The organism is Bdellovibrio sp. (genome assembly GCF_047637665.1).
Classification (GTDB): Bacteria; Bdellovibrionota; Bdellovibrionia; order Bdellovibrionales; family Bdellovibrionaceae; genus Bdellovibrio.
The window spans coordinates 1-210,418 of the sequence record NZ_JBLJBT010000040.1; the positions used below are offsets into that span (position 1 = coordinate 1).

General features: G+C 46.1%; 203 protein-coding genes, 4 tRNA genes and 1 riboswitch. Of the genes, 84 read left to right on the forward strand and 123 right to left on the reverse strand.

What is annotated here, in order from left to right; genetic code table 11:
• Nucleotides 1-110 precede the first annotated feature (110 nt).
• A tRNA-Val gene (locus ACM64D_RS13115) sits at nt 111-186 on the reverse strand.
• Between the two features lie 138 nt (nt 187-324).
• Nucleotides 325-1,611 carry an acetyl-CoA C-acetyltransferase gene (locus ACM64D_RS13120; RefSeq protein ID WP_415063677.1) on the reverse strand — a complete coding sequence of 429 codons (1,287 nt, stop codon included), beginning with the start codon at nt 1,609-1,611 and terminating at the stop codon, nt 325-327.
• Between the two features lie 93 nt (nt 1,612-1,704).
• Here ACM64D_RS13120 and ACM64D_RS13125 point away from each other — a divergent pair, with 93 nt between their 5' ends.
• Nucleotides 1,705-2,256 carry a TetR/AcrR family transcriptional regulator gene (locus ACM64D_RS13125; RefSeq protein WP_415063678.1) on the forward strand — a complete coding sequence of 184 codons (552 nt, stop codon included), beginning with the start codon at nt 1,705-1,707 and terminating at the stop codon, nt 2,254-2,256.
• 4 nt (nt 2,257-2,260) lie between these two features.
• On the opposite strand, the gene ACM64D_RS13130 is transcribed toward ACM64D_RS13125, so the two are convergent.
• From ACM64D_RS13130 to ACM64D_RS13175, 10 genes are all read right to left on the reverse strand, one after another.
• Complete coding sequence (locus ACM64D_RS13130) at nt 2,261-4,018, reverse strand: substrate-binding domain-containing protein (protein WP_415063679.1); 1,758 nt, start codon at nt 4,016-4,018, stop codon at nt 2,261-2,263.
• 87 nt (nt 4,019-4,105) lie between these two features.
• On the reverse strand, nt 4,106-5,032 hold the full coding sequence (locus ACM64D_RS13135) for a hypothetical protein (protein WP_415063680.1): 927 nt from the start codon (nt 5,030-5,032) through the stop codon (nt 4,106-4,108).
• Between the two features lie 11 nt (nt 5,033-5,043).
• Nucleotides 5,044-6,219: a hypothetical protein gene (locus ACM64D_RS13140; RefSeq protein ID WP_415063681.1), complete on the reverse strand. Its 1,176-nt coding sequence runs from the start codon at nt 6,217-6,219 to the stop codon at nt 5,044-5,046.
• Nucleotides 6,220-6,221: 2 nt separating this feature from the next.
• Nucleotides 6,222-9,761 carry a DNA polymerase III subunit alpha gene (gene dnaE, locus ACM64D_RS13145; RefSeq protein WP_415063682.1) on the reverse strand — a complete coding sequence of 1,180 codons (3,540 nt, stop codon included), beginning with the start codon at nt 9,759-9,761 and terminating at the stop codon, nt 6,222-6,224.
• Between the two features lie 71 nt (nt 9,762-9,832).
• Nucleotides 9,833-10,801 (reverse strand): hypothetical protein, encoded by a 969-nt coding sequence (locus ACM64D_RS13150; RefSeq protein ID WP_415063683.1) that lies wholly within the window; start codon nt 10,799-10,801, stop codon nt 9,833-9,835.
• Between the two features lie 113 nt (nt 10,802-10,914).
• Nucleotides 10,915-15,159, reverse strand: a complete 4,245-nt coding sequence (locus ACM64D_RS13155) for an Ig-like domain-containing protein (RefSeq protein ID WP_415063684.1) — start codon at nt 15,157-15,159, stop codon at nt 10,915-10,917.
• Nucleotides 15,160-15,376: 217 nt separating this feature from the next.
• On the reverse strand, nt 15,377-17,038 hold the full coding sequence (locus tag ACM64D_RS13160; RefSeq protein WP_415063685.1) for a hypothetical protein: 1,662 nt from the start codon (nt 17,036-17,038) through the stop codon (nt 15,377-15,379).
• Between the two features lie 76 nt (nt 17,039-17,114).
• On the reverse strand, nt 17,115-17,924 hold the full coding sequence (locus ACM64D_RS13165) for a hypothetical protein (protein ID WP_415063686.1): 810 nt from the start codon (nt 17,922-17,924) through the stop codon (nt 17,115-17,117).
• On the reverse strand, nt 17,905-20,280 hold the full coding sequence (locus ACM64D_RS13170) for a hypothetical protein (RefSeq protein ID WP_415063687.1): 2,376 nt from the start codon (nt 20,278-20,280) through the stop codon (nt 17,905-17,907). The genes ACM64D_RS13165 and ACM64D_RS13170 overlap by 20 nt, the downstream gene beginning before the upstream one ends.
• Nucleotides 20,273-20,512 (reverse strand): hypothetical protein, encoded by a 240-nt coding sequence (locus ACM64D_RS13175; RefSeq protein WP_415063688.1) that lies wholly within the window; start codon nt 20,510-20,512, stop codon nt 20,273-20,275. Before ACM64D_RS13175 ends, ACM64D_RS13170 begins: the two co-directional genes overlap by 8 nt.
• A 392-nt stretch (nt 20,513-20,904) precedes the next feature.
• Here ACM64D_RS13175 and ACM64D_RS13180 point away from each other — a divergent pair, with 392 nt between their 5' ends.
• The 3 genes from ACM64D_RS13180 (at nt 20,905) to ACM64D_RS13190 (ending at nt 24,808) form a co-directional block, all read left to right on the forward strand.
• The gene (locus ACM64D_RS13180; protein ID WP_415063689.1) at nt 20,905-22,800 is read left to right on the forward strand and encodes a hypothetical protein; all 1,896 of its coding nucleotides are present in this window, start codon (nt 20,905-20,907) and stop codon (nt 22,798-22,800) included.
• 205 nt (nt 22,801-23,005) lie between these two features.
• A complete protein-coding gene (locus ACM64D_RS13185) occupies nt 23,006-23,779 on the forward strand; it encodes a TIGR02147 family protein (RefSeq protein ID WP_415063690.1) in 774 nt (257 codons plus the stop codon).
• Nucleotides 23,780-24,808, forward strand: a complete 1,029-nt coding sequence (locus tag ACM64D_RS13190) for a hypothetical protein (protein ID WP_415063691.1) — start codon at nt 23,780-23,782, stop codon at nt 24,806-24,808.
• Between the two features lie 10 nt (nt 24,809-24,818).
• Here ACM64D_RS13190 and ACM64D_RS13195 read toward each other — a convergent pair whose 3' ends face one another.
• A complete protein-coding gene (locus ACM64D_RS13195; protein ID WP_415063692.1) occupies nt 24,819-25,283 on the reverse strand; it encodes a helix-turn-helix domain-containing protein in 465 nt (154 codons plus the stop codon).
• Between the two features lie 253 nt (nt 25,284-25,536).
• On the opposite strand from ACM64D_RS13195, the gene ACM64D_RS13200 reads away from it, so the two are divergent.
• Together ACM64D_RS13200 and ACM64D_RS13205 are read left to right on the forward strand one after the other, a co-directional pair.
• Nucleotides 25,537-27,039, forward strand: coding sequence for a prolyl oligopeptidase family serine peptidase (locus ACM64D_RS13200; RefSeq protein ID WP_415063693.1), 1,503 nt, complete (start codon nt 25,537-25,539; stop codon nt 27,037-27,039).
• A 166-nt stretch (nt 27,040-27,205) separates the two neighbouring features.
• Nucleotides 27,206-27,550 (forward strand): KH domain-containing protein, encoded by a 345-nt coding sequence (locus ACM64D_RS13205; protein WP_415063694.1) that lies wholly within the window; start codon nt 27,206-27,208, stop codon nt 27,548-27,550.
• A gap of 21 nt (nt 27,551-27,571) precedes the next feature.
• Here the strand turns inward: ACM64D_RS13205 and guaA are convergent, their stop codons facing one another.
• The 7 genes from guaA to miaB all read right to left on the reverse strand — a co-directional run bounded on the left by guaA (nt 27,572) and on the right by miaB (nt 36,609).
• Nucleotides 27,572-29,092 carry a glutamine-hydrolyzing GMP synthase gene (guaA, locus tag ACM64D_RS13210; RefSeq protein ID WP_415063695.1) on the reverse strand — a complete coding sequence of 507 codons (1,521 nt, stop codon included), beginning with the start codon at nt 29,090-29,092 and terminating at the stop codon, nt 27,572-27,574.
• 3 nt (nt 29,093-29,095) lie between these two features.
• A complete protein-coding gene (gene guaB, locus ACM64D_RS13215; protein WP_415063696.1) occupies nt 29,096-30,559 on the reverse strand; it encodes an IMP dehydrogenase in 1,464 nt (487 codons plus the stop codon).
• Between the two features lie 69 nt (nt 30,560-30,628).
• The gene (locus tag ACM64D_RS13220; RefSeq protein WP_415063697.1) at nt 30,629-31,138 is read right to left on the reverse strand and encodes a gamma carbonic anhydrase family protein; all 510 of its coding nucleotides are present in this window, start codon (nt 31,136-31,138) and stop codon (nt 30,629-30,631) included.
• 57 nt (nt 31,139-31,195) lie between these two features.
• Nucleotides 31,196-32,377 carry a patatin-like phospholipase family protein gene (locus ACM64D_RS13225; protein ID WP_415063698.1) on the reverse strand — a complete coding sequence of 394 codons (1,182 nt, stop codon included), beginning with the start codon at nt 32,375-32,377 and terminating at the stop codon, nt 31,196-31,198.
• Nucleotides 32,378-32,436: 59 nt separating this feature from the next.
• The gene (locus tag ACM64D_RS13230; RefSeq protein ID WP_415063699.1) at nt 32,437-34,668 is read right to left on the reverse strand and encodes a cation:proton antiporter; all 2,232 of its coding nucleotides are present in this window, start codon (nt 34,666-34,668) and stop codon (nt 32,437-32,439) included.
• An 18-nt stretch (nt 34,669-34,686) separates the two neighbouring features.
• Nucleotides 34,687-35,244 (reverse strand): bifunctional nuclease family protein, encoded by a 558-nt coding sequence (locus tag ACM64D_RS13235; protein WP_415063700.1) that lies wholly within the window; start codon nt 35,242-35,244, stop codon nt 34,687-34,689.
• A 3-nt stretch (nt 35,245-35,247) separates the two neighbouring features.
• Nucleotides 35,248-36,609 carry a tRNA (N6-isopentenyl adenosine(37)-C2)-methylthiotransferase MiaB gene (gene miaB, locus ACM64D_RS13240; protein WP_415063701.1) on the reverse strand — a complete coding sequence of 454 codons (1,362 nt, stop codon included), beginning with the start codon at nt 36,607-36,609 and terminating at the stop codon, nt 35,248-35,250.
• A 96-nt stretch (nt 36,610-36,705) separates the two neighbouring features.
• Here miaB and ACM64D_RS13245 point away from each other — a divergent pair, with 96 nt between their 5' ends.
• Entirely contained in the window at nt 36,706-37,335 is a 630-nt protein-coding gene (locus tag ACM64D_RS13245) for a hypothetical protein (protein WP_415063702.1), read from the forward strand.
• Between the two features lie 74 nt (nt 37,336-37,409).
• Here the strand turns inward: ACM64D_RS13245 and ACM64D_RS13250 are convergent, their stop codons facing one another.
• The 3 genes from ACM64D_RS13250 to ACM64D_RS13260 form a co-directional block, all read right to left on the reverse strand.
• Complete coding sequence (locus tag ACM64D_RS13250) at nt 37,410-37,889, reverse strand: hypothetical protein (RefSeq protein WP_415063703.1); 480 nt, start codon at nt 37,887-37,889, stop codon at nt 37,410-37,412.
• Nucleotides 37,882-37,979, reverse strand: a riboswitch (purine riboswitch). Its footprint overlaps the gene before it by 8 nt.
• A gap of 92 nt (nt 37,980-38,071) precedes the next feature.
• Nucleotides 38,072-38,977, reverse strand: a complete 906-nt coding sequence (locus ACM64D_RS13255) for a hypothetical protein (RefSeq protein WP_415063704.1) — start codon at nt 38,975-38,977, stop codon at nt 38,072-38,074.
• A 62-nt stretch (nt 38,978-39,039) separates the two neighbouring features.
• Nucleotides 39,040-40,020 carry a DUF4097 family beta strand repeat-containing protein gene (locus ACM64D_RS13260; protein WP_415063705.1) on the reverse strand — a complete coding sequence of 327 codons (981 nt, stop codon included), beginning with the start codon at nt 40,018-40,020 and terminating at the stop codon, nt 39,040-39,042.
• 165 nt (nt 40,021-40,185) lie between these two features.
• Here ACM64D_RS13260 and ACM64D_RS13265 point away from each other — a divergent pair, with 165 nt between their 5' ends.
• The 4 genes from ACM64D_RS13265 to ACM64D_RS13280 all read left to right on the forward strand — a co-directional run bounded on the left by ACM64D_RS13265 (nt 40,186) and on the right by ACM64D_RS13280 (nt 43,916).
• Nucleotides 40,186-41,361, forward strand: coding sequence for a thiolase family protein (locus ACM64D_RS13265; protein WP_415063706.1), 1,176 nt, complete (start codon nt 40,186-40,188; stop codon nt 41,359-41,361).
• A gap of 89 nt (nt 41,362-41,450) precedes the next feature.
• Nucleotides 41,451-42,149, forward strand: a complete 699-nt coding sequence (locus tag ACM64D_RS13270; RefSeq protein ID WP_415063707.1) for a CoA transferase subunit A — start codon at nt 41,451-41,453, stop codon at nt 42,147-42,149.
• 3 nt (nt 42,150-42,152) lie between these two features.
• On the forward strand, nt 42,153-42,809 hold the full coding sequence (locus tag ACM64D_RS13275) for a CoA transferase subunit B (protein WP_415063708.1): 657 nt from the start codon (nt 42,153-42,155) through the stop codon (nt 42,807-42,809).
• A 123-nt stretch (nt 42,810-42,932) separates the two neighbouring features.
• A complete protein-coding gene (locus tag ACM64D_RS13280) occupies nt 42,933-43,916 on the forward strand; it encodes a Crp/Fnr family transcriptional regulator (protein WP_415063709.1) in 984 nt (327 codons plus the stop codon).
• A gap of 27 nt (nt 43,917-43,943) precedes the next feature.
• Here ACM64D_RS13280 and pyk read toward each other — a convergent pair whose 3' ends face one another.
• From pyk to ACM64D_RS13300, 4 genes are all read right to left on the reverse strand, one after another.
• Nucleotides 43,944-45,431 carry a pyruvate kinase gene (pyk, locus tag ACM64D_RS13285; protein ID WP_415063710.1) on the reverse strand — a complete coding sequence of 496 codons (1,488 nt, stop codon included), beginning with the start codon at nt 45,429-45,431 and terminating at the stop codon, nt 43,944-43,946.
• A 4-nt stretch (nt 45,432-45,435) separates the two neighbouring features.
• Nucleotides 45,436-47,112 carry a hypothetical protein gene (locus ACM64D_RS13290; RefSeq protein WP_415063711.1) on the reverse strand — a complete coding sequence of 559 codons (1,677 nt, stop codon included), beginning with the start codon at nt 47,110-47,112 and terminating at the stop codon, nt 45,436-45,438.
• 86 nt (nt 47,113-47,198) lie between these two features.
• Complete coding sequence (locus tag ACM64D_RS13295) at nt 47,199-47,936, reverse strand: hypothetical protein (protein ID WP_415063712.1); 738 nt, start codon at nt 47,934-47,936, stop codon at nt 47,199-47,201.
• Complete coding sequence (locus tag ACM64D_RS13300) at nt 47,936-48,535, reverse strand: tetratricopeptide repeat protein (RefSeq protein ID WP_415063713.1); 600 nt, start codon at nt 48,533-48,535, stop codon at nt 47,936-47,938. The genes ACM64D_RS13295 and ACM64D_RS13300 overlap by 1 nt, the downstream gene beginning before the upstream one ends.
• Before the next feature lie 246 nt (nt 48,536-48,781).
• Between ACM64D_RS13300 and ACM64D_RS13305 the strand changes: the two genes are divergently transcribed.
• A complete protein-coding gene (locus ACM64D_RS13305; RefSeq protein WP_415063714.1) occupies nt 48,782-49,054 on the forward strand; it encodes an HU family DNA-binding protein in 273 nt (90 codons plus the stop codon).
• Here the strand turns inward: ACM64D_RS13305 and ACM64D_RS13310 are convergent.
• Both ACM64D_RS13310 and ACM64D_RS13315 read right to left on the reverse strand, forming a co-directional pair.
• Nucleotides 49,051-49,464 carry a DUF4339 domain-containing protein gene (locus tag ACM64D_RS13310; protein WP_415063715.1) on the reverse strand — a complete coding sequence of 138 codons (414 nt, stop codon included), beginning with the start codon at nt 49,462-49,464 and terminating at the stop codon, nt 49,051-49,053. The genes ACM64D_RS13305 and ACM64D_RS13310 overlap by 4 nt on opposite strands.
• Nucleotides 49,461-51,092 (reverse strand): ChaN family lipoprotein, encoded by a 1,632-nt coding sequence (locus tag ACM64D_RS13315; protein WP_415063716.1) that lies wholly within the window; start codon nt 51,090-51,092, stop codon nt 49,461-49,463. Before ACM64D_RS13315 ends, ACM64D_RS13310 begins: the two co-directional genes overlap by 4 nt.
• 78 nt (nt 51,093-51,170) lie before the next feature.
• Between ACM64D_RS13315 and ACM64D_RS13320 the strand changes: the two genes are divergently transcribed.
• The gene (locus tag ACM64D_RS13320) at nt 51,171-52,373 is read left to right on the forward strand and encodes a DsbA family protein (protein ID WP_415063717.1); all 1,203 of its coding nucleotides are present in this window, start codon (nt 51,171-51,173) and stop codon (nt 52,371-52,373) included.
• Here ACM64D_RS13320 and ACM64D_RS13325 read toward each other — a convergent pair whose 3' ends face one another.
• Nucleotides 52,374-52,964, reverse strand: a complete 591-nt coding sequence (locus tag ACM64D_RS13325) for a hypothetical protein (protein ID WP_415063718.1) — start codon at nt 52,962-52,964, stop codon at nt 52,374-52,376. It lies immediately after the preceding gene.
• 144 nt (nt 52,965-53,108) lie between these two features.
• On the opposite strand from ACM64D_RS13325, the gene ACM64D_RS13330 reads away from it, so the two are divergent.
• Nucleotides 53,109-54,230, forward strand: coding sequence for a hypothetical protein (locus ACM64D_RS13330; RefSeq protein ID WP_415063719.1), 1,122 nt, complete (start codon nt 53,109-53,111; stop codon nt 54,228-54,230).
• Here ACM64D_RS13330 and ACM64D_RS13335 read toward each other — a convergent pair.
• Nucleotides 54,227-54,553, reverse strand: a complete 327-nt coding sequence (locus ACM64D_RS13335) for an STAS domain-containing protein (protein ID WP_415063720.1) — start codon at nt 54,551-54,553, stop codon at nt 54,227-54,229. The genes ACM64D_RS13330 and ACM64D_RS13335 overlap by 4 nt on opposite strands.
• A 133-nt stretch (nt 54,554-54,686) precedes the next feature.
• On the opposite strand from ACM64D_RS13335, the gene ACM64D_RS13340 reads away from it, so the two are divergent.
• Nucleotides 54,687-57,095, forward strand: a complete 2,409-nt coding sequence (locus tag ACM64D_RS13340) for an LPS-assembly protein LptD (protein WP_415063721.1) — start codon at nt 54,687-54,689, stop codon at nt 57,093-57,095.
• A 26-nt stretch (nt 57,096-57,121) separates the two neighbouring features.
• On the opposite strand, the gene ACM64D_RS13345 is transcribed toward ACM64D_RS13340, so the two are convergent.
• The 10 genes from ACM64D_RS13345 to ffh form a co-directional block, all read right to left on the reverse strand.
• A complete protein-coding gene (locus ACM64D_RS13345) occupies nt 57,122-57,460 on the reverse strand; it encodes a hypothetical protein (RefSeq protein ID WP_415063722.1) in 339 nt (112 codons plus the stop codon).
• A gap of 32 nt (nt 57,461-57,492) precedes the next feature.
• Nucleotides 57,493-57,885 carry a YraN family protein gene (locus ACM64D_RS13350; protein ID WP_415063723.1) on the reverse strand — a complete coding sequence of 131 codons (393 nt, stop codon included), beginning with the start codon at nt 57,883-57,885 and terminating at the stop codon, nt 57,493-57,495.
• Complete coding sequence (locus ACM64D_RS13355) at nt 57,833-58,462, reverse strand: ribonuclease HII (RefSeq protein WP_415063724.1); 630 nt, start codon at nt 58,460-58,462, stop codon at nt 57,833-57,835. The genes ACM64D_RS13350 and ACM64D_RS13355 overlap by 53 nt, the downstream gene beginning before the upstream one ends.
• A gap of 120 nt (nt 58,463-58,582) precedes the next feature.
• Complete coding sequence (gene rplS, locus ACM64D_RS13360; protein WP_415063725.1) at nt 58,583-58,957, reverse strand: 50S ribosomal protein L19; 375 nt, start codon at nt 58,955-58,957, stop codon at nt 58,583-58,585.
• A 48-nt stretch (nt 58,958-59,005) separates the two neighbouring features.
• Nucleotides 59,006-59,587 carry an RNA methyltransferase gene (locus ACM64D_RS13365; RefSeq protein WP_415063726.1) on the reverse strand — a complete coding sequence of 194 codons (582 nt, stop codon included), beginning with the start codon at nt 59,585-59,587 and terminating at the stop codon, nt 59,006-59,008.
• Nucleotides 59,580-60,407, reverse strand: a complete 828-nt coding sequence (gene trmD, locus ACM64D_RS13370; protein WP_415063727.1) for a tRNA (guanosine(37)-N1)-methyltransferase TrmD — start codon at nt 60,405-60,407, stop codon at nt 59,580-59,582. The genes ACM64D_RS13365 and trmD overlap by 8 nt, the downstream gene beginning before the upstream one ends.
• Nucleotides 60,407-60,922: a ribosome maturation factor RimM gene (rimM, locus tag ACM64D_RS13375; RefSeq protein WP_415063728.1), complete on the reverse strand. Its 516-nt coding sequence runs from the start codon at nt 60,920-60,922 to the stop codon at nt 60,407-60,409. Before rimM ends, trmD begins: the two co-directional genes overlap by 1 nt.
• 107 nt (nt 60,923-61,029) lie before the next feature.
• A complete protein-coding gene (locus ACM64D_RS13380) occupies nt 61,030-61,269 on the reverse strand; it encodes a KH domain-containing protein (RefSeq protein WP_038446499.1) in 240 nt (79 codons plus the stop codon).
• Nucleotides 61,270-61,329: 60 nt separating this feature from the next.
• Nucleotides 61,330-61,578, reverse strand: a complete 249-nt coding sequence (gene rpsP / locus ACM64D_RS13385; RefSeq protein WP_284605064.1) for a 30S ribosomal protein S16 — start codon at nt 61,576-61,578, stop codon at nt 61,330-61,332.
• 70 nt (nt 61,579-61,648) lie between these two features.
• Entirely contained in the window at nt 61,649-62,980 is a 1,332-nt protein-coding gene (ffh, locus tag ACM64D_RS13390; RefSeq protein ID WP_415063729.1) for a signal recognition particle protein, read from the reverse strand.
• Between the two features lie 173 nt (nt 62,981-63,153).
• Here ffh and ACM64D_RS13395 point away from each other — a divergent pair, with 173 nt between their 5' ends.
• Nucleotides 63,154-63,420 carry a hypothetical protein gene (locus tag ACM64D_RS13395; RefSeq protein ID WP_415063730.1) on the forward strand — a complete coding sequence of 89 codons (267 nt, stop codon included), beginning with the start codon at nt 63,154-63,156 and terminating at the stop codon, nt 63,418-63,420.
• Nucleotides 63,421-63,475: 55 nt separating this feature from the next.
• On the opposite strand, the gene ACM64D_RS13400 is transcribed toward ACM64D_RS13395, so the two are convergent.
• Genes ACM64D_RS13400 through ACM64D_RS13410 form a run of 3 tightly spaced genes read right to left on the reverse strand, consistent with a single transcriptional unit; the run spans nt 63,476 to nt 66,783 of the window.
• On the reverse strand, nt 63,476-64,249 hold the full coding sequence (locus ACM64D_RS13400) for an ABC transporter permease (RefSeq protein WP_415063731.1): 774 nt from the start codon (nt 64,247-64,249) through the stop codon (nt 63,476-63,478).
• A complete protein-coding gene (locus tag ACM64D_RS13405; protein WP_415063732.1) occupies nt 64,246-65,163 on the reverse strand; it encodes an ABC transporter ATP-binding protein in 918 nt (305 codons plus the stop codon). Before ACM64D_RS13405 ends, ACM64D_RS13400 begins: the two co-directional genes overlap by 4 nt.
• Nucleotides 65,164-65,175: 12 nt before the next feature.
• Entirely contained in the window at nt 65,176-66,783 is a 1,608-nt protein-coding gene (locus ACM64D_RS13410) for a peptide chain release factor 3 (protein WP_415063733.1), read from the reverse strand.
• 171 nt (nt 66,784-66,954) lie between these two features.
• Between ACM64D_RS13410 and ACM64D_RS13415 the strand changes: the two genes are divergently transcribed.
• Complete coding sequence (locus ACM64D_RS13415; RefSeq protein WP_415063734.1) at nt 66,955-67,992, forward strand: rhodanese-related sulfurtransferase; 1,038 nt, start codon at nt 66,955-66,957, stop codon at nt 67,990-67,992.
• Here ACM64D_RS13415 and ACM64D_RS13420 read toward each other — a convergent pair.
• The gene (locus ACM64D_RS13420) at nt 67,989-68,945 is read right to left on the reverse strand and encodes a hypothetical protein (protein ID WP_415063735.1); all 957 of its coding nucleotides are present in this window, start codon (nt 68,943-68,945) and stop codon (nt 67,989-67,991) included. The genes ACM64D_RS13415 and ACM64D_RS13420 overlap by 4 nt on opposite strands.
• A gap of 149 nt (nt 68,946-69,094) precedes the next feature.
• Here ACM64D_RS13420 and ACM64D_RS13425 point away from each other — a divergent pair.
• Nucleotides 69,095-69,171 (forward strand) — tRNA-Met (locus tag ACM64D_RS13425).
• A 121-nt stretch (nt 69,172-69,292) separates the two neighbouring features.
• Here ACM64D_RS13425 and ACM64D_RS13430 read toward each other — a convergent pair.
• Together ACM64D_RS13430 and ACM64D_RS13435 are read right to left on the reverse strand one after the other, a co-directional pair.
• Nucleotides 69,293-70,777 carry a MerR family transcriptional regulator gene (locus ACM64D_RS13430; RefSeq protein ID WP_415063736.1) on the reverse strand — a complete coding sequence of 495 codons (1,485 nt, stop codon included), beginning with the start codon at nt 70,775-70,777 and terminating at the stop codon, nt 69,293-69,295.
• Nucleotides 70,778-71,559: 782 nt separating this feature from the next.
• Nucleotides 71,560-72,534 (reverse strand): hypothetical protein, encoded by a 975-nt coding sequence (locus ACM64D_RS13435; RefSeq protein WP_415063737.1) that lies wholly within the window; start codon nt 72,532-72,534, stop codon nt 71,560-71,562.
• Nucleotides 72,535-73,025: 491 nt separating this feature from the next.
• Here ACM64D_RS13435 and ACM64D_RS13440 point away from each other — a divergent pair, with 491 nt between their 5' ends.
• Nucleotides 73,026-73,784: a hypothetical protein gene (locus ACM64D_RS13440; RefSeq protein ID WP_415063738.1), complete on the forward strand. Its 759-nt coding sequence runs from the start codon at nt 73,026-73,028 to the stop codon at nt 73,782-73,784.
• A 41-nt stretch (nt 73,785-73,825) separates the two neighbouring features.
• Here the strand turns inward: ACM64D_RS13440 and ACM64D_RS13445 are convergent, their stop codons facing one another.
• From ACM64D_RS13445 to ACM64D_RS13460, 4 genes are all read right to left on the reverse strand, one after another.
• Nucleotides 73,826-74,275, reverse strand: coding sequence for a helix-turn-helix domain-containing protein (locus tag ACM64D_RS13445; protein ID WP_415063739.1), 450 nt, complete (start codon nt 74,273-74,275; stop codon nt 73,826-73,828).
• Between the two features lie 13 nt (nt 74,276-74,288).
• Nucleotides 74,289-74,570, reverse strand: a complete 282-nt coding sequence (locus ACM64D_RS13450) for a DUF4258 domain-containing protein (RefSeq protein ID WP_415063740.1) — start codon at nt 74,568-74,570, stop codon at nt 74,289-74,291.
• Between the two features lie 207 nt (nt 74,571-74,777).
• Nucleotides 74,778-75,236, reverse strand: coding sequence for a hypothetical protein (locus ACM64D_RS13455; RefSeq protein WP_415063741.1), 459 nt, complete (start codon nt 75,234-75,236; stop codon nt 74,778-74,780).
• A gap of 305 nt (nt 75,237-75,541) precedes the next feature.
• Nucleotides 75,542-76,576, reverse strand: coding sequence for a hypothetical protein (locus ACM64D_RS13460; RefSeq protein WP_415063742.1), 1,035 nt, complete (start codon nt 76,574-76,576; stop codon nt 75,542-75,544).
• 141 nt (nt 76,577-76,717) lie between these two features.
• On the opposite strand from ACM64D_RS13460, the gene ACM64D_RS13465 reads away from it, so the two are divergent.
• The 3 genes from ACM64D_RS13465 to ACM64D_RS13475 all read left to right on the forward strand — a co-directional run bounded on the left by ACM64D_RS13465 (nt 76,718) and on the right by ACM64D_RS13475 (nt 80,413).
• Nucleotides 76,718-77,524 carry a TIGR02147 family protein gene (locus ACM64D_RS13465; protein ID WP_415063743.1) on the forward strand — a complete coding sequence of 269 codons (807 nt, stop codon included), beginning with the start codon at nt 76,718-76,720 and terminating at the stop codon, nt 77,522-77,524.
• Nucleotides 77,525-77,704: 180 nt separating this feature from the next.
• Entirely contained in the window at nt 77,705-78,262 is a 558-nt protein-coding gene (locus tag ACM64D_RS13470; protein WP_415063744.1) for a hypothetical protein, read from the forward strand.
• A 189-nt stretch (nt 78,263-78,451) separates the two neighbouring features.
• Nucleotides 78,452-80,413, forward strand: a complete 1,962-nt coding sequence (locus tag ACM64D_RS13475) for a hypothetical protein (RefSeq protein WP_415063745.1) — start codon at nt 78,452-78,454, stop codon at nt 80,411-80,413.
• Between the two features lie 112 nt (nt 80,414-80,525).
• On the opposite strand, the gene ACM64D_RS13480 is transcribed toward ACM64D_RS13475, so the two are convergent.
• On the reverse strand, nt 80,526-81,167 hold the full coding sequence (locus tag ACM64D_RS13480) for an endonuclease I family protein (protein ID WP_415063746.1): 642 nt from the start codon (nt 81,165-81,167) through the stop codon (nt 80,526-80,528).
• Nucleotides 81,168-81,431: 264 nt separating this feature from the next.
• On the opposite strand from ACM64D_RS13480, the gene ACM64D_RS13485 reads away from it, so the two are divergent.
• Together ACM64D_RS13485 and ACM64D_RS13490 are read left to right on the forward strand one after the other, a co-directional pair.
• Nucleotides 81,432-81,827: a hypothetical protein gene (locus tag ACM64D_RS13485; protein WP_415063747.1), complete on the forward strand. Its 396-nt coding sequence runs from the start codon at nt 81,432-81,434 to the stop codon at nt 81,825-81,827.
• Entirely contained in the window at nt 81,824-82,759 is a 936-nt protein-coding gene (locus tag ACM64D_RS13490; RefSeq protein WP_415063748.1) for a CapA family protein, read from the forward strand. Before ACM64D_RS13485 ends, ACM64D_RS13490 begins: the two co-directional genes overlap by 4 nt.
• A 45-nt stretch (nt 82,760-82,804) precedes the next feature.
• Here the strand turns inward: ACM64D_RS13490 and ACM64D_RS13495 are convergent, their stop codons facing one another.
• A complete protein-coding gene (locus tag ACM64D_RS13495) occupies nt 82,805-84,043 on the reverse strand; it encodes a hypothetical protein (protein ID WP_415063749.1) in 1,239 nt (412 codons plus the stop codon).
• A gap of 154 nt (nt 84,044-84,197) precedes the next feature.
• A complete protein-coding gene (locus ACM64D_RS13500) occupies nt 84,198-85,739 on the reverse strand; it encodes a sigma 54-interacting transcriptional regulator (RefSeq protein ID WP_415063750.1) in 1,542 nt (513 codons plus the stop codon).
• 175 nt (nt 85,740-85,914) lie between these two features.
• Here ACM64D_RS13500 and ACM64D_RS13505 point away from each other — a divergent pair, with 175 nt between their 5' ends.
• A complete protein-coding gene (locus tag ACM64D_RS13505) occupies nt 85,915-86,097 on the forward strand; it encodes a hypothetical protein (RefSeq protein ID WP_415063751.1) in 183 nt (60 codons plus the stop codon).
• Nucleotides 86,098-86,109: 12 nt separating this feature from the next.
• Here ACM64D_RS13505 and ACM64D_RS13510 read toward each other — a convergent pair whose 3' ends face one another.
• Nucleotides 86,110-86,751 (reverse strand): hypothetical protein, encoded by a 642-nt coding sequence (locus ACM64D_RS13510; protein ID WP_415063752.1) that lies wholly within the window; start codon nt 86,749-86,751, stop codon nt 86,110-86,112.
• Between the two features lie 346 nt (nt 86,752-87,097).
• Between ACM64D_RS13510 and ACM64D_RS13515 the strand changes: the two genes are divergently transcribed.
• Nucleotides 87,098-87,868: a cytochrome b562 gene (locus ACM64D_RS13515; RefSeq protein ID WP_415063753.1), complete on the forward strand. Its 771-nt coding sequence runs from the start codon at nt 87,098-87,100 to the stop codon at nt 87,866-87,868.
• A 94-nt stretch (nt 87,869-87,962) separates the two neighbouring features.
• On the opposite strand, the gene ACM64D_RS13520 is transcribed toward ACM64D_RS13515, so the two are convergent.
• Entirely contained in the window at nt 87,963-88,454 is a 492-nt protein-coding gene (locus ACM64D_RS13520) for a hypothetical protein (RefSeq protein WP_415063754.1), read from the reverse strand.
• A gap of 35 nt (nt 88,455-88,489) precedes the next feature.
• A complete protein-coding gene (locus ACM64D_RS13525; protein WP_415063755.1) occupies nt 88,490-88,837 on the reverse strand; it encodes a hypothetical protein in 348 nt (115 codons plus the stop codon).
• 464 nt (nt 88,838-89,301) lie between these two features.
• Here ACM64D_RS13525 and ACM64D_RS13530 point away from each other — a divergent pair, with 464 nt between their 5' ends.
• On the forward strand, nt 89,302-89,670 hold the full coding sequence (locus ACM64D_RS13530; RefSeq protein WP_415063756.1) for a KH domain-containing protein: 369 nt from the start codon (nt 89,302-89,304) through the stop codon (nt 89,668-89,670).
• Here ACM64D_RS13530 and ACM64D_RS13535 read toward each other — a convergent pair.
• Nucleotides 89,609-90,214: a flavodoxin domain-containing protein gene (locus tag ACM64D_RS13535; RefSeq protein ID WP_415063757.1), complete on the reverse strand. Its 606-nt coding sequence runs from the start codon at nt 90,212-90,214 to the stop codon at nt 89,609-89,611. The two genes, ACM64D_RS13530 and ACM64D_RS13535, sit on opposite strands and share 62 nt — an antisense overlap.
• A gap of 161 nt (nt 90,215-90,375) precedes the next feature.
• Here ACM64D_RS13535 and ACM64D_RS13540 point away from each other — a divergent pair, with 161 nt between their 5' ends.
• The 5 genes from ACM64D_RS13540 to ACM64D_RS13560 all read left to right on the forward strand — a co-directional run bounded on the left by ACM64D_RS13540 (nt 90,376) and on the right by ACM64D_RS13560 (nt 96,130).
• Nucleotides 90,376-91,263, forward strand: a complete 888-nt coding sequence (locus ACM64D_RS13540; protein ID WP_415063758.1) for a 3'-5' exonuclease — start codon at nt 90,376-90,378, stop codon at nt 91,261-91,263.
• Nucleotides 91,264-91,440: 177 nt separating this feature from the next.
• A complete protein-coding gene (gene lon, locus ACM64D_RS13545) occupies nt 91,441-93,816 on the forward strand; it encodes an endopeptidase La (RefSeq protein ID WP_415063759.1) in 2,376 nt (791 codons plus the stop codon).
• A gap of 188 nt (nt 93,817-94,004) precedes the next feature.
• Entirely contained in the window at nt 94,005-94,667 is a 663-nt protein-coding gene (locus ACM64D_RS13550) for a PilZ domain-containing protein (RefSeq protein ID WP_415063760.1), read from the forward strand.
• Between the two features lie 79 nt (nt 94,668-94,746).
• Complete coding sequence (locus ACM64D_RS13555) at nt 94,747-95,079, forward strand: hypothetical protein (RefSeq protein WP_415063761.1); 333 nt, start codon at nt 94,747-94,749, stop codon at nt 95,077-95,079.
• Between the two features lie 13 nt (nt 95,080-95,092).
• On the forward strand, nt 95,093-96,130 hold the full coding sequence (locus tag ACM64D_RS13560; RefSeq protein ID WP_415063762.1) for an AI-2E family transporter: 1,038 nt from the start codon (nt 95,093-95,095) through the stop codon (nt 96,128-96,130).
• A gap of 3 nt (nt 96,131-96,133) precedes the next feature.
• On the opposite strand, the gene ACM64D_RS13565 is transcribed toward ACM64D_RS13560, so the two are convergent.
• Nucleotides 96,134-97,750: a fumarate hydratase gene (locus ACM64D_RS13565; RefSeq protein WP_415063763.1), complete on the reverse strand. Its 1,617-nt coding sequence runs from the start codon at nt 97,748-97,750 to the stop codon at nt 96,134-96,136.
• 469 nt (nt 97,751-98,219) lie between these two features.
• On the opposite strand from ACM64D_RS13565, the gene ACM64D_RS13570 reads away from it, so the two are divergent.
• The 3 genes from ACM64D_RS13570 (at nt 98,220) to ACM64D_RS13580 (ending at nt 102,779) form a co-directional block, all read left to right on the forward strand.
• On the forward strand, nt 98,220-99,770 hold the full coding sequence (locus ACM64D_RS13570; protein WP_415063764.1) for an MFS transporter: 1,551 nt from the start codon (nt 98,220-98,222) through the stop codon (nt 99,768-99,770).
• 77 nt (nt 99,771-99,847) lie between these two features.
• The gene (locus ACM64D_RS13575) at nt 99,848-101,707 is read left to right on the forward strand and encodes an LTA synthase family protein (protein WP_415063765.1); all 1,860 of its coding nucleotides are present in this window, start codon (nt 99,848-99,850) and stop codon (nt 101,705-101,707) included.
• Between the two features lie 97 nt (nt 101,708-101,804).
• Complete coding sequence (locus tag ACM64D_RS13580) at nt 101,805-102,779, forward strand: universal stress protein (RefSeq protein ID WP_415063766.1); 975 nt, start codon at nt 101,805-101,807, stop codon at nt 102,777-102,779.
• Here the strand turns inward: ACM64D_RS13580 and ACM64D_RS13585 are convergent.
• Entirely contained in the window at nt 102,776-103,291 is a 516-nt protein-coding gene (locus ACM64D_RS13585; RefSeq protein ID WP_415063767.1) for a LuxR C-terminal-related transcriptional regulator, read from the reverse strand. The genes ACM64D_RS13580 and ACM64D_RS13585 overlap by 4 nt on opposite strands.
• Nucleotides 103,292-103,831: 540 nt before the next feature.
• Here ACM64D_RS13585 and ACM64D_RS13590 point away from each other — a divergent pair.
• From ACM64D_RS13590 to ACM64D_RS13600, 3 genes are all read left to right on the forward strand, one after another.
• Nucleotides 103,832-104,458, forward strand: a complete 627-nt coding sequence (locus ACM64D_RS13590) for a TetR/AcrR family transcriptional regulator (RefSeq protein ID WP_415063768.1) — start codon at nt 103,832-103,834, stop codon at nt 104,456-104,458.
• Nucleotides 104,459-104,527: 69 nt separating this feature from the next.
• Nucleotides 104,528-105,769, forward strand: coding sequence for a voltage-gated chloride channel family protein (locus tag ACM64D_RS13595; protein ID WP_415063769.1), 1,242 nt, complete (start codon nt 104,528-104,530; stop codon nt 105,767-105,769).
• Nucleotides 105,753-106,751 (forward strand): NAD(P)H-dependent flavin oxidoreductase, encoded by a 999-nt coding sequence (locus ACM64D_RS13600; protein ID WP_415063770.1) that lies wholly within the window; start codon nt 105,753-105,755, stop codon nt 106,749-106,751. The genes ACM64D_RS13595 and ACM64D_RS13600 overlap by 17 nt, the downstream gene beginning before the upstream one ends.
• 22 nt (nt 106,752-106,773) lie before the next feature.
• Here the strand turns inward: ACM64D_RS13600 and ACM64D_RS13605 are convergent, their stop codons facing one another.
• Nucleotides 106,774-107,256 (reverse strand): DUF4442 domain-containing protein, encoded by a 483-nt coding sequence (locus ACM64D_RS13605; protein ID WP_415063771.1) that lies wholly within the window; start codon nt 107,254-107,256, stop codon nt 106,774-106,776.
• Between the two features lie 240 nt (nt 107,257-107,496).
• Between ACM64D_RS13605 and ACM64D_RS13610 the strand changes: the two genes are divergently transcribed.
• Nucleotides 107,497-107,709 carry a hypothetical protein gene (locus ACM64D_RS13610; RefSeq protein ID WP_415063772.1) on the forward strand — a complete coding sequence of 71 codons (213 nt, stop codon included), beginning with the start codon at nt 107,497-107,499 and terminating at the stop codon, nt 107,707-107,709.
• On the opposite strand, the gene ACM64D_RS13615 is transcribed toward ACM64D_RS13610, so the two are convergent.
• Genes ACM64D_RS13615 through ACM64D_RS13625 form a run of 3 tightly spaced genes read right to left on the reverse strand, consistent with a single transcriptional unit; the run spans nt 107,706 to nt 109,282 of the window.
• Complete coding sequence (locus ACM64D_RS13615) at nt 107,706-108,068, reverse strand: DUF1634 domain-containing protein (RefSeq protein ID WP_415063773.1); 363 nt, start codon at nt 108,066-108,068, stop codon at nt 107,706-107,708. The genes ACM64D_RS13610 and ACM64D_RS13615 overlap by 4 nt on opposite strands.
• On the reverse strand, nt 108,065-108,880 hold the full coding sequence (locus ACM64D_RS13620) for a sulfite exporter TauE/SafE family protein (RefSeq protein WP_415063774.1): 816 nt from the start codon (nt 108,878-108,880) through the stop codon (nt 108,065-108,067). Before ACM64D_RS13620 ends, ACM64D_RS13615 begins: the two co-directional genes overlap by 4 nt.
• Nucleotides 108,881-108,892: 12 nt before the next feature.
• Complete coding sequence (locus ACM64D_RS13625; protein ID WP_415063775.1) at nt 108,893-109,282, reverse strand: hypothetical protein; 390 nt, start codon at nt 109,280-109,282, stop codon at nt 108,893-108,895.
• Nucleotides 109,283-109,334: 52 nt separating this feature from the next.
• Here ACM64D_RS13625 and ACM64D_RS13630 point away from each other — a divergent pair, with 52 nt between their 5' ends.
• The gene (locus tag ACM64D_RS13630; RefSeq protein WP_415063776.1) at nt 109,335-110,576 is read left to right on the forward strand and encodes an MFS transporter; all 1,242 of its coding nucleotides are present in this window, start codon (nt 109,335-109,337) and stop codon (nt 110,574-110,576) included.
• On the opposite strand, the gene arfB is transcribed toward ACM64D_RS13630, so the two are convergent.
• Both arfB and ACM64D_RS13640 read right to left on the reverse strand, forming a co-directional pair.
• Complete coding sequence (gene arfB / locus ACM64D_RS13635; protein ID WP_415063777.1) at nt 110,573-110,977, reverse strand: alternative ribosome rescue aminoacyl-tRNA hydrolase ArfB; 405 nt, start codon at nt 110,975-110,977, stop codon at nt 110,573-110,575. The genes ACM64D_RS13630 and arfB overlap by 4 nt on opposite strands.
• Nucleotides 110,974-111,438: an OsmC family protein gene (locus ACM64D_RS13640; protein WP_415063778.1), complete on the reverse strand. Its 465-nt coding sequence runs from the start codon at nt 111,436-111,438 to the stop codon at nt 110,974-110,976. Before ACM64D_RS13640 ends, arfB begins: the two co-directional genes overlap by 4 nt.
• A 126-nt stretch (nt 111,439-111,564) precedes the next feature.
• On the opposite strand from ACM64D_RS13640, the gene ACM64D_RS13645 reads away from it, so the two are divergent.
• Both ACM64D_RS13645 and ACM64D_RS13650 read left to right on the forward strand, forming a co-directional pair.
• Entirely contained in the window at nt 111,565-113,148 is a 1,584-nt protein-coding gene (locus tag ACM64D_RS13645; protein ID WP_415063779.1) for an Rnase Y domain-containing protein, read from the forward strand.
• A gap of 126 nt (nt 113,149-113,274) precedes the next feature.
• On the forward strand, nt 113,275-113,700 hold the full coding sequence (locus tag ACM64D_RS13650) for a response regulator (RefSeq protein WP_415063780.1): 426 nt from the start codon (nt 113,275-113,277) through the stop codon (nt 113,698-113,700).
• 62 nt (nt 113,701-113,762) lie between these two features.
• Here ACM64D_RS13650 and ACM64D_RS13655 read toward each other — a convergent pair whose 3' ends face one another.
• Nucleotides 113,763-114,335 (reverse strand): hypothetical protein, encoded by a 573-nt coding sequence (locus tag ACM64D_RS13655; RefSeq protein WP_415063781.1) that lies wholly within the window; start codon nt 114,333-114,335, stop codon nt 113,763-113,765.
• A 200-nt stretch (nt 114,336-114,535) separates the two neighbouring features.
• Between ACM64D_RS13655 and ACM64D_RS13660 the strand changes: the two genes are divergently transcribed.
• Nucleotides 114,536-115,576 (forward strand): hemolysin family protein, encoded by a 1,041-nt coding sequence (locus ACM64D_RS13660; RefSeq protein WP_415063782.1) that lies wholly within the window; start codon nt 114,536-114,538, stop codon nt 115,574-115,576.
• Here the strand turns inward: ACM64D_RS13660 and ACM64D_RS13665 are convergent.
• The 4 genes from ACM64D_RS13665 to mutM form a co-directional block, all read right to left on the reverse strand.
• Nucleotides 115,573-116,817: a cyclic nucleotide-binding domain-containing protein gene (locus ACM64D_RS13665; RefSeq protein ID WP_415063783.1), complete on the reverse strand. Its 1,245-nt coding sequence runs from the start codon at nt 116,815-116,817 to the stop codon at nt 115,573-115,575. The genes ACM64D_RS13660 and ACM64D_RS13665 overlap by 4 nt on opposite strands.
• A gap of 135 nt (nt 116,818-116,952) precedes the next feature.
• A complete protein-coding gene (locus ACM64D_RS13670; protein WP_415063784.1) occupies nt 116,953-119,406 on the reverse strand; it encodes an acyl-CoA dehydrogenase in 2,454 nt (817 codons plus the stop codon).
• Between the two features lie 202 nt (nt 119,407-119,608).
• Nucleotides 119,609-119,815, reverse strand: a complete 207-nt coding sequence (locus ACM64D_RS13675; protein WP_415063785.1) for an acylneuraminate cytidylyltransferase — start codon at nt 119,813-119,815, stop codon at nt 119,609-119,611.
• A 172-nt stretch (nt 119,816-119,987) separates the two neighbouring features.
• Nucleotides 119,988-120,800 (reverse strand): bifunctional DNA-formamidopyrimidine glycosylase/DNA-(apurinic or apyrimidinic site) lyase, encoded by an 813-nt coding sequence (gene mutM / locus ACM64D_RS13680; protein ID WP_415063786.1) that lies wholly within the window; start codon nt 120,798-120,800, stop codon nt 119,988-119,990.
• 200 nt (nt 120,801-121,000) lie between these two features.
• On the opposite strand from mutM, the gene ACM64D_RS13685 reads away from it, so the two are divergent.
• Both ACM64D_RS13685 and ACM64D_RS13690 read left to right on the forward strand, forming a co-directional pair.
• The gene (locus ACM64D_RS13685; protein WP_415063787.1) at nt 121,001-121,795 is read left to right on the forward strand and encodes an outer membrane protein OmpK; all 795 of its coding nucleotides are present in this window, start codon (nt 121,001-121,003) and stop codon (nt 121,793-121,795) included.
• Between the two features lie 114 nt (nt 121,796-121,909).
• Nucleotides 121,910-122,623, forward strand: coding sequence for a VC0807 family protein (locus ACM64D_RS13690; protein ID WP_415063788.1), 714 nt, complete (start codon nt 121,910-121,912; stop codon nt 122,621-122,623).
• On the opposite strand, the gene ACM64D_RS13695 is transcribed toward ACM64D_RS13690, so the two are convergent.
• Entirely contained in the window at nt 122,620-123,354 is a 735-nt protein-coding gene (locus ACM64D_RS13695; RefSeq protein WP_415063789.1) for a hypothetical protein, read from the reverse strand. The genes ACM64D_RS13690 and ACM64D_RS13695 overlap by 4 nt on opposite strands.
• A gap of 122 nt (nt 123,355-123,476) precedes the next feature.
• Between ACM64D_RS13695 and sohB the strand changes: the two genes are divergently transcribed.
• The 8 genes from sohB (at nt 123,477) to tatA (ending at nt 131,349) form a co-directional block, all read left to right on the forward strand.
• Complete coding sequence (gene sohB / locus ACM64D_RS13700; protein ID WP_415063790.1) at nt 123,477-124,499, forward strand: protease SohB; 1,023 nt, start codon at nt 123,477-123,479, stop codon at nt 124,497-124,499.
• A gap of 15 nt (nt 124,500-124,514) precedes the next feature.
• Nucleotides 124,515-125,480 carry an ABC transporter ATP-binding protein gene (locus ACM64D_RS13705; protein WP_415063791.1) on the forward strand — a complete coding sequence of 322 codons (966 nt, stop codon included), beginning with the start codon at nt 124,515-124,517 and terminating at the stop codon, nt 125,478-125,480.
• Between the two features lie 17 nt (nt 125,481-125,497).
• Nucleotides 125,498-126,484 (forward strand): ABC transporter ATP-binding protein, encoded by a 987-nt coding sequence (locus ACM64D_RS13710; RefSeq protein WP_415063792.1) that lies wholly within the window; start codon nt 125,498-125,500, stop codon nt 126,482-126,484.
• Nucleotides 126,485-126,511: 27 nt separating this feature from the next.
• The gene (locus ACM64D_RS13715) at nt 126,512-128,203 is read left to right on the forward strand and encodes a peptide ABC transporter substrate-binding protein (RefSeq protein WP_415063793.1); all 1,692 of its coding nucleotides are present in this window, start codon (nt 126,512-126,514) and stop codon (nt 128,201-128,203) included.
• 27 nt (nt 128,204-128,230) lie between these two features.
• The gene (locus tag ACM64D_RS13720; protein WP_415063794.1) at nt 128,231-129,202 is read left to right on the forward strand and encodes an ABC transporter permease; all 972 of its coding nucleotides are present in this window, start codon (nt 128,231-128,233) and stop codon (nt 129,200-129,202) included.
• 11 nt (nt 129,203-129,213) lie between these two features.
• Nucleotides 129,214-130,434: an ABC transporter permease gene (locus ACM64D_RS13725; RefSeq protein WP_415063795.1), complete on the forward strand. Its 1,221-nt coding sequence runs from the start codon at nt 129,214-129,216 to the stop codon at nt 130,432-130,434.
• A gap of 125 nt (nt 130,435-130,559) precedes the next feature.
• Entirely contained in the window at nt 130,560-131,036 is a 477-nt protein-coding gene (locus ACM64D_RS13730; protein ID WP_415063796.1) for a hypothetical protein, read from the forward strand.
• A 73-nt stretch (nt 131,037-131,109) separates the two neighbouring features.
• Nucleotides 131,110-131,349: a twin-arginine translocase TatA/TatE family subunit gene (gene tatA / locus ACM64D_RS13735; protein ID WP_415063797.1), complete on the forward strand. Its 240-nt coding sequence runs from the start codon at nt 131,110-131,112 to the stop codon at nt 131,347-131,349.
• Between the two features lie 368 nt (nt 131,350-131,717).
• Here tatA and ACM64D_RS13740 read toward each other — a convergent pair whose 3' ends face one another.
• The 6 genes from ACM64D_RS13740 to greA all read right to left on the reverse strand — a co-directional run bounded on the left by ACM64D_RS13740 (nt 131,718) and on the right by greA (nt 137,608).
• Nucleotides 131,718-132,317, reverse strand: a complete 600-nt coding sequence (locus tag ACM64D_RS13740) for a hypothetical protein (RefSeq protein ID WP_415063798.1) — start codon at nt 132,315-132,317, stop codon at nt 131,718-131,720.
• Between the two features lie 290 nt (nt 132,318-132,607).
• Nucleotides 132,608-133,054: a carboxypeptidase-like regulatory domain-containing protein gene (locus ACM64D_RS13745; RefSeq protein ID WP_415063799.1), complete on the reverse strand. Its 447-nt coding sequence runs from the start codon at nt 133,052-133,054 to the stop codon at nt 132,608-132,610.
• 469 nt (nt 133,055-133,523) lie between these two features.
• Nucleotides 133,524-133,868: a hypothetical protein gene (locus ACM64D_RS13750; RefSeq protein ID WP_415063800.1), complete on the reverse strand. Its 345-nt coding sequence runs from the start codon at nt 133,866-133,868 to the stop codon at nt 133,524-133,526.
• A gap of 449 nt (nt 133,869-134,317) precedes the next feature.
• Complete coding sequence (locus ACM64D_RS13755) at nt 134,318-135,100, reverse strand: glycerophosphodiester phosphodiesterase (protein ID WP_415063801.1); 783 nt, start codon at nt 135,098-135,100, stop codon at nt 134,318-134,320.
• Complete coding sequence (locus ACM64D_RS13760; protein ID WP_415063802.1) at nt 135,100-137,082, reverse strand: hypothetical protein; 1,983 nt, start codon at nt 137,080-137,082, stop codon at nt 135,100-135,102. Before ACM64D_RS13760 ends, ACM64D_RS13755 begins: the two co-directional genes overlap by 1 nt.
• Before the next feature lie 52 nt (nt 137,083-137,134).
• On the reverse strand, nt 137,135-137,608 hold the full coding sequence (gene greA, locus ACM64D_RS13765; RefSeq protein ID WP_415063877.1) for a transcription elongation factor GreA: 474 nt from the start codon (nt 137,606-137,608) through the stop codon (nt 137,135-137,137).
• Nucleotides 137,609-137,744: 136 nt separating this feature from the next.
• On the opposite strand from greA, the gene ACM64D_RS13770 reads away from it, so the two are divergent.
• A complete protein-coding gene (locus tag ACM64D_RS13770; RefSeq protein WP_415063803.1) occupies nt 137,745-137,999 on the forward strand; it encodes a (2Fe-2S)-binding protein in 255 nt (84 codons plus the stop codon).
• 7 nt (nt 138,000-138,006) lie between these two features.
• Here the strand turns inward: ACM64D_RS13770 and ACM64D_RS13775 are convergent, their stop codons facing one another.
• Nucleotides 138,007-138,441 (reverse strand): bacterioferritin-associated ferredoxin, encoded by a 435-nt coding sequence (locus tag ACM64D_RS13775; protein ID WP_415063804.1) that lies wholly within the window; start codon nt 138,439-138,441, stop codon nt 138,007-138,009.
• A gap of 137 nt (nt 138,442-138,578) precedes the next feature.
• Here ACM64D_RS13775 and gloB point away from each other — a divergent pair, with 137 nt between their 5' ends.
• Nucleotides 138,579-139,337, forward strand: coding sequence for a hydroxyacylglutathione hydrolase (gloB, locus tag ACM64D_RS13780; protein WP_415063805.1), 759 nt, complete (start codon nt 138,579-138,581; stop codon nt 139,335-139,337).
• A 27-nt stretch (nt 139,338-139,364) separates the two neighbouring features.
• Here the strand turns inward: gloB and ACM64D_RS13785 are convergent, their stop codons facing one another.
• Together ACM64D_RS13785 and ACM64D_RS13790 are read right to left on the reverse strand one after the other, a co-directional pair.
• On the reverse strand, nt 139,365-140,720 hold the full coding sequence (locus tag ACM64D_RS13785; protein WP_415063806.1) for a TIGR01777 family oxidoreductase: 1,356 nt from the start codon (nt 140,718-140,720) through the stop codon (nt 139,365-139,367).
• 9 nt (nt 140,721-140,729) lie between these two features.
• Nucleotides 140,730-142,037 carry a cryptochrome/photolyase family protein gene (locus tag ACM64D_RS13790; protein WP_415063807.1) on the reverse strand — a complete coding sequence of 436 codons (1,308 nt, stop codon included), beginning with the start codon at nt 142,035-142,037 and terminating at the stop codon, nt 140,730-140,732.
• A 45-nt stretch (nt 142,038-142,082) separates the two neighbouring features.
• Between ACM64D_RS13790 and ACM64D_RS13795 the strand changes: the two genes are divergently transcribed.
• Entirely contained in the window at nt 142,083-143,483 is a 1,401-nt protein-coding gene (locus ACM64D_RS13795) for an ABC1 kinase family protein (RefSeq protein ID WP_415063808.1), read from the forward strand.
• Nucleotides 143,484-143,990, forward strand: a complete 507-nt coding sequence (locus ACM64D_RS13800) for a TlpA disulfide reductase family protein (protein WP_415063809.1) — start codon at nt 143,484-143,486, stop codon at nt 143,988-143,990.
• On the opposite strand, the gene ACM64D_RS13805 is transcribed toward ACM64D_RS13800, so the two are convergent.
• The 3 genes from ACM64D_RS13805 to ACM64D_RS13815 are packed head-to-tail and all read right to left on the reverse strand — an operon-like array spanning nt 143,987 to nt 146,258.
• On the reverse strand, nt 143,987-144,895 hold the full coding sequence (locus ACM64D_RS13805) for an alpha/beta fold hydrolase (RefSeq protein WP_415063810.1): 909 nt from the start codon (nt 144,893-144,895) through the stop codon (nt 143,987-143,989). The genes ACM64D_RS13800 and ACM64D_RS13805 overlap by 4 nt on opposite strands.
• The gene (locus tag ACM64D_RS13810) at nt 144,885-145,919 is read right to left on the reverse strand and encodes an alpha/beta fold hydrolase (RefSeq protein WP_415063811.1); all 1,035 of its coding nucleotides are present in this window, start codon (nt 145,917-145,919) and stop codon (nt 144,885-144,887) included. Before ACM64D_RS13810 ends, ACM64D_RS13805 begins: the two co-directional genes overlap by 11 nt.
• Nucleotides 145,920-146,258: a hypothetical protein gene (locus ACM64D_RS13815; RefSeq protein WP_415063812.1), complete on the reverse strand. Its 339-nt coding sequence runs from the start codon at nt 146,256-146,258 to the stop codon at nt 145,920-145,922.
• Between the two features lie 85 nt (nt 146,259-146,343).
• Between ACM64D_RS13815 and ACM64D_RS13820 the strand changes: the two genes are divergently transcribed.
• Both ACM64D_RS13820 and ACM64D_RS13825 read left to right on the forward strand, forming a co-directional pair.
• The gene (locus tag ACM64D_RS13820) at nt 146,344-146,745 is read left to right on the forward strand and encodes a polyhydroxyalkanoate synthesis regulator DNA-binding domain-containing protein (RefSeq protein WP_415063813.1); all 402 of its coding nucleotides are present in this window, start codon (nt 146,344-146,346) and stop codon (nt 146,743-146,745) included.
• 101 nt (nt 146,746-146,846) lie between these two features.
• Nucleotides 146,847-147,131, forward strand: a complete 285-nt coding sequence (locus tag ACM64D_RS13825) for a hypothetical protein (protein WP_415063814.1) — start codon at nt 146,847-146,849, stop codon at nt 147,129-147,131.
• Between the two features lie 38 nt (nt 147,132-147,169).
• On the opposite strand, the gene ACM64D_RS13830 is transcribed toward ACM64D_RS13825, so the two are convergent.
• The 5 genes from ACM64D_RS13830 to ACM64D_RS13850 form a co-directional block, all read right to left on the reverse strand.
• Nucleotides 147,170-148,414: an EF-hand domain-containing protein gene (locus ACM64D_RS13830; RefSeq protein WP_415063815.1), complete on the reverse strand. Its 1,245-nt coding sequence runs from the start codon at nt 148,412-148,414 to the stop codon at nt 147,170-147,172.
• Nucleotides 148,415-148,432: 18 nt separating this feature from the next.
• Complete coding sequence (locus ACM64D_RS13835) at nt 148,433-149,431, reverse strand: type II secretion system protein (protein ID WP_415063816.1); 999 nt, start codon at nt 149,429-149,431, stop codon at nt 148,433-148,435.
• Nucleotides 149,428-149,892: a hypothetical protein gene (locus ACM64D_RS13840; protein ID WP_415063817.1), complete on the reverse strand. Its 465-nt coding sequence runs from the start codon at nt 149,890-149,892 to the stop codon at nt 149,428-149,430. The genes ACM64D_RS13835 and ACM64D_RS13840 overlap by 4 nt, the downstream gene beginning before the upstream one ends.
• Nucleotides 149,889-152,729, reverse strand: coding sequence for a hypothetical protein (locus ACM64D_RS13845; protein WP_415063818.1), 2,841 nt, complete (start codon nt 152,727-152,729; stop codon nt 149,889-149,891). Before ACM64D_RS13845 ends, ACM64D_RS13840 begins: the two co-directional genes overlap by 4 nt.
• Nucleotides 152,730-152,873: 144 nt before the next feature.
• On the reverse strand, nt 152,874-153,812 hold the full coding sequence (locus tag ACM64D_RS13850; protein WP_415063819.1) for a cation diffusion facilitator family transporter: 939 nt from the start codon (nt 153,810-153,812) through the stop codon (nt 152,874-152,876).
• Between the two features lie 90 nt (nt 153,813-153,902).
• Between ACM64D_RS13850 and ACM64D_RS13855 the strand changes: the two genes are divergently transcribed.
• On the forward strand, nt 153,903-154,814 hold the full coding sequence (locus tag ACM64D_RS13855; protein WP_415063820.1) for a COX15/CtaA family protein: 912 nt from the start codon (nt 153,903-153,905) through the stop codon (nt 154,812-154,814).
• On the opposite strand, the gene ACM64D_RS13860 is transcribed toward ACM64D_RS13855, so the two are convergent.
• Entirely contained in the window at nt 154,811-155,428 is a 618-nt protein-coding gene (locus ACM64D_RS13860) for an LON peptidase substrate-binding domain-containing protein (protein WP_415063821.1), read from the reverse strand. The two genes, ACM64D_RS13855 and ACM64D_RS13860, sit on opposite strands and share 4 nt — an antisense overlap.
• Nucleotides 155,429-155,462: 34 nt before the next feature.
• On the opposite strand from ACM64D_RS13860, the gene ACM64D_RS13865 reads away from it, so the two are divergent.
• A complete protein-coding gene (locus ACM64D_RS13865; protein WP_415063822.1) occupies nt 155,463-155,873 on the forward strand; it encodes a thiol-disulfide oxidoreductase DCC family protein in 411 nt (136 codons plus the stop codon).
• Here the strand turns inward: ACM64D_RS13865 and ACM64D_RS13870 are convergent.
• Nucleotides 155,858-156,274: a (deoxy)nucleoside triphosphate pyrophosphohydrolase gene (locus tag ACM64D_RS13870; protein ID WP_415063823.1), complete on the reverse strand. Its 417-nt coding sequence runs from the start codon at nt 156,272-156,274 to the stop codon at nt 155,858-155,860. The genes ACM64D_RS13865 and ACM64D_RS13870 overlap by 16 nt on opposite strands.
• Nucleotides 156,275-156,356: 82 nt before the next feature.
• Between ACM64D_RS13870 and ACM64D_RS13875 the strand changes: the two genes are divergently transcribed.
• Genes ACM64D_RS13875 through ACM64D_RS13890 form a run of 4 tightly spaced genes read left to right on the forward strand, consistent with a single transcriptional unit; the run spans nt 156,357 to nt 160,680 of the window.
• Nucleotides 156,357-157,091, forward strand: a complete 735-nt coding sequence (locus ACM64D_RS13875; RefSeq protein WP_415063824.1) for a YoaK family protein — start codon at nt 156,357-156,359, stop codon at nt 157,089-157,091.
• Between the two features lie 6 nt (nt 157,092-157,097).
• Entirely contained in the window at nt 157,098-158,702 is a 1,605-nt protein-coding gene (locus tag ACM64D_RS13880) for a Na/Pi cotransporter family protein (RefSeq protein ID WP_415063825.1), read from the forward strand.
• Complete coding sequence (locus tag ACM64D_RS13885; protein WP_415063826.1) at nt 158,699-159,043, forward strand: DMT family protein; 345 nt, start codon at nt 158,699-158,701, stop codon at nt 159,041-159,043. Before ACM64D_RS13880 ends, ACM64D_RS13885 begins: the two co-directional genes overlap by 4 nt.
• Nucleotides 159,044-159,090: 47 nt before the next feature.
• Nucleotides 159,091-160,680, forward strand: a complete 1,590-nt coding sequence (locus ACM64D_RS13890) for a hypothetical protein (RefSeq protein ID WP_415063827.1) — start codon at nt 159,091-159,093, stop codon at nt 160,678-160,680.
• Here the strand turns inward: ACM64D_RS13890 and ACM64D_RS13895 are convergent, their stop codons facing one another.
• On the reverse strand, nt 160,681-162,870 hold the full coding sequence (locus ACM64D_RS13895) for a heavy metal translocating P-type ATPase (protein WP_415063828.1): 2,190 nt from the start codon (nt 162,868-162,870) through the stop codon (nt 160,681-160,683). It abuts the gene before it with no gap.
• Nucleotides 162,871-162,877: 7 nt separating this feature from the next.
• On the reverse strand, nt 162,878-163,156 hold the full coding sequence (locus ACM64D_RS13900) for a metal-sensitive transcriptional regulator (protein ID WP_415063829.1): 279 nt from the start codon (nt 163,154-163,156) through the stop codon (nt 162,878-162,880).
• Between the two features lie 148 nt (nt 163,157-163,304).
• Between ACM64D_RS13900 and ACM64D_RS13905 the strand changes: the two genes are divergently transcribed.
• Both ACM64D_RS13905 and ACM64D_RS13910 read left to right on the forward strand, forming a co-directional pair.
• Nucleotides 163,305-163,736: a hypothetical protein gene (locus tag ACM64D_RS13905; protein ID WP_415063830.1), complete on the forward strand. Its 432-nt coding sequence runs from the start codon at nt 163,305-163,307 to the stop codon at nt 163,734-163,736.
• A gap of 11 nt (nt 163,737-163,747) precedes the next feature.
• On the forward strand, nt 163,748-164,092 hold the full coding sequence (locus ACM64D_RS13910) for a TRASH domain-containing protein (protein ID WP_415063831.1): 345 nt from the start codon (nt 163,748-163,750) through the stop codon (nt 164,090-164,092).
• A gap of 2 nt (nt 164,093-164,094) precedes the next feature.
• On the opposite strand, the gene ACM64D_RS13915 is transcribed toward ACM64D_RS13910, so the two are convergent.
• The 11 genes from ACM64D_RS13915 to ACM64D_RS13965 form a co-directional block, all read right to left on the reverse strand.
• Complete coding sequence (locus ACM64D_RS13915) at nt 164,095-164,664, reverse strand: DUF366 family protein (protein ID WP_415063832.1); 570 nt, start codon at nt 164,662-164,664, stop codon at nt 164,095-164,097.
• A 2-nt stretch (nt 164,665-164,666) separates the two neighbouring features.
• Nucleotides 164,667-165,362, reverse strand: coding sequence for a 7-cyano-7-deazaguanine synthase QueC (gene queC, locus ACM64D_RS13920; protein ID WP_415063833.1), 696 nt, complete (start codon nt 165,360-165,362; stop codon nt 164,667-164,669).
• Complete coding sequence (gene recJ, locus ACM64D_RS13925) at nt 165,359-167,086, reverse strand: single-stranded-DNA-specific exonuclease RecJ (protein WP_415063834.1); 1,728 nt, start codon at nt 167,084-167,086, stop codon at nt 165,359-165,361. The genes queC and recJ overlap by 4 nt, the downstream gene beginning before the upstream one ends.
• 7 nt (nt 167,087-167,093) lie before the next feature.
• Nucleotides 167,094-168,029 carry a protein translocase subunit SecF gene (secF, locus tag ACM64D_RS13930; protein ID WP_415063835.1) on the reverse strand — a complete coding sequence of 312 codons (936 nt, stop codon included), beginning with the start codon at nt 168,027-168,029 and terminating at the stop codon, nt 167,094-167,096.
• Between the two features lie 11 nt (nt 168,030-168,040).
• The gene (gene secD, locus ACM64D_RS13935; RefSeq protein ID WP_415063836.1) at nt 168,041-169,735 is read right to left on the reverse strand and encodes a protein translocase subunit SecD; all 1,695 of its coding nucleotides are present in this window, start codon (nt 169,733-169,735) and stop codon (nt 168,041-168,043) included.
• Nucleotides 169,735-170,073: a preprotein translocase subunit YajC gene (gene yajC / locus ACM64D_RS13940; protein WP_415063837.1), complete on the reverse strand. Its 339-nt coding sequence runs from the start codon at nt 170,071-170,073 to the stop codon at nt 169,735-169,737. Before yajC ends, secD begins: the two co-directional genes overlap by 1 nt.
• A 60-nt stretch (nt 170,074-170,133) precedes the next feature.
• The gene (tgt, locus tag ACM64D_RS13945; RefSeq protein ID WP_415063838.1) at nt 170,134-171,255 is read right to left on the reverse strand and encodes a tRNA guanosine(34) transglycosylase Tgt; all 1,122 of its coding nucleotides are present in this window, start codon (nt 171,253-171,255) and stop codon (nt 170,134-170,136) included.
• Nucleotides 171,252-172,274 (reverse strand): tRNA preQ1(34) S-adenosylmethionine ribosyltransferase-isomerase QueA, encoded by a 1,023-nt coding sequence (queA, locus tag ACM64D_RS13950; protein WP_415063839.1) that lies wholly within the window; start codon nt 172,272-172,274, stop codon nt 171,252-171,254. The genes tgt and queA overlap by 4 nt, the downstream gene beginning before the upstream one ends.
• An 86-nt stretch (nt 172,275-172,360) precedes the next feature.
• A complete protein-coding gene (locus ACM64D_RS13955; RefSeq protein WP_415063840.1) occupies nt 172,361-172,657 on the reverse strand; it encodes a CsbD family protein in 297 nt (98 codons plus the stop codon).
• Nucleotides 172,658-172,847: 190 nt separating this feature from the next.
• Nucleotides 172,848-173,213 (reverse strand): hypothetical protein, encoded by a 366-nt coding sequence (locus ACM64D_RS13960; RefSeq protein ID WP_415063841.1) that lies wholly within the window; start codon nt 173,211-173,213, stop codon nt 172,848-172,850.
• A 219-nt stretch (nt 173,214-173,432) separates the two neighbouring features.
• Nucleotides 173,433-173,515 (reverse strand) — tRNA-Leu (locus ACM64D_RS13965).
• A gap of 544 nt (nt 173,516-174,059) precedes the next feature.
• Here ACM64D_RS13965 and ACM64D_RS13970 point away from each other — a divergent pair.
• The 3 genes from ACM64D_RS13970 to ACM64D_RS13980 all read left to right on the forward strand — a co-directional run bounded on the left by ACM64D_RS13970 (nt 174,060) and on the right by ACM64D_RS13980 (nt 177,783).
• Nucleotides 174,060-175,190, forward strand: a complete 1,131-nt coding sequence (locus ACM64D_RS13970) for a carboxylate-amine ligase (RefSeq protein ID WP_415063842.1) — start codon at nt 174,060-174,062, stop codon at nt 175,188-175,190.
• 117 nt (nt 175,191-175,307) lie between these two features.
• On the forward strand, nt 175,308-176,327 hold the full coding sequence (locus ACM64D_RS13975; protein WP_415063843.1) for a gamma-glutamyl-gamma-aminobutyrate hydrolase family protein: 1,020 nt from the start codon (nt 175,308-175,310) through the stop codon (nt 176,325-176,327).
• Nucleotides 176,328-176,379: 52 nt separating this feature from the next.
• A complete protein-coding gene (locus ACM64D_RS13980; protein ID WP_415063844.1) occupies nt 176,380-177,783 on the forward strand; it encodes an aldehyde dehydrogenase family protein in 1,404 nt (467 codons plus the stop codon).
• Between the two features lie 6 nt (nt 177,784-177,789).
• On the opposite strand, the gene ACM64D_RS13985 is transcribed toward ACM64D_RS13980, so the two are convergent.
• The 4 genes from ACM64D_RS13985 to ACM64D_RS14000 all read right to left on the reverse strand — a co-directional run bounded on the left by ACM64D_RS13985 (nt 177,790) and on the right by ACM64D_RS14000 (nt 184,921).
• Complete coding sequence (locus ACM64D_RS13985) at nt 177,790-180,018, reverse strand: cation:proton antiporter (protein ID WP_415063845.1); 2,229 nt, start codon at nt 180,016-180,018, stop codon at nt 177,790-177,792.
• Nucleotides 180,019-180,137: 119 nt separating this feature from the next.
• Nucleotides 180,138-181,772 (reverse strand): S8 family serine peptidase, encoded by a 1,635-nt coding sequence (locus ACM64D_RS13990; RefSeq protein ID WP_415063846.1) that lies wholly within the window; start codon nt 181,770-181,772, stop codon nt 180,138-180,140.
• Between the two features lie 309 nt (nt 181,773-182,081).
• Nucleotides 182,082-182,831 (reverse strand): dolichyl-phosphate beta-glucosyltransferase, encoded by a 750-nt coding sequence (locus tag ACM64D_RS13995; RefSeq protein WP_415063847.1) that lies wholly within the window; start codon nt 182,829-182,831, stop codon nt 182,082-182,084.
• Nucleotides 182,831-184,921 carry a site-specific recombinase gene (locus ACM64D_RS14000; protein WP_415063848.1) on the reverse strand — a complete coding sequence of 697 codons (2,091 nt, stop codon included), beginning with the start codon at nt 184,919-184,921 and terminating at the stop codon, nt 182,831-182,833. Before ACM64D_RS14000 ends, ACM64D_RS13995 begins: the two co-directional genes overlap by 1 nt.
• A gap of 158 nt (nt 184,922-185,079) precedes the next feature.
• Between ACM64D_RS14000 and ACM64D_RS14005 the strand changes: the two genes are divergently transcribed.
• The 4 genes from ACM64D_RS14005 to ACM64D_RS14020 are packed head-to-tail and all read left to right on the forward strand — an operon-like array spanning nt 185,080 to nt 187,463.
• Nucleotides 185,080-185,637: a redoxin family protein gene (locus ACM64D_RS14005; RefSeq protein ID WP_415063849.1), complete on the forward strand. Its 558-nt coding sequence runs from the start codon at nt 185,080-185,082 to the stop codon at nt 185,635-185,637.
• Nucleotide 185,638: 1 nt separating this feature from the next.
• A complete protein-coding gene (locus tag ACM64D_RS14010) occupies nt 185,639-186,067 on the forward strand; it encodes a hypothetical protein (protein WP_415063850.1) in 429 nt (142 codons plus the stop codon).
• The gene (locus ACM64D_RS14015) at nt 186,064-186,963 is read left to right on the forward strand and encodes a serine protease spb1 (RefSeq protein WP_415063851.1); all 900 of its coding nucleotides are present in this window, start codon (nt 186,064-186,066) and stop codon (nt 186,961-186,963) included. Before ACM64D_RS14010 ends, ACM64D_RS14015 begins: the two co-directional genes overlap by 4 nt.
• Before the next feature lie 8 nt (nt 186,964-186,971).
• Nucleotides 186,972-187,463, forward strand: coding sequence for a hypothetical protein (locus ACM64D_RS14020; RefSeq protein ID WP_415063852.1), 492 nt, complete (start codon nt 186,972-186,974; stop codon nt 187,461-187,463).
• Here ACM64D_RS14020 and ACM64D_RS14025 read toward each other — a convergent pair.
• Nucleotides 187,460-187,789 (reverse strand): KH domain-containing protein, encoded by a 330-nt coding sequence (locus ACM64D_RS14025; RefSeq protein ID WP_415063853.1) that lies wholly within the window; start codon nt 187,787-187,789, stop codon nt 187,460-187,462. The genes ACM64D_RS14020 and ACM64D_RS14025 overlap by 4 nt on opposite strands.
• 507 nt (nt 187,790-188,296) lie before the next feature.
• Between ACM64D_RS14025 and ACM64D_RS14030 the strand changes: the two genes are divergently transcribed.
• A complete protein-coding gene (locus ACM64D_RS14030) occupies nt 188,297-189,232 on the forward strand; it encodes a hypothetical protein (protein WP_415063854.1) in 936 nt (311 codons plus the stop codon).
• 177 nt (nt 189,233-189,409) lie between these two features.
• On the forward strand, nt 189,410-190,990 hold the full coding sequence (locus ACM64D_RS14035) for a methyl-accepting chemotaxis protein (RefSeq protein ID WP_415063855.1): 1,581 nt from the start codon (nt 189,410-189,412) through the stop codon (nt 190,988-190,990).
• A gap of 11 nt (nt 190,991-191,001) precedes the next feature.
• On the opposite strand, the gene ACM64D_RS14040 is transcribed toward ACM64D_RS14035, so the two are convergent.
• Nucleotides 191,002-191,310, reverse strand: coding sequence for a hypothetical protein (locus ACM64D_RS14040; protein ID WP_415063856.1), 309 nt, complete (start codon nt 191,308-191,310; stop codon nt 191,002-191,004).
• Nucleotides 191,311-191,411: 101 nt separating this feature from the next.
• Here ACM64D_RS14040 and ACM64D_RS14045 point away from each other — a divergent pair, with 101 nt between their 5' ends.
• Nucleotides 191,412-192,020, forward strand: a complete 609-nt coding sequence (locus tag ACM64D_RS14045; RefSeq protein WP_415063857.1) for a cytochrome c oxidase subunit 3 — start codon at nt 191,412-191,414, stop codon at nt 192,018-192,020.
• Nucleotides 192,017-192,223, forward strand: a complete 207-nt coding sequence (locus ACM64D_RS14050; RefSeq protein ID WP_415063858.1) for a hypothetical protein — start codon at nt 192,017-192,019, stop codon at nt 192,221-192,223. Before ACM64D_RS14045 ends, ACM64D_RS14050 begins: the two co-directional genes overlap by 4 nt.
• On the opposite strand, the gene ACM64D_RS14055 is transcribed toward ACM64D_RS14050, so the two are convergent.
• On the reverse strand, nt 192,220-192,633 hold the full coding sequence (locus tag ACM64D_RS14055; RefSeq protein ID WP_415063859.1) for a hypothetical protein: 414 nt from the start codon (nt 192,631-192,633) through the stop codon (nt 192,220-192,222). The two genes, ACM64D_RS14050 and ACM64D_RS14055, sit on opposite strands and share 4 nt — an antisense overlap.
• A 168-nt stretch (nt 192,634-192,801) precedes the next feature.
• Between ACM64D_RS14055 and ACM64D_RS14060 the strand changes: the two genes are divergently transcribed.
• Both ACM64D_RS14060 and ACM64D_RS14065 read left to right on the forward strand, forming a co-directional pair.
• Entirely contained in the window at nt 192,802-193,431 is a 630-nt protein-coding gene (locus ACM64D_RS14060; RefSeq protein WP_415063860.1) for a tRNA-uridine aminocarboxypropyltransferase, read from the forward strand.
• Nucleotides 193,428-193,973 (forward strand): NADAR family protein, encoded by a 546-nt coding sequence (locus tag ACM64D_RS14065; RefSeq protein WP_415063861.1) that lies wholly within the window; start codon nt 193,428-193,430, stop codon nt 193,971-193,973. The genes ACM64D_RS14060 and ACM64D_RS14065 overlap by 4 nt, the downstream gene beginning before the upstream one ends.
• Before the next feature lie 6 nt (nt 193,974-193,979).
• Here the strand turns inward: ACM64D_RS14065 and ACM64D_RS14070 are convergent, their stop codons facing one another.
• Complete coding sequence (locus tag ACM64D_RS14070; protein WP_415063862.1) at nt 193,980-196,571, reverse strand: Ig-like domain-containing protein; 2,592 nt, start codon at nt 196,569-196,571, stop codon at nt 193,980-193,982.
• Nucleotides 196,572-196,905: 334 nt separating this feature from the next.
• Between ACM64D_RS14070 and ACM64D_RS14075 the strand changes: the two genes are divergently transcribed.
• Both ACM64D_RS14075 and ACM64D_RS14080 read left to right on the forward strand, forming a co-directional pair.
• Nucleotides 196,906-197,280 (forward strand): hypothetical protein, encoded by a 375-nt coding sequence (locus ACM64D_RS14075; protein ID WP_415063863.1) that lies wholly within the window; start codon nt 196,906-196,908, stop codon nt 197,278-197,280.
• Between the two features lie 135 nt (nt 197,281-197,415).
• Nucleotides 197,416-197,489 (forward strand) — tRNA-Cys (locus ACM64D_RS14080).
• Between the two features lie 23 nt (nt 197,490-197,512).
• On the opposite strand, the gene ACM64D_RS14085 is transcribed toward ACM64D_RS14080, so the two are convergent.
• The 8 genes from ACM64D_RS14085 to ACM64D_RS14120 all read right to left on the reverse strand — a co-directional run bounded on the left by ACM64D_RS14085 (nt 197,513) and on the right by ACM64D_RS14120 (nt 205,846).
• The gene (locus tag ACM64D_RS14085; RefSeq protein WP_415063864.1) at nt 197,513-198,961 is read right to left on the reverse strand and encodes an ATP-binding protein; all 1,449 of its coding nucleotides are present in this window, start codon (nt 198,959-198,961) and stop codon (nt 197,513-197,515) included.
• A gap of 86 nt (nt 198,962-199,047) precedes the next feature.
• Complete coding sequence (locus tag ACM64D_RS14090) at nt 199,048-199,926, reverse strand: site-specific tyrosine recombinase (RefSeq protein ID WP_415063865.1); 879 nt, start codon at nt 199,924-199,926, stop codon at nt 199,048-199,050.
• A 139-nt stretch (nt 199,927-200,065) separates the two neighbouring features.
• A complete protein-coding gene (locus ACM64D_RS14095; protein ID WP_415063866.1) occupies nt 200,066-200,677 on the reverse strand; it encodes a hypothetical protein in 612 nt (203 codons plus the stop codon).
• Nucleotides 200,678-200,818: 141 nt separating this feature from the next.
• Entirely contained in the window at nt 200,819-201,571 is a 753-nt protein-coding gene (locus ACM64D_RS14100) for a hypothetical protein (RefSeq protein WP_415063867.1), read from the reverse strand.
• A gap of 444 nt (nt 201,572-202,015) precedes the next feature.
• Nucleotides 202,016-203,218: a SpoIID/LytB domain-containing protein gene (locus ACM64D_RS14105; protein WP_415063868.1), complete on the reverse strand. Its 1,203-nt coding sequence runs from the start codon at nt 203,216-203,218 to the stop codon at nt 202,016-202,018.
• Nucleotides 203,219-203,323: 105 nt separating this feature from the next.
• Nucleotides 203,324-204,073 (reverse strand): slipin family protein, encoded by a 750-nt coding sequence (locus tag ACM64D_RS14110; protein WP_415063869.1) that lies wholly within the window; start codon nt 204,071-204,073, stop codon nt 203,324-203,326.
• Between the two features lie 10 nt (nt 204,074-204,083).
• Complete coding sequence (locus tag ACM64D_RS14115) at nt 204,084-205,358, reverse strand: NfeD family protein (RefSeq protein WP_415063870.1); 1,275 nt, start codon at nt 205,356-205,358, stop codon at nt 204,084-204,086.
• On the reverse strand, nt 205,355-205,846 hold the full coding sequence (locus ACM64D_RS14120; protein ID WP_415063871.1) for a hypothetical protein: 492 nt from the start codon (nt 205,844-205,846) through the stop codon (nt 205,355-205,357). The genes ACM64D_RS14115 and ACM64D_RS14120 overlap by 4 nt, the downstream gene beginning before the upstream one ends.
• 148 nt (nt 205,847-205,994) lie before the next feature.
• On the opposite strand from ACM64D_RS14120, the gene ACM64D_RS14125 reads away from it, so the two are divergent.
• A complete protein-coding gene (locus tag ACM64D_RS14125; protein ID WP_415063872.1) occupies nt 205,995-206,201 on the forward strand; it encodes a hypothetical protein in 207 nt (68 codons plus the stop codon).
• Here the strand turns inward: ACM64D_RS14125 and ACM64D_RS14130 are convergent.
• Nucleotides 206,198-207,385 carry an MFS transporter gene (locus tag ACM64D_RS14130; protein WP_415063873.1) on the reverse strand — a complete coding sequence of 396 codons (1,188 nt, stop codon included), beginning with the start codon at nt 207,383-207,385 and terminating at the stop codon, nt 206,198-206,200. The two genes, ACM64D_RS14125 and ACM64D_RS14130, sit on opposite strands and share 4 nt — an antisense overlap.
• 77 nt (nt 207,386-207,462) lie before the next feature.
• On the opposite strand from ACM64D_RS14130, the gene ACM64D_RS14135 reads away from it, so the two are divergent.
• A complete protein-coding gene (locus tag ACM64D_RS14135) occupies nt 207,463-207,867 on the forward strand; it encodes a hypothetical protein (RefSeq protein WP_415063874.1) in 405 nt (134 codons plus the stop codon).
• Here ACM64D_RS14135 and murJ read toward each other — a convergent pair whose 3' ends face one another.
• On the reverse strand, nt 207,868-209,430 hold the full coding sequence (gene murJ / locus ACM64D_RS14140) for a murein biosynthesis integral membrane protein MurJ (RefSeq protein ID WP_415063875.1): 1,563 nt from the start codon (nt 209,428-209,430) through the stop codon (nt 207,868-207,870).
• On the reverse strand, nt 209,427-210,418 hold a 992-nt coding region (locus ACM64D_RS14145), incomplete at its 5' end, for a helix-hairpin-helix domain-containing protein (protein ID WP_415063876.1). The genes murJ and ACM64D_RS14145, both read right to left, overlap by 4 nt.

The window sequence follows — 210,418 nt, forward strand, 5'->3', positions numbered from 1 at the left end:
ACTACTTGTCTTTTTAGGAATTTTTGAACTTATCAACAGTTGCGTGAAGAGAACCACTTATCAACAGTTGCGTGAAGAGAACCAGAAATCTCCCTCTTTTATTTTAGAATTGGTGGTCTGTACTAGACTCGAACTAGTGACCTCTCCCATGTCAAGGGAACGCGCTACCAACTACGCCAACAGACCAATAAGAAGGAAGTATTATTAATAACTTACTGCCTTCAGAGTGGCAACTAGGAAAAGTAAGTTTGTGGGCCTTGCAAGACGTGTAAAAATCGAAAAGGGACTGTGACGCAGTCGTCCAACCCCTTCGGAGCAATTTTTTTAAGGTCTTTCTACGATCGCCGCGACTCCCATACCACCCGCCGTACAAATCGAGATCAATCCTCGGCCCGAACCTTTTTGAACGAGCATCTTAGAAAGACTGGCCAGGATACGTCCTCCGGTCGCCGCAAAGGGATGTCCCACGGCCAGACTGCCTCCCTTTACATTCATCTTACTTCTGTCAATGGAACCCAAAGCCTTACTTTCACCCAACTGCGTTCGGCAGTACTCCTCCGACTCCCAAGCTTTGAGAGTGCAAAGAACTTGTCCCGCGAAGGCTTCGTGAATTTCATAAAAATCAAAATCCTGAAGCTTCAAATTATTTCGTCTTAAAAGTTGCGCCACCGCTCGCGTGGGAGCCATCAACAATCCTTCGCCCTTCACAAAATCAACAGCGGCATAATCCGCATCAACCAGATATGCCAAAATAGGAAGATCCTTTTTCTTGGCGAAGTCTTCGCTGCCCAACAAAACCGCCGAAGCACCATCACTTAAAGGAGTGCTATTTCCGGCCGTCAATGTGCCCGTTCCGCTGAAGTCAAAAGCGGGCTTTAGCTTTGCCAGTTTTTCAATACTTGTGTCCCCTCGCACGAAGGAATCCCTGCTAAGCCCTTTAAAATCAAAAACCAAATCTTTATAGAAGCCTTCTTCATAAGCTCGTGCTGCATTGATATGACTGTGATACGCCAATTCATCCTGGGCTTCGCGGGTGATTCTCCAATCTTTCACCATCATTTCACAATGTTCCCCCATGGAGTGACCCGTGCGGGGCTCCTGAACATTGGGGAAGCGGGGTTTTAGATATTGAGGTTTCAATTCGCCGAATTTTTTAAGACGCGCCAGCAGGGAAGGCTCTTTTTGCGCCTCCATCATGATCCATGAAAATTCGTGAGGCAAAACACCGGCAATATCGCTGTTTGTATCAGTTCCCCCGGCAATACCACTCTCAATTTGCCCAGCAGCAATCTTCAATGCGATCTGAGCCGCCGTTTCAAGTCCTGTCCCGCAAGCTCGTTGAACGTCATATCCCGGAGTGTGAGGATCCAATCCAGAACTTAAGACAGATTCCCGTGCCAAGTTCCAGTCCGAGGCGTTTTTCATGACAGCCCCCAAAGAGACATCTCCTAAAAGCTCCCCTTGCAGATTGGTTTTTGCCACAAGATCTTTCAACGTCGCCGTCATAAGTTCACGATTGGAGGTGCGGGAATAGTGCGTGAAGGACTTGGTAAAGGGAGTTCTAGCCCCACCTAGAATTGCCACGGGTCTGAATGTTTTATTGTGAGCCATATGTTCTCCTTTTAAAAATATCTAATAGACCTTGATTCTACCTACCGATAGGTAGATAATACAGTTGTATTTTGTTTAAGGCAAGGACGGATCATGGACACTCGAACTAGAGCTCTCAATCTAAGTCGACATTATTTACAAACACTTGGATTTAATGGCTTTAGCTTTCAGACCATCGCTGACGCTTTAGGTATAAAGAAAGCAAGTCTGCACTATCATTTCGCCTCTAAAGAGGACCTGGGATTGGCTTTGTTAGAGGAATATGAAAGATCCTATAAAGACTGGAGTGAAAAAGTTGAATCCTTGCCTGCACAAAAAAAGCTAGAGCAAATGTTGCTGATCTTCTACAAAATGGCTTTAGATGAAAATAAGATTTGTCCCTCGGGAGTTCTGTGTTCTGACTTCAACACTCTGCCTAAGAACATGAAAAAACAACTTTTAAAGTTTCACGAATTTCAAAGAGCCTGGCTTAAAGACACCCTTCGCCAGGGAGTTCGAGAGAAGGTCTTTCGCAAGGATCTAAACATCGATGCCACGGCCGATCTTCTTTTAGCTAGCGTCCAAGGAGGCTTACAGATGGCCCGCCTTCGCGGAGAATCGGAAACCTTTAAGGCCTTTACCAAGAACCTACTAAAGACCTTATAAGATCCTATCCCCTGGTAAAAATATCCCAATCCTGCAGATTGTATTTTTCAAGAATCTTTTTAAGAGTTCCATCGATTCGAGCCTCACGGAACCAGTCATCTAAATTCTTGGGCAGATACCCGAATTCAGGCTGTTTGGGCGTCCCCACCAAAACCAAAGAGTTAAATCCCGTCAGCGACGTGGCCGTAAGACGTAAAGATGGATTTGCATCTTTCATCAAGGAATAACGAAGAACATTATAGTCCCCCAAAGCCAGTGAAGCTCGTCCGTCACCGATCATTTTGATCATACGCTCTGAGACATCGGCCCCCGTTAACTTTGTTCCTCTCACGGCATAACCAAGATCCACCTTGAGTTCCGGATCCGCCGCCATATCCCCAAAGATGACTTTCTTATTTCTAAACGATTCTTCGTCAATAATAGACTCTTTGTCGGCACTGAAAAGAAGCGCCCCGGTATAGCTGACACCCAACTTAGGACCCATGACCCGAATGTCAGACAAATAGCGCACAATATAGGAGGGAACTATAATGTAATTCACTTTCCCCGTTTGCAGAGCTGAAACCAAACGCGTATTGGGAATACTTTCCAGTTGAAATGAAAAGTCTCGATCTTTCGCCACCTTAGTAAGAATGTCATAGATGTATCCACTCCATTTTCCAGGCCCCGTTTCGCAAAGGTAGGGACAAAGAGGCGCAACACCAATGCGAATATTCAATATATTTTTATTTTTTTGACTGGATGGTCGACGATCCAGATCACTTGATAATTTTTGATTATCCCGCTGAGCGAAATTCCCCGTCGGACGCCCCATCCATCCGGGATACTCTTTTACATTTTGTTTCGTAACCGGGAAGGTGGGGATCATCTTTTTTTGCGGGAAAGACTTGTTCATAAGAGCCAATATCAGCGTACGTGCGGTTTCCCGTCCCAGCTCTGCGCAGTACTGAGCGGAATTAACCACAGTCAAACGTTCTTCTTTTATGTTTTGAATTGATTCGGGTGCACCGTCAAACGTGGCATGACGAATTTCCGTTCTCTTCTTTTCCCAGAGGGCTTTGACGATTGAAATCCCTCCGCCATCGTTCACAGTGAGAATCAAATCCACACTGCCTTTTGTTGGAAAATCCTGAAGGAATTTTTTTGCGGCTTTTTCTCCAGATTCCGGATCGACAGCATCATAGCGTTTTAAGACACGAAACTTCTGTCCTCGACTGCGAAGAGCATCAAAGAAACCATCCACACGATCAATCGTGGAAGACACTCGTGGGTATTCGAAAACAACGATCTGAATCTCGTAGGAACGATCAAAGAGGGACTCTACATGAAGTCCGTCATCCCAGCCCCCCTGATAGTTGTCGCTAGTCAGAAATGAGGCCAATGTGCCATTTACAATGTATTGATCATAAGCAATGACAGGAATATTCGCTTTATTGGCAAGTAAGAGCCCCGAGGCCAGTGCTGAATTGTCAGTGGGTTGAATAACAATCGCATGGGGCTTTTTTTGGACAACCTCACCCATTTGCGACACCTGCTGTACGATACCTTTTCGCCCCTCGCCCGCAACATAGGGAGTGATCTTGATTTTGTCGGAACTTTTTTTATTGAAATTACCGATTTCTTCTTCGAAGCCCTTTCGCATCGCAACCTGGCCTTCGATCTTCATGCTCCAATAAAGAACTGAAACATCCCAAGTTTTCGCTTGAGAATATACACAGCAGATATTAAGAGTGGTAAATAGCAAAATGGAAAGAGCTTTCACTCAAACCATTATATTTACGGGACGCCAAATATCAAATTTACTCGCAATTATTACGAGCAATTAACAAATCCACTATGGTTAGATTTATTAATATAATTCAATCCTGTCGTTCTCTTTAAATCCAGACCCAGAATGAATCACTGCGATGGCTCCATCGTTCCCAAAGTAGCTGATAACTTCCAGCGTTCCCTTCAGGCGTCCCGGAACACGACCGATATGACCGCCGCTTTCAGGATCATAAACATCGTCTCCATCTTCGGTGACTTTCAAAAGATCACCCACCTGAAGGCCGGAAACTCTTCCCACGTTCAAATAGATGCGGTCTCCGTTGATCGCAGCAATACGTCCTTCCCAAGTCACTTTATCTAAAGAGGCCAGAACTTGAGGCGTAAAATCCAAAAAAGCGTCTTTTACGATGACTTCAATCATTTCAGGATTGTTCGCTAAAAATTTGTCTGTCTCGACTCTTTCAGCAACGCGAACCCCTTGCTCTTCGACCGTCACCGTCTTAACGGTATTAAAAACTTCACGTCCCGCTCGGCCCGTGACCACACGCACCTGCGCGACAACTTCAAAAGCCGTCGAAAGATGTCGAACCACGCCGACATTGTCAGACTTTCTTTTAATGCGAATATCAAGGATCTTTCCCTCTAAAACAGCATTCACACCCAAAGCCTGAGCCAGCTTTGCCACTTCCGGCAGTTTGTACTGACCCCCTTGAGTCATCTTAGAAAGATCCACATTCAATTCTTTGCTATCTAAAGCAATCACTTCCCCTATGCGGTTTAAATCAGCGATGAAGGCATTGCGAGCCTTTTCCTTTAGCTGGACGGGACGAGCTTCCGAAGCATCCAAAAAGGGAAGAACCATCAAACGCTTCCGAGGAGAAGCGTCTTCTTTGCGCGCTTCGTAGTTCACGTCTTTGATTTCACGTCGCACCGAGGGAGTGCTGCGATCCAAGGTTGTACATGCAGACAAAACCAAAAGAAGAAGGGACGAGATAATTCTTTTCATGATCACAACTCCTACTGAACCCATTTCAAAACAATTTCATCGCGCTCTTCAGACACCTTGGAAAGCTTCTTTCCATTGACATCCAAAGCCTCTAGTTTTCCCAAGAGCTCTGCGGCAGACACCGAGGTGTCGACCTCAAAACTTACAGATTCAGAGCTCACCAAACGTTCCCGAATATTTTTCACCTGCGTGATTTGAGACCGAATCTTTTCTTTTACCCCCTCCATCAACGGAAGAGCGTTGCGCCCTTGAATCGTCACACGAATTGTCGAGGTTCCCAAAGAGCCTCTTTGCCAAGCTTCCAAAACCTGCGAAGACAAATCATTCGCCGTGGTATCTGCGACTTCACGAAGTTTCTTATCGACTGCATTTTCCAAAGATCCTGACTCAGTATCAAAGCGACGGGATACGTCGGCGATCGCTCGCCCATTGCTGACTTGAACTGCCGTCATTCGAATTTCAATACGATAGTTGTTTCCACGCTCTCCTTTAGTCAAAAGAACCTGCCCGTCAATCAACAGGGGGGCGTTAAAGTACTGTGCAAAAAACTGAGCATCTTCCCCGGCGATTTTTTCATTGTGAAAATCTGCGGGGACATTTGTTCCAAGACCGGACTCAATGGGCTTAATGACGTAGAAGTTATTTTTTTGAAATGATGTTCTTAAGGCGTTCTCTAGCAGGCGGCCTTCGTTCAATAAAAAGGCTTGTTGATTCTTTTCTCCGGGAATCCACCAACGATAGCTGCGCCCCTGCACGCGGTCCGACCAACTAATGACCGGCAACACAACTGGAATGGCGTCATTTTCATTTAAAAGAGTATTATTCTGAAGCATCTGCTTAAGATCTCGCAAAGAAACCTTCAAGGCCACGGACATTTTAAACTCTTCCCCTTCTTGAGTCATGGGGGACGGTTTTGCAAACGGGATGTACTGGGCCGAATTTTTGATGATCTTGGTTTGAATCAATGACTTGTTTTTAAGAAAACGTTCTTCGCCAATCAGTTCTTTAATTATTTCTTCAGAGATTTTTTGAGCCGCCTGATCTTGAATCTCTTTCTTGGCTCCTTGAGGAGTTTTTTCTTTGGAAACTCCCGAAAACGTTCTATCGATCAATTCCGTTTGTTGCGCCTTGACCGGACCTCCAAGAAGAAAAATCAAAGCTGTTGTCAGGATCAAAGATAAACGCATTTTTAACCTCTCAACTCAATAAAATCAGTTCGACCAAACAACAGATGAATTCCCTCAAAGAATTCGCTGTTAATAGTGATCCCCTGAACATCCTGTGTTTCCATCAAAACACGTCGATTCAAATCTGGCACATCAATTTCAAAGCTCACCGATGTTGATCCTGGATAATCCTTCATAAAGGACTGCAAACGACCATAATCCATCGGATCAATCTTATCCAAGTGGAAGACCATTCGTTTGGTTTTTTTAAGAATATCCTCCAAGGGCGACACGGTATCCACCATGATTTTAGCAAGGCCCTCTTCAACTTCAAGACCGCCCCCAATAAGAACAGGTCTTTCATCGCGCAGCTGCATTTCAAATCGCGCAAAAGAGTCGGGGAAGATCACAAGCTCACAGCTTCCCGTAAGATCTTCAATCTTACCAAAAGCCATGCGCGTTCCTTTTTTCGTGATGAGTTCACGGAGCTCCGTAATAAGCCCCGAGACCACCACCCGTTTTTTCCCGGCGTCGCGATTTTTCCAATCCTTTTTCGCCGCTTTTAAGGCCTCCGCCTCAGGACTTCCCGCCGCAGGCATCTGTGCCGGTAAGTCCACCACCTTACAAGTCGTCCACAGCTCTGACAAAGTATCAAATCCCTTTAAGGGATGATCACTGAGATAGAATCCCAGAACTTCTTTTTCATAGGCCAATGAAGCCGTTCGCGTCCATGGTTTGGTTTCTTCAAGACTTACTTTAGTCTCTGCAGAGGGACCTAAATCAAATAAGGACGCTTGGCCTAGCTCCTTGTCTTTTTGAAGTCCTTGGGCGCGATCCAAATACTTTTGATATCCCGCAATCAACTGCGCCCGATGTCCTCCGAACCCATCAAAGGCTCCGGCTTTGATCAAACACTCGATCACTTTTTTATTCACCCGACGAAGATCGATAGAGTTAAAAAACTCATCCAAAGAGCCAAACTTCTTTTCAGGCAACGAGTTGCGCGCTTCAATAATGGCTTCCACCGCACTTTGCCCTACGCCCTTGATCGCCCCAAGACCAAAGTAGATTTCATCGCCATGCACATCAAAAAGATAATCAGAAAAATTCACGTGAGGAGACTTCACCGTCAAACCACGTTTTGCCGCATCCTTGGAGTATTTTACGATTTTATCTGTATCTGAAAGTTCGGTACTTAGAAGAGCCGCAAAAAACTCAGCCGCGTAATGGCACTTTAAGTAAGCGGTCTGTAACGTAACAACTGAATAAGCAGCCGCATGGGATTTATTAAATCCGTAGTCAGCAAACTTATACATCAAATCAAACAGATCCGAAGATCTTTGTTTATCATGTCCTCGCTCTGTCGCCCCTTGCATGAAGCGTTCACGATGGCGATCCATTTCTTCTTTGATCTTCTTACCCATCGCACGACGAAGCATATCCGCTTCACCCAAGGAATACCCGGCAATACGTGAGGCGATCCCCATAACCTGCTCTTGGTAGACCATGATTCCGTAGGTCTCCGAAAGCACATCGCGCGTGTCTTCCAAAAGATATTCAACCGGGGCTTTGCCATGTTTACGATCAGTAAAGTCAGGGATGTTCGCCATCGGACCCGGACGATATAAAGACGTGATGGCAGTGATATCAGCAAAACTTGAGGGACGAATCTTACGAGTGGCATCAGTGATGCCCTCACCTTCGAACTGGAACACCCCTGCGGTATCCCCGCGTGACATCATCTCGAATGTGGCCATGTCGTTCATGGGAATTTGTTTTGTCGTTAAAGTCTTGCCACGGTTCTTTTTAATCAACTTCAACGCATGATTGATATGAGTCAAAGTTTTTAGCCCCAAGAAGTCGAACTTAATCAATCCGATCTTCTCAGCATGTTTCATGTCGTATTGAACAACCTGTTCCCCATCTGCGCCTTTATAAAGAGGCGCATGACGAACCAACTGCCCATCGGCAATAATCACCCCGGCCGCATGGATTCCGGCGTGACGAACCATCCCCTCAATCCGTTGTGCCAGATCCATCAAGGTGGCGACGGTGGGGTTCATCTCCATCATCTCGTTAATTCGTGGCTCCATCTCTAAAGCTTCTTTAAGAGAAATTCCTAACTTTTCGGGGATCAGTTTAGTCACCGCATCGACTTCAGGGAAGGTCATTCCTAAAACACGGCCGACGTCTTTGATCGCCGCGCGCGCCTGAAGTTTTCCGTAGGTGATGATTTGCGATACAGACTCTTGCCCGTATTTCTGGGTTACGTACTGAATCACTTCCTGACGACGGTCCTGACAGAAGTCGATATCAAAGTCCGGCATCGAGATACGTTCTGGATTCAAGAAACGTTCAAACAGAAGAAAGTTGGGAAGCGGATCCAAGTCCGTGATCTTTAAACAGTACGCGACAAGAGAACCCGCTCCGGAACCACGACCTGGCCCTACGGGAATATCATTGTTCTTCGCCCAGTTGATGAAGTCTTGAACGATCAGGAAGTAACCGTTAAAGCCCATGCGATCGATAATGCCGAGCTCATATTTCAAACGAGCATCGTATTCAGGCTTTTTTTCTTCAGGAACCGCTTCACCACGCGTAGCGGCCTCTTCATATCTTTCCATCAGTCCTTCACGGGACTTTGCTGCGATGTACTCGTTCAGAGTTTGACCACCTTCCGTCGGAAACGTCGGCAAGTGGTAAATAGGTTTTCCACTGTCATCTTTGATCTTGAACTTTACATCGCAACGCTCGGCAATCTGCAAAGTGTTGCTGATTGCTTCGGGAACATCCGCGAAGAGCTCAATCATTTGCTCGGGCTTCTTTAAGTAAAACTCATCCGTCCCCAAACGAAAGCGGGATTCATCACTGAGAGTTTTATTCGAACCAATACAGATCAAAACTTCCTGAGCCAACTGATCGTCTTGAGTCATGTAATGAACATCGTTGCTGGCTACAACTGGAACGCCGGTGATTTTAGAGGCCTCTAGCAAGAAGGGATTGATTTGATCCCACTCAGAGACCCCGGTTCGGCACATCTCCAGATACAGGCGATCATCAAAGATTTCTTTGAGCTGACGAATTTTCGCTAACGCGGCATCAGGACCTTCGCGCAAAAAAGCATCCGCGACTTCGCCCCGCAAGCCCCCGGTCAGGCAAATCAGATTTTCGTTGTACTTTTGAATGACCTCATAATCGATACGAGGTTTCCAATAGAAGCCTTCTTGATACCCGATGGTCGATAACTTACAAAGATTTTTATACCCATCCGTATTTTGCGCTAAGAACACCAAACGACGAGGTCCAACATTGACCTGATCGCGATCCTGTTTTTTTTCTAAACGAGATCCCGGCGCCACATACGCATCCAGACCCACCAAAGGCTTTACGCCGTTGTCCTTACAGGCAAAATAAAATTCGACAGCACCGAACATATTGCCGTTGTCAGTCAATGCCACGGCCGGCATCTGCAAAGCGGCCGCTTTTTTTGCAATAGCTTTTACCCGGCAAGCTGCTTCTAAAAGGGAATACTCAGAGTGAACGTGAAGATGTACAAAAGACATGATAATTTCATATCTTAGCCCCCTTTTTTATTCAATAAAAGGGGGAGCAAAGAGCCACTTCTCTCGCTGCGTTAAAGGGTTCTAAACTGAACGATGGGATGAATGGTGACTCCTGAGGGAATTATCGCTTGATTCAGATCTAATTGATCATTTTTTACTGGAATTTTGAGAATTTTTTCGCCTTTTCCCGCATCCAGAACGACTTTAAGAAGGACTCCGCTAATTTGACTGGGGTTCGTCGCCCCGTCGATATTCCAAAGGCGAACCTGATTGTCTTGGATTTCCACTTTGTCACTGTTGGGGGCTGTGGGGTCTTTTTCCAACTTAAACTCTAAAACACTCACTCCATATCCCGTTTCCACTTCCATATCGACCTGAATTTTTTGTTTTAAAGATTCATTCGCATATTTAAGCAACAAGGCCGCTTGTTTTCCGGGTGTAGGATCAACGAAGTCACGGTCTCGGGTGCTGTCTTGAGAGATGGCCCCGATATAACGAAACGCCAAGGTGGAGTTTGGGACCTCTAAAGAAAACGGCTGAGTCACCTTTTCGCGCCATGAAAAATCATTGAACGACATCAACAAACGTCCTGAAGGAATATCAAAAAGACGATAGCCCGTCATTTCCGCGCAACATCCTCCCAAGCCCGACACTAAAACAGGCTGAACTCCATGCACATTCAACTCTGTGGCTTGTTCAGACTTTCCCCAAAGAACATTTTCCAACCGTGGTCCCTTGCGCACACTCCAAGACACGCCTCCCGTGATGCCTTCGGCATCTAAATATTGCGTCACTGTTTTTGCGCTGCTGACTAAATAAAGTTCCTCGCCACCTGGTTCTGTGTAGTTGCGAAAGACCTCATAGTCTTGAGAGGTTTTGGTTATCGTGCGCGAGCCCTCGGTACTTTGAACAAGTTTGAAATTCGAGATCCCAGAACTTTCGTAAAGAAGCTGACTGGCCGAAGCCAATGCTGCCAGACAAGAAAGGACAATAATAAAAGTAATTGTTTTAGAGGTACGAGCGAGTATTTTTGTTTTCATTCGAAGAAAGCTACAAAAATGACTCACCCATGACGAGTTACAAAGGGATCATGACGGGGATCTAATCTACAGCTAGCAGTCCCCTAATGCACGATCTCATCTTTTAAAAAAACTCATGGTATGACGATGGATGGTATCCTAGGCGAAATAGACCCATCACCAAGCTGTGTGCCAGCCCCCCAGCACTGCAACTTCCCGTCGCTCTTCACAGCACAGGTGTGGTTTGCTCCAGCGCTGACGTTGGCATATCCACTGCCGATCAATACGGGGACGGAGCTATTGTTACCCGAGTTACTTCCCAACTCACCAGAACCATTATTTCCCCAGCAATACAGCTCTCCATCTGTTTTCACCGCACAGGTGTGGTTTGCTCCAGCACTGACATTGGCATATCCACTGCCGATCAATAAGGGGACAAAACTATTTGCCCCTGACTTTCCCAACTGACCATAGCCATTACTTCCCCAGCAATACAAGTCACCATCGGTTTTCACAGCACAGGTGTGGCTTCCTCCAGCGCTGACGTTGGCATATCCACTGCCAATCAATACGGGGACAGAGCTGCTTACCGTCGAGTTATTACCCAACCGACCAGAACCATTATTTCCCCAGCACCACAACTCACCATCGCTTTTCACCGAACAGGTGTGAGCCTCACCCGCATCGACACTTGCATACCCATTGCCGATCAAGATCGGGACAGAGCTGGTCGTCGTCGAATTATTGCCCAACTGACCAGAACCATTATTTCCCCAGCACCACAACTCACCATCGCTTTTCACCGCACAGGTGTGACTCCCACCAGCATTGACGTTTATATATCCATTGCCGACCAAGATAGGGGCAAGACTGTTGGTCCCCGAGTTACTATTACCCAACCTAGAGCCAGCTCCCCAACACAACAACTCACCATCGCTTTTCACCGCACAAGTATGACTTACACTAGCACTCACGGCGGCATAACCGCTGCCGATCGATACAGGAACAGAGCTGTTTGACATCGAATTATTTCCCAGTCGACCATAGTCATTACTTCCCCAGCAAAATAATACACCATCACTCTTTACAGCACAGGAGTGAGACTCTCCTGAACTGACACCTGCATATCCACTACCAATCGATACGGGTACACGGCTGTTTTTCGTCGAGTTATTGTTCAACTGGCCATAGACATCACGTCCCCAGCAATATAAATCTCCACCAGTCTTCATCGCACAGGAATGATCATTTCCCACACTCACGCTGGTATATCCACTACCAATCGATAGGGGGACAGAGCTACTAATCGTCGAATTATTTCCCAGTCGACCAGAGTCATTACTTCCCCAGCAATATAAGCCCCCCCCACTCTTCACGGCACAGGTATGAGAATCTCCTGCACTGATCCTGATATAACCACTACCGACTAACACAGGAACAGAGCTATTTACCACCGAGTTATTACCCAAGCGACCAGAACCATTGTTTCCCCAGCACCACAATTCGCCATCGCTCTTCACGGCACAGGTATGACTTGCGCCCGTGCTGACGCTGGCATATCCGCTCCCGATCGATACAGGGGTAGAACTATTTGTCGTCGAGCTATTACCTAACTGCCCAGAAGCATTATTTCCCCAGCACCACAATTCGCCATCGCTCTTCACGGCACAGGTATGACTTGCGCCTGTGCTGACGCTGGCATATCCGCTCCCGATTGATACAGGGGTAGAACTATTTGTCGCCGAGTTATTACCCAACTGACCATAACTATTAGATCCCCAGCACAACAACTCACCATCGGTTTGCAGCGCACAGGTGTGAGAATTTCCTGCGCTGACACTTTCATATCCACTGCCGATCAACGTGGGAACATATTTACTCATCGTCGAATTATTACCTAATTGACCAGAACCATTAGCCCCCCAACAATACAATTCACCATCGCTTTTCAACGCACAGGTGTGATTTGTTCCCGCACGAACGTTTGCAAATCCACTTCCTGCCAATACAGGCACAAAGCTGTCTGTGCTCGAGTTATTGCCCAACTGACCCCAGGCATTATTTCCCCAACACCACAACCCACCACCGTTCTTCACCGCACAGGTGTGATAACCTCCTGCGCTCATGGATATATATTCCGCATCCAAAGCATCGAGATCTCTGACCAAACGACGGGATAAAGATTGATTTATTCCCACCACTTTTTCCGAAGTTCCAATCAGTGCGACTTGAACAAACTTAGACCCCACTGTCGTCCCATCATTATACTGATATTCGATGCTTGCTGTTGTTTGTCCTGCAGGGATAAGCACTGAACCCTTCTGAATATTGTGATGAAGGGGATTCGTCGCCGTGCTTTGTGCTTCCACCAGATCATAGCTGATCTCAACATCCTTCGAGAAGACTTTGTTCAAGGATAACAAAAAAGATTGAGAACTTGTTCCTGAAGCATTTTTATCTACAACACTGACTAAGTCGGTGAAAGAGACCAATACCTGATTTGTCAGAATAGCTGGCGTGGAAACCGTCGAAGCCGCAGCCGTTCCACCCGTACCAATCGCCGTGCCAGCGGCAATTGATATCGCCAAACTTCCCACATTCGTACAGCCTGAAACCTTCACCTGCTTTGTCATGCCGGCACCCGTTACCGTCACCCCACCACAGTTTTCGGTATCTCCGTGCAGCACAACATTCGCAGCAGACAGCGTCACCGTCGTTGCTGCCGTGTAGGTCACAGACCAAGTAAAATTAGTCGCTGAGCCTCCTGAAAGTGGGGATGGGGCACCGATTGTAATCGTCGGCGGCGGATTACTTACAGTAGCAGTACTGGAAGAACTAGAGGCAAAAAGATTTCCCGCTGTATCCTTTGCTGTTCCCGCATCAACATCAAGAGCGACTGTTCCACTTCCCGTACAACCACTCACCGTGACAGCTCTTGTGCTCGCCGTCGGGCTTGTCACTGTTTTATTAGAGCAAACTACATTTCCCGTTGCTACGAGATCAATATCTGCATTTGTCAAAGTGATTACATCATAGTCCGAATAGGTCAGCGTCCATACAAAGTTGGTTGCGGCATTACCACTGGCGGGACTGGGATTCGAGATACTAAGAGATCCCGGAGTTCTATCAATCACGATACTCAAAGTATTCGATGCAGCGTTGGTGTTACCGACTGGACTTTGAGTTACTGCCGCCGGCAAACTGACTTCCACTGTGCCCTCTGAAGTCGGAGTCAAATTGAACGTATAAGAACTGCCACTCCCTGTCAGATCTGATATCGTACCGTTCGTAACAATGAAGTCACTTGCATTGATCCCATTCACCGCTTTGTCAAAATGAACCGCAACTGGTATCACCGTCACATTACTGGGGCTAGTCACCAGACTGCTTAAGGTCGGAATCGGATTGTGATTGTCATAAGTAATTTCAAGAATATTAGAAGCTGAATTTCCATTGCCAGCGACATCCGAGGCTCTATCAATAGGTAACTGCAACTGGACCAATCCGGAAATCAAAGACGTCAACGTCAATTGATAAATAGAACCACTTCCATTCACCGTTAAAAGAACCGCTCCCGTAACGACAAAGTCAGCAGGCACCAAGCCGACCACATCTTCACTGAATGTTACTGTCACTGAGATCGAACTATTATTGGTCGGATTGGACTCTAATGAACTCAAAACAACAGAGGGTCGGGTTCCATCGTAAACGAACGTCAACGGGCCGGAGACGGTACTACTCATATTCCCAGCTAGGTCGCGTGCGATATTATTCGCAATATCCACCGTCACAGGCCCTTGCGCTTGAGGCTGAATATAAAGTCTGTAAGAAGTTCCACTTCCGGATAAGGAAGTGACTACGCCGTTGTCAACACTGACGTCCGATTCAGAAAAACCCGTGACCGGCTCGCTAAAATCAACGTCAACCGGAATCGATGATAGATTTGTTTCTCCGGACACATCACTTCTCAATTTAAGGTCAGGAGGCTGAGTGTCTTTGAGAACTTCAAATTCAAAATTAGCTCCCGTCGTGGGATTGATATAATCAGTCACTATTTTTATTTGTCCATCCGGCTTAGAGCTAAAGTCAAACTCGACACTCCAGTTTCGATCGGCCCCGCAAGAAACTGTCTTTACTGGAGCAGGTTCCGTAATCTCAAAAGAAGTCATTCCCCCAGCACACTTGCCCGTGAAAACCACAGAGGTCTTATTTCCAAGATTTATCGTGGGTGCACCGGTGATTTCAAAGACATCGCTGCCAATCAGGCTTTCAATTCTGGAGGACATTCCACAACCGCTTAGACTCAAGCCAATCACCGCTGCGAACAACAACTTCAAAAACGCTTGCATTGAATTCCGTGTGTTACGCCCGAGACTCATAAACTCCCTCAAAGACATTTTTTCAGTTCTTATTATTCAATCGACATCTTCAAGATACCGAGACCTACTCTCTTTATCGGTCCTTAACTGATGACTCAGGAGGTTGTTTAAAAAATCTTCGATCCCAAATGGCAACTTGGGAGCACTCAATCTATAAAAAAAAGCCTATCTTTTTTTGATAGGCCTTTTTTAATTTCACAGATATTAAACTATCATACTAAGGACAATTGTATTGAACTGATTCCCAGGCCCCCGTAGCTCCGCAGATCGCCGAAACCGTTCCACCGTTTGTTCCTGCGCCCGTCACTAGACCAGATGAAGCCAGAGCTTGTGACCACGACATTGTACACGTCCTTCCTGAAACGGTGCTTGAGGGAACCTCTGCAGCTCCGCCGGGACAAACTGCCACGTTACCTGGAGCGGGACAGGAGTAACCGAAATTCCACTGGCCACTAGTTTGGCAAGTTGCATTCCCAGTCCCTCCGTTGGTTCCTGTAACCACGACGGAATTTCCAGCCGTTGCTTGCGCCCAACTAAACGAGCAGAACTGTGTTTGCCCCAGACTGTTTGCCGGAGAAGAGACCACTGTGGATCCTCCCGAACACGTCACCGTGGATCCCGGAGCAGGACAGTTATAGTTATAACTCCATTCTCCATTCCCTTGACATGTCGCACTTCCGTTTCCGCCATTAGTTCCATTGATCGGCACTGTCGAATAGGCATTCGTTTGTCCCCAACTAAATGTGCAGGACTGAGTTTGCCCCAAGCTATTTGCTGGTGAAGTAATCTGGATAGATCCCCCTGCACAAGTCGCTACGCCCCCCGGAGCTGGACATTTATAGGTATAACTCCATTCTCCGTTCGCTTGACAGACTGCACTTCCGGTTCCGCCATTTGTTCCGACGATAGGAGCTGTTTTACCTGCAATGGCTTGTTCCCAACTAAAAGAACAAGATTGTGTTCGCCCAACACTATTCGCTGGAGAAGCGATCTCCATCACGCCTCCCGGGCAAGTGACCACGTTCTCAACGGGAGGACAGGAGTAGCTGTAATTCCACTCACCATTTTCCTGACAAGTCCCACTGCCGGTACCACCGTCAGTTCCCTTCAAGATTTTTGTCTCACCAGCGACGGCTTGCTCCCAAGTAAAATAGCAAGTCCGTCTTCGTCCATTACTGTCCGTCGGAGAACTCACCGAGGTCTGCCCGCCCGAACAAACAACATCTGTTTTTTTACAAATTCCGTTCTGAACACTCTGCCCCTTTGGACAAGCGCAAAGTCCCGTCTGTTGGTTCAGGACTTCTCCTGTATTGAGACAGCCGCATTTTGAATAATCATAGGAATTCCAATTTGAAGCGCTCCAACCGTTGCTATTGCAAGTAACACCGCGATTTCGAGTCGCAACACCGCTACCTGAAGGACACAATTCAGCTTCGGATTCTGCAGGTTTCGTTGTGGGACTGCAGGTCGTCACCGCACAAGTGCCTCCAACCAAAGATTTCCCATTGGGGCATTCACAAAATCCAGTTTCGGCATTGATGACTCTGCCCATGGAGCAGCTACAACCAGAGAAATCTATTCTTGACCACGGGGTTGCTAACCAACCTGACTCAGAACATGAAACCTGACGTTGTCGAAATGCCGAACCTGTGGCACCACTCGGACAAAAAAAGGACTGCTTTATTTCAGGTCGCAAAACATCAGAACAGGTTCCTCCTGAGCTGCTGCTGAAGTTATCAAACCCAGCCTGAGCATCAGAAGCTTGAAATGAAGACGGCGAACAGTTTTGAAAGACGGTCATCATTCCTAATGAGACAAATAAGAATACAGAAAATCGAATCACGGCTTTTCTGCGAATAAATCTAGACAACAACTTCATACACTTCACTCCCCCGAGAAAGTATTAATTCTGAAACTCCAAATACTAAGAATAGTTGAGTTGAAAAAATCCTTTTTTAAAACAAACAACTTGGTCCGACATAAGAAAGAACGATGGCGCCTGCGTTTCCGCCGCCCATATAAGTTCCGCCCAATCCCGCCAATCCTGGAAGAATGGGCAGAGTTTGAGTTAGCCAGTTGACGGCCCCTTTTCCTCCGGGGCCTGCTGCCCCGTCTTGACCGTCATTTGCAGAAACCACACCCCAGCTCGCCGTACCGCCTCCATTGCCGCCGCTACCGCATCCGCCGCCGCCGCCGCCCTTAGAGTTGGAACCATTATCGCCCCCATAACTTGCAGTACAAGATCCTTTCGACCTACCTGAACCACCACTGCCAGCACCGCCAACGGCAGGAAAAGCCACTCCTCCAGCCGCCACAACAAGATTACTTCCTCCGACGGTGATTGTACTTGCGCCGCCATTACCCCCGCCAACACCAGCCGCAGTATTTGGCCCCGTGCCACCACCGCCGCCGCCAACGTAAAAACCATACTCTTTACTGCCATCAACAGTGAATGAACCCGCAACAATAGCGCCAGTCACTCCCGGATAACTCGGGTGTCCCCCACTTCCCCCACCCACCATCGAATAAGTTATTTGAACTCCATGAAGAGCCACCGCAGCCGCTGCGGGAATGACTTTCTGAGTACCTATCACACTCACGCAGTTAAAGCCTCCTGATGGAGTCGAACCACCGCCGCCGGAATTAGAAATAGTGACCTTCCTCCAGGTCGGGGCCGCGATAGACATAGAAATGTCTCCGAATAAGAACAGCGGAATCATCAAAACTTTAAACATAACTTTCTTTTTATTCGTTACCACAAACATACAATCCCCCCGTTGAATCAAGTGTCATTGCTCCCACTCCGATCGCAGCACAAGAAGTGCCCGCAATGACTGATGTCGCTTCATCACAAACCAACAAATCACCATCGCTACTTTTCGCCATAACTCCAACCGTAGAACAAGAGTCCCCGATGCTAGCGACAGTTCGTAAAGAATTCTGCAAACCGTCCCCCAAAACGTGCCCGCCGATGCGAAGCTCTGTCGCATTGGCCGTGCCGTTGATATCAAGCAGATATGACGGGGCTTTACCAATCCCCAGCTTACCGTCATTCTGTAAAATCATTTTTTCAGTATCATTCGTAATAAACGAAAGGTTGTGATTGGACTTCGTTCCAAAAACCGCCGTACCTCCGACGGAGTTACCACCTAGTGAAAACATTGAATAGTCATGAGGGTTGTAGCATCCATAGACACCGCTGGAATCAAAGCCTAAAATTTGTCCTTGAGCGCAGGTCACAGAAGTCATAGTGCCAGCGCCGTTAACCCCTAAAATACGATTTGCTGTTAACCCGGTGACTAAAGAGGAATTCAATGAGTTCAACGAAGCCAATCCGCCCAGCGGGGGTTTATTGCTAAGACTGCTGTAGTCTCCACTTGTCGCAACTCCGGCCAATCCTGTCACTTTCGTTGCAGGAATAGATATATCCTGACACGAAAACTGATCCGTCAACGAGGACCAGGCCATGGTTTGAGATTGCGTACAACCCACAAGATTAAACACCGAACCCCCGGTACTATTCTTAAGCTCAGATAGTTTTACATAATGAGGCAACCAACCGCTGCCATCCACATACTTTAAAAACTTTTGATCATCCCCCGCTACCGCCGTCGCGACCTGAACCCCATTGATTCTTGCAACAGCAGGATTGGGATAGGTGCCAGACAAATCTCCGTTAGCTGCCCCGGATGGGGCGCGACTGTCTGTCAATCTTGTATCATTGCCCTTAACCACCTCTGCCACAGAGGCATTCCCACTCGAGGCAACATTTAAGGTCGCGGATGTTCCAAGACCACTGATATCCGTATTCGCTAAAGTCACGGCGCCGGTCTTACCCGCAACACTTGTTACTGACGCTGAGGGTATCGTCGCCCAGGATAAGTTACCAGACGCATCCGTCCGCAAAAACTCATTGGCAGCACCGGCGGTCTTTGGCCAGTTCAAGGTGTAACCAGTTCCTCCGTTGGGAAGTTTAAAGGTTAAATATTCACTCGTGCCATCATAAATTCTTAAATTAGTACCCGTGACATTCGCAGAACTCACATCACGGGAAATTGTTCCGGAAGTAATCTGTGCGGCACTCAAATTCGGAATGTCCGAAGCCAAAAGACTTAATTGAGAGCTTGGAACCTTCCCTGAACTATTTAAACTTGCTAAGCCGTTCAAGTTCCCTTTTTGCGCGAGGATTCTTGCATCGGCAGCATTATCAAAGTCAGAAATGTCTGCCGCCTGCAAGGTCACGACGCCTGTCTTACCAGCAACGCTGGCGACCCCGCCAGCAACCGCAGACCACACCCCATCATCGCGTAAAAACTTAGAGCCATTAGGAGTACCACTAGTAGAAAGCGTTGCAAGAGGGCCCAAACCTAAATTTGCCCGGGCATCACTCGCCGTCGTCGCTCCTGTTCCGCCATTAGCAAGACCCACGATCCCCGTGACATTCGCAGCAATGGTGGCGGAGGCGGCTGTCCCCGTGATATTAACACCTAACGTATTTCCCGCATTATTAGAGGCATTTAGAATGCCATCTAATTTGGTGAATCTTTCAAAGACACTTTCGACATTTTCCTGGGTTACATTCTTATTATCATTAGTATTTACAAAGTCATTTTGACTTTTCCCATTCAAAGTCTCGGAGTTTACGGCAAAAGCCACCGCACGAATATTGAAGTCCGCCGTGACCTTTTCTGGCCCCCGAGAATTTCTAGGAATATAGACACTTAAACGAAGTTTTCTTCCGTGATGACCTTGTGGGTTGTAAGTACAGTTAAATCCGTTGATCACTTTTGAATTATCCATCACTTGGGCTAACGGCAAAATCGGATTAGGATTGCTATCACTCGGAACCGAGATCGTAGATGAAGATCCCCCGACAACAAGATTCATATATCCATTAGAAATATTGACTCCTGAATGCTCTTCTTCACGAAGAACACAGTTATTAACGGGATCCAATATTTGCAGCGTCACGGTCAATCCCGAAGCGGTCGGATAGTGTCCCTCAGGATCCTGTAGAACAGCCTGAAAACTGATTCCTTTGTGTTGTGCAAACACCTGCGACGCTAAAGATAAGCTCGAAATAAACAGACCCAACAACACAAAGTTTTTTTGCTTACTCATAAAATACGCCCTCGATTTTCCAGCCATTTGTAGTTGTGTTTTTTTCTGTGATTTCACCAAAAACTGCTTTCACTCGATATCCCTGTGCCGTTGTCACCACCTCGCCGGGAATAAAATCAGGTTCTTTTCTGTTCAGATTCTCAATCGTCGAAATCAACTCTTCCTGCTTAAGAAGAGTCGCGTCCAAAGAACAAGCGGATAGAAAGCTCGATACCACCAGCAGTGTGAACATATTTGTTTTAGATATCTTTTTATTCACTCAACACCTCAGAACACTTCACCTGCACTAAGGACTCAAGCCCTTTGAACTTCAAAGTTATCGGATACTCTTTGGTCAACATTTACAAATCAGAGTATGATTATGCTCCCAAGCTCACAGTTGCGGGAGCACACTGAAGCTCAACTCTACAAATGAGATTAGAAAATTAAACCGCTCCCAATGGGATCACGCGGGAGCGGTTGCGCATTTTAATTACTCAACAGAATCCAACACGTTAGGGAACAATATCAGAAATTCACGCCTCTCAATTCGACACTCCAGTTCCCTCAAGAAATTCCAGTTAAAGACCGTTCTATATAAAAGGCCAGAACCAACGGTCTCGTTAATTTGAAGGCAGGTTATATATGCAGACAGAAAAAGTGCTCTTGACCTTATCTCAGCCAATTAAAAACTCGGCGGGATTTTCTTTGATTCAAGCATTAATGGGAGTTGGTGTTACGGCCATCATGGCGATGGTAGCCGCACAGACCATGAGTTCCCTTCATCAAAACTCAAGAAGCATTGCCTCGAAATCTATTTCAAATTCGGCCAATCAAAGCCTCCAAGTGTATCTGGCCTATGAACACATTTGTACTCAGTCCTTACAGCCGACAACCATCAAATCAAATGCAGAAGTACCTTTAAATTTTAATGTCCCAGGTTTGGGCATCTTCAAGGCCGGTCAGAAAAACAAGACTCTCGATATCGATATTCAAAGTATTTCAGTCAATGATCTTATTGTCAGCGAGACAAATCCCCTGGGAATGAAGATCTATCTGGGAACCCTTAAATCATCCTATAGTCGACAAAATGGAAAACAGATCTCTCATTTTAAAGAAAGTCCCGTCGGAACCCTGAGCCTAATGACAACATCTGAGGGCCGTGTCATCAAGTGCTCACTGGGCAAGCTTGTATTCAACTCCGTTCCACAAAACACCCTCACTCCCCCAACACAGGCAGTGGTGCAACCTCCAGCCTCAGGGACATCAGGGTCTTCAAACCCCTCAACACCATCAACACCCTCAGAAACAGCTGCCGCACAGCCAACAGCATACCCTCCCCCCGTGGCAAGCACTCCAGCTTCCGCACCCAGAGTCTGTACTTCAATTGAACAGTGTGCCGTCTACGACTTCTTTCTTCGCAACGGCAGCCCAAATCCCTATGGGCAAGCGGATGAGTGGATGGCCGGAACCGCCGCATGGACAAGCATCGCGAAGTCTTATGTGGACTCAATGAGCACTCTTGGAAAGTTAAATTTCCTGGCATCCGTAAATCAAGCCGGCTTGGTTCAAACCGGAGTTCATGGATATGGCGGACAAACCCAAAAACCAGATACAATCGACCAATGGGTTGTCGAAGCCGTTACCTTGGATCCTTCCGGCAGAACGATGCTGACAACCAGCGAAGGTCTTAACACTCTAAAGACCATGTTTGATGCGGGTTCTGAAACCTCTTCAAACACGCAGACGATCTTAAGATCTGCATTAACAAAAAGTCCCGATTTAACTCTGAATTCGGCTCTTGGAATTGGTGCTTGGGTCGATGCTCTCGGCTTTGCTAATGCAACGGAGATGGCGAAGAACATGCCGGCAGCAGCCGTTAATGCCGCCCTCAACCCTAGCGCGGGTAAAGATCCCGTCGCCCTAAAAGCAGTTGTTGAATACATCAATGCGAACCCTGCTGAAGCAGTGAAAATTGCTAACGGCACCGGTATTTGGGCTAAAAACGTTCAAGGAAATGTTTCGACCGTTATTAGCTACATAACCACGACCTTAGCTGCAACAGGAAACAACGACCTTGCGATCAGCATCGCTAAAGCGACAGATCAATGGGCTGGCATTGTCGGCTCTGATGCGGTCGGCAAAAACGTACAGCAACATACATCAGCAACCTACGCTGTTGCTGATGGAACCGCTACCTGGAATAGTGCCGCAGGCAGCGCCGCAGTCACTGATGCAATAAAATCAAACACGGCCGGCGCCCTCAATGTGGCCTATGGAACTTCCATCGTAACTTCCGTTGTTGGAAAAGAGGCGGTCATCGACAATATTAAGAGCAACGCGGGAACATCAGCTCAGGTCGCCGCCGGAGTCGGCACTGCCGCACAGATCTTCGGTGAAGACGCCGTTAAAAGCGCTATCGCCGCCGACCCTGCGGCCGCAGCAAGAGGAGCCTCGCTTATCAATCAAGCCAAAGAGGCTGGGTATACGGATGCGCAAATTAAATCATATATTGATGCAAATCCCGATTGGTATAAATAAGAATCTATTTTTGATGACTCACAAGACTGAATCAAGAATCTGCGCCATCATGGCGCAGATTCGCTTTTAACCCAAACGTTGAGGGCGCGACAGATATCTCGAGAATTTTTTCCATGCTCCCACTTTGATCAATTGGGAGCGCAAATGAAGCAATAATCACACTGACAAATGACATTTCCACATGGAGCCGCTATACAAAGCACCCATGAGTCACGAAATTCTAAAGAAAATAATTTCTGAAAAGAAGCAGCTCAACCCGCGTCTTTCTTTGCGCTCGATCGCTGCAAAAATGGATATTCCATCTGGGCGCCTATCGGAAATTCTCAACGGAAAAAGGTCTCTCTCTGACTACTACCTGGATAAGATTTGCTCCGCCCTAAAACTTCCTCCACAAACCGTAGCACTTCTAAGAAAAAACAACGGCAGCAGCAATCAGAAGATAAAAAAGAATAGCTATGGAAGCTTTCTTACGGACAATCAAATTGAAGGTCTTACGGATTGGAAGCCATATGCTTTTATGAGCTTCCTACAGACTACCGCTTATTTATCCATAGCCAAAGACCACCCTACAAAAGCTTTACAAGTGGAACACTTGGCAAAGAAAATGAACTTCTCATCTAATGAAATTTCATCACTTATATCTTTGCTGCTAGCGCATAATTTGATCCACTGGGTTTCGGATCGTTGGCTCCCAACTTATGAAAATGCCACGACAGGATATGATATTCCCAATGAATTCATCCAAAACTCTCATGTTCGAGATCTCGATCTTGCAAAAAAGCGACTTCCATCCGTCAATTTATCTCGCAGGGACTTTAGCAGCATAACTATTGCAATTGACCCAAAAGACATGACCAAGGCAAAAAAGATGATTCGTAACTTCCGCCGAGAGTTCGCCGAGACTCTAGAAAAAGGATCCAAAAAGGAAGTCTATCAAATTTCGATTCAATTCTTCCCCATCTTTGAAAAAGGTGACTAAATGAAGTCTCTCCTTACTCTTATCTTTCTTTCTACAATGAGTGCATATGCATCCCCATCTCCTTCCGGATATGAGCGTGGCAACGGAGGATTTCAGATTCTTTGCCAACCACAGAGCTCCCTTGGAAAAGGTGTATATAGCCTTGATCGAATTGAAGGAGAGAAACTCTACCAATTAAAACCTGATCCGCGTCTGCACTTCTATGAGGATGAAAATGAAATCGTCCTTAACGTGTTACAAAAGTTAGAGCAGATTAATCCAACAAGAGCCCAACTTTTCAGACGTTGGTTCTACGAACTTCTTTCACATCGAGAATTCGTCGAGGGTCTATACATTCAGCCAGTTAACGATGGGAATGTAGTTATTCTTCCCCTTGGTTGTGAACTAAGACAAGCCGCCGTGTTTATAGCAAACTCAGATCAAACACAAATTCGCTTTATCTTTGACAAATCGTTATGGGATGATTCTTCTCCATTAGATCGAGCATTCCTTTTAATACACGAACTTCTATTCCGCGAATCTCGACTGCCTGAAAATAATCATCTCAATTCAATGGCCTCTCGCTACCTCAATAGCTGGCTATTTTCCAATATCGAGACGATGAATCAAGATCAGTGGCTTGGAAAGCTCACTGAAGCCAACTTCAAAAATGCGGATTATAATGGCGTACCCATAATTCTTACTTACAAGAAACGCTTTGGCGACTTCGCAAACACGCCGATTCTTAGATTTCCCAATTCCCGTGGTATACGAAAAGCGATTCTGGCGCCCACATTTACAATTAAAATATCCAGCAATGAAGTCTTCAGCAGAAGTTGCCCTAACCCAATTCCAAAACTAGGGTTCACAGATTGGGTTGAGTTCTACCCCACCGGCCGTATAAAGCAGCTTGTTTTTTCTGAGCCCAGCACTTACGCGCCAGACTGTATTCTATATAACAGAAATAACAGCTTAGAATTTGACGAACTTGGAAACCTAAAAAAGGCTTCTTTTATTAATGTTAAATTATTCTTCGATTTCAAAGAATAATTTAAAATAGCTATCTGTTACGAATTGGGAGAATACTTACGGATACACAATATCTTTCTTTATTTTCCTCGTCCCGAAGGGTGCGATTCAGATCTCTTTCAAACTTCGAAAGAATCTTGCGCAATCTTGATTTTATTTTTCCATCGAAAGATGAAGTGACCCCCTCATAATCGCCCATAAATTCAATGGTTGGATTGTCAAATTGGTCTGTCCCACCATATAAATCACTTACACTTGATGATCCGGCGACGGCCATTCGAAGTTGATCTTCTTCATTTTTTTCCAACACCAAGGATTTCGCAATTTTTTCGAAATAGTATTTCGTCAAAGTTCTTTTTCCACTGAGCAGTTCTGAGAGCCTACCGGATGCGATTCCCATTCTCGCAGCCAGCTGCCGAAGCGACATTCTTGGATTGTCTCTTTTGCGCTTCCAAATTATAGATCTAAGGATCTCCTTAACTTGATCATTCCTCATATTCAATACTCCCAATTATCTAAATATTTCCATCTCTTACATCATTTCTTTGCAGTGCCACAATCCGCAACAGAAAAACATCTACGCTCGGGATGGAACTCATTAGATCAGAATATTTCCGCTCCCAGATTGCCAAGTGGGAGCAGTAGTTTTTCAACTGTTCTTAAAATTATTTTGAAATGAATTATCGATTCAATAGGGAATTAAATAGTGTCGATAAGTATTAACTCAACTGTTGAAAGAGGGATCGTAGATGTTTAGAAACAAACGGAATCTCAACCAAACTCCAAGGTTTCTTCTACTCATACTTATCCTTTTGCCATTTCAAAACTGTAGCTCTGGTGGATTTGAATCCATCCAAACGACTGACAACATATCACAATCCTCACTGGAGGATGATGTTGCAACTGGTTCTTATTTAGACTCGACGATCGACACTTCGGCGCCGTCGGTGACTGTAGATGAAATTACATCTCCCAACATATGTGGCGAATCCTACACCTCTTTATCTAATTCATGCGTACCGACTCATGAGCTCGTTAATTCTTACGCGAGTTTTTTTGATCACTGTTGGCACCAAGGTGCTCTCAGTTGCCCAATCCTTGAATCCAATGGCTACATTGGCATCCCAAATATTCATTACGGAAGCTCTTCGACTGAGTTTAAATTTCCAATTCAATACACTGGTGTATCGCAGATCACCCTTCACAGCTCGCAAGTTACACTGCTTGGTGCTGGCGCTGTTGGTTGTCAGAAATTCATTTCAGGAGATGGACTTAGCGCCAGAACAATCACCCTTACGGGGTGCTCAGGCAACGGACCTCTCAGTCTATCCATTAAGTCAGGAAGCGCGATCTCAACCAAAGGAGAACCACTTCCTGATATCCCCGCTTCAACATCGGTTATTGTTGGGAACAATCTACCAGAGAACTCCTACTTGAAGGCATCAGATCTTGAATATAAGGGACAAGGTGGAAATATAAAATTCGACCTTTTTTATCCGCCAAACTATGCCTCGATAAAAAATATTCCCGTGATAATTTGGCTACATGGTGGCGCGTGGAGCGGCGGAGATAAGAAGGATGAAGAAGCGACGGCGATAAAAATAGCAAACCTAGGCTTCTTTGTTATTAACGCAAATTATAATTTGAGCCCCTCAACATCTGCGACATACCCTCAAGTTACACTACCAGCGAAAATATATTTAGCTGGACCTGACGACATCAATGATCTTGTGAAATACGTCAAATCAGCGATCGGTCAATTCAATGGGGACCCAAATAATATTTCAATCGGAGGCAGTTCTGCGGGAGGACATTTAGCCTTAGTCCAAGCATCCAGAGAGGACAACCTCAATCAGTTTCACTGTGTCATTAGTGGCGCCGGCCCGACCGATCTCATCTCAGGAGAGAGAAACTCGAGCTATCCGGTATCTCAATACTTAATACAATCGGTTTTTGGGAATAATAGCGCCGACTTGATAAAATACTCACCGACACATCAGTTTGCTACAGTTAAAGCTAAGAAGATATTGCTAGCCCACCAAGTTCAGGACAACTTAGTGCCGATAGATCAAGCTTTAAGATTTGCGACGAAAATGAAAACACATCGTCCAGATATCCCAATTACTCGCTTCTTCCTCAACTCACAAAACATCCATCCTGTCATAAACCCCTCACCCAACCAAATCACTCATTTGGCTAATGAGGCGATGATCAATGGCGTCCTGGCATATATTCATCAGGAGTGCCGTTAGCCATCACCAGCTACTGCTCGTCATCCAATATTATTTCATCAACATGAAATAGGGCCCATAAAAAAAGCACAAAAAAACGCTACCTTCTCGAAAGAGAGGGAGCACATTGTAGTACAGTACTTCACTAAATTCTTTCTTTTGCTTTAGAATTTCTGAAAATAGAAGAATGAGTAATGAAGAAAACGTACTAAAAGTAGATGTTGTTAAAATCACAAAACGGAATTCACCCTCAAAACCTGATCAAGAGAATGATCGAGAGTTTATTCGCCAACTCTTAGAGAACATCATCAAAGAACTTGTCAGTTATCCCGAGGATATCAAAGTGCAGTTTTCCTGCGGGGAAAGAACAACTGTGTTTCAGGTTGAATGCAGCCAGCGAAATTTAGGTCAACTCATTGGAACAAAAGGTAAAACCATCCAAGGTCTTCGAACTATTTTTCAAGGAGTCACAGCGAGAAAGGGTTTTCGTTCTATCATAGAAATCCCCTACTTCGAAAACAAGGCCACATGAAGACTCGGGAACTTTAAAAACCTACTCCCACTCAATCGTCCCCGGCGGCTTACTGGTGATATCATACACCACACGATTGACACCCTTCACTTTGTTAGTGATGAGGTTTGAAACCTCGCGCAAGAACTGGAACTCAAACGGATACCAATCCGCTGTCATCCCGTCACTGGAGGTCACCGCGCGAAGAGCCAGAACATGATCGTAGGTTCTAGAGTCCCCTTGAACTCCGACTGTTTTTACCGGCAACAGCACACAAAAGGCCTGCCAGATTTTTTCATACAATCCTCGGCGACGAAGTTCTGAAATAAACACTTCATCGCACTCTTTCAAGATGCGCAGTTTTTCTTTGGTGATTTCACCTAACACGCGAATAGCCAGACCAGGCCCCGGGAACGGATGACGCCACAGCATCTCGTGCGGCAGTCCCAGCTCTGCCCCTAATGCGCGAACCTCATCTTTAAAAAGTTCTCGCACAGGCTCAACCAAGCCTAACTTCATTTTCTCAGGCAATCCGCCGACGTTATGATGGGATTTAATGGTCACACTGCCTCCGACGGAAGAAACACTCTCGATCACATCCGGATACAAAGTCCCTTGCGCCAACCACTTGATCGGCAATTTGTGGTCATAACTTTTATCAAAGACTTCAATAAAAACTCGTCCAATAATTTTACGCTTTTCTTCGGGATCGGACTTGCCCGCCAGTGCCGATAAAAACTCTTCAGAGGCATCCACACCACGAACGTTCAATCCAATTTTACGATAGCTCTCTAGGACCGTTTCAAACTCATTCTTGCGAAGAAGACCATTGTCGACAAAAACACAATGAACTCGCTCAGCCCCCAAAGCTTTCGTCAAAAGAGTGGCCACCACTGTTGAATCAACACCACCACTAAGACCCACCAGAACGTGATCTGAAGATCCCACTTTTTGCTGAACTTCTTTAATCAGCATATCCTTAATGTGTGGCGCATCCCAATCTGCAACGGCCCCACACATTTCTTCGGCATAATACTTTAACAAATCATTTCCATGATCCGTGTGTGCCACCTCAGGATGAAACTGCAACGCCAAAACACCGGGGCCTTGCATTGCCGCTGGATGATTTCCATCAGAGTTCGCAATCACCTGAAAACCATCCGGCACCTTTTCAACGACATCCCCATGACTCATCCACACTTTTTGTTTTTGCGGAACACCCTTTACGACCGAAGTCCATGTTACATAATTTAAGCCGTACTCACGATGTTCTGCTTTCACAACCTTTCCACCCAACTGATGAGTCAAAAGTTGCATCCCATAACACACTCCCAATAAAGGTTTTATGTTACGAAGCTCTTGAATGTTTCTTTGTGGGGATCCCTCTTCATAAACAGAATTTGGCCCGCCACTTAAAATAATCCCATAAGGATTTTTTTTAATAATCTCTTCCGTAGGATATTGATAAGAATGAATCTCTGAATAAAAACCCAACTCTCGCAAACGACGGGCAATCAATTGAGTGAATTGCGAACCAAAATCTAAAATAATAAATCCGCGCATACCTTAAGACTCCATACGATAGTTTGGAGCTTCTTTGGTGATGCTGACATCGTGAACATGAGACTCACGAAGACCCATGGCGGTGATTTGCACAAACTTCGCTTTCACTTGCAGATCATCAATATTGCGCGCGCCCAGATAACCCATGCCGGATTTTAAACCGCCGACCAACTGATGAATGATTCCAGAGGCGGCCCCTTTGTAGGCCACCTTTCCTTCAATCCCCTCAGGAACAAGTTTTTCGTTTTCTTCGACATCCATTTGACCATAGCGGTCTTTAGAACCTCTCGACATGGCTCCAATACTACCCATACCACGATAAACTTTATACGTTCGACCTTGGAATAAAATCGTTTCCCCTGGAGACTCTTCTGCTCCCGCAAGAAGATTTCCAATCATGACAGAGTTAGCACCCAAAGCCAGAGCTTTGGTGATGTCGCCGGAATACTTAACTCCTCCATCGGCGACGATAGTCTTACCCCGAGCCTTGGCGGCTTTTGCGCACTCAACAATGGCGGAAATCTGCGGCATTCCCACGCCCGCAACAACGCGAGTGGTGCAAATACTTCCGGGACCGACCCCCACTTTGATCACCTCAGCACCCGCATCAAGAAGCGCATTGGTACCATCGGCTGTGACCACATTGCCACCCACCACGATTACATCTTTGTGTTTCTGCGAGATATACTTAACCATCTCTATCACGTTTTTAGAGTGCCCATGAGCCGTATCCACACACAGCACATCGACCCCCGCAACCACTAAAGCCTCCGCGCGATCTCGCGAATCCGCTCCCACTCCAAGAGCCGCCCCAACAAACAGACGACCATGTTCGTCTTTGGTGGCTTGAGGATAGTTTTTCGCCTTCTCAATGTCCTTGATCGTAATCAGACCTTTGAGTTTCCCCTTGTCGTCCACGACAGGCAGCTTTTCAATGCGATGTTTTTGCAAAATCTTTTTTGCTTCTTCAAGAGTGGTCCCCATCTTCGCAGTTACAAGATTTTCTTTGGTCATCAAGTTGCGAATAGGTTGATCAAAGTTTTCTTCAAAACGTAGATCGCGATTCGTTAAAATGCCAATCAAAGTCCCATCCACTGTGATCGGCACACCGCTGATTGAAAACTTCTCCATCAGATTGACCGCTTCTTGCACCAGGTGATCAGGGCCTAAAGTGATCGGATCGAGAATCATTCCGGCTTCGTATTTTTTAACTTTTTCAACTTCCAAAGCCTGCTTATCGATGTCGAGATTCTTATGAATGATCCCAAGGCCCCCGTTTTGCGCCATCACACGAGCCACTCGATTTTCAGTCACCGTGTCCATGGCTGCAGAGATAATGGGAGTATTTAAATATTTTCCTCGGGCAAATAGCGAGCGAGGAACCACTTCGGTGGGAGTAATCTCGGAATATTGAGGAATTAAAAGAATGTCATCAAACGTTAAGGCATAAGGGACTTCGCGTTCCATAAACTCACTCCTGGCAGGGTTTCCTCATTCTCAGATGAAACCCTGCAGAGTTCAATAGAAGTCTGTTATTTAATACCAAGTTTTATAGAGCAAATAGTTATCAGCGGATTTTTCTAAAGCCTCAACTTCTTCATCCGTCAGAGGTCTTTTAACCTTGGCAGGACGCCCAACAACCAGACTGCGCGGAGGAATCTGTGTTCCCTCCGTCACCAGAGAGCCCGCTCCAATTAAACAGTGCTCCCCAATCTTGACCCCATCCATCACGATAGAGCCCATTCCGACCAGCGTCCCTCGACCAATTTCACAACCATGAAGCATGACCAAATGCCCAATAGTCACGCGATCATGGAGCGTCGTTCCCCATTTACCATAGGTCCCATGAATGACCGAGCCATCTTGAACATTGACCTCTTTCCCGATACGAATGGGCATCACATCACCGCGAATCACCACATTGTACCAAACAGAAGACCCCGCACCGATCTCCACATCACTAATAATACGCGCATTGTCGGCAATAAAAACATCCTCAGCCACAACCGGAGAAATCCCCCGCGCCCGCACAAAAATATCACTCATAAAAAACTCTCCCCCAAAAAAAGGTACGCCGTACCTTTTTGTATTGCAATGCAAGATTCAATGCGATGTTAATGAGTTCTTTCGCTCCGTGGATTGATTTTCTTGGCTAGATAAGAGAATATTTTCAATTCTGTCCCTTTCTTTCATTCCATCGGAAAATCCAATATCAATAAGCTGCTTACAATAGGCGGGCGTAAATAATAAATAACTCAGCATTTCTGCAGACTCTTCCAACGCCCCAGGTCCGCGCAATAGGTAACGGATAATCCGAGGCAGCTCTCCATCTTTTTGATGAGCCAGTTCCGCAAAATTCACCGAGGGAGAGATCCACAGATTCTCAATTTCTCGAAAGGAAACTCTTTTCTTTTCCTCTGCGGTAAGCAATGAATAGCTTTGATTGATTTGCTCCATACGATGAATGTCTGACTCCAACCCATCCATCATGACGGCATTCATTAAAACATTCGCCACCTTTGAAACCGTTGGCACACGGGACTCAACTCCCTGATGGTACGCATACAACGTGTCCTGACGGCGTCTCACTCCAATGGCGATGAGCTTTTCCGCCCCCATGTAGATAGCCGGTCCACAAGGGGATTGATTTCGAATACACCCGTCCCCGTAATATCGTTGTCCAATTTTTATCGGTGGAAAAAGAAGTGGGATCGCCGAGGAGGCTAAAATATGGTCCGTATTCAAGAGAGCCCTCTCACTCCGATGCATTCCCCTTTCCCAAGTCTGAATATCGGGCGCCCCTTGAAAGAAAGTGACCGTCGAAACACTTCCATAGTCCAACGCCGAGACGCTCAGTGCGCGAAGCTGTCCCTGGTTTATCTTTTTTTCGATTTCCTCAAATTTACAAATGCTGGAGATAAGACTGTGAAGCGGGCGTGTGCTTAAAATCGAGCGCAAAGCCTGTTCCTTTTTGTATCCTCCCAATGACAGTTCCGTCATCCATTGCAACCCCCCTCGAGACAAAGCGACAAGATCGGCATAAAAAACCTGATCGCTATGAATACGACTCCAAAGATTCACCAGACTTTGTGCGCTTTCAACAAAGTTTGCCGGGGTTCCCGTTAAAAGAGCCACATTGATGGCTCCGGCACTGAGGCCTGTATAGATTTGAAAAGGATCACGAACTCTGACCCGAGACGCGATATTGGCAATGGCAGCCACGACGCCAGCTTGATAGGCGCCTCGTGCTCCGCCCCCTGAAAGAACAAGACCCAACCGGGGCATGCAAAAGCTCCTTCCCCAGCCATCAATCTTACAATTTTCTTCCTTCGAGACAAAAATATTTAGAGCTGTTTTCTGTCAGAGACCACCCACAAAAGATCATTTTCACGAATCTCAAAGCTTCCCGTGGGGCCCAAAATGCGTTGAGGTCCTCTTTCAATGCCAACAACCATGCCCTTGAAGAAATCCCGGATGCCACTTTCACGAATGGATTTGTTCTTAAACTGTGATTCAGCATTAACAACATAAGAAGTCAGCTTGAAATCTTCCTGCCTTGCAAAAGCACTGTTCACCAGGGTCGCCGCATGACTCTTTTCTTCTTCCAAAAAAGAATGAAAGCGAATGAGCTCTTCTTCACTTCCAAAACAAATCAGCTTATCGTAAGGCCAAACCACGAACTCTCCGTCGGGAGCAAAATATCTTTTCGCTCCACGAAACACCGCAGCCACGGTGACTCCGTATTTTTCCTTAAAGGATTGCTCTCGCAACGCCTTCCCACAGATTGCAGACTCTGGACCAACATCATAAGTGCCCAATGAAGCTTCCCAAGGAAGGAAGCTCTTTGCCACCTCCGCGCTGACCAGTTCTTTTCTTTCCTTCTCTGTGAGATTTTTCAAAAAGTTTTTTTCAATAAATTGATAAAGCTTTCGCACCCAGAACTGCGCCGAAACCGCCGCTATCAGAACAACTGCGACAGTCACCCCTGAAGCCAATCGCAAGGTCACAAACTGAGATAGAATGGCCGAAAGCAAAATCAGCCCCAACACCAGGCGCCCCACAAAAAGACCAAACTGTAAGCCCTTGAGCTTCTTCAGCTCTTCAGATTCTCTCTGAGTGCCCAAGGAAGGACCACCCATAACAATTCCCCACAAGAAAGGCGCAGACAGAGTCAAACACAACATCAATGAAACACTTCCGGCCCAGGACCTCTCTGCCAAAAACTGCTGCACTTCACCAATCAACAAACCTTTAAAGGCACCCAAGATGGCAATCACCACGACTGTATTCAAAATGATTTTCATTCCGTAGGCTTTAAATACCAAAGCGCCGACACCTTGTTTGCCCTCTTGATTAAAAGAGGCATGATAACGATTCAGATTATTTTTAATTCCCTCAGGAAGCTTGGATTCAACCCAGTTGTTAAAGGGCAAAGAGATTTTAATCAAATACGGTGTGGTAAAGGTCGTCACCGCGGAAACCGCAATTGCCAGTGGGTAAAGGAAATCACTGGTCACCTTCAGAGTGACCCCTAAAGAAGCGATGATAAACGAGAACTCTCCGATTTGCGCTAAACTCATACCGGCTTGAAAAGATTTTTTTCGCGGCTGCCCTGAAAGCAGAGCCCCCAAAAAGGTACTGATAAATTTACCGATGATCGTCACGACCGTCGCAAGCAACACCAGATCCCAACCCTCGATCAAGACTTTAGGATCAATCATCATCCCGACAGACACAAAGAAGATCGCCGCAAAAAGGTTTTTCACCGATTGTAGAAGTTCCTCCATTTTGTGCCCTTCAGGAGTTTCCGCCAACAAAGAACCCATAACGAAAGCCCCCAGCGCTGGAGAAAAACCCACTTGGGCCGCGATGATCACCATTAAAAAACACAGACCAATAGCAACCAGCAAAGTGGTCTCATCCTCTAACAGGGCGCGAATTTTACGCAGGAAGATGGGAATCATGAAGATTCCCACGACGAACCACAGTGCGACGAAAAATAAAAGGCGCAGTCCTGAAAACGCCAACTCCAGTCCCGAAAAAGCACCTGAACTTGATATCGCCGTCAACAGCACCAAAAGGAAAATAGCGGCGATATCCTCAACAACCAGAACGCCGAACACAAATTCAACGTACTTTTGCCCCTTCATTCCCAACTCTTGGAAGGCACGAACAATAATGGTCGTGGAAGACATCGAAAGAATGGCTCCGAAGAAAAGGCTGTCGATGTTATTCCATCCCAGCATCTGCCCGACCAGATACCCCAGACCCACCATGAATAAGATTTCAAAGATAGCCGTAAAGCCGGCCGAGCCGCCCACCTTAAAAAGCTTTTTAAAACTAAACTCAAGACCTAAGCTGAAAAGGAGAAAGATCACGCCGATCTCAGACCAAACCTGAATACTCTCGCGATCCGTGACGGTTGGAAAAAATGGCACATGAGGGCTCACCAAGAGCCCCGCAATGAGATACCCCAAAACAAGGGGCTGACCTAATTTCTTAAAGAGCAAGGTTGCAAGAGCTGCGATGATAAGAATGAAACCTAGATCTGTAATAAGATGAGGAAGATGTGTCATGCCTCATCTTTACAAAAACTAGTTGAGATATCCAGACCCTTTGTCAAAGAATCCGAAATTTTGCAGCTTTTGCGCGCCGCTCTCAACCTCAGTACTCATCACTTTCGAGCGACCGATAAAATTCTTTGTCGCAAAAAGAGGAACGTCTAAATACAAACACAGAGACATCGCCTCGTCCGCGCGCAACTTCATAGAATTCATATTGGCGTGACCGCTAATGTAAAGACGCAAATACTGATGAGATCCTTTGATCTCTACAAATACGGCCTGCTTTATTTCAATCCCCAAACTTTGCAGCAACAAAGCGGTAAACTTATGCGGAGACGACTCCAAGGTCATTTTATTCGACTGAGACAACGCAACGCCGGCATCAATCGGGCTCACCGCCACGGGCAGAGTGTACTGATGGGCTTCATCTTTCAACAACAGAAAAGGACGAGCCGCATCTGTGGTAACCGACAAACCATAAGGAAAAAGTCGTACGAGATCATTCTGATGAAATGTCTCTTCTTCTTGCGACTGCTGAGCAAAAATAATCTGAGCTTTAACGTTATTTAAATCCAGAAGATCTTTCATGGCTTAGATCAATTCTCCTCTAAATACCGCAGGGAAGGCTTTGGTGATCTTCACGTTCACCGTTTTTCCAATCAAGTCCGGAGCCCCCAAGAAATGCACCAGTTTGTTGCCGGTGCTGCGGCCTTGGATCTTTCCATGCTCACGATCCACATTTTCAACCAAAACCTGCATTGTCTGACCTTCATAGCGCTTCACAAGATCAAAAGCCATCTTGTCATGAGCATCGAACAGACGATTCAAACGCTCGGTCTTCACCTCTTCATCGACTTGATCTTCAAATTTCGCCGCCTTAGTAAATGGACGCGGAGAGTATTTGAATGCGAAGATCGTCTCAAAACCGCCCTCTTGAACCATCGTCACCGTATCTTGAAATTCCTCTTCCGTTTCCCCTGGGAAACCAACAATGATATCTGTTGAGAAAACCACATTCGGAATGGTTTTTTTCAACATCGCGATCTTTTCCAAGTATTCCTCGCGCGTGTAATTACGATTCATTTTCTCTAAAATTCGTGTGTTACCACTCTGGAACGGAAGATGAATATACTCCATCACCTTGTTTTGATGAGCCGCCATCGTATCCGCAAGCTTCTGATTAAAGTCTTTCGGATGAGAGGTTGTGAAACGAATTCTTTCCACATCGGTTTCGGTCGCGACTTTTGCCAACAAGTCCGCAAAATCAATGTCCTCTTCGCCCTTGTAAGAGTTCACGTTTTGCCCCAACAAAGTCACTTCTTTCACGCCTCTTTTTACAAGGTGGCGAATATCAGTCAGGATATGTTGAAGAGGGCGCGACTTTTCGCGACCGCGAGTGTACGGCACAACACAGAACGTACAAAAATTATCACACCCCTTCGTGATATTCACGAACGTGGCCACCCCTGGGTTTCGCACCATGGTTTCGATATGATAAGGAGCCCGGTGTTCGAATTTGGCATTGATCAATCTTTTTTCGCCCTCGAAAGATTGCGCCACAAGATTTGGAAGATTGTCGATCTGATCCGTTCCAAAAACAAAATCAATCATGGGCTGATTCTTGATCAGATTTTCTTTTTCCTGCTGACCGACGCAACCGCCGACGCCGATCTTAAGACTTGGATTTTTCTCTTTCATCTTACGGAATGTTCCAACCTCGGAATACACCTTGTGAACCGGTTTTTCGCGCACACTGCAGGAGTTGATGATGATCAGAGAAGCGTCTTCTGGTTTTTCAACCGGAGTGAAATTTTGCATCTCGAGCAGGGAATACATGCGCTCCGTATCGTTCACATTCATCTGGCAACCGTAGGTGGAAATATAAACACCACGGCCTTGCCCGATATCATGATTTTGCTGAAGGCTTTCGGTATTTTGCGAAGTGTTTTCCACGGGTTCTTACCTCTTGTGTCATTAAAGAAAGTGAGTTATAGAGGAGCGTTTTAAAAATGTCAAAAAAACCATTGCTGTTTGATGGAGGCCTTAGTCATGAACCCTAGACTGAAAAGCTCAAAAAAATGGACGTCTTTTCCTAAGGAATACTCAGATCAGATCCAGGCGGTTTTCAAAGAGAACTTTGCTCAATATTTAGACCAAGGCGACCTCATTATCGAAGGACGTATTTACCCCGAAGAAATTATGCTGCGCGTTGGTTATCTCGAAAAAGGGCGATTGGCTCAAGCGAACTTCGAAGTTTCTATGAACTACTCTCAGGATGATCAAGATGCCGTTAAAAGAATCCACAACTGCGTGGACGCGGCGGCCAGCATGATGATGGAGTATCTGGAAAACGACGGAGAAGTGGACTTCCCCTACACTTGGAAAGAGTTCCCATTCCAAGGAAAGAAAATCTATCTGCAGTTCACGACCGAAAACACATCTCTAGAGGCCGAAGCCGATAAGCTTTTAGGTCTTTCTGAGGCGGCAATGGTTCACGAAGAAAATGACAGTGATGAAGACGCCTTGTCTCGAGCAGAGCAAAGCGAAGAGCTGTCTCCACCTCGCGATGAAGACGACTTTACTTCAGAAGATGAAGAAGACAATGAGGACGACACGGAGGACTCAGGACCTCGTATGTTTGGTGGCGGCCCTAAGAAGAAGAAAGACGATCTTCATTAATCTTTAGGGAAAACAAAAAAACCCACGCCTTTTCAGACGTGGGCTCCCCCTCACCAATGAGATAAATTCTATAACTAGAGTGCTCTTACGCGAGCTTCAATCGCCGGAACTTCATCAAGATTGTTTTTAGCTTCCATGATGATCGTGACAGCGTCTTTTTGTTTCAAACGACCCGCAGCCATTTTTTCACAGATGGCAGCTTCCAACTTGTCTGTGATTTCATAAACAGATTCGTGCTGTGGCCAAAGATTGCGGCTGTCGTTGCTTCCGCCTGCGCACAATGGGATGTAGTGATCAATTTTGAAAGCCTGGCGCTTCAGAGAGCGCGTACGGTAGCCAATTTGATCGTATTTTTGAAAGATGGCTGCTTTTTGAGATGTGGACACATCTCGCTCACAATATTTAATTTTTTCAGGATAGCGATATTCATCAGGATTAGAGCAAAGGACTCCGGGAGTCAGCGCTGCATCCGGCCCTTTCGGGAAGCTCTCACCTGCGTGAGAAAAGGTTGAAAATAACAACACCAGAACCAAAAGAGCTGAACTCTTTAGCATGACCCCTCCAAATAGATTGCCCTTTACGGTGGCAAGTAGAAACGTCAGACCCTATCTCTGACTTATATCCGAGTAACTTGGGTTAGTGAGTAACAGCCGATTTTCTCATTTGCAATAAAAAAAGCCTGCGGCTTCGCGTCGCAGGCTTTTGTAAAGCACTGATTTTAAGCACTATTTAAGACTTAGTACTCATCGTCCTCAACACCAGAGGCACCATTCTCGCCCATACCACGAACTTCTTCGATAAAGGCGCTTGTATCCTCTTCAAATTCATTTTCACCCGCTGATTCGTCGATTTCCAACTCTTGGATCGCTCCTAAGAAGTCTTTTTCGGTGCGAAGATCGCGACGGATCATTTCAAGGAATTTATCTGGATAACGAGAGGTCAGCTCTTCGACATAACGCTCGAGTTTTCCATCAGCCAAAATCTTCTTACGAACTTGGATTTTCTTCCAGAACAAGAGGTAGTGATAACGGCAATAAGCATCCACAGCCGCAATCTGATCACAGTCACGGGCGCGGCAGTAACGGCGACCTTCCGCATCCGTCAAAATGACTTCTTCTTCGGTCTTAACTTTTTCTTCACCCGTCCACTCTTCGACGATCTCAGCTTCTTCATCGGCCTCTTCGACCGCTTTAAGCTCTTCCTCGTACTCACCGATCTCATCGCCCATGAGGTCGTCATCAGCGATAAAATCATCATCAAGATCGGTTTCGTCCTTTTCCTTCTCTTTTTTGGCTTTACCCTTTTTGGGAGCTTTCGCTTCCTTCTTAGGGGCCTTTTCGACAACGGGCTGAGGAACAGGAGCTTTTTTCTCTTGCTTCTTAGCTAGTTCGGCCTTGGTTTCTTTCGTCTCCTTGACCTCTTTAACAGGCTTCGCCGCCACTTTTGCTGGCTTAACCTCTGGCTTTTTCTTCATTTCAGGCTTTTTAGCGACCTTCGCAGGAGCCTTCTCAGCCTTTTTCTTCACAACAGCCTTCGGCGCTGCTTTTTTAGGAGCAGGCTTAGCCGCCGCTTTCGCCGGAGCTTTTTTAACAGGTTTTGAAGCAGCTTTCGCTGCGGGCTTCTTTTTAACGATTTTTGCCATAATTCTACCTAGATAAGACTCTGTTCATTCCATGTGTGAATCATTTAAAGAGGGTCGTCAACTCATTTCACTGAAATTGTGCCGTCCTGACTGCGCACAAAGACACTCCCTCTTTGTGCGTCGCCCCGCAATCGACCGCGAACACTTTTCTCCGCGCTCAGTTTTGTGACCTTTAATTCAGAAGGAACAAATATCTCCCCCTCGACTGTCATAAGATTCAAAAGGGCCCCTGAGGCTGGAGGCAACTGAACCGCCACTTTACCAGACTTCGAGTTCACGTCCACCTCTGAATCCAGGGCCATAGAGACCGTGACTGATCCGTCCTGATTTTGCCCCTCCATGCGCCCCTGGAACCCTTGGACATTCAAAGAACCCTTTCCATTTTCAAACTGAATGGTTCCACTTCCTTGATTGATCTTGCCGTTGGACTGTTGGGTTGCCAGAGATAAAAAACCTCGGACTTTTTCAATCTGAAGCTGCCCAGCAAAAAGACTCGCATCCACATCGCCTTGGATGTTTCTTAAAGTCATAGAGCCGTTATAAGAATCCGTCTCAACTTTTCCATTGTGATCTTGAATAGTCACATCCCCTTTTTGCACATAGACTTGCAATGACCCCGCCCCATTCAAAGCACTGACTCGCCCTTGAGTTACACTCACTTTCAAGTCTTTACTCCACTTTTGCACGGTCACAGCTCCGCCCCGCAATTGAATCTCCGCAGGAATGGAGAGTCCCCAAATCTCAATTTTTTTCACTTGTGAGGATGCATGTGACAAGACGTTCAACCAAGACTTCTTCCCACCGTATTCGTTCATACGAACTTCGATGATATTATCTTTCTTCGTAACGGTGAAAACACCCTCGGCGCCGGACTCGTCCACACCCGACACTTTCAAAGAATTGCCGGACTGTCCCACAACTTGCACCTGGGCCTCTAAACCCTTCAGGACGAGACGGTCTCCGTCGGCAACAGGAACCTCAAACGTGGCGGCCATCACAGGCTGAAATAGAACATGAGCAAGAATGAAACTAAGCGCTGACATGCGTTGACTCCTCTGCACGACAAAATGCCTCCAGGCATTTTATTGACTCTGACTTTAAAATATAAAAAAGTATCGGGGCATTGACAATAAAATTGCCACCGAGGCAATTCTAAGTGAACCCGAAAGGGCGGGGACCAAAGTCCTCGACACAAATTGAGGTGAAATATGGAAAATGTCGTAATTGTAAGCAGCGTAAGAACTCCGGTAGCTTCTTTCCAAGGAGGTTTTTCTTCTGTTCCCGCACCAAAGCTTGGTGCCGTTGCAATCAAAGAAGCGGTCGCTCGTGCTGGCGTCTCTCCTGACGAAATCGATGAGTGCATCATGGGCAATGTTCTTACTGCAGGCGTGGGACAAGCTCCTGCTCGCCAAGCGGCTTTGTACGCTGGACTTAAAAACTCAACTCCCTGCATGACCATCAATAAAGTTTGTGGCTCTGGCCTTAAAGCCGTGATGTTGGCCGCAGACTCTATCGCCCTTGGCAACACAAAGATCGCTGTTGCTGGCGGACAAGAAAACATGACTTTGGCTCCGCATCTTCTGGAAAACTCTCGCTCGGGCTATCGCATGGGCCCAACTCAGATGATGGACTCAATGATTAAAGATGGTTTGTGGGACCCCTACAACAATTTCCATATGGGAAATGCAGCTGAAATCTGCGTGAAAGAGCATAACTTCACTCGCGAACAACAAGATGCTTTTGCTGTCGACTCTTACAAAAAAGCGCAAGAAGCGTGGAGCAAAGGTGTTTTCAAAAATGAAATCGCCCCTGTCGTTGTTGAAGGAAGAAAAGGCGCTGTCACCATCGACAAGGACGAAGAACCCTTCAATACGAACTTCGACAAAATTCCTGGCTTGAAACCTGCCTTTGACAAAGCAGGCACAATCACCGCAGCAAATGCTTCCAAAATCAATGACGGAGCTGCCGCACACGTGTTGATGTCTGAAAGCGAAGCAAAAAAACGCGGCATCAAACCTTTGGCGAAAATTGTGGCGCACGGAACTTTTGCTCATGATCCAAAATACTTCACCACAGCTCCGGTGGGCGCGATCAAAGGGGCTTTGAACAAAGCCAACCTGAAAGTCGGCGACATCGACCTTTGGGAAATCAACGAAGCCTTCGCCGTGGTTACTCAAGTTGCAATGAAAGAACTTGAAATTCCCGCAGCAAAAGTCAACGTTCACGGTGGCGCGGTCGCCATTGGACACCCTATCGGCGCTTCGGGAGCCCGTATCTTGACGACTCTTGTTCACGCTCTTCACACACACAACAAACGCTATGGTCTAGCGACATTGTGTATTGGTGGCGGGGAAGCCGTCGCTTTGATCGTAGAAAAAGTCTAAAAACTTTAAGTTCAATTTGCATGAGTCTCCGAGGTCTTTAAAGAAAGACCTCGGTTGCTTATCGGAACCCTTTTTGAGGAAGCTCGTTTATGAGTAAAAAAGTCTTTAAGGATGCCAAGAGCGCACTTTTTGATGTCAAAGATAATATGACATTGATTCTTGGTGGATTTGGTCTTTGCGGCATTCCGGAAAACAGCATCGCCGTTTTACGGGATATGAGAGTTAAAGGCCTAACCTGCGTTTCTAACAATGCGGGCGTCGACGATTTTGGCTTGGGGCAACTTTTGCAAAATCGCCAAATTAAAAAAATGATTTCTTCCTACGTTGGCGAAAATGCTTTGTTCGAAAAACTTTACATGAGCGGGGAACTGGAGTTGGAATTCTGCCCTCAAGGAACCTTGGCCGAAAGAATTCGCGCCGGCGGCGCTGGCATTGCTGGATTTTACACTCCCACAGGAGTTGGCACCTTGGTCGCGGAAGGCAAAGAAATTAAAAACTTCGAGGGACGTGACTACGTCCTTGAACGTGGCATTGTCGGTGACTTTGCCTTTGTTAAAGCCTGGAAGGGCGACAAGTTCGGAAATCTTGTTTTCCGAAAAACAGCGCGCAACTTTAACCCCATGGCGGCAACGGCCGGAAAAATCACCGTGGCAGAAGTTGAAGAATTAGTTGAAGTGGGACAACTCGATCCGGATCAAATTCACACACCCGGCGTTTACGTGCAGCGAATTTTCCAAGGCACTAACTATGAAAAGCGCATCGAACAGAAGACCGTCAGAAAGGGTTAAAGTATGCCATTAACAAGAGAACAAATCGCACAACGAATTGCTCAAGAAGTTCAAGATGGCTACTGCGTAAATCTGGGTATTGGAATTCCCACACTGGTGGCTAACTACATTCCTTCAGATAAATTCGTTATGTTACAGAGCGAAAATGGCCTTCTTGGGATGGGACCTTTTCCGACTGAATCCGAAGTCGACCCAGACCTTATCAATGCCGGCAAACAAACAGTCACAACACTTCCTGGAGCCAGCTTCTTTTCAAGTGCGGACAGTTTCGCAATGATCCGTGGTGGACACGTGGATCTGACTGTTCTTGGAGCAATGGAAGTTGATGAACACGGAAGTATCGCCAACTGGATGGTTCCAGGGAAAATGGTTAAAGGCATGGGGGGAGCCATGGACCTCGTGGCCGGCGCTCGCAACGTGATCGTAGCCATGCAACACACAGACAAAGAAGGAAACTCGAAACTTCGCACCAAGTGCACGCTTCCTTTGACGGGAGTTAAATGCATTAAGAAAATTGTGAGTGATTTCGGCGTTATTGAGATCACACCTGAAGGATTCGTTTTAAAAGAATACGCTCCTGATTTAACTCCTGAAAAAGTTTTGGCCGCAACCGAAGGAAAAATGACGATTGCTCCTGATTGCAAAGCGATGACGTTCTAATTTACCCGGCCTTCCATTCCTTGGGAGGCCTTTTTTTTATCACTCCAAGGTCCAGCTCCCAATTGCCCCTCTTTCTTTTTCCAGTGATAATAGGACTTCAAATCTGAACAATGAGGTCCCCTGGTGGCAGAAGCAAAAAAAGTATCCAAAGACACCTATCTTTTTAGAGAAGGCGATGCTCCTGATGCAATGTACATTATCAAATCTGGTTCTTTTGCTATCACCAAAACAAAAGGCACTTCCGAGATTGTTTTAGCCGAAATCAATGCTGGCGCCATGGTGGGCGAGATGGCTCTTTTCGACAACAAACCGCGCAGCGCGAACGTCAAAGCCACCAAAGATGCTGAGGTGATCTCTCTCCCCTATGAGTCGTTAACAAAGCAGATGGATCAGCTCCCTGTATGGGTTCGCGCCATCATGAAGACGCTCAACGAGAATCTTCGTGAGGCCAATAAAAAAATCAAAATTTTGGAAAACGCAAATCCTGATGAAGATCGTTTTCCTCCTCATATCGTGAATAAATACATCTCCATCCTTAATCTCGTCGGGCACAAATACGGCAAGGCCGAAGAAAATGGTGGCGTCAGCTTTTCTTCTGTTCTTCTTCGCAACTACACCATTCAGATCTTTCAAGAAGCGACCAACAAAATGCAAAGTGTTGTAAACGCCTTGACGGATCTGGGATACATTGTTCAAGAAGATCGCGGCGATGGAACTCAGAAAATTATCAATGCCAAACCACAGGATCTCTTTTCTTTCGTAGACTGGTACAACGATTGGCTTTTCAAACAAGAGAAAGACCGTTTACCGCAAATCTCCGAACCCGAAGTGCGCATTCTAAATGGCGTTCTCCTGTTTGCTCGCAAAGCAGAACCGAATGCCAAAGGATTCCGTAAAGTGAATCTGAACGACGTTCAAAATGAGTCTATGAAAGAAACTGGCAATCTTATTCGCACCGACGACGTGAATCCTTTGATTGAGAAAAAATATCTCACTGAAAAGATTATGGATGAACAAGGTGTTTATATTATGATTTCCCTTGAGGACGTGGAGCCCTTGGCCCGCAACTGGACTATTGTAAATAATCTGAAGAAAAAACTGAGATAAAAAAAGGGAGCTTAGCTCCCTTTTTTGCTATTCAACGTTTGGATCCGCCTGACAACGCAGTGGCAGCTGATCATCCGGAAGCTTCGAATACTGCTCCCCGTTGATCGTATGCACATAAATAGAGTTCGTCTTGGCCCCTTGAGCAATAGGTTGCCCCAAAGTCAAAATCACTCGATCCCCAGTTTTTGCCAACCCATGAGTCACCATCAACTGATCAATCTGAGTCAAAACATCTTCCATCGTTTTATAAGGCTTGATCATGTGAGTCTGAATCCCCCACATCATTTCCATAGAATTCAATACATCCATATGCTGAGTGATTGAAATGATACGCGCCCGAGGACGGAATCCAGAAATGATATTCGCCGTTTTCCCAGAGGTCGTAAGACAAATAATCGCCGTGGCATTCAACTTCAAAGCGCTCAAGGAAGCACTTGCTGCAATCGCGGCAGGAGCACTTAAAAATTCATTTTCCAACGAGAGTTTATAATACTCTTCTTCATTTCTTTCAACTTCACAGATGATCTCATGCATGGTGCGGATGCACTTAAAAGGATGTTTTCCACTTGCGGATTCCGCAGAAAGCATCAAGGCATCTGTTCCATCCAATACGGCATTGGCAACATCAGTTATTTCGGCCCTTGTGGGACGAGGATTTTCCACCATACTGTCCAACATCTGAGTCGCCGTAATCACCGGCTTTCCAAGCTGATTGCACACCTGAATGATACGCTTTTGAAAGCCCGGCAAGCGACTCTGCCCTACTTCCACCGCCAAATCCCCTCGTGCCACCATCACCACATCACTGAGACGACAGATCTCTTCGAGGTTCTCCAAAGCTTCGACCATTTCAATTTTTGCAACAATCTTGGCCGAAGAATTTTTCGCTTCAACCAATTCACGTAACTTGCGGATATCCCGGGCGTGACGAACAAAGCTAAGAGCCACATAGTCGACTTTATTGTTAAGGCCGAACTCAAGATCCTCTAGATCTTTGGGCGTCATACACTCGACCGGAAGACTCACTCCAGGAAGATTCATTCCTTTACGATCTTTAAGGATTCCTCCATAAATAACTTCCACATCCAGTTCTTCCCCGCGCACCTGAAGAACCTTGATCTCCATCAAACCATCATCCAAAAGAATTCGAGTCCCGGGGGCACACGCCAACGGAAGCTCTTTAAAGTCTGAAGGGATTAAGCCAGGCTTCCCTAAAACAGGGGCGGTCGTCACAACCAGTTTTTCTCCGGGTTTGATTTCAATAGAGCCGTTCTCAAACTTCCCCACCCGCACCTTCGGACCCTGCAGATCCTGAAGAATGGCTACGGGAGCCCGCAGTTCCACAGACAACTTCCTTAAAGAGTGAATAACTTTAAGATGATCTTCGTGAGTACCATGGGAAAAATTAAGGCGAGCCACATTCATGCCCGCCTTAATTGCTTTTTCAAGATTCTTTTCTTCACGAGTCGCCGGCCCGATAGTGGCCACAATTTTTGCTCGACGATCTGCTAACATTTTCCTACGCCTTCCTACTATATGAACTCATCTTCACAGACAAGTTTTGCATATCTTCCTGATGGCGTCTATTCATTCTGTCCAACTGATCGTTGTGAGACTCATTGAGTTGAGCCAACTTTGCCTCGTACTTCATAGCCAAGGACTCTTTTTCCATCTTCATGGATTTTTCACGATCGTCGACTCTTTGAGAATAAAGATTCTCCAAACGCTTCATCTCGCGATCTTGACCGTCCTTCAACTGAGCAATCTTATCTTCATAAGTCTTAATTGTTTGCTCAAGCTTGTTGTTGAAGTTCGACTCCATGTTTCTAAAACGTTCGGTCATGACCTTATTGGTTGCTACCTGATCAGACACTGTCTTTTCACGATAGCTATCCATACGATCCATATAGTTCGCCTTCACCGTATCCAAAGACTCACTATAATACTTTTCCATTTGATTTTGGTTCTTTCCGGTCAAATCCAAAATCTTTTTCACGCGGGTGTCCGCACTATTTGCTACCTGAGTCACTTGGTCTTTATGCTGCTGGAGCAAGTTCTCACGCTCTTCACGGTGGCGGGAGTTCAACATGCTCGTCTGAGACTTGTTCTCCCGATCGGTATTCTGCAAAAGCTTGCGGTTTTGATCCAAGACTTTTGAGATACGCTCGTCGTTAAGCTCTTTCATATTATCAACGGCGTCTTCTCTTTGTTCTTCCACCAAATCAAGGCGCTTTTCATAGTCGTTTGTGAGATTGCGACGCTCGATACCTCTGAGACGCTCGTTTTTGGAGATCTCATTATTGAGTTTGCTATTCAAACGCTGAATCTGACTGTCACGAGATCGAACCTGCGAGTTCACTCGCTCATTCACAGAATCGCGGAATTCCTGATTCTGCATATCCATGGCTTCACTTTTCTTAGCCAAGGTGTTTTCATACTTACCACGGACCGCTTCTCGCTCTTCATCCATGATCATCTGCTTCATTTTCAGACTATCGCCAAATTCCTCGCTTTTATTGACGACCGTATCTGAATATTTTTGCGCCCAGCGTGCATTATCCGTTTCTCTCATGCGCTCACTTTCACGCAGACGAGCTTCATAAGACTTGCGCATTTCCTTGGTATTACGATCTTTGGTGCGCAACGTATCTTGCTGTCCGACCAACAGCGCGTCTCTCTCTTTCTCATGGGCTTCGTTAAGTTTGCGTGTCACGCCTTGAACTGATTCCTTGGACTTCATGCGGTTTTGCTCCGCCAGCTCCATATAACGTTCATCACGACTGCTCAATTCGGTACTCATCTGAGAAGTAAGATTTTCTCGCTGAGCTCCCGAAATTTCTTTTTGCTTACGCAAAGCACCTTCATAGCTGTTTCTTTGCTCTTCCCGAGCATTATAAGCGTCTTCCATTTTATTACGCAGAGATTCGCGATAAGTCTGACGAACCTCTTCGATCTTGCGATTGTTCTCGAAATCCTTATCATTCATAGTTTCGCGATTGCGATCTTTGAGCTCCGCAATGCGACCCTCATAATTCTCTGTGATATTGCGGACTTCGTCGTTATGGCGTTGTTCTAAACGCTTGATTTCAGCATTACGCCGCTTGGTGTTTTCGCTTTCGCGATTTTCATACTCTTCGCGAGTTTGGCGAAGTTTTTCGTCCTGACGTGAGCGATCCGATGATGAAATAGAAGACATCCTATCCTCCCAGACCTCAGGTTATCATGAAGCTTGAGAAGAAACTTCAATTCAGATTCAGGGAAATTCAAAATCAGGACTCTAGTCTAGAGTTCGAAAACTCTTTGCCGATAAAGCTCTCTCATCTGACGGAGTTCAGCGGCCTGACGTGCCTTCTTTTCTTCGAGCTGCTTCTTCTTTTCAGCCTCAGAAGCGATTTTACGCTCAACGAGACCTTGATAGATCACGCTGCTTTTCTCAGCAAGATCACCCCAGTTTTCGCGAAGATGGACAACCTCTTTGATAAAAGACTCTTTAGATCCACCATAAAGAGAATTCCATAGTGGCAGATGTTCCTTCATATCGATCGGCTGTATCATTCCGAATTCAGACTTTCCTTGAGAGTTCAAACCTGACATCCAAAATTCAAAACCTTCTGGGACATTCAAGGTTTTTCCATCTCGCAACGTGACCACCAAGTTGGCATTCATGTTTCTAACAAGAATTCGATTCCCTTGATCGACAACCCAATACTGCCCCCGTGTCGCCGCCAGATCCCCGTAAAGAGTTTCTAGATTCATTTGCGAACCCTTTTCAACCCACAAAGTTCCCTTGATAAGGCGCCATTGCTGACTGCTCAATCGCACAAGAGCCGTGTTGGCCGGAGCATGAATCTTTACTGAATCCTGAATCAAATGAAACGCATTCCCAGTAACCTGAATCGCACAGGCCTCTTTCGATTTCAAACAGGACGAAGGCTGCTCGATGAGATCCCCCGAAGCCCGCACTCGAACTTCCATCTGGAATGCCAAAAGAAATAAGGTCAGTCGAATCCACTTCTTCATTAGTATTCAACACTTTGTGCAAGCTTTTTCGCCTGCCTTTTGAGGTCTTCGTTTTTGAAATTCTTGAACACAGTTTTATAAATCTCAGAAGCTTCTTCTGTCTGATTATTCAGTTCGCTGATTTGACCCATTCGCAAAAGAATAAAACCCGTCAAGTCATGCTGCGGGTATTGAGTCACCATGGTATCAATTTCACTTAAACTGCTGCGAAAGTCCTTCTTTAAGAAGTAGCTTTCAGCAATAAAAAAGCGCGCTTCAACCCCGTGTGAAGACAAAGGATATTTATTTAATAGTCGACTAAACTCCTGAATGGCTTTGTCATAGTCTTTACTATTAAAGTACTTCTTTCCTTTTTCATAAAATACAGACGAGAGATCCAAAGACTCATCACTGGCCGGAGCCCTTACCACAGAGGCAAGATTACGCAGCTCATACTTTGCCTGAAGAGTTTTATCATTAGGAAGAACCTGCGCCACGGACTGCTGAAAATCCTTCAACTGATAAGTCAGCAATGAATTGTTAAATCTCTCTTTTTCCACCTGTTTTTGCAGGTCCGCCAAGCGCATTTCATATTGTTCATGGCCATTAAAATGACCCACGAAGACGCTATAGAGCCCCAGAAATCCTGCCGTTATACACAAACAAAAAATTATGAAAAAAGAGTTCTGATTTTTCATGTCTCACTTATCGGCAAAAACCGATAAATATTGAGACTGTCTTAATAAGAGACAGAGTTCTGGTCGTAGGTATAGAGCGCAGCATCCTAGACCCAGCAAACTCATTTAACTTGACCAATTTCTATCGCAAATTTAGGTTAAAAACCTTCGAGTTAAGGACAAATCCAAATGAACAAAGCTCAACTGATCGAACTCGTCGCCAAAAGAACCAAGACAACGAAGACACAAGCAGAACAAGTCCTCGATGCCACCCTCACGGTCATTGAGGAAGCTCTCAAAAAGGGCGACGAAGTCAAACTTGTTGGATTCGGAACTTTTTCTAAAAGTGCGCGCAAACCACGCCAGGGCCGCAACCCCAAGACCGGGGAAACCGTGAAAATCCCTAGCTCGTATGTCCCTCGCTTTAAACCCGGAAAAGATCTCAAAGACGCATTGAACTAAACGGAAAACTCGGGACGGTCGGCAATTCGACACCAGCCACTCAGACCCGCCTTCCAAACATACTGCTGCCCAGAGATATTTTTATTCAACAATCCCTCACGCAGTTCACGCGCAGAAAATGGACCTTCCTGAACAGTCCCCTTGCCATCAACCGTGGGCACCAGCAAAACCCATTCTTTTTCTTCTTCAGAAAAACTGACTCCTGGGATGTATCCTTGAGTGGCAGGAAAGAGAGTTCTTTCAAAAACACCCCACTCCCAAGCCGGCCGCCAAGAGCCTTCCTCATCGTTTGAAATCAAATCCTGAGGACCCACTTCCCCACGATGAATAAGAAGTCGCATTTCTTCAAGAGTTAAAGGCCCCTGAGGTTTGAGATTTCGATTGTAATACCAGGACGAGGTATTCTTCATAACTTTTCCCTTTTACTGTGAAATGGCGTCGGCAATGACTCTATCACTTCCACGATGTCGTAGTATGCCACACTAAAACTTTCTGCATCCACTGACTTCTTCAAAAAACTTAGGATTGTGGCCGGAGCTATCATCTTCTTTCTATAACCACCATAAAGTCTTTCCCCCAGCATGCCTCCCAGCAAGACTGCGGACACCATATAGCTCCACTTTTTCCGAGGACGAGCCTGAAGACGATGCGTGGACACCCCTGTAATCACCATAAGTTCATGCATCTTTTGCGCAAGAGCCAACTGCAAGGCCTCTTTACCAAGATCCGAAGGTCCACGCGATGACAAACTGGCTTTAATGTCCGCCACGGTATCCGTTTTTCTTTTATGATTGATAATCTTAGAACCAAAATAAGCAATTCCTTCAAGCCAAATCTGACCCAAGAAATCTGCGGGCATCTCAGAAAGAACTCTTTTCGAGTCACTGATGCGGGCATGCACATACCTCATCGCCAAAGCGGCGGCGTGATTCACAGTGCCGCGAGCAAGATAGGCCGCACCAATTTCAGGCAAATAAAAAGACATTCCGTCTGCAATCATCGACTCAATCCAACGTAACTTCTTCGCATCGTAATGATCCCGCACTTGCGTCCAAAAGGAAGCATCTCGAGCCGTATAAACAGATAGATCCGCCACCGTAACCGGGACCCCCAGCTCTTCTGAGATGATCTTTACATATCTCCCCACGTGATCCGTATAATCCAAAGATTGCTCGTCAAAATCGTCATCCTCTTCATCCAATTCCAGATCGTAAGCCTGCTCTAAATACAAAAGGTAATTCTGCCACTTCACCCAAGGAGGAACGCTCATCAAACAGAAAACATTCTGTGAAATTCGCACCAAATCTGTGGTTGCCTCCAACTCGCGAGCCAGCAACTGAAAATAGATTCTTTCGGAATTTTGAAAAACCCGCAGGATCTTTTTTGCGAAAGAGGGCCCCAGGATATTCACAATTTCCTGAGGAATATGAGCCTGCGCCAGATGCAGATCCCCATAAATCACAAAGATCAAATGATCTGGATTGTCATTAACGAGCCCCGCAATTCTTTGCGCCGCAAATATATCGCGGGAACGCAACGTGGTCGCATTTCTCTTTTTATACCCTTTATTAATACCGCAAACTGAAATCTTATGTTTCTGGGCCCAACGTAACAAGGGGCGATAGTGTTCCCAGGGGAATCCCCATTTATTGTGCCACTGAATCGCCTTAAGAAACTCTTTCTCGGAAATTTTTCCCGAAAGATACTTGTTTATTTTATCCTGATCGGCGGCCTCAAAAAACTCGACCGCCAAAATGACTTTACGCTCCTTGGGAATATGCCTTAAAATCCGAAGCTGAGCCTTTTGCGACTGATGAAGAGCGTGAAAATCCCCGACCATCACAACCTGGGACTTTTCCATCTGTTCCCACAAAGCTTCTTTCGTGGAGGCCGTCCACTTTTTAGAGAACTCCTTGTCGTAAACTTTATGATAACGCATCAACTCTGGGGTGTCTTCCCCGAGTCGGCGACGGACCTGCCGTTCCATTTGCAGGTAAAGATCTTTACGAATACGAATCCATTTTTGTAAGTCGTTCAAGCTGTCTTCCTTGATAGCTCTCTGATTTTTACATAATTTTGATTGATTTCAAACACGAAACTACGATTCAATGGGGACATGAAAAACGCAGCCAATAAAAATAAATTCCTTCTTTTAGCCTTTATTGCCACTTTGATCGCCGTTGGAGTGCATGGATACCTGACTCAGCACTATTATGGCCTCAAATTTGGAACGGCCGGCGGCGAGTCTGTCTGCAATATCAATGAACTCATGAATTGTGACGCTGTGACTGCCAGTAAGTTCTCAGCCTTCCTAGGGGTTCCGGTTGCAATGTGGGGCCTGGTCACCAACATTATTCTTCTTTACTTCCTTGCCGTCACCCGCTTCAACCTTGTCCAAGACAAAGCAAAGACCTCTCGCTATGCTCTCCTCCTCTCTGGAGTCACTGTTATCGCGTCCCTGGTAATGGGCCTCATTTCAACAACCATGAGCAACCTTTGCCTATTCTGCATTAGCGCCTATGTTCTTTCCTTCATAGGACTTTTCGGCACTTGGAAGGGGGCTGAAGACGTCAGCACGACCAATCTTCTGGAAGACATCAAGGACGTTTTCACCTCTGAAAAATGGGTCGGCGGATTCCTCTTGGCCATCCCAGCTCTCTCGTTCCTTGGAAATATTATGTACCTCGAAAGTCATGGCTTTTCTGAGATCGAAAAGATTGCGAAAGAAAAGGTCGCCTACTGGCAGGTCGCCCCTCAGCAAAATTTCGACCTCACAACAGGTTTGAGTTCCCAAAAGAGCTCTGGCGAGCCCACTATGACGATTGTTGAGTTTGCTGACTTCCGTTGTTCTCACTGCAAACATGCCGCCCCAAGTCTTCATGCCTTTATCAAAAGTCATCCTGACGTGAAGCTGATCTACAAACCCTTCCCCCTTGATGGCACCTGCAATGAGGCCATTCGCGGTGGCGGAGATGGAATCTCTTGTGGACTGGCTTTTGCCGTTATGTGCGCCGAGAAGATCAATCAAAAAGGCTGGGCCGCTCATGACTATATCTTTGATAACCAGGAAGACATTATTCGGGCGCAGAACTTAGACAAGAATCTTCAAGATCTTGCCGGGGCTGTGGGAGTATCCAACGAAGACCTCTTGGCTTGCGTAAAAGATCCCGCGACTCAAGACTTGGTTCGCAAAATGGCCAAAGAAGGAGAATCCGCTCAGATCCAAGGGACTCCGACTATTTTTGTAAATGGAAAACTGCTCAGCGGAGGCCAACTGATCCCCGTTCTTGATGCAGCCTATAAGACATTGAAGAAATAGTTAGAAACCAATGGCTTCGGCCAACCAGTTGGCCACGCGCCCAAACGCATCGTCGAAGACGATATACCCCGTCTTCGCGAGGCCATGGACCATTTCCATCCAAAAAGCCAAAAGAATAATAGCTATGGCAGAAAACCAAAGTGCTCTAACGACATAAATCGTTGAGCGAACGTCTTGCACCCTTAAGTCGCCTTGAACTTTCTCAACAACCTTAAGAACATACTGAAGTTCTCTAAAGTGTTCTTTAAATTTCTCACGAAGCTCTTGCTGCTTAGCGCGAGTCAAAGAGTTGATCCCCGGAAAGCTCCGTTTCGCTTTAATCGCATAGATCAAGTCGATAGAATGATTAATAAAACGCGTGATCTTTGATTGAAAATTTGGGTAATCCGAAGGTCTTTCAAGGAAATCTTTAAGTTCCTCAATCGCCTTATCGTAACGCTCATCCAAAACCCAAGTCAGAATATTGAAGCGCAGCGAATCAGGTCGACCTAAATCCGTACGATCCACGCCGATATCAAAAAAGGCATGCTCTTCCTTCTTCTTGATTTCATCTAATGAGGTATTGGCATCTTTCAACGCTGGTACTGACATACCCTTTCTTTTCGGAACTTTCTTCAAGATGTTGAAGGTCTTTTCTCGCTACCTTGGTCTAGTCTTATCGACCTAAGTTTGACTAAACCCATCCCATATTGAGAAAATCAGGGCTGGGCGACCTAGACTTCATGGAGGAGGGCTATGGAAACCGAATCTTTCCAGACCACGAAATTAAGCCATTTAGATTTTGAACCGGAACAACAGCCCGTGGGCCAAATCCCATTGCCTGACGAGCTTCCCAAACGTAATGACTTCAGTCATCTCCCCAAGGAGATTTTAAAATCTTCCACGGTTGAAAATCTGATCTCACAAAACGAAGACCTGATGGCTCGCCTTAAGGTGTCCTTGCGTCGTCTTTCGATCTTAGAAGTTGAAAACCAAAAGCTGTCCGACGAGTCCACCAAGGCTCGCCTTTCGCAATCTTCTGTTACAGATCAAATTCTTGTCTGGAAAGAAAAAGACGCCCTTTGGAGACAAAAAGTCGATCAGCTTGAAAGAGAGAAAGAAATCCAGGCGGAAAAACTTCGCGCGCTGTCTGAGAAGACTCAAACTATGAGCTCAGACCTCGCTCGCCATGCCAAATACCACGAGAGAATTAAAACACAGGTCAAACCTTACATCTCTCAACTTAAAGAATACTCTCGCACCCAGGATCTCAAGGTTCAACAGTTAGAGAACGCCGTCTCCCAAAAAGAGGGCCAACTTCGCGACCTGCGCCATCAAATCATCGAGGTTACGAAAAATTCACGTTATCAAGTTGAAGCTTCCGAAAAAAAAGCTCAAGAGATGGTTCAATTCTATGAAGAGCAAATTCAAGGCTTGAATCGTGAGCTTCAAATGCTGCACCAGATTCAAGAAGAACTTGAAGTTAAAACCATAAAGCTTCACTCGGCCCTAGAACGTCAGGACGTTCTCGAAAATGAAGTGGTCACTCTTCGCCGCAGCAAAGAAGACATGAAAGAGCGCCTTGAAAAAGAGATCGAGAGACAGCAAGAGCGACTCAGCGAACTCGCCCGTCAGAATCAAAAACTGGGCGTGGAACATGCAGATCTACAGATTCGCGTCGTCGAAGATCAAGAGCGCATCCACAAATTGGAAAAAGAAAACTTCCAATACCTGGAGCAACTTGAAAGTCTGCGTTATATGTGGAATGCCAAAAATGAGGAACACGAAAAGCTCAAGGTCGCTACCAGCGCCTTAGAGCGCCTCAACCTTGAGCTTAGTCAAAAACTGAATGAATTACGTAAACAAGACGGGCTCTAGAAGCTTTGCAGAGCCCCTTCGATACTTTCGTGAACCTCTAAACTAGAGCACTCAGAAAACTTAAAAAGACGTTGAAAATCCGGGTTCAGACCCGCGATTTTCGCGTTGAGCTTATGGTTGGAGTTCAAGTCATTAAGAACACCAAAGAAGTTCTGAATCCCTGAAGACCCCACGAAGCTGATATTCTTCATACAGAAAACCACCTTCTTTTCAGAGAAGTTTTGCAGACATGCTTTCTTGAAGGACTGGGTTTTCTCAATTTCAATACGACCACTCAAAGACACAACGGCGATGTCGCCATCGAGCACAATTTTAACTTCCATGCAGGACCTCACAAATTTATTGAAACGTCCCTTCTTGTCGGCCCAAATTCCTGACGTTTTGAGTCCAAAAAGAGGCTAGGTAAATAACGATTTCCAACTCGACAAACGCCTAAGTGCTCCCTACAATGGTTCCGTGCTTCAGAGCTGGATCTTCTTGATTTCATTCTTAATCGTCTCTGTTTTTACAGAGACTCCCCTGTGGGCTGCCGAACCCACAGCCAAAATCCATGGAATTCTGATTAACGCGGACAGCATGTTTCGAGACACCGAAAAAGAAACTGCGGAACTCGAAGGAAATATTCAAATTGTCTTCCAAGGACAACACATTCGCGCGGACAAAGCCCGGGTCTTTTTGCGCGCCCGTCAGGTGGAGCTTTTTGGCAATGTTGAGATCATGGACGCCAAAAATACCATTGCTGGCGACCAAGTATTTCTGGATTACGAAAACAATACCGGAGTGATCTACAACGGTTACGTACAGTCAGGCTCAGTGATGTTTGCAGGAACCGTTTTGCAAAAAATTGGCGACTCTGAGTACGTCGTGAGTTCTGCAGACTACACCGCTTGTACCAACTGTCCAGCCTCCTGGAGCTTCAGCGGAACCACCGTCCGCGCGGAACTAGGGGGATATGCTTACATCAAAAATGCCGTCTTACGATTTGGCCCGGTTCCCGTTTTCTGGCTCCCCTATTTAATTGTTCCTTTAAAAAGCGACCGCCAATCAGGACTTCTCACTCCGACGTTTGAAGCATCTGACAAAGGGGGCTTTGCCTTGTCTCAACCCTACTTCTGGGCAATTTCCAGAAGCAGTGACGCCACCATCGAGCTTAAAGATTACGCCAAGCGGGGGCTTAAGGGTCTTTTCCAATATCGCTATGTCTTAAATGAAAACTCTCAAGGCATCTTGAATGCGGGAAGTATTTTCGATAAAGCCTTTGCTGATGACACCCGCTTGAATCTTTATCGCCCCGCCAATGAAAAAAATGACCCCATTGAGCGCTGGTTTGTAAAGTACGAACATTACCAAGAAATGCCCGACGGGGGAGTGCATCGAGCCCAGATCAATCTGGCCAGCGATCTTCAATACCCTAAAGACTTCCCTTCAGAAACCTACAATCACGGCGACTCTGCCATGGAAAATCGGGTGTCTTATACGAAGAACACCCGAGACCAACACTATAGCGTCGACTCCTCCTATTACATTAACATCCTCCATGGTGATCCCTTAGCCGGGAATGACAATGCCGTTCATCGTTTACCGGAACTTCGCTTCGCACAAGCCCAAGAAAATATCGGCAATTCAAACTTCATTTATTCTTTAGACTTAAACCTTGTGAACTTTGCGCGCTCCAACAATGCCTATGACGACATGGAAGTTCAGACTATCAATGGCGCCAAAATCCGTTTCCCTAAGAACACCTGCAACTCTCCCAACTGGGAAGACAATCCCAACTGTAAGCGTGTCTATGATGGCTCCTATGATCCCGCTGTCGATCAACTGCGCACTGGTCAGCGTCTGGATTTCCGCCCAACTCTTTACTATCCCGTCAATGTCGGTGAAGGACTGGATCTTTTGCCAAAACTTAGTTACCGGGAAACTCACTACAACTTTAACGTCGACGAACAGCCTTATTTAGTTCGCCGCTATCTTCGCACCGAGATCAGCGGACGCATGAACCTCAGCCGTATCTATGGCGATACAGTCAGCACGAAAGCCACACGCTATAAACATGAGATCTTGCCAGAGATCACCTACAGCCGCCTGCCCTGGATTGCTCAAGATAATCACCCCTTCTTCGGAACTGGTTCTTTATCTGAAACTCCCTACTCTTCTCGAGACAGCATCAATGACTTGGATATCGGAAGTGATTACGGCGTTCAATTCGATTATAACGACCGCGTGTATGATCGGAATCTCCTCACCCTTGCAGTCACCAACAAGGTCACCGAAAAAAGATGGATCGGAGATCGCCCTGACTATCGTCAGATTGGCTATCTCCGATTGGCTCAATCCTACGATGCGACCCAGGAAAACAAACCCAACAAGACAGAGCCCTGGTCTGATATTGCCGCAACCTTGGATATGCGTTTGGATCATTTCCAAACCTACTCTATCTTCAACTATTTCCCTTATCAAAACGTAACCAACGCCTCCTCCCGCGTTCGCGTCCTTAACGACAAAGGGCAGTTCCTGCAAGTTCAACTCACTCGCCAATACAAAATCACTCCAGGACAACCTGTCGATACCAGCAACCGCCAGGAGGACTATACTCTTTCGGCGGGATTTGTTTCACGGTACTTAAATTTGATGGGTAAATTCGTCTATGACGCCAACTGGGCCGAATCCAATACGGGTGACCAAATCAAATCATGGGCGTACGTCGCACAATTTAAGCCTCCGGGCGAATGTATGTTTATTACGTTCATTCACGATCAGGTCACAGGCGGAGACACAAATCTCAAACTCAGCTTTGACTTCACGTTCGACGGCGTACCGAAGCCACCACTTCCTCCTGAAGCGCTGGACTCTTACGGCTTCTAGCGCGAGGCAAGTCGCGAAATTCAAATTTAAAAATTCAATATAGTGCCGGTGATTTGCAGACCAGACACCTTGCCCTCTTCAAATTGCGGGAAGAGGGCAAAGTCTGGTTGTTGGTAGGTCGCGGGAACTTTATTAATTTGATAAATTCCATAGCCGATTCCGGCGTACAATCCTAAAGAAGCACCTTTGGCAACGTTACTCCAGGACTCGCTGGGCTTATCGGTGAATGCAAGACTCACAACCCCAGCGGCCGCTCCGCCCAATGTCCCCCAGGCACAGCTTTTAAGGAAGGCTTTAAGATCTTGAGCTGACGCCAGATGAGCTTGAAAGAGGATAAGACAAACAAGAAGGAGTGCTTTCTTCATGCTTTATTGTCCCCTTGTTGAGGGCCCTTCCGTCAACCACTGATATCCTCAATGACAGTCACAACCCCCTCTTTCGTGACAAAGGCCCAGTGCACTTCAACCAAAGAATCCAATCTGTTTGTTAAAAATTGAAGAGCACGCAGCAGTCGGGCTTTTTGTTTGCGCGAGATACGATAGTTTTGAAACTCGGAAAGATTTGTCGTTTTCACTTCGACCATCAAAGCATGACCTTCGGGCGTCTTGAAAATCAAGTCGATCTCGGCAAAGGGAGTTTTCAATCTCTGCTCGAGAAGTTTATAACCTTTTTCTTCGTAAAACTTTTGAACATGTTTTTCTGAATCAAGCCCACGCTGATGGGCCCAATAGATATCTTTAGAATTTGCCGACGAACTCTTTGACGCCGGCGAAGGACTTGCGGTGGACAAGGCACGGACCGTGGGTCGCGATGCTTTGCTTGTGAACGGGCGTTGAATAGCCTTTGTGAACTTCGAATCCATAATGAGGGTATTGAACTCCCAAATCTTTCATCAAACGATCTCGAGTCACTTTCGCCACAATCGAAGCAGCTGAAATTGGTGCCACACAAAGATCACCCTTCACAACCGTCGTTTGTTCAAAACCCTTGAGACCAGGAATTTTTTTATTTCCATCGACAAGAACATGACCACTCGAAACGCCTAGCTGCTCTACAGCTCTTTTCATCGCCAGCAAGGCCGCATTGAGAATATTGATCTCGTCAATTTCTTCAACCGTTGCACTTCCAATGCCCACTTGATGTTCTTTGAGAATTAATTCGGCCAATTCATCTCTACGTTTTTCGGACAAGAGTTTTGAGTCTGTCACAAGATCACTCAAAGAGTCCGAGCGAAAGATCACAGCCGCCGCATACACGGGCCCCGCAAGGCAACCTCTCCCCACTTCATCAACACCAATCACAGGTGTGGGAGAAAACTCGGTCCAATCAATCTTCGGAAATTCGATCTGTGATTTCTTTTTCGCCATACTCTTCGCCGCCGTATTAAAAGTGCCCGTACTGAAAGAAGTTAGATACAAGCCCAAAACAAAAAAGACCTAGAACGCCGTCCTAGGTCTTTTGTATGTGAAAGCAATCTCCGCCGGAAATTAAGCTTCAGCTTTGTTAGATACAAGTTCAGATTGGATCTTAGCTGCTTTACCTTCCAATGCACGAAGATAGTACAACTTAGAACGACGTACTTTACCTGTAGTCACAACTTCAACTTTATCAAGCGCTGGGCTTGAGAATGGGAATGTTCTTTCAACACCAACACCCGCAGAGATCTTGCGAACTGTGAAAGACTTCGCAGCGCCAGCTCCTTGGATTTTAGTTACGATACCTTTGTAAAGCTGAACACGCTCTTTCTCACCCTCTTTTACTTTAACGAATACGTTAACAGTATCACCAGAGCTGAATGACTGGATGTTTTTGTTTGCAGCTTTAACGCTAACGCGTCTAACGAGATTTGTTTCTTTAGCCATTGCCTAATCCTTGTAGCAGTCAATTTTCACAAAAAGTAAAACAAGGGTCTACCATGGACCCATTACGCGGTCAAGACAGATACTTACTGCCGATCTTACGGAAAGATGGCGATAATCCTGGGGAGGAGCCCCTCGAATACTCTCGAGAACCCCTGAGCAAGACCCAATCAGGCCCTCTGTCATACCAAAACCAGTACCAAATAACATAAGAACGGGCTTCTTTTCTACATGCATTTCATGGCGCAACTCAGCAAAAGAATACTTTCTCTTCGCCCACTCCGTTCGCGCCGTTGTCGCTATAACCAGTCCCTCGGGGGCATTCCAGTCCTCAAGGGCCTTTTCCACGCTCTCTGCCGTTCTCACGGACCCCAGGGCGGTCTTACGCATAGGATTGAACTTAGAGCCCTGCCCCGTTCTCCAGTGGTCTAAAACCCTTTCTACGAACATCAGCTGCTCTTGCATGGGATGGATAATGTAATATTTCTCCACTCCATACACCTGAGCCGCCCTCGCGATGTCATGGATATCGAAGTTGGTGATATTGGTCGCCACCGTCTTCTGCATCCGATCCCTCACGGGATGATGAACTAGTCCAATTGCGAGTCTTGGTACATACGGTATTTCAGACATTCAGATCTTCCTCGTGCAAATCTTCAAGCCCCAACACCTGGCGCTCTTGAAGGGACAGCGCCGCCAGGAATTTCTGCAATTCCTTCAATGGAGACTCTGTTTTTTTCTTTTTTAACGCCTGATACTTGGCGTTTTCTTGTTGAAGATATTCTTTAAATAAATCAGGACGCTTCTTGCAAGTAACCAAAGCAGAAACTTTTTCTTTCCACTCCTCAATCACTTTATGATTCCCGCTAAGAAGCACCTCTGGCACTTCCTGCCCTAAGTATTCTCGCGGTCTGGTGAAATTGGGATGTTCTAAAAGGCCTTGAGAAAAACTATCTTTATCCGCCGAATCGCCATGCCCCAAAACACCGGGGATAAAACGAGCCAAAGAGTCGATAATGACCAAGGCCCCCAGCTCTCCGCCTGACAGCACATAATCCCCAATAGAAACTTCTTCGTCGACGTAAGCATTAATAATACGCTGATCGATTCCCCCGTAACGGCCACAGATAAAAATCAAGTGTTCTTCTTTTGATAAAGATCGGGCCTTTTCATCGGTGAGAGTGTTCCCTTGAGGGGAAAGATAGATCACTCTAGAATTCTTATGTTGCACCTTTTGAAGAGTCTTTTCCAAGGTCTCTGGCAACATGATCATGCCATCACCGCCTCCGAAGGGCCGATCATCGACAGTGCGATGACGATCGCTGGCAAATTCGCGAGGCGTATGAGCTTTGACATGAAGTAATTCACCCTTCAGAGCCTGACCCAGCACTCCGTGAGATACGGCGCTTTCTATCATCTCTGGAAAAAGAGTGATCACGTCAATCTGAAGCATTAAGCGTTCTCGATATCAAAAAGCCCTTCAGGCAAATCCATCACAACGGCTTGATGTTTAAAGTCGATCTTCTTAATAAAGGCATCCACAAAAGGAACTTCGACTTTTTTTCCACCAGCTTCAACAACCAAAAGATCTTGAACTCCGTTAGAAGAAAAACCAACGATCTCCCCAAGGACAGTTTGTTCAGGATTTTTCAATTTGAAGTTTTTGATTTCAGAAAGATAGATGGTCTCTCCAGGCTTAGAAACCAAAAGTTCATCATCCACGAAGAACTCTAGATGCTCCACACCCTCAGCCGCCGTCCGATCCTTGATCTCAGAAGCTTTAACAATGATCCCTTTTTTAAAGGGTTTTGTTCTTTCAACAGTGAAGTTTTGAATTTCATCTGAGTCCTTGGCTTTCAAACCAAAACTCTTCATTCTTTTTGCCCAAGAGATATCACCGGAAAAAATAAGGACATAAAGGTCTCCTTTAAGTCCATGAGCCTCTCGCACTTTTCCTACTAATTTCATTTTCACACTCCACCAAAAATAAAAGGGGTTGCCTTATGACAACCCCTTCCCTAGAGAAATAATTTAGCTTTTTCGTGCTTCAAATCGCTTTGAAGCAGCTTAATTTGCTATTCTACGATATCGAGGTGATATCGCTTATTAAGCTTCGTACCAGCGGCGCGGATAATTGTGCGCATAGCAGCTGCGGTCTTACCCTGCTTACCAATCACTTTACCAAGGTCTTCTTTATCAACCTTCAAAGCGAGAAGAGTGGTTTGCTGACCAGGGATTTCGTCAACTTCGACGTTTTCAGGCTTGTCCACTAGGGACTTCGCCATGAATTCTACGAGGTCTTTCAAGCTATCCATCATTACCCCCAAAATAGCACATATCCGATATTCTATCGAATTCGGACCCATTGCCAATCACTATTTGGCTTGAGCCAACTTAATAACGTGTTTTACACGGTCTGTAGGCTGAGCACCTTTTTTGATCCACTCTTCAACTTTAGCAAGATCAAGCTCAACTTTTTTATCGTTACCCTTTGGAGTCGGGATGTAAGTTCCAAGAATATCAAGGAATTTTCCAGTAACGTAACGACGAGAATCCGCTACAGTGATGCGGTATTTAGGTTCGTGCTTAGCGCCCATACGAGCCAAACGAATTACAACTGCCATTTTTCTAAACCTCTTGTTTCAAAAACAGTAAGACCAAGTGTGTACTGTGTTAACGATTAAATATCAAGCCTTAAAATGGGAACTTCATTCCGCCTCGACCCATTCCCATCTTCATAAGCCCACCCATCATCTTTTTAGCGTCCTCAAACTGCTTCACCAGCTTGTTGACGTCCTGAACTTGAGTGCCGCTCCCTTTAGCGATCCTAGTGCGACGCGAAGCGTTTAAAATCTTGTGATTGTTGCGCTCTTCCAGGGTCATGGAACGAATGATCGCTTCAATCTTCTTCATCTCAGCATCAGGAGGGGTCATGTTTTTAAGCTGCTTACTCAACTCCCCCATGCCGGGTAAAAATTTCAAGATAGATTCAAAACCACCCATTTTTTTGAGTTGCTGAATCTGAGCTAGGAAGTCCTCCAGGGTGAACTCATTCTTCATGATCTTCTTAGCAGAGTCCCGAGCGGCCTTCTCATCAATGACTTCCTGGGCTTTTTCAACCAAAGAAAGGACGTCGCCCATATCAAGAATTCGCCCTGCCAAACGATCGGGATGGAAGACTTCTAGGGCCGAAACTTTTTCGCCGACGCCCAAAAACTTAATTGGAATTCCCGTTACTTCACGGATCGACAGAGCCGCACCACCGCGCGCATCCCCGTCCACCTTCGTCAAAATCAAACCCGTCAAAGAAAGTCTTTTATGAAAGCCCTCTGCCACGTTCACGGACTGCTGTCCTAACATTGCATCGGCAACAAGAAGAATCTCTTGCGGTGTCCAGATCTCTTTAAGACGACCCAACTCGCCCATCAGATCTTCATCGATTTGCAAACGTCCCGCCGTATCCACGATGACAACATCAACCATATTGTCTTTGGCCCACTGCTTGGACTTTTCAAGAATCTCGTCAGGCTTCATTCCCACTTCGGTCGGGAATGTTGGAATACTATTTTGGCGTCCTAACGTTTGCAACTGATCAATCGCCGCCGGACGATAGATATCCGCAGGAACCAGCCCAGGCTTTTTCCCTAACTTCTGACGAATATAAAGAGACAGCTTGGCAGCCGAAGTTGTTTTCCCCGCCCCTTGCAGACCTACTAAAAATATCACACTGGGATTTTCGCGAACATTGATATCAACCGCGCCGCCGCCAAGAACATTCACCAGCTCTTCATGGACGATTTTTATAAACATTTGGCCGGGATTTACGTTCTGAAGAACTTCCGCTCCCAAGGCTTTCGCTTTTACTTTATCGATAAAAGTCTTAACGACTTTGAAGTTCACATCGGCTTCAAGAAGACTTAAACGAATCTCTTTAATGACGTCCTCAATATTCGATTCCGTGATTTTGCTTTGCCCACGGACCTTTTTGAGGCTGGCCATAATCTTGTCAGATAAATTCTCAAACATGCGAACTCCTGCTTACACCAAGAGAAATGGTTTAACTCATTGGGGAGGGAATGACAAAGAACCTCTCGACTCATTGCGCAACACGCCACCATGAATAATTGTTAGTCACAGAGCATTAGATGATTCAATCAGACCTCTTTGTGGATAAGAGTGACTCAAAAAGGGGCACAACTATGAAAAAAATCATTCTCGTTTCTTTGCTGATGGGGACTTTCGCGCAAGCTCAACTTGCCACATCCAACAGAGCGGCATTAGAGGGCCTCAAAGATGCACGCAAACAAATGGAAGCAAGCACAGAAAGTAAAATCCTAGAAAAACTTGAAAGTGCGCGCCTTGAAGACGAACGAAATCGTCGCCAACAATTCGAATCGTTGAACTTCAGCGTGGTGAATGATGGTTCTAGCAACTCAAATAACAATCTGAACTCAGGAACACTTTAATCCGCGAGTTTTCCTTCTGACGAGCTTCAACCTCGTCAGAAGAGCTCACAGATTCCTACCAGCGCTGAAACGAGCCCTTCCTAAGACTGATTCGCGCCAAACCAAAAAAGAATGCAAAGCCCACTAAAGAAATCACAGCTGCGGTTCCCACATTAACATCACTCACGCCCAAGACTCCGTAACGAAGTCCGTTGATCAAATACAACAGCGGATTGAGTTTTGAAACCATTTGCCAAAATGGATGTAAATGCTCAATCGAAAGAAAGACGCCCCCTAAATAGGTCAACGGCAGCAAAATAAAAGCAGAAAACGCCGACAACTGATCAAAAGTGGTCGCCCAAAATGCGATACTAATTCCAATCATTCCAAAAATCAGTCCTGCCACAATAAGAAAAAACAAAGCACTCACTGGGTGGGCGATATGAAGCCACTCCCCTTGTTGATAATACATAAATAATGAACCGACGAGGTAAGTAATCAGGGCCACCAAAGTACCTCGAACGACAGAGCCTAAGCTCATCGCCCAGATAATCTCCTGATCTGTTACAGGGGCCACGCGCAGATTCTCAAGGTCACCGGAAAATTTAGACGACACAACGGAAGAGGACGAGTTCTGAAAGGCATTGTTGATCAACCCCATCATCATCAGGCCCGGAATAAGAAAAGCAAGGTAACTCACCCCTTGGTGAGAATCCATTTGCTGCCCTAAAGAAACTCCGAATATCAGGAGATACAAAAAGGAGGATACAAATGGAGTTATCACCGTTTGGACGATTACTTTCAAAAAACGCGCAATTTCACGTCGAAATATCGTTAGAAAGCCGATCATAAAGGCACCTGCCCGTCTTTCTGGCTCACAATTTTCAAGAAGGCTTCTTCCAGATCCCCTTCTTCAATTTGAATATCTCGGACCAACTGCGTGGGAACACCCAGTTCGTTGATGAACTCTCCCAATGGTTTTTCTTGAGGAATCACAAAGAAATAGTCTTTGCCTATGACTTCCATCAAATACGGAGACTGCACGGGAACCTGCTCGGCAAAAACGATACGGATTTTTCTTAGAGTGTACTGACGAACAATTTCCTTCGTTGCCCCCACGCACACCAGGGACCCTAAGTTGATAATCCCCACTCGATCACACAACTGCTCTGCCTCTTCTAAATAGTGAGTGGTTAGAAGAACAGAGGTTCCTTCACTGCGCAATTCTCGAACAAAATCCCACAGATCTTCCCGCAAGCGAATATCCACGCCTGCCGTGGGCTCATCAAGAAGAAGCAGCTTCGGGTTATGCACCAACGCCTTGGCAATCATCAACCGACGTTTCATTCCACCTGAAAGGTGTTTGACTCTTTTGTTGCGATGCTCGTAGAGGGCCAATTTGTTTAATAGAAAATGAATACGCTCTTTATTTTTTCGCAAGCCATAATATCCGGACTGAAATTCCAGAATTTCTTCCACATCAAAAAAACCAGAGTTGATCACCTCTTGATGAACCACGCCAATCTGTTTTTTGGTAAACATCGGATCCTTGGTAACATCGACTCCGAAAACTTTGACTGTGCCAGCTGTCGGTTTTTCCAAGGTTGTGATCGCGGAAATGATGGTGGTTTTGCCAGCTCCATTCGGCCCCAGGAGGCCGAAGATTTCTGCGCCCTTCACTTCAAAAGAAACACCCTTTACAGCATCAACCGCGCTGTTCTTATATCTTTTTACTAGGTTATGAATCTCAAGAGGAAGAATCATCAAATACCACTACTACCGCGCGCGACTAATGCTGGTGCAAAATTCGACCGTCGGGTTTTCTCGCTTAAGCCAGTTTAAATCCCATTCTTGATTGACCAGAACCACGGGGTTGTCTTGAAGGTCTCGGAACATATTTGCTCCACCCTTGAGTTCAGCCACAGGCTTCCCCGCATCCGTTCTTGGCCAACGAGCCACCCCATACGGAAGACGATTCAACTTCACTTCCAAATTGTATTCATCCTGCAGACGACGCAAAAGAACTTCGAACTGAAGTTCCCCGACCGCGCCAATGATGGGATCTTGAAGGCCCACCAAGGGATCAATGAACAACTGAATCGCACCTTCTTCAGAAAGGTGATTTAAAGCTTCTTGCATTTTCTGGCGCTTCAAGGCATCTCGCACTGAAAGTCTTCCGAAAAGTTCCGGTGCAAATTTAGGAATATCCTCAAAATGAACTTTCCCTGAGGCGTAGACACAGTCTCCGATGGCAAAGTTGCCTGTATCCCCAACCCCCACGATATCACCGGCATACGCATCATCGACTGTTTCTTTGTCAGCCGCGATAAATTGGCTGGCGTAAGAAAGGCGCAACTCTTTGTCATGTCGAGAGTGTTTCACTTTCATGCCGCGTTCAAACTTCCCAGAGCAAATACGGATAAATGCAATGCGGTCACGGTGACGACGATCCATGTTGGCTTGAATTTTAAAGACAAAACCCGTGAAGTTGGCGTCGCATGGATCAATCTCTTTATCGTCTTTGGTATGTCGGGGCTGCGGTCCCGGGGCGTACTGGGTGAAAAATTTAAGGAAGGTATCCACCCCGAAATTCTGTTTCGCCGAACCAAAGGTCACAGGCGAAATCGTTCCATTTAAAAATTCGTTCACATCAAATGGAGGCAACGCACTCTCAATCAAATCCAGCTCTTCAATCACCTGTTCTGCAGATTCTTTATCAAGATACTGATAGAGAATCTGATCGTCTTTTCCTTTTTCAAAAGGAATGACTTTATAATCTTCGACTTCTTCACGGCGCTGATCGTAAATCCAAAGTTCTTTTGTAAGGCGATTGTAAATTCCACGGAATCTTTGACCGATTCCCAAAGGCCAAGTCACAGGGTAACACTGCATGTTCAGTGTTTTTTCAACTTCATCAATCAAAGTGAGAGGATCTTTCCCTTCTCGATCAAGCTTATTGACGAAAGTGAAAATCGGAATCTGACGAAGACGACAAACCTCGTAAAGCTTTTTCGTTCGCTCTTCCACGCCCTTGGCGACGTCGATCAACATACACGCTGAATCCACAGCCATCAAAACGCGGTAGGTATCTTCCGAGAAATCTTTATGTCCCGGAGTATCCAGAAGGTTCACGCGAAGACCATCATAATCGAAGGTCATCACTGACGAGGTGATAGAGATCCCTTTTTCCCGCTCCATCGCCATCCAGTCCGAGGTCACCGCCTTGGTACCGCTCTTGCCTTTGACTTCGCCCGTTTCGTGGATAACGCCTCCATGATAAAGAAGCTTTTCGGTCAAAGTCGTCTTCCCCGCATCCGGATGCGAAATGATGGCAAAAGTACGACGGCGTTGAATTTCTTTTTGAACCTGAGGTGTCGCGAGCATCTTAATTCCTTACTAAAGGCTTCTTTTTACTTGTAAAATCCAAAGCTTACAAGCCGTTGCCGAATCGCATTACTTTTCCTTGCCTTCCTAGACCCCCACGGCTTATACAGGGGGAGAAAACTTTTAACTCCCCTTGGTTTGGAGCCAGTGGACGGATATGAAGGTGATAATATGACTGCAACGTCGAACTATTATGTTACGACTTTTTATAAATTTCTCAAGCTCTCAGACGTTCCGTCTGTTCAAAAAGATCTCGAAAATAAAGCGGATGCGCTCAATGTGAAGGGCCTCATCATTCTGGGCGAGGAAGGTTTTAACTCTACGTGCGCGGCTCCGTCTTTAGAATCCTTTAACTCTTGGAAGCAGTTTATTCGAGACTACTTCAACTTACCGGATCTTTTCTTTAAAGACTCAGAATCTCACAAGGCTCCGTTTCGCCGTTTTAAAGCGAAAATCCGCGAAGAGATCGTAACGACAGGCATCCCTGAAATGATGCCGCCGGAAGGAAAGAACTATCACCTGACTCCTGAAGAATGGAATAAGGTGCTTAAAGAAGAAAACGACTTTGTGATGATTGATACTCGCAACTGGTACGAGTATAAAATCGGCACCTTCAAGGGTGCCCTCAATCCTAACATCGAAAAGTTCACAGACTTCCCTGAGTACATCGAAAGCCAGGGGATTTCGAAAGATAAAAAGATGCTCATTTTCTGCACAGGTGGAATTCGCTGTGAAAAAGGAATTCTGGAGCTTCAAAAACAGGGTTACGAAAATGTCTATCAGTTGCATGGTGGAATCATCAACTACATGAAAGAGTTTCCGAATGACCAGTTTGAAGGGGAATGTTTTGTCTTCGATCATCGCGTGGCTTTAGATCAAAACCTTCAACCTTCGACACAGTATGGACTCTGCCCGCACTGTGGTCAGCCGTCTGAAATCAAGGTCACATGCAAACGCTGCGACTCGGAAGAGTTGATCTGTGTGGACTGTGCCAAGCTTGATTTTAAAAAAGACACCTGCTCCAAGAACTGTGCACATCAATACAAACTTCATCCCGACAAAAAGGGGCCGAAACAAGTTGTGCCTTTTGAGATCGAGAAACTCAAAGCCGAAGGTGTCGATGACATTCCGACGATTCGAGTCTCTAAAACTAAAGTTGTGACAGTGAACGACAAAGGCGAATCACAAACGGTGTCTGCGAAGAACTAATTCTTCGCAGATTCTTTGTGTGCTTTTTCAATATCTCGAGCAAATAATCGAACCACCCAGGCATCATTGATGTTGAGCTGGGTGCTGGATAGATTCATCTTCACCTGAGAACGATACTTGGGATCATAATCGATGCTCTTGGGGTCCACCCCCGCATCCGCAAGAAACTTCAGCATCTCTGCAGCGGCATCGTCGGCGTCGTAAGATCCGCTTTCGTTCACATTCTTTTCCATCTGTTCACAAAAGCTGAGTGTCGCAGAGTCTTTGGCCAGATCTGGTTTTTGCGCCACCGCCTTGGCGAGATGGTGCATGTTGTAGGTTTTTTGCAGAATCATATCGATATCACTTTTGTGATTTTTTAGGTATTCACCGGCGCGATAGATTTCATAGTAGAACTCAGCCTTCTTTAAAAGACCAGGGTCCTTTTCTTCCTCGGATTTCATCACCATGTCCACCACGGACTGCATCCCCGGAGCTCTAAACATAAAGCGCATCACCGGAGCCGCCGTCTCAACCAGAGGGTCTTTTGTCTCCCCCGCCAAGATCTCAAAGAAATATTTTGCGGACGCATTTTGCGGATCGCGGAAAAAATGACTTTGTGAGGCTCGCTCTAGGTTGCGACACCCCTCCACAAGAGGTTTGCGAGTATCTAAGAAGTCTTCAAGCAAAACTCGTGTCGTGTTTTTTGTGATTTGCTCTTTTTCAGACAAAGCCGGAGCGTTCTCTTGATGGGCCGAAGCCTCCTCCTGCTTTGACGAAGGCGGCAAGGCCTGTTCGCCACTTTCTGTGCCCACTTTTGCAGCATGATCTTTTAAAGCCGGGGGCGTGAGATTTTGTTTAATATCAAAAGCCGAGGGAAGTTTAGAAAGGCCCCAGATCAATGTGCCGATCAAAACAATTGCGGAAATAGAACCGCTAATCAGAAAAATCTTTAAAATATTCTTCCATTTCATAGGGAAAAACTCCTCTTGAGAGAGAAGCGAATCAATCATGGAACTAAAAGGAGAGCAACACTCGGCAAATGATACAGGCTGTTATATTCCAAGTTTTAATAATGAGAGTTGACCCCCCGCCTCTTTAGCTCTATACCTAAACACCTTGTCGCGGGGTGGAGCAGTCTGGTAGCTCGTCGGGCTCATAACCCGAAGGTCGTAGGTTCAAATCCTGCCCCCGCAACCAATAAAGGCTCGATGGTAAACCATCGGGCCTTTTCCATTTTAGGGAGTGCATTGGTTAACGAAATTATTTCGTGCGTATCTCACGATAAATCCTCTCCATATTAATTTTTTTCAAAAATGGATCAGGCCTTTAAATAGTATAGGTCTTTATCTTTTTTGTACCCGAACTCCTGCCAGATCATTTGATGCTGATCTTCCCATTTCTTGATGGAGTCGAGATAAGAATCCTTCCATAAAGCCTTTAAGATTGCCGTACGTTTATAATACCACCACCAGCTGACTGCGTGGCTTTTGCTATAGAGGTCAGGAATTGACTCATACAGCGAAGATTTAACATCTGGTTCCAAGGAGTCGCTAAGGCTGTTTACTGAGTGATCTTGAGGATTATGTCTTATGGAACTTAATAGCGAGTTTGCCTCTGCAATTCGAACCCCCGTCAATCGCATATATATCTTCAACCAGTCTTCACGATAGAGCAGCAAACCATTTGTATTTTGCAACTCAGGATGAGCAGAATCTTGGCCTCCAGTCTGATATTTCTTTAAAAGACCCAGCCCATGAAAATCTCGAATCGTTTCGGTATTAATATAGTCCATGGGACTTTTGTAGATGAGGTCTTTATATAACTCCTCTATCTCGCTTGCTCGATAGTTGTGTTCTGCTTGAAACTCTGGGGAAGAACTTCGAAAGGCTTCAAAATCTGGGCTCCAATCGGGCCCAAACAGGCCCCGAATTCCATATCTCTTAGGTGCCTCCAATATTATCGGATCTAAGTCTGAAAACTTCTCAAAATCAATTTCCCCCGTTTTGTTTTGCACATCTTTTAAAATATCCAAAATGGGGCTTTTGAAAGCGACGACCTCAAAATTAATTTTCTTGCTGATTTCATCGCAAAGACGACCCAAAAGTTCTGAATTTGAATACTCCACGTCGAGCATAAAGATCTTTGATTGAGAGAAAGTCTCTGGCATTAAGTCAAATTCGCGGGGATCAAAGGGTGAGTACCCTTCTGAAAATAAAACTAAACTTGCCGCCGTATTGGCCCTTCCGGGACCGATCAGAATATTCTTTTCTTTGACAACTTTAAGAACCTGCCTAATCTCCGGCAGAAATTTTTGCACATCTTCTGAGAAATGATCCACCTCGGACTTGAGCTGGGTGATCAAATCAGAATCTGCCACCACTCCACGACGTTTTAAATTATTTAAACTTGTTTCAAAAATACTCTCCATAAGGACCCCTCTTTGTTTTTCGGTCAATTGCTTGTTCTTTTCCAAAGAGGACAGCAGGGATTCTAAATTCTGAATTCGCAGAGATAACTCAACAGCCTCGGTTTTGCTTTCAGCAACCTTTTTCCTAACAAACTCATACAGAGTTTCTTCTGTCGTTACTGTTAAGAGTCGCTTAATCTGTTCGAGGGTGAACCCAAGTTCTTTAAACTGGACGATTCGCTTAGCTTCGTCGACCTGAGATGAAGAAAAATAGCGGTACTTATTATCGCCTCGCTCCCGAGGAATTAGTAGCCCCTTTTCTTCATACAGACGCAAAGCCTTCAAACTGAGACCCGTTATATTACTGAATTCACCAATCAAAAACCAATCTTTCATGCTGTCCTCAATCAAAGAATGAAGTCTGCCCTAGGGGCAAGGTAAAATATTTTTTTCCTGATTTTCAAAAAAATCAGATCAGAATTGCTGATTTTTGAAAGTACGAGGTTCTTGAATGCAAATAGCCGATCGCATCAAAGAGCATTTAGATAGACTTACATACCATAGAGTACTTCGAGATAGGCTGAACGCAATCGAAGCGGGTTCAATCTCTCGTCACTTGTCTTCTGAGTGAATTTCTATACTTGAGTCTTCATCTTTGGCTTCGACGCATTTATGAAAAGTAAAAATATTTTTTTGAATACTTTTTTCTTTCATCAAAAACGTTATAGAGCGTTTCCAGATATTTCTAGAAATTTCAATGTCCACAGCAGCAGAGACACTGAGGGACTTGCAGGGGCATTTAATTCGACTTGAGAAAAGTGGTGCGTTTGCTTTTTGTTTTTTACTCTGGCAGATCAGTAAAATCAAACGGAGGAAAACGTATATCACACAATCAAAACGAAATGAAAATGGAATTGGTGGTTTTTTGGAGACGGACCATAAGAAGCTACTTCGTCCAAATGAGGTTTCGAAGATTTTAGGGATATCGACTGAGACTGTATATGACTGGAAATACCGAACGAAGAAGCGCGGAATCCCAGAGGGGCTGTTTGCTAAGATTAGCTCAATGCTTTTTGTCCGATCAGATCTGTTAAAGTATTGTATCTCTAGGCAATGAACCCCTCATTGAAGAAGCAATATCGTCAATGAGGACATTAACAATTGTGTAGCTTTGCGAATTAACTCTTTGTCTGATCGATATTTTTATTTTCGTAAACACTTCGCAGGCGATTAACTCTTGCTATTTCAATTTCTCGATTGATTTCTATCGCAAAATTCTGGCGGAAAAACTTTAGAGGTGTTTTGTTGTCAAAATTAGACACTTGTTTCATCCAATCTGACTGCTTATGCAGATACCTTATCAACACCTTATTTGATTCATTGGAGTCTACCATCTGTGATTCAATAGCTTGTCGAAGAAACTTTTCAATCATGGCAATAGTTTCAAAAACTTTAGCTCGGAATAATATCTCAGCATCTATAAAATCATCAATGGCTACGAATACCGTTGGATATGGATTTAATGGTCCCACAGAAAAGAGAGGCTCCTTTTCTACTGATGTGACGATGAGTTTTTTTAGAGGAACATTTGAAATGGAGGTTAACTTTATCCAGGCATCTTTTTGGTTGTCGGCAAGAGTTTGTAGTTCATCATAGTGGTTGATCAATTCGGCCAGCTTTGATTTGAACGAATATTTGTCGACATCTAGAATCTTTTGCTCCTTAATTAAATCAAAAACTCGGTTATGTAAGGACGGCAATCCATATCCAGAAATTACAGTCCCCAAGGTCTGTTCGGGGTCCAGTTTCTTCTGAACGAAAGTGGGAATATCTATATACAGATCAACTAAACTTTCAGATAACTTCGTTAATATTTGATAAATATTATTTTCAAGATTTTCTTTTTTGCATTTCTCCAAAAGTTCGGTTCTGTATTGTTTATGAACGGTAAGAGTAACTCCAAAAAATACACCAAGAATCGAAAGTAATTTGTATCTGAAGTCTGCATCAGTATCTGGAATGAAAAAAATAATTTGTGGATAGCCAACCCCTAATGCCATATATGCAACGCTCAACCACATGAAAAAACACAACCATGACTCGCCAAAAAAACTACTTAAAGCTTTTATGTATTTTTCTATAGTTCTAAACATTTAGCCTCCAACGAATAAACAATATATCGGTTATTCGAGAGAATGCTTAAAGGGCTTAGGGCAATTTTATTACAATAACAATATATATAACGAATCGAGTACACTTTAGACTATAAAGTATTATTTGTTTTTTTCCGATATTACATTTTGCGAGGTAATAATGGCGAAAAAAAAACACCAGGGCTAAAAACAAAAGAAAAGTAAAATCACCTGACCATTCACGTGGTTCAGCTAAATTTCCTCGTCACTCCCTCGAGAAGAGCTTAAGAATTCCTGAAGCTATTCTTCAGCAAAATGCTGGAAAAGCATGCTCCGATCAGGATGCGGCAAAATATCTAGGCCTTACCTCAGCTGCAGGACCTTTCCTATTAGAAATAAGCCCTGCGTCCAAATATGGCCTACTCGAGAGACCTGTTTCTGGACAAATAGTTCCGACGGAATTAGCTAAGAAAATTCTACGTCCTCAATCTCAGTCTGATAAAGTAAATGGATTGAGAGAAGCACTTCTTCAGGCGCCCGAGCTAAGTGAAGTCTATAATCACTATAGAAACGAAAATTTACCTGACGCCCAATTTTTTGATAATGCACTCCAAGACAAGTTCAAGATTCCAGTTGGCAAAGTATCTGAATTTAAGGAAATTTTTATTTCCTCCTTAAAGTATGCTGAGCTTTGTGAGGAAATTAACGGAAAATTAAGAATAATCGATGCTACAGAGCATACTAGAAATCTCGGAGAGGAGAGGAGAGAAGAGAAGACAAACACACTTATAAAGCTTGAGAAGTCTGTTAAAGTTGCTGCAGGCGACTCATGCTTTGTGGTTATGTCTTTCGCAAAGCCGATTGGTGATTATTACGAGAAAATCTATCAAGTAGCTATTAAAAATTCAGGTCTTCAAGCAGTTAGGGCTGACAGTGAAATTTTTGGGGCTGGCAAGATTATTGATCAGATCTGGTCCGGAATAAATCATGCGAAGGTATTGATTGCTAACCTGACTGGACGAAATCCTAATGTATTTTATGAGCTGGGATTAGCTCATGCTTTAGGAAAGCCAGTTGTTCTAGTTTGTTCTAACGAGAATGATGTCCCATTTGATTTGAAGCATATTCGTGTAATTTATTATGATCAAACAGATCCTTTTTGGGGTGTAAAACTAATTGATAAGATTTCAGAAAATATTTTATCAGCTCTGAAAGAGCCTGAAGAGGCTATCTTTCAGACTGCGCTCCTCCTAGGAGGACGAGAAAAATAAATTGAGATCGAAAGGTGTTGATTGATCTCAATTTTCTAGATTTATTTGGTGATATGGATGGAATTAATGTTTTTATAATTGCTTTTTTTCTCAAATGTAGTCAGAGCTTCTAGTTTTTCCATCAAGGATCCAAAGCAATCCTTGGCACTACCTAGCTGCTTGAGAATAATTAGTCTAAATACTATTTCAGTATTTACATCAATGTGTGCTGCGGAAATAGTGAAATCCTCCCACCGCATTACCGATTGATGGGTCACATTCAGCATCTTTGCAAACTCGCGCAAAGACATCCCAAAGTAATTCCGAATGAACTTAACCTGATTCCCAGACAGAGGAACACCCTGACGGGCACAAATATGCTCAATCAAGGGTTTTGCATATTTATCAAAATCCACATCTGGAACTAACTCTCCGCGAACCTTGACCGCAGGGAGTTCGTCAAAAATGACTGGGAAGCCGAAGCCTTCAAATCTATAGTTTTTAATTTTCATAACTTCTCCCATTTTAGATCTTCGGATCAATCACTGTTAAAACCAGGATCACTTCTTTCGATACCGGCGCGACCTCAAACGTAATCCCGATTCGTAACTCCCGACCGTCGATGGTTGTGCCTTCGATGCTGTAGTCCCAGGAGTTAAACTCTTCATTAAAGCGGTCCCGCTTAGCATCGTGCTTACCATTCGCTAGAGCCTGCAAAACCTCATAGTACAGGATATTGCGCTCTCTCATGCGGCGGTTGGCATGGTCGCTCATTCTGAGTCTGTGAGCCTCTAAAAGAGGCTTCATCTTTTGGATGAGGTTTTTCTCTTTCGAGGGCCTTGCTTTCTTATCGGAAAGCCTACTGGTACTTAAAGTACCACTTTTGGTTTTTTTGTCATTTTGTATTTCCCAGGCCCCAATAGGGTCTTTCTGGTGTTTATATTTGAGAAGGCGACCTAGACCTGAGTTCTAGGTCGTCGCCTTCCAGGGATAACTATTGCAAAGCCTCAAGGCCTACTGCCTGGGGCAGTGGCGTTGCTTGCACTTGCGGCGCGAGGCTTGCAAAAAAGTCTCCGGCCATTTCAATGGTGAAGTAGTCGCGATAGATGGCTGTGGCGTCTTTGAGGATTTTGTAGAGCTGGTTTTTTCACAAACGATCCGAACGTGATCATACTTCGGACCGTCAGTTGGTTCCCTTCTTCTGATGCAGTCGACATAACGGCGAACCTTGTCGCGATAACGTTGTTTGGATTTTTGGGCTATCTCGTATTCAAAGGCGATGATCTTTCCGTTGAGGGACTTATTAACCCCATCCGGTGCCGAATCCCTACTGCCTTTAAATTGAAAGTATTCCGAGTACACCTTTTCTGAATCTTCAAGTGCTAAACGAGACTTCATCACTTGGATATCGTGATCGAAAGTGCGCACGTCGATTTGTTCGATGTACTTACTCGGAGTCAACGACGACTGCATGTAATAGATCAGTTCGTATCCATGCTTAGTGCCGATGTAATAGCTTTTATGCTCGAATCGTTATCTTACGGGTCGCAAGGTCATTGCTGCCGTAGTCTACGGCGGTGGACTATCGACATTTACTAACCTTCGAATGACGAAGACCACAGATTAATCTTATTAAAAAATAACTCAGGCCTTTAAATAGTATAGGTCTCTATCTTTTTTATATCTGAACTCCTGCCAGATCATTTGCTGCTGATCTTCCCATTTCTTAGTGGAGTCCAGATAAGAGTCCTTCCGTAAAGCCGCTTTTTTTTATGCTCTTACTCGATAATATCGGGCGGAGGCAGAATAAAATAGACTCCGTATCGGGCGAATTCTGATAGCAAATTATCTAGATCGCTGTGATCGATAGTCTTCTCAAGAGATATCTTATCGCAACTCCTTGGTCCTGTGAGTTGAAGTTTAATGACGATTTGAGGGTAAAGGTAGGTACCGTCCACACTCTTTACCACACACTGTCGAGGCACTAATATCGAACTGTTGTTGTTAGATTCCAACCCAGCGAAATGAATTGCCAGGTTTCCTGAGACGTAAGGATATGCCTGCTCACTCTTATTGGAGTGAGTTTGCCCATTAAAGTTAAATTCGGCATTATTATGGCCGGGCAGAAATGAAGTCGAAAAGCTAATATAAACTTGAGTTTTCTCTGGAAGCTCCCGAAGCGTGGCATTTCTAAAGTTGACACCGCCCTGCAGACCACCAGCACTTTGCCCATAAAATCCCGTATACTCTTCACCGATAAGGCTCAAAACCTCATGCAAAGCCAGTCGTTTCTTAGCTTCAAAATCTTTGAGAGCATCCCATCGTTTAGAGTTCAAAATAATAACACCTGAACTTGGAAAATTGAGCGCGTCCACCACTTGAGAATCATCAAATCTTCCTGATCTCAACTCGCTCTCCGAGACGGCCACCGAGGCGCGATCAATCGCAGAAAAAATCTTTTCTCGAGTGACATTTGTTCTCATTCTCTGCAGATCCACGGTCATAGCTGCAGCTCTGGCGGCTGTGACAAATTCTAAAGCTGCGGCATTTCCTCCACCGGCATCGCCTCCACCCATAAGTTTTCTATCGAGGTTTCTTTGACGCGCCCTCTTGACCTCATCCAGAAGACGTAAAACATCTGTATTGCGATTTACTTCCAACAAGTCACGCTCACGGAGACTTAATTGCCCTGCCGTAACTTGTTTGACAGGTGTCTGACCTGCGATAGTCGCCGTCCCATTTTGAGACATAGGAGGCGCCGCAACGGCGCTCAAAGCCAATACATTGGATATTAAAATGAGGGCAAACTTCATAGAGCCTCCTAAGCAAGGTTATAGCAATCAGTCGGCCAAACGTTTAGCCTCGTGTCCCAGCTTCCCTAGTGATTTTGCACAAAATAGGGCTTAGTTTTTACAATATGTAAAGCCGGGTTTTAAACTCTCCGATAAAGACTTATGAGCATTTTTAATTACATCGAATATCGAAAATATCTCAAAGCGACTCTCGAATCCAAACCTCGCAAAGGTTACGGAGAACTTTCAAAATGGGCTGAAAGCTGCAATATTCACCCGACTCTTTTAAGTCTTATATTAAAAGGAGATCGCGAGCTTTCCCTGGAGCAGGCCTTCGCCCTCAGCCACCACCTCGGACTTTCTGCCATGGAGCAAGAGTATTTCATTCTACTCGTCCAGCACTCACGCGCAGGAACTTCAGCCTATAAAGCTTATCTGCAAAAGAAGATCGATGCAGTTAAGGATGAGGCCACCACCGTCAAAAAACGATTCCGCCACGAATCTGAAATTTCCGACGAAGCGAAAATGATTTTCTATTCGAGCTATATCTATTCAGCCATTCGCCTTTATTGCGATGTTTCTCCGAACGGAGTCTCTTCGGAAATGCTCATCGAAAAGTTCAATCTTGATCGAAGGGATCTGCAGGAGAAGCTGCAATTCTTATTACACAGTGGACTCATCCTGGAACAAAAAGGTCGATACAAGCTGGGCCCCTCTCGCACGATGGTGGGAAGAGAATCCGTCTTCGTCACCAAACATCATCAGAACTGGCGAATACAAGCCATTCTGAAGGCCGAGCGACTTTCTCAGGAAGAAATGATGTTCACCTGTCCCATGGTTCTTTCGAAAGCAGACTTTGCGGCCTTCAAGGTTGAGCTTTCTGAACTTATCCAGAAGTTTTCAACCCTGCTGAAGGATTCAAAGAGTGAAGAGGTGGGTTGCTTTAATATCGATTGGTTTTGGCTTTAAAACCCGGATATCTAATACAACTAATTGATATCACTTATATTTTCATTTCACCAAACAGCCAATTGACTTTACATATTGTAAAATCTGCGATGTCCTTTTTACTAAATTGATATGGAAACTCCTGCCGATGCGATGCATTATGGGCCCAGTTGAGAGATATTAATTTGAAAGGAAATACTTATGAAAAGCATGAAACTCTTCTCTGTACTATTGGGACTTGTAATCACAGTATCCAGTGCCATTTCTCGCGCTGAAGCAGACGTCAGTTATGATTTCGGTGTCCGACCTGCTGCAAAGCCTCAGCCGGTCGTAGATCGCTCAGTAGCGCTCACGCACTTCCCTGCGGGCACAACCATCACTCTAGCCCGTCCAATTGATTTTGAGATAGGCAATAACTGGGTTTTTCTTGGAGATGGAGGTCATGAATTTCTAATCTATGTTCAGCTTCATAAAGACCTTGATACAACTTATGAGCGAATTTTAGAACCTCGCGTTCTTAAAGTCGCAAGCGCCAAAGCCCCTTATGCTTCCGCCTGTGATTATGATATCGGCCCAGATTACTGCTCGCACCAGAGGGATCCCATCACCTTTAAGATCCAAGGCGACAGTGCGGTCGACAGTATCCAACTCTGGAACTATGGGACAGCTTATCCAGATACGGAGTTGAGTCAATCGAACTTAGACTATCTTCACAGTCTCGGCATTACCTTCAGCTTCCCAAAAGCAAAAGAGCTTTAATACAGAGTTCATCCCCCACAAAAGAAAGAAGGATGAGAGTTACCTCATCCTTCTTTCTTTTAAAAAGCCACATCTCATTTTGAGATGCTTTTAGTGACATTTATCTCCAAGTCATTCGTTCTTGCATATCGAACTAAAGTTTCTTTCGCAAAATTCCGTTTAGTATCCTCCTAGACCAGGGGGAATACTTTGAAAAAGAAATACTTTGCCTTAAGTTATTTCTCAGTCGTAGCGATCGCATTAGGATTGATGTATCAGAATATGACAATTTCTGGTGCCACTCAGCCAGCGGAGTTACAAATTCACCTGGCACCGACAGGAAACGATAGGAATATTGGAACCGCGAGTTCCCCCATCTTGAGTCTTCAGCGCGCTCAAGACCTGATTCACGAGAAGTTCATAAAAAAACAAGAACCCCTTAGACCCGTTAGAATTCTTGTGGCACCCGGCCGCTATTACGGTCAAGGCGTAAACTGGGATACATTTTTAAAAAATCTTCCGATCACTATCGAAGGACAAGGTAACTCAAAACAAGGTGTCGTCTTTGTTGGAGTCTCAGAATCCTTTGCAAATAATATTTTCGCGAACTTCAATTCAAAGCTGCCCACCACGGGTAGTTCGATCTTTTTAAAAATTCCTGCCCGCAATAATAGGTACTCGAATCCGCGCATACTCCAAAAAGACGGCACCCTGAACGTATCTCGCGACGAGTCCGGTAGAGTTGCCCTAAATTTAACTATTAAAGGACTTACAATTGCGCACTACTGCGAAGCGATCTCTTTTTTCCCACTAAATCAGCAGATCCTAGAGAAGGTTAATATCACGAATAACACCTTTCAAAATATCGGCTCCATGTTCGACCCTGTCTTCGACTCTACAAGCCAGAAAAGGATTGGGGCGTGTGTCTGCGCAATACGATTGGTCGGCTCACAAGAGTTCAAAGTCTCCGACAACCGCTTCCTAGATAATTTAAATCTCCAAAAAATTGAAACCTTCAAAAACAGATATGGCCCCGGGCACTTCCATTCCATTTATCTCTCTAATAATGCCAGTCGAAATCTCATCGAGAACAACCTTTTTGACCATACAAATGGCCCTCCTCTGAGAATTCGAAATGCCTCTGATGATAATGAATTCATTGGAAATACATTCAGAAACTTCGACTACAACCTTTACGCTGCGAATGGTAAAGGCGATGCGTATCTCGCTAAGAATAGTAAGTTCGCGACCCTGTCCGAGTGGTATTGCCAACCGGATCAACCCTCTTGCGAGGGCGTCAAAGATTGCAAAAGTACAAGCGCCAAACTCATCCGCAACATTTATGATGACAGTTTTATTCTTTTCAACTCCATCGCAACTGCAGGTGCCAGATCCACCTGCCCTACAAATGACGATCACCTAAAAATTCAGGTGGAAGCGCGACAGAATTTCAATTCTTCGAAGGGGCTCTGTATGCTTAAGTCTGTGAAGGCTTGCCCTCGTCAGGGACTCGCGGCAGGCTTACAGGTCATCGACTTTGCAAACCCTAAATGGATCTCGCTTCAAAATAGCACCGCCGAGGAAAAAGCCGTCGCCTGTCAAGATCGGCTAAAAAGTGTTTACTATGAATGCAAGACCTCCGATCCCCTATTAGCGATTGAGGCACAGCTTATTATCGACAAACAGTCCACTAAACGTTTCGAAATCGGCAACGGCTGTGTCGTGCGCGGCGAGGGCTGTTCCCGAATGCAGCTCAATGGAACTGAAAGAATGGACAATGATCCGGCGGCTCAACAAAATGCCTCACGTTGTTTGGCTCGCAACAACTCTTGGTACGCCTCCTGTTCCAAAGACAACATTGATCAGCATTTTCTTATCAGCTCCCGGTACTTAGATGGGGACAGAGCTGTTGAAAAGATCAGCGGCAATGGTTGCATGATTTCTGCAAACCAATGTCCACGCATGGGCTTCTTTGATGGCCAGACTCGTCTTGACTCTAAAGACGAAGCCCATTCTGACTTACGAATTTGCCAAAAACGTGCAGAACAATATTGGAACTCCTGCACTCGAGATATGGCGGAATCTAAAAAGGGAAATGTCAAAGTCACAGCGCGCTTTTTCAACCGAGGGGTTGAAGCTGGAAAAGCAGTATTTGATGGACGATATCGATAGTTGCCAATAGATACTTGGTAGCTATTTTATTTTTAATAAAATACACGAACCCGACTAAGGCAGACATAGCCCACAACACCTGTTTTTAGGCGTGGAGTTCTACTCAAAGTTCTTAAAAATTATCTATCTGCTCGACGAGTTCTGGATGCTCAATAAATGGATTTAAGTTGTTTTGATATTTTTCAATGAGGTGATTGCGATCAAGTTCATCCTGATCGACGGGATCCATCACGTGCCAACGACGCAAAACCTTTTCCTGGTGTTCATCGATCGTCTTGTCATAACGAATTGCAAAGTAGAACAAAGCGCGAGCCACATTTCCCTTATGATTTTGCGGCGGTTCAAAACAATGTTCAGAGTATTCATTATATCCCCGCTTACTTTGATCCGCCTCCCACTTAACATTTTGGACGTCACAAAATGGCAGACTGCTTCGCATCGAGTTTGTCGAACTGGTGGTCGAAAACAAGTGATGTAAGTCACTCTTCGCATCCCCGTTGGCACCTTCAGACTGAGGCCAGGTATGCTCGACGTTCATCAACTTAGGACTTGGAACCCCCACAAAGTCCATACAGACACTGGGAGAATAAACGCTGCAAATCACACCCTCCGTTTTGTTCAACTTAGTGAATAAAACTTCATTTGCAGCTTTATATGTGATGGGACGATGAACACTCTTCACTGCTTGACTCAGATCACTGCGTAAGTCAGCCAAGGCAGAAAAAGAGAATATCAGTAAAAACCCTAAAGTCATATGCGCCCTGTTTAACAAACTCCCCCTCCTCCTTCAATAGAAGAAAAACTATTGAACCAAATACCCGAACCCCACCCCCTAAAAGGGTCATCTCACTAAATACCTAAAACCACAGTGGCTTTTACAACCTCTACGCGCAAGAAAAGGCCTTATCGCCTTGAAAGAGATTCCATCCAAGGCAAACATTCATCCCCGGAAACCCCTTCGCCCCTCCCCGAAAAGACCCTTCTTGACCCTATTGCCGCGGTCCTTCACTATAAATCCATGACCAGCTTCAAAGTGTTTATCGCTCTTTTCTCGCCGCTTTTATTAATCTCATGCACCCATCTTTCATCTCAGGATAAATCAATATACGCTTGCCATTTTCGCTATGGAGGAGACTGGAAGCACTTTGAGTTTTCTGAGACCCCCTATTACGAAGCTAAAATCTTTGATGCGAACTACTTTTTCCGAGCCAAGGTTGAAATCGTGACTCCTCCTACGGGAGAAAAGCTTCTTAAAGTCTACTCCTACGCGGAAGCTCATGGGCGAGATCAACTTATTCACCAGGCTGTTTATAATGTCTCTAAAGCGCCTTTGAACGAAAACATCACAGGGGAACAAACTGTTTACGAACCGGCAACCGAAGCCGAAATGAAATACTGGTGCGAAGTCCGATGAAAACACTTATCTTTTCAACACTGATGCTTTTGGGTTTTTCATCTTTTGCTCAAGAGGTCTCTTTGAGTTTTGTCGGCGACATCATGCTGGCTGATGGCCCCGGAAAATATATCAAACAAGGGGGAGATCCCTTTAAAGAATTTCGTCAGGACTTAAAGAAAACTGACTTTGCCATCGGCAATCTCGAGTGCCCTGTTTCCACGAAAGGCCAAGAACTGAAGGAAAAGCCCGTGACCTTCAGAGCCCACCCCTCCAGCGTCAGAGTCTTAAAAGATTTATTTCACGCAGTTGGTCTAGCCAACAACCACACTGGAGACTACGGCACAGAGGCCTTTCTTGAAACCCTGGACGTTTTGAACAAAAACCAGATTCATTCTTTCGGTGGCGGAAAAAACCTCAAAGAAGCTCACCGCGCTTTGTATCTCGAAAAAAATGGTCTCAAGATCGCTGTCCTTGCTTACAACGATTTCAAACCTCGTTCTTTTGAAGCTTCCAGTGAAAGCCCCGGACTGGCATGGCTCGAAGACGATCAGGTTTTGCAAGATTTTGCCGAAGTAAAAAAACAAGGGGCCGATGTGATCATTCCTTTTTTGCATTGGGGATGGGAATATGAAGGGTCACCGAATCAACGGCAAATTGAAATAGCCAGATTAATGATCGACAACGGCGCCAGCATTGTCGTTGGTGGCCACCCCCATGTGACTCAGAAGTTTTCAGAATACAAAGGAAAAAAGATCATTTGGAGTTTAGGGAATTTCGTCTTCGATGGTTTCCCTGAAGGACCTCGGCGCGTGGGTTGGCTTCTGCAATTTACCGCCACCAAGAATTCTGTGAAGGATCTTAAAGTGATTCGGGCTCGTCTGAGTGAAGGCGGAATTCCCCATCGCGACGGCGAGGTGGATTTAAAGAGTGAAGAGTTTTCCGGAATATAAAAAAGGCCGGGATTAAATCCCGGCCAGCCTTAGACATTTCACGTCTTACTGAATATCTGCAAAGCTCACGCTATCAAACTTCAATCCAACAAGTTGATTCACCCAAGCCGCTGGCGAAGTTGCCTGAGCAGCAGGATGAAGACCGAAGGCATAGGCACCTTGAGCTGAAAGTTCGATCCCCGTATTCACCCCACAGTCTCCAACGTTGGAGATATTGGTATGACAACGGTTGTTCGGCACCTCGATATACTTAGAGGCGTCAGCCAAATCGTTGCCAGTTTGAGTAGAGGCGTAGTAGTAGCGCGTCTTCAAACCTTGATTCAAATTTCCCTTGATCGTCGCAATACGTGCCGCGAACTGAGTACCATTATAAAGTGAGCTATCGTAGATATCGCTGGCAATCCCTTCAACCTGTGAGACTCCAGTGATTTCACCATTTGTCATAGATACCTGGGCCACGATTCGGTCATGGCGAGACCAACCGCACGAACCCTGCTCGGCACACAAGAAGCGATCTGAACGACTTTCAAAGCGCAGCTTCCCAGTCAACAAATCAAAGCTTGCCGCATTCGCACCCGACTTATTCGGGCTCACTGCCGACTGATCATCTTCAGTTAAAAACTCGACCGTTGTGCCAGAAACCTTCGCCGCCAATCGATAAGTTCCAAATTCTTGCGACGTAATCGAAATCCCTGTGTCGTAGTACGAGTTAAAGAACGCTGGTTTTGAGGCTCGAACGGTGGCCACCATGGTTCCCACGCCCATATTCGCCAATTGGGATGGAGTAAAACAACTGGAGTCAGCAACGACCGTAACCTGATGTTCCTGATCGTCAAAGACCACTCCGGCTTTTTCAATAGCACAGGAAATAGCTCGGATCGTATGTAAAGATCCTGGAATAGAGTCCCCCGAGGCTTCCGCCACTGAAAGTTTACAATAGAAAAGTCTTTGCGGATAATCCGGACTTTGGGTGTCGAGATAATTTCCCAGCTCATCAATCGGCATCGCGTGCTCATTGCACAGCTGATTCACCAGATTTGCCTGAGCAAGAATTTTCCCCTGAACCGCCTTACCACTTTGCACAGCGGATTGACTGGCAAGGCCTTGTCCGACCTGGACAATAACCCCTTGCACCGCCCCCATCACCAATGATGGTTTCTCTGCGGTGATTGTTTCAGGCACAGCGCCTGAAGCACTGTCCTCTTTTGCCGCCTGACATCCCGTCAATGCGAAAGCATATATAAGAACGCCAACACTGAGGATTTTATTTATTTGCTTGTTCATACCACTCTCCTTGTTAAAGTTGCGCGCAATTGCGTTTGCGCTACCCCTTAACAGAGCAAGACCGTGGCCAAATCATAAGCTATGGATTTTATTAAAGTCTCATTTCAAGGCGCCAACTGGTGGTTGCAGGTTGGCGGCAACTTTTAGAGCTTTTCTAGGCGGCTTTCTTATTGAGTATCTTTCTGAGACCTTCCCGGGAAACTCCCAAACGGCGAGCCGCCTCAGATTTATTACCAAGGGACCCTTGAATCACTCTTTGAATCATCTCTGCTTCGAAAACTTCGCGAGCCTCACGCAGACTCATTTGCTCGAAACGCTTAAAGGAATCCTCTGACGCAGGCGCCGCCGCAACCAACTGCACAGCGCTGCGATTGCGAAATTGAAAGTCATCGGGAAGCAAAATAGTTCTCTCGCCCGCAGAAAGACACGCGCTTTCAATTTTATTTTCAAGTTCACGAATATTCCCCGGCCAACTGTACTCAATCAAACGCTCCATGGCCTCGTCACTGATCGTACGAAGTTTCCAGCCTCGCTTTTGGTAAAGCTGCTGCATGATCGCAGAAGCCAACTCCGGAATATCCCCTTTTCTTTCACGCAAAGACGGCACCACGAGATTAACAACATTGATGCGATAATAAAGATCCTCACGAAACTTCTCTTTTTGAATCTGCGTTTCGATATTCTTATTCGTGGCACAGATCAATCGAAAGTCCACGGCTTTGGGGGGCTCATTGGAGCCCAGTCTTTGCACTTTCCGTTCTTGGAGAACACGCAAAAGCTTAGCCTGCATCTCAATAGGCATTTCCCCGATTTCATCTAAGAATAAAGTCCCCCGATGAGCGAGTTCAATCTGCCCCTGACGCGGTAATGTCCCCGTGGCAGCCCCTTTCACGACACCGAAGAGCTCGGCTTCAAAAAGAGATTCAGGAATAGCTGCACAGTTGATGGCAATAAAAGGCCCTTCTCGACGAGACGAATGATGATGAGCCAGGCGAGCCACAACCTCTTTCCCGGATCCACTTTCTCCCGTAATCAGAATATTCGAGTCGGATTTTCCGAAATCCCCAATATGATCATAAATTTTTTGCAGATCTGCCGACTTTGATTTCAAACTGACAGAAGAAATGCTCTTTCGCCAGATATTTTTACGGTGTTCAATCGCGGACTCAGAGTCCTCCGTCATTTGACTAATTTCGTAATTTTCAAAGGCCATGGTCGCTAAAATAGAAAGAGCCTCTAAGGCATACTGATCGTGCTCGTCAAAGTCCCCCTCGTTCTTATTAAGAACTTCAATGACCCCCACCACCTTACCCTCTTTCCAATGGAGGGGTACGGCCAGAACCTTTTTCGTTCTATAGCCCGTCTTTTCATCGGCTGCAAAATAGAAGTCCTCATCTTCCTCAACTTGATTGCTATAATAACTTTTCTGGTCACGAAACACTTTTCCCGCAATCCCTTGGTCGGCGCTAATAACAATCGTGTGATTGCGGATACCTGTTGCGATGTAGTTACTCAGATACTTCAGATGTTGTTCAATCTTGAATTGGGAATCAAAGAAGATGGCACCACGTTCGGCCCCTGTCGTTTGAATACAAAGGTCCAAAATCCGCCCGATGAGGTTCTCACCTTGCGCTCGTTCGAAAAACACTTGAGAAGAAGTACCTATAAACTTGAGATGATTATGTGATTTAGACATATCCCCTGTATCGGCAAAAACCGCCAACTTATGGAGGCTGCCAATGGGACTTTCTAGTATTGTGACAACCCCTGTGGGCGTTTCAAAATAGGATCTCTTTAGTTTTAAGGACTTAGAAGATGGCCTGCATTTCGCTCTTTAATTACATAGAAATTTCTCACAAAGGAGATTTTTTATGGACACAACTCAGAAAGCCCGTCGTTTTGAGGAAATGGAACGCGAACTTCGTTTTCTATGGCAGGAGGCTCATGAAGAAGTCATCGCAAGTATTAAAGAACGAAAAATCAAGCAATACTGGGAACTTTTCCGTGCCTACAAAAAACAGAAGCAGTTCTTGTTGGCTTTGGAGACAAACTAACACCCCGGCACCTCACTTGAGGTACCGTCCCCAAAGAACAAAGAGCCACATCAACAGCGCCGGCCCTGCGAGCATGGCTGCCGAGGTTCCCGCTGGCGGAACAGGTCCAAAAATACTTGAGGCGTAAATAGCCAAAAGAAACACAATTAAAACTATGAAAGAAATCAAACTGCCTTTTGATAGCCTAACTTTGCGTGTAAGAAACAACCAAATTCCTGCAAAAAAAATTCCGAGTTCCAACAAGACCGTAATCGGAACAGAACGCCAAAGTAGAAAACCCACCTTGATAGAACTATCATCCAAAAGCGGCAAATCAGGCTCGTGAACCAAAAGATCCAAGAACCAATGACTGAGCACAAGGAAAAAAAGAACTAAAGAGGGCCGCTTCTCCCGCCTCACGAGATAAAAGACACCGGCAACTAAAAACGACCAAAAAAAGGTTGCCACAAGACTATGCGAGAAAGGGTAAGAATCAAATTTCAGGACATTCATCCCCATCTTTTCCGAAAGCGGAGACACGGATTCCCAGCCAAGAAGAACAAAAATAGGCCAAATTAAATCAATAAACTGCGAAGCAAGAATACAAACTCCCAAATTTATTTTGGGTTCAATTCGTTTTGCCGCAAACGCCATTCCAAAGTGCGCTAAAAACATAGAGAATCCTTCCGCGTCCAGATCTTTTGTCCCAGTTTAGATACATTTCATCACTAACTCAAACGATTATACCTTAGCAATGTGACTATGTCATTTACCCGAAAATCTTGCACAACCCGAACTCCCTTTTTAAGCTGCGCTTGGGTTGTTTGCGTTGTTCGAGAGAGCTTCAACAAATACCCCGTCGCCCCCGCAAAGGTTTCGGTCTTCTGCGGGGATTTCTTTTCTCACTCTCTTGGATTCACCCCTAAGTTTATATTTACTAAATTTTCAAGCCCATCCTTTAATAAATTTGAATTGCCGGAACATCCTCCAGACTCTAGCGTCTAGGCAAAAGGAGAAACTTATGAAATCACTTCTGTTAGTCCTGTCACTATCAATTTGTAGTTCTGGCTTCGCGATGGATCCGACCTCCCACAATCCCCTTGAATCCTGTATGAAGAAAATGAATCAAAACTTAAAAGCGATCGCAAGACAGGTGCAAGAACCGAGTCTGAACCAACAAACGGCTCAATGGGCCGACAAACTTTCTCAAATCACAACTCAATGCAAAAGCAACGTGCCCGACGGAATCAACAGCCTTCCCGACAATGAAAGAGACACGCGTAAAGCTCTTTACGAAGAAATGATGGATCATACGGCGGAACTCAGCGATCAACTTGCGGCAACCCTTCGTAAAAATGACAACCTCAAAGCTCAAAAGATTGTGGAAAGTCTTATTGCGATTAAGAAAGACGGGCACCAAGAGTTTAAGCACAGTGATTTCACGTTGATGGCATATGATCTTAAAACCCTTATGAAACAGATGGGCACCAATCTTAAGCTCATCACAACGCGAATCAACGATCCGGCTCAAAATGCCAACTCTGCAAAGCTGGCTGACGAAATGACTCAAGCCACTTTGGAGTCCAAAAAGCATATTCCGGGATCTATTTCTTCTTTGCCAGCCAGCGAACAAGCTGCTCGCAAGGAGCAATATGATAAAATGTTAGATGAAAGCGCGGGATTGTCTCAACAACTGGCACAGGCCCTCAGAGCCAATGATACGGCCAAAGCCAAAGTTCTTCTTGAGCAATTAAGTAGCCTCAAAAAAGACAGTCATATTGAGTTTAAGTAAGAAATTCGATTTCTCGCTGTCGACTCCTGCGAGAAGGAAGAGATAAGATCCTAAAGACTACGACTAGGTAGTCTTTAGGATTAACACCAAGACCCTACTGAGCCTGGTACTGATGAGCCTGTTCCCAAAAGAAGGGACGGTAGAAATCTTGAATGTCTGTGTCAGACTTTTCTCCAAGAATGGCCTGAACTTTATCCAGGGCTTCAAACATATTTTTCATCTTTTTATCGTTCAAAGAAGTCAGTTTTTTCTTAAGACCTGCGACCTTCTTGCGATCATAAGGTTTTGTTGTGATGGTTTCAAACAACACACCTTTTAACTTCGAGGTCTCTTCCTGAATTTGGAAGGTTTCCTTCGCCAAATTTCCGTGAAGGTTCATTAGCTGCTTTTTCTGATCCGCCGTCAAAGTCTTTGAATTCAAGATAGACTCAACACCTTTTTGAGCGACGCCTCCATGCATTTCAGCCGCAGGCTGCGCTTGAACTTCTTTTTCAAGCTTTACTTCTTCCGCAGAAGGCTTGGATGCACAATTAACCATAAGAACCGAAAACAGACCCACTACAAGAACTCGAACAGAACTTTTCATATTAGTTTTCCTTTCAAACCTCTAAAAAAATGATCTTACAAACACTCATTCACAGACTTTACAAAATACTCAGTCAAATCCCCACTTTTATCATCCAAAATATCGTAGATCGACTGCACCGGCTCCACCACACAGCTGCCTTTTCTGAAAATAAAAAAGTCATCCTGAGGGATCATAAAACGCATGGATAGTATGCACGATTTTGCATTTCTTCGACAAATAATCTCGTCAAACGAAACAGGGTGTGAATTTAGCAACTGATGTTTCTGTGCCTTCCCATTCAAAAGCTCAAGAATTGTTCCTCGCGCAGAGGCAGAAGGAAAGGCCAAACTTACCGAACTCATCATCGAAACTATTGAAAGAAATAAAACTGCATTTCTCATAAGGAACCTCATATGCTTACCTTCTAACACCCCGGGATGGGGTTGATCAATGACATGGGTCATGTCTGGAGTCGCTCCAAACCACTCAAAACACGACTTCCGACGCTTCGCTGCAAAAAATAGAGACCTTCTGTGCGAAAAAAAACGCTCTTACTGGATATCTCTTCCTTCGATGTGTTTTGACTTTTCACGGAGGTGGAGGACGGCCCGAATAGTTTGTGAGCATGAGCGCACACGGCGGAGGCCATGGATTCCCTGGAGCGGGCGGCTCGCTTCCGAAGCGTCTTGTCGGAACAACTAGCTACGAATTCTCCGCCACCACTGAGATCTTTAACTTTTTCCAAAGAGCCTCGAGCTTGAATTCACATAGTGTGGACTGATTTAAGATTTCGTCCACACTAAATCGACCAGTCTCTATTTACTCCGCTTTTAATATCCGAAAAGATCAAAAGAGCGGAGGATAAATGAGTAAATCTGAACTTCAAGTGATCGTTCTAAAAACCCCCAAAAGCACCCCCGACCAAGCGTCAGAGATGGATCTGGACAAGATTCGCGAAGACATCGCTCAGTATATTCGCGAGACCATCCGCCTTGTCTGTGGCTCCGACGCAAAACACTCCGTCACTTGGATCAAAGGAGACAAAACCACGGCTTATAAAGTTTGCGTTGAACAAAGAGTGCTTGGAAAAATCCTTGGCTCAAAAGGAAATCACATCAATGGACTGCGCACGCTCATCCAAGCTATGTGTGGAAGTCGTGGCTTTCGCGGCGTTATTGATGCCCCGGAGACGTTTGAGTACGGCTCGAATACTCCGAAGTTCTTGCCTCGCTAGGATGCTCTACCGAGCTGACAAAATCGAGGGTGAATTGAAGAACCTGGTCCCATTTGGTGTATTCATAGTCATAAGAAATATCAGTGTCTGAACCCGCCTTCTTCGCAATTCCCCTCATTATTCTTTTCAGAATCCAGTTGTACTTAGAGTATCTCAGGGCTCCCGCAAAAACCACCCATCGCCCGGGTCGCCACCCACTCCAAGTGAAGAAGTCTTCCACAATCCCACGCAACTCTTTTTGAACCGCATCATCATTTTGCAAAATTCCCAGGCAGACAGAAAAAAACGCCGTGGGTTTATTAGAAAGTTGTCGCGCGTGAAAACGCACCCATTTTCTGAGAGAACTCGGATACTTTCTCATATACACGGGAGCCCCCACCAAAATCCCATCGTATTTCTGAAGACTCTCGGGAGAACGAACCGCCTGACGACTATAAACGATATCGACGTTGTGACCTCGGGCCCGGATTTTTTCAGCCATGAACATCGCTATCTTTTCCGTCTGTCCGTATTCGGTTCCGTAGACGATCAAAAACTGGGACATAGCTCCCTCCTTTTGCACACCCTTTAATCAATATACTGCATTAAATCGCCCCAGCAAGTGCGATCCTCAAAGGACACAAGTGGCCAAAGGGCCGAAAATATTGAGAACCGGCAAATTATGTGTAAACTCAAAATCCCAATTAACAGCTAAGGAGCTTCGTTTTGGCATTTCGTTGGATCGGAAAATCACAAGATGGAAAGTCAGTCACTCTTCAACGCCTTGAAGGTTGTCCGATTGAGACCCCGCCGTACGCGACATCCGCTTGGCTAGAAAATAACGCAGATCTTATCCGTGTCGGTGCCGTTTTAGATGTCGAGACAACAGGCCTGAATCAAAATGAAGATAGCATCATTGAAGTCGGTCTACGCCAGTTTTCATTTAACAGAAATAGCGGAGAAATTCTGTCGCTAGGAAAGTCCTACTGCTGCTTTCAAGATCCGGGGCGCCCCATTTCGGCGGAAATTGTTGAGTTAACAGGGATCACCGATGAAATGGTTGCCGGACAAAACATTGATTGGAACCATGTAAGTTCACTTTTAGATGAAGCCAGTCTTGTCGTTGCTCACAATGCCCGTTTTGACCGCCCTTTTGTCGATCGAAAATCGAAAGCCTCTAAGGACAAGATCTGGGCTTGCTCCTTGAAGCAGATTGATTGGAGCAAAAAAGGCTTCACAAGCTCAAAGCTTGAACTTCTTAATATCTATCATGGCTTCTTTACTGACTCCCACCGCGCAATCAATGACGTGGATGCTTTACTGTATCTTTTGAGCCTGCCGGAAAACGATTCGAATAAACCTTATCTATTTGAACTCCTCAACAACGCTCGCCGTCCCATGACCCAAGTCATCGCAAGCGCGGCGCCTTTTGAAGCCAAAGATCACCTCAAAGGCCGAGGTTACAATTGGGATAATACAAATCGCTTCTGGTCCAAGTTCATCTTTAAGGATGAAGTCCCGACAGAGATGTCCTGGCTTGAAGACTGTGTTTATTGTGGCCCGTTTGGAGGAATGACTCGAGACATTCCTCTGGTGGATGGCTTTAAGAACTAAACTCTGATTTTTAAAAAGCTGAATTTAGTCCTCTTGTTTTCTTACATAAGGACCTCGTGCGCAGATCTTTTCAGCATCACGATGCTAAACTGGAACTGACTCCTCAACTTGACAAGATTGATATAGTGCTCATCTTTGTTACATTAACCCCTTTGTTGGGGGAAAAGTGAGGTCCTTATGTCATTCGTATCTGGGTTTGTGCCCGTTATTCCGCTTAAAAATTCCGTTTTATTCCCCGACATCAGTATGCCTTTGCGCGTGGGACGGGAAAAAAGCATTTCGGCTTTACAGAAGGCTCTTAAAGAGAATCATTGGATTGTTCTTTTAACTCAAAAAAATCCGCAAGTGCCTCTTGAGAAGATCGAAGATCTTTACTCCGTCGGCACTTTAGCCAAAGTCGAGTCGTTTCGCATTGATGAAGACGGCAGTTACAGCGTCTTCGTCAAAGCCCACCAACGCGTCCGAGTTGTCCAGAGCCATGACAAAGAAGGCTTCTTCGAAGTACAAAGTGAAGCCCTGGAAGATCGTGGGCAAATGGATAAAAAAACCGAAGAGGCCCTCTTAGCCAGCCTTCGCACGCTGAGTGAGGAAATGTTAACTCTGCTTCCCGGCAACACCCAACAAGTCAAAGACATGTTGACCGAGATCGAAGACCTTTCCACTCTCGCGAATATGTGCGCGGCTTATGCGGATATCTCTGTTCCCGAAAAACAGGAAATCTTAGAAATCCTGGATCTCAAAGATCGCACTTTAAAATTGCTTGATCGCATGCAAGAACTCAAAGAACGTCTTAAAATCCAAAGGGGCATTCGCGATAAATTAAATGAAAGCTTCCAGCAAACGCAGAAGGAAGCGATCTTGCGTGAACAAATGCGCGTCATTCGAGATGAATTAGGCGAAGGTGAAAACGGAAATCTTTACGGCAAATTCAAGGAACGTGTCGAAAAATCTGGAATGCCGCCCGAGGCCTTGGACTTAGCTCGCAATCAGTTAAAACGTCTTGAGACGATCAATTCCGCCTCCCCTGAATATCAAATGATTCGAACCCATCTAGAGCTGATGCTGGATCTTCCTTGGAATAAGTCTTCTCCTCAAAAAGAAATTGATCTTGAAGAAGCAGAACGAATTCTTCACGAAGATCACTACGGCCTGGATAAGATTAAAAACCGTATCATGCAACACCTGGCGGTGATGAAACTTCGTAAAGCCCATCAAGGATCTATCTTGCTCTTTATCGGCCCTCCGGGAGTTGGCAAGACCTCTTTAGGTAAAAGCATCGCTCGTGCCTTAGGTAAAAAATATGCTCGCGTCAGTCTGGGAGGCGTTCGCGATGATGCCGAAATTCGTGGGCATCGCCGTACCTATATTGGTGCACTCCCCGGTCGCATTATCTCAGCCATTAAAAAAGCCGGGGAAAACGATCCGGTCTTTATTCTTGATGAAATAGATAAATTGACCCGAGGGTATGGTGGAGACCCCGCTGCAGCAATGCTAGAGGTGCTCGATCCTGAGCAAAACAATACCTTCTACGATCACTACTTAGATACGCCTTTTGATCTTTCTAAAGTGTTCTTCATCGCCACGGCAAACTCTTTGGAAGGAATCCCCTTGCCCCTTTTAGATCGCATGGAAGTGGTCGACCTGAGTGGTTATACCATCGAAGAAAAAAAGCAGATTGCGCAGAAATATTTATGGCCGAAGCAGCTTAAAGAACATGGCCTGGATGAAAAATCACTCCAGATTACGGAGGCCGCATTAAACAAGCTTCTCACTCACTACACCCGAGAAGCCGGTGTGCGGGATTTACAAAGAAAGATCGCCACCATTTGCAAATTTATGAGTTTGAAGCTCGTGAAAACCACCGAAAAAACACTGACGGTGGACGAAAAAGATCTCGAAGACATTCTGGGTTCAGAACGATTTTCGTCAGATATGATCGAAAGTCTGCTTCCCCCTGGGGTCGTTACGGGCCTGGCCTGGACACCTGTCGGCGGTGACATCCTATTTATTGAATCCGCACAAATGCCAGGGACAGGGCAACTTTTACTGACCGGCCAATTAGGCGATGTCATGCAGGAGTCGGCAAAAATTGCTCTCAGCCTTTTGAAGTCTCGACTTCCGATTCTAAATCCATTGTTGGATTTTACGAAGAAAGACATCCATGTTCACGTCCCTGCGGGCGCCATCCCAAAAGACGGCCCTTCTGCTGGCGTGACGATGCTGACTTCGATCGCTTCACTTCTTTTGAATAAATCCGTTGATCCAAAACTGGCAATGACAGGAGAAATTTCCCTGCGCGGAAGTGTCATGCCTGTCGGCGGAATAAAAGAAAAAGTGATCGCAGCACACAGAGCCGGAGTGCGCGAGGTCATATTATGTAACAAAAACGAAAAGGACCTCAAAGAGATCCCACAGGAAATTCGTAAGGACATCCACTTCCATTTTGTAGAGGATGTGAACGAAGTCCTTAAAATATCTTTGGGTATTGATCTCCCCCGCTGGGACCAGGCTCTTTTAAATCCCCCTGAAACTCCGCTATTACCTGCAGGATAAACAAAACATCTCCCGGTCTTAAAGAGGTTAAGACCGGGAGCCTTCGCGTGTCTCATTTTGAGAAGTCACAACCTGACAGTGTTATGAATTCCTAGACAGTTGTTCACGAATTTTGAGTCAAATAAAAAGAAGACCTCTTTCGTGTTGGCTTCCACCTTGCTTTAGACCTTCGCATGGGAGGAAGTTACATGAAAACTCAGATCTTTATCGTCGGGACCACAGTCGTTCCGGGTCCACTAAAAAGAAATCAGGATTTTGAATGCTCACTCATTGAAAATCCCTACAATCTGCGCACTGCTCTAAACGAGGTGTTGGGGGAAAAAATCATTGTCGTGTATTTGCCCTTTTTGGAAATCCGTCATTTTGATATTTACGCCTATCTGCAAAAGAACAATCACAACGTAAAAACATTTTTTGTCGTGAACGAGCTTTCAAGCTCGATGAAGATAAAACTGAAAACACATCAAGAGTTTATTGTCCTTTGGAAAACGGAAGAAGGAAATCTCGCTCGGGACATTGCCGCCTATTTGGACGGAAAGAAGTTGGAGCTTCGCCAAGACAAAAGAGAGTCTCATGAAAATAAAGCTCTTTTAAGTCCCTCGATGCTCCCTTTGGGAAGTGAGAACAAGGGCTTTCAACCTATTCTTGGAGGCGCTTTTGAGAATATCTCCCTCAATGGCTCTTGTCTGAAGATCAAAGCCCCTTTTTACACCAAAAAAGATTTCATCAATTTGACCTATCAAAACAAGGAAGGTGAATACGTTTCCGTGGAAGGACAGATTCGGTGGACTCGCTGGGATGAGATGGAGCAAAGTCAGGAACTGGGGGTTCAATTCCTGACTCAAGGTTAACACCTGACGCCCTGCCTTGATAAAGCAACATATTGCCTCCCTCTCTAAACTGTGCGTTGATTGAGGGGTGGGAGGCTTTATGGTTAAGCTCTTAATTGCAATTACGACGTTCCTTTTGTCATTCAGCGCTTTGGCGTATCGCACCGTCTATGTCAGTGGCCAAGCAACTGAAAATACCTACTGCAATGCCAACAGCGGTTTTTTCTGCCTCGACAATGCCAAACGCCGTGCGGAATCAGAAGCTGAAAGAGACGCTCGCTGGAGTTGCGAAATGTCTTACCGGGGACGGGCCCTTACTTACACGACATCTCTTTATACCACCTGCAATCCTAGCTATCTTCCGCCAAACCACGACGGAACCTGGGTTTACTGCCGTTCTGAAGCGCGTATGCAGTGCGAAGTGAATGATTAAGGTTTAACACATCATGATCGAGAGTCTGAAAACAAAAGGGCCCCTGATTCGCTGGTTATTGTTTGGCGTCCTGCTGACGGCCTTTGTTTTTATCAATGGCCCTTTTTTGATGCCTCTGACGTTAGCTGGTATTTTTGCTTTAGGCCTCAATGACGTCATCATCTCCCTAAATAAAAAATTTAAAATGAATCACGGTCTTTGGGTTGGACTGACCCTGTTGGCGGGACTGGCGCTGTTCTGGATCCCTTTGTCTTTAGCCATCTATCGAATCATCATGCATATCAATGAACCTCAAACGTTAGAAACTGATCGTATCGTCGCCCAAATCCAGGCATTGAAGGACTTTGTTCTTGATGGTTTACAAAAACTCTCGCACTGGACGGGTGCAGACCTAGCAACACCCGCTCGCGGAATTTTAGAAAACATTCTTAAGAAAGTCGGCGAAATCGTCATCGCTTATTCCAGTCATTTCCTGGGACAGCTCCCGGCGATTCTTCTTGCCAGTTTTGTCTTTATGATTGTTTTGGCCTTGCTGCTGACAAAGGCATCAAAAGTGAAAGACTTCACTCTTACATACAGCCCCTTTAATACGGAAATGACTGAGACGTTGATTCTTGTTTTTAAGAAAAGTTGCTCCGTGACTTTGTTTTCAACTTTGGTCGTTGGATTGATTCAAGCAGGTCTCATCGGGCTTGGCAGTCTTATTTTCGGCGAAGGGGACTTCTGGCTGATTCTGACTATCACCTTTTTTGTATCCTTCATTCCCGTTATTGGCGCGGCCCCGATGGGCTATCTTCTTGCCTTGCTGGCCTTTCTCGGAGATCGAACGGGCCCTGCGATTGGAATGGCTGTGGTTGCCACTGTCGCAGGAAGTATTGATAATGTGATCAAACCTTTTATGGTTGGCGGGGAAAATAAAATCTCCCCGATCGTCGCCTTCACCTGTGTCGTGGGAGCCATTATCATGCTTGGACTTCCGGGCCTTTTAGTCGGCCCGGTGATTATGAATCTGTTTGTGGGGATCAGCCCGCTCTTATTGAAAGAACGCTAAACCTTATAGCTTACGAATGAACGACTTAAAAAAGTCGTTTCCTTTATCGTCCACGATAATGAACGCCGGGAAGTCTTTTACTTCAATCTTCCAAACGGACTCCATACCCAACTCTGGGAAATCCAGAACTTCCACTTTCGTGATACACTCTTTACCCAATCGTGCGGCAGGGCCCCCGATCGAACCCAAATAAAATCCACCGTATTGTTTGCAAGCCTCTGTGACTTGAGGACTGCGATTGCCCTTACCCAACATAATCATCGAAGCCCCCATACTTTGGAAGGTTCCAACGTAAGGATCCATACGCTCACTGGTCGTCGGCCCAAAAGAACCCGAAGCATAACCTTTCGGAGTTTTTGCTGGACCCGCATAATAGACGGCATAGTTTTTAAAATACTCCGGCACCCCTTCACCGCGATCGACTTTTTCTTTCAGCTTAGCATGGGCAATATCCCGAGCCACGATCATTGGACCGTTGAGCATCACGCGAGTTGCTACTTTTTGCTGAGACAAAACTTTCAAAGTTTCTTGAATAGGTTTATTCAAATCAATCTCAATCGCCTGCGCGCCCGCGTCTTGAAGATGATTCGGAAGATATTGCTCAGGGTGAAGTTCTAACTGCTCTAAGAAAATTCCTTCACGAGTGATTTTACCTTTAATGTTACGATCCGCAGAGCAACTCACACCCACGCCAATCGGGCAGCTTGCACCATGACGAGGCAGACGAATCACACGCACGTCATGCACGAAGTATTTACCACCGAACTGTGCGCCGATCCCCGTTTCGCGCGCCCACTGCTCGACTTGTTTTTCCATTTCAAGATCCCGATAGGCGCGACCACTGTCACTTCCCGACGTGGGCAGTCCATCGAGGTAACCGGCGGAGGCATACTTCACGATTTTCAAAGTTTCCTCTGCGGAAGTTCCCCCCACACAGAACGCCAAATGATAAGGAGGGCACGCCGCCGTCCCCAAGGAATTTAAAGTCTCACGCACGAACTTTTCAAATCCATCTGGATTCAATACAGCCTTGGTTTTTTGATAGAGGTACGACTTATTGGCGCTGCCTCCACCTTTTGCCAAGAACAAGAAATGATATTCATCCCCCTGCTCCGCATAGATGTCGATCTGTGCAGGCAAGTTAGTCCCTGTGTTTTTCTCTTCAAAGAAGGAGAGTGGCGCCATCTGAGAAAAACGCAGATTTCTTTTTTGATAGGTATTAAAAATTCCTTTAGAAAGAAATTCTTTATCATCGATTCCGGTAAAAACTCTTTCCCCTTTTTTCCCGACGACGATCGCCGTTCCCGTATCTTGGCACGAGGGGAATTCCATTTGCGCAGCGATGATCGCATTCTTCAAAAGATCCACCGCAACAAAGCGGTCATTCGGAGATGCCTCGGGATCTTTAAGAATTTTTTCCAATTTTTCCAAGTGCGCAGGACGTAAGAGATGAGACACATCGCTCAGGGCTTCCTGGGCCACCAGCTCCAGAGCTTCTGGCGCAATCACCAAAACCTCTTTGTCTCCCCATTTTTCAACGCGCACATGATCGGAAGAGATCTTTTTATATTGAGTGTTATCTTTTTGCTTTTCGTAGAGTGGAGAATATTTAAATGACATGCCATTGAAAGTAGCATTGCGTCGTTTCCGCGCGCAATCCTCGGTAAGGTGTGTTAGGTGGGCTTTTTGATGGGATCTTTTGAGCCGCGATCACGGCATTTTTGGGGACCGGGCGCTCTCCGCGTAAGAGAGGTGGTCAGGGACCTACCGAGGGTCGAAGGAGTTTTTCATTGTCTCCTTCTGAAACCCAACATATCGCCCTGGACCCATAAGCACAAACAGATAATATTTAGACTTTCCATAAGTTTTGCTTATACATAAATCCACCCCGAATAAACACAATTTGGGCGCCAATCTATGAAGATTTTGCAGCGTACCACGCCTCTTTTCCAAGGGAAACTCACTGTAGAAAAGGATCTCCATCTCCTTAACACAATCCTAAAAATTCGCAGAGCAATTCGACGGCTCTTTAGATTGCCAAGTTCTCATTTTTCTATTAGCTTCTCGGAAATTTTCTACTGGAGGCTCCATGGCGCTATTGCTGGTCAGCTTATGTCTTGCAGCGGTGATTACCCTGTACTTTAAGAACAACCCTTTAGGTCACACGCGCAAATTCATGATCCGCCGTTTCGTGAACTGGTTCCCTCTGGGCATGACCTACGCCTTCCTCTATATGGGTCGTTACAACCTGAACGTATCAAAGAATGCTCTGGGCGACATGATGACCAAAGAGCAGTTCGGTCTTATTTTCGCGGCTGGAACCATCACCTATGGATTCTCTTTCCTTCTCAATGGCCCGATCGTCGATAAAATTGGGGGAAAAAAGGGGATCATCATCGCTGCTCTTGGCTCTGCGGTCATGAATCTTCTAATGGGTGGAGCCACCTATTTATACCTCATGGGTCGCCTTAAAACGAACATGGTCTTGGCGTTCTCGGTTCTTTTCGCACTCAACATGTTCTTTCAAAGTTATGGTGCAGTTTCGATCATTAAGGTCAAAGCCTATTGGTTCCACGTACGAGAGCGCGGCGTTTTCGGCGCCATCTTCGGGACTTTGATCTCTTTTGGGGTCTATTTCGCCTTCGATTGGGGGCAAGCGATTGTGGAAGCATCCCAGCTTCAAATTGAAGGCACCAGAACCGCCTTCCAAAACTTCATTCAACACATCTTTGCTATTGATACCGGAACAACGAATGCGACTTGGTTGGTTTTCACCATCCCCGCTTTCTTGCTCATCTGCTGGGCTCTCGTCGACATGGTTCTTTTGAAGGACTCTCCTAAAGAAGCCAACTTCGATGACTTCGACACGGCGGACGCGTCTTCAACAGACGATGATGAAAAGTTGGATATCTCAATCGGCTTCATGTTGAAGAAGATCTTCACAAATCCCGTGATGATCACGATTGCCTTGGTGGACTTTACTTCCGGGGTTCTTCGTAACGGCATCATGCAATGGTATCTGGTTTTCGCTCACGAAATGAAAAATACCGATGTTTCTTTTTATGAAGGCTCAGAGTTCTTTATTAAAAACTGGGGACTTCTGCTGTGCTTGACCGGAATCTTTGGTGGATTCATGTCGGGAATCATTTCTGACCGCGTGTTCAATTCTCGCCGTGGACCTCCCGCCGCATTGAACAATGCCCTTATGATTGTTCTTTTAATTATCATGGCCTTCTCTCTGATGAGAAATCCTACGGTTTTGGGGATTGCAGCCATCATGATCACTTTGGCAGTTATCGGAGTTCACTCTTTGATGTCAGGAACCGCAGCCGCGGACTTTGGCGGTAAAAAGATGACAGCGACAGCCTCAGGCATCGTCGATGGATGCGTTTACTTGGGAAGTGGTATTCAGTCATTGGCGATCGGCTACTTGGCTCACAAAGATTGGCACTATTGGCCTTTGTTCCTTTTGCCGTTCGCGGGAATGGGTTTGTTCCTTTCAATCAGAATGTGGAATGAACTTCCAGCCGCAACCAAAAAGTATATCCTCGAAGTTGAAAAGGCAGAAATCAAAGCCCAAGGAAAGGGAGCTTCGGCAACAGCCTCCTCCTCGACAGATCCTGCCGGAGTTCCAAACTAGAGGCTCCAAACTTGTGAAATCTAAAAAAAGCCCACTTCCCAGTGGGCTTTTTTATTTTTCTCGTTTAATGTGACCCTATGTCTTTCCTTGTTTCATCTGCTCGTTATCTATCTCGCCTTGTTATCCTCGGTCTGGTAATGCGGTCCTTCGTCGCTCTTTACCTGAATCTTTGGGATTTTTCTGCGCCCGAAAGCTTTGCTAACACCTTGGGACCGTTTTTGTATGGCTGGCATTTTGATCTCGCCATCGGAAGTTTTTTCTATTTACTTCTTTATGGAAGCTCTTTGCTTTTTGGTTTTTCAACCAAGACCTACTCACGTCTTAACTTTTTGCTTTTATTGACCTACACGGTTCTTGTGACCGTCGACGCCCTTTATGCAAAGGAATCCGGACGACATATTTCCTATGAGGTTTACAACCTCTTTACCATTCAAGGTTCTTTCGGAGGACTTCTTAAGCAATATTGGCTTCAGTTCTTATTTGCTTTCCTCGGAGCCTCTTTCGTCAGCAAGTTCTTCACTCCTCACTATAAGCCGGTGCAAGGCTTTTTTAAGCGCGGCCTGGCTCTCTTTTTTACTCTCGCCATAAGTGTCATTTTCGCGCGTGGTTTTGAGGGGATTCCGCAAGACCCCTCTTGGGCCTATCGCGCCGGGGGCGGCAGTAAAGGGGCCACCTTGGCGATGAATGGTGCCTACGGAATTCTTTGGGCCTCTTTTGCCGGAAAAAAATCCAGCAAAGAAACCATCTTCGTGCCGGAAAATATTCCCAGTGAAGAGATCTTTAAAAAATGGAAATCACTAAGAGGCATTCCTAAACCTTTGGGCACTTTCGACGGCAACATCGTCATTGTTTTTGTCGAAGGCTGGCCTGGAGTTTATGTTGATAAAAAAGTGGGAGAGACTGAGGTGCTTCCCTTTTTTAATTCTCTTCGCAAAAGATCTCTTAGCACGGATCTGATGCTGGCCGGAGGTCATCGTACCACCGAAGGTCTTTTTGCGACCCTCTGCAGCCTTCCCAACCCACCGGGGAAAAGTATTATGTTTTCTGAAATTGAAAACAAAGACTTCACTTGTTTCCCTCAGTTACTAACCAAGAAAGGTTACAGTTCTGCGTTCTTCCAAGGTTCTGACCAGTTTACCAGCGGCGTTGGTCTTTTAGCATTGAAGACGGGATTCCAAGAGTCCTACGGCAAACGGGAAATTCCTCATTGGCAAACGATCGAACAGAATGCCTGGGGTGTTTTCGACCAAGATCTTTATAAATTTACCATAGAACGAATGGACCACATGCCAGAGCCCTTGCTTATTGGGCTCAATACCAACACCACCCACGACTTGGCATTACCGCAGGGAGTTCGCCCGGCCTTTGGCGAAGAAAATCAATCCACTTTACATCTCAGTGTCACTCATCATGCAGATAAAGAGTTGCGAGATTTCTACGAGGCCCTGCAAAAACGCAAATGGAAGAAAGACTGGCTCTTTGTGGTTCTTTCTGATCATACCAGTTTTGCTGCCGATGGAATTTTCGAACACTACTCCATTCCTTTTTTGATGAAATATCACCGCGTTCATTCATCTCACAAAAGCACAGCGCCTTTTGCCGAAAAGATCCTGCCGGGAGCTTATTCTCAAAATGATGTCGGCGCCACCATTGCGGATCTGACGGGCTCTGTCGCACCGGAATTTTTAGGCCGCTCCCTGCTTCGTCCTCAGGAATTTTCCGAGGGCGCCAGCATCTTCCATCTCGGTCAGTCAGTGTGGTTTGAAGGCCCCTGGGCCGTGGTTTTCAATATTCGCGATTTTAACAACAAAAGATGTTACCACTGGAAAAACGATATGACCTTCCACTATCAACTCCCCTGCCCCGCAGAGGGAGATGATATGTATCTTCGCGGGCTCAGTTTCTTAAAAGAGTCACAGGAAGACCTTTTCAAATAACAACGACCCCTTTAAAATCTCTTGTATCCTAACAGTCTTCCTGAACAGCTCTTTTTTCCGTAGAACCTTCAGAACAAAATAAGTCGTGGGAGGTTCTATGAAAATCATCTGGGCCATTGACGCATTTGAAGACAACAAGGAGCTCAATCAAAAGATGGCGGAGTTTATCACCCATCTGCACGAGGCCACCCATGCGGAAGTGGAACCGTTGTATCTTCTGCGAGAAAATGAAATTGTTCTTCCCACCTATGAAGTCCCAACCTGGGTGACCGACCACTCCCGCACAGCAGAATCTCTTTTTCGTGAAGTCCTTGCCGACTACAATCTGACATTTCTTTCAGAAGCCAAAGTGATTCCTCACGCTTCACAGTCTCACGCGGGAACCGCTGAAACCCTGTCCAACTATGCCGAAAAGGCGAAAGCAGATCTCATCGTGGTCGGCAGTCATGGCCGCGAAGGATTTCAACGATTCATCCTGGGAAGTTTTGCTGAAAGCCTTTTGCAACAGTCCGAAATCCCCGTCTGTGTTATTGGCGGCCATGCCAGCCAAACAAAGACGACAAAGAAGATTCTCTTTCCGACAGAGTTTGGCGAACACTCAAAAGATAATTTTCGCCATATTTTAAATTTAGCAAAAAGCCTGAATGCCGAGATCCTTTTGCTTCACGCCATTGCTCGGCCGATTGAAAGTCTGTTTGACCTCGATACACGACCGCGCGTTTACAACTACAAAGGAAGAATGCTGACCTTAGAACAAATTATTGAGCATCAGATAGAAAACCAATCACATCGCGCCCAACATTGGACTGACTGGGCGGCAAAAGAAGGCGTCGTGGGGCACTTCTTTATCGACAGCACCTTTAAGCCCGTGGACGAGCTTATCTTAAATGCCATCAATACTCATGAAGCGGACCTTGTGGTCATGGAAGCACAGAGCGGCCCGATGAGTGCCGCTCTGTTAGGAAGTTATACCCGCAATGTCGTACGTAAAGCTCCCTGCCCGGTTTACGTTCTTACCCGTCACTTCTATGACAAACAAGAAGATCGCTTCACCGAGACCCCGGCCCCTTAGGCGCGCACCTGCGATGGCCGCATGGAAGCCGGTAGCTTCTTATAGATATTGTTGAGATGAGTCTTCAACGTCGCTTTTGAGATAAACAATTTTTCTGCAATGGCCGCATTGGTCATTCCCTGCATTACCATTTGCATAATTCGAAGTTCACTCTTCGTGAGGCCCTTTTGTTTAAAGAACGCCTCTTGTTTAATAAACTTATCCTGATCCTCATCCAAAGAATAAAGGAGTGTGGTAATGGTCTGACCATCATTCACAATCAAGGCATCTACTTTATGCCCTTCAACCTCTGTTCCCTTAAAGAGCTTCATCCCTTCAGAGATCGCCGAACATTCTTCCACCTGATGATAGAGCCTCATGCAGGTTTTTCCGCACTGCTGCCCAACCATCAAGCCACACGTCTTCACTGAGTTGTCGTTTTGAAAGAGTACGCGCTTTTCTTGGTCTTTAACGCATAGACCCAATTTACTTCCAAGATTTAAGAAATGCTTAGTGCTGTCTTCGCAAGCCACAACATCCTCCTCATGCCCATATCATCTCCGGCATTTGGGTGGATGTCGATGATGCGCATCATGATCTTAACAATTTTTTAATCAATTTTAAGGCACTTTGAAATGTGAGGTCACACAAGAAAATAGGCATTTGTGCTGCGACATTACCCCTATATACATATAGATATAAGGGCTCAAAAATAGCGATAATAGTTGAGGAATAATTGCATGTCTGCAATGTACCTTAAAGAAATGATCGAGAAAAAACAGTATACGAACCCTTAAAATCAGAAAATAAATCTAATATTCAACACAGAATGTATTAATTTATTCTTATTTATGCTGTTTTTTGATTACTATCCTGCAATTTTTCGTTAAATATCGTGTTTGAACAAAAGTAAGACTATAGTTTGTATCATTTTGTTAAAGTTCTGTTAAGACGTACTCCCTAGGGGGACCAGGGGATCATATAATAATACTTTATTACATAGTATTGAATATTGCCCCCCAACGACCGAATATGAATACGAGCAAAGTTACAAGCCTCGAAAGGAGGACATTATGGGTGCAGCACCTATCACTCACACTAATCCCGAAAAAAGATACATGCTCAAAATCCCCGTCCAAAAGCGTTCTAAAGAGACGGTGGCGAGCATTGTGGAATCCTGCGCACGTTTGCTAGTACAAGAACCCTATCATGCCATTACGACAGACAAGATCGCCGAAATGGCGGGGGTTAGTATTGGATCCCTTTATCAATTCTTCGCGAACAAAGAGGCCATTGTGGCCGCAGTTATCGATGACCTTTTGCAAAAGGACCTTGTTTATATCGAGGAAAACCTAGCAAAACTGCAGACGACAGATTTGGACTCAAAAGTTCACGCTTTCATTGATATTGGATTCACGAGATTCCATGACAATCGCCCTCTCAGAACAGCTCTTCAGGGAGTTCAGGGCATGCTGGACTACTGGGACACGCGTCGCGTATTTTTTGAGCACTACCAGAAAGCAGTGCTTGCTCATATGCCGGCCATCCCAGGTCGTGATCGCGAAATGATCGCTCTTTTTATCGTCAGCTGCTTTAACAATATTCTACAGCTTGCGCTTTTAGGCCCTCAAACCCCTGAACGGGAAGAGGCCATCAAAAAAGAGGTCTTCGTTCTGATCCGACGCTACTTAAATCCTTAAAAATATCTTGCTTAAGCAACCCCTCCTCGTATCCTGAATCTACCTGAACTCGAGGAGGGGGCCTTTTTTTTGAGCACGCGACGAAATCCCTTAAACATACAACTGAGACTTTTTCCCGATCTTCTTTTGTGGCTGCTCGTCTCTTGCCTCGTCGGCGTACTTGCCGGGACCGCCTCTGCCGGTTTTCTATTCGCCCTGGAACTCACCACCCAAACTCGCTTAACAAACCCGTGGCTTCTTTACCTTTTGCCTTGGGCAGGAATACTCATTGCTTTCATTTACTCTCGCTATGGCAAAAATACGGACGCAGGAAATAATTTACTAATTGATGAAATTCACAATCCCCAAAAAGTCGTCCCCGCCCGAATGACCCCCTTTGTTCTTGCGGGAACTTTACTCACCCACTTATTCGGAGGTTCCGCCGGAAGAGAAGGCACTGCTGTTCAAATGGGGGGCTCTTTAGCGGACCAACTCACACATCTTTTTCACTTTGATCCCGAAAAAAGAAAAACCCTTTTGATGGCGGGAATTTCTGCCGGATTTTCTTCGGTTTTTGGAACTCCTTTGGCTGGAGCTCTCTTTGGACTTGAAGTTCTGGCTATTGGCAAACTTCGCTATCAAGCGATCCTTCCTTGTTTTATGGCTGCCATCGTTGCCGACCGCGTTTGCACATCCTGGGGTGTTCATCACAGCACATATTCAATTCTGGGAACCCCAGACCTTTCCGCATTGAACATCCTCTGGAGCCTTGTTGCTGGGATTTGCTTTGGACTTTGTGCTCTTTTGTTTTCCCAGAGCAGTCACCGTTTAACTAAACTTCTCAAAAAGACTTTTCAATCTCCCCTATGGCGAGCCTTCCTCGGTGGCATCACCATCATTCTGGGCACTCTTCTTTTAGGAACAGATCGCTACTTGGGCCTGGGCCTAGCGCCGATCGCCGAAAGTTTTATCGGGCCGGTGCCTATTTATGATTTCCTATTAAAAATGATCTTCACCTTAGTCACCTTGAGCTCGGGCTTTAAAGGAGGCGAAGTCACACCTTTGTTTTTTATTGGAGCCACCTTGGGAAATGCCTTAGCCTGGATACTTCCCCTCCCCGCCAGCCTTCTTGCGGGAATGGGTTTTGTCGCCGTCTTTGCGGGAGCTGCAAACACGCCGCTGGCCTGCATGGTGATGGCGCTTGAAATTTTTGGAACAACACCTGGAGTTTACACGGCTCTTGCCTGTATCATGAGTTATATCTTTTCAGGACATTCTGGCATCTATCATTCGCAAAGAATTGAGGTCTACAAACATGCTCAAAAAAATTAAAACTCCTTTCTCAGATTTAATGCAGATTGATTTTCCTATCATCGCGGCCCCGATGTTCTTAGTGAGCAACACCGATATCGTCACTCAAGCCAGTGAGTGCGGGGGCATCGGGACTTTTCCGGCCTTGAACTATCGCCCGATTGAAAAATATGCGGAGGCTTTAAAAACCATCAAAAGCCAAACAAAAAAGCCCATCGGCGTAAACATCATCGTCAACAAAAGTAACACGCGCCAAGATCAGGATCTAAAAGTAGCTTTGGACCACGGCGTGGAGCTTTTCATCACGTCCCTGGGAAGCCCCAAAAAAGTGATTGAAGAAGCGCACAAAAATGGCGCGAAAGTTCTTTGCGACGTGACTAATTTAGAACACGCTTTAAAAGTTCAAGACATGGGGGCGGACGGTGTCATCGCCGTGGGCGCTGGGGCCGGCGGTCATGCGGGTCCCATTTCACCATTGGTTCTTATTCCTTGGCTTAAAACACGTCTGCAAATTCCCATCATCGCCGCTGGCGGTATTGCCCATGGCTCGATGATCTCTGCCTGTTTGGCTTTAGGGGCTTCGGGCGTCAGCATTGGAACTCGCTTTATCGCCAGTCGTGAAGCTCAAGTGGATCAGGCTTACAAAGAAGCGATTTTAAAATCAACTCCGGAAGATATTGTGATGACCACACGAGTTTCAGGAACTCCAGCGGCCGTCATCAACACACCCTATGTTCAAGAGCTAGGAACAGATCTTCCTTGGGCGATGAAGATTCTTAAAGATCATAAGTTAACCAAAAAATATATGGTTCCCCTGATTCACCTCATGGGCATGAAGTCCCTCGAAGAAGCCGCAACCAAACCTACCTGGAAAACCGTGTGGACGGCGGGACAATCCGTGGGCCTGGTCGAAGAAATCCTTTCGGTGAAAGAGATTTACCAGAAGCTGATTGAAGAATATGAAGAGAGCGTAAGACAGCTTGCCAGCTTGTCTGTGGAGTAAGCCTACACAGACAAGTCACAATTTAAACTGTTTTCAAGGAACGGTTTCTTACCGACAACGTCAACTCATAGGTCATCACAGGCTCCGTCGGATGAGTCTTGGGAACAACCGCGTAACCTTTGAGTTTTCTTTCTAAACGATTGGGATTGGTCTTTGCTTCTTCAATCAAAGCCTTCACCGCTTCCACTTCATCACAGATGAAATGAACATCTCCGTCGGCGCGCTTGATGTATTGGCCGGAAAAATCCTTAAAGATAAAATCAATTTTCTGCTTACTTTCAGTGATCGCCACCACCGCAGCCGCCGCGATGGACAACTCAGCACCAATTCCCAAAGCGCCGAAATACATCGAGCCCAGATGATTCTTGGTCCGATAGGACAGAGGAATTTTTAGGATGAACTTCTTATCTCCGGCCTCCACCACTCGTGGGCTTACAAACAAAACCAGAGGAATTTTTAGAAGACCATAGAGATTTACAAACGCCGTTAATTTGAGATTTTTCATGTTCATAATTTAATACTAAGACTCGAGACCAGAGATGGACTAGCACTTTCAAACAGCGAGAAGATATTTTGACTAAATGCACCAAAGAGGATTTAATGATCTTAGACAGGCAGTCCGTGAAAAAATCCCCGCATTGTAAGTTCTCACTCCCTCCTTCTCACGGACTCCTGCCCTTTTCCTTGACCCCTTAACCTAAGCCCTTTAAAGGAGAGGTGTTGCAGGTAAGGGGCCTTTCATTTTATGGATCCAGTTCCAACAAAAACAAAATTTTTAGATCGTTGGACACCCAAGGTTGTGCGGGAAGCAAAACAAGTTTTCCGCGAGTCGGGCCTTAAAGGAGTCATCCGTCGTTACGGATGGAAGTTTTTTGCGGCCTTTTTCGCCTATTATCTTATCCGTGACATCACTCTTTACATTCTGATTCCGTGGTATTTTGCCACGAAGTTTATCTAAAGTTCTATTCCAAGAAAGAAGCTGGCCACGAGGGCCATAAAGACGGCAAACGCCATGAGTGCCAGGCGATAATCTTTTTGTTTTACAAATAAAATCCCGGTCATCAGGACGCGCACCAAGGGCAACGTGACTAAAACACCCAGCCCCGCAAAGGAAAGCAGCAATGCGCGGTCATTCATAATCAAAGCCCACTGAATACTTTCAGAAAGAGACTGCGGTTTATATTCAGAATAAGAGGTTAAAACATCCCCGCCCTGAGCCCACATCCACAACCATCCCACAAGCAAAAGCATCCCCGCAAAGAGAACTCCCGCACGCAAAAGATGACTGATCTTCAATTCCAGCTCATGCAAACTCATGACAACCCCTTCACGATCATCTGAAGGGAGACCACAACTAAAACCACCACAAAGATCTGTCGAATCCGTTTTGCTGGCATACGCACCATGGCTTTAGCCCCTAGGAACGAGCCCAAGATAATTCCCACAGCCACAGGAGCGGCAATTTGCGGCTGAATATCGCCGCGTAAAAGATAAGCCCCCGCACTGGCCGCGGCCGTCACCCCGATCATAAAATTCGAAGTGGCGGAGGACACCTTAATGGGAAGCTTCATCGCTTCATCCATTGCGAGAACTTTAAAAATTCCACTGCCGATCCCAAGCAGAGCTGAAAGAACACCTGCCCCAAACATCGCAAACAAACCCAACGGCACTTGTTGTACTTTGTATTCCACCCAACGTTCATTGCTCTCGGGATAAGCTCCATCGAGTTTCAACGATTCAGCCCACGGGTGATTCTTGGCGCCTAAATATTCTTCTCTTCTTCGCAACATCATCAACGCTGAAAAAAGAAGAAAGAAACCAAAAAGAAAAAATAGAAACTTAGTTTGAATATACGACGAAATCAAAAACCCAACAATCGCCCCGGCCACCGTGCCAATTTCAAGAAAAACTGCCAGACGCAAATTCGTGAGTGAATCTTTAAGATAGCTGGCCGCCGCCCCCGAAGACGTCGCCACAATAGAAATCAGGCTGGCCGCGATCGCATAACGAATGTTGACGTGATAAAAAAGAGTCAAGACCGGAACGATGATGATACCGCCCCCCAAACCGAGGAGAGCTCCCAAGAAACCTGCCGCCACCGCTGTAAAAAGAAGAAGGATCTCTAACATGTCCCTTGTGACCTATTTGGGGCACTCATAGAGACGTACCAGACGTGCGCCGAAGTAAGTTCCCTTCTTGGTGAACTCCCAAGGGGGATACGGCAAGAACACGGCTTCGGCACATTGCCCTGGCTGTGCAACAGCCCATTGGCGATCCTCTGAGGACGCCGTGTAGATATCACCAGTTTTTTTGTCTTTGATCCCAATCGCAAAAGAGAAAACTTTAGATGTGATATCTGAATCAGAGCGAGATACTAAGGCCACCGGAATTTCAACTCTCTCAACGCCCGTAATCTCTCCGACGACGGTTTTAGAGAAAATCACACTGTAATTCGCCATGATGATCCATAAAAGACCGCCCACGACGAGTAAAACTAGAACAAACTTCGTAAATTTCCAAATAGTTGCCATAGAAATGGATTATCGGTTAGTTTGAATATCGTCAACAAAAAGGACCCCCACCGTGTTTTCAAGACAAGAAAAGCTTCTCCTCGGAATCCTCGCCACAATCCAATTTAGCTCCATCGTGGATTTCATGATCATGATGCCTCTGGGGCCCCAACTGATGCGGATGTTCTCAATCAATCCTCATCAATTCGGACTCCTTGTGTCATCATACACTTTCAGTGCGGGGATTAGTGGCTTCTTAGCCTCTTTCTTCATGGATAAGTTCGATCGCAAATCCAGCCTGCTCTTTTTCTTCGTGGGATTCTCGTTAGGGACCATCGCCTGCGCTCTGGCCCCCACCTATGAGTTGCTGCTTTTTGCGCGCGGCCTGACTGGAGTCTTTGGGGGTGTTTTAGGATCCCTGGTCCTTGCCATCGTCAGCGACTCGATTTCTTATGAGCGTCGCGGAAGCGCCATGGGCGTCATCATGACGTCTTTCTCTATGGCCTCGGTTCTGGGTGTGCCTTTCAGTCTTTTTTTGGCAAATCAGTATTCTTGGCATGCGCCGTTTTTGTTTTTAGGAGGAATCTCGTTGCTTCTTTGCGGAGTGATTTGGTTCTACATCCCACCCATGCGCTATCACCTCGCAACTAAGCGAGCCAAAGAGCCCCCTCATCGCATCTTGACTCGCATTTTGCACAACCAAAATCAAAGACGCGCCCTATTCTTTATGTCCTCGGTGATGTTTGGTCACTTCGCCATCATTCCTTTTCTTTCCCCCTCATTAGTGGCCAACGCCGGGATGACAGAAGCTCAACTTCCTTTGATGTACATGGCTGGTGGCCTTTGCACGATCTTCTCTTCACCTTTTATCGGACGTCTGTCAGATCGATTTGGAAAACATCGCGTGTTTTTATGGGGAGCACTAGTAACCTTAATTCCCTACTGGGTCATCACCCATATGGGCCCAACGCCACTGTGGATTATTCTTTCTATTTGCGCGTTCTTCTTCGTTTCCTCAGGGGGACGGATGATTCCGGCGACGGCGCTGGTTTCTGGAACCGCCATGCCTCAAAATCGTGGCAGCTTCATGAGCATCGTCAGTTGTGTGCAACAATTGTCCTCGGCGGTTTCAAGTTATATCGCGGGTTTGATTGTGACGACAGGCCCTCAGGGACATCTGGATAACTACAATGTGGTCGGCTATGTGGCCGTGGTCTTTACATTCGTCGCGATCTATCTTTCGCGACGAATCCACGCAATCGAAGAGCCTTCTTTAAATGCCAGCGAAGGACATCTTAGCGAGCCCCTTATTTAGGTCCCGATTTTCTTTCTTAAAGACTTGATCTCTGCATGGATTTTTTTGGATTCAAGTCTTTTTCTTTGTGAACCACGAGTCGGCTTTGTGGCAATTCGTTTTTTGGGAACAAAAAGAGCTCGACGCAAAATTTCATGAAGACGATGAATGCATTCGGAACGATTCTGATCCTGGTCGCGATGCACGTCGCTGCGAATAATGAGATCACCTTCTTCCGTCAGTTTTCCATGCAGTTTCTGGGCAAGCTTTTCCTTTAATTCAGGAGCTAACACCTGAGACTCCCACAGATTCCAACGCAAAACAGCGGCAGAATTTGTGCGATTCACATTCTGCCCTCCCGGTCCCCGGGAGCGAACGTAAGTGAAATCCATCTCTGTAAAAGGAATCTGAATTGTTATCACGTCGTCGCAGTCTCAAAGTCAGCATGCCCTTCGCCGACTTTGCTCCCATTTAGAAAAACCTCATACACAATCGGCGACGCTTTCACGATCATGGCGCTCACCCCACAGTATTTCGTCATGGAAAGTCGAACGGCTTTCAAGACTTGCTCTTCTTTGATATCAGAACCGGACACGTGAAAGTGAAGTTTGACCTCCGAAAAAATAGAGGGATAGCCTGACGTTGTTTCCGTGTGCGCGTTCACTTCACAAGAAATAAGATTTAGTCTCATCTTCTGCAGAATAGAGACAACATCCATTCCAGAACACCCGCAAATACTGGCCAAAAGAATTTCTTTAGGGGTCGGCCCTTGGTCCTTACCACCCGCTTCGATTTTAGCGTCCATAACAAGCTTATTATCGCGAATTTGCGACTCAAAGCCCAAACCACCCAACCACTTCGTTTGACACTCTACGCGCCCCATCAGGGCCTCCTTCGTTCTGCTTTTAAGCTACAACCCATAACGCCAGAAGTAAAGAGATGCTCACAGTCAGGATCATTTGCGTTTCAAGCGCCGCAGAGTATAGACTAGGAGAGTTAGGAGTACCTTATGATTGCAATGATTGCTACAGCCTTACTTTCTTTGATCGCCGGTGGTGGCGCGGGCTGGGCCTTGCACAAGTTTTTCAATGCACGCACCTTACGACACGCTCGCGAAGAAGCTCAAGAGATCATTGGCGAAGCCAAAGAGATCGTAGAGCTCAAAGCTCTCGAAGAGCGGGAACGCGTCCAAGAAATCGAAATGGAAATGTGGACCAAAGTTGAACCCGACATGTTGAAGGTTGAAGGTCGCATTGAAGAACTGCAAGAGCTCGCCAATGAAAAGAAGTCCAAAGCGGATTCCATCGTGCAGGATGAAAAGAAAAAACTGCAGGAACGCGAAACGGATGTTAAAACTCAAGAGCAGGCTTTAAAGGGGCAAGAGGCCGAACTCAATAAACTCAAAGACGCCCAGAAGAACCTCAACAAAGACCTCGTGCAAAAACTGACCGAGCGCCTAGGAACCTCTGCTGAAGATTTCAAAACCCAACTGAAAAATCAGATGGAAGAAGAGACCCGCCGTCGTGCGGCCCGCTTTATTCAGGAATCCGAAGAGGACGTGAAAGAACATGCGGAAACTCGAGCCAAAAGAATTTTAAGTTTAGTTATTGATCGGTTTGCACGCCCTTACTGCGCGGAGCGTGGCATCGGCGCGGTGAATTTCCCGGACGCCCATATTCGTAAACTTTTCTGCGATCCCAATGGCAATAACATCAAGGCCGTTCAAGATGCTTGTGGCTGCGATATTATCGTCGAAGAAGGCATGGACATGGTCGGAGTTGCAGGCTTTGACCCTGTTCGCCGCGAACTCACCCGCCGCACCTTGGAACGTATTTTCAAAGAGAAGAAGAATATCAATCCTGATTTCATCAAGAAGATTGCAGAAAATCAGAAGAAAGAACTCTTTAAAAATATCAAACACGATGGGGATGCTCTCGCCAAGGAACTCAAGCTTGAGGGACTTAACGGCGAAATTCGCCAAATGATGGGATCTTTGCGCTATCGCTATTCCTTCACGCAAAATCAATACTTCCACTGTGGTGAAGTGGGCTGGTTGTCCGGCCTCATGGCTGCCGAGCTGGGTCTTGATATCAAAAAGGCGCGCCGGATTGGAATGCTTCACGATATCGGAAAATCGATGGACCACGTGATGGAAGGTGGCCACGCCGTGATTGGTGCGGACTTTATCGCAGCCCGTGGCGAAGCCGCCGACGTCGTTCATGCGGTCAAAGCCCATCACTTTGATGAACAACCCTCTACGGATCATGCTTTCTTGGTGATCGCCGCCGATGCGGTTTCAGGAGCAAGACCCGGAGCCCGTCGTTCAACCATTGAGTCCTACAATCAAAAAGTTTCTGAACTTCAAGATATCGCGCGCAGTTTCCCTGGCGTGACAGATTGTTTTGTCTTAAGCGGAGGACGCGAGTGCCGCGTTCTTGTGAACGGCAAAAAAGTCGATGACACTCAAGCCTTGGATCTTTCAAGAAAGATCGCAGCTCGCATTGAAGAAGAGTGCAACTACCCCGGACAAATCAAGGTGGTTGTGGTTCGAGAAACCGTTGTCACAGAGCAAACACGCAAAGAACTCGCATAAGACGCGAGTTCTTTCTGTCTTCCAGCAGACCTTTTATTAAAATCCCTTCATCCTTGTTCTTTTAGAAGATTCTCCGATCTACTTCAGTTTCAATAAAGAGGTAGTTTTCAAAACAGGGAGAACCTCATGGTCATCGAAACCTCTTTAGAAAAGCAGCACACGCCACGGGTGCTGGTGATTGACGATAGCTTGGATTCAGTCAAACTGATGTCCCACATTTTAGATCACTACAAGTGCGACGTAACAATGGCCTTCGATGGGCAAGATGCCATTCCACTTCTTGTAAATCGGCAATTCGATTTAGTGGTATTGGATTGGCAAATGCCACAAATGGGAGGACGAGACACCTTGCTTTTGATGGATCGTCTTCTCACAGAGAGAAAGGTTCATAAGATTCGTCGCCCCATCCCGGTGGTTATTTACACCGGACACAGCGAAGAAGAGCTGGATCTTCCCTTGGTGCGCAACTTCACGTACATGGGCTTTATCAATAAGCGCCAAGCGTTCAGCTCTATGATGCGATCCTTTAATTATATTTTGCGTTCAATCTAAGGTGACTTAGGAACGTACGAGAGGGGCTTTCTGGCAGGATGTCGGAAGCCCCTCAGTCCATTTTAAGGACGAGCGCACTTGCCTTGATTTTGACAACGAAGCATCTCATAGCGGTAGTCCCGCATTTCTTTTAGGGTGTACTCAAGCTCTCGCTCAAATCCCAAAGCAACAGACCCTTTTTGAGCGACTGAAAAAAACTCGCTGACATATTTAAACTTATCCATGTCAAACGTCTGCTTTGTAGATGTTGAAGAAAACCGTAGCGTCTTGGCCGAACGAACTGCCTTCAGAAAACGTGCTCTTTGTTCTTTCGCCTTTTCCAAGCCCGCACGAACATCCTTCCAACATTTTACTTCGGCGATCTTAACGACCTTTTGCAGGTTATTATCGAAGATGACGACATCAAGCTCTCCGATCACGCGGGTTTCATCGCCATATGCAATCCCCAAAACAACATCGTACTGAGGAGCGGGGTATTCACGCTGCATATCTAAGCGGGCCACTTCCTCGCAAATGGAACCTGAGTCCTCATAACTGCGAGGGATGTCTTTCAAAGCTTCGAAATCCTGCTCCCAAGCGGCATAGACCGTGGACGAAGACACCAAAAACAAAAACAATACAGAAAGCAACTTCATCACAAACTCCCCCATCGCGAAGTCCTCTTTTGCCGAGAAGGCTCGGCAAAGGCAATCAGATTGTCCTTCAAGACTCTTTTCGCGCCGCGTCTTTCCGATGGCGGCAAGGCTCTGCTATAAATTCTCGTTATGGACCCTGACCCCTATCCGCGATTCTTAAAATTCTTTTCTCTTTTAAATAAACAACCTGGAGCATTGCTTTGACGGAACTTATCGTCGTCCTTGTCTGTCTTTTCTTTAATATGCTCTTATCGGGCTCTGAGATGGCCTTTGTCACCGTCAACAGACAACAGCTCAAAAGACTGGCTCCCACCAATCGCAAAGCGCGGCTTTTACTGCGCCTGAAAGAAAATCCCGAAAGAACTTTGTCGGTCATTCAAATTGGTATCACCTTGGTGGGCGCAGTGGCCGCCGCCGTGGGAGGAGCGGGAGCCGAAGAGACCTTTAGTCCTTTTTTGATGGAAAAATTCAAAATCACAGAACAGACAGCCGAGGCCTTGGCTATCGCCATGGTCGTCCTGCCGATTTCTTACTTGAATGTGGTTATTGGCGAGCTAGTTCCAAAAACCATTGCCCTGCGCAGTCCCCTGACCTTGGCGCTGTGGTCGGCCCAAGGACTTAATATTGCGGAAAAAATTCTTTCTCCCGCGGTCACCGTCCTAGAGCAGTCCACCAATCTAATCTTAAACATCTCTCGCCTTGGCTCCAAAAAGGATTCTTCCCCTCATCCGCACGATATCACCATCGAAGATCTTCCCCTTCAAACCAAACAGTACGTGGTCAACCTTGTCAGTGCGGATAAAAAAGTAGCCCGAGAAATCATGCTGCCCTGGAAAGATGTCATTCACATTCGTAAGGCAGATAACATTGAAGATGTCGAAACCATCATTATGAATTCTCGACACACTCGCCTTCCCGTTTTAGACGGCGACGATGTCGTGGGACTGATTAACACCAAAGAGTTTTTAGCGGCACGAAGATATGAAGAAACAGAATGGCAAAACCTGATACGCCCCATTCTTAAATTCAAAGCCTTCGAGCCCCTTTTTAAAATCCTTCTCAAGATGCAAGAACATAAATCCCATATGGCGGTGATTTACGACCAGCAAAAATTCGTAGGCCTTGTCACTATGGAAGATATTTTTGAAGAGATTATCGGTGATGTTTTTGATGAAGACGACGATGGACTTATTAAAAAGATCTTAGCCTCGAAATCGCGTCGCCGCCCTCGAGCCACCTAGGCGGCTCTTTCTTGAACGACGCTGCGAACATGCTGTAAAAACTCTGGGTACTTTTGGCAAACCTTTTCAAAGGACGCTTTCTTTAGCACATGAAGATCACAAAACTGAGTCGTTTGAGCGGCCGCGATGCGCTGTCCTCCACGCAAAAGAGCCATTTCTCCAAAGAAAGAACCCTCTTTGATGTGAGCAATAAGGTGACCGTCATTGGCCAGAATATCGACCGACCCTTTATAGATGAAATACATCGCATCCCCGTCATCCCCGATACGAAACACTTTTTCTCCAGGGACACAAACGCGAACCTCGAGCTCATTCATCAAATCCTCAACCAGATCATGAGAGGCTCCCTTTAAAAAGGGCACCTGTTCCAAGACGGGCTTATTAATATGAAAAAACAACTCTGATTGAATCTTCTTAGGAAGATCCTCCAGAGCCGAGTGATCACGATATCCTTTTTTGTGTTGCCACATATAGTGATAATAGGAGCGCACCTTGCTGCGAGTATCCATCGGAATCCGATGTGTGCGCATGAAACTCTCGACCTTATCCAGATTATCCATGTGATGCTCTCGGGCCGCATCTCTTCTTGCCATAAGACTGGCCATATTACTCAGAATAAAACCAAACACCCCCACGCCCGTCACCTGCACTCCGCAAGTAAAAAGCATTTGTGGAATCGTCTTGGCCGAAATATCTCCGTACCCCACTGTCGTAAGCGTTGTAAAGGCCCAGTACAAAGCTTTCACATACTCAAAGACCTTGTCTGGATCGGGCCCGGCGGTTCCGCTGCCCAGATAAATCCACGCGCAAGCAATCATATGCAACAACAGCGGAATCATCACGAAGATTGGAACCAGGCGATATGTGATGGGCTGCAAATGGCCAAAATTATCCAAAATGCCCTTGATATGGCGAACATGGCGAGCGGCCAACAGATTAAACAATAACAAGCCACTCACCGTGGTCTTAAGAAATACAAAAGCCACCAAAGATAGCGGCAAAAGACAAATCAGGTCGCAAATCAATCCCACACTTATCCACGAGTTGAGCTGACGAACATTTTTTTCTGGTTTGCTGAAGTGAAGATAGACATTGATGCCCGCGACGGCAGAAATAAGCAAATCAAATACAACTTCCATGTGTGGATCAGGAATATACCCAATAAGTCGCAACGGGATCCAAAAGCCCACTAAAAATGCGCCCGCCACTGAAAGGATCTTCAAGATTTGCGTTTTCCCCATACTCTGCTTTTCGGAAATTCCGAATACGAATCGGAGTCTTGAATTCAAAAGAAAAACCCCAAACCTTTGTCGGGTTTGGGGTTTTAAAGCTCAAGTCCCTTTAAAAAGAGAGGGCCCTGAAGAGCCCTCTGCAAATTAAATAACTTTATTGGCGTGGTATTGCTCTTCAGAGAAGTCATCCACAAGAATGGCATCGTAACGGATGGCATCGGCTTCTTGGATAAGTTTCAACTCATCTGCAGTGATGATGTTCTTCTGACGAGCCTCATCCAGCAACAAGTGAACTTTCTTCTTAGGAAGGGCCCCTTCACGAATGGCTTTCTTCACTTTTTTCTCTGCTGCTTCTGCCTTATTCACAAGAGAGAACGCATACTCCAGACGACCGATCGCTTCATTACGATCTGTCGGCAGATAGATTCCATCAGAAAGACGTTCACGGATTCCGCCCTCTTTCAACATCGCCGCCGCAATCCCATGAGACCAACCGTCAGAGGCTTGCGATCCCACAGAGTTGATACGCGACCAAGCACCAATCCAGCCTTTAAAGAACCAGCGAAGACCCGGAATTTTCAAGTTATCAAAGATACCATCAAAACCTTTTTGGATTTCCGCCATACAGCGCTTCAAGTTGTAATGTGCGAACGCCAAATCCTCTTCACGACGGCCTTCAGCCTCGAAACGACGAAGCAGAGCTGTCGCAATGTACATATTCGCTAAGATATCAGCAAATCGACCTGTGATCTTTTGTTTGGCTTTCAATTGACCACCCAAAACACCCATCGCCACGTCAGACAGCAACGCAAAAGTCGCTGAAGACCAAGACAAACGACGAACATAAACTTTCATCTCAGGATGAACATTAGGAGTGGACGCCAAGAAACCACGTGAGCAAGAAAGAAGAACCGCACGGCAAGTATTTCTCACCACGTGACCGATGTGACCCCAGAATGCTCTGTCAAAACCTTTCACGTCACCCGCTTCAGCAGTTTTCACTTCTGTGTAAGCAAAGGGATGGGCTCGCAAAGCACCTTGACCAAAGATCATCAAAGTTCGAGTCAAGATGTTGGCCCCTTCCACAGTGATACCGATCGGTGTGGCAATGTAGATTTCAGCAAGAACGTTGCGAGGTCCCATTGAAATACCCGCACCGCCCATAATATCCATCGCATCATTGATGATGTGACGGCCCATTTCCGTTGCATAGTATTTTTGCATCGCTGTGATAACACCGGGTTTGATCCCTTTATCAATCGCACCAAGGCAATAACGTCTCATCGCTTCAAGCTGATAAGCTCCCGCCCCAATACGCGCCAAAGGTTCTTCAACCCCTTCAAAGCGACCAATCGACATACCGAATTGACGACGAACCAACGCATGAGCCGACACCACGCGAGACGCAAGCTTCGCCCCACCAGTGGCTTGTGCTGGCAAGCTGATACCACGACCTGCCGCCAAACACTCCATCAACATCAACCAACCCTTACCGGCATTGGCCACACCACCGATGATCGCGTCTTCCGCGTTCACGATAACGTCTTTACCTTGAGTTGGGCAGTTGTAGAAAGGGATTCCCAAAGGATCATGACGACGTCCCAAAACAACACCCGGAGTGTTTGCAGGGATCAAGGCCGCCGTAATACCAACATCCTCACCTTTACCCAAAAGATTTTCCGGGTCACGAAGACGGAAAGCCAAACCGATCGTTGTAGAGATCGCAGCCAAGGTGATCCAACGTTTATTCCAGTTCAATTTGATCTGAAGTTTTCCATCCGGTCCTTTGAACAAGACACCTGTGGAAATAATAGAACCCGCATCAGAACCGGCAGTGGGCTCGGTCAAACCGAAACAAGGAATCTCATCCCCTGTTGCCAAACGAGGAAGATAGCGTTTCTTTTGTTCATCAGTTCCATAGTGAGCCAACAATTCAGCAGGTCCCAAAGAGTTTGGAACCATCACGGTGATCGCCGCAGACAAGGAACGAGAAGACAACTTCATGATCACTTCTGAGTGCGCTAACGCTGAGAAGCCCAATCCGCCGTATTCTTTGGGAATGATCATGCCCAAAAACTTTTCTTTTTTAATGATGTCCCAGGCTTCTTTAGGAAGTTCTTTTTCCTTTTGAATCTTCCAATGATCCAAAGCCGCACACAGTCTGTTTACGGGACCATCCATGAAGGCCTGCTCTTCTGCAGTCAAAGAAGGGTAATCTTCCTTCAAAAGATTTTCAAAATTAGGAGCGCCTGAGAAAAGATCTTTTTCAACCCACACGGCCCCCGCATCCAAAGCCGCTTTCTCTGTATCAGAGATCTTAGGCAAAAACTGCATCTTCTTCATGAAAGCCAAGAGACCCGAAGTCACCAAAGCCGCACGCAAAGGAGTGATAAGGAAGATAACAGCGATGACTGCATAAACTGTCAGCAGCCAAACCGGCGCGCCAAATCCGATAAGGACCGCGCCTAGGGCGATCGCCCAAACAAGAAGAGGGCTGCTAAAGAAGCCCACAAACAACAGAAGAACCACAGAGGCCAATACCCATAGGCCCGTGTAGCTCTCCAAAAACATTCCATAGAATGAGTTGATAGAATCCACGATGAATCTCCTTTTATTGAATTACCTCAATAATTAGACTCTGTAATATGAGCATGTGCAAGCGATTCAGGCCCGATATCTATATATAGACCGAATATGAGAGGGGGGTTTTATGAAAGTTCTGAGAATGCTTCGGAACTAAAAACAAAAGCCCTCTTCCGAGGGCTTTTGTCACAACTTAAGTAGTAAGTCTTAAGACTAATTACTTAGTTTCGCCAGCAGGAGCTGCTTCGGTAGCTGCAGGAGCTGCCTCAGTAGCTGCAGGTTGACCTTCAGCAGGAGCTGCTTCTGTAGCTGCAGGAGCTGCTTCAGTAGTAGCAGGTGCTTGCTCAGCAGGTTGGTTCTTAGAGCAAGTGAAACCAGTTGTGAAAGAAAGAGCTAGCAAAGACGCGATAACGATTGCTTTCATGTTGTTGTCCCTTCATTTATTAAATTAAGCCTTCCCATTTCCCTTGTTTTCCGAAACACGCTTTAACCTGCATTCCGTTGACAACTTCATGAGTCCGCATTTTTGTTTTTAAAACTCGACTAAGGACCAAATTACAAAAACCACGGCCTGTTAGCAAACGAAATCTTCAAAATTATTTTTGGCAACGCGAACACCAGAAGGTATTCCGACCACCGAGAATTTTTGCCCTGACCTGTTGCCCACAGGTCACACACGGTTCGCCGCCTCTCCCATAAACCCGAAAAGTTGTCTGAAAATATCCGCTCTCCCCAGTGGCCTGAGCAAAGTCGCTAATCGAAGAACCACCTTGCTCGATAGATCGAGATAAAATTTTTTTAATCTCGCCCACCAAGACCTCGGCACGTTCTTTAGATAGACGCTGGGATTCCAATGTGGGCTTTATTCCCGCCGCAAACAAAGCCTCACTCGCGTATATGTTTCCAACTCCCACGACAATCTTCTGATCCATCAAAGCCACCTTCAGGGCCACCGTCTTTCCGCGCAAACTCTCCCATAAGACCTCCCCCGTAAAGTCTGCATTTAGAGGTTCCGGGCCCAATTCCGCCAACTTAGGATGCTTCTGGGGATCTTTCACATAATCAAAACAACCAAAACGCCGAGGATCCCGGTAGGCCAAACGAAGCCCACCGCCAAAATGAAGATAGATATGATCATGAGCGCGCTCATCCCCCTTGGGGGCCACTCGCCAGGTCCCGGTCATCCCTAAATGTGAAAGCAAGGCCCCTTTTTTGGTCCACAGCAGAAGATATTTCGCCCGCCTTTCGACAGAAAGAAGCTTTTCTCCGATCAATGTGCTTATTTTTTTAGCAGGAATGGGCTCCCGCAGATCTGCCCTCATTAATTCAACCTTCTTTAAGACCGGCTGATCTTTGAGTATTTCTTCAAGCCCTCTTCGGACCACTTCAACCTCGGGAAGCTCTGGCATAAGGCACCTCTTCATGACGGCAAATTCCAAAACATTGTATCACAGTCCCCCCTCCCCCATCTTATTTAATGCGCCGTTTACGAGCGAAGCTGCGCATTCGTTATTCAAAGAAATCCTTCTTTTTGATTGTCACAGACTCATAATTTCTTAATTATTCGCATTAATTCATTCAGCAACTGATGCCTACTCTGGAGACCTGCATGCCTAGAAAACTTCTTCCCCTGCTTCTTTTATCGCTGACCCTTCTTACCAGCAGCCTCGGGCACGCGACAGATTTTAAATGGTTCCAATTCAACCTTATGAAAAGCGTCGACAACAAGATCCCTTTCGGAAATCAACAAGACACCTACTTTGAAATGGAGTTTGGGGGACGTTCCGGAGCCATAGATCTGTATGGATATCTGGATGTTTTTGACGTTTTTGATACCTCAGACAGCGACCGCCATCTTGGCGACAATTTCTTTTTCAAGTTCGCCCCGCGGGTTTCCCTGAATACTCTCGCCGACGCAGACCTCAGCGTGGGAGCGGTCAAAGAATGGTATCTCGCCATGCTCTTTAATGGCGGCGACAGATCCCTCCAAGAACAATATATCGGAATTGGTTCTGACATTGAGGTTCCCTGGCTTGGCAAGTTAGGTGCTAATCTGATGGCTCGTTATGTCCGTGAAAACTATGGTGCCGCCAACGAAAGAACCTGGGACGGCTATATTCTTTCCACCAACTGGTTCAAACCTTTTTACTTCTTTGCAGACACCCGCTTTATCACCTATCAGGGATATCTCGATTATAAATTTGCGGCCAACAAGATCGCGGATTCCACCGATCGCTCCGACAGCTCTTTGGAGTGGTTTAACGGATTGTACTGGCACTCCCCTCGCTACGCCGTCGGTTACGGCCTTAAATACTATAAAGATATGGCGCTCTTGAAAGACGGTGGCTTCGCGGGAGAAACCTCCGGCGTGGGGCACTACTTTGCGCTCACCTATAAATTCTAATTTACGTTTGAGACAGCAAAACTCCACTTGCCTTTTCAGGACAGGGAGACAAGGATGCTAACCGTGCGCGCAAAATTCTGAATCCAAGAGCGCGCAGAAACGGGATTTGAATCAATGTCAAAACAAGAAGTGCCGCCAAAAGAAAACGGATTATTAAATCTCGTCTTCAATATCGTTTTGCCAGTTCTCATTTTAAACAAACTGAGTAAATTTATCGGTCCGCCTGCGGCCCTTGTTCTCGCCTTGGCGTTTCCTTTGGGTTATGGGATCTATGATCTTGTTAAACGAAAGAAAGTGAATGCCTTTTCTGCCTTAGGACTTCTGAACGTCCTTTTCACCGGGGGGCTTGCCCTTTTGGGACTGCATGGCTTTTGGTTTGCGGTCAAAGAAGCAGCTTTTCCAACATTAGTAGGACTTTTTGTTCTTGGATCCGCCTTCACGCGGCGCCCGTTTATTGAAACTCTTTTTTTAAATCCTGCGATCATGAAAGTCGAACTGCTAGAACAGCGTTTACAGGAGCATGGAAAACAAAAAGAGTTTCATGCGCACATGAAAAGCGCGACAGTGTGGCTCTCGCTCTCTTTCGCGTTTAGTGCCGTATGTAATTTTATTTTAGCACGCAGAATCTTCATCAACATCGACCCCGCCTTGTCGTCAGAGGCGCAATCCGTGATTCTCAATGAACAGATCGCTCAAATGACGACCTGGTCTATGGCCGTCATTATGGTTCCCTCTATTCTCTTTTTATTGGGAATTTTCTGGTACCTCATGCGAGGCATCAAACAACACGCAGGTCTTTCAACAGAAGAACTGCTTCGAGAAAATTAAAAATCCCCACCCTCTTCTCCAAACGGTGGCGGAGGCGGTGGTGGCGGCGGGAAATCGCCCCCTCCAAAGTCATCCCCAAACGGGGGTGGCGGTGGTGGTGGTGCGACATCACCGTAATCATCAGGCATATTGGGCGCTGGAACATATCCCCCGTCCCCTCCGAAATCATCAAAGGTGGGCGGCGGTGGAAAAGAAGATCCCCCAGGGGAAATAGCGCCGCCGCCTCCAAAAGAACTTCTCCCTGAAGTGGACGGCATTTTTCCGTACTTTGGCGAGGCTCCATAAAGAGCTCTTTTACGATATTCGTAACGTGGACGCAATTCATCAAGACCCAGTTCTTGAGCCTCACTTGGAAGTTGTAGATTCTCACGAACTATAAGCTGCTGCTTTGCCTTCTCCTGTTCGTAGGCACGGCGCTCCTTTTCACGCTTTTCATCATAGTCTTTCTTAGCAAGCGCATCAGCTTTTGCTTCAGGACCGTCTTCGTCCATCACAATTTGTTTTTTATTCTTTTTGTACTCTTCGAGACTGCGATTCTTAAGGCTTTCCCACTGCTCCTCTTCTTCAAGATAAGCGCGCTCTCCCTTGACTCGAGCCTCTTCAAAACGATCTAAGTTTTTATGATGCTGAGCAAAACCAGACAGACGTTCTTTTTCAGAAGTTTGCGCCCACCCGAGGCAGCTCGAGAGGCAAAGTGCAGCAATAAGAGGCAAATGACGTGACAAAAACATTCTGAAAATCAGTCTATCAGGGCTCCTTCTTTTTTTTGAGCAAACAAAAAAGATGCTCGACCTTTGGCTAATTCCTGAATACCTTAAATCCCTGGTGTGCAATAGAGTTCGAAGGAGTATTCATGGACGCTTTACAAAGCATCGGGGTTTTTGCAGCACAGACTTTTCTTATCCTCTTTGCCATCCTGGCGGTGATTATTGTCATTGCCATCATCGCCTCCAAAGCGTCAGGCCATAAGGACGAGATCCAAGTTGAGTTGATCCACAAGAAATACAAGAACTTCCGCAATCTTCTTAAATCTCAAACTCTGTCAAAGACAGAGCGCAAAGAGATGAAGAAAAAACTGAAAGAAGAGCGAAAAGCCCACGAAACACAAACGCGAGATCATGAAAAGAAAATCTTCCTGATCGACTTTAACGGCGACATCAAGGCCTCCGCAGTTGAAAATCTTCGCGAAGAGGTCACCGCCGTTTTGACCTTGGCGACCCCTCAAGATGAGGTTGTTGTCCGCGTTGAAAGTCCCGGCGGCGTGGTCCATGGCTATGGTCTGGCCGCCTCTCAACTTCTTCGTATCCGCGACAAAGAAATCCCCCTCACCGTCTGCGTTGATAAAGTCGCAGCCAGTGGTGGTTATCTAATGTCTTGCACGGCTCATAAGATTCTCTGTGCTCCCTTTGCTATTGTCGGGTCAATTGGTGTGGTCGCACAAGTTCCCAATCTTCACCGCGTCTTGAAACGATATGATGTCGACTACAAAGAATACACGGCGGGAGAGTTCAAGCGCACCGTCAGCCTTCTTGGAGAAATCACCGAAAAAGGTGAAGAAAAATTTAAAGAACAACTTGAGGATACTCACGTACTCTTTAAGAGTTTCGTTCATAAATTCCGCCCTCAACTGAACCTTTCTGAAGTGGCGACCGGCGAATATTGGTACGGAGAACAAGCCCTTACCAAGGGGCTTGTCGATGAAATTCGCACCAGCGACGATTACCTTTTAGGACTTTCAGAAAAGCATCAAATTGTTAAAGTAACTTATGAACATCATGAGAGTCTTAGCCAGAAACTCACGGGAATTATTGGAAAAGCTTTTCACAAAGGAAGCCTTTCTATTCTTGAAGAACTAGAAACACGGCGTTTTCTTTAAAGAAGGACTTGCGAAGTGCAGACACCAGTACTTGAAGTAAAAAACCTTGAAACCACGTTCCTTACCAACGCGGGGCCTGTTCGCGCCGTAAACAACGTCAGTTACAAAATTGACCGCGGCCAAACTTTAGGAATCGTAGGCGAATCCGGCTGCGGGAAATCCGTGACCTCATACTCTTTAATGAGACTTATTGAAAAGCCCGGTAAAATCTCTGGTGGCCAAGTGCTTTTGAACGGTCGCGACCTCCTGCAACTTTCCGAGAGCTCCATGGAGGAAGTTCGTGGTGGCGAAATGGCCATGATTTTTCAAGAACCCATGACCGCTCTGAACCCTGTTCTGACCATCGGCTATCAGATGGACGAACAAATTATGAAACACAAAAAGTGCTCTCCCAAAGAATCTCGGGAGCGTGCCATTGAAATGTTGCGTTTGGTGGGCATTCCTTCCCCTGAGCAGCGCTACGAGTCCTACCCTCACCAGCTTTCTGGCGGGATGAGACAGAGAGCCATGATCGCGATGGCTCTTTCTTGCGACCCGACGTTTTTGATTGCGGATGAGCCAACCACCGCCCTGGACGTCACCATCCAGGCGCAGATTTTGGAACTCATTCAGAATCTACAAGAAAAATTCAATATGACCGTCCAATTCATCACCCATGATCTTGGTGTGATCTCGGAAATCTCAGATCGCGTGATGGTCATGTATGGCGGGCAAACCTGTGAACAGGCCGACACCCAAGAATTGTTTTTAAACCCTCGTCACCCCTACACGGCGGCCTTGATTGCGTCGCGGCCCAAGTTTGGAGAGCGAGTTCAGCGCCTCACGACCATCGAAGGCAGCGTCCCCGCTCCGTTTGAACTTCCGAAAGGTTGTCCTTTTGTGAACAGATGCTCGCGCGTAAAAAGCGAGTGCGCGGGAATCAAGCCTCCTCTTGTTGAAATCAAACCAGGCCACACCGTGGCTTGCTTCAATCCTCTTTAGTGTCAGGAAAAAGACTCATGAGTGAAATTATTCTTGAAGCAAAAAACATTAAAAAACACTTTCCCATTCGCAAAGGCCTTCTGCTTCGCGAAGTCGCCAGCGTCAAAGCCGTGGACGATGTCTCTTTGGTGGTTCGCAAAGGGGAAACTTTAGGTCTTGTCGGCGAATCCGGGTGTGGCAAATCCACTTTGGGCAGAACCTTGATCCGCCTTTACGAACCCACCGGGGGTGAGATCACTTTTGATGGTCAGGATTTTTTAAACCTCAAAGGTGAAGATCTTCGTAAAAAACGCAAAAACATGCAGATGATCTTTCAAGATCCTTATGCCTCTTTAGATCCTCGCATGACCGTCGGCCAGATCATCCGCCAACCTATGGATATCCATGACGTGGGGACCGCCGCAGAAAGAACACAACGTGTTTTAGAACTTATTGAGCTGGTGGGACTTCGTAAAGCCCACGTCAACCGCTATCCCCATGAGTTTTCCGGGGGCCAACGCCAGCGTATCAGCATTGCCCGCGCTATTGCCCTCAACCCTGAACTCATTATTTGTGACGAACCCGTCAGTGCTCTGGATGTTTCCATCCAAGCGCAAATTCTGAACCTTCTGAAGGATCTGCAGGAAAAGCTGAGCCTCACTTATGTGTTTATCTCCCACGATCTTTCCGTGATTGAACACACCTGTGACCGTATTGCGGTGATGTATCTGGGTAAAATCGTTGAGATCGCGTCTCGCGACGACCTCTTCAAAAACCCTCAGCACCCTTACACGCAGGCCCTGATCGGCGCGATTCCTCGCGTGGGTCATGGCAAGAAGAAAATGAAGAAATCTTTAAGCGGCGAAGTGCCCAGTCCGATCAACCCGCCTTCGGGATGTTCGTTCCACCCTCGCTGCCCTTATAAAATGGACATCTGCGCTTCGCAAACTCCGATTTTGGAGGGCACAGCTTCTCACCAGAAATCGTGCTGGCTGCAGACAACACCCAAGATGGCGAACGATTGATTTGAATATTAATAACAAGGAGTATGTATGTTGAATAAATTATCGAAGGGGCTCTTGCTAGTTACAAGCTTAAGCTTTGCGACGCCAGCGTTGGCAGCTCCGAGCAATGCGGAACTTAAGATTGGTATTTCGCAAGAATTCGAAACCATGAATCCTTTGATCATGACCATGTCGGCATCGGCTTATATGTATCGTATGATCGGCCGCTCTTTGGTGGTTCTAACTCCTGAAGGAAAATGGGTCGCACAACTGGCTAAAGAAATCCCTTCTTTAGAAAAAGGCACTGCAAAAATCATCGAAGAAGGCGGCAAAAAGAAGATCTCTGCCACTTGGGAAATTGTTGAAAATGCAAAATGGGGCGACGGCAAACCCGTGATTTGCCAAGATTTCATCACATCTCACAAGATCGCTACCAGCCCCACTGTCAGCGTTGGCGAAAAAGAACAATGGACTCAAGTAGAAAAAATTGAAATCGACGCAAAGAATCCCAAAAAATGTACTTTCAAATATGAGAAAGCAAAATGGGATTTTTATCAATTAGCGCAGTTCTTCCCTGTTCCGACACATTTGGAGCAAGCGGTCTTTGATAAATACTCAAAGCAAAAAGAGGGCTACGAAAAGAACTCAAACTATGTTCGTAATCCCACCAACCCCGGTCTTTACAACGGTCCTTATGTGATCTCGGAAGTGAAGTTGGGTTCTCATGTGGCGTTCACGCCAAACCCACACTTTTATGGAAAACAACCGAACATTAAAAAGATCATTGTTAAGTTGATTCCAAATACGGGAACATTAGAGGCCAATCTTCGTTCTGGCACTATCGATATGATCTCTGTGTTAGGTCTTGATTTTGACCAAGCCTTGGCTTTTGAGAAAAAGACCAAAGCTGAAAACTTACCTTATGTCGTCCACTTTGTGCCATCCGTGACGTACGAACATATTGACCTTAAGCTCAACAACCCGATCTTAAAGGACGTGCGTGTTCGCAAAGCGCTTCTTTACTCCATCAATCGTGAAGACCTTGTGAAAGCACTTTTTGAAAACAAACAACAAGTCGCTATCCACAATGTGTCTCCGAAGGATCCTTGGTACACAGCAGACCCTAAGATCGTCACTTTGTATCGCTACTCCAAGCGCGAAGCCGGAAAACTTTTGGATGAGGCTGGTTGGAAAATGGGAGCCGATGGCTATCGCTCCAAAGATGGCAAAAAGCTTTCTTTGATCTTCCAAACAACGGCCGGCAATAAGACTCGCGAACTGGTTCAAGTTTACTTGCAAAACCAATGGAAACAGGCGGGCATTGAAGTTCTTGTGAAAAACGAACCTGCGCGCGTGTTCTTTGGGGATACGATGTCTAAGCGTAAGTTTGAAGGTTTGGCTTTGTTCGCGTGGGTTTCTTCCCCTGAAAACAGCCCTCGTTCTACGGTTTATTCAAAAGCAATTCCGAATTCATCTAATGGCTGGTCAGGACAAAACTTCCACGGCTGGAGCAATCCTGCGGTAGATAAAGATCTTGAAGCTTTGGATCTTGAATTCAACGCGGCTAAACGCGCAGATCTTGTACACAATATTTTGAAGGCTTACACGGCGGAAGTCCCCGTCTTGCCTCTTTTCTATCGCTCTGACATCTCGGTAACTCCGAAGAATTTGAAGAACTACAAGATGGCAGGCCACCAGTTCTACGAAACTAACAACGTAGAAGACTGGAATTTGAACTAACTTATACGCTGTTGTGGAGGAACCATCATGACCGCATTTATTACTCGCCGTATTTTACAAACACTCGCAGTGATAGTCGTCCTATCCTATGTGTTCTATTATCTGATGAGTTTAATGCCCGGCGATCCTGTGGATATGATGGTGGCCTCCAACCCGAAAATCACGGCCGAAGACGTGGCTCGTTTGAAGTCTCTTTATGGACTGGATCAACCCACCTATAAAAGATATCTCAACTGGGTCGCATCCATGTCACAAGGTGATTTGGGTTACAGCCGCACCTATCGAGTGCCGGTGCAAGAACTTATGGGCCCGCGCCTTTGGAACACCTTTCTTCTGTCTTTTATTTCGCTCACTCTTTCAATCGCCATCGCCGTTCCGCTGGGAGTGATCTCGGCCCTCCGGCCGGGAAGTCGAACGGATTATTTTATGAATCTGTTCTCTTTTGCCGGAATCTCTATTCCCTCTTTTTGGTTGGCGATCGTTTTAATTATTCTTTTTGCCGTGAAGTTCCCCCTTCTTCCTGCGGGAGGAACTCAAACTATTGGCGGAGAACCTCTGGGTTTTTGGGCGGACCTCATGGATCGTTCCTTCTACTTAGTCCTTCCCGTTCTGAGCCTCTCGATCCAGCAAATTGGTCGCTTTTCGCGTTTCACACGATCTGCGATGCTCGAGGCTATGCGCAATGACTTTATCCGCACCGCTCGCGCCAAGGGTCTTTCACGCAGAGTCGTGATCTGGCAACATGGCTTTCGTAATGCTTTAATTCCTCTTATCACTATTTTGGCTCTTAGCTTTTCGGGACTTTTCTCTGGCGCAATTTTAACAGAGACCGTTTTTGCCTACCAAGGAGTCGGAAAACTAGTTTATGACTCTATCATCGGAAACGACTACAACGTCGCCATGATTTCACTTGTGATTTCGGTGAGTATGGTTTTGTTGATGAATCTGGTGGCCGATATTCTTTATGGATTTGCGGACCCGCGAATTTCTTACCAATAAGGCGATGATGTATGAACTCTAACGAAGTAGCTATGGACGAAATCCAGATTGATACAAATTCATTATCCGCCAAAGATCGCGCAGAGCTTGAAAAAGCTCAACCGATGTGGAAGATGGTTCTCACTCAATTCCTTGACCACAAATTAGCGGTCGTAGGTGCGGTGATCATCCATCTCTTTCTTTTGATCTCGATCTTCGCTGGCCAGATTCGCTCTATCACGGGACTTGATCCCGATGCGCAAAACGTCGCCAATCGTTATCTATCCCCCATGACCACGGCTCAAGTCGGTCAAGATGTTCGCGAAACAGAGGTGGAACGATATATCAACGCCTTCCCCGAGAGTGCGGATAAAATTCAAAAAGCCCTTCTTGAAAAGGGTTTGGTTCAAGTGGCCGAAGCAGATGCTATTTATGATTTAGCCTCTCGCGATGTTAAAGAGGCGATCTCTTCTTTACAGTCTTTGAATCTTCCCGAGGCCTCTGATTTGATTTCAACGTTTAAAAACTTTGAGACCTTCCACTTATTTGGAACAGATGAACTGGGTCGCGATGTTTTCATTCGTCTCGTCTATGGAACTCGCGTTTCTATGGGTGTTGGAGTTCTCGTCGCCATTGCTTCGGCCTTGATTGGTCTTCTGATCGGAAGTTTAGCCGGCTTTTACGGTGGTTTGATTGACACCGTCTTAATGCGTGTCACAGATGCCCTTTTGTCTTTACCGACCATCCCCGTGTTGATCGTCATGGCAGCCATTGACCTTACCAAACTTCCTTGGCTTAAAGCGATCGTCAGCACATCCAATGAGAGCATCTTTAAGATGGTGATCATCCTCTGTTTATTTTCTTGGATGACCGTCGCTCGCCTGGTCCGTGGAAGCATTTTATCCATTCGCGAAAGAGAATTCGTGTTGGCCGCCCGCACGTTGGGAGCTAAAGACAGCACGATCATCGTACGCCATATGTTCCCGAACGTGATCGCTCCCATGCTAGTTTCAATCACTTTGGGCGTTGGGGAATCTATTTTGTTTGAAGCAGCCCTCAGCTTCTTAGGACTTGGAATCATGCCCCCGACTCCCAGTTGGGGAAATATGTTGAACAACGCTCAAGAGCTGATCTATCAAGCCCCCTTCTTAGCGATTTTACCTGGAATCTTGATCCTTCTCACAACCATCAGCTTCAACTACTTAGGCGATGGTCTTCAAGATGCGATTGACCCTAAGGCAATTCGTCGGTAGCTCACCGCCGACAATTGCCTGTTCATCCCTGTAAAAAACTCCCACCCCCTCCACCCAAGGGGCCCTCTCCTTTGATCCTGGACGGCACGGATCTTGTTATAAAGGGGATCGAACGGGGTTTATTTATGAAAACAATCTTGTCCTTTTTCGCTACTATTTTGTTTACTGCTAACGCCTTTACTCAGACGTCGGCGGAACTCACTTGTCGAGCTCAGGCCAAAGAGATCGCCGTACAGACTTATTCGACATGCATTACAGAGGCGCGCAATAACCAGGTTGAGGAAATCCGAAAAAACTATCAAAAGGAACTTTCCGACCTAAAAACCAAATATGATAAAGAACTCAAAAAAATGGGTGGCGGAAAAAAGGCTAAAACTACAGCCCCTACGGTTAGAGAGGTGCAAGCCCCTCGTCCTGTGAAAGGGATCGCGAAAGAGCTTCCAGGGAAAAGCCCTGTGTCAGCCGAAGCCGCTCCTATCCAGTCGGTCTCTTCAGGCACCAAGGTCGTTGTCGCCGTGGATTCAAATGAAGCCTCTCATCAACTTGAAAAAGAGGCTGCTGACGCAGATCAGGTCGAAATTATCGACATGCCCACCGAATAAACCCCGTCTTTCCGTTGATTTTCCTCCCAGACAGGTCTAAAAAGTGTAGACTTAAAAAAACTGGGAGGAACCCATGGGTGAGTTTAGCCTTACGCACATTTTGCTTCTTGGAATCATTGCTTTGATCTTTTTCGGTCCAAGCCGTTTGCCACAGTTAGGACAAGGACTAGGAAAAGCCATCCGTGGCTTCAAACAAGGTCTTAATGAAATCGATGTCGACTCTAAAGACATCCACGATCACCAACAGGTGAGCCACCAACAACAACAGAACTCCACACAAACTCAAAAACAAAACGAGAACCAACGTTCTTAGTTTTTCGTTCTCACCGAACGCTTTGAGATTTCAGAGGAAGACTGACCATCGCCGCACAGTCGATGGTCTTTTTTTATTGATGTCTTTGTGAACATTGAGAAGAAATTGGCTTCCCATTTTTTCACTTGAATAAGTATCCCTTCAAAAGATCAACTTCATCGCTCACAGAATCAACAACTAATTGACTGAAGTTTCCTTTTCGAAACATCAGAAATGTCGACACAAGAGTCACACGTTACAAATCTAGTGAGTAACCACCCGATCCTGAGCAAGCATAGCTTCCAGATCTATTGTCACGCATTCCGCCTACTGAGTAATTTCCTTTTGGTAGACCACCATTACCCTGAGGACCGATCGCGACATAGTTCCTATGGATTATTAGATACGAATGTTTTGAAAGCACTACTATTTTCAAACTCCTTTAAGCATTGTTGAATGAGAAACGCAGGACCTTTTTCGTTAAATTCTTTAAATGGCCTTAGACCGTAAACAAGCGCTCCGACATTGCCCCATCTCTCACCAACGATAGTCTCCTTGTGAGAGAAAACTTTTTTATTATTACGATCATAAGCGCTGAGAATGACATCTATCGTTTCTCTCGTAGTCATCGGTACAATAAAACATCCCCCCATATAGCAATTACCTGAGTCTCTCTCCTTTAAAATTTGCATATCCACTCTGGACGACGTGAGCATCTCTTTGGGTGCTGGCTCGATGACAGGATTTATAAAGAGATCATATTCACGAACCGCCTGAATCTCTCGATCCAGCTCATCTTCTGAAAGTGGAATCTCTTCAAATCTTCTATAGGACGGATTATATTGAAGTTTCGACAGCGTAACCAGAGTGGGAGAGGATATACGGGCCCGAGACTTGGATGCAGGAGCGCCCAGATCTCTGGAAATTTTGAAAGATGCGCAACCAATCAGAAGAAGTGGAGCGACTACACAAAAAAACTTAGTTATCATTCTTAATGTCCCCACCTTTTGGTGTATTCAACTCAGCCACCACCCGACGGTAGGCATCCCGTAATCAAAAAAGTGGTGAAAAACAGGCAAGTAAAATAAAACTCCTTCTTCCTAATGTACACAAAAGCCTCCATGACCACTGTATACAGGAGTAAATTTTCCGCCGAAGCACCTGTACGCTCTTTCATCTGCGTCATTCTCCAAGAACGAGCGGCATTCAGAAAGAAGTGCCGTAAAGATTGCTACCCAAGAAAGACTCCCAATACCTCCCCAAAAAATATCAGTGCGCCCTATGGCTCGATTATAGCATTACGAATTAACTTTTGATCTACACAACGACCATCGCCCTTCCCGTAAGGGAGAGATGAAGAGTCAACCTCCCGCAATCCTGTCTTACGGAAAATTAGATATGAATTACCCAGATCCGAATAAAAGCCTAACACTTTCGAGTAATTGCCATCAGAGTCAGTAACAGTAAAGTCTGATTCGAATCCATAATGTGTAACAAACAAAACTGACACCCCACCAATTGGATTACCATTAACATCAACAACTCGCCCTTGTAACGTGAACAACACTCTACACTCATCATTTACAGCTGGGCAGCCAGTCAAGGCTAACGCAAAAATCAAAATTGCAATTCTAATAATAGTCTGCACAAGTGATACCTGGCCTTTCCTTATAACTAGGTAAAAACTTATCCCCAAAGTATTGACAAGCTCGGCGGTCAGCATCACTTTCAAATTCCACAAACCAAGCGACCTTTCTTTTCCTCCGACGTACTATTTAACGACCTAAAATAGTTCGGGATTTACATAAGAACCTTTAAACAAAAAGCTGTTAAATACGGTCTTATTTCTTATGCAATTAAGCCGTCGAGGTTGAGACGTTAGTAACACTTGCGTACAAAATATTTTGGATAAAATGGTTGGTGATATACCCTCAAGGTCATATGGAGGACGGGTTCAGCCGGACCCTTCTCCCGGATTCAGACCGGGATGGCTATAAAGAGACTCTTAGTGCCCAACTTGAAAGACGTTATCTATCTTCCTTCGTTGACTATACATGCAGGAATAAGTTCATTCTGTTTTTCTCAATAAAGCCAATATTCTTCTTCGCATCGTCTAAATTTACATCAACCTTCGCAGCATATTATTTTGCAAAGACACGTGCGCATTCTATTGCTTTATCTGATAGAGCGTCTGATTAAAGTGACCAAAGCTTGTACCAACTAAATCCAATCGAAACGATGATCAATAGCAAAAACACTTTATTCTTATAAATTCCTCGCCAGAACAATGAACCAACAATTCCGTAAACTATCATGTTTGCACCAACAGATAGAAGCCACATCTTTAAGGAATCAGAGGCGCTTGCTTCCGCAGCGCCCATCATAAATATTGAGCTGGGCCAAAAAAGCAGCTGCAGCTTAAGAAGAAACGCAAAATGATGATCTCCCGTAAAAAATCGATCCACCAACTGCCAATACAGAGAAAACAAAATAGGTATCCCGATCCCAACTCCTGAAAAAATCGTCACAAATCTCATCATAATCCTGAGTCCCTAATGCGAATTCAACTGGTTAAAGAATATCCTAGGGAGTATAGCTTGTGGAGCATTAAAGCCTCCTGCTCCCAAATACATTATTGTTTTAATATGAGATAAAAATATTATCTGTTTTTTTTAACGAAGTGGTTTTCAACTTCCTTCATCGGAGTGACGAAAGTTCCAGAGCATCTAGAAAGAGCCTGTATCTTCTTATCACCAAGTACAATAAGTACAGACTGTTTTCTTAGACTGTCGAAGGCACAATTTGGAGGGAGGGAAGGATTTTGATGGCCAAAGTGAGGCCTTCGCGGGGCCTGGATGGCCCCCTGCCGGAGCGACAGCGGAGGTAGGAGCGATGAGGCAGGATGCCGTGCCGAACGCAGCGCCAGCAAAGTCCTTCCCTCCCTCCAAATCCTCGTGCCATCACCAGACTAGGAGATCAGTTCGTTTTTTCAATCCACAAGTGTATCCGTAATAATACTGAAGGCCCCCGCCTGCAAATAGGCCTCGGCGATCTCTTTTTCATTCACCGTCCACAAAGCGACCGGAATTTTCCGTTTCTTCCAGCGCTGTAAATCTTGAACGCTGACATCGTGATAATCCAAATGAAGAGCATGAATACGTACGTACGGAGCCAACCAAAGACGGCGTAGATAGATGTGATTTCCCGGTTCCTTTTCTTGACTGGCCAACAAAGCCCGCGGGACCTCTGGTAAGTATCGACTGAGTCTCCACAAAGACAAGGGATTAAAACTTGAAAAAAGAATGCGCCCCTCGGCCTTATGGTGCTTAATAAGTTCAGTCACTTTTCGCTCTAGATTTCCATCCACAAGCGAAGAGGTCTTCAGTTCGATATTAAGTTTTGCTGGAACTTGCGAAGACAATAAAACAGCCTCAAGAGTCGGTGCTTGAGCCCATTGAAAAAGTTCTGCGGCCGTGCACTCGTGAACTTCCTTAGCACTTCCCGCTAAACGTTTTAAATCTGCATCGTGAAAAACAACAGGAATCTGATCTCGAGAAAGACGAACGTCCATCTCAACCATCTCAAGTCCTCTTCGTTTGGCGGCGACAAAAGAGGTCAGAGTATTTTCTTGCGCGCCCTCTTTCCAGTAACCACGATGCCCTTGATAAGATGGAGGTCGCACCGCCCCTTCTGGCCAAGGATGTGAGCGCCAAGTGAAATGGCGAATCACCAGAAGCCCTAATAGAATTCCAATCAGAGCTAGAAAAATCATTACTTCCTCATTTGTTTGTTCGCCGAGGTCTCTTCTTCAAAAGTGGGGTTCTCACGACTGCCTTCGATCACCCATTTTTTATGGGTTTTCCCTTCACGAATCAGGACGGCCCCACGAAGACTGCCAACTTGATTCCACGAACCCTCCGTCACTAGACGTCCACTTTTCCCGATCTGTCCTTGCACGTTCTTCCACGACAATAATTGAAGACTCTTTGAGCGGAACTCCCCTGTAAGGCTGCTCATGCTCAAAGTCCCCGAATTCCACCAGCTTGGCATAGTGACTTTTCGTAAAACCTCTGCGCCCGGAGACTCGGGGCCAACTTTTAAAGACTTCACCTGGGTGTTGAGAATGACGTCTCCTTGAGACCAATCCATCGTCGCTTTGGTTTTTGAAAATTCCAGTCCCTCAACCTTCATACCCTCAATACGAGTCAGCCCTTTAAGGTAACTCATTTGGCCCTCTTTTAAGCGCATATCCAGATCGAAGCTGATAAGGCCAAGATCTCCCCCATTGGTCATCAACTTTTGCACGGGCAAAGCCAACGAAACCTCATCCACACGGGTCTTCGCTTCAACTTCGCGGAAATCCTTATCCGCTTTCATTTTCACGTTGCCAATAAATACGCCGCCACGAGGCTCCACTCGATGAATTTGGAAGTTCCAGATATTCTCCTCCAGAGTAATATCCCCCACCATATTCTCGATCACCTGCAGCTCTTGTTGACCTTTATTTGAGAAAACGAATTCTAACCCGGCATGCTCCCCGGTCATTTTAATTTTTCGATCCGAGACGATCTCCGCTCGTCCCGAGAAAACACCCAGTTCCCCGAGGACGCCGGTGCGCTTGGGACGATTTAATAAAACCAGAAGTTTTGCAACATCCAGCTTCTTCACATCGACAACAATCGGAGCATACTGCAAAGGCTCGATAGATTTGATATCGATACGATCTACTTTCATTTCCCCGAGGTCGCCCTCAAGACGAAGATCTCGAACTTCCAAAGGAGACGTACGAAGCTGATCAACCGGTGCCACAAGACGGGCTTTGGAAGACATCCACACTTGCCGTCCATTGAGTTCCTTAGAGGCTAGATTATATTTTTGCAGCACCGTCAAAATCTGGCTTAAAGGAATGTGTTTCAAATCAGTTTCTACGGCCAAAAGTTGTTCGGCCAGAGTGTAGTTAGCAATAATACTGTAATGGCCTTCTCGCCAGTTTCCAAAAAAGTGAGACTGTATCGTCGCCTCGGGGGATTCTTTATACTGAATATACAAGTTGGCGTGAGAAAGATAATCACCGACTTGCTCGTCTCTCATCAAGTGACTTTTGGCTGTAATTTCAATGACCTTAGGTTCAAACGACTTAACCTTGGCGGCAAAATTCAAAAGCTCTGAGGAATACTGTGGGTATTTTAAGGCGGATATCTGAAGCTTCTGTATGGAAAGTCCCTGTACGTCGTTGCGATATTTTTGGGATTGTTCAGATGGAGACAAAGTCACCAGCGGAGGCGGTGTCGCAGAATCCGTCGTCGTCTGTTTCACAACATCAGGATGATCGCAGTTTTTAAATTCTTCACGAAAAAGAATCTTCACATTGTCAGCTTCAATAGTTTTGACCGGCGCTCCACCTCGCAAAATACTCCACAAAGAAAGAGGCAAACGCAACTCATCAACTTCCAATACCGGAGATGCCCAGCAAGTTTGCGAGGACTCCATCTCGACTTGCGATATCACGACCGCAAAACGCGGCAAGATGCCGTTGCTGAGACTCACCTGAGCAGACGCAAACTTTACTTTAACATCTTTGTGAATATGGCTGGCGGCTTTAGTCAGTTGCGCCGTCACTCGCGCGGGCGACAAAATGGATTTGGTGGTGTAACCAATAAAAAAAGCCAAAATAAAACCCGAAAGAAGAATCGTCATTCCGGGTTGTTCTGCAATGAGATGTTTATCTGATAAAGAGTGTCTGCGCGAGTCCATGGTTTATTCTCACAGGTAGAACCATGGACCGACAATGTCTTTTCGAAGAAAATTACTTATAATCGAAGGAAAGAATTTCGAATTCTTTATCGCCCTTGGGACTTTGTACTGTGACCGTGTCGCCGGATTTTTTGCCAATCAAAGCCCGCGCCAAAGGAGAAAGAATCGAGATCATCCCCTTTTTCACATCAGACTCATCAACGCCCACGATCTGGTAGTTGAATTTTTCCTCAGTTTCAGTGTCCACAATCGCAACAAAAGCGCCAAAAACGATGCGATCGGCCTTAATAGCAGAAGTATCAATAACTTCCGCACCGGCCAGTTTGCCTTGGATTTCAGCAATACGTCCTTCAATCATCGCCTGGCGCTCTTTAGCAGACTCATATTCCGCATTTTCAGAGATATCCCCTTGAGCACGAGCTTCTTCAATAGCGCGAATGACAGAAGGTCTTTCTTCTAACAACAGCTTCTTGAGCTCCGCCTCAAGCATTGCTTTTCCGCGAATAGTCATAGGAAGTTTATCAATAGTAGCCATTTCTTCTCCAGTGTTAGAAGGACACCTGTTTTACAAGATTCTACCCCACTTATCAATGCACCATAACGCGCCGCACCTTCGTCGGGTACGCCGTACCTTTTTGCATTGCACAGCATTACTATGGGGTATGGGTGCGAAGAAGAAGACCGAAATTATCTGCCGCTGTAACAACGTAAGTCGTCAGACTATTGAAGACGCCATTCGCGATGGCGCCAAAACACTCAATGATATTTTTGATACCACATCAGCCGGAGTGGGCCCCTGTGGAGGATCCTGCCGCAGAAAAATCGGTCCCTTTTTAGACTACTATCTAAAAAACGGAAGTTTTCCTGAAAAAATAACAGAAGATCTGACGGGGAAAGATCCCAAAAAAGGATCTTAAGGACACTCTACGCGGATTGTTTTCCCAAACGATAATCGATAATTTTCTGAACCTCAGGACGACATGTTCCACAGGCCGTGCTGGCCGAGGTTTGACGAGTCACTACTTCGGGAGTGTGAGCCCCTGCAATAATAGCCTGATCCACCGTGTGCGTCGGAACCGTCCGACAATGACAAAGTTCATCCTCGTGATACGGGAACTGCCACTGTCCACGCAGTTTCAAAATCATTTCTTTCAACAACAAACTGGAATGATCGTGTCCCTCAGGAATCGGCCACTTTGCCAAATCTGCACCAAAATGACGGCGCATTTTCTGAATCATCTCCATAAAATCTGTACAACCCAATATAGACACTTTACGAACTTCCCCCGGAGCTTGAGGAGTCCCCTCACATTCAACTTCAATGTAATCACGGCCATCCAGCTCAACTTTTATCTTCATAGAAGATTTTATTTTAGAGCAAAGCTCAGGCCACACCAAGGCCAGATATTGCTATCAATCAAACCTACCTAAGTCTTGTTCTTACAGGCAAAGTCAGAGCAAAATGTGTATCATTGGTAAGTGATGATTGAGGTTCCATGACAACCGCTGTATTACGAGTCGAACTCCTCCCCATTTTCGAAGACAACTATGTGTTCGTCCTCGTCGACGAGACCCAGCGGGAAGCTTTGGTGATCGATCCAGGTGAAGCCTCTTGCGTACAAGACTATTTATCCGAACACAACCTGTCATTAAAGGGCATCTTGTTAACCCATCATCACAACGATCATATTGGCGGAGTTCGCACACTCCAAAACATATTTTCTATCCCCGTCTATGCTCCCCTTAAGAATAAACATCAAATTCCCTTCGCCGATCACTATGTGCATGAGGGCGATACGATCTCTTTGGGAAATCTTTCTTTTTCAGTCCTAGAACTTCCGGGACACACCTTAGGGCATATCGCCTATTGGCAGCCCGAAAAAAAATGGCTTTTCTCTGGCGACGTTCTTTTTGGTTTGGGCTGCGGGCGACTGTTTGAGGGTACCTATCAGCAGATGTATGAAAGTCTTCAACGAATCAAGGCGTTGCCGCCTGAAACTTTGATCTACTGCACCCATGAATACACCGAGATGAATTTGCAGTTTTGTAAAATGCTAAGCAATTTGGACGACTCGCCGATCACAGGAGATGATGAAAATCTGGAGATCTACCAAAACGAACTGATCCATCGCCGCAGCATGGAGCTGCCCAGTGTTCCCTTGAAACTGCACATTGAAAAGAGAGTCAATCCGTTCCTGCTGGCTCGCAGTCTTCAACAGTTCACATATCTTCGCGAGCTTCGCAATAAACAATAGATCTTAGCCCCTCAGATTGTTGCCCGGTCAAAATGGCCAGTTTTTGGAGATAAACTTCCTGCGAAACGCAAAAATATTTTCCACATCCTGACGGACGAAGTTGGCCCCCATCAACCAGCCGATATACCCCAGTGGCAGACGATAACGCACGCGATCCACCAAAAGAGTTCCGCCACAAAAGGGCCGGAATTCGTGAGTGTGGTGCCACAGCCGATAGGGTCCCCGCAGTTGATTGTCGACAAATTTATAAGGTGGTTGCCACTCATCGATCTCGGTCTTCCAAGCTGCGGGAACACCGTGAATCTTCAGACGGTAATCAATCAAAGTCCCCTGCTTAACTTCAGGCGTGGAAATCCGTTCGATATGAAAATTTAAAGTCGGCGGAGTGATCTTTTCAAGATTGTGAGCGTCTTGAAAAAATGAAAATATCTTTTCTGGCGGTTCAGGAACAAATTGCTCCGCATAAAAAACCTCCTCCCCCGCCTTGAAGGGAGTGCAGATTTCCGCCAACGCTTCGGACAACTCTTTGAAGTGAAACTGGTATCCCTCAGATTCAATTTTTTCCGCAGTTCCTCGAATGGAGGACAACATCACTTGAGAGACCTCTCCAAATAAAAGCTTCAAGGCGACCTCGGGAATCCCGGGGCCCAGTTTCCGTCCCAATGAGCGCACCAAAGTTTCTGAGAATTCTTTGTTTGTGACGGGCAACGGAGCCACTCCATTGATCGCCCCTTGGACTTTGGGATTTTCCAGAGCGAAAACAAAAATTCCCACGATGTCCTTGAGATGAATCCAACTCATCCAATGTTTGCCCTCGCCCAAAACACCGCCCACTCCGGCGCGAAAAGGGAATAACATTTGATCAAGAGCTCCGCCCTCCTGGGCCAGAACAACTCCGGTTCGCACGAAGACTTTTCTTCCCGGAGCGGATCCCGCCTCTTTTTCCCAATCGACACAGACTTTCGCTAAAAAGTCTTGTCCTGCGGGGTGATCTTCATACAAGACCTCATCAGTACAACTTCCATAAAAACCAATGGCAGAACCGGAAATAAATGTCTGTACCGAAGACGAAAGACTGGCAATAAGATGACGGGTTCCAATGACTCGAGAGTTATAAATGCTCTCTTTTTTCTTCTCAGACCAGCGGGCTCCGACAACGGGCTCTCCCATCAGGTTGATCACCGCATCGACTGATTTGAGTTTTTCATCCTTGAGAGGGCCTACGTTTAAATCCCCGACAATGATATCACAGGGAAAGGGCAGCACTTCCCTGGCTTTGGCAACATTGCGACTGACCACCAGAATTTCATGCCCTTTTTGAGCTAGGATCTTGCCCACTTCGCGACCAATCAGTCCTGTGGCTCCCGTCATAAGAATCTTCATAAACGTCCTCTATTTTTTTAATGCCTTGGTGAACTCTTGTAAACAACGCCCACGAGCCTCAGCATGCTCAATCATCGGTTGAGGATATTTGGTCGTCCCCACTTCTGGCACCCACTTTCTAATGTATTCCATCTGTGGATCAAACTTAGCGGCCTGCGCCTCAGGGTTAAAGATACGAAAATAAGGAGCCGCATCACAACCAGATCCCGCAGCCCACTGCCAGTTGCCATTATTGGCCGCCAAATCGAAATCTAAAAGCTTTTTTGCAAAATACCTTTCGCCCTCATGCCAATGAGTTAAAAGATGCTTACATAAAAAACTGGCGGTGACCATACGCACCCGATTGTGCATATGCCCCGTATTGTTAAGTTCTCGCATTCCCGCGTCCACCAGAGGGTACCCGGTCATCCCCTCGGCCCATCGTTGAAAGTCAGATTTTGAGGAACGCCAAGCGATCTTGTCATAGTCCGGCCTGAAACTCTGCTTTTCGACGTGAGGAAAATGCCAAAGTATTTGCATAAAAAAGTCTCGCCAAATCAACTCGCTCAACCACACGTCTGAATATTTTTTTCCCTCACGCGCCAATTCGCGCACACTCACAGTGCCAAATCTCAAGTGCAGACCCAAACGAGTTGTTCCATGTTCTAACGCCGGAAAGTCCCGCGTCTTAGCATAGTTCTTCAGCACCTTTGTGGACAGCTCCATAGAGGGAAACTCGAGGGTCGATTCCACAAAGCCGATCTCTGACAAAGGCATCATTTTTTCGGGTTTTGCGATTTTTGCGAATGAACTTTCATAGAGGTCATTGGGGTAGGACTTTAAATAGAACGGCTCTAAAGACGACAGCACTTTCTTTTTGTAGGGCGTATAAACGGTGTAGGGCTTGCGAGCCTCGGTAAGAATCTCTTCTTTTTCAAAGAGCGTTTGATCTTTAAAACTTTTAAACTCGACACCGGATTTTTGCGCCCACTTCGCCACCTTTTCATCTCGCTCTCGGGCCGAGGGTTCGTAGTCGTGGTTTGTATAAATCGCGGTAAATTTCTTTTCTTCAAAAAGCGCCTTAAAAACCTCTAACGGCTTCCCATAACGCACCACTAAGTCTGACTTCTTTCGTTGGAGAGTGTTTTTGATCCCTGCCACAGTTTGGTATATGAACGTCACTCGAGGATCGCGAGAATCCTCCAATTTATCAAGGATATCGGAATCAAAGATGAAAAGAGGAAGGACGTTTTCATTCTCTTTTAAGGCTTGGAACAAGCCAGCATTGTCATTAAGGCGAAGATCGCGGCGGAACCAGAAGATAATCACTTTTGCCATAATAAAAGTTTAACATATCTGCAACTTAAGGTAAATTGGGAAGCCATGGACGAAAAAAAGTCTGCCAAAAAACAAACCAAGAGCCTCGAGCGAATCAAATCGTCCATGTTCTCTCGCAGTTTGTCGTTGGCAAAGCTAACACTTCAGGCAGGGGCCTCCATCGCCCAGCATGGCGTTAGCACCGCGCTAAAAAATAAAGAAGGCAAAGAGGAAAACTGGAAGCGTCTGCTTCAGAACCAAGCCTCCCTTATCAGTTCAGAGCTGGGTGAACTTAAAGGAAGCCTGATGAAGGCCGGGCAGATGCTCTCCATGTATGGGGAACATTTCTTCCCCCCGGAGGCCAATGAAATTTTAAAGTCCTTGCAATCAGATTCTCCGCCCCTTTCCTGGGAGGCCATTGAACCCACTTTAAAAAAGAATCTGGGCCCGGAAAAGTTGGCTCTTCTGGAGATTGAAAAAGAAGCGCTGGCGTCCGCCTCTATGGGACAAGTCCACCGTGCCAGAGTCAAGGCCAGCGGAGAAAGCATTGTTCTAAAGATCCAATACCCCAACGTCGACAAAGCCATCGATAGCGATCTTAAGGCTATCCGAACTCTCCTAAACACTCTCAAACTTTTGCCGCGGGAATTCGACATGGATTCCCTCTTCGCGGAAGTTCGCGAAATGTTAATCCAAGAGACAAATTATGAACTGGAAGCTCAGTTAACAGAAGACTTCTATCAAAGACTCCAAGGAGATTCTCGCTACGTGGTCCCTCGAGTTCTGCGTGAGTTCTCGGGACCAAAAATTTTAGCCACTACTTTTGAAAGAGGTCTGCGCGTTGATGACCCTCTAATTCAAAGTCTTCCCCAAGAGCGCCGCAATAAGATTGCCTTGAGTTTCTTAGATCTCTACTTCAAGGAGATCTTCGACTGGGGTGTTGTTCAGACAGACCCCCACAGTGGCAATTATCGCATTCGCATCAATCCTCAGGGACACGATCAACTGATTCTTTTAGACTTTGGAGCCACAAGATCCTACAACCAGGATTTCTTGATTCCCTACCGACGCATGGTCAAGGGCTCCCTCCTCAATGACCGGCCGATGTTCATGCAAGCGGCCCTCGATCTTCGCTTCATTCACGATCAGGATGACGAAGAACTAAAAAAAGTTTTCGAAGAATTCTGCTTTCAAACCGTCGAACCCTTTATCTCTTACGAGGACCCCCGTAACAATCTTGGACAAATTGATCGCGAAGGGCTCTATGATTGGAAAAGCACGGATCTTCCGCAACGACTCTCCAAAAAGGTTTTTCAAATCGTCCGAAAACATTCATGGCGAACGCCTCCTCGAGAGATTATTTTCTTAGACCGAAAAACCGGGGGCGTATTTATTTTTCTTTCTATGATCCGCGCTAAGATTCGCGGTCGCGATCTTTTACTGAAATATATCGAAAGGGTTCCTTAAATGAAGCTCCGCCTGCTCGCAGTCCTTTTTCTCTCCGTTTGGTCATTGAATGCCTTGAGCAAGAATACCACTCCCCCCAATGTCGAATTCAAAAGTTTCTCTGCCGAAGCTCTTTCTAAAGGATCCGCGCTAAAATTCGACGACCTCAAGGGCAAAGTTGTGTTGATGGATTTTTGGGCTTCTTGGTGTGAACCCTGCAAAGAGGCTTTGCCTCACTACAATAAACTTTACAAGAAATACAAGGATCAAGGTTTAGTTGTCATCGGCATCAATGAGGACGATGATCTCAAAGAACGAGATGACTTTTTAAAAGCGCATCCCGTGGAATTTTCCATGTTCTATGATAAATCAAAGCAGATGGCCAAAGACTTTAAAGTCCAGGCTCTGCCGTCTCTTTTTGTCTTCGACAAGAAGCTAAAGCCGGTGTCTCTCTATCGCGGATTCAGCGAAGATAAGCCACAGGCCCTGGAGAAACAAATTCAGGAACTCTTAAAAGATCAACCTTAAATGGCCGAACTGGTGCGAACTTCAGACAATGTGATTTTCTTGACCCCGTGAAGTTCGCCCTGCAAAGCGGACGACAAAAGCTGGGCGACGGTCTCAGGCGCTTGCTCTAAAATCAAATGATCCCCATTTAAAATATTCACCCAGGACTGTTTTTTATGTTCGGGAATACGATACCAAAATTCTTGATAGAGACTTTGCGGAACCAAGGTATCCAATCCAGACGTGATCAAAATCAAACGTTCATCAGGAATTTGCGGAATCACGGAAAATGAATTGAATTCCATAATCCCTCGAGACAGCTCGACGGCAACCTGGCGATGTCGCTCCTCGGGGATTCTTTTGAGATAACGAAAATTCATGTAGTGCTCTACGAATCTTTCGTAGGATTTTTCTAAGACCAAGTACGGCTGTCGCAGACTTCTTGGCGTCATGGACTTCATGAGTTCAAACTGCGCCGCCCACAGGCGCGACAGAGGAAACGATAAATCCAAACGCAGAATAAAGGGCATTAACAGAATCAAATCTTTGACCTGTGAGGAAGCCTCTTGCAACATTCCCAGAGCCACCCCGCCCCCGTAAGAAAAACCGACCAAACCAAATTCACGGATCGACAAGTGCCCCAGAAGGGATGTCAACGCTTCGACTTGCTCTTCGATAGAAAGCTGGTACTGAAACTCATCTGACTTTTGCAGTTCAAGTTCTAAGGAAGAACCCTGACCCGGCAAATCCACCAACAAACAAGGTCGCGTGATATTGGCGTGGCGCAAAGTCTCGACCCAGCTTTCCATAGAATCACTCAACCCATTAAGAAAGACCAGAGGAGTCCCCTGCCCGTCAATAAAGGCGTAAACCAAATCTCGCCCCGTGGGCGATCGGAAAATTTTCTTAAATAACTTAAACTTCACAGGTCTTCATCCAATTATTCAGTTGAGGCCAGATCGTCTTCACAGAGCGACCACCAATCAAAGCTCCGACGTGGCCTCCTTCTGAGTTCACAACCTTTAAGTTCTTTACGTTCGGAACCATCTCGGCCGTCAGATGACTGAGAGGAGACACGATATGATCCGCATCCGCAATCAACACAAACGTGGGGAGCTCATGCTGACGGAGATCAATGGTTTTTTTGCCAATTCTCATCGGCCCTTTCTCAAGAGCATTCTTTTGATAGAGCTCCCCTAAAAGAACCTTGAAACACTCGCCCCGAAGGTCCACGTTATCATTGGCCCAGGACTCCATGGCCCAAAAATTTCTGACGAAGCGGGGATCTTTTAACTTTCCCAAGAGCTGGCGGTATTTTTGAAAAACTTGTGTCGGCTTTAAAGCCAAAAAAGTCGACTGCAATAGAAACCACGGCACATTGCCATAGGCCTCCGTAAAGGCCTGTAAATCAAAATCAGGACAACGCGCCCAAAGACTGAGCTTATCATTATCAGAAAAACGGATGGGCGTAGTAATGAGAGTCAGCGAGGCAAAACGCTGCGGATTCATCAAAGACGCCATCAGCCCGATCGTGCCCCCCAAGCAGTGCCCCATCAGATGAACTTTGGCTCCGCCACAATCCATCTCCACTTTTTGCAGAAGGTATTCCAAATGCAGGGTCATCAGCTTCTCAAAACTGAGATACTGCTCATGGCTTTGCGGGATACCCCAGTCAATCATGTAAACGTCGTGCCCGTTTTCAAGAAGATTCAGAATGAAACTTTTCTCTGGCAACAGATCCAGCACAAAGGGTCGATTGATAATGGACGGCAGAATAAGAACAGGCCAGCGATGATCTTTGGCCGTGGAGTGATATTTACGCAAATGGATCGCCCCCACCTCATCCAAAACCTCGAAGGGGGTTGACGCGATGTCATTTAGTGAAGGCTCGGTTCGCTTTAAGAACTGGAGAAATCCAGAGGTCTCTGGCCAATGTTGAAAGTCGATCATTTACTGAAATCCCACTTCAGAAGAAATTCCTTTTTCAACTTTTTTGGCACTTCGCTTGATTTCAGGTTCGTTCTTCTGTCGTTCTTTTTGCAGCTCCAACTCTAACTTTTTAATTCGCACGTTGAGTTCCTCAACAGAATTCAAAAGTTTATCTTGATCACCACGAATGGGCAGTTCGAGATCCTTCCACACCGCCTCCATGGTCTTACGAAACCAGATTTTTCGATATGAATTGAAGTTGAGCAAAACTGATACACCATTTAGAAAAGCTGGATGTGAGGTGACAGTATCCATCGACTTTTCAAACAACTCTTCCATGCGTTGAACTTTATTTTCCATGGCATCCTCCTGAACCCGTGCTAAAATTTAACCACGGCAATGATTTTTGTTGCAATCGCAAAAAAGAGGAGCAAAAACTCTAAATATGGATGAGATCATAAAAATCAAAAAATACGGCAATCGTCGCTACTACTCCTCGGCGGATAAAAGCTACATCACGCTGGCTGAAATCGAAAAATGGATCCAAAAAGGTCATAAAATTCAAGTGACTGATGCGGAAACCGATGCGGACATCACGTCCGAAGTCCTGACGCAAATCCTTCTTGAACAAGGTCGCGCTCAGCACTTTCCGGTGGAGATGCTCGAGACGATGATCCGCATGAATGAAAAAACCTTGAACTCTTTCTGGACCCCCCTGATGGAGCAAAACATCAAACTGATGTCGCAAATGGGAGAACTGGCCCTGAATAACGTGAAGGCGATCATCTCACCCTTCAAAAAAAAGAAGAGTTCCAGCTCTACACGGACCAGAGAACGGAAAAATTAAAATATTGCAAATGCAGCAATTATTTTCTGGTTTTTTGCCGATAACCTGGTCAGACTGGTTTTGCTGCAAAAGCAGCAAAATATAAAACCGAGGAGAAAATCATGGCACAAAAAGAACAAACAACTTATGAAAATCCTTACTTGGGTTACGCTGAATCTGCAACAAACACGTTCCGTGAATTGTGGGGCTGGCAACTAAAGACAACTCAAAACCTCGTCGACCAAAGCCTTCGCGCAGCTCAAACTTGGGCTGATTTCGCTCAAACACAAGTTCAAGAGGGTGCACGCCTTTCTCAAGAGCTTATGAAAATGGGAATGCAAAACTCTGAAGAAGCGAAAAAATCTTTCGGTTCTTTCAGCGAAAAGATCTACCCCGCTCAAAAGTAATAATGAAAAAGGCCGCTTTTAAGCGGCCTTTTTTCTTTCTAACGCTGACTTAAGCGCGTTTCTGCTGGCGCAAGCCAAATATCAATAATCTCACCTGTTTTCATTTTTCCTTTTTCTTTATACCAGAATTTAGACTTCTCACGAGCCTCAGCGTATTTCCCCATCGGCTGCACGATGTCCTTCTGATAGTCCAAAGATATCTTGATCACCTTAGAAGACAGCTTCACCACTTCTTCCTTCTGAGAAATTCCATCGCCATTTTTATCATTCCAAAGAACCAGTTTGTGAAAATCCTTATCGCGCTTATCAATCACCCCATCTTTATTGGAGTCGAACTTCTTTAAGACCTCAAAACCGTTCTCCATAGACGCATTATCCCCGAAAAGCTCGTCTTTCGCGTCGATCATTCCGGACTTATTGCGATCTAAAGCCACAAACCATCCCGGAGCGTTGGCCTCAGGCCACATGGTTTTTCCCGTTGGATTGAGAGGGAACTCGCTGGCGTTATCAAAACGCGGTCTCGCCTCATCAAAGAACACCATCAAAGGCGACCAAAAACCTCCGCAAAAACCGGTTTGGCCAGGAAAGGCCACGTTCACCTCAACATTGGAGTTATCTGAAGACACGGAGATTCCCCCAAAAGAGGCGGACAGGGTTCCGTTCTTTCCCATGTATGAGCCGCAAGCATAGGTGGGCTGAGAGGCCGAGTACCCGTAGGACCCGTAAACGGCTCCGGGCTTACATTCCGTAATTGTCTGAGTAAATTTATAGCTTTTTAAATAGATATTCTCGCCGGCACCTTTTTTAATATTTCCACTCGAATCGATAGTCACATCGGTTGGAATGGGCGTTCTTAATAAAACCGAGTTTCCATACAGCCCCGCACTGCCCCCACCCGGAATTGTGTAAAGACTGCTTTCCATTGGTGTCACCGAGGCGACATCGACCATACCTTTTTTGGTGACCAAACTGCCGGGATAGTTCACCACCAATGGGTACTCTTTACCACCGATCACCAAAGTCAATTCGGCCGTAATAATTCCATCCGGAGACAGTGGATTTCCCACCCCGCGCAAGTTAGCGCCAAAACAGGAGTTATTAATTTTAATCATCACGCTGTCTTTGCCCGATCGACTGACCAATCCGGAAGCCGGGGCCGAGACCACAGAATCCCCTGACGTGTTTGTGTTCACAGACATTGGGAAGTCCTGCTCGACCGCTCCAGCAAAACTGCTCAAGGTCATCCCCACCAGCCATATCACCCAGTGTGCTTTACGTTCCATAATTCCCCCCTACAGAACCTACAGACCTGCTGTCTGCTGTTGTTTCTTCATTTCAACCTTTTTAATTTTAAAATAGATCATTCGTTTTAAGACGGAATCTCGACGCAAGCGCAGTTCGGCCACTTTATCGGCCATCATAAAGGGCTCTGACCAGGCTCCATTTTCATAGACAGATTTATAAAGATAAGCCGGCGTCTTGGCACAGCGATCATCTTGATAACTTACTAGATAATATTTAATTAAGCGGACCGCGCGCAGGCGAACCAATGACTGTCCACCGCCAATGGAAGGCACTCGACGTAAGAAGACATCTGCCGTCGTAATATTTTCTCCCGTCTGCGGGTGTGCCACATTCACAAGTCCCTGAATCGTCGAATCGGTATCCAGTGAAACGCCATTGACAGAGCCAATATAAATCGGGCTTCGCGGAGCCACCGCCATGTCCACCTTGCCAGCACTATCCAAGGGGCGGAGGCGCGCGGGCGTGTCGAGCATCAACGCTTTTCCCTTCGTCCAAAAGTTCGGTCGCTGTTTTGATACCCAATTGCTTTTATTTAAACTAACAAATTGCAAAGTCGCAGAAGTATTAAAGTCATCAGGTGTTGGCCCAATATTATAAGCCGCAGTGGGATCATAGTTCATCAAGGGGCCCGCCCCCATGTCCTGAGTCAGAATATAAAACTCAAGACGTTTATCGAGCGATAATGACACCTCTCGGTCCAATTTATCCGAAAGACTGTTGGCTGGTAAGTCTGGATAGTAATCAAAAAAGGGCAGGTTCGAATCATCTTTTACCAGCATATTGTTATACGCCGGATCGACATTGTTCAGATCGGTAAAAATAATTCTTTCCGCCAAGGTTGTATCAATAGAATTTTCCAGCTCCTGACTGAGCTTTATCTGATCACGACTGATCATCAGTTGTGTCGTCAACACAACTGTCGTGAGAATGGCCACCAAGCCAATTCCCACCGCAACTTCAATAGCTGTAAAACCTTTGTTATTCTTTAACATCATTTTGCACTCACTACGAAGATATAGTCGCGGAAGGGTTCCCCCTTCTCTGCCCATGTTTTATGGGTCATACGCAAAGTCACCTTATACAATCCCCGATAAGACTCATAAGGCTGAATCGTGTACCCATAAGTTCCCGCACATTCTTTACAAGACTCACGAGGCGCAATACGTCCGTTATCCCAGGCCATTGGAAGATTATTCACATCCAAAATTGCTCCTGCCGACTCCGAGTAATCAAAGTTCACCTGATAGTTTTCAACGCCCGCTTTGATGTTTTCGGCAATATCACTGATTTGCTTTTCTGAGGACGACATGATCACGGTATCCTTAGTGGTATTTCGCAAAGCGACCATCCCCCCCACAAAGGCAGACCCCACCACGGCAATCAAAGCAAAGCCAACCAAGGACTCTACAATTGTTTGACCGCGATTGTTTTCAAAAATATTTTTAAAGGAGATCATAGGCCCCCCTCTCGAGATTGTTCAACGACGTAGAATCTCACCAAACGACGTTTGCACGTTGTATTGGAGGACGTTGAACCCGGGATCAATCCACAGTCCGGATCTACAGAAGTCCACTGGAACGGGTCCGCTGCCGCTCTTAAACTAATTGCGTTGCAACTCATACGATCCGAAACTTGCTGAACTGAAGGAATCGGATGCCAAATCGGATCTGCATTTTTATCATCACACTTCCGACTTGCATTTAAGGGCTTGAGAATTCCTGCCGCACGAAGTTCTTGAGTAGCTTGGGGACTATAGATCGTACTCCAAGTAATGCCCGCCTTCAAAGCATCGGGGTGAATTCTCATTTTCCCCGCAATCACCGTTCCAATAATTCTTAAAGGAAGAGACCGCGCTTTAATTTCCAATGAGTCACAGGTGAAGAATCCTGTTACAAATTCAGCGGTGGATTCAATCACACATTTACCAACAATAGAGCGCACCTGGAAAGAGGCGTTGGAACGAGTCATGTCTTTAAGAATCAACTCATCCAGACCTGGATCTTTCCCGATCGTCGTGCCTCCGGCGAAGTTCCAGGAAACACGTGTCCCGGCGCTGAAGTCCGTTCCCCAACCCGCACCCCCAAAGGATTGAGTTGAGACCGAATTACGGGCGTCGATGCACTGCTGACTTAAAGAACCATAGTCCACATCAGACTCTGCCAACCCCACCGCGGACTCGGCGGGTTTACGTGACACGGAATAAGGAGCCTCCAAGGCGGTTTTTGAACCATTGAATTTAAAGTTCAAATAACCCAGCAAATTCGAGTTCACACTGCTAGGCTCAATCGGATTACTTTGATAGTAACCACCATCGTAGGCTTGAATTCCAACAACGGGCGCAACCAAAAGGCCATCCGCTGACAGAAAATTCTTTGAGTTCTTCACTGTGAAGTTAATATTGATCTTATCAGGCGCAACATAGCCAAATCCTGATTTGTATCTTGTCGTGGTCACTTCAATCACGGGAGGATTCGCAACAACGTTCAGATAATTGCTATAGTCCCCTTTCGCCGCATCGACACTACTGGTCGCCGAATTGACCGCCGCAGACTGCGTCGGAATTTTATTATCTGTCAGATCTTTAATCTGACTTTTAAGTGTTGAAATCTCACCTTCCAGTGCAGCAATAACCGCGGAATCTTGATAATCGACTTTAGGGTCCGCCCCTGATTTGGGTTTTACGGGTTTAGCCTCTTCCGCGCTAAGCTCATCCTTCTTCTTCTTCAAGTTTGCTTGAGCGCTGCTCAGATCTTTTAACAAATCGTCATACTTTGATTTTTCTGTCGCCAACTTATCTTCGGCCGCCTTCTGGGCATTTTCATATTTCGATTTCAACTGATCAGAGCCCACGGGAGCCGTGACCTTGGCATATCCCTTCGCAGGAAGCTGAACCTCCATATATTTATCCGCCACGCCTATGCGAAGATTAACAACGGCGGCGCCACCCAACACCAAGGAATTTGCAACTTCAACCTTGCCATTGCCCCAACTGTCGGTCTTGATCTTTAAAGCATTCGTCTGTGCTAAAAACTCGTTCCCCCGGGAAAGAAACGCACGATAATCAAAGTTATCAACGTCTGAGTCCGTTAATTTTGCTCCCAGTTCTGATTTAAAAAGATTATCGCGAGAAGCATTGTTCATCGCCTGCTCGGTACAAAGCTTCATCAAAGCCAAGCTGTCCGCCAAACTACTGGAGACAGAGCCCCCCGGACCGACTTTAAAATAGTCCAGCCCTTTATCCGATCCTCCATCGTTCTCAATTCCTTTTAAAAATCCACCAAAGGTTCTTGCATCTGCCCAATAACGATCCTGCAGACCTCCTGTTGAACGCGGAGAATAGCGATTCCCATTCGTCATCACCCAACCATTCCCCAGATAAACCCGGTCCGCAAAAGTTACGGCCGAGTATTGAGTGTCGCCAACATTCTCTTCCCCGGACCCGAGGTCCACAGGAAGATGGATATTTCTATTTACAAAAACCGGACTTTGAAAGACCAACCCCTGACCACTTCCAAGCTCTTTACGATTGGCAAACTTATGAATAGAGATATCGCCGGGACTCATGCCTGCATCCCAGGTTGTATCAAGATGAAGATCATTGGGAACTAACAAGGCAAAAGAACCAACCTCGCGAGGGTAGATCACCAACTGTGACCCTAAGGACATGACGGTTCGTCCTATCTTCAGAGGCTCCGCACTTTGATCCGTCTTAAGGGAAACCTTCACCTGAAGATAAACCTCTCGTCCCGCCTTGGGCAAATAAGCACTGTTGTCGCGAAGAATTTCGACACTGATGCCGTCAATCGCCACAGGCTTTCCATCTTCCCCCTTCACCATGCGAAGGTTTTTTAAAACAGGAAACAAAGGATGGAGGGCTGAAGCGTCAGAGACTCGAATATAACGTTCAATTTTAGAAAGAGCGATGTTGTTCACATCCACGGGCCCGACACTCTTGCCGTTGGCGACAAGTTGTCGAATGAAGTTTTCTTGTTCGGCAGACATAATAAGTCGCTCAACACTTCCAGAGTGTTGAAGATTGCACTTGTCTGGACTGTCATTCAAAAGAAGAGTGTCGTTCGTGAAGCAATACTTCTGACGAACTCCAAAAATGACATAGTCCATGGCGCTGTTTAACGCAAATCTTAGATTAACAACATTGATCGTTTTTCCAACCTGCTCTTTTTGTCCAATCACGTAGTTCGTGAGAAAATAAAAAGAGGTGCTCATCACGGCGGTGGCGACCAAGATTTGCAATAAAACATTTCCAGCTGTAGTACGTACCGATTTAAGCATAAATGTTTTCCTAGTTTTCCACCCTCCTTATCGGTTGAAAGTCCGGAAAACTTATGCTCACAAAGATCTATAACAGACTTGCAATTCAGTCCGTTTCAGTCTGAGAAATAGATGTATAGGATTGAGATTTCTACTCTGAAAACACTAGGGGTGTTCAGGATCAAAGCAAGCACTTCCGGAAATTTCCGTTTCGATCGTCGCCTCAATGATGCCAAAATCTTTCACAAGCTTCTTCACTTGCTCTTTCACTTGCTCCATATCCAAAACCGTGGAGTTTGCCGCTAAAACCACGTGAGCCGTGTAAATGTGATTTTCGCCGTCCAAAGACCAAAGATGGCCGTGATGAACCCCTTCGACTTTTTCGATCTGACAGATTTTAGCCTCGATCTCTTCAACTTGAACCTGGGAGGGAGATGCCATGAGGAAAACTTTTAAAGCCTCACGCAGATTTCTAAACACATTATACAAAATCCATAACGACAAGGCGATGGCCATACCTGCGTCGAGTTGAGGAAGATGATAGAACTTCATCACCACCGCCCCGATCAAGACAACCACCCAGCCCATGACATCTTCGATCATATGCCACATCAACATTCGCTCATTGAGAGACTCACCTTTCGAAACACGATAGGCCGCAAAGCCATTGACCGCCACTCCCAAAAGCGCCAGTAAAATCATCCCCTCCGCATAAGGCTGTTGTGGATTAAAAAGACGAGGGACTGATTCGACCAAAATAAAAACAGACCCCAGAACAAGAATGATCCCCGTGACGACAGCTCCCAAAGTTGAGAATCGTCTATAACCGTAAGAAAAATCCCCATCGCTTTTACGGTGAGAAAATTTCTCTAGGATGATCGCTAGTGCTACGGCAAAAGCGTCTCCGAAATCATGAAGGGCGTCGCTTAGAATCGCCACGCTGTTCGTCCATAAGCCCCCCACCAACTCAATACAGGCAAAGCCTAGATTTAACGCCAAGGCCACTTTCATGCGGCCCAAGACAGCGCCATGGGCATGATGGTGATGATGTCCGTGAGAATGAGAATGCGAATGATGAGGGTGCGAGCTGTGTGATTCTGACATAACCTATTTAAAGCTTTTCTGGGAAGGGAAGTCAATTGAAGGGCCCTCACATTGACCCCGTTTATCGCTCGTGATAACTCCATAGGCATTATGACAAAAGCTCAATACAAGAAATTTGCATTTGGAGTCCTCTTTTACACCCTTTTGGTGATTCTTTGGGGGGCTTGGGTGCGGATTTCCCATTCCGGTGATGGGTGCGGAGACACCTGGCCTCTTTGTCATGGCCAACTGATCCCCGAAGCGGAGCAGGGAAAAACTTGGGTTGAGTATGCGCATCGCCTGATGTCTGGAATCTATGGTTTTGTCGTGATCTATTTTTGGTGGGCGGGAAGAAAGATCTATCCTGCCACGCACTTTGCGCGAAGAATGGCTCTCGCGACGTTGATCTTCACAATCACTGAAGCGTTGTTAGGAGCCAAACTGGTTCTTTTCAAACTTGTTACAACGAACGACACCCCTTACAGAGCTTTTGTCATGGCCCTGCACCAGGTGAATTCCTTTATGCTCACCGGAGCCATTGCTCTCACTTTTGCGGCCAGTTCTTTAGACAAAGAGCTTAAAGCGTCTCATTCCGAAGATCGCCGTTATCAGCTTTTCCCTTGGCTCATTGTACTTATTGGAATTACCGGGGCGTGGGCGTCTCTTTCAAACTCCCTGTTCCCGACTGAAAATCTTTGGGATGGCTTCTTAGCTGATTTTTCCAGCGAATCTCACTTCCTGGTGCGTCTTCGCGGATTGCATCCTCTGATCGCCCTGATCGGCGGAGGCGGCTTAGCACTGTTCTTCTGGGTGAAGGCCCACACCGCAGAGTCCCTGCTTTTAGAACGACGCTCCTACCAGATGAGCTTAGCGCTTGCGACGGCCCTTGTTTTTGGAATTCTCACTCTCTTATTGCACGCCCCGGTCTGGATGAAAATCGTTCATCTGGCCTTGGCCCACACAATATGGGTTCTTCTTTTACAGTGGGTTTTCTTCGTCAGATCCGAAAGAGTGGAGCTTTAGATCGTCAATTCATTAGACTCCATCAGACGATGGAGAAAATGAACTTTTTCGTTGATATCATTGAACTCAAGAACCATTTGCTGAAGATCATAATCCCGCACCAAATAGGAAGCAAAACCGCCGACGATTTCTTCGGGTTGAATCATATTTCTCATAAAGAGGTCTCTTTGCGCGGCATCTGGAATATGAGTATAAATCCATCTTGTCAGGAGCTTATGCAAAGAACCCAACTCGCCTTGAAGTTCGGGCTCTAAGACGGTCTTTTCAGGAATAATCTGTCCCTCACAAACAATGTAAGGTGTGCCACGGTCTAGCACATTCCCCAGTTTGATCTTACCCTGTCCTTGCAAGAATACGAGCAAAGTCCCATTCAGTCGTTCTTCAACAATCTGAGCATATCCATACCCGGCAATGTCCCGTACAAAAGACACCTTTTCACCAGGTCGAACCGACGAGACTTTCGCAGGATCTTCAATAAAACCGATCGCCACGGGCACCTGGTTCTCAACAGCATCCCTGATCATGGTTAGATAGCGAGGCTCAAAGACATTCAAAGGCTTCGTCGTGCGCGGGAATAAAGTCACGTTGACCAGTGGAAAAAGAAAGACTTCCATGGGAATATTATAGAGACTGTAATCTGGAAATGCTATGGAAAAGGTAGACCTTAAAATGAGAAACGTAGTCTTTTTTGATGGCGTCTGCCACCTTTGTAACGGTTTTGTCGACGCCGTGATCAGTCGGGATAAGTCTCATGTTTTCCTCTTCGCTCCTCTGCAGGGGACGACGGCAGCTCAATTGCTCTCGAACGAAGATCGTACTAAACTTGATACAGTGATTTACTTTGAGGCAGGAAAAACCTACTACAGATCTGCGGCCATTTTAAAAGTACTCTCTAGGCTGGGTGGAGGTTATAAACTTTTTGCTGCGGCAACACTGATCCCCGCTCCGCTCCGAGATGTCTTCTATAACTTCGTCGCGAAGAACAGATACTCCTGGTTCGGCAAAAGAGACTTGTGTCGACTTCCGACCCCTGAGGAACGTTCTTACTTACTTCCCTGAAGAATCATCCCCACAAAAGGCCTGTCCGCAGCTGAAAGCTCGTCTAGATTAATTTCTTCAGGCAAACACCACTTTAAGGCGTCGTGCTCTACCAGTCGTACCTCTCCGTGCGTGGCTTCAGCCCAATACACCCGAAGACGAATCAGCTTGGTCGGGTACGCAAAGTCCCGCTCACCGATCAACGCACCTACTTTGATCGGCAAGGACAACTCCTCGTCAATTTCACGAAGAAGAGCTTGTTCTGGAGACTCACCGACCTCCACCTTCCCCCCTGGGAATTCCCAATGACCGGCACCACTCTGATCGGGCCCACGACGAACCACCAAAATGCGCCTTTCAGGATCTCCCGCGCGGCGAATCACCGCAGCAACAACCAGGACAGGTTCGGTCTTTAGAGCCATACGAACTATTTCACTCCTTATAGACCTAAGTATATAGGAGTCTTTTGTCTTTTTAGTAGAGTTGTTTTAATCTATTTCCATTATGTTCTCATATCAACGAACTCTGTCTCACTACAGTCACTCGAACGTTGCTATTTGGCTGTCCATGGCCTTCCAAGCTGGTGCCATTAATACAGGTGGATATCTTTCTTGCCATCGTTTCGTTTCTCACGTGACGGGCTTTGGAACCTTGATTGGCACTGAGGCCGCATCAGGAAAATGGATTCCGGCTCTCGGGATGCTCACGGTTCCCGGTTTTTTTATCGGTGGCACCATGTTGTCAGCCTATTTTGTGGATCGAAGAATTCAAACCAATCAGCGCCCCCTCTATCCTGTCGTCATGTTTCTCATATTTGTGCTTACGATGGCCGTCACTGCTGGAGGAAATCTGGGATATTTTGGGGAGTTCGGCGCGCCGATTGTGAATAAAGATTATCTTTTACTTGCCGCCCTCTGTTTAGCCTGCGGGATTCAAAATGCCACAGTCACCTCGGCCTTCGGAGCTATCATTCGCACCACTCACCTCACAGGTATCACCACGGATCTAGGGATTGGCCTGGTGCGCATGATTTTTCACTCTCACAAAATTCAACCTCGAACGAATGAAATCCGCGCCAATTGGATGCGTTTGGGTTTAATCGGTTCTTTCATTCTGGGCTCGTTCGCTTCAGCTTACGTGTATCTTCACGCACAGTATTGGGGCTTCCTTATTCCCGGAGGAATTGCTACAATTCTGTTCTTTTGGAGCCTCATTCACTTTAACGACATTAACGGATAATGCAGCATGATTGAAACCCACAATTCCTATTTCGTTTTTCTTATTAGCGGTGTGGCGCTGTTTTTATATGGAATGGGTCTAGCCTCTTCCTCCCTTGAAAAATTAATGGCGGGGAAAATCACCTCCCTTTTAAATCACATTTCACAAAGTAAATTTTTGGCCATCTTAAGTGGTGTCGTGCTAACGACTCTTATGCAAAGCTCAGGGGCCGTCACCTCCATGCTGGTAGGATTGGGCTCTGCCCGAGTCATCAATCTTCGTCAGGTCATGGGCGTGATTATCGGAACGGCGATTGGCACCACCTTGACCGTTCAATTGATCTCTTTGGATCTGGGACAATTTGCATTGCCCGTCTTTGCCATCGCCTTTGCGTTTTATTTTAAGGCCAAGAAAACCGTCTTCAAAAACCTCTCTTTGGTCTTCATGGGATTTGGTCTTCTTTTCCTGGGACTGAATTTAATCTCTTCCGCCGCCCATCACTTTGCTGAAAACCCGATGTTGACGGACCTGTTCCAAAACGTTCGCGACAATCCGGGGTATTCTCTTATGATCTCAATCGTCTTTTGTGCGTTTGTACAAAGCAGCGCTGTCACAATCGGTCTTGCCATGAGCTTAGCGACGGTGAAAGCCATCACTTTTTATGATGCTATGATTTGGGTTTACGGAGCTAACATCGGAACCACCTCTGTAGCTCTTATTGCTGCCGCCGGCGGGAACTACATCGGTCGCCAAGTGGCCTGGGCGCATTTCTTTTATAAGACCATCAGCGTGGTGATTTTTTATCCATTCACGCAGATCTTTATCGATTTCCTGCTGACCTTTGACACGACACTCACTCGCTCTATCGCTAATGCCCATCTTATCTTCAATATTCTTTCTGCGGTGCTCTTCTATCCTTTCATCAACAAAGGAGCTGAAGTCATTGAAAAAATGTTCCCTAAGGCCGCCTCTGAAGAGTTCGGTACTGAGTTCGTAAACAGAAACAATTACCAAAGCTCTGCCTTGGCGATCTCATATGCCAACCGAGAAATCCAAAGAACAGCAGATATTGTCTTGGGTATGTTGAAGGATTCCATTCGACTTTTTGAAACCAACGACCCTAAAGACTTTGATTCAATCAAAGACCGCGACAACAAAGTCGACTTCTTGTATCGCGAAACAAAAATGTTCCTTTTGGATCATGCCAATAAATCCAACACCGTCGTCCACCAAAACGTCATGGATATGATTATGTTCCTCAGTGATTTGGAAAGAGCGGCGGATGCGATTGACATCAACATCCTTGCCCTGGCCATTAAAAAGAATGCGCTCAAGCTTGAGTTCTCTGAAGATGGCTGGGCAGAAATTCGCCAAATGCACGAGCAAGTTGTTAAGGTGGCCGCGATGGCCATCAACGCCAACCAAAACAAAGAGCTTTGTGAAGAGGCGATTCACCTTAAGAGAGATCTTGCAAAGACAGAGATTTCTTTACGCGAAAACCACATCAGCCGACTCAATCGCGGACTTGCGACCTCTATCAATACCAGCTCTATTCACTTAGATCTTTTAAGTGAATATCGCCGTATCGCCAGCCTTCTTTGCAATCATGCCTATAACCAGAGGTCCACATGATGCAAAGCCTGACTCCCATTGGACTTTTGATTCTCTCCAATATCTTTATGACATTTGCCTGGTATGGCCACTTAAAATCCCTTCGGGATTCGGCCCTCTGGGTGGCCATCCTCGTCAGCTGGGGGATTGCCTTTTTTGAATACGTCTTGCAGGTTCCCGCCAATCGGATCGGCTTTCACCAATTTACCCTGCCTCAGCTTAAGATCATCCAGGAAGTCATCACCATGGTGGTCTTTGCCGGGTTTTCAGTTCTCTATATGAAACAATCCTTGAAGTTAGATTTCCTCTGGGCGGGATTATGCCTTATAGGAGCCGTTTACTTTATTTTCAGGTCCCCTTAGTTTTTCCTCTCACACTTTCATCTCATTCTAAGATACAATAAAGGCATATGAAGTTCATATATATCCTGGAAGATGATGAACGTATCCTGAAGGATCTTTTTGAAACTCTTAAGAGTATAGATCCGCAGCTTCATATACGCATTTTTCCAAGCCTTGCCCTTTTTCATGACTGGCTCAAAACAGCCCTTCAAGAGGGCCCCAAAGCTCTGGCCACCGGCGGGCAAAAATACAAAGATGATACATCTGAAGATATCGCCCCTTCAAACACTCACCAACTTCGCCTGGTGATCGCCAAGGATGAGTTTCTAGGCACTCAAAATATGGGACTGGTGAAACGCGCCCGGGAATTCTTCTTAAGAAAGAAAATGTGCACCGAGCAGGATCCTACGTCGTTGGTCCTCACGGCCTTTGACAGTCCCGACTTCGACATCGCCCTGGCTGAAGATCGCATCATCAGTAACGTTATTTTTAAACCCTTCGATAAGCTGATCTTAAAACTGCACTTGGAATATGCTCTCGCTGGCCACCATCCTTTAAATACGAGCACCGTGGCTTCCATGAAGATCAAATCCACCATCGAGATGCTAAAGGGTGTCACTCTGAATAGCATTTCAGAAGTCGGATTTTCCACGATTAACAATCACGAAATCAAGATCGGCGCCATGACAAAATATTATGGCGAACCATTCAAAACAGATGACAAAAAAAGTATCTTTGCTTTTTGCAATTCCTGTAAAGAAATCGCCCCTAAGGAATTTCTCTGTGAATTCCTGTTTTTTGGTGCCGACAACAAACAGATTAGTCAAATTCGCCGAAGCATCTTGCAAAACAAATCTCACAAAACTCAGGAGATTAAAAACACTCGCGGTAGCACGACTCGAATATTGATTCTTGATGAGGACTCTATCTATTCTTCTGAATTGAAGACCTACCTGGCTGACAAGATATCCAACGTCGAAATTTACATCTATAACAGCTATGCGCAACTTCAGTCAGATCTTGCGGATAAGGAAACCGTACACCGCCAACACCTCCCCACCCAGTTCGATATCATTTTTGCAAACTACGAAGTTTTCGCTATCGAACAAAAGAAGCGCTGGGAACAGCTCTGTCAGAATCTGCAAGATCGCGCCAACAAGTCCGCCATCTCTTTGGCCACAATGCCAGCCCTCTATGTCATCGCAAAAAAGAATCTCAACCTGGATGAGGTCCTTGGATTGACCTCTTGGGTTAAGAATCTTTTTTCTTCCCCCCTGGACAAGGCTTACATTCTCAAAAAAATTCTTTCCCAACATCCCGGACTACTCAACAAAGAAGCTGTGAATATCTCTAGCATGGAAGATCAAAGCCTTCTGAAGGTGGCCAATCCGGTTGAGATCACTCAAATCTCAGAAGCGGGTTTGGTGCTTAAATATTATCGCCCTATGGCGCTTGGATCATTCCGCGAATTCATCCTGTGGCGTCCCGAAGAACTCGAGACCCCTGAGATCATCGGCAGCATCACCTTTACCGAAAAAGACAAAGGAAGCGAAGCCGTGCTCAATCACTTCGTCTTCTTCGGAATGAAAGACTATTTCTTAAAACACATCCGTCTTTGGCTACGAGAAGCTTATATTAAAACCAAAGACAAGGGCTGATTACTCAGCACTCAGCTTCTTTCTTTTCAACATTAAGGAATTGCTCACAACAGAGACTGAACTCATCGCCATAGCGGCCCCGGCAATCACTGGATTAAGCAGTCCCAAAGCCGCCAAAGGAATTCCTAACACGTTATAAACAAAAGCAAAGAACAGATTCTGACGAATCTTTTTCAAGGTGAGCTCGGAAAGTTCAATCGCTTGAACCACTGAACGAAGATCATTTTTCATCAAGGTCACGTCCGCCGCTTCAATCGCGATATCCGTCCCTGAAGACATCGAAAAGCTCACATCCGACATCGCCAAGGCCGGAGCATCATTGATCCCATCACCCACCATGGCCACTCTTTGTTTTTTTCTTTTGAGAGCGACAATCACGCTGGCTTTGTCGTTCGGCTTCACACTATGTTTAAATTCTTGAATTCCCGCCTGACGAGAAATTTCCTGGGCTGTCCCCTCGTTATCCCCGGTCAACATCATGACTTTAATGCCGCGCTTTTGAATCCAGGCTATTGCCTCCTTGGAACTTTCTCTGATTCGATCCGCCACCGCAAGATATCCCAGAACGCGCTCTTCATTTGCAAGCACCATTAAAGTTTTCCCTTGAGACTCAAGATGACTTAACACCTCGTGATTTAAAGCGTAAGAGGCTGCAACCCAAGACGGGCGTCCAAGTTTATACGAAACCCCCTCTATGTGTCCCTCCACACCTTGCCCCGCCACGGTTTTGAAATCGCGAACTTCAAGACTGCCAAGAGATTCCCGTCGCGCTTCTTCAACAATCGCATGAGCCAGAGGATGAGAGGATCCAGCCTCAAGACTTGCCGCCCATCGTAAAATATTCTCACGCGTTTGCCCTGGGAGAACCATCACATCTGTCACGACGGGCTTTCCCTCCGTGATAGTACCGGTCTTATCCAAAACCAAGACGTCAATCTTTTCCGCCAACTCCAAGGCCTTCGCATCACGAAATAAAATTCCCGCCTGGGCTCCTTTGCCAATGCCGACGACGACCGCCGTGGGTGTCGCCAACCCCAAGGCGCAAGGGCAAGCAATAACTAACACAGAGACAGAAGAAACGAAGGCCGCTACTAAATCCCCTGTGAGCATCCAAGTTCCAAAGAACGTCAGCACACTCACCCCAACTACTACCGGCACAAACACCGACGAAATCTTATCCGCCAGCCGTTGTATAGGTGCTTTTGATCCTTGGGCCGTTGTAACGATCTTAATGATTTGCGCCAACTGAGTGCGACTGCCAACGCCGATGGCCCTAATGCGCAAAGTCCCTTCTTGATTTAAGGTCGCCGCATAAACGTGATCATCAAGACTCTTTGTGACCGGCATGCTTTCACCTGTTAACATGGACTCATCCACCGTCGAACGCCCCTGAACAACAAGGCCGTCCACAGGAATAGACTCTCCATTTTTCACGACGACGATATCGCCAATAACGAGATCTTTGATGTCAACATACTGACCTTGACCGCCCCGCTCAACAAAAGCCTGCTTGGGCTGCAGACGCAAAAGTCCCTCCACCGCTTCAGACGTTTTTCCTTTCGCTCGGCTTTCCAAGAGTTTACCCAAAAGAATCAAAGTTACAATCGCGGTGCTAGCTTCAAAATACACATGCTGATGATGCCAATTAAGAACCGTTACAACGACACTTAAAAGATAAGCCATCGAGGTCCCCAGAGCCACCAACACATCCATATTCGCACTTTTGGATTTGAGTGCGAAAAAAGATCCTCGATAAAATCTCCACCCAATCCAGAACTGCACCGGAGTTGCCAAAATCAGTTGCATCCAACGCGGCATAAACTCGCGATGCCCACCTGCGAACATCACAAACATTTCAACAAGAAAAGGAGCCGTCAGAAGTGCCGACACGGCAAAAAGACGCAAATCTTTTTGATATTCAGCCGCCGCTTCATTTTTAGCTTTTTGAGCCGCAACTTCGGAATTCACTTCAAAAGCTTGATAACCCAAACTTTGAATGAGCTTAAGAAGCTCTTCAACATGCAAACTTCCTTGGGAGGCTTGAACATGAGCTTTTTCAGTCGCAAAATTGACTGTCGCTGACACATTCGGCAATGAGTTCAAGGATTTTTCAATTTTACCCGCACAGTTCACGCAGGTCATCCCAATGAGCTGAAGCTCAGTGGATTTTACTTCATCACGATCTTCCATCGTTCACCTACTTATTTACAAGACTCATGATCTCGTCGATTTTCTTGCCGATCTCTTTTTCGTCCCGCGACTTCACCGCGGTCTTTACGCACCCATGAATGTGAGTTTTCATAATTTCCGCCTCCATGGCCTGTAAGGCTTTGGCTGCTGCTCGAATCTGAAAGACAATATCAGGACAGTACCGGCGCTCTTCAATCATCTTCTCCACACCATCTAATTGCCCCCGTACGCGATTTAATCGTTTTAAGTGCACTTTATGGTCAGGATGTTGACTGGAGCTTTTCATAACTTACCTCGCTTCGATCTAAGTGTATACCCCCCTGGGGTATTGACATCAAGCCCCTTTTGGGAAATAAAAAATATATTTTATTTTGTCACAAACCCGCTCATTCTTTCCTAGTCTGTGACAGAGAACTCTATCCTCAGGAGCAAATATGAGATTTTTAGCCGCCCTTCTGGTCCTTTTCCCCGCCCTCGCCTTGGCCCATGGCGAAGAAAATCCCGGACCTCACAATGGACATATCCGTATGCCTGGCGCCTTTCATACAGAGCTTATTTTGGGCAACGATCAAAGTGCCCATGTCTATCTTTTGGATATGAACTTCGGAAATCCCACCACCAAGAATTCTAAAATTGAGATCTATGTAAAAAATAAGAAAAACAAGGTGGCCTTTACCTGCTCCGTGATGGATGCTGACCATTTTCACTGTGTGCCTGAAAAGAAGTATCCTATGAAAGGGGATCTTGTTGTGAAAGCGGTTCGCGACAATGCGCCGGGAAACGAGATCTCTTACAAGCTCCCACTTTCAGCATTTAAGACCGAGAATAAAACAGAAAAAGACGACTCAAATCACCACCACCACTAATTGGAGGCCGTATGAATCTTATCCGCACTCTCATTCTTTTCTTCGCAATGACATGGCTCGCACCTCTTGCTTACGCAGGATCTCAGGTCGTCCAAGTCCCAACTCAAAAAGTTTGTATGATCACCAATATGGTATTTCCAAGTCCACAGATCCCCGTAAAAATTGGGACTAAGACCTATTATGGATGTTGCGAGAACTGCCAACACACTCTCAATAACGACCCCAAATCGCGCGAAGCCATTGATCCTGTATCAGGAAAGAAGGTCGATAAAGCCCTCGCCGTTATTGGGGCTGACGCCAACGGCAAGGTCTACTATTTTCAATCTTTGGAAAATTTAAAGAAGTTTAAAAACTGATTTTAAGAAACAGGGCGCACTTTGTGCGTCGCTGTGACCATAGAAATATATTCTTTTCTAAAATGAGTCATGAGATCTTCAGCCACACGACGAGGATCTAATTGCAAATCCCTCAGACTTAAAGTCTCTACCGGAGTCCCTTTGTTCGTGACGTTCATTGCAAAGTGGACCAGAACTGAAACCGGAGACTTCGTGGCAATACTGATACTTAATTTTCTATCGTCCAAATAAATATCATCGCCATCACGACGCAAACTTTTGCCCACCAAAACAGAGGCGGCTTGCGTCTGCAGATAATCACGACAGATCGATGCAAATAAACGCTGCAAGGACACCCCAGAAAAAAGGTCTCGATCAAAGATCTCAATGATAAAATGAAGCATCTCATCCCCTTGGATCACGGCCTTGGCCAAGAGGTCTTCTCCATCCACCATATGCTCAAAAGGTATCGAACACGCCCCCTGCCAAGCGACCACCGAAGGACCTAAAATACCGTGGTTTAAATATGCAAATAGCGATCGCAACTGCGTGCCGTCATAGGGAAAGTCTTTTTCAATAAATTGAGTCTGCATATCTACTCCTTAAAAAAAGATTTCACATCGATTCCCGCCGACTGGAAAGCTCTTTTCGATCTCAAACATGATTCACACTGCCCACACCACTGATCGCCTGAAAAATAACAAGGCCAGATCAGCTCCCAAGGAACCTTCAAACCTTGTCCTAAACGAACAATGTCTTTCTTTGTCAGATGAGCCGTATAACAACCCACCGTCACGTGATTGGAGGTCGAATACCATAACGCCTTGGTGGCTTGATCCAAGAATTCCTTCGAGTTGTCCGGAAAGGTCGCTGCCTCTTCCGCGTTAAAGCCGGGAATCACAGCATCCGCCCCTAGCGCCTCGGCATAGGCTGCGGCAATATTCAAAAAAATCCCGTTGCGATTCGGCACCCATACGGACTTGGCTGTCTCTGCAGAAGTTTGCAGATCATCAATTTTCACCTGACTCCCTGTCGGGACCTTTTGATCTTCCACAAGCAACGAAGACTTATTAAAGTCCTTAAACCAGGGAAGTTCGACCACCTTGTGAGGAATTTTTAAATAGGCCGCAATCTTGCCAGCGGACTCAATCTCTTTGGTGGCGGCTCTTTGTCCATAGTTGAATGTTAACGCCAATACAATTTCATGATGATGTTTAAGGGCTTCAAACGCATTGATCGTCGAGTCCAAACCCGCCGACAACAGAACCACGACCTTCTTTTTTGACTTCATGTTGCTGCCTTTAGATCACGAATAAGTATCTGAATGGTTTTTTGTCCCGCAAAATAGTTCCACTGAAGTTCACCTAAAATATGGTAATAACCTGGAACATTTTCCAAAGTCTGAAGCTGACGAGGTGTCGGCGTAAATAATAAAGCCTCTGAAGAACACTGCCCTTCGCTATCAACAATCTTAAGACGAAGATGACCGCCCTTAAGCTCTCGCTTAGAAAGAACCTGAACTCCTGAAAAATGAATCAAAGGAATTGAAAAACCTGTTCCAAAAGGACCCACGAAGTCATACCACTTCATTAGTCCAGCCCCCACCTCCGAAAGCGTGGCTTCGACATCATAAAAGATCTCAAGAGGTTTAGGTTTTTCACGAAGATCAGCAAAATGGGTCGCGAGCTTTTCAATAAAAATACCCGTTCGCGACTCTGCGATCTCAAAACCGGCTGCAGCCGAGTGTCCACCGAATCGACTCAAAACCCCTTGTGCGCCCGACATGGCTTGAACCAGACAGGCCTCTTGCCCTTGAGGCAAACGAGCACTTCCCACAATCATGCCATCGTCACCTAAAGATCCCACAAAAGCAGGCTTATTATAGACTTGAGTCAATTTGGTGGCAATAAGCCCCACAACTCCGCGATGAAAACTCTTGGAAGCCACAAAAACAAAATCCTTATGAGGCCAATCTTTAAGTAATTCCTGAGCTTCCAGTTCAGCATCGTTCTGCAGTTGAACCCGCGTGGAGTTATTCTTCATAACCTCCCGAACCATGGAGCGAGCTTTGGCCGCGTCTTCTAGCAAAAATATATCTATGGGCAAAACCCCCGATTCCATTCGAGAGAGAGCATTAAGTTTGGGAGCAAATCGAATCGCCACATCCTGACTGGTCAGTGGACGTCCCATCAGATCCAACTCTTCAAGTAACGCTCGAAGTCCTGCTCGGCGAGTCTCTGCCAGCTTCAGTAATCCATGCTTAACCAGGACGCGATTGTCTTCCACCAAGGGAACCATATCCGTTAACGTTCCGATAACGAAATAATCCAATACCTCTTTTAAATCCCAATTGTTTTTAGGCAGTTGAGGGTGATCTTGAAAGTATCTTTTCAGACCTCGTAAAAGATAGAAGGCAACACCCGCACCACACAGATACCCCAAACCAGAGGGGCAATCTCCTTGATTGGGATTCACCACCACATAGGCTTGAGGAATGGTTTCGGCCGGCAAATGATGATCTGTTAAAATAACATCAACACCCAATTCGCGGGCCCGGTCCACGGCCGCATGAGCCGTAATTCCCACGTCCACGGTGATAATTAAAGTGACCCCTTGTTTGTGCAATTCTTCAACGGCCGCCGCGTGAAAGCCATACCCCTCAGAAAGTCTTTTGGGCTGATAATGCAAGACCTCGGGAAATCCAAGGGCAATAAGACCTGTCTTAAGAAGCGCCAACCCTGAAGTTCCATCCAGATCAAAATCCGCATAGATACATATTTTTTCTTTATTAAGATACGCCTGACCTAGGCGCTCAAGAGCTTGAGACATCCCCTTTAAAGAAAGGGGATCTTTCAAGTCCGCGAGCTTCGGAAAAAGAAGCTTATCGACTTCTTTCGATTCCGAAAACCCCCGAGCCGCCAGAATCTTGCCAATCAGAGAAGGCCATTGTCCCTCGACATTCGAGGGAGTCATGGTTTCTGATAGCAGTTCTCGCGGCTTCCATAATGGGTTCATGCCATCCTTAAGCTTTTGCTTTTTTAAGACTCATTTTCTCCATCAACAACACAAAAGGAGCTGCCACGTAGATAGATGAGTAAGTACCGAAGAAGATACCAACACAGATTGAGAAGGCGATATCTTCAACTGTTCCACCTGCAAAAATATACAAGCAAAGCGCTGAAATGAAGGTCGTACCTGAGGTGATCAATGTACGAATCAACATGTCGTTGATCGACTTATTAATCACAAAGCCATAACCTTTATCATGATAATGACCTTCGGTCTCACGAATACGGTCAAACACCACGATGGTATCGTTCAGCGAGAAACCAATCAAAGTCATGATCGCCGCCAAAATAGATACGTTCACTTCTTTACCGACCAATACGAAGACCGCCAAAGTGATCACAGCATCATGGAATAAGCAAAGAACCGCGCCCGGAGCGAACTTATAATCGAAACGAAGCGCTACGTAGATCAAGATCACAAGCAAACAATAGAAAACAGCCAAAAGACCGTTGCGTTTTAATTCCGCACCCACCTGAGGACCAACCGTATCAATACGGCGGATATCAGGGTTCGCGGCCGCAAACTTCGTTGTGACTGTCTCACGCATTTTTGCGATATCTGCATTCAAAATTTCGTTGGTTTCCTTATCGGTAGCACCTTGTTTACCCTGGAAACGGATGATGAATTCATTACCTTCGCCGAAGGACTGAACTCCCACTTCCCCCAACTTCAACTCATCAATCGCTTGACGGACCTCATCGATCGTCACACCTTGGGCAAATTTCACCTGCATCTCAGTACCGCCCTTAAAGTCGATACCGTAGTTAATACCGTGAACCGCTAGATAGATCAGCGACGCCACTACAAGCAAAAGCGAGATACCGCCAAAGAGCCAAGCTTTTCCTACAAAATCAAAACGTCCAAATGATTCATTTTTATTAGAAGTCATACTTCGCCCTACTACACAGAAATCTTTTTGAAGTTGAACTTGTGTACCATCAAATCAACAATGACTTTTGATACAAACACGTTTGCAAACATAGATGTCGCGATACCAATCAAAAGAGTGACCGCAAATCCACGCACCGGCCCCGTACCGAAATACAAAAGCACCACTGCCGTGGCCGCCGTTGTCACGTTGGCATCGATAATCGCAGACATCGCACGATGGTAACCTTCTTTGATCGCGACCTTAATTCCATGCCCCAGCCGCAGCTCTTCCCTGATCCGTTCATTAATAAGAACGTTCGCATCCACGGCAAAACCCACCGTCAAGGCGATACCGGCAATCCCCGGCAAAGTCAGGGTCGCTCCAAAGCTAGTCAAAAGAGCAAAGATGGAAAGGATATTAAGACCCAACGCCAAGCTGGCAACCAGACCCATTGTTCTGTAGTAAAGAAGCATAAAGAGTACGATGATCGCAGCACCCACGTAAGAACCCAATTTGGCTTTATCAATCGCATCCGCACCCAAAGTTGGTCCCACGCGACGCTCTTCTAACTGCTCCAAAGAAGCAGGCAAAGCACCCGCACGAAGAGCTGTTGAAATCATCTTCGCTTCGTCCATCATTTTGTTACGGTCACGGCCACCACCCAATGTGATAACCGCTTGGCCACCGGCAATACGATCACGAATGCTCGGCGCCGACTTCACAACTTTATCCAAGACAATCGCCATCTGCTTGCCGACGTTGTTGCCTGTCAAATCCGCAAACTTTGTCGCACCTGAAGAGTTGAAAACCAAAGACACCTGAGGACCACCGTACTGGTCGTAACCAACGAATGCGTCATCAAGAGCTCCGCCACCCAAATCCGTATCGGTTCTTAACAAGAAGGGAATCGCTCCCGCCTCCATATTGGTCGCATTCTCAGATTTTTCAAAATATAGCATCGTCTTCTCTGGAAGCTTCCCTTTAAGGTCCGCATTCAAACGAGTGACGTAATCCGAATACTTCATGCTTCCGATATTATAACTACCCGCCTTTTCAGCATCAGCGATCAAGGTTTGAAGTTCCTGCTGAGACTTCTCAGTAGAAACGATCATGAAATCTAATTTCGCCGTGGTATTGATCAACTGTTTTGCTTTTTCAGCGTCCGCCATACCGGGAAGTTGAATCAAGATGCGGTTAGCCCCTTGTTGAGAAATAGAAGGCTCCGCCACCCCGAACTCGTCGATACGGTTACGGATGGTTTCAATCGCCTGTTGAATCACGCGATTTTTATAATCATTCAAGTAAGCATCAAAATAACGAACTGTCACCGCAGTTTCAGTCGAGCCCATCACTTGCAGAACAGTTCCATACTTATCTGCAAGGAACTTTTCGACTTTGGCTTTGTCAGCGGCTTGAGCCACAAGAACCTGAAGTTCGCCTTGTTCTGGCTTCTCTGACTTCACGTCAGAAAAAGGAATCTGCTCTTTTTGCATTTCGGCTTTCATTGATGCCAACAGACGACCGGTACTTTCTTTCACCACGCCATCAACATCAACACCCATTACAAGATGCAAACCACCTTGGATGTCCAAGCCATAATTTAATTTTTGCTTAGAGGGCCACCAAGACTTTTCACCAAAGTTCACCACGTTTGGCAAAACCCAAACGATGGCTACGGCCACTCCCACTGCTGCGAGAAACGATCTCCAACGAAGTCCTTCCATTATTTCTTTTCCTCTGCTGTTGCTGCTTTCTGAGATGTTGCAATCTGACTGCGAAGCATTTTTACCTTCACGCCGTCAGCAATTTCCAATGTCACGAATTGATCGGTGATCCCTTCCACACGACCCAAGATGCCTGAAGAGGTGATCACTTCATCACCGCGCTTCACTTCAGCCAAAAACTTTTGATGCTCTTTTTGTCTTTTCGCCTGCGGGCGAATGATGAGGAAATAAAAGATCACGAAGATGAAGATAAAAGGCACAAACATTTCGAAGGCAGAGGGTTGCCCACCAGGTGCTGTTTGCGCATACGCTGTCGATACAAGAAGTCCAAATAACATGATTCCTCCAATTAATGACTGACGTTAAAATTCAGCATTATTCTCAGGAAGAATCAATATTTAAGTCGAGCGCTCTTTCTTTACGAAACGCGTTAAACAGTCATCTCGGAACTCCACCCAACGACCTTCCTCGATCGCTTTTCGAGAGCGTTCCATCAACTTCATATAGAAATAAATGTTGTGAATCGTGTTCAAACGCGAACCTAAAATTTCGCCACTCAAGAACAAGTGACGCAAGTACGCCTTCGAATAGTTTGTACACGTATAACAGTCACACTCTGGATCCAGAGGAGAAGGATCTTCACGATACTCACTGCGCTTGATGCTGACTTTCCCCTGCCACGTAAAAATGGTTCCATTACGTGCCACTCGAGTAGGCATGACGCAGTCAAACATATCGATTCCTGAATCAATCGCAATGATCAGGTCCGTCGGAGTCCCAACTCCCATCAAATAGCGTGGCTTATTTGCCGGCATTTTAGGCGCCACATGCGGCAAAAGCTCATGCATCAAGTGAATGGGTTCGCCCACACTGAAACCTCCCAAAGCGTACCCAGGAAGATCCACAGAGCAAATCTGCTCCATGCTCTTAAGGCGATGCTCAAGACTAAGGCCCCCTTGCACGATTCCAAAAAGAAGGCTTTCTTTACGAGTCATCGCCGCCTTCGAACGCAAAAGCCAACGGTAAGTCAAAGCCATGGACTTTTCGATCTCTTCGTCGGTCGCAGGATATTGAAGACACTCATCAAAAGCCATGATGATGTCAGAGCCCAGATCCATTTGAATCTCCATGCTTTTTTCTGGAGAAATAAAATGTTTCGCTCCATCCAAGTGCGAACGGAATTCTACGCCTTCTTCCGACATATTACGAAGCTGAGATAAAGAGAAAACTTGGAAGCCACCAGAGTCCGTTAAGATGGGCCCCTGCCAGTTCATAAATTTATGAAGGCCCCCCATCTTGGCGATGGTTTTTTCACCAGGGCGAAGATGAAGGTGATAAGTATTACCAAGGACAACCTGAGTGCCGCACTCTTTGAGCTCTTCCGGAGTCATCGCCTTTACGGTGGCCTTTGTTCCTACGGCCATAAAAACGGGAGTTTGCACAGGTCCATGCGCCGTCATCAGGGTCGCGCGACGAGCGTTCCCTGCTGTTTGATGAACTTTAAATTCGCCTAATGTCATTGTTGATTTCCCATCCAACACGTCAGATCTCCGTAAGAAAAGAGCCGGAACTTTCTCTCAATAGCCCATTGATAGCAAGCTTTTACTCTTTCAAGGGAAGAAAATCCTGCGACCAAAGCCAGCAACGTCGATTGAGGCTGATGGAAGTTCGTTAAAAGCCGATCCACCACTTTAAACTGATAGCCCGGCTGAATAAGAAGCTTCGTAAATCCTTGAAATCCGACCTGAGCAGAGCCCGGCAACAATCCCCCACCCGCACTTTCCAATGAGCGCGCGGTCGTGGTTCCTAATGCCCAAATTTTATGACCCTTCTGCTTGGTCTCCTGAATGAGAGCCCATGTGGCGGCACTCACCTCCACGTACTCTTCGTGCATGTCGTGATCGTTTAAGTCTTCCGCTGTGACCGGCAAAAAAGTGCCCAGCCCCACGTGCAAAGTCACTTCGACGACTTTTACGCCTCGGGCTTTAAGTTCTTCGATGTCACTTTTAGAAAAGTGCAAACTCGCCGTCGGTGCCGCAAAACTTCCCGGCTCCTTGGCCCAGGCGGTTTGATACCACGATTCATCGGCCTCCACTGTATGGCGCTGTTCTCGAGCTTTTTGAATGTATGGAGGCAGCGGAAGCTCTGCGATCTTTTGAAAGTACTCTTCCCCCACCGCTTCACTCAGTCGCACCTTTTGTGGACGTCCTTTTTCCAGCAAGGTCATTGAGACGCCAAGGGGGAGTTCAAGAACTGATCCGATTTTATATTTCTTGGAGGGAAACAACACTTCCCAATCGCAAGAGTCTATCTGTTTTAAAAATAGAATTTCCACTTCGCCTGCGAAGACCCGGCGCTTTAATACGCGCGTATTGTTGACGACCAGAGCATCCCCGGCAGGGATTCGCGCCATAAGGTCTTGAAAGGAAATTTCTTGAGGCTCTTCGTGGCCCGGAACCCACATTACGCGGGAAGGTCTTTGAGGAGCTGTCGCAATCAATTCCTCAGGACAGGAAAAATCAAGATCTGTGAGCTTCATGGCACTCTACATACCATAAAACCCAAGGTTTTGGATCATATTTCTAAATGCGAGAGGCCCCTTAAAAGAAGCCTCTCCGTCGTTTCTTAGCGTCTTTCGGATTTTTTAGGATGCCCGCCATGAGCGCCGGCACGTTTTTCTTCAGTTCGAGATGAGCTCGGCGATGCTTTCCCCGCCGCCGTTCCACAGCGTTCAATCACTTCGTCTAATTTTCTTTCAGCCTCATCACGCTTCAGACCATATTTCTTTTGTACAAGCCCTGAAATCGCTCGCACATCCCCGTAGGTTTTTTCAAGATCGTTTCCGCTTAAGCCACTCCAGGTTTTTTGGATCTCACTCTTTACTTTCTTCCAATCGGTTTCTGGAATATTTGTATGCATCATGACGGTACTCCTTTTTTAATCGCCACTTCTTGTGACAAACCCGTTTTTTCCGAGAAGCATAAGTTGCGCCAAAGATCTGCGCCTGGAGCGGTCATTTATTTGCACTTAAAGAGGGACCCTGGGCAATATTCCCCAAAGACATGGGGCTCCTTTCCCTTGAGCCCCGCGAAACAGCACCGGAAGGGAAAAACTATTTTCTTGAGCAACCTGATTCGAATACTTTTTCATTGTTAACGTACAAAGCGACTGATGCGGATTGCATCCCAAAGGCATTGAGCCCTTCTATCAGCCATCCCATGACAACATCTCCGGCTGTGTTTTCACAACGAATTTTACTTTGCACAGAAAGAACACCAGGGCCTACGCCCATCACAAGACAACCATACGTGCCGCTCTTTATCCCCTTATCTTCCAATCCTGACACCGTGATAGATTGAGAATCTTTCACAACAACTTTTCCATTTCCCAATAAGTCATGGTTACAGATTGAGGCCGCCCAAACTTGATTTGCGGACAAAAATACGAGAACAGCCAAAGCTAGCTTTTTTGTTTTCACACGAATTCTCCATCATTTATTTTGCGTTAAAATACCTCTAAACAAAATCTAGATAAAGAGATTGAGCGCCGAGGAAAAGAGTTTACGTGTTCGTCAAAAAGTTCGACAAGGGTCGCTTATGAAAAAGTCTTTATCAGCAATCCTATTGGTCTTGGCATCAGCCCCTGCTTTGGGCAACCCATCTTCTTTGTAAACTTTAGAGTTAAATATTGTTGGGAATGGTGCGCGGGGAGGGACTTGAACCCTCACGCTTGCGCATACGCCCCTCAAACGTACGTGTCTACCAATTCCACCACCCGCGCGCGCACCTATAAGAAATTCTGATAGAGGGAAGAAATAATTAATCATTTTCCTCCTCTAGAGTCAATAGATTGCATTTCAGAAAAAAGTCAGAACCTAGACCTCCCCTTGCCCACATTTTTAGCAAATTTCTTTAACCCCCAAAGCCCCCTGCCCTGTCATTACAGTAAGAGCATGGACGCTCTTAAGAGGAAACAAGAAGACGCTAGGATGGCACTGCTTGTAACCCGAGGCCACGGAAGGCCGAAAAAAGGAGAGAACATGACGGATTTACATGACGTAGCAATGTTTTGCCTCTTCTACTCTGGAGTTGTGATGTACTCCCTGTGGATCACGGTCGCAAGACGACCGGCAAGAGTTGAGGTCAGACAGAAAAAAGTATCTTAGATTGATTTTAAATTTATGCAGCTCTGAGAGGGTTTGGTGGTTCCCCTCTCGAGCTCGGGGGGCCGACGAGGCCCCCCATTTTTTTGCGCAAAGCGCACCATGTCACATTTTTCTCGATTAAAATTTGCCCCACCCCCCTCAACTCCCTATGGTGGTTTTATGGTAAATAAAATCCCCTTCGGAAAATCAGAACTTTTCTCGCTGGGTGTGGAGGTAGAACTTCAGATCATTCATCCTGAAACTCGCAATCTGCATCCCATCTCTCCCGACATCCTTCAAGAGTGGTCCCTTCCTGGGCCTCATTTAAAACCTGAACTTTTTCAAAGTATGTTAGAGATCGACACACCCATTTGCAAAAATGTCCAGGAGGTCGAAGCAGAACTTCTTTTGACCAGCCGCGAACTTCTCCGTATCTGCAAAAACAATGGTGTCCGCTTGGCTTCCAATGGCACCCATCCCTTTGCAAGATGGCATCAAAGGATTTTCTACCCCGCAGATCGCTATCAATATCTTCTCGAGCGCAATCAGCATATCGCCCGACGTCTGATGATTTATGGCCTTCACGTTCATATTGGTATGAACAGTGGCGAGCATTGCATTACCATGATGAATGAGTTTTTATACTACCTCCCCCACCTTCTGGCGATCTCAGCAAGCTCACCTTATTGGACTGGGCATGATACCGGGCTTGCCTCATCACGAATCACCATCTTCGAAGCCCATCCCGCCGGAGGTCACCCCTGCCGAGTTGAAAGCTGGCAGGATTTTGAATCCATTGTCGACAAACTCACGCGCAGCCATTCCATCGAAAGCGTGAAAGATATTTGGTGGGATATCCGCCCTAGCCCCAACTATGGCACCTTGGAGATTCGCATCTGCGATGGTGTCCCAGGAATTCGCAGAACCTCGCGCCTTGTGGCGTTTATTCATCTGCTGGCCCGTCATATCCAAAAACGTCTTGATAGCCACGGGCCACGCCCCATTCCTTCAGATTGGGTCATCCGTGAAAACAAATGGCGAGCCTCTCGCTTTGGACTTGAAGCTGACATCTTAGTGGATAACGAAGGCAATACAAAATCAGTTTTACAGGACATCAAAGATCTCGTGGAAGAGATGAAAGAGGACTCTTCGAGTTTAAACTACACTCAATATATTGAGGATCTAATAAATCAGGATCTCTCTCACCCCAGCTATCAGGCACAGCGTGAGGTTTTTGAACAAACAGAGTCTCTGGAAAGCGTCGTGGACTTCCTTTGCGACACCTTTGAAAAAGATCTGGACGTCGTTTAGACAGTACCCCCAAAAAAGGGCGCTTTCTCAAAATAAGACACTCTTTGAACCTTCAAAACCTCTAGAAACCCGTCCGACGTCCACGCCCTCGGCATCGCTTTTGAATCTCTTTAAAGCATGAGATTTTCTCTCGGTGTTTTCTTTATCCTCACTCTGCTTTCCTTCATGGCCCCCGCCGCGGAGCTGGTGCGCCTTTATGAGTGGAATCCAGGCACCACCTTAGCCCCTTTGATTCTACCGGTTCGCAGCAGTGAGACACCCGAAGAAGCCGCCCAACGCTATCTCAAAGAACTTTCTAAAAATCCGGAACTGATGGAACTCTTTGAGGGACGAACTCCCGATGTTCCCATCAGAGGCTTTAAACCTTTAGATGAAAACTCTCGCGAGGCCCGCGCCTTGATGATTGCCAATCTTCCCAAAGACTACGCCCAGAACTCCCAGCGCGTGAGCAACTTTAAGAAAATATTTTCGCAAGCCAAACACTCTTCCTACATTTTACCCATGAACACCAACCTGGGACTTTCACAAGGCGAAACGCGGGATCTTTTTAAACAGATTTCTGAAAAATTCCCGCTTCTCGTAGCCATGGGAGGAGAAGATGTGGATCCCCGTTTTTATAAACAGGAAAATATCCACGCCCGCAACACCATCCCAGCCCGGGATCAATTTGAAATTGAACTTATCAAGTCTTATGTTTCACAGGAAAAAGGTTTTCTTCTGGGGATCTGTCGTGGCTCCCAGATTTCATCTGTGGCGTTGGGATATCGCCTGATTCAAGACGTTCCTTTTCACATGGGTACCGAGGTCAGTCATGGCAATGACTGGCATGACATTGAAATCAAAAACACTCGAAATAATCTTCTGAAATCTTTAATCCCTTCCTCACAGAAAATGTATGTCAACTCCCTTCACCATCAGTCGGTGGTATTTAAAGAAGGGGGCCCTCTTGAAATCGCCGCCCGCAGTCACGATGGCGTCACCGAGGCCACGGAACTAAAAAATGGACGGGGTCTTTTGTTGCAGTTTCACCCTGAATTCATGAATAACGAATTAGGTTCGAAAATTCTGTGGCGAACTGTCCAGCAGAAAAATCAGGTCATGCCCGCACGCTGTTCGCGAATTTTTTCTGGCAAATAACATTCTTCAAAATACTCATTGCCTGTAAGCAAGCTTGCTCTACCATAGAGAGATGCTGGAACAAATCTTTCTTCACCAAAAACAGTTCAGCTTGAAGCTCCGAGAAGAGCCTCTGAAGATTCGCCTGGAATATCTTTCTGATCTCGAAAAGATGGTGATGGATCATACGGAAGACATTGTTCAAGCCTTAAGATTGGATTTTGCGAAACCCGAGGCGGAAGCTCTTCTCACGGAAATCTACCCTGTCCTTCATGAGATTCGCTACGTTAAAAAAAATCTGAAAAAATGGATCAAACCGCAAAGAGTCTCCGCCCCACTGGGATTGATGGGAACCAAGAACTACATCTTGCCCGTGCCTCGCGGGGTATGCCTGATTATTGGCCCCTGGAACTACCCCTTCCAGTTAATGATCGCTCCTCTTATCGCGGCCCTTGCGGCTGGCAACTGCGCTTTCTTAAAACCCTCCGAGTTTACCCCCCACACAAGCGCTCTTCTCAAGGTTCTTATAAAGAAAACTTTTTCCGAAGATCATGTGACTCTCATTGAGGGCGGCGTGGAAATAACTCAGAGTCTTTTAGAGCTTCCGTTTGATCACATCTTTTTCACCGGCAGCACACAGGTTGGAAAAATCGTCATGGCAGCGGCTAGTAAACACCTTAGCAGCGTCACTTTGGAGCTCGGAGGCAAATCTCCGACTGTCATAGACAGCACTGCAGATCTTGAACAGGCGGCAGAAAAGATCACCTGGGCCAAGTTCGTCAATGCGGGGCAAACCTGTGTCGCCCCCGACTATCTTTTGATCCACAGGGACATATTCTCTGAATTCAGATCCCATCTGATAAAAAAAATCGAAACATATTACGGAAAATCAGACCATCAAAAGAAGAACTCTCCAGATCTTGCAAGAATCATCTCCGTCAAACACACGGAGCGCCTGGCGCAGCTTCTTAAGGACGCTGTAAAACAAAATGCCGAGATCACCTACGGTGGCGACATTGATATTCCTCATCGCTATATTGCCCCAACTCTCATTGAAAAAGTCGATATGCACTCGGCGCTCATGAAAGAAGAAATCTTCGGACCTCTTCTTCCCATGATTCCCTTTCATGAGATCTCAGAGGTTTTGCACTTCATCAATGATCGTCCAAAACCTTTGGCGCTTTATATCTATTCCCATAGCGAAATGAATATTGAAGCACTTACCAAAGGGACCTCTTCCGGAGGCGTTTGCATCAATGATTCCGTGATTCACGTTGGAAACGTCCATTTGCCATTCGGGGGTATCGGGGAAAGTGGTCTTGGAAATTATCATGGATATTTTGGATTCCGCGCATTCTCTCACGAAAAATCCGTACTTCGTCAATACTGGCTAGGTCGCCTCTTGCGCGTGATCTATCCACCCTACACGGCTTTTAAAATCAATTTGATTAAAAAACTGATTCGTTGGCGTCTTTAGCGTTCTCTATTCAAGCTGAAGGATTTTTTCACGATCTCCCACAATCCACAAAAGATCCCCTTTTCTAAGCACTTCCATAGAATCGGGATTTAAAATTCTTTGTCCCGCACGCTCAATCCCAACCACCAAACCCCGCGTGGATTCTCGCAAACCGCATTCGCGAATCGTTTTATCAAGATACGGAGACGTCTCACCAATAAGATACTGCTCAAGACTGTACTCGGAATGATTTTCTTCTTTGACCGCATCAGATATGTCAGGACTTTCCGATTCCATGAACAGCTTGAATTTTAAAAGCTGATCATCGGTCCCTATCACATGCACTTGATCAAAGGGCATCAGACATTCGTTGCGCCCCGGGGCGGTCAAACGACGACGTCCGCGTTCGATCAAAGCAATCGTGACTCCAAATTTTTCACGAATAGATAAGGTATGCAAAGGAACGCCGACATAACTTCCTTCTGCTGGCACGGTGAACTCGGTGATATGCGCATCCCACGGGGCTAAAGCGCGACTGCTTTTGCGCGCCTGTTTCTTGCGAACATCATCATGAAGGTTAGAAAGAAAACGATTTTCAAACCACTGATAGATATCGCGCAATCTTTGCGATAAAACATAGCCGACAACGACGACCATCCAAAGAGTGATCGCCACAGCCCACATCAGGGGCACAAACTGCGCCACCATCGCCCCTAAAAGGCCCACAGCCAGCATAATCCGCGAAACTAAGAACACATAGTTATGACTGCCCTTCCCCTGCTCAACCATCAGAATTTCAAACTGTTTGGTTTTCCCAAAGGCCAAAGCCCACAAAAAGGGTGCACTTAAAATCAAAGTCACACTCAAAGAAAGCAATTTTGCGGGACCTTCTTCCATTTGCCTTTCCAACAAAAAAGGCAAAAACACCCGAGCCATAAAAAGAAAAATCGCCACGATGACGACCGAGTTCAAAAGCACTTTCACGATATAGGCGCGAACTTGTTCTCTCCACTCCTTATTCCCGGACATTGAAAAAGAAATCACACTGTAGGTATCAAGCACCGAAATGACCTTCGCAGGCAGGATCTTTTCTAAAAAGGCATAAACTTTTTCCGAAGAACGCAACATATATGGAGTCGTGAACGCCGTGATAACCGAAACCGCCACAGCTAAGGGATACATTTTTTCGCTGATCACCTTCAGATTCAGCCCCAGTGTCGCGATGATAAAGGAAAACTCCCCAATCTGCGCCAGACTCATTCCCGACTGAACCGCTGTCTTTAAGGTCTGCCCCGCCAGCACCGATCCCAGTGTCACGCTGAAGGTTTTTCCAACGATCACAACAGCCGATAAAATCAATACTTCCTTCCAATAGGTGGCAATAATGTGCGGATCAATTAACATTCCCACCGAAATAAAGAAGACCGCCGAAAATAGATTTTTAATAGGAGCGACCAGATGATGAATGCGTTCGCCTTCTATCGTTTCGGCCAAGATGGAGCCCATAATGAAGGCTCCCAAAGCTGACGAAAACCCGACCGTGGTCGCAAACACCACCATCAAAAGACAAAGGCCGACGGCCACAACCAAAACTGTTTCTTCCGTAAGAAGCTTTTGAGTTCTTTTTAGAAAAGATGGCAACATGAAAATGCCCGCCACAAACCAGATAGCAAGGAAGAACGACAACTTCACGATCGCACCCAGCATCTCAGCTCCGGCAAAATCCCGAGTCAAAGCGACCGTCGTCAGAAGAACCATCAGCAAAACGGCGACCAGATCCTCGATAACAAGGACTCCGAAAACCATTCCGACGAACTTCAAGTTTTTAAATCCCAGCTCTTCAATAGTGCGAATGATAATCGAGGTCGATGAAATGGATAAAATCCCCCCCAAAAACAAACTATCCATCGGGGACCATCCCAAAAGACGCCCAGAGGTGTAACCAAAAACCATCATCAAGGAGATCTCTAGAATCGCCGTAAAACTGGCAGAGCCCCCCACACGAAAAAGTTTTTTAAAGCTGAACTCCAGTCCCAAAGCAAAAAGGAGGAAGATCACACCGATCTCAGCCCAAAGATGAATGCTTTCCGCCCCCACAATGGTCGGAAAAATGGACGTCTTAGGTCCCACCAAAAACCCTGCAACCAGATACCCCAACACAATGGGTTGATTCAGTTTTTTAAAAATAAGAGTCACAAGCCCGGCAGTTCCAAGAATGAGGGCTAAATCGGAGATCATTGAGGGTAAATTCTGCATCCCTCAAGTATGGCAAGACTTCAAAGAGGTCACAAATCAAAAATAGTACGCAAATCTCTTAAAACGAAAAACGGCCCCTTTTGGGAGCCGTTTTTAAAGTTCAAACTTGTAAGAACTAATTACTTCGCTTGAAGAGCCGCGTTAACAGCTGCCTCAGCATTTACAAGACCAGAACCGTACTCATTCGCCGAGTTAGGTCCCAAAGCCTGAGCTGTTTGCTTCAAGATCGCTTTCACTTGAGCGCCCGTCAAAGCTTTGTTCGCAGCTTTCATCAAGGCCACCACACCAGATACGTGAGGAGTTGCCATAGAAGTTCCATCGAACGCAGCGTAGTTGGTCGCAACAGTTTGCAAAGTCGCCTTCACAGCTTGGCCCGCAGCCATTTGTGATACGATTTGCTGTCCTACAGTTTGTTCAATCATGAACACAGCCACAGGAAGAACAGATCCATCTTCAGTCAACGCACCTTGGATCAAACCAGGAGCGTTATTGTAGATCACAACGCCTGTTGCACCCGCTTTAATTGCATTATCAACTTTTTCGCTGAATTTGATTTCACCGCGAGAGATCAAAGCATATTTACCTTTAACGTTCACTTTCGCAAACTCTTCCACTTTACCAAGACCTACAGCAACAAGCTCATTTGTCTCAGGAGTCAAAACTTCTCTTGCGCCTTGGAAAGTTGAAGAAGCAACTTTGCCCGCCTTTGTGCCTACTGTGATTTCAACAGAAGACTCACGACCTGTTCCTTGTGGTACAGAAGAAACAACGGCCACACCCGGAGCTACAATCGCCAACTCAGGACCCCATTGAGAGAATTGAGCTTTTTGAAGATTGATATCGATCGCACCAACAGCAATTACTGTTGGAAGAGCTGCTGGGTAAGAAACTTTAGGAGTTCCGCTGTTTCCAGAAGCTGCAACAACAGTCACACCTGCTTTATCAGCCTTATTAACAGCATCACGTTCTGCAGGAGTTGACCACATACCACCCAAAGACATGGAGATAACATCTACTTTTTGAGCGATACCCCAGTTGATACCTTGAGCGATCGCTACGTTTGAGCAACCTTGCTCAGAACAAACACGACCTGCCAAGACTTTCGCTTTTGGAGCAACACCTGTGAAGCCAGATCTGTCCATAACACCTGCGATTGTTCCCGCAACGTGTGTTCCGTGACCTACTTTATCAGTGTAATCAGAACCATTAGAGTCACCAGTGAAGTCTTGTCCTTTTTCGAAGTTCGCCTTCAAAGAAGGATGAGCCTCATCGATACCAGTGTCTAGAACAAGAACGCGAGCACCCGCGCCTCGGTTAGACAAAGCCCAAGCTTCCGGAGCTTTTACTGCATGGATACCCCATGGAGTTTTTTGTCCCACTTTTTGTTGTTGAGATTGTTGAGCTTTCGCCAAGAAACCTTTTACTGGACGTGGAGCTTCGTGGAAAACTTCTTTTTCTACGTAAGCTACTGCAGGATTCGCCTTCAATTTTTCAATCTCAGCTTGATCTGCCGTGTTTACAATCAAAGTGTTCAAGTTCTCAAGGCTGTCTTCAACCTGTCCGTCAACTTTTGCAAGTTCACTTGGTTGTCCGCCCAACTTGAAACCTTTAAGTGCATAAGACCCCTTCATCTTATACGCCATGTGTGCTGATTTGAATGCTTCTTTGTCCTTCATGATGACGATCACGCGCTCTGCTTGAGCCGCTGTCGCAAACAACACAGTCAGGATAAGTGCAAACACGTTGAGTTTCATTAAATCCCCCCATATCCATGGACTTCAACAATTGAAGTCCTCATGAGGAGGCACTTCATTTCAGGTTGAAAGATTTATCAAGTACTCTTTTGGAACCAGTTGCACTTTTTTAATCAAGGAAAAAACTGAAATTTTCTGTCATGACCGCAGTAGTTCCAAATTGGAACCCCAGTTCGATTTTAGGACCAGAACGAAGCAAACTATTAATAATGCTTATAGAACCCATCATTTATTTGAAATTATGCTGCCTAATATTAAATCAACGCAAATAACGCCTAGTGTCTTTATTTTCTTGTTCCCAAACAGATTTTAAGCACTAGAACTGCCCGTTTTTGAGAGCGTGCTCAGGCGAACTTTCAGTTTTAAGACCGTCCACAACATCTCAAAACTATCGCGCACGATATGGACTCGAGAGGCCTCTTGATGCTGCCAACGAATGGGAACCTCGAGCACTCTTTGCTTTTTTCTCAAGAGAAGAAGAATCAACTCCACATCCCAAGCAAAGCGCGCCACCTGCAAATAAGGCAAGATCTCAGTTCGAAAAAACGGACTATTTTTAAGAAGTTTAAAACCGCATTGAGTGTCACGAAAAGGAAGTCCCACAATAGAACGCAGAATCTTATTAAAACTTTTTCCCATGCTCTGCCGAAGCCAGTGTTGTCGAACCACGATGTCACTCTTCGGAAGCGCTCGCGAGCCCATCGCCAGGTCGCACTCATCACGGACCGCCCACAACTTTTCCAACTCTTCCCAGGGGGTCGCCATATCTGCATCGGCAATTAAGACCCACTCGCCCGACGCCTGACGAAGTCCCTCGTGAACGGCCGCTCCTTTGCCCTGATTGGTATTAAGCTCCAGCAGACGCAAATTCGCCCAGGTCGCCTGCGCCTTTTTAACGATTGAAGATGTTTGATCTTTGGAACCGTCATCGACAACAAAAACCTCGGTGATGGACCACGTGGCTTCGCTTCGTTGGGAATATTTTTGCAAAGCCGCCAAAGTCTTCGGCAAACGTCCTTCTTCATTATAAGCCGGGATAACGACGGAAATCGTTTGCATCAATGCCCCTGATCCTGGGATGACTTTTTCTCAATGGAGGCCCCCACTGGCAAAAAGAAACTCAAAGGACTTGAGAAGAAGCGCCCCACAACCGCCTTACGAATCGCACGACGCTGAGGAGGGTTGATCCCACGAGCTTTGATCGCCACAAGCAAGGCCATTCCAAAACTGACCCCCACATTGAAGGCACCAATAAAGAAAATACCAACCACCGCTCGCCAGAATTCCCATGTTTTTAAAAATTCAGTTCCCAGAACAGGCAAAGCACCGGCCAAAGTTCCCGATGACAAAGTCACATGTCTTACATCCAAAGGAAGCCCTATGAATTTCATAATCTCGGGCACCATTCCTAAAAGCAGTCCCAAAGAAATATTCCCCAGCAGACCTGACATGTTCTTCTCTAAAAACACGGCGATGTTGCGCGCGCCTCGTTTGCCAAAGACAGCGCGAAGCCCTGGGCTTCGCGAAAGTGTTTTGCGAAGTGAATTGAGCGCAAACCAGTTGTCCCCCCAACCAGCAAAGATACTGGATAGCCATAATAAAATCCCAGTGAATGAGGCATGAATCAACACCGGCCCCAGAATGTCGACAGACTGGTAGGCGCTGTGTGCCTTAGCCTCGCCCATCAGATGATTGCCGAAAAGAAGAAAGAACACTGTATCAATGAAGATCACTGTGGGGACCACAAAGAGCACGTTCCCTAAGATCGACGCCACCTGCGAGCGAATCAGATGGACGATCTCACTGACCAGGTTCTCCATACCTTGGGTACTATCCACGTCTTGCATTTTTTCTGCTAAGGCAGGAGCTGTCATCGCGGGTTGTTTGGTCCCCAACGTGAACCCCGCAAGATGAATAGCGACAAAACTCAAAGCATAATTCAAAGACGCCAAGAAGCCTTCGGCAAAACCAGAAAGTCCCAAACTCAAGATCCCGACCTTCACATAGACGGTGATCGCAGTGATCGCGCCACCGCCTCCGGCAGCTTGAAGCATGTGACGATACTCTTCTTTGGTGCGCGTGATATAGTGCTCACCGGTCTCGGCCGCGCGTTCAACAACCTTGCGGGCAAATAAAGATATGTTCTGCGAAAATAAAGACGTAATACTGCGCAGATCCTGATTTTCTTCAACCAACTTAGATAAAAAGCTTGTCACCTTTTTGCTATCTACTCGTTCGGTCAGCAAAATCTCGAGAAGACTATCTATACGCTGCAGATATGTTCGTAAGCGCATCATCTGGAATACTAAATCGATACTGACGCCGTACTCGTCCAGATGCTTATGAACTTGCGCCAACTCCTGACGACACTCCCACACAATCATGCGAAAGCGTGAGGCTTTTTCCAAGGTTTGAGTTTTATCTCCCGAATGATAGGAGTTTAAGAATTCCTCAAGGCCGCGCACCAAGGAAAAGAACGCGGAATCGCGAAAGGAAGGCTTATCCAAACGATACCTTATCGCTGGAGCCAACCCAATGGCCCGCACCTGAATCACCAAATAAACCAATGCATCTTCCAGATCCGCACCGAGGCGGTTCCAATCTTGCTCCTCAGAACCGACTTCGTAATAGAATAACTCCACAAGTTTATCGAAGGTGACATTATCGATAGAGGCCAACCACAGGGGGTCGTCCTTATCCGGAAACAAGGCCCAAAATAAATAACCCAACTCATGGTCCAAGGGAGGCGTGGGAAGGACCTTCATCATAAAACGGTCCACCATCTCACTCCACAGGCCGAGCTCTTTCGGAAGCCCCGTTTCAGTGAATAGCTCCAATCCGCTCACTTCCCGAACAACGGTTCTAAGAATGACAGCAACGTCTTTTTTCCAGTTCGGATTTCGATCCAAGACCAAAAGGAAGAACCGCAATCGAGTCACCGGCAAACGCCCGGTTTCCTTTTCCAAATGCGAATCAACCGAGCCTTCATATCGAATCCACTGCAGAACCATCACCAGCCACTGAAGCTTGTCCTCCAGTTGTCTATTTTCTTTTGCAGTTGCTAACAGAACGTCCAAGTCACTATGAACTTTACCACGCTGTTTATACTGAATAAGTCGATGCCGGAAGGCCTTGATTTTTTTAAGCATTAACGAATTTTAAAAGGGATGACCTTACTTTTGGTAGAAGCAATGCGACATGCGTGACGCAGCAGCACAGTCAAAGGTAAGGCCGTACCTTTGAGGAGGGGTTGGAGCAACAATTCGTGGCATTCCATGCAAAAGACCCTCCGTGTTAGAACCTGGGCATGACACGATATCTATTCGCAATTCTAATTTCGTTCTTTTCACTCACGGCGTGGTCCGAGACTCCTTTGGGAAATTTTCAAGGTCTCGATGTGGTCTCTGGAAAAGAGTATCAAGTTGCATTTCCTTCTGAGAAGAAGGCGACGATTCTGGTTTTTATTTCGGCCAAATGTCCCTGCTCAGCAAGTCATGAAGTATTACTTAAAGATCTAAGCTCGGAATATAAAGAGTTCGCTTTTTTTGGCGTTCACTCGAATTCCGATGAAGATCAGGAGACCACCAAAAAACATTTCTCTGAAACCCAGCTTCCCTTCCCCGTTCTGCAAGATCAAAAAAACTTTCTCGCAAACAAGCTAGGCGCTCTTAAAACACCGCATGCTTTCGTCCTTAATAATAACGGTGAAGTTATCTATCATGGCGGCGTCACTGACAGCCACGTCGGCCCTTCAGCGAAAAGACATTTTTTAAAGGACGTCCTTGAAGATCTTCGCGCGGGAAAGGCGCCTCGCCACAAAGAGGGCCGGGCATTAGGCTGCTATATCCAAAGAGAAGAGGACTAAAATGAAATATCTTTTGCTCATTCTTGGCTCTTTGTTTTCTTTTGCGTGCGCTCGCCCCGACTATATTTCACAAGCGGAATGGGATCAGCATAATAAGCCGGCAAACACGGACACCTGCCAATGGAAGCTTGCGAATCTTGATGCTTGCGCCCACATTCAATGGCTGCGCCCACCGACCAGTTCAGAGCCCGCAGAACTTACGATCGAATTGGCAGGAAATATTCCTGAAGACACGACTCTCTCTGCGTTGTTATGGATGCCCTCCATGGGACACGGTTCTGCCCCTGTTCAAGTAGAACGTCTGTCGGCCTCTCAGTATCGCATTACCAAAATCTATTTCATCATGCCTGGCGACTGGGAAGTCCGCATATCCTTTAAGAATTCATCTCAAGTTTTGGATCAACTCACAATCCCTCTGATGGTCCCATGAAAATAGCGGTTTATCTTTTCATCTTTCTTTTTCACTCTTCAACCTGGGCCGCCAGTTGCTGCGGTGGGGGTTTCTCGATTCCGGCCCTTATCCTTGGGGACGACAAAGCTCAAGTCACCAGCACCTACTCGTATTCTCAAGTGAGCGACGATGTCCTGGACAACGAAAAGTGGTTGCGTCGCCATGACGACAACCTCACCCAAACCTTGAAGCTTGAAGGAGCCCTGCTTATTTCCGATGAATCCCAAGTGGGGCTGTCCCTCCCGCTCGTCACAAAATCAGCGCAAAACGCGGAAAGCACTGGCGGCGTCGGAGATCTTTCTTTCTATTTTGGACATGAAAGCTTTCCCGAAAGAAGCTATTCCTCTTGGCGCCCCAAAGGGGTCACTTTCTTACAACTCACACTTCCCACCAGCCCTTCGATCTATGATTCTTCCACGATGTCCTCCACAGATATCCGAGGACGAGGTTTCTATTCTCTCGGAGTGGGAGTCGCCTTACTTAAAGCCTGGAAAGTGTGGGACTTTAATTTTAGTGCGGAAGTACATCGCGCATTCTCTCGCGAGGTCTCAAGTGCCTCTTACGGAGGAAACATCGAAGTCAAACCCGGCTGGGGCACGTCACACACACTGGGCGCCGGATGGAACTATGGAGATCTCCGTCTGGGCAGCTCTTTAGCCTTTCTTTATGAGGACCCTATCCAAATTCGTGGCAGTACGAATTCAGATGGCTCTCCACAAAAGAATTTCACTTTAGGTTTATCGGGAAGCTATATGATCAATATGGAGTCCGCGGTGACCGTCAGTTATAGCGATCAAAGTTTGATCGGCGCACCCATCAATTCAAGTTTATCTAAAACAATCAATTTAAGCTACCAACAGCGGTGGCCTCGATAGGAGACTCTATGAAACTTTTTGCTCAACTTCTTTTCGCGCTGTCATTGGCCTTTACAGCAAACTCTTTTGCATGTGGAAATGGAACCCACGACGGCGGCGACCACAGCGATGGTAATCATGGTCAACATGGTGGCGGCAGTCATCAAGGAGAACATCAGAAGCTTTGCCCTGTCTACTTCAAAACAGCAGACGTTTGTGCTCAAGTGGAATTCACGAAAGGCCCTTTTGACGGAACAGAATCTCAGTTTCTAGTGAAGTTCTTCGACCACAAGTCTGCTCACGGTGAGCATGTGATGGTTGATCCACAAACTTTGAAGATCGATCTTTGGATGTACATGGGGAATCACGGTGGCCACGGGTCCGCACCCGTTAAAGTTGTGAAGCAAGATCTTGGGGTCTACTATGTTTCAGAAGTTTATTTCGTGATGCCAGGCCGCTGGAATGTTCGCTTCTTTGTTAACGGCGAACAAAGTGACCTTCTTGTTGATGTAAAGCCTTAAACATCTAAACAGTAATACGGAATTTCGACAATGGCACGAATCCCTTTTCGTGCCATGATCGCCGCCATCACCGCACGCACACCGGTTATATTTTTTCCTTTGCAACCGATGACTTGCCCCAGGCACTTCTGATCACACTCCACCTTGTACACCGTTGTTTTATCTCCGGTGGAGTAAGACACCACAACAGAGTCAGGAAGATCTACAAGTCCGCGAACAAGTCGCTCTAACAACTCTCGCCCCTCCTCCTGGACCCGACCTTCATCGTGAGGTGCTTTAGCTTCAAGTCTTTTGCGGATGACCTTTATATCGTTAGGGCTAGACATTTAACTTTACTCCATCAACATGCTAGTAAACATTTCGGCATTGTAACGGAATCACTACAGATAATATTCCAACAAATCCCTATTTTTTTTAAGTGAGAGTTCATCGAATAACTGACGGCAAAAAAGCCTCGCGAGAGGGACACACAATGGGCCTGTATAAGCACAAGTCACTATTTTGAAAAATCGTTTCTCACTCCCTCACCAGTGGGCTTAGAGACTCCACTCTTTCAAAACGTTTTTCATATAATCTGAAAAAGATCTCGACACTTTTCTTTGAAATCCCCGCAAAAAAGCGAAAATAAAATGCGAATTTCCGTTTTTAATTTTCGAACTTCTGACTGGTTTTTAGTCAAAGCCAAAGAGTAGACATTACCTCGAACTTCCGAATAGGTTCTCGCACGAGGCAAATGCGAGTCAGTTCAAAGACTTAACCTCACATCTTGCCCCACTTAACAAACACAATTTGTTGGTATCACTCTTGCCTCTTAGTAGTTTGTGGAGGCACTTATGAAATCAATGCTTGCGTACACCCTGGCTTTGACAACATTGATTCTTACAGCTTGTGATCAAAAACTTCGCTTCGGAGAACTGGGTTCTAACCAGAAAGCAGAAGCTATCATTCCTATCGAAGACATCCCCGCAGTCCCTGTCTATAAAAAAACCTCTGGGGCTTGCTCTGCAGATAGTTCCACATCTGTGGTCTCTTGCTTAAAGTGTGAAGTTCCCCCGCTTCCTCCCGTCGAACCACCGATGTCCCTGAAAGCGCGTCAGCTTTTGCAAATTATGGATACGGCTTGTGGAATATATAATAAATCTTACGGAAGTTCTTATGTTGCTCCCGCCGCCGCCACTCATCTTGCAAAACTCAACCGCTGCTCTCCCTCCCTATATAAAGACTCCACACCGACTGCACAGCAGGCAGATCTTATCGCCCGCCTTCTCAACCAAGAGGCCGCACTCTTAAATAAGATGTTTGGAGGACTTTGGTACCAACCTCCTTACTCGGACTACTTTGAAACTTATTTCGGCCTTGAGGTCGGCGAAGCGGCTCAAGTTTTCTGTATGCAAAGTGCTGCGAATGTTTCTGGAGGCCTTTATCCAGCATCGTATTGGCAAGGAAGCCAAGACTTTAACTACAAACTCCCTGCCGAGTATGTCGCTGCAAACGATTATCGTGATGGCCTCAAATCATGCATCCCAGAAAGCCAGAATAATCCTTGGACCCCCTCTGGCCCCGTTGCGACCCAAAAAACTTGCGTCTTTGAAACTCTCACGGGGGAGGCTGGAGCTGAAATCACAACTCAAGTCAGCGCTTGGCTCTCTCAAGGTTACACCGTCGGAGCTGACATAAAGAACCAAGGTCTTTGTTTGAGTGTTTCGAGAATTGATCAGCTCAGTATGTCTCAAGGTGAGATTTCTGTCGGCGCCTACAAATGCCAGTAAACAAAGAAAAGGGGGCGAATACCCCCTGGGGGCTGATCCATCTCACATCATAACCCCTTATTTTCACTCAGCAAATATGAACATTACAATAATTTAAGCTATAAATCCTTTATATTCCATTTGGTCCACCGATATTACATGGGACCCAATGTACATTACAAATATAAAGGAATGCTCATGTTTGCAAAATTCAACTTAAAGACCAAGCTTCTCATGCTCTGTGCCCTGCTCTCATCCATCACTATCGCCGTAGGCGTTACCGGATTTATGTCCCTGAAAAAGGTCGGCCAAGAGTATGACTTTGTCGTCAGCAAAGTAGCACCAAAGACCAGCTACGCTTCTCGCATGCTGATGAACTATAGAAAGCTTCGTGTGAACGTGACCACCTTGGGGTTAACGGGCATTTCGGCCAAAGATGGCGAACAAGGTATCCGTATTGCGAAGGAAGCCATTGTAGACTACGAAAAAGACAATAAAGAATACGTGGACCTAAAATTCGTTCCTGGTCAAAAAGAGCTTTACGATAAAGTCGACGTTGCTTGGCAGGATTTTAAGAAGACCTCAGACGCAATTATGTCTCTTTATCAATCAGGAACGGCTGAAGATAAAGAAAAGATGTTAAAGATTTTATTTACCGATTGTCCGGACAAAGCGGTGACCTACACAGCCGCAGTCAATGCTCTTCTTAAATTCCACGAGACCGTGATGAAGGACAGGGCCGAAAATGCACTTGATATTGCCGAGCAAGCAAACACGTTCACCCTTGCTATTATTATTGGTGGCGTTCTTTTCGCACTGACCTTTGGCTTCTTTTTCGCCAACTCTTTGGCAAAATCTCTGCAACGTATTAGTGAATCGGTTAAGTTGGCTGCGGAACAAACTTCCACAGGAGGATCTCAGCTCGCTGCCGCCAGCGTACAACTTTCATCTGGTTCCACAGAAGCAGCGGCTTCTCTTGAAGAGACCGTGGCCTCAATTGAAGAGCTTTCCAGCATGGTGAAGTTAAATACGGGACATGCTCAGGAAGCCAACAGTCTTTCTCAGAAATCACGTGAATCCGCAGAAAAAGGCGAAGTTGAAATTTCAAAATTAATCTCATCTATGTCCGACATTGCCAGTGGTTCAAAGAAAATCGAAGAGATCATCAACGTGATTGACGACATTGCATTCCAAACCAATCTTCTTGCATTGAATGCCGCGGTTGAAGCCGCCCGCGCCGGAGAACAAGGAAAGGGTTTTGCGGTTGTGGCCGAAGCCGTTCGTTCACTGGCCCAAAGAAGTGCCCTTGCCGCTAAAGACATTTCATCTTTAATCACTGAAAACGTTTCTAAGAGTGAAAATGGCGCCAAAATCGCCAGCGAAAGCGGAATCGTTCTTAAAGATATTCTTGTTGCCGTCAAGAAGGTCGCAGACCTCAACGGAGAGATTGCAACAGGAAGCCAAGAACAAGCCAACGGACTTGAGCAAATCACCAAAGCCATGAATCAGCTTGATCAGGCAACTCAAGGGAACGCCGCTTCCTCCGAAGAAGTCGCTGCTTCTTCTGAAGAGATGTCTCAACAAGCAAATGCCTTGTCTGAGTTGGTCGAAGAACTTCAGCAAATTGTTCAAGGAGCAAAACACAAGTCGGAGACAGCCGCATGGGCGGCTCCGGCTAAAACAGTCAAGCCCGTCAGCAAACACAGCTCAGCAACAATCATTCCTTTTGGTAATGACTCCGCACCGGGACGAAAAATCGGTGATGTTTCTGGGTTCTAAAGAGCCACTCTTTAAAATTCTTGAAGGCCCAATAGGTCTTTGCAAATCTCCATTTGGCGATCAATTTCTGTGATCGCCTTATTGAGTTTCAATAACTCTCGATCATCAAGTTCGACCTCCAAAGAAGCCAATACAATGGGGTGCTTTTTAAGCCATTGCCCCTGACGAGAAGCGTAGGCCTCGGGAACTCCCGAGCGCAACGCGGCCATTCGAGCGTCGCGGTCTTTAAGATACTCCACAATAAACTTCAACGTCTCTAGCGTCAGGATCTTTTTGTGGGCCTTCAGTCGCGATGAAAACCCCATCTGTCTGATTCTCATTCTTATTTAGTCTCCGCAATCCAGTTGTTACGCATGACATCCATCATATCCACACTGAAATAGATTTGCACCCATATACCTTTTGTCATAGTGATTTAAATATGAATACATCAGACACTATTACCAGCGCCAGTTCAGAATCTGACAAAATAATGAATCCTCCCGGAAGTCTTCTTATGTGGCTTCTGGTCATTATGGAAGTTTTCATGTTCGGAGCCTTACTCACGATCATTGCAAGGTTCAGATATCTCAACTTAGAGTCTTTCAAAGCAGAAAGTGCTCACCTGAATCTGCAAGATGGGATTTTATTCACCCTCGCTCTTCTGATCAGCGGCTTTCTTGCCGCCGAAGGAGTTCGCTTCTTTTTTGGTGAACAGAAAAAGAAAAGCCTGGTCTATTTCATTCTCAGTACGGTCTTTGGCTTGACGTTTCTCTTGCTTAAACTTTTAGACTTCTTTCACAAAAGCGAACTTGGACTCACCATCGTGAAAAATGATTTCTGGCAATACTACTGGCTCTTGATGGGCTTTCATTTTCTTCACGTCCTGGTCGGCGTTTTCATCCTGTTCTCAATCTCACTTGGGATCTATCGAAACAAAGTCAATGACTCGGAGTTTTCAGTTCGAGGTGGCGCTCTTTTCTGGCATATGTGCGACATCATTTGGCTGATCATTCTGCCAATTTACTACATCGGGGGAATCTCTTCATGAACAAACTCATTTTTGGACTTCTACTTAGCCTTCTCGTTGTGGGGTTCCTGTTCCCCTCTTTAAAGTTTGCTCTGCTTCTGGCATTAATCAAAGTTCTTTTGGTGGTTTACTTCTATATGGAATTACGCCACGCCCACGCCGCCTGGAAGCTTGCAATGACCGGACTCGTGTTGGCGACTTTTGGTGGGCTCTTTCTATATTAGAGTTCTTTCACATGCTTTGCTTTTTGCAAATACAACATCAAAGCAGTAACAGCCCAAATAGAAGTCCTTAACGACATGGCGATGACCGTTCTCTTTTCATAAAGACCGCCCATCGCAATATGAACACCCAAAGCGATAAATACTGCGCCGGTGAGCGCGACAATGGCACATGAAAGGCGCAGGTCCCACTGAGCCTTTACGCCCACTCCGATTCCCGCGACAATATAGAAAAAACCTGCCACAAAATTAAACCATAACACGAAAGGAACATAGTTGCCGGCCGCAGCGCGAGCTGCCGAATCAAAAAATAAGACCGAGGCCCCTTCTTTGAGGGTCGCCCCTCCAAAAAGCACTAAAAATATGGATAATAAGTAAAACCACTTGGATCGTTTTTCCTTAATAGAAGCCATAATTCCTCCCCACTTATCCTATTGTCCTCCAGGCACCTGACCACGCAAGTCGAAATCTCAATGAGAATGACGAGTATCACAACGATCCCACATTGAGGCAGGAATTGTAATTTACATTATCTCTTGGACTCTGTAAAAATAGGTCTCCGCGAGCATTCTTGAGGCCACATGGACAATACACAGAGAATTGAAAGAAAAAGAAAGACCAAAGACCCCTGCCCCGAGTGCTTTTTAAATCGTCAACTTTGTATCTGCCATGCGTTTCCGCACCTAGATCTTAAAACCCGTGTCTGTCTCGTGGTTCACGCAAAAGAACTTAAACGCACCACTAATACCGGAAGACTCGCGATTAAATCTTTAACCAACAGTGAAATGCGGGTTCGCGGAGCCACAAAAGACTCTTTAGACTTAAGTGACCTTCTTACGCCCAACTATCGCACTCTCTTATTTTATCCCAGTGAGGATGCCTTAGAGCTCAACAAAGAGTTGGTAGAACAAGACTCCCGCCCCATTCAACTGATCGTTCCCGATGGGAATTGGCGACAGGCCAGCAAGGTTCATTACCGCCACCATGAGCTCAAAGACATTCCTCGTGTGATGATTAAAACTCCAAACACTTCCAAACTTCATCTGCGCGCTGAAAACACCCCGGAAGGCATGGCCACACTTCAGGCTATTGCCCACGCTCTGGGAATCATCGAGGGTGAATCCGTCAAGCAAGCCTTGCTTGTTCTTTACAACGCAAAATTAGCAAGAACGTTGCAGGGGCGTGGCGACAATCGAGGTTTTGACATATGACAAACTATTTAAAGAGTGTTCTCTTATTTGTTCTTATCTTGTTCTTTCAAATGGCCTGTATTCACCGGCCCCGGACTCTCGCAGAACCTTATCAAGAGGCCATTTTAGATTTCTATTCTACACAAAAACCCTATGGGGAATTTTCCAACTTTGCGCCTTTCCCTGTTTTTGTGGATGGCGAATGGTGGCCAACCAGTGAGCACTATTACCAAGCCCACAAATACGAAAGCAAAGATCTCATCGCTTGGGTTCAAGCCGCCCCCACTCCTATGGAAGCCGCCCTTCGTGGACGAGACAAAAACATCCCCAAAAGAGCCGACTGGGAACAGCGAAAAGATGAGATTATGGAAAAAGCGGTGTGGGATAAATTTTTACGCTATCCAGAGTTGCAAGAGCTTCTACTTTCAACCGGCGAAGCCCGCCTTTATGAACACACCAAAAATGACTGCTATTGGGGCGACTGCGAGGATCGCACCGGAAAAAACAAATTGGGGCTCTTGCTAGAAAAGATTAGAGCGTCCCTAAAGTCGACGAAAAAATAATTTCACTTACGGAGTAAAGACACAACGAAAGCCGATAAAAGAAGAGTCTGAACCAACGTAATTCGTCGGATAACTTAAAATAACTGAGAAGATACCCGCATACCATCCATTTCCCCAAAAGCCACCACGCATGAGAGCTCCTCCGGAACCACCACGCACGGCCCCGATATTTTGAACTGAATCGTAAGTGGCTGCCGAGGAAAATAATGCCTTATTGTTCGGCGAAAGAGTTGTATGCTCGTCCCACGTCGGACTGATCGCGGGATTCACTCCCAAATCAACATAGTTATCACGAGTCCATTCCCAGACATTTCCGCCCAAATCCCAGATGACTTCTCCATTGTTAAGCCTATGTGTGCGACGTTGTAAATTCCAAACGGTTCCAGTGCAGGACTCTCCAGTCCCCACACATCCATTGTCATCATTAGAGTCTGCAGCAAGGGCTGACGCTGGTAAATTATCGGTATGCCCACGACTAAACCCTCCTAAGCCCACTACGCCGCCTGACCAATTTGAGGGCACGGCCTCAATATTTCTCGCAATAGCCTGCCATTGAGCATTGGAGATCAAATCATACCGAACACCCAAATCTTTGCAAACCTTCCAGGCTCCCCCTGCGGTCGCAGCAGTATCTCCTCTGGAAATGTCGACCCAAGGCAACCCCGCCGCCGCTGACGTTGCCACTCCACCGACGTTTTTCATTTCATATTTTGCAACACAAAAATCTTGCGCGGCATAGCCCGCCAACTGAGGAACTCGGATATAATTGGGAGGACAATAAGGTGTCAGCCAATTTGACGACGGTGCTGACTCTCCGGTGTTACCCGCCACATCAACAGCGCGCACCTTGAAGTAGTACTGCGTATTATAGGCCAGAGACAAGCCGACAATACTTCCACCTGAAGTCAATGGACTCCAAGCGCCTATAGAAGCATTATCAGACGTTCGGAAAATCTGAACCTCGTATCCTCCAGCGATTCCAGCGCCTCCCGTACCATCACTCCCGACCCAAGAAAGAGTCGGCGTCTGACTAGCTCCAGACGGAGTGGCACCAAAACTAAGAGATGAAAAAGTCGGTGGACTCACGTCGGCAATCCAACCATCGCTGGTAACCACCGCAGATTCCAAACCCACCATATCAACTGTCTTAAGTTGCACCTTATAAGACGTATTTGTCGCCAAATTTAAACCTGTGACCGCACTGCCCGAGGTAAAGTCATGCCAATCTTTCATCACAGTACTGTCAGAAGCTCGGATGACACGAAGTTTTTGTTTCAGCACTCCACTGTGGGCATCAGATCCACTGGTAAAACTAATGACGGGGCTGGCAGAGAGATCACTCTGCGCGATGCCATCACTTATTCCCGTCACTGCGGCAGGCGCGGTATTATCAAGCTTTGCCGACACATGAGTCGTTGAAACATTTCCGGCGGTATCCATCGCTTGGACATGAAGATAATAAGTCCCTGTACCTGCGGCCTGAGTCGCCGTGGCCAATGAACTATAAGCCCCCGAGGGTATTGTTGTTGGGGTCGAGTCTATCACAAAACGATAGGTGCAAGTCTCATTACACCCCCAATTCCAGGTCTTGGAGGTCGTCCAGGCGTTGTCATCACCGAGGCCTGTAAATATCGGCCCTACCGTATCGTGAGTCCTTGTGAGATTTGCAGAAGCTGAATTTCCATTCCCCGCACTATCTTGCGCAACTCCAGCAGCAACACTCACTGTAACCGGTCCCTGCCCCGAAGGAGTGATCGTCGCTGTGTAGTCATATCCTGAACCCACCAAGCCGCTGGCAGTTCCATTCGTCACGGAGATATCTTCCAAAGAAAAACCTGTGACCCCTTCGCTGAAACTGATATTTACGGAAAAATTTGACGCATTAAATGGCTCAGATACTGCTGTAGAAAGCGTCACTGAGGGAGAAACTCCGTCATGAGTAATTGCGCTAGAGATACAGGCGGTTTCATTTAAAGCCCGGTCCCTGTATTTAACGTAGATGGTATTTTCCGAGTTTGCCGTCGCTAAGGTCGTCGTCAAACTGTCTTTCATACTTTGCCAAGAGCCGCCCGAGCTGCAAGTCGAATCCGTCGCTAGATAAAATTCACTCGCCCCTCGACTGGACAAGTTCAGCGTGACAAGCATTGCATTTGTCAACAGAGCTCCGTTATTGATTTTTATAGAGTTCTCTTGAGGAGCCAACGTATCGACTTCAAAATCGACGGAACTGGAAGCAAGATCTGCCGCTTGCCACTCTCCGCTTACCGAGCTTTTTCCAATCACACAAACTCTGTAGGCGCCGTCTGCAGAGGGAGTAAACCGAAACGGCACTCCCCGCGAGGTTTCGGAAAGAACATCATAATTCTGACTGCTACAAGAATCTAAAGAAGAAACCAAAGTCCACTTAAAGGCCGAAAACTCGCCCGTTTCAATCGGCAACACCGATACTTCCGAGAGAGAATTGGTGGGATTTTGCGCCGGAGAAAAATTTTGAAATCGAATGCTTGAGGACTGCGCTCGGCGAAAAACAGAAACCTCGGGCACGACATCCGTGCACGCTGTCAGCATCAGCAAAATAAGAAAGGCCAAATGCCTCACTTCGAGACTCCTGTATTCAAGCAACACTTCTTTTTTCGGATTAATTCGAAAAATTCTATACCGAATTGTTTATTAAAAATGCATACAGGCCCGTCCCCAATTCTCTCTTGAAAAAGCTCAAAACGAGACACTGCCAGCGACAACACCACATGTCGTCATGTCCATCGATCATTTACGGCACTCCCCACGCGCTTAAGCTCTTCAAATCGCACTCTATTTATCTGAGGATGGAACAAATATCGCAATGATACGAACCCGAATGCTATTTAAAACAATCAAAGGAGTCTCTATGTCCCCAAAAAGTATTCTCTCTGCTCTAGTTGGAGTTTTATTGATGTCTTCTGTTGCATCCGCACAGTCTTTGGTTTGCGCACTCAAAGTGCAATCCCAAGGAGTCACAAAGTGTGAAGCGAGTATCATCAGCAGTATCAACGGCGGAACTGCCTTCGGCGGGATTGGCGCCACCATGGCTATTCAAGCCACTAAAAAATTGAACGTTTTTAGCACTGTCGCCGTGACCGATAGTGAACATCTGGAGCAACACATTCGCATTGAGGAAAATGGATCTCACGATCTCACGTCTTCCTCTTCGCTGTTCACCTCTATCGGTTCATTCACAGTCCTTGAAGCCAAAGGAGTGGGTGCACGTTTGCGCTGCATGCCTTTCACTGGCTCTGAAGCTGAGGCCAAGGTGTTAATCTGTCAGTAACACCCCCGGGTACCCTGGAACGACGACCGCCTCAGTTTCTTCCAAACTGAGGCTTTTTATTTTTACCCATAGGTCCACCTTGTCTTAGGCATTGACTTGGGACCGTTCCGCCCGTAGATTATAGATCCTCTATGGGGTGGTGTAGCCAAGTGGTTAGGCCGCGGTCTGCAAAACCGCTCACGCCGGTTCAATTCCGGCCGCCACCTCCAAATTCCTTTTAAAAATCAAATAGCTATCCTCCCAGTCTTTTTAGGGCTTCAAACGGAACGAACGTGATCTTAAGGGCTTTTTCGACATGGCGAGGCTCCAGTTTTTCCTCCAACTCCAGATCCGCATAAGACCTTGCAACTCGAAGCGTCGCAAGATCCCGTCGCCTTGAGGCCAACTCTTTAGGAAAGAGCTCGTTCATATAAAAGCTGGGTAGATCCCTGATCAGCTCCTCCCACGTCCAGCGCCCCGAGGCCTTTAAAAACCGAGGATCCTTAAGAGCCAGGGATCTTCGAAAAGCGCGAGCGGATTCAAGATCTTTGAGGATTTCCATTCCCGAGACCGACTTTCCCGTCTCTCGTTTTTGGGTAAAGAAAATCACCTGGAAGCGATCCACCAACGGCCCCGACAACCTTTCAGCATAAGACTGACACTTTCTTAAGGAGCGTCCACACACCACTTTACTTTGTGGCACCCAATCCCCGCAGGGACAAAGATTTGTTGTGGCCACCACCAAAGTCTCCGTGGGGTGCTCTTCAACAAATCGCCCTCGTCGTAAACGAATGCGGGACTCTTCCATCGGTTCACGCAAAGCCTCCTGAGCGCGAGGATGGAACTCCAAAAGTTCATCCAAAACCAAAACACCTTTGTGCGCCCGCGACACTTCACCACGACAAAGCGGCACTCCCCCACCAATCAAACCGAGGGGCGATATGGAATGATGGGGGAGCACCAGAGGACGCCAATTTAATTTTTCATTTGAAAACTCTTTGTTGTTACGAAGAATCTCTGCCATGTCTGAGGGGGATGGCTCATGCAACAGAGACAATAAGGATTTTGCGAAAGTACTTTTCCCGGAACCTGAGGGGCCCGCCAATAAAAGAGAATGCTCCCCCAAGGCCGTCAATCTCAAAACCTCCGCCTGCCTTTCTGGAAACTCCAGATCTAAACCAAAAGAGGGGCGCTGCAGTTCATATTGCTTTAGGACGGCGGGAACAAAATCAGGTGACGGAGAGTCGCGAAGCTCTTGAAGTGTGACTCGAGGAAAGGAGGCTTGAGAATTCGCGGACCTCCCTGTCCACACAAGGTCTTTGCTAGCTTCAAAGTCCTCCACAAGATCTTCGGGCTCAAACACCTCCCCATTCAACGACAGCTCTCCATATACCAACACAGAATCTTCTGTGGGCTTGGGAATTTGTTCACTTTCCCACAGCAATCCCAACGCCACTGCCAATTCCAGCCCCCGAGAGCTTTTCTTAAGATGAGAAGGACGAAGATTAACCAAAACCTGCTGAGCTTTGGGAAACTCATAACCTTGGGAACGAATGGCGCTTTTAATACGGTGAATACTTTCTTTGATCACCTGATCGGGCAACCCTAAGAATTGAATTTGTGGAAGCCCCGGAACAAAACTCAGTTCAACTTCCACAGGAACAAGACGATCATTTTCGCGAATAAGTGATTGTATTTTCATGACCGACGATCTGAGCAAAAAAGATCGCGGCTTAAATTGAAAACAAAGAGCCTCTCACGGAGAGGCTCTTTCGAGGTTCGGACGATTTACTTTTCTACTTCCGACATTTGTGAAAGAGGATGATGCTCTTCAATCGTGCGCGACATGGTGTTGGTCGTCACATTGGTATAAATTTGGGTTGTTTGAATACTCGCGTGCCCCAAAAGCATTTGAATGGAACGAAGATCCGCTCCGCTTTCTAAAAGCGCTGTCGCACAACCGTGACGGAATCTGTGAGGATTTACCGGTTCAGCAAAACCTGCGCGTGCCGACCATGCCGCCAACCAACGCCACACATCCACGCGTGAAGGACGATGACCTCGATCATTGATTAAGATGGAAGGAGAGTTTTCTTTTACCAAAGAAGGGCGATGCTCTTTAAGATAATGAGACAGGCTTTCCGCCAATTTTTCTGTCAAAGGCACCAAACGTTCCTTACTACCTTTTCCCAAAACTTTAATCCAACGATCCGTAGCATTAAAATCGATGATATTCAGAGAAATCAATTCTGAAACGCGGCATCCTAAGCCATACAAAAATAACAAGGTCAGCTGATTGCGAGCTGTTTTTGCCGTATCCGCCCCTTCTGCCGCATCAAAAAGTTGCTGGAACTCTTGAGGAGTTAAAACCTTTGGCAAACCCACCTTTACTTTCGGTGGTCGAAGCTCGCGAAGTTCGGGGCACTTCATGCCACGCGACTCACAGAACTTAAAGTACGTGCGTAAAGAGGAGATCACTCGCGCCTGAGAGCGAGTGCCGAGTTTATTTTTCTTCATAAACTCATAAAAGCCACTGACTGATTTATTGGTTTTGCGGTACTCGATATAGAGTTCCAGGTCACGGCGATAAGCCATCACCGTATTCTGAGAACGTCCTCGTACATTTTGCAGTTCATCAAAGAAGTCGATCCAAAGAGGTAATTCCATACCTCATTACACCTAGACTTTCCTCTAAGTGCAAGAATTATTATGTAAACCGATTAGGACCCTTGAGAACACACAAAATAAAATAAGCTCTGAGGAAGATCCGCAGAGCTTATTTAGTCACCCGAAGACTTCGGATTTCTTAGTTGAAGTCACCAAAGAAAGTGGAAGAGCACACATACCCATTCACTTTGACGATGCTCACTCGAGCGTAAAGGCGTTGACCATTCTGCTCTAACACACCACCAGCCATAGTGTTAAGAGGGCCATCGATACGCATCTCAATGCCACCAGCGATCATCACAGGAACCAGCACATCTCCACCGGCCATGCCCATCTGTCCTACTGAGTAAGTTTGCACAGTATAAGTACCGGGTTGAATGATACAGCCACTACCCCAATCTTGCTGAGCCTGAGTCACTGTCATCTGACCCTGGATTGCGATCGGACCTTGATAGTTACGATAGATGTTGCCAGATGCGTTAGCGACGATGCCAGTAGACTGACCGTACATCTGCATGTTCGAGAACACGACGTTGCCACTTCCGCTTTGCATTTGGAAAGTCGTTAAAAGCACCGGGCTTGAAATGGCGCCGCAGTTACTGCAGCCATTTCCGTACACGGCTGTAGTCACTCCAGATCCGCCACCATCTTTGTTACACGCTACTAGCGATAAAACAATTCCCAGCGCCGCGAAAGCTCGTGTGAAATACTTTGCTGGAAAACTTAAAGTCTTGTTGTTAAGTGTTTCCATATTCTCTCTCCTGTTTAGTTTCCTTTAAAATTCTTCTAAATGTTTCGTTCTACTTCAGCTTCCGCGCTTAGCGCTTCCGCTCTGTGCGGCTGCCGCCGCGGTTCTACTTCAGCTTCCGCTCTGTGCTGCTACCGCCGCGGATTACTGGTTAAAGATGGCGGCCTTTGACAGTCCGCTGAAAGTTCCAAGCTTTCTATAACCGTCTCCAGGGTATACGGAGTTTTTATCAATCACAGCGGAAGCACGGCAGTTGTAGGGACCGCTGTAGATGTACCAGCACTTTCTGTAAGGCGATTGCTGCGCATAAGATTGTGCAAAGTTTTTGTAGTATACAGAACCTGATACATATCCAGTGCCTTGCGCATCACCTTGGTTTACGTAGTTATCGATCACCAACACAATCGCACCGTAAGCATCCTGGAAGAAAGCTGTGAAGTAGTACTGGTTGTTGATGATAAACCATCTGTTAAACTCTGCTTCCATCAAACCCGCATCTTTCAGTTTATAGATATCTTGGTTTGTTCCAGAACCGGCCTCAAACTTACCTTCATATTGGTAGCCAGTATCCACATAAGAAAGCTTTACGGAGCCGGCGTAACGACCGTTACCTGCACTTTGCAAATCAACAGTGATCTTAAAGTCGGAAGGATTGTTCAAAGGGTGCATCGCCACATAAGAGTTAAACTCTGAGATCGATACAGGAACAAAAGTCGCTGTCTTACTAGATGTTGAAGTTGATGAGGAAGTACTAGTTCCATCTGGAGAGCCTGGAATTCCACCGCTCACTACAGTTGTAGTGGAATTGGCTTGCAACTCTGTATTCTTCGCACAGCCCACTCCCACAAGGGAGAATGCCGCCAGAAGGTAGATCAGTTTTGAGTTGAACGCTTTCATATCAGCCTCTCTTAAAAGGTCCGGTTTAATAGGAGCCTCTTGCTAAGACTTCTTTGCGATGCCTGTGCCAACTAGGAGGGATAAGGCTAAATACATAAAACCATTAAGATTTACATTGATTTCTCAGGCTGAAACAAAGGGGGTTCAGCGTCAAATGTCTGCGGAAGAAGCGCAAAAAGGGCACTCTGTCACATCTTGAGATGCATAAAACTTCGACGATAAACAAAATATTTAAGATTTTTCCTCATCTTACCGAAATGGGAATTGTATCAAAACTATAAAGGAATATGTTTATGACAGTCTCAGCAACAAACGTCTTGATTCTAGGTGCGGTCTTCATGTTCGCGGCTAGAGTTTTTTTGGCGTTCTAAGAAAATAGATCCTCTTAAAACTAAAAAAGGAACTCGTTCGAGCTCCTTTCCGGCATTTCTTTTTTCTTTCTTCTTAATTTAATAGCGCTAATGGATAGTAATGCTTCAGAATCTGTCTGTAGCTCTGACCGCTTTGCCCTAAATAACGACTGCCCCACTGACAAAGACCGACTCCGTGCCCATATCCCTGCCCTTGAAAAAGAAAACTTTCCCCAATCTTCTTCATTTCAAACAAAGAACTGCGTAACTCTTGGAAACCCAGCATTTGGCGAAACTCGTTAGCGGAAACCATCTTCGTGGGCGCCCCGTTGAAAGCAACCCGAACTGCTTTCACCCGCTTCTCTGAAGGCACTTTGATTAAATCTAATCCCGAAATATCCGCGACACGCAAACGACGACTCAACTCATCCTTGCTTAAGGTCAACTTCCAGTGGGCTCGAGGGTTGGTAGGACAAGCGCTATCTACAGCCACTCCAGCATTCACGTTGGTATTCCAAACATTCTTCGCTGTGGTGGTCTTCCCCCCACAGTCAGAGTGAAAAAACGCTTTTAAAACTTGGCCTTTGTTCGCGTAAAGCTTTATACCCGCAGTTTCACGAACCGCCTGAATGGCTTTTTTGATCAATGGATCCTTTTCATCCCCATCAAGGACATGACGAAACACCTGATCCAAGACACTGCTTTCTAAGTGGAAGGGTTGATTCTTACGTTCTTCCATCACGGCCAAAGCATATGAGCGGGCGGCAACCGCTTGAGCTTTTAAAGTCTCTAGAGGCCATGACAGTGGCATTTCACTGGCTAAAACGCCCACGACATATTCATCCAAAGGAACGACCCCAACAACGTCCACCTTATCTTCAGAGTTTACACTTAAAAGAACGCGCGAGGGTAAAGTCTTATCCCCAGAACGAAGATTCTCCCCTTGAATTAACAAATACTTTTCCGAAAAAAGACGCTCGGGGTCCTTGTTGTTGATACGCAAGGCCCAAATCTTTTTTCCTTCTTTATCCATCAAACGGACTTCGGCTTCAGTTCCAAAATCCAATGCATTCAAACTTCTGCGCGCATCCCCGGCGGGAATAGACACTTGGCGATAGGGCTGATTGAGATTTTGAAAACGAAGACCCAATCCCGTGATCTGGATTTTTTTGGAGCCTTTTAATAAACGCACCCGAACCACTTCCGCCTCAGGCTTGGGGGCCTGGGTGGACTGCGCATCGGAAAGAAAACTGACATACACAAAGACGAAACACAAAGATGCCCAAATCAGTTTCACCACCACTCCATCCGTAGAGATTTCAAAACTGCCAAAAAAACAAAAAGGACAAGGCTTCCTGCCTTGTCCTTCTATTAAACCGCAATCACCTGCGAGGATGAAAGTCTAGTTTTGTTTTCCGTCCCCTAAGAGCGGCTTAATGATGTCTAGCGGCAAAGGGAAGATAATCGTATTGGATTTGTCTCCCGCAATTTCCGTCAGCGTTTGCATATAGGCCAACTGCAACGCCGAAGGAGATCCGGCCAAAGTGAGAGAAGCTTCCTGCAACTTCTGCGCTCTTTGCACTTCCCCTTCCGCGCTAATGACTTTAGCACGACGTTCCCGCTCTGCTTCCGCCTCTCGCGCCATCGCCCGTTGCATTTCTTTAGGCAGATCGATCTGCTTCACTTCAACCATGGTCACTTTGATACCCCACGCCTCTGTGTGCTTATCCAAAATGCCTTGCAAAGCCGAGTTGATCTTATCGCGATGAACGAGCACATCGTCCAAAGGATACTGTCCCATCACAGAACGTAATGTCGTTTGCGCAAGCTGACTGGTTGCAAAGTAGTAGTCTTCAATTTTTGTGATCGCCTCTAACGGAGAAACCACCTTGAAGTACACCACGGCATTCACCTGCATACTCACGTTGTCTTTTGTGATCACATCCTGAGGCTGCACATCCATCGCGACCGTGCGCGTGTCGATTTTAATCATGCGCTCCACAAAGGGAATCAACAAAATCAAACCAGGGCCACGAACACCCACGGCTTTCCCTAAACGCAAAACCACGCCTCGTTCCCAGTCATTTAGAATCTTCACCATGGACGTCAGAATGATTCCGCCGAAAACCAATATTGCTATAATAAATTCCATCACTCTCTCCTTATTTCACTTTTTTCACATTTAAGGTCAGACCTTGCCGTGCCGTCACGTGCACTCGATCTCCGATTTGCAGGGGATCTTCAGAAACAAAGTTCCAGGTTTCTCCCATGATATGAAGCTGTCCCCCATGCCCGGTGCTGTCGATGGCGCTCACCACCCCGTCCTTGCTCATAAGATCTGCATCCGTATCCTGAGTCTTCAACCTGATAGTTCTTAATGCTAAATACCCGATCCCCAGAAGGAAGGCCGCAAGAACTGCCACCACGGAAAAAATCAAAGAAATCGGAAGAGTGTAGCCCGTGGTCTCGGCATCAAAAAGAAAAAGACTTCCCACAAAGACAGACACCAAGCCTCCAATTCCCAATGCTCCAAAACTGGGCAGAAAAACTTCCAATACCAAAAAGGCAATCCCCAAAAGAATCAAAGCCAAACCTCCCCAAGCCACTTCCAATTTATGGAAGGCCACCAAGGACAACACCAATCCAATTCCGCCAATGACTCCCGGAGCAATCAAACCCGGATGAGTGATCTCCACATACAACAAAGCCAGACTTCCCATAAACAACAAGTAAGCAAACTCAGGGTCTGCAACAAAACTTAAAACCTTATAGCGAAGATCAGGCAGGAACTCTTGAAGGTCGCCAACAATCACCACCGTTTCTTTTTTATCATCGATAAGAACGGAACGATTTTGAGCTTGCTGTAAAAAATCTTGTTCGTTGGTGGCCAGAATATCCAAAGCTTTCTCTTTGTGAGCCTGCTCACTGCTCAAAGCCTTGGCCTCGGTCACAATCTCTTTGGAAAACTTAAGGCTGCGTCCGCGAAGTTTGGTCACGCCTTCAAGCCAACTGACCGTATCGTTAATAAGTTTGTTGCGCAAATCTTCGGGAGTCTTTTCTCCCGTCCCTAAAATCGGAGTGGCGGCTCCAATGTTCGTTGCGGTAACACCCCCATTCACATGACAGGCCTGAAGGATGATCGCCCCGGCACTGCCCGCATGTCCTCCGCTGGGAGTTATCAAACACAGATAAGGAATGGGGGAAGCCAGAATGCGCTCAACAATCAATCGCGTGCTCTGCAAACTTCCGCCGGGCGTGTTCATACGCACATAGATCGCATCACATTTTTTATCCAAAGCTCTTTTTTCTGCCCGCTCTAGATAGTCCGAGGTCGACGCCGAAATGGCTTCGCTAATGGTCACCGCTACAGTGCAAGATGCTTGTGCAGATTTCGCATAAAAAACACTGAGACAAAGAAGCAGCCCGAGAAATCTCATAGCGCCAGTTCCTTCATCACTTTTTGCAAATCGTTCCACACCACTTTTTTGGCCCCCGCATCCTCTAAGAGGTAAGCCGGGCTGTAAGTTTCAATCCACTTGCCAGAACCTTTAAAAATCAACTCGCCAATATCTTTAGGAAAAGAACTGAAAACCACGACCACTTTTCCTTCACAGTGTTTTGCCAACTCTGAAGGCAACTGCGAACGATCTTCCACGGTGCAATCCAACTCCAGAGCTTGAATGTTCTTGAGTTTCATCGCTGATTTCATCTTCACAAACAAATCTTGAACTTCCGGAAGAAAAAGACTCTCTTTGGATTGCGTCAGAATATTGAGAAAGACCAACTCATAATGCTGAAACTCCCCAGGCTCAAAGGGGCCTTGAGGAGTATAAAACTGAGTTCGCACGGTGCCGCCTTCTGACGAGGGCAGCATGACATTTTGGAGTCCGAGGACCTCTTGGAGATACACAATGTAGTCTTTCATGGCCGGGATTTTACCTAGACCTAGAGCTATAGACCATTAAAACCGGCACTAATGCGGCGTTCAAACGCATGTGAAAAGACATTTCTTGTCTCAAGTTGAGACAGAAATCACCGATAAGGAGTCTATCGGTCATTTCAAAGGAGGACCCATGGAAGTTTTCAAATTCAATATCATTCCCACAGAAGAATACAATAAACGCGAAAACTTCCGCACATCGGTAAACAACTGCGACATCTGCGGTGGCGCTCTTGAATTTAGCTATCGTCAAATGGACGACCTCGCTGTTCTTCAAGAGGAATCAAAATGTTCTTGTTGTGATTCCGAAAAAGAGCCGACTCGTCATCGCATCAACTAGAGGGCCGAGCGTAGGCCTTTAGAAAAACCAATCACAGCCAACCCGATTCCTGCAGTGAAAAGAGCCATGGAGGTATTGCTGGTTTTTGCCATCGCCCCCCAGGTCACAGCCCCTAAGGCCATTCCCGCATAAAAGACCGCCAAAAAAACACCCAACATCGTCGCCTTCAAATTTGATTTCCCGGTGATCTGTCGCGAACTCATGTTCATCAAAGTCGCCAGCACCAACCACCCGGTTCCAGCAAAAAACATCGCCACACACACAAACCAGTAACCGGGCGCATATCCCAGCAAAAGAACTCCGAGGGCGTAAACGATATAAGAACCTGCCAAGGATTTTTGGGTTCGATGCGGCAGCATGATTTTTTCAGATAAGAAAGCACTCAGACAGGCCCCGAGTCCCAAGAAACCCAACAAAGAACCATACTGCCAAGAATTCAAACCCAACTCCACTCGCCCGCGCGTGGGATACAAAGCCCACAGTGAAGACGCAAAGAAGGTGACCAAGAAAATTTCCACCCACAACTTCATGTTGTGCAATGAGAACAGTGGAATCCAATCGTCGGGTTTAATCTCAAGCTGCTCCTTCTGCTCGTCAGAGCCCTTCACGGGCCACTTCCAAAAGAAAAGTATCAGACCTAAAAAAGAAAGACTGTTCACGAAAAAGGCACTGCCGGGCCCCAGGCCGCTAAGTATTCCTCCGCCAAGTGTTGGCCCCACCACTCGCGTGATATTAATCCCCATATAATAAACGAGCACGGCTTGGGCCTGCATGGGAGTTGGAACCAAATCCGTCAACACCGATTGAAAAGCGGGATTGGTCAGAGCAAAACCAACCCCCATCACAAGCGACAAAGCCAGAAGGCTGAACTCTGTGACCTGATCTTTCCAAACAAGATACGCTAAAAGACCAGCGGCAAAAAACATAAGTCCTTGCGCAAAAAGAAGGATCTTTCGTCGGTGCCCTAAGTCTGCCACATATCCAGCAGGAATGCTTAAGAACAAAACCGGCAAGCTACTTGTAAAGGATAAAAGCGAAATCACCAAGGGAGAGGTGCTTAAATGAGTCATCACCCAACTTGCCGCCACATCCTGAATCCAAGTACCTAAATTTGACAGGAAAGCACAAATCCAAAAAGACCTATAGACCGAAATTTTTAGCGGAGACCAGACTGATTCCTTCATGACAAGAGGATCATACTACGAAAAAACTTTGCGACCAATTTCTTATTGGGAAAAAATAGAAATTGCTGGAGGTGCTTATGAAGATTCTATTAAGTATTTTCCTCGTAATTTTATTCTGCTTCCCGAACCACGGTGCCGCCGCCCCCATGGAGATTTCCACCTCTTCGGATCACCTGAAAACTCAATACGATAAATACTACTACTATGACTTTGGAAATGTCCGGGTGAACTGGAGTGAGTACGCTGACATTTATCTAAAAAATACTGGGAGCCATCCTTTGCATCTTCGTGGCGTGTTCATTCAAGGTTCGGCATTTTGGGCCTGGAGCAACTGCCCCACCTGGCTGAGCCCCGGACAACGATGTCTGGCCCGTGTCGAGTTTAGACCCTGGACAAATGGATACTTTAGTGGACGCCTGCGTTTCGCCTTCCCTGACGGCAATATCTATGTGGATCTGTATGGTTGGGGCGATCGTTGGTGACTATTTAAGGCGGCGAAGAACCTTCTGCAAAAGGGCGTGCGCTTGCTCAACCTTTAAGGCGTAACCTAAAGAAAAATAGAGGACGCCATAGATGACCAGAGCCACCGCCGCCCGCGCTATCACATGAAGATGCTCACTTAAACCAAAGCGCACCACCAGTGCACCACAGCCGGCACTGACTATCGCTAAAGGCCACACCTTGACCTGATATTTAAGCGACAAGCCCGTGTGGCCGATTTTCTTATTCAAAGCCTGACGTAAGAAATAAAATTCAAGCCAGCCCGCGATGCCGGCCGCGATCGTTAAGCCCGGGGTGCCCCACTGAGCTTCCAATCCCAAAGCTTTTGGAACATAGAAACCAAACAACGCCCCCAAAAGGGTCGCAAAAATCACTCGCACGATGGCAAACTGCAAGGGCGTTTTGGTGTCCTTCAGTGAATAGAATGTTGAAGAGTAAAGCCGCCCCAGAGTCGAAGCCAAAAGGCCCACCGTGTACCCCGCTAAAACCATCCACACAAAATGAGTGTTATCTTTATTGAACTCTCCCGTCTGAAATACCGCCCCGACAATAAGATCCCCTAACAAAACAAAACCTACCACCGAGGGGATAATGAAAAAGGCAATTTGCTCAAGACCGCGATTGAGTCGGTCTTTAAGATAAGCATGAATCTCGTGCTCAGTCCCCGTGGCCTGAGACATCGCCGGAAGTTCCGCGGCCGACACACTCATTCCAAAAAGACTGACCGGCAAAAGATACAAAGTCTGGGCGTAAGCCAATGACGACACCGCCCCTGTGGGAAGCAAACTGGCCAACATATTATCAATGTAAGCACTGACCTGCACAACCCCCCGGGAAACCACCACGGGAGTGAAGTTTTTAAGAATCGTCTTCACGGGAGTCATCTTCCAATCTAATGAAGGAAAGATCTTTCGTCCCAATCGCAACGCCGAAGGCAACTGCACGACAAACTGCAAGAAGCTTCCTGCCACCAATCCCCACGATACGGTGATCGCCAGTTCAAATTGCCCTTGGCGTGAACCCCACATCACCAGAGTCGCGATGATTGCCACATTCCAAATGACCGGGGCCACATAAGAAAGGAAAAACTTTCGATGAGAATTCAAAATTCCCAAACACCACGCCGACATCACCAAGAAACCCGTTCCTGGAAACAAAATTTGGACGATACGGATCGTGAGATCTCTTTTTTCTCCAGCAAAACCTGGAGCAATAAGGTCAATTAAAAAAGGCGTGGCAAAAACGCCGACAAGCACCAACAGCGAGGTCATCAGGAATAGCAAGCTTCCCACGACGGAAGCCACTTTCGCCGCTTCCTCATCATGTTTTTTTGCTAAAAGTTGGGCATAGACAGGAATGAAACTGGCGGAAAGAACCCCTTCGCCAAAAAGATTCTGCAGAAAGTTAGGTATTTTCAACGCGGCCTTAAAGGCGTCCCCGGCATCCGAGTTTCCAAAAAAGTGAGCAAAGACGCGTTCGCGGATCAAACCCGCAATCCGGCTTAAAAAAATCCCTAAACCCACCAACAGGGCATGATTTTTCACTCTTCAACCTCGGTTTCTTCTTCTTCAGTTTCATTTAACTGAATCAAAATACGCTCGGCCAGAACTCGATTGAAGCCCTTTAATTGAGCGATCTCTTCTGGCACGGCCATCTTGATTTCATCAATAGAGTTGAAGTGAGTCAAAAGAACTTTCTTTCTTTTTTCCCCCAGACCCACGACATAATCGAGTTCGCTTTCCAAAGACGTATTTTCTCGCAACTTACGATGATAGGTAATGGCAAAACGATGGGCTTCGTCACGAATTCCAGTGAGAATATGCAAAGCTTCAGCATTATGCTTAAAGATGACAGGGTTTTGGCGTCCTGGAAGGAAGAAGCGTTCTTCGGTGGATTCCACCTCTTGTTTTTGAAAGTCACTTTCGGTGCGCGCTTTGGCGAGCCCCACCACCGGAATATCGCGACGACCGATCTCTTCTAAGATCTTCACCGCCTGCGCCAACTGGCCTTTGCCTCCGTCAATCACAATTAACTGAGGATCTTCGTATTCGGTGTGTTTAAAACGTCGACTGAGGACTTCATACATCGACGCAAAATCATTGATACCCTCAACAGTCTTAATTTTATATCGACGATAGTGATCCTTCGCGGGCACCCCTTCTTCAAAAACCACTTGGGACGCCACGGTCTCGGCCCCTTGAAAGGTCGAAATATCGTAACATTCAATACGGCGAGGCAATTCTGGCAAAGAAAGTTTATTTTTAATTTCATCCAATCCCCGAAGCTTTTCTTCGGACTTGGACACATATTTTAAGAAATGAGCTTTGGCGTTTTCATGGGCCATTTCGACTAGATTTCGCCCACGCTCATCCGTTGCAAAACGCACATTCACCTTATTGCCCGAACGTTCTTTGAGGACCTCGGCCATGAGTTTCGTCAAATCGTTGCCAATATCCAAAGGCAACAACACATCATCTGGGATAAAGTTGTCTTCATAGTATTGATTCAGGAAATCCACCAGCCATTCGCGAG

Bases quoted from the DNA above. Each gene is read 5' to 3' on its own strand.
- ACM64D_RS13590 (WP_415063768.1), top strand. From the start codon at position 103,832: ATGGGTGCAGCACCTATCACTCACACTAATCCCGAAAAAAGATACATG.
- ACM64D_RS13905 (WP_415063830.1), top strand. From the start codon at position 163,305: ATGAGATTTTTAGCCGCCCTTCTGGTCCTTTTCCCCGCCCTCGCCTTG.
- ACM64D_RS13250 (WP_415063703.1), bottom strand. From the start codon at position 37,889: ATGCTAAAGAGTTCAGCTCTTTTGGTTCTGGTGTTGTTATTTTCAACC.
- ACM64D_RS14000 (WP_415063848.1), bottom strand. From the start codon at position 184,921: ATGCTTAAAAAAATCAAGGCCTTCCGGCATCGACTTATTCAGTATAAA.
- ACM64D_RS14120 (WP_415063871.1), bottom strand. From the start codon at position 205,846: ATGAAAGACTACATTGTGTATCTCCAAGAGGTCCTCGGACTCCAAAAT.
- ACM64D_RS13710 (WP_415063792.1), top strand. From the start codon at position 125,498: ATGAGTGAAATTATTCTTGAAGCAAAAAACATTAAAAAACACTTTCCC.
- ACM64D_RS13255 (WP_415063704.1), bottom strand. From the start codon at position 38,977: ATGGCAAAAATCGTTAAAAAGAAGCCCGCAGCGAAAGCTGCTTCAAAA.
- gloB (WP_415063805.1), top strand. From the start codon at position 138,579: ATGACAACCGCTGTATTACGAGTCGAACTCCTCCCCATTTTCGAAGAC.
- guaA (WP_415063695.1), bottom strand. From the start codon at position 29,092: ATGCGCGGATTTATTATTTTAGATTTTGGTTCGCAATTCACTCAATTG.
- ACM64D_RS13685 (WP_415063787.1), top strand. From the start codon at position 121,001: ATGCCTAGAAAACTTCTTCCCCTGCTTCTTTTATCGCTGACCCTTCTT.
- ACM64D_RS13800 (WP_415063809.1), top strand. From the start codon at position 143,484: ATGAAGCTCCGCCTGCTCGCAGTCCTTTTTCTCTCCGTTTGGTCATTG.
- guaB (WP_415063696.1), bottom strand. From the start codon at position 30,559: ATGGAACGCGAAGTCCCTTATGCCTTAACGTTTGATGACATTCTTTTA.
- pyk (WP_415063710.1), bottom strand. From the start codon at position 45,431: ATGTTAGCAGATCGTCGAGCAAAAATTGTGGCCACTATCGGGCCGGCG.
- ACM64D_RS13125 (WP_415063678.1), top strand. From the start codon at position 1,705: ATGGACACTCGAACTAGAGCTCTCAATCTAAGTCGACATTATTTACAA.
- ACM64D_RS13195 (WP_415063692.1), bottom strand. From the start codon at position 25,283: ATGAGGAATGATCAAGTTAAGGAGATCCTTAGATCTATAATTTGGAAG.
- ACM64D_RS13140 (WP_415063681.1), bottom strand. From the start codon at position 6,219: ATGCGTTTATCTTTGATCCTGACAACAGCTTTGATTTTTCTTCTTGGA.
- ACM64D_RS13150 (WP_415063683.1), bottom strand. From the start codon at position 10,801: ATGAAAACAAAAATACTCGCTCGTACCTCTAAAACAATTACTTTTATT.
- ACM64D_RS14075 (WP_415063863.1), top strand. From the start codon at position 196,906: ATGTCTTCTGTTGCATCCGCACAGTCTTTGGTTTGCGCACTCAAAGTG.
- yajC (WP_415063837.1), bottom strand. From the start codon at position 170,073: ATGTTATTTGGACTTCTTGTATCGACAGCGTATGCGCAAACAGCACCT.
- ACM64D_RS13910 (WP_415063831.1), top strand. From the start codon at position 163,748: ATGAATCTTATCCGCACTCTCATTCTTTTCTTCGCAATGACATGGCTC.
- ACM64D_RS13265 (WP_415063706.1), top strand. From the start codon at position 40,186: ATGGAAAATGTCGTAATTGTAAGCAGCGTAAGAACTCCGGTAGCTTCT.
- ACM64D_RS13200 (WP_415063693.1), top strand. From the start codon at position 25,537: ATGTTTAGAAACAAACGGAATCTCAACCAAACTCCAAGGTTTCTTCTA.
- ACM64D_RS13500 (WP_415063750.1), bottom strand. From the start codon at position 85,739: ATGTCTAAATCACATAATCATCTCAAGTTTATAGGTACTTCTTCTCAA.
- ACM64D_RS14130 (WP_415063873.1), bottom strand. From the start codon at position 207,385: ATGAAGGAATCAGTCTGGTCTCCGCTAAAAATTTCGGTCTATAGGTCT.
- ACM64D_RS13795 (WP_415063808.1), top strand. From the start codon at position 142,083: ATGGACGAAAAAAAGTCTGCCAAAAAACAAACCAAGAGCCTCGAGCGA.
- ACM64D_RS13820 (WP_415063813.1), top strand. From the start codon at position 146,344: ATGGATGAGATCATAAAAATCAAAAAATACGGCAATCGTCGCTACTAC.
- ACM64D_RS13175 (WP_415063688.1), bottom strand. From the start codon at position 20,512: ATGTTCACACTGCTGGTGGTATCGAGCTTTCTATCCGCTTGTTCTTTG.
- ACM64D_RS14110 (WP_415063869.1), bottom strand. From the start codon at position 204,073: ATGGAATTTATTATAGCAATATTGGTTTTCGGCGGAATCATTCTGACG.
- ACM64D_RS13325 (WP_415063718.1), bottom strand. From the start codon at position 52,964: ATGTCAGTACCAGCGTTGAAAGATGCCAATACCTCATTAGATGAAATC.
- ACM64D_RS13875 (WP_415063824.1), top strand. From the start codon at position 156,357: ATGTTCTCATATCAACGAACTCTGTCTCACTACAGTCACTCGAACGTT.
- ACM64D_RS13225 (WP_415063698.1), bottom strand. From the start codon at position 32,377: ATGCCCCGGTTGGGTCTTGTTCTTTCAGGGGGCGGAGCACGAGGCGCC.
- ACM64D_RS13445 (WP_415063739.1), bottom strand. From the start codon at position 74,275: ATGAAAATTAAAAACTATAGATTTGAAGGCTTCGGCTTCCCAGTCATT.
- ACM64D_RS13245 (WP_415063702.1), top strand. From the start codon at position 36,706: ATGAACCCTAGACTGAAAAGCTCAAAAAAATGGACGTCTTTTCCTAAG.
- ACM64D_RS14035 (WP_415063855.1), top strand. From the start codon at position 189,410: ATGTTTGCAAAATTCAACTTAAAGACCAAGCTTCTCATGCTCTGTGCC.
- ACM64D_RS13450 (WP_415063740.1), bottom strand. From the start codon at position 74,570: ATGAAGCCTCTTTTAGAGGCTCACAGACTCAGAATGAGCGACCATGCC.
- ACM64D_RS13600 (WP_415063770.1), top strand. From the start codon at position 105,753: ATGCTCAAAAAAATTAAAACTCCTTTCTCAGATTTAATGCAGATTGAT.
- ACM64D_RS13455 (WP_415063741.1), bottom strand. From the start codon at position 75,236: ATGCAGTCGTCGTTGACTCCGAGTAAGTACATCGAACAAATCGACGTG.
- ACM64D_RS13495 (WP_415063749.1), bottom strand. From the start codon at position 84,043: ATGAACAAGCAAATAAATAAAATCCTCAGTGTTGGCGTTCTTATATAT.
- ACM64D_RS13320 (WP_415063717.1), top strand. From the start codon at position 51,171: ATGAAAAACGCAGCCAATAAAAATAAATTCCTTCTTTTAGCCTTTATT.
- ACM64D_RS13840 (WP_415063817.1), bottom strand. From the start codon at position 149,892: ATGATCTCCTTTAAAAATATTTTTGAAAACAATCGCGGTCAAACAATT.
- ACM64D_RS13770 (WP_415063803.1), top strand. From the start codon at position 137,745: ATGGGTGCGAAGAAGAAGACCGAAATTATCTGCCGCTGTAACAACGTA.
- ACM64D_RS13270 (WP_415063707.1), top strand. From the start codon at position 41,451: ATGAGTAAAAAAGTCTTTAAGGATGCCAAGAGCGCACTTTTTGATGTC.
- ACM64D_RS13825 (WP_415063814.1), top strand. From the start codon at position 146,847: ATGGCACAAAAAGAACAAACAACTTATGAAAATCCTTACTTGGGTTAC.
- ACM64D_RS13535 (WP_415063757.1), bottom strand. From the start codon at position 90,214: ATGTCCCAGTTTTTGATCGTCTACGGAACCGAATACGGACAGACGGAA.
- ACM64D_RS14045 (WP_415063857.1), top strand. From the start codon at position 191,412: ATGAATACATCAGACACTATTACCAGCGCCAGTTCAGAATCTGACAAA.
- ACM64D_RS13605 (WP_415063771.1), bottom strand. From the start codon at position 107,256: ATGAAAAATCTCAAATTAACGGCGTTTGTAAATCTCTATGGTCTTCTA.
- ffh (WP_415063729.1), bottom strand. From the start codon at position 62,980: ATGTTTGAGAATTTATCTGACAAGATTATGGCCAGCCTCAAAAAGGTC.
- ACM64D_RS13310 (WP_415063715.1), bottom strand. From the start codon at position 49,464: ATGAAGAATACCTCGTCCTGGTATTACAATCGAAATCTCAAACCTCAG.
- ACM64D_RS13880 (WP_415063825.1), top strand. From the start codon at position 157,098: ATGATTGAAACCCACAATTCCTATTTCGTTTTTCTTATTAGCGGTGTG.
- ACM64D_RS14060 (WP_415063860.1), top strand. From the start codon at position 192,802: ATGGACAATACACAGAGAATTGAAAGAAAAAGAAAGACCAAAGACCCC.
- ACM64D_RS13190 (WP_415063691.1), top strand. From the start codon at position 23,780: ATGAAGTCTCTCCTTACTCTTATCTTTCTTTCTACAATGAGTGCATAT.
- ACM64D_RS14030 (WP_415063854.1), top strand. From the start codon at position 188,297: ATGAAATCAATGCTTGCGTACACCCTGGCTTTGACAACATTGATTCTT.
- ACM64D_RS14005 (WP_415063849.1), top strand. From the start codon at position 185,080: ATGACACGATATCTATTCGCAATTCTAATTTCGTTCTTTTCACTCACG.
- ACM64D_RS13640 (WP_415063778.1), bottom strand. From the start codon at position 111,438: ATGGGGCGCGTAGAGTGTCAAACGAAGTGGTTGGGTGGTTTGGGCTTT.
- ACM64D_RS13305 (WP_415063714.1), top strand. From the start codon at position 48,782: ATGAACAAAGCTCAACTGATCGAACTCGTCGCCAAAAGAACCAAGACA.
- ACM64D_RS13510 (WP_415063752.1), bottom strand. From the start codon at position 86,751: ATGTTTTTAGCGCACTTTGGAATGGCGTTTGCGGCAAAACGAATTGAA.
- rplS (WP_415063725.1), bottom strand. From the start codon at position 58,957: ATGGCTAAAGAAACAAATCTCGTTAGACGCGTTAGCGTTAAAGCTGCA.
- ACM64D_RS13970 (WP_415063842.1), top strand. From the start codon at position 174,060: ATGGTAAATAAAATCCCCTTCGGAAAATCAGAACTTTTCTCGCTGGGT.
- ACM64D_RS13955 (WP_415063840.1), bottom strand. From the start codon at position 172,657: ATGATGCATACAAATATTCCAGAAACCGATTGGAAGAAAGTAAAGAGT.
- ACM64D_RS13690 (WP_415063788.1), top strand. From the start codon at position 121,910: ATGTCAAAACAAGAAGTGCCGCCAAAAGAAAACGGATTATTAAATCTC.
- ACM64D_RS13515 (WP_415063753.1), top strand. From the start codon at position 87,098: ATGAAATCACTTCTGTTAGTCCTGTCACTATCAATTTGTAGTTCTGGC.
- dnaE (WP_415063682.1), bottom strand. From the start codon at position 9,761: ATGTCTTTTGTACATCTTCACGTTCACTCTGAGTATTCCCTTTTAGAA.
- ACM64D_RS13725 (WP_415063795.1), top strand. From the start codon at position 129,214: ATGAACTCTAACGAAGTAGCTATGGACGAAATCCAGATTGATACAAAT.
- rpsP (WP_284605064.1), bottom strand. From the start codon at position 61,578: ATGGCAGTTGTAATTCGTTTGGCTCGTATGGGCGCTAAGCACGAACCT.
- ACM64D_RS14065 (WP_415063861.1), top strand. From the start codon at position 193,428: ATGACAAACTATTTAAAGAGTGTTCTCTTATTTGTTCTTATCTTGTTC.
- ACM64D_RS13615 (WP_415063773.1), bottom strand. From the start codon at position 108,068: ATGAGTTTGCATGAGCTGGAATTGAAGATCAGTCATCTTTTGCGTGCG.
- ACM64D_RS14015 (WP_415063851.1), top strand. From the start codon at position 186,064: ATGAAAATAGCGGTTTATCTTTTCATCTTTCTTTTTCACTCTTCAACC.
- ACM64D_RS13420 (WP_415063735.1), bottom strand. From the start codon at position 68,945: ATGAAATGGAAGAATATTTTAAAGATTTTTCTGATTAGCGGTTCTATT.
- ACM64D_RS13755 (WP_415063801.1), bottom strand. From the start codon at position 135,100: ATGATTTTTCTAGCTCTGATTGGAATTCTATTAGGGCTTCTGGTGATT.
- ACM64D_RS13990 (WP_415063846.1), bottom strand. From the start codon at position 181,772: ATGAAACTCAACGTGTTTGCACTTATCCTGACTGTGTTGTTTGCGACA.
- ACM64D_RS14135 (WP_415063874.1), top strand. From the start codon at position 207,463: ATGAAGATTCTATTAAGTATTTTCCTCGTAATTTTATTCTGCTTCCCG.
- queC (WP_415063833.1), bottom strand. From the start codon at position 165,362: ATGAAGTCAAAAAAGAAGGTCGTGGTTCTGTTGTCGGCGGGTTTGGAC.
- sohB (WP_415063790.1), top strand. From the start codon at position 123,477: ATGGACGCTTTACAAAGCATCGGGGTTTTTGCAGCACAGACTTTTCTT.
- ACM64D_RS13365 (WP_415063726.1), bottom strand. From the start codon at position 59,587: ATGTCTGAAATACCGTATGTACCAAGACTCGCAATTGGACTAGTTCAT.
- ACM64D_RS13330 (WP_415063719.1), top strand. From the start codon at position 53,109: ATGGAAACCGAATCTTTCCAGACCACGAAATTAAGCCATTTAGATTTT.
- ACM64D_RS13555 (WP_415063761.1), top strand. From the start codon at position 94,747: ATGGTTAAGCTCTTAATTGCAATTACGACGTTCCTTTTGTCATTCAGC.
- tgt (WP_415063838.1), bottom strand. From the start codon at position 171,255: ATGACATTAGGCGAATTTAAAGTTCATCAAACAGCAGGGAACGCTCGT.
- ACM64D_RS13985 (WP_415063845.1), bottom strand. From the start codon at position 180,018: ATGCAGAATTTACCCTCAATGATCTCCGATTTAGCCCTCATTCTTGGA.
- ACM64D_RS14125 (WP_415063872.1), top strand. From the start codon at position 205,995: ATGGAAGTTTTCAAATTCAATATCATTCCCACAGAAGAATACAATAAA.
- ACM64D_RS13850 (WP_415063819.1), bottom strand. From the start codon at position 153,812: ATGTCAGAATCACACAGCTCGCACCCTCATCATTCGCATTCTCATTCT.
- ACM64D_RS13655 (WP_415063781.1), bottom strand. From the start codon at position 114,335: ATGAAGTTGCTTTCTGTATTGTTTTTGTTTTTGGTGTCTTCGTCCACG.
- ACM64D_RS13730 (WP_415063796.1), top strand. From the start codon at position 130,560: ATGAAAACAATCTTGTCCTTTTTCGCTACTATTTTGTTTACTGCTAAC.
- ACM64D_RS13865 (WP_415063822.1), top strand. From the start codon at position 155,463: ATGGAAAAGGTAGACCTTAAAATGAGAAACGTAGTCTTTTTTGATGGC.
- ACM64D_RS13135 (WP_415063680.1), bottom strand. From the start codon at position 5,032: ATGAAAAGAATTATCTCGTCCCTTCTTCTTTTGGTTTTGTCTGCATGT.
- mutM (WP_415063786.1), bottom strand. From the start codon at position 120,800: ATGCCAGAGCTTCCCGAGGTTGAAGTGGTCCGAAGAGGGCTTGAAGAA.
- ACM64D_RS13580 (WP_415063766.1), top strand. From the start codon at position 101,805: ATGAAAATCATCTGGGCCATTGACGCATTTGAAGACAACAAGGAGCTC.
- ACM64D_RS13355 (WP_415063724.1), bottom strand. From the start codon at position 58,462: ATGGCGAAAAAGAAATCACAGATCGAATTTCCGAAGATTGATTGGACC.
- ACM64D_RS13485 (WP_415063747.1), top strand. From the start codon at position 81,432: ATGACCAGCTTCAAAGTGTTTATCGCTCTTTTCTCGCCGCTTTTATTA.
- ACM64D_RS13855 (WP_415063820.1), top strand. From the start codon at position 153,903: ATGACAAAAGCTCAATACAAGAAATTTGCATTTGGAGTCCTCTTTTAC.
- ACM64D_RS13885 (WP_415063826.1), top strand. From the start codon at position 158,699: ATGATGCAAAGCCTGACTCCCATTGGACTTTTGATTCTCTCCAATATC.
- queA (WP_415063839.1), bottom strand. From the start codon at position 172,274: ATGAAGCTCACAGATCTTGATTTTTCCTGTCCTGAGGAATTGATTGCG.
- ACM64D_RS13490 (WP_415063748.1), top strand. From the start codon at position 81,824: ATGAAAACACTTATCTTTTCAACACTGATGCTTTTGGGTTTTTCATCT.
- ACM64D_RS13860 (WP_415063821.1), bottom strand. From the start codon at position 155,428: ATGGAAGTCTTTCTTTTTCCACTGGTCAACGTGACTTTATTCCCGCGC.
- ACM64D_RS13550 (WP_415063760.1), top strand. From the start codon at position 94,005: ATGAAAACTCAGATCTTTATCGTCGGGACCACAGTCGTTCCGGGTCCA.
- ACM64D_RS14055 (WP_415063859.1), bottom strand. From the start codon at position 192,633: ATGGCTTCTATTAAGGAAAAACGATCCAAGTGGTTTTACTTATTATCC.
- ACM64D_RS13620 (WP_415063774.1), bottom strand. From the start codon at position 108,880: ATGTTAGAGATCCTTCTTCTTTTTACAGCGGTGGCGGCAGGTTTCTTG.
- ACM64D_RS13525 (WP_415063755.1), bottom strand. From the start codon at position 88,837: ATGAGAAATGCAGTTTTATTTCTTTCAATAGTTTCGATGATGAGTTCG.
- ACM64D_RS13645 (WP_415063779.1), top strand. From the start codon at position 111,565: ATGATTGCAATGATTGCTACAGCCTTACTTTCTTTGATCGCCGGTGGT.
- ACM64D_RS13345 (WP_415063722.1), bottom strand. From the start codon at position 57,460: ATGAAGAAAGCACTCCTTCTTGTTTGTCTTATCCTCTTTCAAGCTCAT.
- ACM64D_RS13900 (WP_415063829.1), bottom strand. From the start codon at position 163,156: ATGAAAAGCTCCAGTCAACATCCTGACCATAAAGTGCACTTAAAACGA.
- ACM64D_RS13665 (WP_415063783.1), bottom strand. From the start codon at position 116,817: ATGGGGAAAACGCAAATCTTGAAGATCCTTTCAGTGGCGGGCGCATTT.
- ACM64D_RS13415 (WP_415063734.1), top strand. From the start codon at position 66,955: ATGACTGCAACGTCGAACTATTATGTTACGACTTTTTATAAATTTCTC.
- ACM64D_RS13740 (WP_415063798.1), bottom strand. From the start codon at position 132,317: ATGATAACTAAGTTTTTTTGTGTAGTCGCTCCACTTCTTCTGATTGGT.
- ACM64D_RS13230 (WP_415063699.1), bottom strand. From the start codon at position 34,668: ATGACACATCTTCCTCATCTTATTACAGATCTAGGTTTCATTCTTATC.
- ACM64D_RS14020 (WP_415063852.1), top strand. From the start codon at position 186,972: ATGAAACTTTTTGCTCAACTTCTTTTCGCGCTGTCATTGGCCTTTACA.
- ACM64D_RS13890 (WP_415063827.1), top strand. From the start codon at position 159,091: ATGAAGTTCATATATATCCTGGAAGATGATGAACGTATCCTGAAGGAT.
- ACM64D_RS13480 (WP_415063746.1), bottom strand. From the start codon at position 81,167: ATGACTTTAGGGTTTTTACTGATATTCTCTTTTTCTGCCTTGGCTGAC.
- ACM64D_RS13625 (WP_415063775.1), bottom strand. From the start codon at position 109,282: ATGGCAACTATTTGGAAATTTACGAAGTTTGTTCTAGTTTTACTCGTC.
- ACM64D_RS13260 (WP_415063705.1), bottom strand. From the start codon at position 40,020: ATGTCAGCGCTTAGTTTCATTCTTGCTCATGTTCTATTTCAGCCTGTG.
- ACM64D_RS13275 (WP_415063708.1), top strand. From the start codon at position 42,153: ATGCCATTAACAAGAGAACAAATCGCACAACGAATTGCTCAAGAAGTT.
- ACM64D_RS13915 (WP_415063832.1), bottom strand. From the start codon at position 164,664: ATGCAGACTCAATTTATTGAAAAAGACTTTCCCTATGACGGCACGCAG.
- ACM64D_RS13650 (WP_415063780.1), top strand. From the start codon at position 113,275: ATGGTCATCGAAACCTCTTTAGAAAAGCAGCACACGCCACGGGTGCTG.
- ACM64D_RS13465 (WP_415063743.1), top strand. From the start codon at position 76,718: ATGAGCATTTTTAATTACATCGAATATCGAAAATATCTCAAAGCGACT.
- ACM64D_RS13185 (WP_415063690.1), top strand. From the start codon at position 23,006: ATGAGTCACGAAATTCTAAAGAAAATAATTTCTGAAAAGAAGCAGCTC.
- ACM64D_RS14040 (WP_415063856.1), bottom strand. From the start codon at position 191,310: ATGAGAATCAGACAGATGGGGTTTTCATCGCGACTGAAGGCCCACAAA.
- ACM64D_RS14090 (WP_415063865.1), bottom strand. From the start codon at position 199,926: ATGGAATTACCTCTTTGGATCGACTTCTTTGATGAACTGCAAAATGTA.
- ACM64D_RS13520 (WP_415063754.1), bottom strand. From the start codon at position 88,454: ATGAAAAGTTCTGTTCGAGTTCTTGTAGTGGGTCTGTTTTCGGTTCTT.
- ACM64D_RS14050 (WP_415063858.1), top strand. From the start codon at position 192,017: ATGAACAAACTCATTTTTGGACTTCTACTTAGCCTTCTCGTTGTGGGG.
- ACM64D_RS13205 (WP_415063694.1), top strand. From the start codon at position 27,206: ATGAGTAATGAAGAAAACGTACTAAAAGTAGATGTTGTTAAAATCACA.
- ACM64D_RS13400 (WP_415063731.1), bottom strand. From the start codon at position 64,249: ATGATCGGCTTTCTAACGATATTTCGACGTGAAATTGCGCGTTTTTTG.
- ACM64D_RS14095 (WP_415063866.1), bottom strand. From the start codon at position 200,677: ATGGAAACACTTAACAACAAGACTTTAAGTTTTCCAGCAAAGTATTTC.
- ACM64D_RS13380 (WP_038446499.1), bottom strand. From the start codon at position 61,269: ATGGATAGCTTGAAAGACCTCGTAGAATTCATGGCGAAGTCCCTAGTG.
- ACM64D_RS13505 (WP_415063751.1), top strand. From the start codon at position 85,915: ATGGACACAACTCAGAAAGCCCGTCGTTTTGAGGAAATGGAACGCGAA.
- ACM64D_RS14025 (WP_415063853.1), bottom strand. From the start codon at position 187,789: ATGTCTAGCCCTAACGATATAAAGGTCATCCGCAAAAGACTTGAAGCT.
- ACM64D_RS14115 (WP_415063870.1), bottom strand. From the start codon at position 205,358: ATGAGATTTCTCGGGCTGCTTCTTTGTCTCAGTGTTTTTTATGCGAAA.
- ACM64D_RS13460 (WP_415063742.1), bottom strand. From the start codon at position 76,576: ATGAAGTTTGCCCTCATTTTAATATCCAATGTATTGGCTTTGAGCGCC.
- ACM64D_RS13695 (WP_415063789.1), bottom strand. From the start codon at position 123,354: ATGTTTTTGTCACGTCATTTGCCTCTTATTGCTGCACTTTGCCTCTCG.
- ACM64D_RS13785 (WP_415063806.1), bottom strand. From the start codon at position 140,720: ATGAAGATTCTTATGACGGGAGCCACAGGACTGATTGGTCGCGAAGTG.
- ACM64D_RS13470 (WP_415063744.1), top strand. From the start codon at position 77,705: ATGAAAAGCATGAAACTCTTCTCTGTACTATTGGGACTTGTAATCACA.
- ACM64D_RS13430 (WP_415063736.1), bottom strand. From the start codon at position 70,777: ATGAAAGATTGGTTTTTGATTGGTGAATTCAGTAATATAACGGGTCTC.
- ACM64D_RS13830 (WP_415063815.1), bottom strand. From the start codon at position 148,414: ATGGAACGTAAAGCACACTGGGTGATATGGCTGGTGGGGATGACCTTG.
- ACM64D_RS13870 (WP_415063823.1), bottom strand. From the start codon at position 156,274: ATGGCTCTAAAGACCGAACCTGTCCTGGTTGTTGCTGCGGTGATTCGC.
- ACM64D_RS13395 (WP_415063730.1), top strand. From the start codon at position 63,154: ATGAAAAAAATCATTCTCGTTTCTTTGCTGATGGGGACTTTCGCGCAA.
- ACM64D_RS13435 (WP_415063737.1), bottom strand. From the start codon at position 72,534: ATGTTTAGAACTATAGAAAAATACATAAAAGCTTTAAGTAGTTTTTTT.
- ACM64D_RS13980 (WP_415063844.1), top strand. From the start codon at position 176,380: ATGCTGGAACAAATCTTTCTTCACCAAAAACAGTTCAGCTTGAAGCTC.
- secD (WP_415063836.1), bottom strand. From the start codon at position 169,735: ATGGAAGGACTTCGTTGGAGATCGTTTCTCGCAGCAGTGGGAGTGGCC.
- ACM64D_RS14010 (WP_415063850.1), top strand. From the start codon at position 185,639: ATGAAATATCTTTTGCTCATTCTTGGCTCTTTGTTTTCTTTTGCGTGC.
- ACM64D_RS13405 (WP_415063732.1), bottom strand. From the start codon at position 65,163: ATGATTCTTCCTCTTGAGATTCATAACCTAGTAAAAAGATATAAGAAC.
- ACM64D_RS13995 (WP_415063847.1), bottom strand. From the start codon at position 182,831: ATGCAAACGATTTCCGTCGTTATCCCGGCTTATAATGAAGAAGGACGT.
- ACM64D_RS13170 (WP_415063687.1), bottom strand. From the start codon at position 20,280: ATGAGTAAGCAAAAAAACTTTGTGTTGTTGGGTCTGTTTATTTCGAGC.
- recJ (WP_415063834.1), bottom strand. From the start codon at position 167,086: ATGAACCCATTATGGAAGCCGCGAGAACTGCTATCAGAAACCATGACT.
- ACM64D_RS13235 (WP_415063700.1), bottom strand. From the start codon at position 35,244: ATGAAAGATCTTCTGGATTTAAATAACGTTAAAGCTCAGATTATTTTT.
- ACM64D_RS13180 (WP_415063689.1), top strand. From the start codon at position 20,905: ATGCAGACAGAAAAAGTGCTCTTGACCTTATCTCAGCCAATTAAAAAC.
- ACM64D_RS13155 (WP_415063684.1), bottom strand. From the start codon at position 15,159: ATGAGTCTCGGGCGTAACACACGGAATTCAATGCAAGCGTTTTTGAAG.
- ACM64D_RS13750 (WP_415063800.1), bottom strand. From the start codon at position 133,868: ATGATGAGATTTGTGACGATTTTTTCAGGAGTTGGGATCGGGATACCT.
- ACM64D_RS13560 (WP_415063762.1), top strand. From the start codon at position 95,093: ATGATCGAGAGTCTGAAAACAAAAGGGCCCCTGATTCGCTGGTTATTG.
- ACM64D_RS13570 (WP_415063764.1), top strand. From the start codon at position 98,220: ATGGCGCTATTGCTGGTCAGCTTATGTCTTGCAGCGGTGATTACCCTG.
- ACM64D_RS13790 (WP_415063807.1), bottom strand. From the start codon at position 142,037: ATGGCAAAAGTGATTATCTTCTGGTTCCGCCGCGATCTTCGCCTTAAT.
- ACM64D_RS13290 (WP_415063711.1), bottom strand. From the start codon at position 47,112: ATGTCTTCTATTTCATCATCGGATCGCTCACGTCAGGACGAAAAACTT.
- ACM64D_RS13165 (WP_415063686.1), bottom strand. From the start codon at position 17,924: ATGTTTGTGGTAACGAATAAAAAGAAAGTTATGTTTAAAGTTTTGATG.
- lon (WP_415063759.1), top strand. From the start codon at position 91,441: ATGTCATTCGTATCTGGGTTTGTGCCCGTTATTCCGCTTAAAAATTCC.
- ACM64D_RS13815 (WP_415063812.1), bottom strand. From the start codon at position 146,258: ATGGAAAATAAAGTTCAACGCATGGAAGAGTTGTTTGAAAAGTCGATG.
- ACM64D_RS13810 (WP_415063811.1), bottom strand. From the start codon at position 145,919: ATGATCGACTTTCAACATTGGCCAGAGACCTCTGGATTTCTCCAGTTC.
- ACM64D_RS13975 (WP_415063843.1), top strand. From the start codon at position 175,308: ATGAGATTTTCTCTCGGTGTTTTCTTTATCCTCACTCTGCTTTCCTTC.
- ACM64D_RS13895 (WP_415063828.1), bottom strand. From the start codon at position 162,870: ATGGAAGATCGTGATGAAGTAAAATCCACTGAGCTTCAGCTCATTGGG.
- rimM (WP_415063728.1), bottom strand. From the start codon at position 60,922: ATGAAATTAGTAGGAAAAGTGCGAGAGGCTCATGGACTTAAAGGAGAC.
- ACM64D_RS13410 (WP_415063733.1), bottom strand. From the start codon at position 66,783: ATGCTCGCGACACCTCAGGTTCAAAAAGAAATTCAACGCCGTCGTACT.
- ACM64D_RS13565 (WP_415063763.1), bottom strand. From the start codon at position 97,750: ATGTCATTTAAATATTCTCCACTCTACGAAAAGCAAAAAGATAACACT.
- ACM64D_RS13220 (WP_415063697.1), bottom strand. From the start codon at position 31,138: ATGAGTGATATTTTTGTGCGGGCGCGGGGGATTTCTCCGGTTGTGGCT.
- ACM64D_RS13775 (WP_415063804.1), bottom strand. From the start codon at position 138,441: ATGAAGATAAAAGTTGAGCTGGATGGCCGTGATTACATTGAAGTTGAA.
- ACM64D_RS13835 (WP_415063816.1), bottom strand. From the start codon at position 149,431: ATGATGTTAAAGAATAACAAAGGTTTTACAGCTATTGAAGTTGCGGTG.
- ACM64D_RS13760 (WP_415063802.1), bottom strand. From the start codon at position 137,082: ATGGACTCGCGCAGACACTCTTTATCAGATAAACATCTCATTGCAGAA.
- ACM64D_RS13160 (WP_415063685.1), bottom strand. From the start codon at position 17,038: ATGAAGTTGTTGTCTAGATTTATTCGCAGAAAAGCCGTGATTCGATTT.
- ACM64D_RS13575 (WP_415063765.1), top strand. From the start codon at position 99,848: ATGTCTTTCCTTGTTTCATCTGCTCGTTATCTATCTCGCCTTGTTATC.
- ACM64D_RS13530 (WP_415063756.1), top strand. From the start codon at position 89,302: ATGAGTAAATCTGAACTTCAAGTGATCGTTCTAAAAACCCCCAAAAGC.
- ACM64D_RS13720 (WP_415063794.1), top strand. From the start codon at position 128,231: ATGACCGCATTTATTACTCGCCGTATTTTACAAACACTCGCAGTGATA.
- tatA (WP_415063797.1), top strand. From the start codon at position 131,110: ATGGGTGAGTTTAGCCTTACGCACATTTTGCTTCTTGGAATCATTGCT.
- ACM64D_RS13845 (WP_415063818.1), bottom strand. From the start codon at position 152,729: ATGCTTAAATCGGTACGTACTACAGCTGGAAATGTTTTATTGCAAATC.
- ACM64D_RS13675 (WP_415063785.1), bottom strand. From the start codon at position 119,815: ATGAAAGCAATCGTTATCGCGTCTTTGCTAGCTCTTTCTTTCACAACT.
- ACM64D_RS13610 (WP_415063772.1), top strand. From the start codon at position 107,497: ATGGATCCAGTTCCAACAAAAACAAAATTTTTAGATCGTTGGACACCC.
- ACM64D_RS13120 (WP_415063677.1), bottom strand. From the start codon at position 1,611: ATGGCTCACAATAAAACATTCAGACCCGTGGCAATTCTAGGTGGGGCT.
- ACM64D_RS14085 (WP_415063864.1), bottom strand. From the start codon at position 198,961: ATGAAAATACAATCACTTATTCGCGAAAATGATCGTCTTGTTCCTGTG.
- trmD (WP_415063727.1), bottom strand. From the start codon at position 60,407: ATGCTTCAGATTGACGTGATCACTCTTTTTCCAGAGATGATAGAAAGC.
- ACM64D_RS13295 (WP_415063712.1), bottom strand. From the start codon at position 47,936: ATGAAGAAGTGGATTCGACTGACCTTATTTCTTTTGGCATTCCAGATG.
- ACM64D_RS13715 (WP_415063793.1), top strand. From the start codon at position 126,512: ATGTTGAATAAATTATCGAAGGGGCTCTTGCTAGTTACAAGCTTAAGC.
- secF (WP_415063835.1), bottom strand. From the start codon at position 168,029: ATGACTTCTAATAAAAATGAATCATTTGGACGTTTTGATTTTGTAGGA.
- ACM64D_RS14100 (WP_415063867.1), bottom strand. From the start codon at position 201,571: ATGAAAGCGTTCAACTCAAAACTGATCTACCTTCTGGCGGCATTCTCC.
- ACM64D_RS13335 (WP_415063720.1), bottom strand. From the start codon at position 54,553: ATGGAAGTTAAAATTGTGCTCGATGGCGACATCGCCGTTGTGTCTTTG.